Annotated in this window: 199 protein-coding genes, 9 tRNA genes and 1 pseudogene (2 of these 209 only partly in view); 110 read left to right on the top strand and 99 right to left on the bottom strand. The window is 69.4% G+C overall.

Annotated features, from left to right (window positions below):
• Positions 1–344: the 5' portion of a hypothetical protein gene (locus ACFQVD_RS34485; RefSeq protein ID WP_386274492.1), read on the bottom strand. Its footprint begins 13 nt before the window's first position; the window shows 344 of its 357 coding nt (coding positions 1–344); it begins with the start codon at positions 342–344; its stop codon lies off the left edge, out of view.
• Between ACFQVD_RS34485 and ACFQVD_RS34480 the strand changes: the two genes are divergently transcribed.
• Complete coding sequence (locus ACFQVD_RS34480) at positions 228–3,257, top strand: Tn3 family transposase (RefSeq protein WP_386274415.1); 3,030 nt, start codon at positions 228–230, stop codon at positions 3,255–3,257. The genes ACFQVD_RS34485 and ACFQVD_RS34480 overlap by 117 nt on opposite strands.
• 103 nt (positions 3,258–3,360) lie before the next feature.
• Here the strand turns inward: ACFQVD_RS34480 and ACFQVD_RS34475 are convergent, their stop codons facing one another.
• Both ACFQVD_RS34475 and ACFQVD_RS34470 read right to left on the bottom strand, forming a co-directional pair.
• Positions 3,361–4,008 carry a YdeI/OmpD-associated family protein gene (locus ACFQVD_RS34475; RefSeq protein WP_343963310.1) on the bottom strand — a complete coding sequence of 216 codons (648 nt, stop codon included), beginning with the start codon at positions 4,006–4,008 and terminating at the stop codon, positions 3,361–3,363.
• 128 nt (positions 4,009–4,136) lie between these two features.
• Positions 4,137–4,586: a carboxymuconolactone decarboxylase family protein gene (locus ACFQVD_RS34470; protein ID WP_138720058.1), complete on the bottom strand. Its 450-nt coding sequence runs from the start codon at positions 4,584–4,586 to the stop codon at positions 4,137–4,139.
• 175 nt (positions 4,587–4,761) lie between these two features.
• On the opposite strand from ACFQVD_RS34470, the gene ACFQVD_RS34465 reads away from it, so the two are divergent.
• Together ACFQVD_RS34465 and ACFQVD_RS34460 are read left to right on the top strand one after the other, a co-directional pair.
• Positions 4,762–5,775: a helix-turn-helix transcriptional regulator gene (locus ACFQVD_RS34465; RefSeq protein ID WP_343963308.1), complete on the top strand. Its 1,014-nt coding sequence runs from the start codon at positions 4,762–4,764 to the stop codon at positions 5,773–5,775.
• A gap of 155 nt (positions 5,776–5,930) precedes the next feature.
• A complete protein-coding gene (locus ACFQVD_RS34460) occupies positions 5,931–6,533 on the top strand; it encodes a recombinase family protein (protein WP_343963307.1) in 603 nt (200 codons plus the stop codon).
• A 262-nt stretch (positions 6,534–6,795) separates the two neighbouring features.
• Here ACFQVD_RS34460 and ACFQVD_RS34455 read toward each other — a convergent pair.
• The 3 genes from ACFQVD_RS34455 to ACFQVD_RS34445 all read right to left on the bottom strand — a co-directional run bounded on the left by ACFQVD_RS34455 (position 6,796) and on the right by ACFQVD_RS34445 (position 7,617).
• Positions 6,796–6,864, bottom strand: a tRNA-Phe gene (locus ACFQVD_RS34455).
• A gap of 109 nt (positions 6,865–6,973) precedes the next feature.
• Positions 6,974–7,381: a PIN domain-containing protein gene (locus ACFQVD_RS34450; protein WP_343963305.1), complete on the bottom strand. Its 408-nt coding sequence runs from the start codon at positions 7,379–7,381 to the stop codon at positions 6,974–6,976.
• Positions 7,366–7,617: a type II toxin-antitoxin system Phd/YefM family antitoxin gene (locus ACFQVD_RS34445; protein ID WP_343963304.1), complete on the bottom strand. Its 252-nt coding sequence runs from the start codon at positions 7,615–7,617 to the stop codon at positions 7,366–7,368. The genes ACFQVD_RS34450 and ACFQVD_RS34445 overlap by 16 nt, the downstream gene beginning before the upstream one ends.
• Positions 7,618–7,756: 139 nt before the next feature.
• On the opposite strand from ACFQVD_RS34445, the gene ACFQVD_RS34440 reads away from it, so the two are divergent.
• The gene (locus ACFQVD_RS34440) at positions 7,757–7,918 is read left to right on the top strand and encodes a hypothetical protein (protein WP_343963303.1); all 162 of its coding nucleotides are present in this window, start codon (positions 7,757–7,759) and stop codon (positions 7,916–7,918) included.
• 418 nt (positions 7,919–8,336) lie between these two features.
• Here the strand turns inward: ACFQVD_RS34440 and ACFQVD_RS34435 are convergent.
• Positions 8,337–8,402, bottom strand: a tRNA-Phe gene (locus ACFQVD_RS34435).
• Positions 8,403–8,519: 117 nt separating this feature from the next.
• A complete protein-coding gene (locus ACFQVD_RS34430) occupies positions 8,520–8,729 on the bottom strand; it encodes a hypothetical protein (protein ID WP_343963302.1) in 210 nt (69 codons plus the stop codon).
• Between the two features lie 29 nt (positions 8,730–8,758).
• Between ACFQVD_RS34430 and ACFQVD_RS34425 the strand changes: the two genes are divergently transcribed.
• The 4 genes from ACFQVD_RS34425 (at position 8,759) to ACFQVD_RS34410 (ending at position 11,031) form a co-directional block, all read left to right on the top strand.
• Positions 8,759–8,974, top strand: coding sequence for a multicopper oxidase domain-containing protein (locus ACFQVD_RS34425; RefSeq protein ID WP_343963301.1), 216 nt, complete (start codon positions 8,759–8,761; stop codon positions 8,972–8,974).
• A gap of 150 nt (positions 8,975–9,124) precedes the next feature.
• Positions 9,125–10,369 carry a mannosyltransferase family protein gene (locus ACFQVD_RS34420; RefSeq protein WP_343963300.1) on the top strand — a complete coding sequence of 415 codons (1,245 nt, stop codon included), beginning with the start codon at positions 9,125–9,127 and terminating at the stop codon, positions 10,367–10,369.
• A 109-nt stretch (positions 10,370–10,478) separates the two neighbouring features.
• Positions 10,479–10,817: a hypothetical protein gene (locus tag ACFQVD_RS34415; protein ID WP_343963298.1), complete on the top strand. Its 339-nt coding sequence runs from the start codon at positions 10,479–10,481 to the stop codon at positions 10,815–10,817.
• Positions 10,818–10,878: 61 nt separating this feature from the next.
• Positions 10,879–11,031 carry a hypothetical protein gene (locus tag ACFQVD_RS34410; protein WP_343963297.1) on the top strand — a complete coding sequence of 51 codons (153 nt, stop codon included), beginning with the start codon at positions 10,879–10,881 and terminating at the stop codon, positions 11,029–11,031.
• A 405-nt stretch (positions 11,032–11,436) separates the two neighbouring features.
• Here the strand turns inward: ACFQVD_RS34410 and ACFQVD_RS34405 are convergent.
• The 3 genes from ACFQVD_RS34405 to ACFQVD_RS34395 all read right to left on the bottom strand — a co-directional run bounded on the left by ACFQVD_RS34405 (position 11,437) and on the right by ACFQVD_RS34395 (position 13,604).
• Positions 11,437–11,502 (bottom strand) — tRNA-Phe (locus ACFQVD_RS34405).
• Between the two features lie 363 nt (positions 11,503–11,865).
• Entirely contained in the window at positions 11,866–13,152 is a 1,287-nt protein-coding gene (locus tag ACFQVD_RS34400; protein WP_343963295.1) for an alpha/beta hydrolase family protein, read from the bottom strand.
• 215 nt (positions 13,153–13,367) lie between these two features.
• On the bottom strand, positions 13,368–13,604 hold the full coding sequence (locus tag ACFQVD_RS34395; RefSeq protein ID WP_343963293.1) for a hypothetical protein: 237 nt from the start codon (positions 13,602–13,604) through the stop codon (positions 13,368–13,370).
• A 90-nt stretch (positions 13,605–13,694) separates the two neighbouring features.
• Here ACFQVD_RS34395 and ACFQVD_RS34390 point away from each other — a divergent pair, with 90 nt between their 5' ends.
• Positions 13,695–14,810 (top strand): sensor histidine kinase, encoded by a 1,116-nt coding sequence (locus ACFQVD_RS34390; protein ID WP_343963292.1) that lies wholly within the window; start codon positions 13,695–13,697, stop codon positions 14,808–14,810.
• Positions 14,807–15,487, top strand: a complete 681-nt coding sequence (locus ACFQVD_RS34385) for a response regulator transcription factor (protein WP_343963290.1) — start codon at positions 14,807–14,809, stop codon at positions 15,485–15,487. The genes ACFQVD_RS34390 and ACFQVD_RS34385 overlap by 4 nt, the downstream gene beginning before the upstream one ends.
• A 287-nt stretch (positions 15,488–15,774) precedes the next feature.
• Here ACFQVD_RS34385 and ACFQVD_RS34380 read toward each other — a convergent pair.
• From ACFQVD_RS34380 to ACFQVD_RS34365, 4 genes are all read right to left on the bottom strand, one after another.
• Positions 15,775–15,844 (bottom strand) — tRNA-Phe (locus tag ACFQVD_RS34380).
• A 238-nt stretch (positions 15,845–16,082) separates the two neighbouring features.
• On the bottom strand, positions 16,083–16,343 hold the full coding sequence (locus ACFQVD_RS34375; protein ID WP_343963289.1) for a Txe/YoeB family addiction module toxin: 261 nt from the start codon (positions 16,341–16,343) through the stop codon (positions 16,083–16,085).
• A complete protein-coding gene (locus ACFQVD_RS34370) occupies positions 16,340–16,633 on the bottom strand; it encodes a type II toxin-antitoxin system Phd/YefM family antitoxin (protein WP_343963288.1) in 294 nt (97 codons plus the stop codon). The genes ACFQVD_RS34375 and ACFQVD_RS34370 overlap by 4 nt, the downstream gene beginning before the upstream one ends.
• Before the next feature lie 230 nt (positions 16,634–16,863).
• Positions 16,864–16,927: transfer RNA gene (locus ACFQVD_RS34365), tRNA-Phe, on the bottom strand.
• 166 nt (positions 16,928–17,093) lie between these two features.
• Here ACFQVD_RS34365 and ACFQVD_RS34360 point away from each other — a divergent pair.
• Together ACFQVD_RS34360 and ACFQVD_RS34355 are read left to right on the top strand one after the other, a co-directional pair.
• Positions 17,094–17,990 carry a hypothetical protein gene (locus tag ACFQVD_RS34360; RefSeq protein ID WP_343963287.1) on the top strand — a complete coding sequence of 299 codons (897 nt, stop codon included), beginning with the start codon at positions 17,094–17,096 and terminating at the stop codon, positions 17,988–17,990.
• A gap of 387 nt (positions 17,991–18,377) precedes the next feature.
• On the top strand, positions 18,378–19,307 hold the full coding sequence (locus tag ACFQVD_RS34355; protein ID WP_343963285.1) for a restriction endonuclease: 930 nt from the start codon (positions 18,378–18,380) through the stop codon (positions 19,305–19,307).
• On the opposite strand, the gene ACFQVD_RS34350 is transcribed toward ACFQVD_RS34355, so the two are convergent.
• From ACFQVD_RS34350 to ACFQVD_RS34340, 3 genes are all read right to left on the bottom strand, one after another.
• Positions 19,280–19,609: a hypothetical protein gene (locus ACFQVD_RS34350; RefSeq protein WP_343963284.1), complete on the bottom strand. Its 330-nt coding sequence runs from the start codon at positions 19,607–19,609 to the stop codon at positions 19,280–19,282. The genes ACFQVD_RS34355 and ACFQVD_RS34350 overlap by 28 nt on opposite strands.
• 544 nt (positions 19,610–20,153) lie before the next feature.
• A complete protein-coding gene (locus tag ACFQVD_RS34345; protein ID WP_343963283.1) occupies positions 20,154–20,291 on the bottom strand; it encodes a hypothetical protein in 138 nt (45 codons plus the stop codon).
• A gap of 331 nt (positions 20,292–20,622) precedes the next feature.
• The gene (locus ACFQVD_RS34340) at positions 20,623–21,027 is read right to left on the bottom strand and encodes an ATP-binding protein (protein WP_343963282.1); all 405 of its coding nucleotides are present in this window, start codon (positions 21,025–21,027) and stop codon (positions 20,623–20,625) included.
• Between the two features lie 155 nt (positions 21,028–21,182).
• Between ACFQVD_RS34340 and ACFQVD_RS34335 the strand changes: the two genes are divergently transcribed.
• From ACFQVD_RS34335 to ACFQVD_RS34320, 4 genes are read left to right on the top strand one after another with little or no spacing between them, the layout of a single operon-like run.
• Complete coding sequence (locus ACFQVD_RS34335; protein WP_343963281.1) at positions 21,183–21,491, top strand: putative quinol monooxygenase; 309 nt, start codon at positions 21,183–21,185, stop codon at positions 21,489–21,491.
• A gap of 20 nt (positions 21,492–21,511) precedes the next feature.
• Positions 21,512–22,690 carry a helix-turn-helix domain-containing protein gene (locus ACFQVD_RS34330; protein ID WP_343963314.1) on the top strand — a complete coding sequence of 393 codons (1,179 nt, stop codon included), beginning with the start codon at positions 21,512–21,514 and terminating at the stop codon, positions 22,688–22,690.
• Positions 22,691–22,745: 55 nt separating this feature from the next.
• Positions 22,746–23,303: a hypothetical protein gene (locus ACFQVD_RS34325; RefSeq protein WP_343963280.1), complete on the top strand. Its 558-nt coding sequence runs from the start codon at positions 22,746–22,748 to the stop codon at positions 23,301–23,303.
• 53 nt (positions 23,304–23,356) lie between these two features.
• Complete coding sequence (locus ACFQVD_RS34320) at positions 23,357–23,701, top strand: tyrosine-type recombinase/integrase (RefSeq protein ID WP_343963278.1); 345 nt, start codon at positions 23,357–23,359, stop codon at positions 23,699–23,701.
• Between the two features lie 599 nt (positions 23,702–24,300).
• Here ACFQVD_RS34320 and ACFQVD_RS34315 read toward each other — a convergent pair.
• From ACFQVD_RS34315 to ACFQVD_RS34300, 4 genes are all read right to left on the bottom strand, one after another.
• Positions 24,301–24,374: transfer RNA gene (locus ACFQVD_RS34315), tRNA-Phe, on the bottom strand.
• A 28-nt stretch (positions 24,375–24,402) separates the two neighbouring features.
• Positions 24,403–24,477, bottom strand: a tRNA-Asp gene (locus ACFQVD_RS34310).
• A gap of 106 nt (positions 24,478–24,583) precedes the next feature.
• Positions 24,584–24,656, bottom strand: a tRNA-Glu gene (locus ACFQVD_RS34305).
• A 92-nt stretch (positions 24,657–24,748) separates the two neighbouring features.
• Complete coding sequence (locus ACFQVD_RS34300) at positions 24,749–26,263, bottom strand: metallophosphoesterase family protein (protein ID WP_343963277.1); 1,515 nt, start codon at positions 26,261–26,263, stop codon at positions 24,749–24,751.
• A 44-nt stretch (positions 26,264–26,307) separates the two neighbouring features.
• Between ACFQVD_RS34300 and ACFQVD_RS34295 the strand changes: the two genes are divergently transcribed.
• Together ACFQVD_RS34295 and ACFQVD_RS34290 are read left to right on the top strand one after the other, a co-directional pair.
• Positions 26,308–26,649: a metallopeptidase family protein gene (locus ACFQVD_RS34295; RefSeq protein ID WP_343963276.1), complete on the top strand. Its 342-nt coding sequence runs from the start codon at positions 26,308–26,310 to the stop codon at positions 26,647–26,649.
• Positions 26,650–26,817: 168 nt separating this feature from the next.
• On the top strand, positions 26,818–28,113 hold the full coding sequence (locus tag ACFQVD_RS34290) for an MFS transporter (RefSeq protein ID WP_343963275.1): 1,296 nt from the start codon (positions 26,818–26,820) through the stop codon (positions 28,111–28,113).
• A 1-nt stretch (position 28,114) separates the two neighbouring features.
• Here the strand turns inward: ACFQVD_RS34290 and ACFQVD_RS34285 are convergent, their stop codons facing one another.
• Positions 28,115–28,543, bottom strand: a complete 429-nt coding sequence (locus ACFQVD_RS34285) for a PspC domain-containing protein (protein ID WP_343963274.1) — start codon at positions 28,541–28,543, stop codon at positions 28,115–28,117.
• Positions 28,544–28,662: 119 nt separating this feature from the next.
• Here ACFQVD_RS34285 and ACFQVD_RS34280 point away from each other — a divergent pair, with 119 nt between their 5' ends.
• Positions 28,663–29,820 (top strand): acyl-CoA dehydrogenase family protein, encoded by a 1,158-nt coding sequence (locus ACFQVD_RS34280; protein ID WP_343963273.1) that lies wholly within the window; start codon positions 28,663–28,665, stop codon positions 29,818–29,820.
• Positions 29,821–29,870: 50 nt separating this feature from the next.
• Here the strand turns inward: ACFQVD_RS34280 and ACFQVD_RS34275 are convergent, their stop codons facing one another.
• A complete protein-coding gene (locus tag ACFQVD_RS34275; protein ID WP_343963272.1) occupies positions 29,871–30,494 on the bottom strand; it encodes a 3'-5' exonuclease in 624 nt (207 codons plus the stop codon).
• A gap of 116 nt (positions 30,495–30,610) precedes the next feature.
• Between ACFQVD_RS34275 and ACFQVD_RS34270 the strand changes: the two genes are divergently transcribed.
• Positions 30,611–30,686, top strand: a tRNA-Lys gene (locus ACFQVD_RS34270).
• A gap of 465 nt (positions 30,687–31,151) precedes the next feature.
• Here the strand turns inward: ACFQVD_RS34270 and ACFQVD_RS34265 are convergent.
• Positions 31,152–32,177 carry a hypothetical protein gene (locus tag ACFQVD_RS34265; protein WP_343963270.1) on the bottom strand — a complete coding sequence of 342 codons (1,026 nt, stop codon included), beginning with the start codon at positions 32,175–32,177 and terminating at the stop codon, positions 31,152–31,154.
• A 264-nt stretch (positions 32,178–32,441) separates the two neighbouring features.
• Positions 32,442–32,762, bottom strand: coding sequence for a hypothetical protein (locus tag ACFQVD_RS34260; RefSeq protein WP_343963269.1), 321 nt, complete (start codon positions 32,760–32,762; stop codon positions 32,442–32,444).
• A 258-nt stretch (positions 32,763–33,020) separates the two neighbouring features.
• Between ACFQVD_RS34260 and ACFQVD_RS34255 the strand changes: the two genes are divergently transcribed.
• The 3 genes from ACFQVD_RS34255 to ACFQVD_RS34245 all read left to right on the top strand — a co-directional run bounded on the left by ACFQVD_RS34255 (position 33,021) and on the right by ACFQVD_RS34245 (position 36,144).
• Positions 33,021–33,644: a DJ-1/PfpI family protein gene (locus tag ACFQVD_RS34255; RefSeq protein WP_343963268.1), complete on the top strand. Its 624-nt coding sequence runs from the start codon at positions 33,021–33,023 to the stop codon at positions 33,642–33,644.
• 190 nt (positions 33,645–33,834) lie between these two features.
• Positions 33,835–34,236 carry a VOC family protein gene (locus tag ACFQVD_RS34250; protein ID WP_343963267.1) on the top strand — a complete coding sequence of 134 codons (402 nt, stop codon included), beginning with the start codon at positions 33,835–33,837 and terminating at the stop codon, positions 34,234–34,236.
• Between the two features lie 513 nt (positions 34,237–34,749).
• Positions 34,750–36,144: a carboxylesterase/lipase family protein gene (locus ACFQVD_RS34245; RefSeq protein WP_343963266.1), complete on the top strand. Its 1,395-nt coding sequence runs from the start codon at positions 34,750–34,752 to the stop codon at positions 36,142–36,144.
• Here the strand turns inward: ACFQVD_RS34245 and ACFQVD_RS34240 are convergent.
• Positions 36,116–37,237 carry a PucR family transcriptional regulator gene (locus ACFQVD_RS34240; RefSeq protein WP_343963265.1) on the bottom strand — a complete coding sequence of 374 codons (1,122 nt, stop codon included), beginning with the start codon at positions 37,235–37,237 and terminating at the stop codon, positions 36,116–36,118. The two genes, ACFQVD_RS34245 and ACFQVD_RS34240, sit on opposite strands and share 29 nt — an antisense overlap.
• 114 nt (positions 37,238–37,351) lie before the next feature.
• On the opposite strand from ACFQVD_RS34240, the gene ACFQVD_RS34235 reads away from it, so the two are divergent.
• The 6 genes from ACFQVD_RS34235 to ACFQVD_RS34210 all read left to right on the top strand — a co-directional run bounded on the left by ACFQVD_RS34235 (position 37,352) and on the right by ACFQVD_RS34210 (position 47,834).
• A complete protein-coding gene (locus ACFQVD_RS34235) occupies positions 37,352–38,152 on the top strand; it encodes an alpha/beta hydrolase family protein (protein WP_343963264.1) in 801 nt (266 codons plus the stop codon).
• Between the two features lie 72 nt (positions 38,153–38,224).
• Positions 38,225–39,502 carry an MFS transporter gene (locus ACFQVD_RS34230; protein ID WP_343963263.1) on the top strand — a complete coding sequence of 426 codons (1,278 nt, stop codon included), beginning with the start codon at positions 38,225–38,227 and terminating at the stop codon, positions 39,500–39,502.
• A 4-nt stretch (positions 39,503–39,506) separates the two neighbouring features.
• Complete coding sequence (locus ACFQVD_RS34225; protein ID WP_343963261.1) at positions 39,507–40,163, top strand: TetR/AcrR family transcriptional regulator; 657 nt, start codon at positions 39,507–39,509, stop codon at positions 40,161–40,163.
• Positions 40,164–40,423: 260 nt separating this feature from the next.
• Positions 40,424–41,752, top strand: coding sequence for an SWIM zinc finger family protein (locus ACFQVD_RS34220; protein WP_343963259.1), 1,329 nt, complete (start codon positions 40,424–40,426; stop codon positions 41,750–41,752).
• Positions 41,749–44,967 carry a hypothetical protein gene (locus ACFQVD_RS34215; protein WP_343963258.1) on the top strand — a complete coding sequence of 1,073 codons (3,219 nt, stop codon included), beginning with the start codon at positions 41,749–41,751 and terminating at the stop codon, positions 44,965–44,967. Before ACFQVD_RS34220 ends, ACFQVD_RS34215 begins: the two co-directional genes overlap by 4 nt.
• Positions 44,964–47,834, top strand: a complete 2,871-nt coding sequence (locus ACFQVD_RS34210) for a hypothetical protein (protein ID WP_343963257.1) — start codon at positions 44,964–44,966, stop codon at positions 47,832–47,834. Before ACFQVD_RS34215 ends, ACFQVD_RS34210 begins: the two co-directional genes overlap by 4 nt.
• A gap of 140 nt (positions 47,835–47,974) precedes the next feature.
• Here the strand turns inward: ACFQVD_RS34210 and ACFQVD_RS34205 are convergent, their stop codons facing one another.
• Positions 47,975–48,589 (bottom strand): TetR/AcrR family transcriptional regulator, encoded by a 615-nt coding sequence (locus ACFQVD_RS34205; protein WP_343963255.1) that lies wholly within the window; start codon positions 48,587–48,589, stop codon positions 47,975–47,977.
• A 192-nt stretch (positions 48,590–48,781) separates the two neighbouring features.
• On the opposite strand from ACFQVD_RS34205, the gene ACFQVD_RS34200 reads away from it, so the two are divergent.
• The 10 genes and pseudogenes from ACFQVD_RS34200 (at position 48,782) to ACFQVD_RS34155 (ending at position 58,978) form a co-directional block, all read left to right on the top strand.
• Positions 48,782–50,392 (top strand): MFS transporter, encoded by a 1,611-nt coding sequence (locus ACFQVD_RS34200; protein ID WP_343963254.1) that lies wholly within the window; start codon positions 48,782–48,784, stop codon positions 50,390–50,392.
• A 186-nt stretch (positions 50,393–50,578) separates the two neighbouring features.
• Complete coding sequence (locus ACFQVD_RS34195; protein ID WP_343963253.1) at positions 50,579–51,562, top strand: phosphotriesterase family protein; 984 nt, start codon at positions 50,579–50,581, stop codon at positions 51,560–51,562.
• 49 nt (positions 51,563–51,611) lie between these two features.
• Complete coding sequence (locus tag ACFQVD_RS34190; protein ID WP_343963252.1) at positions 51,612–52,565, top strand: phosphotriesterase family protein; 954 nt, start codon at positions 51,612–51,614, stop codon at positions 52,563–52,565.
• Positions 52,566–52,579: 14 nt separating this feature from the next.
• The gene (locus tag ACFQVD_RS34185; protein ID WP_343963251.1) at positions 52,580–53,716 is read left to right on the top strand and encodes an FAD-dependent oxidoreductase; all 1,137 of its coding nucleotides are present in this window, start codon (positions 52,580–52,582) and stop codon (positions 53,714–53,716) included.
• 4 nt (positions 53,717–53,720) lie between these two features.
• Positions 53,721–54,641, top strand: a complete 921-nt coding sequence (locus tag ACFQVD_RS34180; protein WP_343963250.1) for an alpha/beta hydrolase — start codon at positions 53,721–53,723, stop codon at positions 54,639–54,641.
• A 34-nt stretch (positions 54,642–54,675) separates the two neighbouring features.
• Positions 54,676–55,614: an MBL fold metallo-hydrolase gene (locus tag ACFQVD_RS34175; RefSeq protein WP_343963249.1), complete on the top strand. Its 939-nt coding sequence runs from the start codon at positions 54,676–54,678 to the stop codon at positions 55,612–55,614.
• A gap of 18 nt (positions 55,615–55,632) precedes the next feature.
• Positions 55,633–57,369, top strand: a complete 1,737-nt coding sequence (locus tag ACFQVD_RS34170) for a CocE/NonD family hydrolase (RefSeq protein ID WP_343963248.1) — start codon at positions 55,633–55,635, stop codon at positions 57,367–57,369.
• Between the two features lie 39 nt (positions 57,370–57,408).
• A pseudogene (locus ACFQVD_RS34165) lies at positions 57,409–57,648 on the top strand (3-oxoadipyl-CoA thiolase); the annotation flags it as partial.
• Positions 57,645–58,340, top strand: a complete 696-nt coding sequence (locus ACFQVD_RS34160) for a 3-oxoacid CoA-transferase subunit A (RefSeq protein WP_343963246.1) — start codon at positions 57,645–57,647, stop codon at positions 58,338–58,340. The pseudogene ACFQVD_RS34165 and the gene ACFQVD_RS34160, both read left to right, overlap by 4 nt.
• Positions 58,340–58,978 carry a 3-oxoacid CoA-transferase subunit B gene (locus ACFQVD_RS34155; RefSeq protein WP_343963245.1) on the top strand — a complete coding sequence of 213 codons (639 nt, stop codon included), beginning with the start codon at positions 58,340–58,342 and terminating at the stop codon, positions 58,976–58,978. The genes ACFQVD_RS34160 and ACFQVD_RS34155 overlap by 1 nt, the downstream gene beginning before the upstream one ends.
• A gap of 92 nt (positions 58,979–59,070) precedes the next feature.
• Here the strand turns inward: ACFQVD_RS34155 and ACFQVD_RS34150 are convergent, their stop codons facing one another.
• The 12 genes from ACFQVD_RS34150 to ACFQVD_RS34095 form a co-directional block, all read right to left on the bottom strand.
• A complete protein-coding gene (locus ACFQVD_RS34150) occupies positions 59,071–62,154 on the bottom strand; it encodes an AMP-binding protein (RefSeq protein ID WP_343963244.1) in 3,084 nt (1,027 codons plus the stop codon).
• Positions 62,151–65,300, bottom strand: a complete 3,150-nt coding sequence (locus tag ACFQVD_RS34145; RefSeq protein WP_343963243.1) for an amino acid adenylation domain-containing protein — start codon at positions 65,298–65,300, stop codon at positions 62,151–62,153. The genes ACFQVD_RS34150 and ACFQVD_RS34145 overlap by 4 nt, the downstream gene beginning before the upstream one ends.
• Positions 65,297–66,589: an MFS transporter gene (locus ACFQVD_RS34140; RefSeq protein ID WP_343963242.1), complete on the bottom strand. Its 1,293-nt coding sequence runs from the start codon at positions 66,587–66,589 to the stop codon at positions 65,297–65,299. The genes ACFQVD_RS34145 and ACFQVD_RS34140 overlap by 4 nt, the downstream gene beginning before the upstream one ends.
• Positions 66,586–68,529, bottom strand: a complete 1,944-nt coding sequence (locus ACFQVD_RS34135; RefSeq protein ID WP_343963241.1) for an ATP-grasp domain-containing protein — start codon at positions 68,527–68,529, stop codon at positions 66,586–66,588. The genes ACFQVD_RS34140 and ACFQVD_RS34135 overlap by 4 nt, the downstream gene beginning before the upstream one ends.
• A 1-nt stretch (position 68,530) precedes the next feature.
• Complete coding sequence (locus ACFQVD_RS34130; protein ID WP_343963240.1) at positions 68,531–69,334, bottom strand: glycosyltransferase family 2 protein; 804 nt, start codon at positions 69,332–69,334, stop codon at positions 68,531–68,533.
• The gene (locus ACFQVD_RS34125; protein ID WP_343963239.1) at positions 69,313–70,032 is read right to left on the bottom strand and encodes a polysaccharide deacetylase family protein; all 720 of its coding nucleotides are present in this window, start codon (positions 70,030–70,032) and stop codon (positions 69,313–69,315) included. The genes ACFQVD_RS34130 and ACFQVD_RS34125 overlap by 22 nt, the downstream gene beginning before the upstream one ends.
• Complete coding sequence (locus ACFQVD_RS34120) at positions 70,029–71,438, bottom strand: Ldh family oxidoreductase (RefSeq protein ID WP_343963237.1); 1,410 nt, start codon at positions 71,436–71,438, stop codon at positions 70,029–70,031. The genes ACFQVD_RS34125 and ACFQVD_RS34120 overlap by 4 nt, the downstream gene beginning before the upstream one ends.
• Before the next feature lie 65 nt (positions 71,439–71,503).
• A complete protein-coding gene (locus ACFQVD_RS34115) occupies positions 71,504–71,941 on the bottom strand; it encodes a VOC family protein (RefSeq protein WP_343963235.1) in 438 nt (145 codons plus the stop codon).
• 13 nt (positions 71,942–71,954) lie between these two features.
• Positions 71,955–72,725, bottom strand: a complete 771-nt coding sequence (locus ACFQVD_RS34110) for a sulfotransferase (RefSeq protein ID WP_343963234.1) — start codon at positions 72,723–72,725, stop codon at positions 71,955–71,957.
• Complete coding sequence (locus ACFQVD_RS34105; protein ID WP_343963233.1) at positions 72,722–73,564, bottom strand: sugar phosphate isomerase/epimerase family protein; 843 nt, start codon at positions 73,562–73,564, stop codon at positions 72,722–72,724. The genes ACFQVD_RS34110 and ACFQVD_RS34105 overlap by 4 nt, the downstream gene beginning before the upstream one ends.
• The gene (locus tag ACFQVD_RS34100) at positions 73,561–74,244 is read right to left on the bottom strand and encodes a hypothetical protein (RefSeq protein ID WP_343963232.1); all 684 of its coding nucleotides are present in this window, start codon (positions 74,242–74,244) and stop codon (positions 73,561–73,563) included. Before ACFQVD_RS34100 ends, ACFQVD_RS34105 begins: the two co-directional genes overlap by 4 nt.
• Complete coding sequence (locus ACFQVD_RS34095) at positions 74,241–75,125, bottom strand: Gfo/Idh/MocA family protein (RefSeq protein ID WP_343963231.1); 885 nt, start codon at positions 75,123–75,125, stop codon at positions 74,241–74,243. The genes ACFQVD_RS34100 and ACFQVD_RS34095 overlap by 4 nt, the downstream gene beginning before the upstream one ends.
• Before the next feature lie 595 nt (positions 75,126–75,720).
• Between ACFQVD_RS34095 and ACFQVD_RS34090 the strand changes: the two genes are divergently transcribed.
• On the top strand, positions 75,721–75,948 hold the full coding sequence (locus tag ACFQVD_RS34090; RefSeq protein WP_343963230.1) for a hypothetical protein: 228 nt from the start codon (positions 75,721–75,723) through the stop codon (positions 75,946–75,948).
• 199 nt (positions 75,949–76,147) lie between these two features.
• On the top strand, positions 76,148–76,459 hold the full coding sequence (locus tag ACFQVD_RS34085; RefSeq protein ID WP_343963229.1) for a hypothetical protein: 312 nt from the start codon (positions 76,148–76,150) through the stop codon (positions 76,457–76,459).
• Positions 76,460–76,590: 131 nt separating this feature from the next.
• On the opposite strand, the gene ACFQVD_RS34080 is transcribed toward ACFQVD_RS34085, so the two are convergent.
• The 12 genes from ACFQVD_RS34080 to ACFQVD_RS34025 all read right to left on the bottom strand — a co-directional run bounded on the left by ACFQVD_RS34080 (position 76,591) and on the right by ACFQVD_RS34025 (position 87,288).
• A complete protein-coding gene (locus ACFQVD_RS34080) occupies positions 76,591–77,301 on the bottom strand; it encodes a lipoyl protein ligase domain-containing protein (RefSeq protein WP_343963228.1) in 711 nt (236 codons plus the stop codon).
• A gap of 5 nt (positions 77,302–77,306) precedes the next feature.
• Complete coding sequence (locus ACFQVD_RS34075; protein ID WP_343963227.1) at positions 77,307–77,978, bottom strand: 2-oxo acid dehydrogenase subunit E2; 672 nt, start codon at positions 77,976–77,978, stop codon at positions 77,307–77,309.
• A 4-nt stretch (positions 77,979–77,982) separates the two neighbouring features.
• Entirely contained in the window at positions 77,983–78,222 is a 240-nt protein-coding gene (locus tag ACFQVD_RS34070) for a biotin/lipoyl-containing protein (RefSeq protein WP_343963226.1), read from the bottom strand.
• A gap of 34 nt (positions 78,223–78,256) precedes the next feature.
• Complete coding sequence (locus ACFQVD_RS34065; protein WP_343963225.1) at positions 78,257–79,264, bottom strand: alpha-ketoacid dehydrogenase subunit beta; 1,008 nt, start codon at positions 79,262–79,264, stop codon at positions 78,257–78,259.
• Positions 79,261–79,995 carry a thiamine pyrophosphate-dependent dehydrogenase E1 component subunit alpha gene (locus ACFQVD_RS34060; protein ID WP_386368759.1) on the bottom strand — a complete coding sequence of 245 codons (735 nt, stop codon included), beginning with the start codon at positions 79,993–79,995 and terminating at the stop codon, positions 79,261–79,263. Before ACFQVD_RS34060 ends, ACFQVD_RS34065 begins: the two co-directional genes overlap by 4 nt.
• The gene (locus ACFQVD_RS34055; protein ID WP_386368756.1) at positions 79,995–80,243 is read right to left on the bottom strand and encodes a thiamine pyrophosphate-dependent enzyme; all 249 of its coding nucleotides are present in this window, start codon (positions 80,241–80,243) and stop codon (positions 79,995–79,997) included. Before ACFQVD_RS34055 ends, ACFQVD_RS34060 begins: the two co-directional genes overlap by 1 nt.
• A 102-nt stretch (positions 80,244–80,345) precedes the next feature.
• Entirely contained in the window at positions 80,346–81,317 is a 972-nt protein-coding gene (locus tag ACFQVD_RS34050; RefSeq protein ID WP_343963222.1) for a sugar-binding transcriptional regulator, read from the bottom strand.
• A 61-nt stretch (positions 81,318–81,378) separates the two neighbouring features.
• The gene (locus ACFQVD_RS34045; RefSeq protein ID WP_343963220.1) at positions 81,379–82,875 is read right to left on the bottom strand and encodes a sugar ABC transporter ATP-binding protein; all 1,497 of its coding nucleotides are present in this window, start codon (positions 82,873–82,875) and stop codon (positions 81,379–81,381) included.
• Positions 82,872–83,828 (bottom strand): substrate-binding domain-containing protein, encoded by a 957-nt coding sequence (locus tag ACFQVD_RS34040; RefSeq protein WP_343963219.1) that lies wholly within the window; start codon positions 83,826–83,828, stop codon positions 82,872–82,874. The genes ACFQVD_RS34045 and ACFQVD_RS34040 overlap by 4 nt, the downstream gene beginning before the upstream one ends.
• A 62-nt stretch (positions 83,829–83,890) precedes the next feature.
• Positions 83,891–84,910: an ABC transporter permease gene (locus ACFQVD_RS34035; RefSeq protein ID WP_343963218.1), complete on the bottom strand. Its 1,020-nt coding sequence runs from the start codon at positions 84,908–84,910 to the stop codon at positions 83,891–83,893.
• Positions 84,911–84,958: 48 nt separating this feature from the next.
• Positions 84,959–85,765 carry an SDR family NAD(P)-dependent oxidoreductase gene (locus ACFQVD_RS34030; RefSeq protein ID WP_343963216.1) on the bottom strand — a complete coding sequence of 269 codons (807 nt, stop codon included), beginning with the start codon at positions 85,763–85,765 and terminating at the stop codon, positions 84,959–84,961.
• The gene (locus ACFQVD_RS34025) at positions 85,762–87,288 is read right to left on the bottom strand and encodes an FGGY family carbohydrate kinase (protein WP_343963215.1); all 1,527 of its coding nucleotides are present in this window, start codon (positions 87,286–87,288) and stop codon (positions 85,762–85,764) included. Before ACFQVD_RS34025 ends, ACFQVD_RS34030 begins: the two co-directional genes overlap by 4 nt.
• A gap of 438 nt (positions 87,289–87,726) precedes the next feature.
• Here ACFQVD_RS34025 and rfbD point away from each other — a divergent pair, with 438 nt between their 5' ends.
• Positions 87,727–88,587, top strand: a complete 861-nt coding sequence (gene rfbD, locus ACFQVD_RS34020; RefSeq protein WP_343963214.1) for a dTDP-4-dehydrorhamnose reductase — start codon at positions 87,727–87,729, stop codon at positions 88,585–88,587.
• 85 nt (positions 88,588–88,672) lie between these two features.
• Here rfbD and ACFQVD_RS34015 read toward each other — a convergent pair whose 3' ends face one another.
• The gene (locus tag ACFQVD_RS34015) at positions 88,673–89,269 is read right to left on the bottom strand and encodes a dTDP-4-dehydrorhamnose 3,5-epimerase family protein (protein WP_343963213.1); all 597 of its coding nucleotides are present in this window, start codon (positions 89,267–89,269) and stop codon (positions 88,673–88,675) included.
• 241 nt (positions 89,270–89,510) lie between these two features.
• Here ACFQVD_RS34015 and ACFQVD_RS34010 point away from each other — a divergent pair, with 241 nt between their 5' ends.
• From ACFQVD_RS34010 to ACFQVD_RS33995, 4 genes are all read left to right on the top strand, one after another.
• A complete protein-coding gene (locus tag ACFQVD_RS34010; RefSeq protein ID WP_343963212.1) occupies positions 89,511–89,741 on the top strand; it encodes a hypothetical protein in 231 nt (76 codons plus the stop codon).
• Between the two features lie 99 nt (positions 89,742–89,840).
• On the top strand, positions 89,841–90,647 hold the full coding sequence (locus ACFQVD_RS34005; RefSeq protein ID WP_343963211.1) for an ABC transporter ATP-binding protein: 807 nt from the start codon (positions 89,841–89,843) through the stop codon (positions 90,645–90,647).
• Positions 90,647–93,178, top strand: a complete 2,532-nt coding sequence (locus tag ACFQVD_RS34000; RefSeq protein WP_343963210.1) for an ABC transporter permease — start codon at positions 90,647–90,649, stop codon at positions 93,176–93,178. Before ACFQVD_RS34005 ends, ACFQVD_RS34000 begins: the two co-directional genes overlap by 1 nt.
• Positions 93,179–93,232: 54 nt before the next feature.
• Entirely contained in the window at positions 93,233–94,120 is an 888-nt protein-coding gene (locus ACFQVD_RS33995) for a DUF4429 domain-containing protein (protein ID WP_343963209.1), read from the top strand.
• Here the strand turns inward: ACFQVD_RS33995 and ACFQVD_RS33990 are convergent.
• The 4 genes from ACFQVD_RS33990 to ACFQVD_RS33975 all read right to left on the bottom strand — a co-directional run bounded on the left by ACFQVD_RS33990 (position 94,117) and on the right by ACFQVD_RS33975 (position 96,921).
• Positions 94,117–94,827 (bottom strand): LmbU family transcriptional regulator, encoded by a 711-nt coding sequence (locus tag ACFQVD_RS33990; protein WP_343963208.1) that lies wholly within the window; start codon positions 94,825–94,827, stop codon positions 94,117–94,119. The two genes, ACFQVD_RS33995 and ACFQVD_RS33990, sit on opposite strands and share 4 nt — an antisense overlap.
• 155 nt (positions 94,828–94,982) lie before the next feature.
• Positions 94,983–95,996: a sporulation-delaying protein SdpB family protein gene (locus tag ACFQVD_RS33985; protein ID WP_343963207.1), complete on the bottom strand. Its 1,014-nt coding sequence runs from the start codon at positions 95,994–95,996 to the stop codon at positions 94,983–94,985.
• The gene (locus ACFQVD_RS33980; protein ID WP_343963206.1) at positions 95,990–96,541 is read right to left on the bottom strand and encodes an SdpA family antimicrobial peptide system protein; all 552 of its coding nucleotides are present in this window, start codon (positions 96,539–96,541) and stop codon (positions 95,990–95,992) included. The genes ACFQVD_RS33985 and ACFQVD_RS33980 overlap by 7 nt, the downstream gene beginning before the upstream one ends.
• Positions 96,538–96,921: a hypothetical protein gene (locus ACFQVD_RS33975; protein WP_343963204.1), complete on the bottom strand. Its 384-nt coding sequence runs from the start codon at positions 96,919–96,921 to the stop codon at positions 96,538–96,540. The genes ACFQVD_RS33980 and ACFQVD_RS33975 overlap by 4 nt, the downstream gene beginning before the upstream one ends.
• Positions 96,922–97,198: 277 nt before the next feature.
• Between ACFQVD_RS33975 and ACFQVD_RS33970 the strand changes: the two genes are divergently transcribed.
• A complete protein-coding gene (locus ACFQVD_RS33970; RefSeq protein WP_343963203.1) occupies positions 97,199–97,585 on the top strand; it encodes a GntR family transcriptional regulator in 387 nt (128 codons plus the stop codon).
• Between the two features lie 98 nt (positions 97,586–97,683).
• Positions 97,684–98,763, top strand: a complete 1,080-nt coding sequence (locus ACFQVD_RS33965; protein WP_343963202.1) for a hypothetical protein — start codon at positions 97,684–97,686, stop codon at positions 98,761–98,763.
• On the opposite strand, the gene ACFQVD_RS33960 is transcribed toward ACFQVD_RS33965, so the two are convergent.
• From ACFQVD_RS33960 to ACFQVD_RS33940, 5 genes are all read right to left on the bottom strand, one after another.
• Positions 98,726–100,069 (bottom strand): cation:proton antiporter, encoded by a 1,344-nt coding sequence (locus ACFQVD_RS33960; RefSeq protein WP_343963201.1) that lies wholly within the window; start codon positions 100,067–100,069, stop codon positions 98,726–98,728. The two genes, ACFQVD_RS33965 and ACFQVD_RS33960, sit on opposite strands and share 38 nt — an antisense overlap.
• Positions 100,070–100,149: 80 nt before the next feature.
• Positions 100,150–100,644 carry a flavin reductase family protein gene (locus ACFQVD_RS33955; protein ID WP_343963200.1) on the bottom strand — a complete coding sequence of 165 codons (495 nt, stop codon included), beginning with the start codon at positions 100,642–100,644 and terminating at the stop codon, positions 100,150–100,152.
• Positions 100,645–100,657: 13 nt separating this feature from the next.
• The gene (locus ACFQVD_RS33950) at positions 100,658–102,196 is read right to left on the bottom strand and encodes a tryptophan halogenase family protein (RefSeq protein ID WP_343963199.1); all 1,539 of its coding nucleotides are present in this window, start codon (positions 102,194–102,196) and stop codon (positions 100,658–100,660) included.
• A gap of 44 nt (positions 102,197–102,240) precedes the next feature.
• Positions 102,241–103,272: a class I SAM-dependent methyltransferase gene (locus ACFQVD_RS33945; RefSeq protein ID WP_343963198.1), complete on the bottom strand. Its 1,032-nt coding sequence runs from the start codon at positions 103,270–103,272 to the stop codon at positions 102,241–102,243.
• A gap of 101 nt (positions 103,273–103,373) precedes the next feature.
• The gene (locus ACFQVD_RS33940) at positions 103,374–104,603 is read right to left on the bottom strand and encodes a class I SAM-dependent methyltransferase (protein ID WP_343963197.1); all 1,230 of its coding nucleotides are present in this window, start codon (positions 104,601–104,603) and stop codon (positions 103,374–103,376) included.
• A gap of 393 nt (positions 104,604–104,996) precedes the next feature.
• On the opposite strand from ACFQVD_RS33940, the gene ACFQVD_RS33935 reads away from it, so the two are divergent.
• From ACFQVD_RS33935 to ACFQVD_RS33920, 4 genes are all read left to right on the top strand, one after another.
• Positions 104,997–106,694, top strand: a complete 1,698-nt coding sequence (locus ACFQVD_RS33935) for a carbamoyltransferase N-terminal domain-containing protein (RefSeq protein ID WP_343963196.1) — start codon at positions 104,997–104,999, stop codon at positions 106,692–106,694.
• Positions 106,695–106,707: 13 nt separating this feature from the next.
• Positions 106,708–107,673, top strand: coding sequence for a hypothetical protein (locus tag ACFQVD_RS33930; protein ID WP_343963195.1), 966 nt, complete (start codon positions 106,708–106,710; stop codon positions 107,671–107,673).
• An 80-nt stretch (positions 107,674–107,753) separates the two neighbouring features.
• Positions 107,754–108,893: a sensor histidine kinase gene (locus ACFQVD_RS33925; RefSeq protein WP_343963194.1), complete on the top strand. Its 1,140-nt coding sequence runs from the start codon at positions 107,754–107,756 to the stop codon at positions 108,891–108,893.
• Positions 108,890–109,573 (top strand): response regulator transcription factor, encoded by a 684-nt coding sequence (locus ACFQVD_RS33920; RefSeq protein WP_343963193.1) that lies wholly within the window; start codon positions 108,890–108,892, stop codon positions 109,571–109,573. The genes ACFQVD_RS33925 and ACFQVD_RS33920 overlap by 4 nt, the downstream gene beginning before the upstream one ends.
• A 1-nt stretch (position 109,574) precedes the next feature.
• Here ACFQVD_RS33920 and rfbB read toward each other — a convergent pair whose 3' ends face one another.
• Genes rfbB through sbnA form a run of 7 tightly spaced genes read right to left on the bottom strand, consistent with a single transcriptional unit; the run spans position 109,575 to position 132,352 of the window.
• A complete protein-coding gene (gene rfbB / locus ACFQVD_RS33915) occupies positions 109,575–110,513 on the bottom strand; it encodes a dTDP-glucose 4,6-dehydratase (RefSeq protein WP_343963192.1) in 939 nt (312 codons plus the stop codon).
• A gap of 47 nt (positions 110,514–110,560) precedes the next feature.
• The gene (locus ACFQVD_RS33910; protein WP_343963191.1) at positions 110,561–111,484 is read right to left on the bottom strand and encodes an ornithine carbamoyltransferase; all 924 of its coding nucleotides are present in this window, start codon (positions 111,482–111,484) and stop codon (positions 110,561–110,563) included.
• Positions 111,485–111,487: 3 nt separating this feature from the next.
• Entirely contained in the window at positions 111,488–118,660 is a 7,173-nt protein-coding gene (locus tag ACFQVD_RS33905) for an amino acid adenylation domain-containing protein (protein WP_343963190.1), read from the bottom strand.
• Positions 118,650–130,031: a non-ribosomal peptide synthetase gene (locus tag ACFQVD_RS33900; protein WP_386273062.1), complete on the bottom strand. Its 11,382-nt coding sequence runs from the start codon at positions 130,029–130,031 to the stop codon at positions 118,650–118,652. The genes ACFQVD_RS33905 and ACFQVD_RS33900 overlap by 11 nt, the downstream gene beginning before the upstream one ends.
• Positions 130,032–130,065: 34 nt before the next feature.
• Entirely contained in the window at positions 130,066–130,269 is a 204-nt protein-coding gene (locus tag ACFQVD_RS33895) for an MbtH family protein (protein WP_326645853.1), read from the bottom strand.
• Positions 130,270–130,277: 8 nt separating this feature from the next.
• Positions 130,278–131,306: a 2,3-diaminopropionate biosynthesis protein SbnB gene (gene sbnB, locus ACFQVD_RS33890; RefSeq protein WP_343962542.1), complete on the bottom strand. Its 1,029-nt coding sequence runs from the start codon at positions 131,304–131,306 to the stop codon at positions 130,278–130,280.
• Positions 131,300–132,352 carry a 2,3-diaminopropionate biosynthesis protein SbnA gene (gene sbnA / locus ACFQVD_RS33885; protein WP_343962539.1) on the bottom strand — a complete coding sequence of 351 codons (1,053 nt, stop codon included), beginning with the start codon at positions 132,350–132,352 and terminating at the stop codon, positions 131,300–131,302. Before sbnA ends, sbnB begins: the two co-directional genes overlap by 7 nt.
• A 487-nt stretch (positions 132,353–132,839) precedes the next feature.
• Between sbnA and ACFQVD_RS33880 the strand changes: the two genes are divergently transcribed.
• Together ACFQVD_RS33880 and ACFQVD_RS33875 are read left to right on the top strand one after the other, a co-directional pair.
• Positions 132,840–134,345 (top strand): 4-hydroxyphenylacetate 3-hydroxylase family protein, encoded by a 1,506-nt coding sequence (locus ACFQVD_RS33880; protein WP_343962537.1) that lies wholly within the window; start codon positions 132,840–132,842, stop codon positions 134,343–134,345.
• Between the two features lie 42 nt (positions 134,346–134,387).
• Entirely contained in the window at positions 134,388–135,953 is a 1,566-nt protein-coding gene (locus ACFQVD_RS33875) for a glycosyltransferase family 39 protein (protein ID WP_343962535.1), read from the top strand.
• Positions 135,954–136,004: 51 nt separating this feature from the next.
• Here the strand turns inward: ACFQVD_RS33875 and ACFQVD_RS33870 are convergent, their stop codons facing one another.
• From ACFQVD_RS33870 to ACFQVD_RS33850, 5 genes are all read right to left on the bottom strand, one after another.
• Positions 136,005–136,997, bottom strand: coding sequence for a Gfo/Idh/MocA family protein (locus ACFQVD_RS33870; RefSeq protein WP_343962533.1), 993 nt, complete (start codon positions 136,995–136,997; stop codon positions 136,005–136,007).
• 67 nt (positions 136,998–137,064) lie between these two features.
• Positions 137,065–137,688, bottom strand: coding sequence for a dTDP-4-dehydrorhamnose 3,5-epimerase family protein (locus ACFQVD_RS33865; protein ID WP_343962531.1), 624 nt, complete (start codon positions 137,686–137,688; stop codon positions 137,065–137,067).
• A gap of 83 nt (positions 137,689–137,771) precedes the next feature.
• Complete coding sequence (locus ACFQVD_RS33860; protein WP_343962529.1) at positions 137,772–139,181, bottom strand: NDP-hexose 2,3-dehydratase family protein; 1,410 nt, start codon at positions 139,179–139,181, stop codon at positions 137,772–137,774.
• A gap of 34 nt (positions 139,182–139,215) precedes the next feature.
• Positions 139,216–140,325: a DegT/DnrJ/EryC1/StrS family aminotransferase gene (locus ACFQVD_RS33855; RefSeq protein WP_343962527.1), complete on the bottom strand. Its 1,110-nt coding sequence runs from the start codon at positions 140,323–140,325 to the stop codon at positions 139,216–139,218.
• A 67-nt stretch (positions 140,326–140,392) separates the two neighbouring features.
• On the bottom strand, positions 140,393–140,923 hold the full coding sequence (locus tag ACFQVD_RS33850; RefSeq protein ID WP_343962525.1) for a GNAT family N-acetyltransferase: 531 nt from the start codon (positions 140,921–140,923) through the stop codon (positions 140,393–140,395).
• A gap of 409 nt (positions 140,924–141,332) precedes the next feature.
• Between ACFQVD_RS33850 and ACFQVD_RS33845 the strand changes: the two genes are divergently transcribed.
• From ACFQVD_RS33845 to ACFQVD_RS33815, 7 genes are all read left to right on the top strand, one after another.
• Positions 141,333–141,665, top strand: a complete 333-nt coding sequence (locus ACFQVD_RS33845; RefSeq protein ID WP_343962523.1) for a hypothetical protein — start codon at positions 141,333–141,335, stop codon at positions 141,663–141,665.
• Between the two features lie 189 nt (positions 141,666–141,854).
• Complete coding sequence (locus ACFQVD_RS33840; RefSeq protein WP_343962521.1) at positions 141,855–142,385, top strand: PH domain-containing protein; 531 nt, start codon at positions 141,855–141,857, stop codon at positions 142,383–142,385.
• Positions 142,382–144,010: a PH domain-containing protein gene (locus ACFQVD_RS33835; RefSeq protein ID WP_343962519.1), complete on the top strand. Its 1,629-nt coding sequence runs from the start codon at positions 142,382–142,384 to the stop codon at positions 144,008–144,010. The genes ACFQVD_RS33840 and ACFQVD_RS33835 overlap by 4 nt, the downstream gene beginning before the upstream one ends.
• A 34-nt stretch (positions 144,011–144,044) precedes the next feature.
• Entirely contained in the window at positions 144,045–145,031 is a 987-nt protein-coding gene (locus ACFQVD_RS33830) for an aldo/keto reductase (RefSeq protein ID WP_343962517.1), read from the top strand.
• A gap of 23 nt (positions 145,032–145,054) precedes the next feature.
• On the top strand, positions 145,055–145,627 hold the full coding sequence (locus ACFQVD_RS33825; protein ID WP_386273055.1) for a GNAT family N-acetyltransferase: 573 nt from the start codon (positions 145,055–145,057) through the stop codon (positions 145,625–145,627).
• 69 nt (positions 145,628–145,696) lie between these two features.
• A complete protein-coding gene (locus ACFQVD_RS33820) occupies positions 145,697–146,692 on the top strand; it encodes an NAD-dependent epimerase/dehydratase family protein (RefSeq protein WP_343962513.1) in 996 nt (331 codons plus the stop codon).
• A 28-nt stretch (positions 146,693–146,720) separates the two neighbouring features.
• The gene (locus tag ACFQVD_RS33815) at positions 146,721–147,986 is read left to right on the top strand and encodes an activator-dependent family glycosyltransferase (protein WP_386273051.1); all 1,266 of its coding nucleotides are present in this window, start codon (positions 146,721–146,723) and stop codon (positions 147,984–147,986) included.
• 72 nt (positions 147,987–148,058) lie between these two features.
• On the opposite strand, the gene ACFQVD_RS33810 is transcribed toward ACFQVD_RS33815, so the two are convergent.
• The gene (locus tag ACFQVD_RS33810; protein WP_343983835.1) at positions 148,059–148,862 is read right to left on the bottom strand and encodes a class I SAM-dependent DNA methyltransferase; all 804 of its coding nucleotides are present in this window, start codon (positions 148,860–148,862) and stop codon (positions 148,059–148,061) included.
• 523 nt (positions 148,863–149,385) lie between these two features.
• Here ACFQVD_RS33810 and ACFQVD_RS33805 point away from each other — a divergent pair.
• The 8 genes from ACFQVD_RS33805 (at position 149,386) to ACFQVD_RS33770 (ending at position 159,707) form a co-directional block, all read left to right on the top strand.
• Positions 149,386–150,651 (top strand): activator-dependent family glycosyltransferase, encoded by a 1,266-nt coding sequence (locus ACFQVD_RS33805; protein WP_386273048.1) that lies wholly within the window; start codon positions 149,386–149,388, stop codon positions 150,649–150,651.
• A gap of 132 nt (positions 150,652–150,783) precedes the next feature.
• Entirely contained in the window at positions 150,784–152,049 is a 1,266-nt protein-coding gene (locus ACFQVD_RS33800; RefSeq protein WP_386273047.1) for an activator-dependent family glycosyltransferase, read from the top strand.
• A 23-nt stretch (positions 152,050–152,072) separates the two neighbouring features.
• Positions 152,073–153,332: an activator-dependent family glycosyltransferase gene (locus ACFQVD_RS33795; RefSeq protein WP_343962495.1), complete on the top strand. Its 1,260-nt coding sequence runs from the start codon at positions 152,073–152,075 to the stop codon at positions 153,330–153,332.
• A gap of 12 nt (positions 153,333–153,344) precedes the next feature.
• Positions 153,345–154,640 (top strand): activator-dependent family glycosyltransferase, encoded by a 1,296-nt coding sequence (locus ACFQVD_RS33790; protein WP_343962492.1) that lies wholly within the window; start codon positions 153,345–153,347, stop codon positions 154,638–154,640.
• A 5-nt stretch (positions 154,641–154,645) separates the two neighbouring features.
• Positions 154,646–155,935 carry an activator-dependent family glycosyltransferase gene (locus ACFQVD_RS33785; RefSeq protein WP_343962490.1) on the top strand — a complete coding sequence of 430 codons (1,290 nt, stop codon included), beginning with the start codon at positions 154,646–154,648 and terminating at the stop codon, positions 155,933–155,935.
• 4 nt (positions 155,936–155,939) lie between these two features.
• A complete protein-coding gene (locus ACFQVD_RS33780; RefSeq protein ID WP_343962488.1) occupies positions 155,940–157,196 on the top strand; it encodes an activator-dependent family glycosyltransferase in 1,257 nt (418 codons plus the stop codon).
• 9 nt (positions 157,197–157,205) lie between these two features.
• On the top strand, positions 157,206–158,444 hold the full coding sequence (locus tag ACFQVD_RS33775) for an activator-dependent family glycosyltransferase (protein WP_343962486.1): 1,239 nt from the start codon (positions 157,206–157,208) through the stop codon (positions 158,442–158,444).
• 9 nt (positions 158,445–158,453) lie between these two features.
• Positions 158,454–159,707: an activator-dependent family glycosyltransferase gene (locus tag ACFQVD_RS33770; protein ID WP_343962483.1), complete on the top strand. Its 1,254-nt coding sequence runs from the start codon at positions 158,454–158,456 to the stop codon at positions 159,705–159,707.
• Positions 159,708–159,753: 46 nt separating this feature from the next.
• On the opposite strand, the gene ACFQVD_RS33765 is transcribed toward ACFQVD_RS33770, so the two are convergent.
• The 4 genes from ACFQVD_RS33765 to rfbA form a co-directional block, all read right to left on the bottom strand.
• Positions 159,754–160,680, bottom strand: a complete 927-nt coding sequence (locus ACFQVD_RS33765) for an SAM-dependent methyltransferase (RefSeq protein WP_343962481.1) — start codon at positions 160,678–160,680, stop codon at positions 159,754–159,756.
• On the bottom strand, positions 160,677–162,200 hold the full coding sequence (locus ACFQVD_RS33760; RefSeq protein ID WP_343962478.1) for an aromatic amino acid ammonia-lyase: 1,524 nt from the start codon (positions 162,198–162,200) through the stop codon (positions 160,677–160,679). Before ACFQVD_RS33760 ends, ACFQVD_RS33765 begins: the two co-directional genes overlap by 4 nt.
• Positions 162,197–163,342 carry a class I adenylate-forming enzyme family protein gene (locus tag ACFQVD_RS33755; RefSeq protein ID WP_343962476.1) on the bottom strand — a complete coding sequence of 382 codons (1,146 nt, stop codon included), beginning with the start codon at positions 163,340–163,342 and terminating at the stop codon, positions 162,197–162,199. The genes ACFQVD_RS33760 and ACFQVD_RS33755 overlap by 4 nt, the downstream gene beginning before the upstream one ends.
• Before the next feature lie 79 nt (positions 163,343–163,421).
• The gene (rfbA, locus tag ACFQVD_RS33750; protein ID WP_343962473.1) at positions 163,422–164,294 is read right to left on the bottom strand and encodes a glucose-1-phosphate thymidylyltransferase RfbA; all 873 of its coding nucleotides are present in this window, start codon (positions 164,292–164,294) and stop codon (positions 163,422–163,424) included.
• 673 nt (positions 164,295–164,967) lie between these two features.
• Here rfbA and ACFQVD_RS33745 point away from each other — a divergent pair.
• Positions 164,968–165,405 carry a hypothetical protein gene (locus ACFQVD_RS33745; protein WP_343962471.1) on the top strand — a complete coding sequence of 146 codons (438 nt, stop codon included), beginning with the start codon at positions 164,968–164,970 and terminating at the stop codon, positions 165,403–165,405.
• 155 nt (positions 165,406–165,560) lie between these two features.
• Entirely contained in the window at positions 165,561–166,262 is a 702-nt protein-coding gene (locus ACFQVD_RS33740; RefSeq protein ID WP_386368752.1) for a hypothetical protein, read from the top strand.
• A gap of 221 nt (positions 166,263–166,483) precedes the next feature.
• Here ACFQVD_RS33740 and ACFQVD_RS33735 read toward each other — a convergent pair whose 3' ends face one another.
• Positions 166,484–166,894 (bottom strand): nuclear transport factor 2 family protein, encoded by a 411-nt coding sequence (locus ACFQVD_RS33735; protein WP_343962467.1) that lies wholly within the window; start codon positions 166,892–166,894, stop codon positions 166,484–166,486.
• A gap of 220 nt (positions 166,895–167,114) precedes the next feature.
• On the opposite strand from ACFQVD_RS33735, the gene ACFQVD_RS33730 reads away from it, so the two are divergent.
• Positions 167,115–167,699, top strand: a complete 585-nt coding sequence (locus ACFQVD_RS33730) for a TetR family transcriptional regulator (protein WP_343962465.1) — start codon at positions 167,115–167,117, stop codon at positions 167,697–167,699.
• A gap of 193 nt (positions 167,700–167,892) precedes the next feature.
• Here the strand turns inward: ACFQVD_RS33730 and ACFQVD_RS33725 are convergent, their stop codons facing one another.
• On the bottom strand, positions 167,893–168,579 hold the full coding sequence (locus ACFQVD_RS33725) for an SDR family oxidoreductase (protein WP_343962463.1): 687 nt from the start codon (positions 168,577–168,579) through the stop codon (positions 167,893–167,895).
• Positions 168,580–168,664: 85 nt separating this feature from the next.
• Here ACFQVD_RS33725 and ACFQVD_RS33720 point away from each other — a divergent pair, with 85 nt between their 5' ends.
• From ACFQVD_RS33720 to ACFQVD_RS33700, 5 genes are all read left to right on the top strand, one after another.
• Positions 168,665–169,231, top strand: coding sequence for a TetR/AcrR family transcriptional regulator (locus tag ACFQVD_RS33720; protein WP_343962461.1), 567 nt, complete (start codon positions 168,665–168,667; stop codon positions 169,229–169,231).
• A gap of 82 nt (positions 169,232–169,313) precedes the next feature.
• On the top strand, positions 169,314–169,586 hold the full coding sequence (locus tag ACFQVD_RS33715) for a CGNR zinc finger domain-containing protein (RefSeq protein ID WP_386273036.1): 273 nt from the start codon (positions 169,314–169,316) through the stop codon (positions 169,584–169,586).
• A gap of 5 nt (positions 169,587–169,591) precedes the next feature.
• The gene (locus tag ACFQVD_RS33710; RefSeq protein WP_343962459.1) at positions 169,592–171,310 is read left to right on the top strand and encodes a hypothetical protein; all 1,719 of its coding nucleotides are present in this window, start codon (positions 169,592–169,594) and stop codon (positions 171,308–171,310) included.
• A gap of 196 nt (positions 171,311–171,506) precedes the next feature.
• Positions 171,507–172,121 (top strand): type IV toxin-antitoxin system AbiEi family antitoxin domain-containing protein, encoded by a 615-nt coding sequence (locus ACFQVD_RS33705; RefSeq protein ID WP_343962457.1) that lies wholly within the window; start codon positions 171,507–171,509, stop codon positions 172,119–172,121.
• A gap of 35 nt (positions 172,122–172,156) precedes the next feature.
• Positions 172,157–173,020, top strand: a complete 864-nt coding sequence (locus tag ACFQVD_RS33700) for a nucleotidyl transferase AbiEii/AbiGii toxin family protein (protein WP_343962455.1) — start codon at positions 172,157–172,159, stop codon at positions 173,018–173,020.
• A gap of 202 nt (positions 173,021–173,222) precedes the next feature.
• Here the strand turns inward: ACFQVD_RS33700 and ACFQVD_RS33695 are convergent, their stop codons facing one another.
• Entirely contained in the window at positions 173,223–173,543 is a 321-nt protein-coding gene (locus ACFQVD_RS33695) for a hypothetical protein (protein ID WP_343962453.1), read from the bottom strand.
• Positions 173,540–173,779: a hypothetical protein gene (locus tag ACFQVD_RS33690; protein WP_343962451.1), complete on the bottom strand. Its 240-nt coding sequence runs from the start codon at positions 173,777–173,779 to the stop codon at positions 173,540–173,542. The genes ACFQVD_RS33695 and ACFQVD_RS33690 overlap by 4 nt, the downstream gene beginning before the upstream one ends.
• A gap of 762 nt (positions 173,780–174,541) precedes the next feature.
• On the opposite strand from ACFQVD_RS33690, the gene ACFQVD_RS33685 reads away from it, so the two are divergent.
• From ACFQVD_RS33685 to ACFQVD_RS33655, 7 genes are all read left to right on the top strand, one after another.
• The gene (locus tag ACFQVD_RS33685; RefSeq protein WP_343962449.1) at positions 174,542–174,820 is read left to right on the top strand and encodes a winged helix-turn-helix domain-containing protein; all 279 of its coding nucleotides are present in this window, start codon (positions 174,542–174,544) and stop codon (positions 174,818–174,820) included.
• Between the two features lie 156 nt (positions 174,821–174,976).
• Entirely contained in the window at positions 174,977–175,822 is an 846-nt protein-coding gene (locus ACFQVD_RS33680) for a helix-turn-helix domain-containing protein (protein ID WP_343962447.1), read from the top strand.
• Positions 175,809–176,009 carry a DUF397 domain-containing protein gene (locus ACFQVD_RS33675; protein ID WP_343962445.1) on the top strand — a complete coding sequence of 67 codons (201 nt, stop codon included), beginning with the start codon at positions 175,809–175,811 and terminating at the stop codon, positions 176,007–176,009. The genes ACFQVD_RS33680 and ACFQVD_RS33675 overlap by 14 nt, the downstream gene beginning before the upstream one ends.
• A gap of 278 nt (positions 176,010–176,287) precedes the next feature.
• Positions 176,288–178,261: an ATP-binding protein gene (locus ACFQVD_RS33670; protein ID WP_343962443.1), complete on the top strand. Its 1,974-nt coding sequence runs from the start codon at positions 176,288–176,290 to the stop codon at positions 178,259–178,261.
• 436 nt (positions 178,262–178,697) lie between these two features.
• Positions 178,698–179,708 carry a trypsin-like serine peptidase gene (locus ACFQVD_RS33665; RefSeq protein WP_343962441.1) on the top strand — a complete coding sequence of 337 codons (1,011 nt, stop codon included), beginning with the start codon at positions 178,698–178,700 and terminating at the stop codon, positions 179,706–179,708.
• A 460-nt stretch (positions 179,709–180,168) separates the two neighbouring features.
• Positions 180,169–180,405, top strand: coding sequence for a hypothetical protein (locus ACFQVD_RS33660; protein ID WP_343962439.1), 237 nt, complete (start codon positions 180,169–180,171; stop codon positions 180,403–180,405).
• Positions 180,402–180,830, top strand: coding sequence for a type II toxin-antitoxin system VapC family toxin (locus tag ACFQVD_RS33655; RefSeq protein ID WP_343962436.1), 429 nt, complete (start codon positions 180,402–180,404; stop codon positions 180,828–180,830). Before ACFQVD_RS33660 ends, ACFQVD_RS33655 begins: the two co-directional genes overlap by 4 nt.
• 251 nt (positions 180,831–181,081) lie before the next feature.
• Here ACFQVD_RS33655 and ACFQVD_RS33650 read toward each other — a convergent pair whose 3' ends face one another.
• Entirely contained in the window at positions 181,082–184,858 is a 3,777-nt protein-coding gene (locus ACFQVD_RS33650) for an nSTAND1 domain-containing NTPase (RefSeq protein ID WP_343962434.1), read from the bottom strand.
• Between the two features lie 392 nt (positions 184,859–185,250).
• Between ACFQVD_RS33650 and ACFQVD_RS33645 the strand changes: the two genes are divergently transcribed.
• Positions 185,251–185,658, top strand: coding sequence for a hypothetical protein (locus tag ACFQVD_RS33645; protein WP_343962432.1), 408 nt, complete (start codon positions 185,251–185,253; stop codon positions 185,656–185,658).
• A 163-nt stretch (positions 185,659–185,821) separates the two neighbouring features.
• On the top strand, positions 185,822–186,160 hold the full coding sequence (locus tag ACFQVD_RS33640; RefSeq protein WP_343962430.1) for a hypothetical protein: 339 nt from the start codon (positions 185,822–185,824) through the stop codon (positions 186,158–186,160).
• A gap of 110 nt (positions 186,161–186,270) precedes the next feature.
• On the opposite strand, the gene ACFQVD_RS33635 is transcribed toward ACFQVD_RS33640, so the two are convergent.
• The 4 genes from ACFQVD_RS33635 to ACFQVD_RS33620 all read right to left on the bottom strand — a co-directional run bounded on the left by ACFQVD_RS33635 (position 186,271) and on the right by ACFQVD_RS33620 (position 190,127).
• Positions 186,271–186,741, bottom strand: coding sequence for a GNAT family N-acetyltransferase (locus ACFQVD_RS33635; protein WP_343962428.1), 471 nt, complete (start codon positions 186,739–186,741; stop codon positions 186,271–186,273).
• Between the two features lie 119 nt (positions 186,742–186,860).
• On the bottom strand, positions 186,861–188,321 hold the full coding sequence (locus ACFQVD_RS33630) for an MFS transporter (protein WP_343962426.1): 1,461 nt from the start codon (positions 188,319–188,321) through the stop codon (positions 186,861–186,863).
• A gap of 223 nt (positions 188,322–188,544) precedes the next feature.
• Positions 188,545–188,970: a Zn-ribbon domain-containing OB-fold protein gene (locus ACFQVD_RS33625; RefSeq protein WP_343962424.1), complete on the bottom strand. Its 426-nt coding sequence runs from the start codon at positions 188,968–188,970 to the stop codon at positions 188,545–188,547.
• The gene (locus ACFQVD_RS33620) at positions 188,967–190,127 is read right to left on the bottom strand and encodes a thiolase family protein (RefSeq protein WP_343962422.1); all 1,161 of its coding nucleotides are present in this window, start codon (positions 190,125–190,127) and stop codon (positions 188,967–188,969) included. Before ACFQVD_RS33620 ends, ACFQVD_RS33625 begins: the two co-directional genes overlap by 4 nt.
• A gap of 330 nt (positions 190,128–190,457) precedes the next feature.
• Here ACFQVD_RS33620 and ACFQVD_RS33615 point away from each other — a divergent pair, with 330 nt between their 5' ends.
• The 7 genes from ACFQVD_RS33615 to ACFQVD_RS33585 all read left to right on the top strand — a co-directional run bounded on the left by ACFQVD_RS33615 (position 190,458) and on the right by ACFQVD_RS33585 (position 198,047).
• Entirely contained in the window at positions 190,458–191,957 is a 1,500-nt protein-coding gene (locus ACFQVD_RS33615) for a class I adenylate-forming enzyme family protein (RefSeq protein ID WP_343962419.1), read from the top strand.
• 58 nt (positions 191,958–192,015) lie between these two features.
• The gene (locus tag ACFQVD_RS33610) at positions 192,016–192,342 is read left to right on the top strand and encodes a hypothetical protein (RefSeq protein WP_343962417.1); all 327 of its coding nucleotides are present in this window, start codon (positions 192,016–192,018) and stop codon (positions 192,340–192,342) included.
• On the top strand, positions 192,342–192,848 hold the full coding sequence (locus ACFQVD_RS33605; protein WP_343962415.1) for a DoxX family protein: 507 nt from the start codon (positions 192,342–192,344) through the stop codon (positions 192,846–192,848). Before ACFQVD_RS33610 ends, ACFQVD_RS33605 begins: the two co-directional genes overlap by 1 nt.
• A gap of 130 nt (positions 192,849–192,978) precedes the next feature.
• Positions 192,979–194,277 (top strand): amidohydrolase family protein, encoded by a 1,299-nt coding sequence (locus ACFQVD_RS33600; protein WP_343962413.1) that lies wholly within the window; start codon positions 192,979–192,981, stop codon positions 194,275–194,277.
• Positions 194,278–194,356: 79 nt separating this feature from the next.
• Positions 194,357–196,735: a CaiB/BaiF CoA-transferase family protein gene (locus ACFQVD_RS33595; RefSeq protein WP_343962411.1), complete on the top strand. Its 2,379-nt coding sequence runs from the start codon at positions 194,357–194,359 to the stop codon at positions 196,733–196,735.
• Positions 196,732–197,721 carry an alpha/beta fold hydrolase gene (locus ACFQVD_RS33590; RefSeq protein ID WP_343962409.1) on the top strand — a complete coding sequence of 330 codons (990 nt, stop codon included), beginning with the start codon at positions 196,732–196,734 and terminating at the stop codon, positions 197,719–197,721. Before ACFQVD_RS33595 ends, ACFQVD_RS33590 begins: the two co-directional genes overlap by 4 nt.
• Positions 197,721–198,047 (top strand): hypothetical protein, encoded by a 327-nt coding sequence (locus ACFQVD_RS33585; RefSeq protein WP_343962407.1) that lies wholly within the window; start codon positions 197,721–197,723, stop codon positions 198,045–198,047. Before ACFQVD_RS33590 ends, ACFQVD_RS33585 begins: the two co-directional genes overlap by 1 nt.
• Before the next feature lie 77 nt (positions 198,048–198,124).
• On the opposite strand, the gene ACFQVD_RS33580 is transcribed toward ACFQVD_RS33585, so the two are convergent.
• Positions 198,125–198,814 (bottom strand): hypothetical protein, encoded by a 690-nt coding sequence (locus tag ACFQVD_RS33580; protein WP_343962405.1) that lies wholly within the window; start codon positions 198,812–198,814, stop codon positions 198,125–198,127.
• Between the two features lie 293 nt (positions 198,815–199,107).
• On the opposite strand from ACFQVD_RS33580, the gene ACFQVD_RS33575 reads away from it, so the two are divergent.
• Together ACFQVD_RS33575 and ACFQVD_RS33570 are read left to right on the top strand one after the other, a co-directional pair.
• Entirely contained in the window at positions 199,108–199,644 is a 537-nt protein-coding gene (locus ACFQVD_RS33575; protein ID WP_343962403.1) for an NUDIX hydrolase family protein, read from the top strand.
• 199 nt (positions 199,645–199,843) lie between these two features.
• Positions 199,844–200,071 (top strand): hypothetical protein, encoded by a 228-nt coding sequence (locus ACFQVD_RS33570; protein WP_343962401.1) that lies wholly within the window; start codon positions 199,844–199,846, stop codon positions 200,069–200,071.
• A 136-nt stretch (positions 200,072–200,207) separates the two neighbouring features.
• On the opposite strand, the gene ACFQVD_RS33565 is transcribed toward ACFQVD_RS33570, so the two are convergent.
• The 4 genes from ACFQVD_RS33565 to ACFQVD_RS33550 all read right to left on the bottom strand — a co-directional run bounded on the left by ACFQVD_RS33565 (position 200,208) and on the right by ACFQVD_RS33550 (position 206,106).
• A complete protein-coding gene (locus ACFQVD_RS33565; protein ID WP_343962399.1) occupies positions 200,208–201,146 on the bottom strand; it encodes a leucine-rich repeat domain-containing protein in 939 nt (312 codons plus the stop codon).
• Between the two features lie 247 nt (positions 201,147–201,393).
• Positions 201,394–204,489, bottom strand: a complete 3,096-nt coding sequence (locus ACFQVD_RS33560) for an ATP-binding protein (RefSeq protein WP_343962397.1) — start codon at positions 204,487–204,489, stop codon at positions 201,394–201,396.
• Entirely contained in the window at positions 204,486–205,064 is a 579-nt protein-coding gene (locus ACFQVD_RS33555; RefSeq protein WP_343962395.1) for a hypothetical protein, read from the bottom strand. The genes ACFQVD_RS33560 and ACFQVD_RS33555 overlap by 4 nt, the downstream gene beginning before the upstream one ends.
• Positions 205,048–206,106 (bottom strand): endonuclease domain-containing protein, encoded by a 1,059-nt coding sequence (locus ACFQVD_RS33550; protein ID WP_343962393.1) that lies wholly within the window; start codon positions 206,104–206,106, stop codon positions 205,048–205,050. Before ACFQVD_RS33550 ends, ACFQVD_RS33555 begins: the two co-directional genes overlap by 17 nt.
• Positions 206,107–206,515: 409 nt before the next feature.
• Here ACFQVD_RS33550 and ACFQVD_RS33545 point away from each other — a divergent pair, with 409 nt between their 5' ends.
• On the top strand, positions 206,516–207,295 hold the full coding sequence (locus tag ACFQVD_RS33545; RefSeq protein ID WP_343962391.1) for a (2Fe-2S)-binding protein: 780 nt from the start codon (positions 206,516–206,518) through the stop codon (positions 207,293–207,295).
• Positions 207,296–207,432: 137 nt separating this feature from the next.
• Here ACFQVD_RS33545 and ACFQVD_RS33540 read toward each other — a convergent pair whose 3' ends face one another.
• Both ACFQVD_RS33540 and ACFQVD_RS33535 read right to left on the bottom strand, forming a co-directional pair.
• Entirely contained in the window at positions 207,433–208,251 is an 819-nt protein-coding gene (locus ACFQVD_RS33540) for an SAM-dependent methyltransferase (protein WP_343962389.1), read from the bottom strand.
• Between the two features lie 126 nt (positions 208,252–208,377).
• Positions 208,378–208,623 carry a hypothetical protein gene (locus ACFQVD_RS33535; RefSeq protein WP_343962387.1) on the bottom strand — a complete coding sequence of 82 codons (246 nt, stop codon included), beginning with the start codon at positions 208,621–208,623 and terminating at the stop codon, positions 208,378–208,380.
• A 419-nt stretch (positions 208,624–209,042) separates the two neighbouring features.
• Here ACFQVD_RS33535 and ACFQVD_RS33530 point away from each other — a divergent pair, with 419 nt between their 5' ends.
• The 4 genes from ACFQVD_RS33530 (at position 209,043) to ACFQVD_RS33515 (ending at position 215,002) form a co-directional block, all read left to right on the top strand.
• The gene (locus tag ACFQVD_RS33530) at positions 209,043–209,204 is read left to right on the top strand and encodes a hypothetical protein (protein ID WP_343962384.1); all 162 of its coding nucleotides are present in this window, start codon (positions 209,043–209,045) and stop codon (positions 209,202–209,204) included.
• Positions 209,205–209,344: 140 nt separating this feature from the next.
• Positions 209,345–210,640 carry an MFS transporter gene (locus ACFQVD_RS33525; RefSeq protein WP_343962382.1) on the top strand — a complete coding sequence of 432 codons (1,296 nt, stop codon included), beginning with the start codon at positions 209,345–209,347 and terminating at the stop codon, positions 210,638–210,640.
• A 25-nt stretch (positions 210,641–210,665) separates the two neighbouring features.
• Positions 210,666–211,736 carry a tetratricopeptide repeat protein gene (locus ACFQVD_RS33520; protein ID WP_343962380.1) on the top strand — a complete coding sequence of 357 codons (1,071 nt, stop codon included), beginning with the start codon at positions 210,666–210,668 and terminating at the stop codon, positions 211,734–211,736.
• 389 nt (positions 211,737–212,125) lie between these two features.
• Positions 212,126–215,002, top strand: coding sequence for a BTAD domain-containing putative transcriptional regulator (locus tag ACFQVD_RS33515; RefSeq protein ID WP_343962378.1), 2,877 nt, complete (start codon positions 212,126–212,128; stop codon positions 215,000–215,002).
• Between the two features lie 123 nt (positions 215,003–215,125).
• Here ACFQVD_RS33515 and ACFQVD_RS33510 read toward each other — a convergent pair whose 3' ends face one another.
• The 3 genes from ACFQVD_RS33510 to ACFQVD_RS33500 all read right to left on the bottom strand — a co-directional run bounded on the left by ACFQVD_RS33510 (position 215,126) and on the right by ACFQVD_RS33500 (position 217,039).
• Complete coding sequence (locus tag ACFQVD_RS33510) at positions 215,126–215,383, bottom strand: hypothetical protein (RefSeq protein WP_343962376.1); 258 nt, start codon at positions 215,381–215,383, stop codon at positions 215,126–215,128.
• Between the two features lie 180 nt (positions 215,384–215,563).
• Positions 215,564–216,250 (bottom strand): nucleoside/nucleotide kinase family protein, encoded by a 687-nt coding sequence (locus tag ACFQVD_RS33505; protein WP_343962374.1) that lies wholly within the window; start codon positions 216,248–216,250, stop codon positions 215,564–215,566.
• A 54-nt stretch (positions 216,251–216,304) separates the two neighbouring features.
• Complete coding sequence (locus tag ACFQVD_RS33500; protein WP_343962372.1) at positions 216,305–217,039, bottom strand: GntR family transcriptional regulator; 735 nt, start codon at positions 217,037–217,039, stop codon at positions 216,305–216,307.
• Between the two features lie 137 nt (positions 217,040–217,176).
• Here ACFQVD_RS33500 and ACFQVD_RS33495 point away from each other — a divergent pair, with 137 nt between their 5' ends.
• From ACFQVD_RS33495 to ACFQVD_RS33475, 5 genes are all read left to right on the top strand, one after another.
• Positions 217,177–218,463 carry an extracellular solute-binding protein gene (locus ACFQVD_RS33495; protein WP_343962370.1) on the top strand — a complete coding sequence of 429 codons (1,287 nt, stop codon included), beginning with the start codon at positions 217,177–217,179 and terminating at the stop codon, positions 218,461–218,463.
• A 141-nt stretch (positions 218,464–218,604) separates the two neighbouring features.
• Positions 218,605–219,594 (top strand): carbohydrate ABC transporter permease, encoded by a 990-nt coding sequence (locus ACFQVD_RS33490; RefSeq protein WP_343962368.1) that lies wholly within the window; start codon positions 218,605–218,607, stop codon positions 219,592–219,594.
• Positions 219,591–220,421 (top strand): carbohydrate ABC transporter permease, encoded by an 831-nt coding sequence (locus tag ACFQVD_RS33485; RefSeq protein ID WP_343962365.1) that lies wholly within the window; start codon positions 219,591–219,593, stop codon positions 220,419–220,421. Before ACFQVD_RS33490 ends, ACFQVD_RS33485 begins: the two co-directional genes overlap by 4 nt.
• Positions 220,422–220,478: 57 nt before the next feature.
• Positions 220,479–221,774 (top strand): beta-N-acetylhexosaminidase, encoded by a 1,296-nt coding sequence (locus ACFQVD_RS33480; protein ID WP_343962363.1) that lies wholly within the window; start codon positions 220,479–220,481, stop codon positions 221,772–221,774.
• A 90-nt stretch (positions 221,775–221,864) separates the two neighbouring features.
• A complete protein-coding gene (locus ACFQVD_RS33475) occupies positions 221,865–223,274 on the top strand; it encodes a cellulose binding domain-containing protein (RefSeq protein ID WP_343962361.1) in 1,410 nt (469 codons plus the stop codon).
• A gap of 162 nt (positions 223,275–223,436) precedes the next feature.
• Here the strand turns inward: ACFQVD_RS33475 and ACFQVD_RS33470 are convergent, their stop codons facing one another.
• A complete protein-coding gene (locus tag ACFQVD_RS33470) occupies positions 223,437–225,803 on the bottom strand; it encodes a serine/threonine protein kinase (protein ID WP_343962359.1) in 2,367 nt (788 codons plus the stop codon).
• A gap of 240 nt (positions 225,804–226,043) precedes the next feature.
• On the opposite strand from ACFQVD_RS33470, the gene ACFQVD_RS33465 reads away from it, so the two are divergent.
• From ACFQVD_RS33465 to ACFQVD_RS33445, 5 genes are all read left to right on the top strand, one after another.
• Entirely contained in the window at positions 226,044–226,472 is a 429-nt protein-coding gene (locus ACFQVD_RS33465) for an RrF2 family transcriptional regulator (RefSeq protein ID WP_343962357.1), read from the top strand.
• 71 nt (positions 226,473–226,543) lie between these two features.
• On the top strand, positions 226,544–227,722 hold the full coding sequence (locus ACFQVD_RS33460; RefSeq protein WP_343962355.1) for a globin domain-containing protein: 1,179 nt from the start codon (positions 226,544–226,546) through the stop codon (positions 227,720–227,722).
• A 594-nt stretch (positions 227,723–228,316) separates the two neighbouring features.
• Positions 228,317–229,402, top strand: a complete 1,086-nt coding sequence (locus ACFQVD_RS33455; protein ID WP_343962353.1) for a cytochrome P450 family protein — start codon at positions 228,317–228,319, stop codon at positions 229,400–229,402.
• A 22-nt stretch (positions 229,403–229,424) separates the two neighbouring features.
• Positions 229,425–229,778, top strand: a complete 354-nt coding sequence (locus ACFQVD_RS33450; RefSeq protein WP_343962351.1) for a hypothetical protein — start codon at positions 229,425–229,427, stop codon at positions 229,776–229,778.
• A gap of 44 nt (positions 229,779–229,822) precedes the next feature.
• Positions 229,823–229,951 carry the start of a tryptophan halogenase family protein gene (locus tag ACFQVD_RS33445; protein WP_343962348.1) on the top strand. 1,410 nt of this gene lie beyond the right edge of the window, so the window shows 129 of its 1,539 coding nt (coding positions 1–129); it begins with the start codon at positions 229,823–229,825; the stop codon falls past the right edge of the window.

Below are 229,951 nucleotides of genomic sequence, written 5' to 3'. Positions count from 1 at the left end.
AATGTGAGTCGTACCCGCTGCCGGGCCTTGCGCTCCGCCAGGTTGGCATCCTCACCGATGCCCGAATAGGACCCGCCCATATCGGGGTCCCGGTAGTCCTGGCCGAAAAAACAACGGATATCGCTGACCTGCGGTGATGCGGGGTCAGTGTCGGGCGTTCTGATCACCAACGTTACGGTTCGTACCGTTTGCCTGGTACGTCGTGGAGGTGGTCGGTGTCGACGCGGTTGTTCTCCGAGGATCAGCTGGAGCAGCTGCGGTCGTTCCCTGACATCGGCCGGGATGATCTGATCCGGTTTTTCACGCTGACACCGGCTGATGTCGCGTTCGTCGACCCGGGCCATGGGCGGGGCGCAACGGACCGCTTGGGGCTTGCTGTTCAGCTGTGTACGTTGCCGTGGCTTGGGTTCGTCCCGGATGAGGTGAGCTCGGCGCCGCCGGTGGCGGTGGCCCGGCTGGCCGAGCGGCGGGGTGTGGATGCGGCGATGTTGGAGGAGTACGGCAGGCGGGAGCAGACCCGGACCGATCACCTGCGGTCGGTCGTGAAGTATCTGGGATGGGTGCATGCCTCGCCGGGCAGCGCGGCGTTCAAGGAGCTGGAGCAGTTCCTACTGGACCGGGCGATGGAGCACGACTCGCCGACGCTGTTGTTCAACCTGGCGCGTGAGTACCTGATCGCGGCGAAGGTGATCCGGCCAGGTGTGGTCACCCTCATGGAGATGGTCGGGACGGCGCGTAAGGCGGCCACCGACCTCACCCATGAGACGGTGGCCGATCTGTTGACCGAGCAGGTCTGTAGCGATCTGGATCGGATGCTGGCGGTGGATGTTGGGCGGGGCATGACACCGCTGGCCTGGCTGACGACCCCGGCGGTGGAGGCGACGGCCAAGTCGGTGAAGGCGACCATCGAGAAGCTGGAGTGGCTGCGCGGCATGGACGCGCATCTGCTGGATTTGTCGGCGTTGCCGACGGAGCGGCGCCGGTTCCTGGCGACGGTGGGCCGCCGTTCCACCAATCAGGCGCTGGAGCGCCGCGATCCAGAGCGTCGGTATCCGATCCTGTTGGCGGTGGCGGCGCAGTCGGCGGTGGACCTGCTGGATGAGGTCGTGGCGTTGTTCGACCAGGCGGTGTCGGCGCGGGAGTCGCGGGCCAAGATCAAGACCGATGAGGCGCTGGTCGAGCGGGCGAAGAAGGGCGAGACCCGCCAGCTGCTGATGGATGTGATCCTTCCGGTGCTGGCCGACCCGTCGATTCCCGACGAACAGGTCGGTGGCCTGCTGCGGGAGCGGATCGGGATGAGCAGGCTACGGGAGACGGTGGCGGGCGAGTGGCGGCCGCTTCCCAAGGACCACGGCCGCCTGTCGGCAATGCACGCCTCTTATTCCTACCTGCGGCAGTTCACCCCGAACGTGCTGGCGGCGATCGATTTCCAGGGCGGCCCAGGCACTGCCGATCTGATGGCTGCGGTGGCCATCTTGAAGAAGCTGAACGCTGGCGGCGGCCGGAAGGTGCCTGAGGACGCGCCGACCTCATTCGTTCCGGCCAGGTACGCCGACTACCTGGACAAGGCCCGCAAGACCGGGGACGACACCTCATTCCGCCACTACTGGGAGCTGTGCGTGATCTTGGGTCTGCGGGACGGGCTCCGGTCCGGGGACATCTTCGTGCCGGGATCGCGCCGGTACGCCGACCCGTCGACCTACCTGTACACACCCGAGCAGTGGCAGCCCAAGCAGGCCGCGTTCTGCACGCTGGTCGGCAAGCCAGCCACGGCCGCCGACGCCCTGGCCCAGGGCAAGGAGGAGCTGCACACCGCGCTGGCGGAGCTGGAGAAGACCCTGGCCGGCGCGGCGCCGGACGACACCGGCGCGGTCCGGTTGGACGGTGATGACAATTTGGTGATCCCCAAGCTCACGGCCGAGGACGTCCCTGCCGAGGCCGGGGAGCTGAAGGACGAGCTGGCCGGGATGCTGCCGTTCGCGCCGATCGCCTCGTTGTTGATCGAGCTGGACGTGCGCACGGGTTTCCTGGATTGCTTCACCCACGCCGGGGGCCGTAAACAGGCCAAGTCCGCCGAGCTGAAACGCAACATTCTGGCCGTGTTGATCGCGATGGCCACCAACCTGGGGCTGGCCCGCATGTCGGAGGCGTGCGGCGTCCCCTACGACGTGCTGGCCTGGACGATGGAGTGGTACGTGCGGGAGGACACGCTGCGGGAGGCCAACACCTGCATCGTCAACCACCATCACGGTCTGGAGCTGGCAGGAGTGTTCGGTGGCGGCACCATGTCCTCCTCCGACGGGCAGCGCTTCCCGGTGCGCGGCAAGTCGACCACCGCCCGACAGATGCCCATCCACGGCGGGAAGGTGCTGTCCACCTACACCCACGTGTCCGACCAGCACTCCACCTACGGCACCAAGATCCTCATCCCGACCCAGCGGGAGGCCCAGTTCATACTCGATGAGCTGCTGGGAAACGCCACCGACCTTCCGATCGATGAGCACACGACCGATACCCACGGGGTCACGTTGATCAACTTCGCCCTGTTCGACCTGGTGGGAAAGCTGCTGTCGCCGCGGATCCGGGACCTGGGGAAGATCACCCTGGTGAGGGACGACACCCCCACCGAGACGGCCAAGCGCTACCCGCACGCCGGTCCGCTGCTGGGCGCCCGCTGGAACGAAGCGCTGGTCGCCGACTGCTGGCCCGACCTACTGCGCATGGCCGGATCGCTCAAGTACGGACAGGCGACCGCGTCGCTGGTGGTCGGCAAATGGTCGGCCGCCTCCCGGCAGAACACCCTGGCGGCCGCGCTGAAGGAATGGGGCACCTTGCGCCGCACGATCCACGCCGCGAAGTATCTATCGGATCCCTCCTATCGCCGGCGGATCGGGCGACAGTTGAACAAAGGCGAAAGCCTGCACGCGCTGCGCCGGGACCTGCACTACGCCCAGCAGGGCACCATCACCACGCCGCACCTTGCCGACCAGACCGAACAAGCGTGGTGCCTGACGGTGCTGACCAACGCGGTCATCACGTGGACGACCGAGTACTACCAGCTCGCCGTCAAAAACCTGCGCGCCGACGGCCGGGATGTGCCTGATGAGCTGCTGGCCCACATCTCCCCGGCCCACAGCGAGAACGTCAACTTCTTCGGCGTCATCACCGTCGACGTCGAAGCCGAGCTCGCCAAACTCGACGGAGGCGGCTGGCGCCCCTTGCGCCCGGCCGCTGTTGAGCCGAGCCTGCGCCCATGACGGGTTCTTGGGGGGCTGGGTAAGGTTCCGGGTCTGGCCGAACGCCGAGCCGCCATGTGCGTGGGCTTGGAGGAGCGAGGCGGGGAGAGGAGTGGGCCCGCATTCAACTGCCGAGGGCGCGCTTTTGTGGGTGGATCGCCTCGCCGCGGGCGAGCATGTCAACGAACTGGGTGATACGGCGGGCTCGGGTCTCGGCGCGTTTGGCGGTCGCGATCCGATAGAGAATGGCGTAGCGGTTTTGGGAGGTGAGGATGTCGAACATCGCTTGTGCCTGGGGTTTCGCGGCCAATGCGGCGGCCAGGTCGGCTGGTACCTCGATGCCGGCTTGTCCCGCGTAGGCCGTGTCCCAGCGGCCGTGGGCCTTGGCGCGTTCGACCTCGGTCATTCCGGCCGGATGCATCCGGCCCTCGCTGATCAGACGGGTGACGATGGAAACGTTCCGCGCTGACCAGGGACTTTGCCTTCCGCGAGGGGTGAAGCGCCGGCAGAAGGTGATCTCATCCCGCCGTCGTAGCCGACCATCGATCCAGCCGTGGCACAGGGCTTCGTCGAGCGCCTGGTCATAGGTCAGGCTGGTGGGCCGGGTCGTGTTCTGCTTGGCGAGGACCAGCCACACCCCTGCCGAGCTGTCGTGGTGCCTGCTGAGCCACTCCCGCCAGGCTCGGGCATCGGTAACGGTCAGTTCCAGTAGTTCGTTGCTCATCGTCATGTGCCCCTGATGATCATCAAAGGGATGGTTGTCGGCGGTCACCCGAAGGTGGGAGCCCAGGACGGGGGCCTGTCGGAAGTGGCGCTGGATCGGTCAGCGGTGGAGCTGGCCGATCACGTCCTTCGCCACGTCGCCACCGCGGCCTCTGGACGGATGACGCCCGCCCGCCTTCACCAGGTCTTGCCGGCCTGCTCCCGGATCGTGTGGTTGATCCGGTTGAAGAAGTTGGTGATTGCGATGTTCAGGATGATCGCGGACATCTGGTTCTCGTCGAAGTGGGTGGCAGCACCGTCCCAGATCTCGTCGGTCACGCCCGGCGCGCCGTCCTGGATCCGGGTGGCGGCCTCGGTCAGCGCGAGCGCTGCCCGCTCCTCCTCGGTGAAGAACGGGGTCTCGCGCCAGGTGACCACGTTGTGCAGCCGCTCCTCGGTCTCTCCATGCTTCTTCGCCGACTGGACGCCGGCGAACACACACGGGCTGCAGCCGTTGATCTGGCTGGCCCGCAGATGGACCAGCTCGAGCACGAGCGGGTCGACGCCACCGGCGTGAATCGCCTTGTGGAGATGCTGGATCGCTGTGATCACGTCGGGATTCGCCACGCTCTTCATGCGTGCTTCCATGGGTCCTGCCCCTCGTCGGTTACGTGCGCCCATCCGGGCCCGTCATCTACCGCACCTTGGCGGAGGTCATCGTCGTCGTAATGGACTTTTCGGCCGAGGAGTTCTCGGTCATGCCGGCGACGTTACGGTATGACCCGGTCAGAAACGGTCCTGGTTATCGAGCAGACTGTTAGCCGTGGTCAACACCTCGGCGCGGCTGCTGCGGCTGCTGTCTTTGCTGTCAACGCGATCGTCCTGGACGTGCGCTGATCTTTCCGCCCAGCTGGAGATCACCGAACGGACGGTTCGCCGGGACATCGCCCGGCTACGTGAACTCGGCTACGGCATCGAATCGGAGATGGGCCCATGGGGCGGCTACCACCTCGGGCCCGGAACCAGCATTCCGCCACTGATCCTTGACGAGGAGGAGGCCCTCGCGGTCGCTGTCGGGCTGCGCACCGCCGCCTTCAGCGGAGTCTCCGGCAGCGACCAGGCAGCCCTGTCGGCGCTGCTGAAACTACGCCAGGTGCTGCCGGCCAGGATCGCCGACCGGCTCGGCGAGCTGGACGCCGCATTCACCCACACCGCACGACCCGACGACAGCCAGATCTCCCCCGCGCTGCTGCTCGACCTGGCCACCGCGTGCCGGCGAGGCGAACGCACCCAGTTGACCTACCGCGACCGGGCCGGAACGACGTCCACCCGCCGAGTGGACCCCTACCGGCTCATCTACACCGGCCGCCGCTGGTATCTCCTCGCCTACGACCTGACGCGGCAGGACTGGCGCACCTTCCGTACCGATCGCATCATCGATGCCACAGCCACCGGGCAGGCCACTGCCCTGCCCGACCCGCCAGATCCAGCACAGATGGTCAGCACGGGCATCGCGCTGAGGCCCTACCCGGTGCGGGTGACCATCCGCCTGGCCGTACCGGCCGATGAGGCCCGCAGGCTGGTACCACTAACGGTCGGCGTCCACCACCCGGACGGCGATGACGCCACGATCATCGACATCGGCGGGCCAGATGCCGACGGCCTGGCCCGCTACCTGCTCAGCCTCGGCCGACCACTCCAGATACTGCACCCAGAAGAGGTCCGCCAGGCATTCCTCACCCGCACACAACAACTCCTCAAGGACAACCAGTGGCACAAACACCCGCCGATAGCTGACACGGCTACATGCAGTGACGGATGTTGCCAACCACCATGAAGTGCGACTGCAATCTTGACTGTCTCAATCGAGGTTCGCTCAACGAGACACGCCGCACTGCCGGTCCGCGAAGACGCGACCTGCGGAAACGCTGTCTCAGATAGATGGTCCGCGAAACTGTCCGGTGATGGGGGGCTAAACGGTACGTTTTCGGGGTGGGAGAACTGATCGGCTACGCCAGATGCTCGACCGTCCTGCAAGATCTCACCGCCCAACGCGAGATCCTCACCGGTCTCGGCGTCGCGGGCGACCGGATCTATCTCGACAAGGGACTCACCGGAACCAACCGCGCCCGCCCCGGCCTCGACCAGGCCTTCGCGGCCGTACGCGCCGGTGACACCCTGGTGGTCCCCAAGCTCGACCGGCTCGCACGCTCGGTCCCCGACGCCCGCGACATTGGCGACACCCTGGTCGCCCGGGGTGTCCGCCTGTCTCTGGGCGGGAGCATCTACGACCCCGCCGACCCTATGTCGAAGATGTTCTTCAACATGCTGGCCGTGTTCGCAGAGTTCGAAGCCGACCTGCTGAAGATGCGCACCCGCGAGGGCATGGCCATCGCCCGCTCCCGCGGCAAGCTCAAGGGCAAACAGCCCAAGCTCACCGCCCGTCAGCAAGCCGAGCTGGTGCGGATGCATGCCACCGGCGACTACACCATCGCCGATCTCATGGAGGTCTTCTCCATCGGTCGCGCCACCGTCTACCGCGTCCTCGACCGCACCAAGACGACGGGGCCGACGGATGCTGAGATTCCGCGTTAGCGCAGGTCAGCGATATCCGTTGGTTTTTCGGCCAGGACTACCGGGACCCCATATCGTGCCTGAAGCGGCGACCATCCTGCTCCTGCAAGCGAAGCGGCATTGTGTTGTCCGTCCTGCTCACATTCTCATGATCCTGCGTTTGGGCGGGATCATCCAGGACGCGAAAAACCTGGGATTTGAAGCAGCGGAGACGTTGCTGTCATCAGAGATCAAAAAGCCCCGAACGATAATCGCTCGGGGCGTTTGTGCTGCTCAGTTGCTGTGGTCAGGGGCGGGGTCGAACCGCCGACCTTCCGCTCTTCAGGCGGACCGATCACCCTGCTCCTCTCGACGGCCACGAGGTCAGAAGGCCGTGGACGGCTGCCGACGCCCCTACCACCGACGAACTTGATGAAGCAGTTGACCATGGTGAACGTTGCCGTCAAGATCGCCGTCGGCGTTCAGCGGGGAACGACCTGCGCCCGGACGCCGGGCAGGTCGTCGAACGCGGCGGACGAATCCATCGTGATCAGGATTCTGGCGGTGGCGGCCGCCGTCGCGGCGATCAGCAGATCGTACGCTCCCCGTGTCTTTCCCGACCGGCGCACATGCGCCAGAAGACGAGCGTGAACCCTGGCGACGTCCACCGTGTACTCCTCGACCGGAATCAACGCCAGAACCTCATCCACGAAAGCCTGCCGTCCGGGACGGCGCGCCTCATCTGCCAGCTCCACACCGACGAGCAGCTCGGCCACGGTGATCGCGGCGACCGCCACATCGTCGGCATCCCCGATCACCGCGTCCACGGAGGCCCTGCCCCGCTCCGCCGCGATCAATACGCCGGTGTCCAGGATCAGGCGTCGGGCCACGTGCTCCTCATCTCGTCGTCGGCAGCCTCCCGGGCCGCCGCGACATCGGCCTCGAAATCGGCGTCCAGCGTCCCCGCAGCTCTGGCCAGGAAGGCTTTGACCATACGTCCCGGCGCCGTGGGCGCGGGACCGATCACCGCGATCCGCTTACCTCCCCGGGTGACCACGATCGTCTCCCCTCGCTCCGCCTCGTCCAGAACGACCGCGAAGCTTCGAGATGCCTCAGTAGCAGTCATCACCTTCATGAAATCAGACTATCTGATTTTGAACGGGGACCCGTTGATCGTTCTTACCGGCCATCGGACATCCTGGATCATAGATGAACGGGGCGCGCGACTTTTTCCGTATCCGCAAGGTCGCCGGCCTCGGGGACATGTGCTTTCACGATCTCCGGCACACCTGCGTTGCCCTGCTGCCCAACCTCGGCGTCCCGCCCAGGTCATCCGCGACATCGAGGTGACCATGACCATCTACGCCCACATCTCCCTCGACGACAAGCGCAACGCTCTTGGCAGGCTGGGCGGCGCCCTCGGCTGACATCGCACGCACACAAATGAAATGTCCCGGAGGTCACCTCCGGGACACTTCATTTCCGCCCTCGTTAACAGCGCCACTTTTCGCAATGGCGATGCCTGGTCGGCTCTGGTTCCTCACCGCGCAGCAATGTGAGTCGTACCCGCTGCCGGGCCTTGCGCTCCGCCAGGTTGGCATCCTCACCGATACCCGAATAGGACCCGCCCATATCGTGCCTGAAGCGGCGACCATCCTGCTCCTGCAAGCGAAGCGGCATTGTGTTGTCCGTCCTGCTCACATTCTCATGATCCGGCGTTTGGGCGGGATCGTCCAGGACACGAAAAACCTGGGATTTGAAGCAGCGGAGACGTTGCTGTCACTGAAGATCAAAAAAAGGCCCCGAACGATAATCGCTCGGGGCGTTTGTGCTGCTCAGTTGCTGTGGTCAGGGGCGGGGTCGAACCGCCGACCTTCCGCTCTTCAGACGGAGCGATCACCCTGCCCCGCTCGACGGCCACGAGGCCAGAAGGCTGTAGACGGCTGCCAACGTGTGCTCGCGGTGGCCGATGTTGTCGTCAACCCTCACGTTCCAGAACCGAGATCGGACGAACACCCCTCCCCGGCATCAGCACAGATTGCCCCCACTGGGGCCGGAATCGACCTGCAACAAGTAGTCATCGCTGTCCTTCTCCTCCGGCCTGTCGGAGTACCACACAGACAGGTAGACATTCCGACTGTTGATGACCTTGGCGAGGCAGACCTGCGTCACACCCTCCTCCGGCTTCGGCACCGGCGTTTGCTTCCAGCCGTCCTTCGACTGCGACAGCACCGGCAAGGCCAGCGACCACCAGCACCACGACAATCATGGGCGCCCCCGGCGGCCTGCAGGTCGTACACGATCTGCCGCCAGACACCTTCGACGTACGGCCCGGCGAGGTGTGGGCGGTGGCGTTCCGCGCGGCCAATCCCGGCGTGTGGATGAACCACTGCCACAACCTCGCGCACGCCGACCAGGGGATGGCCCTGCATCTGCGGTACGAGGGCGTGACATCCCCCTTCCACGGCGGGCACGGCGGCTAGCACCGCGTGGAAGTTTCACGGCGGGGCGGGGCGTCCCGCCACCGGGCGGAAGTGGTCTTCGCAGGAGACGAGCGGGGACGGGCCGACACGGAAGGATCATGCTGCGGGCAACCGGTTGCCCGGATTTTGCGGCTATATAAGGATTCTCGCGTGACTGATCGCGCGCCCAGCGGGCCGGTGGAGATCACGGAGCCGGAACCGGCCGACGCGGAACCCGGCGCACGTCCCGCCGAGACCTCCAGCAAGACGACCGGCGAGTCAACCGGTGAGGTGGCCGGGCGGCGGTGGGTGCCCAGGTTCCTGACCGACCCCGGCGACCGGCTGGCCCTGCTCCTCTGGGCGCTGTCGCACGTCGGTGTGCTGATCTACGCCTACCTGGCCGGCCCTGGCCGGACCACCGACCCCTTCCTCAACCGGTTCACCCGCTGGGACGCCGAGAACTTCATCGCCATCGCCCAGTTCGGCTACGACGGCCCCCCGGGCATGCAGGACGCCGGGAAGCTGCCGGCGTTCTTCCCCGGCATGGCGATACTGATCAGGGTGATGCGGCCGGTCATCGAAGACGGCCGGCTGGCCACGATGATCATCTCGCTGGTGGCCAGCGCGGTGCTCGCGGTGGCACTGTCGCGGCTCGCCGAGACGTACGCGGCAGGCAGCGGCCGGTACGCGGTGGCGGCGCTGTTCCTCAGCCCGTTCGCCGTGTTCCTGTACTCCGGCTACTCGGAGGCGCTGTTCCTCGCCCTGGCCGTCTCGGCGTGGCTGCTCGCCAGGAACGGCCGCTGGGAGGACGCCGCGCTGTGCGCCACCGGAGCCGCCACGGTGCGCATCTCCGGCCTGTTCCTGGCCTTCGGGCTGCTCGTCATGTTCCTGGTGGCGGAGAACGGCCGCAAACGCCCGGGCGGGTGGCGCCTGCTGCCCTGGCTCGCGCTCCCCGGTGTGCCGCTCGTGCTGTACAGCGTCTACCAGTGGACCCGCACCGGCGACTGGCTGGCCTACAACTCGGTGCAGGACCGGTTCTGGGGCCGGCACGCCGTCTGGCCGTGGGAGGCGCTCGCCAACACCTGGAGCATGTCCGACGACGTCGCCTCGCTCACCACGTCCTACTACGAGGAGATCATCTCGGCCGCGGTGCTGCTGGTGCTGGCCGGCTGCCTCGCGGTACGGCGCAAGTGGCCGGAGTTCGCGTACATCATCCCCCAGGTGCTGTCCTTCCTCACCCTGTCGTCGTTCTACATGTCGATCGGCCGGGGGTCGCTGACCTGGTTCCCCCTGTGGATCGCCATCGGCGTCGCGGGGGTGCGAAGACCCTGGGTGTGGCTGGTGAGCATGGCCATCATGATCCCGGTCATGGCGATCAACACCGGGAACTTCACCACCGGCGCGTGGATCGGCTGACACCGCCCGCGCCCGGCGGTCCACCGGCGTGCGTCAGGGCGGGCGCGGGGCGGCGGGTGCCGTCAGGGCCAGGAGGAGTCCTGCTCGGGGTCGCCACCTCCGTCATCCGATGGCAAGGGAACCCGTACCGCAGGGCCGCCAGGCCCGCCTGCGGCGCGGGGATCTCCTCGGGCTCCGCTGGGTGGACCTCGACCTCGACGGCGCGAAACTCGAAGTGATCCAGACCCTCCAGCGGGTCGGGGGTCGTCTTCAGTTCGTCCGCCCCAAGACCAATGACTCCGAACGGACTGTCCCGATTCCCTCGATCTGCGTCGAGACACTTCGGGAGCACCGTAGGCGACAGTTCGCCGAACGCTCCGACCGCTGGCAGGACTGGGAGGAACACGGCCTCGTCTTTCCGTCTCGGCGTGGAACGCCTCTGGAGCCGGACAACCTCCGGCGAAGCTGAGAAGCGATCCGCAAGGCCGCCGGCCTCGGGGACATGCGCTTTCACGATCTCCGTCCCCTGCGTGACCCTGCTACTCAACCTCGGCGCGCCGCCCCAGGTCGTCCGCGACATCGTCGACCACAGCGACATCGAGGTGACCATGACGATCTACGCCCACGTCTCCCTCGACGACAAGCGCAACGCTCTCGGCAAGCTCGGCGATGCCCTCGGCTGACATCGCACGTACGTGGATGAAGCGTCCCGGAGGTGACCTCCGGGACGCTTCATTTAATAGCGCCACTTTTCGCAATGGCGATGTCTGGTCGGCTCTGGTTCCTCACCGCGCAGCAATGTGGGTCGTACCCGCTGCCGGGCCTTGCGCTCCGCCAGGTTGGCATCCTCACCGATACCCGAATAGGAGCCGCCCATATCGTGCCTGTAGCGGCGACCATCCTGCTCCTGCAAGCGAAGCCGCATTGTGTTGTCCGTCCTGCTCACATTCTCATGATCCGGCGTTTGGGCGGGATCATCCAGGACGCGAAAAACCTGGGATTTGAAGCAGCGGAGACGTTGCTGTCATTGAAGATCAAAAAAGCCCCGAACGATAATCGCTCGGGGCGTTTGTGCTGCTCAGTTGCTGTGGTCAGGGGCGGGGTCGAACCGCCGACCTTCCGCTCTTCAGGCGGAGCGATCACCCTGCCCCGCTCGACGAACACGGAGCCAGAAGGCGGTGGACGGCTGCCAACGTGTGCTCACGGTGGCCGACGTTGTCGTCAGCGTCGTCGTCAACTCTCACCGCACCTCAGCCGGTGGTCACGGACCGACGACGCATGATCGCTTAAGGCGGTGGTGTTACATGCGACTGCCGTACACCACGTAACTGGACGCAACCTTGAACCCCGACGTGAACAAGCGGCGAGGATGTCTCTTCTTCCCATGCTCTCCAAGATGGACATCCTTCCGGGGGCGAACCCCTGATCTTAGATGTCCGTCAAACCAGGTTAAGCCCAGGTCCGACGCGGCGGGCGATCCGCTGTCTCTTCGGCCCGGGCCCGCACCGGGCAACGTCCTACTGGCAGGTTTTCGTCTCGGGCGAGCAGCGCTTGACCTCGGGGTAGCGGGTCGACGGCTTGTCCAGCAGGGGTTGGGGCTGCTTACGCAGGTGCAGGTCGAAGAAGGCCGCGACGTACCTGCGGGTGATGTCCATGGCGCGGCTACCGGCTATGTCGGCGCCGAGGTCGATGCCGATCTGGTCGGCCAGCACGCCCAGGTCGGTGAAGGACGTGTGCTCCGCTCCGGTCACCAGGAGCCAGCGCTTCCAGCCGTTCAGCTGCTTCCAGTCGCGCTCCCAGCTGGCGGCCGACTCTCCCTTCCCCGGGGTGTAGGTGGCCGGCTTGCCCAGGAACAGGAACGGCCGCGCCAGTCCGCTGTCCGGGATCCGGACCTCTGTGGTGCCGTCGATGTCGATGCCGGCGCGTATCCGGGAGTCCTTGAGCATGGCCGCGATAGTGCTCGCTCCTCCGACGGAGTGGCCGGCCATCGCGATCCTGGATGCGTCGATCAGGCGGGCGCCCTTCCATTTCGAGTGCGACCCGGTCAGCTGGTCGAGCACGAAGGAGACGTCGGCTGCCCGGCTCTTCGCCAGTTTCTCCCACCACGCCGGATTCTTCTCGATCCCGCATGTGACGCAGGTGGCCACCCGTCCGTCGGGGAAGGTGGTGGCGACGTTCTCGTAGGTGTGGTCGATCGCGACCACCACATAGCCTCGGCTGGCCAGATCCTCGGCCAGCCCCGTGAGTTCGGTCCGGGGCTTGGTGTGGCCGGGGGAGAGCACGACGAGGGGTAGACCGTGCTTACGACCTGCCGGGGTGGCGTCGGTGAAGGCATTGGTCCGCGTCTTGCTCAGCGTGTCGGCCGGCACGCTGGTGATCTCCCCGCTCTTCAGCAGAAGCTCGGATTCCTTGGGGGTCATGTACGGGGCCTGCTTACGGCCCGGCGACGTGGCCGGATACCACAGGGAGACCATGAGCTCCCGGGCTTTCACCGAAGGGACCCAGGGGTCGGGGCGGGAGGTGTCTTTCAGGTACAGGGACGTGGTGCCGACCGGATGCGAGCCGGTCGGCTTGGGCAGGTAGGGCGTGCTGCTCGAGGTCGGCGAAAGGCCGGACGAAGCAGGCGCGGACTGCGCGGACGCGGCCGATGTGGTCGATGTGGCCGCCACGAAGGCGAGCAGCCCTGCGGCGACCACACCGCCGCGCCGGAAGATGCCCCGCTTGGTGGCCCCGGCGGTACGTACCGGGGCACCCACGCCGCCGTACCGCCTGCCCGTGTCCACCGCCCCTGTCGCATGACCCATGAACATGTCCGTCCTTCTGATCGAAACGGCCGCTTGGGCGGGAGATCCCGCAGCGGCCTGATGGCAGGAACGAGGCTAGAAGCGGCTGATGTCCACGCGCGTCGGCCGTCGTACCTATATCGGATACCTCCGGGGAACGACCCGCCCGCGGTGTCATCCCTGCGATGTACTCCCAGCGGACACCGCCGTGGTCACTGCGGACGATGTGCGGCGAGTCACGCGAACGCGACAATATGCCGGTGGCAGCAGACGAACGACGGCTTTGGCGACGGTATGTGCAGGACATATTGCGGCCGGAACCGCGAACCGCCCGTCCGTCGCGCAGGGCTCTCGCCGCCGACGTACTGCTCGCGGTCCTCCTGACCGTCATCGCGCTGCTGGCGGTGGGGGGACTCCCCGGCCCGGTTCATCACGTCGACGTGCGGTCGGACCCTCTGATCGAGTTGCTGCAACTGCGGCCTTCTTCGGTGGCTCCGACCCCTCCAGAGGCTCCGCCCCCTCCAAAAGCCCCATCTCCTCCAGAAGCCCCGTCCCCTCCTGTGTTGCCGGACGCGAGCATCGGCGTCCAGCCGCTCACCCCTGCGCGGATCAACCTGCCGTACGACGCCGTCTCCGATGGGTACGAGCCGCCCGTGCTCCTGGTGGTACTGACCGCCTTGCCGCTGGCGGCCCGGCGCAGGTATCCGCTCACCACCTTCTGGGTGGTGGTGTCCGCGACGCTGGCCATGAACGGCGGTGAGACGTGGATCACCGTGCTGACCTGCGCGATCGCCGGCTACAGTGCCATCGCCCACAGCCGCAACCGGGTGCCCGCGGTAACCGGCCTCCTGCTCGCGGCCGTGCTCGCCGGCGCCGTGGACCGAGATGTCGCGTCCGGCCTCCCCAGTCTCCCCAGTTGGCTGGGGCCTTACATCGTCCTGCTGAGCGCCGGGGTCTGCGCGAGCATCATCCGCTTCTTGCGGCGGAGCCGGGATCGGCTCACCGAACTTCAGCAGGCCCAGGAGGAAGCCATGCGGAAGGCAGTCGAGGCCGAGCGTTCCCGGATCGCCGCCGAACTCCACGACGTGGTGACCCACAATGTGAGTGTGATGGTGATCCAGGCGGGCGCGGCGCGCAAGGTGATGGACGCCGAGCCGGAACTGTCCAAGCAGGCACTGCTCGCGATCGAAAGCAGCGGTCGAGCCGCCATGGCCGAACTGCGCAACGTCATGGGCCTGCTTGCCGGACCGGAAGGCGGGCGCGTGGACGGCCGGGACGACGGGCTCGAACCGCAACCCGGACTCGACCAACTCGACGGCCTCGTCGAGCGGGTACGCGCCGCGGGGGTGTCGGTGGACGTCGCACTCTCGCCGCCGAGCCCCCTGCCCGACGGGATCGGCCTCACTGTCTACCGCGTCGTGCAGGAGGCTCTGACCAACACGATGAAGCACGCGGTCGGCGCGGCGGCGTTCGTCGCGATCGGCCACAGCGGCGACCAGCTGGAGATCGAGGTCACCGACACCGGCGGCGCGCCGGGCCCCCAGTCGCGGGCCGGCAACGGCCGCGGACTGATCGGACTCCGTGAGCGGCTGGCCGTCTACGGCGGAACCCTGGTCACCGGACCCAGAACCGGGGGCGGGTATCGGATCACGGCCCGCATTCCGTGGACCGCCGTATGAGCGGGCCGCTGCGCGCGGTCATCGCCGACGACCAGACGCTGGTCCGCACCGGGTTTCGGATGATCCTCTCCGCCGACGGCATCGAGGTGGTGGCGGAGGCGGCCGACGGGGCCGAAGCGGTCGCCGCCGTGCGGGGCACCAGGCCGGACGTCGTGCTCATGGACATCCGGATGCCGCGGATGGACGGCATCGAAGCCACCCGCCAGATCATGAGCGGTGGAGCGAACGAGACCCGCGTCGTCATCCTGACCACCTACGATCTCGACCGCTACGTCTACGCCGCCCTCACCGCCGGCGCCAGCGGCTTCCTGCTCAAAGACATCAGCCCTGAGCACCTGGTGGCCGCGGTACGTCTGGTGCGCTCCGGCGACGCCCTGCTCGCACCGACCATCACGCGCCGCCTCATCGAGCGTTTCGCACCCCGGGACGAGGCGAAGGCCGATCTCCACCGCGATCTGTCCGAACTGACGCCCCGAGAACTGGAAGTGCTACGCCTGCTCGCCACCGGCCTGAGCAACGCCGAACTCGCCGACCGGCTGACTCTCAGCGCGACGACGGTGAAAACCCACGTCGCCCGCATCCTGTCCAAACTCGGCCTCCGCGACCGTGTCCAGGCCGTCGTACTGGCCTACGAAACCGGATTGATCTCCCCAGGCGGCCCATCGGGAACCGGCTGACCGGCCATCGTGTCTGAAGATTCTGAACATCGGCGAGCCGATCGCGTGATGCGGTACTGATCATCAAAACGCGGGGCCGAGGTCGGCGTCCCCAGTGTTGTCGCCCGACGGTCGGCCAGTAATCGGTCGTCAAAGGCGACGCGGTGACGAACCACCCTAACCGCAGCTTCCCCTCGTGGCGTTGCTCTCGGTCGTCACCATCGCCAGGAAAGGAGACCTTTGCCGTCACTGGAAATCAAAAGCCCCGAACGATATTCGCTCGGGGCGTTTGTGCTGCTCAGTTGCTGTGGTCAGGGGCGGGGTCGAACCGCCGGCCTTCCGCTTTTCCGGCGGGACAACTGCCCTGCTCGGCTGACCGAGGCCATGGTCAGTCGCATGTGGACGGTGACGCAGATGTGCTGGTGTGTGGGCATGTTGCTGCCAGTGCTGCTGTCACATCAGCGCAGGTCACCCCGCGCCGGACCGTCCATCGTGCCCCGGGGTCGATCGCCCTGGCCACAGCCCGTGAGTGACAGGCATCTCCCGCAAGAGGGGCGCCGCAGGCTTCCCGCTCTGAACCGAAGCGGGATGCCGGGGTTCGCCGGCCGGGCGGATGCTACTTCTCGTAGTGATAGCGACAGGCGGCGATCATGATGGTGTCGTCGTTGACGCGGTAGACGAGCCGTTGTTCTGAAGTAATGCGCCGGGACCAGTAGCCGGACCATTCGTACTTCAGCGGCTCTGGTTTGCCGATGCCTTCGTTCTCGTTTCGGGCTATGTCGGCGATCAGCTGATTGATCCTTTTGAGGATCCGTCGATCTTCTCGCTGCCAGTAGCAGTAGTCATCCCAGGCAAGCTCGTCGAAGAGGACCTTCACGAGGTGGTGTCCTCATCGGCCAGTTCGCGGACGGTGCCGCCGCCAGCCTCCAGGCGGGCGACCGCCTCCGACAGACGTCGGCGGTTGGCAGGCGAGGCCATGAGGTAGAGCGTCTCGCGCATCGATTCGTATTCATGTTGCGACACCATGACGACGCCTTCCCCGCCAGGGCGGGTGATGAGGACTTCTTCCTGGTCATCGATGACAGCGTCGAGGGTGGCGGCGTAGTTGGCCCGCGATTCGGACATGGTCATCACCTTCATGCCTTCAGTGTACATGATGATGTACATCAAAGATGTTGCAGTGGGTCCGCACGCGGGCACGCGCAGAACTCAGGCCGTTGCATAAAGATACGAATGAGATGGAGGATTGCCGGCTACCTCAAGGGCTCAGAGGTTGGCATAGACAAGCACTTCCGTTATCTCCGAGAGATGGCCGAAGACTGGTGATGTTGCTGTCATAGGAGATCAAAAAGCCCCGAACGATGATCGTTCGGGGCGTCTTTCCTGCTCGGTTGCTGTGGTCAGGGGCGGGGTCGAACCGCCGACCTTCCGCTTTTCAGGCGGAGCGATCACCCTGGTCGGGTAGCGGAGACCATGGTCAGAGGGTGGTGGACGGTAGCCGAAGTGAGTCCGTGTGTGGGGACGTTGCTGTCAGCGCTGCTGTCACCGCTCTTGCGGGATCATGACCTTCGTTCGCTATTGTCGCTCGAGTCGATCTACTGGCAGGCGGGGAAACGGAGAGGCCGTCGTGGCGGAGGCATCTCATGGGGAGACGCGCCTCCCTGCGGAGGCACTCCGCGTCGGGGCGGTCCTGGCCGCTTCCGGGCCGGTCATCCTGAAGACCTCCAGGATCAGCGCGGCAGAGCTGAACGTCGGGATCTGCTGGGGAACCGACTCCGTCGCTCCCTTCCTCATGACGACGAGCCAGTGGTGGCAACTGCTGTCGTGGGGCGAACTCCTGCTGCCGGTGGTCCTGACCGGTCTCCTGCTGCGCGCCTCGCCACGGACCACAAGCCTGGGAATCGCGGCGATCGGTGCCGTCCTCGTGTTCCGGCTGTTCGCGATCTCCCTCCCGCCCGGTACCCACCCCCTCACCGACCGGTCCCTTCCCGTCGATGAGCCTTGGCCGTCGATAGTCTGCTACACCGTGGCCATCGTCGCGCTGCTTGTGGCGGCACGTTCGCCCCTGTCTCCGGCGCGGAAGGGAGCCGTGCTCTGGGCGGCGGCCATCGTGGCGGCTGCGTGGACGGTCGGCTGGTTCTCTCTTCCGACCGGTGAGTCCACCTCCTTCGGTTGGTTCGCCTACACACCGCCGGCGGAACTGCTGTGGAAGCAACCCGGGGCGTGGTCCTGCAAGGCCGACGTGGACGGCGTGCTGATCGTGCTCATCGCCTTGGCCGCGGCGGCCGGCGGCGTCATGGCGGGCCGGACGCGGCGCCGAGTCGCACTAGGGATCGGTGCGTTCCTTCTCCTCGCCACCTTCGAGGGGTTCGTGGCGGTTCTCATCGTCGCGGGCGGCGAACACCTCGCGGATGCGACCATGATGATCCGATGGCACCTCCTGGCCGCAGCGGCGCTCGTCATCGCAACCACTTTCCGGGATCGAACATCAGCGACTGACTCTGAAAAACCTAACCCGCTGTAGAGGCAGACCAGGGAACGATGGAGGCCCCTTCATTACGAGTGAGGACACGATCGTCGAGAAGCCGGAGCAGGTACGCGAGATGCTCACTCACGTGACGCTCCCCCAGTGGGGCGTTGGCGACCACATGTTCGCCGCGCGTACCGCAGCACTGGACCGTGATCTCGTATATCCGACGCCAGGTTTGCGGGTACCCTCCGAACTCTCGCAGCCGCCAGCAGCGGTCCTCTCCAATCGCCTCTTTCATGCCACTCAAGGGGATCAAATATACGAAACGGATACCCCAATCGGTTCGGCCTATGTAAGATCGGTAGCCTTCAGTAAAGGGGAGGGTGCGTGACTGGGAGCCACAATGCCGTCTGGCAGGCTTTGTTTGCGACTCTTGACGCTATGCCTGACAACAGTAGCAGCGCCGATAAGCAGCGTCGGGGCAACCAGTTCGAGCAAGTGCTCTACATGATGTTCGCAGCAGCTGGCATGCAGCCGAGAACCCGATACAGGCCGACAGGAGAAGAGATCGACGGCTCTTTTCTTCATCATGGCAGGCCAACGCTGCTTGAAGCCAAGTGGACCAGAGACCCCGTTCCCGCATCGACGCTCTACCAATTCCGCGGCAAAGTCGACGGGAAGTTGATCGGAACGCTTGGGGTGTTCATTAGCATGGCTGGGTACTCAAATGATGCAGTCGATGCTCTTGTGGCGGGCAAGACCTTGAATCTAATCCTGTTCGATGGCAGCGACATGCGTAAGGTAGCCCGGCCTAACGGAGTCGGAATCGAGAAAGCGCTCAACTTCAAGCTCCGGGCAGCTGCAGAAGAAGGAACACCTTACGTTCCTTTGCCAGATCCAGCCGCCCAAACTCTGACATCACAAAAGCTGATTGTTATCGTTGAAGGCCACTATGATGCGCGTATCATTTCCATTCTGGCGCGTAAGTATTACGCCGAAAAAATGATCTCGGTTATTCCCGCGATGGGGCGACTCAATCTTCCGCTTGTAGCGCAAGTGCAGCTCAATCATTTTCCCGAAGCCAAAGAAATAGTGATCATCGCTGATGGTGACGGTATGCCAGCAGAGGTCCGACTCGATCTGGAACGAGCTATTTCCCCTGCCGTCACTACCCAAGGACCAAGGATTACACTCGTTATCCTTGAACCAGATCTTGAAACTGCCCTCGGACTTATTCTGCCGGGAGAGCGTCGGCGCCCAGAGCCGCCGAAGGTTGCTGAGCGACTCCTAGAACTCGATCTATGGCGGCTCGCTGAGTCCAATCCAGAGCTTGCGCGGTTGTTTCACGCACTGAAATTACTGGAAGATTGAGCGGACATGGTTGGATGCGTAAGTCCGTAGAGGGCTTCGGGGCGGCAGTAGACAAGGTGGGACATGCGCTTGCGGTGCTGACTCCACAGGGCGTCTACCGAATCCGGCGGCCCGAAGTACTCGCGGACCCTGGTGAAGAACACTTCACAATACGGATGAACTGACCGGTCCAGCTCGATCAACCACTCCACCGTTTCATCCCCGAGATCACACTTTTCGGCGAACTCTGCAACCCACCTTCGGGACGCCTGGTCTGGGTCGATGAGGGTGTTGCCCAGGTCGAAGAGCGCAAGCCGTTGCACAGCCGCACATCCTATGGGGCCTAGTCTCTGGCACCAGCGGGGTGCGCATGCCAGCCCCGGTCGCGCGGTGGGCCGGGGTGAGGAACGAGCCCTGGACCTTCGATCGCCCTTAACCTCGTGCGGTGGCCAGCCACAGCGCGATCGGAACCTTTATCGGTGTGATGGCCCACCCCTAGCTCAGCCAGGACGGCGGGAACTTGCTGGGAAGCCGTACGACCAGGGGGATGTTCTCGGCATGCCGTAGTCGAGAGATCTCCGTGACGGTGTCCGGCGGGACAGGTGACAGGTGGCCAGCGCCCAGTTGGCATGACGAGGACCATAGGGAGCGACTCTCGCTGTCTTATTGGCGGCTTCTGCTGGCCCTCGGGTGCGCGGGGCGGTGCGTGCCCGGACCGGCCGAAGAGCCGCAGCCGGGCACGCTTGCCGCCCGGCGGGCCGCGCAGCGGGCCGCCTTTAAAGACGTAGAGAAAGTTCTCATCCGGAGTAAGCGGACTTTGATGATCTTGAGCGCATAGCGGCTGTCACGATGCCCTCACCTGGTACTTCACTGGTTGCCGTTGAGCGGGCCGCCGTGGTCGCGGGGCAAGCCGACGAACACCAGGGCTACCTCGATCTCGCCGATACGCCGTGGACCCAACCCCCAGATCTGATCGAGCTGGCGCGTGCGCAGCAGCGTGATCACGTCTGCGACCGTATCGGGCCGGTCGAATGAAGCTCCGCAAGCTTGGGTGAGCGGGTTGTATGTCCTGGCGGACAGCACGGGCTTGAGGCACTCGATCGGGCAGGCCAGTGTGATCACATGAGAGGTAAGAGTCATCGCCGCGGTTGAGGTCTGGTCATGGGGCGGCGTGACTGGAAGCTCTCAACACGAGTCGCGAGTTCCTCGGCGGTGTCGGCGGTGAGCGTGGTCGTACGGCCTTGGAGGGCGAACCACCGGTGTGCGAAAGGGTTGTAGAGGAACGCCCAGGCGGGGAACCGCTCGCGGAGAGCGTGTAGCGCTGGGGGCGTGGTGCTCATGGAGCGGGCGGGGGTAGTTCGACCCAGACCGTTCGGCCGGCGGCGTCGCCCTTGAATCCCCATGCGGTGGCGAGAGCCGTCACAAGGTAGAGCCCTCGGCCGCCTTCGCGGTTGGGGGTGGGGAGGCCGAACACGGCGGGGCCGCCCTGGTCTGCGATCTCTATGTAGGCGGTGCCGTCGGGGTTGCGCTTGACGGTGGTGGTGAAGAGTCCGCCCGGTTGTCCTGTGCGCGTGTGCTCGACGGCGTTGGTCGCGAGTTCGCTGATGATGAGCTCGGCGTCCAGGTGATCGGGAAGGTGGGTCTTCACGAAGAGGCGGGCCGCGCGTACCTGTTCCTTCTCTCCCAGGAAGGTTCGGTGCCATCTTCCAGCGCCTTCACGGCTGTCTGGGGGTGGGGTCATCGTCGGCTCACCTCGCGATCAAGCAGGTCAGGGGCACTCACCATGTGACTGATACTTAAAGTACGAGTACCATACTTATAGTGCAAGCCACTTGGGGTACTTGCGTCGCACAATAAGTACTGATCTCGTAGAGGCTCCGACGAAGGAGGGCACCCATGTTCGGTCTGATGGTCCGATTCACCTGTAAGGACGAGGCAACCGCCGAGGCGTTCGATCAGCTGGTCGGCGAGACCATCGAGAAGATCCGCGACGGTGAGCCGGGAACGCTGGTGTACGCCTCACACCGGGTCGACGGCCAGCCGCTCCAGCGGATCTTCTACGAGCTCTACCGGGACCGGGCGGCCTTCGACACCCACGAGGAGCAGGAGCATACCCGGCGGTTCCTGGGCGCTCGGGAAGAGCTGCTGTCCTCGGTCGAGGTCGACTGGTTGACCCTTCAGAGCGGTAAGGGAACGGCGGGGTAAGCACCGAGTATCAGAGAGCCCTGGGGCGACGTATCGCCCAGGAACGCAAGCGGCGTGGCCTGTCACAGCCGGAGCTGGCGCGGCTGGTCGATCGGTCGGTGGCGTGGATCTCGCAGGTGGAGCGCGGGGTTCGCAAGGTCGATCGCATGTCGGTCCTGGAGAAGGTCGCCGAGGCTCTCGACATACCGCTCTCAGAGCTGGCCGCGGAGGCGCCGGTGGTCGCCGCCTCCGCCGAGGAGATTCCGGGAACGGCCGGTCTGCGCCTGGTGCTGTCGGGGGCTCACTCCCTGCGGGCCATGCTGCACTCGGCCCCCGTCCCGGCCACGTCGGAGATCAAGCCGCGGGTCGATCGAGCCTGGGAGCTGACACACGAGAGCCGGTACGTGGAGCTGGCCGACCTACTGCGAGGGCTGGTGCCCGCGTTGGAGTCGGCTGCTCGATCGGCTCCCGAGGAGCGGCGGGCGGAGCTGTTCGAGCTGCTCGCGGTGACCTACCAGGCGTGCTCGGCCACGCTCGCCAAGCTCGGTGAGCCCGAGGCCGCGTGGATCGCCGCCGATCGTGCGATCGTCGCCGCGGAACGGGCGGGCAACCCGCTGATGATGGCGGCCGGCGCTTTCCGGCTCGGCTTCGTCTTCCTGGGCGCGCGCCACTTCGACCAGGTGGAGGAGACGGCTCGCACGGCTGCCGAGGCTCTGTGGTTCATGGTCGATGCGGGCAAGCCCGAGGCCATGTCGCTGTGGGGTGGTCTTACCTTGCAGCGGGCCGTGGCCGCTTCCCGGCTGAACGAGGCGGACACCGCGTACCAGCACCTGGCGCGGGCTCGTGAGGTCGCGGAGCGGCTGGAAGAGGGACGCAACGACTACAACACCGAGTTCGGTCCGGCCAACGTCGCGCTTCACGAGGTGGCGGTGGCGGTCGAGCTGGGAGACGCCGGGCACGCGCTCCGGGTCGGGGCAGCGCTGGACACCTCGACGCTCTCGAACGAACGGCGTGCTCGACTCCAGGTGGACCTCGCCCGCGCGCATGCCCAACGCCGCCAGATCGACCAAGCCGTATCCGCGCTGCTGGCGGCCGAAGCCATCACCCCGGAGCAGATACGGAACCACCGCACCACTCACCAGTTGGTGTCCGACCTGCTGACCATGCAGGATCCGCCCTCACCCGAGCTACGAGGACTTGCCGATCGAGTGGGGGCGTGACCAACCTGTCTACGCCGACTGTTGGTACTGCTCGGCTGATCGCTAGGGCGGCGCCATGATCACCGAGCCGCCCGGATGGCCGTTGATCACGGCGTTCTCGTTCGCGGCGTTCGTGTGCCTGTGGTGGGCCAGCGCGCCGTACCTGTACGTCGAACTATTCCTTTGGGTGTTCTTCGCGAGTGGCGCGCTCTTCCTGCTGTGGATCATCCGGGCCATCCCGGCGCTTCTGGCCGACATCAACGCGATGGAGGCGAACCTGCTCCGTTGGTTGATGCCATGGATCATTGCCGGCTGTACCGCTTTGGCGATCACCGCCGATATCCCCTTCCAGGTACGGTTCACGTTGTCAAAGTCCGCCCTGGCCGACCATGCCCAGGCCGTGGCCCGGAGCGGCACCTCCTCCCACGAGTGCCGACTGGTGGGTCTTTATCCGGTCTGCTGGTCAGCGGCTACGCCCGATGGCGGAGCCCAGTTCAGCATCGATGACTGGCAGATACGCACGTCGGCGGGTTTCGCATGGAACCCGACGGGCCAGATGTCCGAGGACGGCTTGGAGCGGCTCGATCCGATCTCCGGCCCCTGGTACGCATGGTCGGGCTGGGACCAGTGGTGATCGCCCGGCCTTGCCTACGGGACCAGATGTGCGTGGTTCTTCCCTCTATCCGTGTGGAAGCACTTCGGGCGCACTGCAAGCAGCAGTTCACCGAACGCTCCGACTGCCGGGAGGGGCACGGCCTGGTCTTCCCGTCCCGGCTCGGGACGCCCATGGAGCCGGACAACCTCCGGCGGAGCTGGGGAGCGATCCGCAAGGTCGCCGGCCTCGGGGACATGCGCTTTCACGACCTCCGCCACACCTGCGTGACCCTGCTGCTCAACCTCGGTGTCCCGCCCCAGGTCGTCCGCGACATCGTCGGCCACAGCGACATCGAGGTAACCATGACCATCTACGCCCACGTCTCCCTCCACGACAAGCGCAACGCCCTCGGCAAATTAGGGGATGCGCTCGGCTGAAACCCAATTCCTAGATCGCCTTGGCCACTTTGGTCAGGGCGATCTTCGTTTGTCGGGAGGATCTCTCAGAAGTTCGGCGTATACCAAGATTCGGCATGCTCCGCTGCTTTAGCCTGGGACGGCTACACCTGTGGGACAGCAGTCCACACCTCTTCCTCGTCGATCTGTGTCGGATGCCGTGTTTTGGCCCCGACAACGAGAGGAGGTGATGTATGTGACCGCAAAGCACCGACGTCCACAAAAATCGTGGGCGTGGGTGTGGCCCGTCCTAGACGCCGCGACAAGGTTGGCGCCGTTGGCGGCGGCTCTACTAGCTCTTATGAGCTAGTGGACGGGCCCTTCCCTTCGTAGCTACGCCCGGCTCGGCTACCAACCGAGTCGGGCCAGCTCACCGCGCTGATAGCGGTTTTGCTAGCAACAGCAGCCCTGCTTCCGACTTGCAAGACTTAGCGTAGCCCGGACATAAGAGGTTGGCAGCGATTCCTATATCAGCGTCATAGCAAGCCAAGGATCGACGTTGCTGTCAGCGTTGCTGTCACTGGAGATCAAAAAAGCCCCGAACGATATTCGCTCGGGGCGTTTGTGCTGCTCAGCTAGTGTGGTCAGGGGCGGGGTCGAACCGCCGACCTTCCGCTTTTCAGGCGGACGCTCGTACCGACTGAGCTACCTGACCTTGGTGGTGGATCGAACACCTACCTGAGCGGTCCTGACGGGACTTGAACCCGCGACCTCCACCTTGACAGGGTGGCGAGCACTCCAAACTGCTCTACAGGACCTTGCTTGGCTGGGGCTTTTGTCCCCGGCCTTTCTGGCTTTGCCAGCCTACCAGTTCTTCGGAGGTCTTCGACCTTCCGTTTCCCTGGCGAGCCTTGGCTCTGCCGGTGCCCCCAACGGGATTCGAACCCGTGTCGCCGCCTTGAAAGGGCGGTGTCCTAGGCCACTAGACGATGGGGGCTCGGGACTCGCGTCCCGTTCCTTCGCCGTGCTCCGCTGGAGACCTCTGAAGCATAGGGGACTTTTGCCCCGTTGCCAAAGCGGCTTTCCGGCCTACGGCGTCGGTGTGACGGTGATGGACCCCGTTGGAGACGGGGCGATCGTCGGCACAGGAGAAATTGTACGGCCAGGCTCGGTCTCAACGTGACGCTGGATCTGAACCGACTGCTCACCGAGCCCTCCCAGGGTGATGTCGTCCCAGGCCCGCAGGCGGTGCGTGTCGGCGTCGAAGTACAGGACCGAGGCCGCGACGGGGGTGGGCTCGTCGTGTTCGAGGGCTCGCAGCCCGGCGCCGCCGGTGGATCCCTGGACCAGGAGGCGGCTGCCGGAGGGCAGCAGTTCGGTGGATCGCTCGTGCGAGTGGCCGGTGAGGATCATCGGGGCCGCGCCGGAGAATCCCTTGGCGATCGTCGGGTCGTGGACGGCGATCAGGTCGACCTGCTTGGGGAGCCGGGCCAGCCTGGCGGCGTGGGAGCGGCCCAGCGCGTCGAGGGATTCGAGGTTGGAGTCGACGGAGACGGACTTGTCGGGGGTGAACCTGGGGTCGCCCAGGCCGTAGATGCGCAGCCCCGCCACGGTCTTGGCCGAGTCGTCGAGGACGACCGCGCCCTTCTGCCTGCGTACGGCCCGCTGGGTGGTCATGGAGTCGTGGTTGCCCCTGACGAAGACGTACGGGACGCCGAAGGTGCCGATCTCCTCGACGAACTTGTCCTCGGGGCCGGTGCCGTGGTCGGTCAGGTCGCCGGTGTCGATGATCGCGTCGATCTTGAACTGGGTGGTGATCGAGCGGATGAGGTTCCAGGCGATGGGGCTGAGATGGATGTCGGAGACGTGCAGTATCCGGATCGAGGTGGGGTCGGCGTCGTAGACCGGCAGCGCGGAGACGACGTCGTAGAGCTGGGAGACGTTGTTGACGAGCTTGGCGAGCTGGACCCGGTAGGACTCGAACCTGGTCACGATCGACTCGGCGTCGCCGACCAGTGTCGGTGCGTTGGCCAGCAGGCCGGTGTACTTGGGCTCCACCACGGAGTCCGGCCGGAAGGTCAGGGCGACGGCGGCGCCCGTGCCGGCGATCGCGACGGCGACGGCGAGCGTGCCCGCGAGGGCGGGTCCTGGGCGGCGGAAGACGATCAGAGAGGTGACCAGGGCCCCCGCCAGGCCGCAGAAGGCGGCGCGCATGATCAGCGTTCTGACCCCGTTGCCCAGTTCCTCCTCCAGGAGCGCCGGGAGCCGGTCCGCGGAGAACCTCGGGTCGTCCAGGAACCCGCGCGCCCGGTCGGGATTGATGTTCTCCAGGGTCACCCGGAGGCCGACCGGGGCGTTGTGCGTGTCGAACAGAAGTGTGCCGAAAGGGTGAGCGTCCAGCACGGTCTCCCCGGTCCACGAGGGCTCGGCGGACATGCCGAGCTCCACCGGACCGACATTGGACCGTACGGCCCCGCCGAGCATGATGCCGAGCCACGCACCCGCCAGTGCGACGGCCGTGACGGCCGTACCGCGGGCGATCCGCCTGCCCGCGCGACCGGTGGCGAGCCGGCGGGTCCTCTGGGTCCAATCAGCGAATTTCATGGGCCTCCACCTCGCCCCGGGAGCGCCGGGGCAGAATGACAGGTGTGATCGAGATCTCGCGGGAGAAGTTCGAGGAGCTCGTGGCCGAGGCTCTGGACACCATCCCCCCCGCGCTGACGAAAATGATGGACAACGTGGTGCTCGTCGTCGTCGACGACCCACCCGAGCCAGATCTTCTAGGTCTTTACACCGGCATTCCCCTCACCGAACGTGGCGGCTGGTACGCAGGAGTGTTACCCGACCGGATCGAGATCTACCGCAGGCCGATCTGCTCGATCTGCGAGACCGAGGAGCAGGTCATCGAGGAAGTGCAGATAACGGTCGTGCACGAAATCGCCCACCATTTCGGCATCGACGATGACCGGCTGCACGAGCTGGGCTGGTAACTAGCCCTGCACAACACATCAAAACCGCCGTTCCTGAAATATCACAGCTTATCATTACGGTTTGCATGCGCTTGATTGCTTTCGGTTGCGCGTCGGCCTCACAGCAGGCACCGTAGGTTACACAGTGAACACCCACAGTCAGTGTGCCTGCGAGCTCAGCGGAGTCCTATGGCGGCGACCAAGTCCGGCCGACCACCCGGGCGGCACCGCCGTCCGGCGGAACGCCAAGCGACCTACGGCGAGGTCATCGCCATCGGCGAGTTCCGCGCGCTCTGGATCGGCCAGGGGCTCTCCCTGCTCGGCGACCAGCTCTCCCGGGTGGCGCTGTCCGTCCTGGTCTTCGAGCGGACGGACTCGCCCCTGGCCACGGCGTCGGTCTACGCCCTGACCTACCTGCCACCGATCATCGGCGGGCCGCTCCTCGCGGGACTCGCCGACCGCCACGCCCGACGGCGCATCATGCTCGTCTGTGACGTGCTCAGGGCCCTCCTGGTCGCGCTCATGGCGATCCCCGGCACCTCGTTCGCCATGCTGTGCGTGCTGGTCTTCTGCGTGGTGCTGCTCAGCGCGCCGTTCTCGGCGGCGCGGGCGGCGCTCCTGCCGGAGCTGCTCACGGGCGACCGCTACGTCGCGGGCTCCGCCCTGCAGAACATGACCAACCAGGGCGCGCAGATGCTCGGCTTCGCCGCCGGCGGCTTCCTGATCATGGGAATGGGGCCGTATCGCGCGCTTGCCCTGGACGCGGCGACCTACCTGGCCTCCGCGCTCATCATCGTCTCGGGTGTACGGCGGCGTCCCGCCCCCATCTCCGCCGACGAGAACCGGCCCTCGATGTGGACGATGACCCGCGCCGGCGCCAGGCTGGTCTTCGGCGACCCCCGGTTACGGACGCTGGTGCTCTTCGCCTGGCTCTGCGGCTTCTACGTGCTCCCCGAGGGGATCGCGGCCCCGTACGCCGGTGAGCTGACCAGAAATCCCCAGCAGCTCTCCCTGGTCACCGGTCTGCTGATGGGTGCCATGCCCACCGGTACCGTCGTCGGCGCGTTCCTGTTCAGCCGCTACGTCAGTCCGTCGAACCGGCTGCGGTCGATGGGCTGGATGGCGATGCTGACCTGCGCGCCGCTGATCCTGTGCGCGGCACGGCCGCCGCTGCCCGTGGTGCTGCTGCTCTGGTTCGCCTCGGGACTGGGCGGGGCCTACCAGCTCGCGGCCAACGCCGCGTTCGTGCAGTGCGTCCCCGCCGAGCGGCGGGGGCAGGCATTCGGGCTGGTCCAGTCGGGCCTGCTGGCCTCCCAGGGCGTCGGGATCCTGGTGGGCGGGGCCGCGGCCGACCATCTCGGCCCCGAGATGGTGGTGGCACTGGCCGGCGCGACCGGACTCGCCGTGGCGGTCGCGCTGGCCGTGCTCTGGAGGGGATCCCGCAAAGAGATCATCGAGAGGGTTCGCGCCGAGGCGAACTCCTGACTCACCCCTGGGGGCGGGGGTCGTCGCTACGCGGCGGCACCGTGCCGTACGGGGCCGAAGGGGGCTGGGGAGCCTGGTAGGGGGGATACTCGGGGGCCTGCTGGTGCGGAGCGCGGTGCTGGCTGGTGGCCTTGGCCCAGCCCTGCTCGGCCTTGGTCTTGGCGTCCACCCAGATCGGGTTGTCCTTGTTCTTATCGATCAGGTCCTGGAGGACCGACCTGTCCTTGTTCTCCTCGGGCAGGAGCACCCAGCCGATCGCGTAGATCGCCACCCCGAGACCACCGAAGAAGGTGGCGATGGCGAGGGCCGCGCGGATGATGTTGGGGTCCACTCCGGCGTAGCGTCCGAGGCCGGAGGCCACCCCGGCGACGATGCGCCCGTCCCTGGTCCTGCGGAGCTGCTTGACGCCGGAAAAGTCGTTTTCGTTCATGTATTAAGACTGCCCCGTAGCGGGTCCTCATCACATCGGGACTTCCCCTGGCGCAACCCTGACATCCACCCTGTTCGTCCCGGCAATACCCTGACAGGGCCGAACAGAGAGGAAAAGCCATGGACGACCTCCTGCGTATCGACGACACGCTCTCCGAGGAGCAGCGGCTCATCCGCGACACCGTGCGGGACTTCGTCGCGGACCGGGTGCTCCCTCATATCGGCGACTGGTTCGAGGAGGCCGTCTTCCCCGCCCGCGAGCTCGCCCCGGCGCTCGGCTCGCTCGGCGTGCTGGGCATGCACCTGGAAGGGTACGGCTGCGCGGGCCTCGACGCCGTCTCGTACGGGGTGGCCTGTCGCGAACTGGAGGCGGGAGACTCCGGGCTGCGGTCGTTCGTCTCCGTGCAGGGCTCGCTCGCGATGTTTCCGATCTGGAAGTACGGCTCCGCCGAGCAGAAGGACGAGTGGCTGCCCCGGATGGCCGCGGGCGACGCGATCGGCTGCTTCGGCCTGACCGAGCCCGACCACGGCTCCGATCCGGCCGGCATGCGCACCCACGCCAAGCTGGACCCCTCGGGCGACTGGATACTCAACGGCGCCAAGATGTGGATCACCAACGGCTCGATCGCCGACGTCGCGGTGGTCTGGGCGCAGACCGAGGACGGCGTCCGCGGCTTCGTGGTGCCCACCGACACCCCCGGCTTCACCGCCCCGGAGATCCACAAGAAGATGTCCCTGCGGGCCTCGGTGACCTCGTCGCTCTACTTCGACGACGTCCGCCTGCCCGCCTCCGCGGTACTTCCCGGGGTGCGCGGCCTGAAGGGCCCGCTGTCCTGCCTGTCCGAGGCGCGCTTCGGCATCCTGTGGGGCGTGGTGGGGGCGGCCCGCGCCTGCCTGGAGTCCGCGGTCGACTACTCCACCTCCCGTATCCAGTTCGGCAGGCCCATCGGCGGCTTCCAGTTGACCCAGGAGAAGCTCGCCTGGTCCTATGTCGGACTGGGGCAGTCACAGCTCACCGCGCTCCATCTGGGCCGCCTCAAGGACGCGGGGACCCTCACTCCCCGCCAGGTCAGCTTCGGCAAACTCGCCAACGTCCGCGCCGCCCTGGACATCGCCCGCCAGGCACGCTCCATCCTGGGCGGCAACGGCATCACGCTGGAGTATCCGGTGATCCGGCACATGAACAACCTGGAGAGCGTGCTGACCTACGAGGGCACCCAGGAGATCCACACGCTCGTGCTCGGCGAGGCGCTGACCGGCATCCCCGCCTACCGCTGACGCTTCCGTGTCGCGTACGCCCGAGGGGCCCGGGTCCGGCGCCGTTCGGGCTACCTCCGGCGGGGGTGGCGCTGGGGCAGGCCGCAGGGGCGCCACTCGGGGGCCTGGGCGGCCCGCTCCAGCTTCTCCGCCCAGGAGACCCCGGTACGCAGGTAGAAACGGAACAGCTCGGCGGTGGCGCGGGCGTCGGCCAGCGCGGCATGGGCCCCGAGAAGCGGGATGCCCGCGCGCTCGCAGCAGGCGGCGAGCGTCCACCGGCCGTCGGGGATGAAGCCCGGTGCCAGCCGCTGCGTGCACAGCGTCTCGGTCACCCACTCGCTGCCGGGCAGGTGCCGCAGGAAGCGCAGGTCGAAGGAGGCGTTGTGGGCCACCAGGACCCGGCCGGCGATCCGCTGCCAGACCTCGTCCAGCAACTCCTCGATCATCGGCGCGCCCGCGACCATCGCGCCGGTGATGCCGTGGACGTGCACGGCCCCGGTGCCGCGCCCCGGATCGACCAGCGAGTGCCACTCGTCGACGGTCTCGCCCTGGGCGTTCAGCGAGACGAGCGCTATCTCGCAGATCCGGTCGCCCCTGGAGGGCGAGAAACCGGTGGTCTCCACGTCGACCACGACATACCCTTGCCGCGTGGAGACATGTGCGCTGCGGGCGGGCTCAAGCCCCGAGCTCGTCATGCCCGCCACTCTAGGAGCCGTTCCCGTCCTCCACCTGCCGTTCGGCAAACAGGTGACCGCGAATAGGCCTGGCGACGGACGTTAGTGGACACTATCCTCGGTACGCTGTCACCTGCGGGGCGTTAGCTCAATGGTTAGAGCTGCGGACTTTTAATCCGTAGGTTCTGGGTTCGAGTCCCAGGCGCCCTACCACCCGCGAGCAGGAACGTAGGCTCTGACCTGGGCCTACGTTCCTGACGATCTTTCTCCGCCCATGCAGCCGGACGCAGCCGTCTGCCACCGGTCCCGGAATATACGCGGAATGGGATCGACGACGTTTCCCCAGGTCAGCTCAGAGGTTTCGGAAGCTCGCGGAGCGGTTCCGGGGCCGCGGTAGCCGACACGACGAAGGACCCCGAGGGCTACCCGGAGTCCTTCGTGTCCTGTTGTTGAGATTGTCACGTCGTGAGCACTTCCAAGATCCGCTTGTTGGCCACCTCGTGTTGGCCGTCGATGATGTACCCCGGCGCGGTTCACACTCTCACCCGATTGAATGAGACTGCAGCCAACCAGGCGATAAGCCGGAACTCCATCCCGTGTCCGATCCGGCACGGGAGTGACCGAAGCGGTACTGATGCCAAGCTTGACCGACCTTGTTTCGCTCTCGTCGCCGGAGCCTCACTCGGCGACCTCGACGTGTGAGCTCACGATCACGGAGTGGAGATCGAACGCCTCCTCGGGCAACAAAACTCGCTCCGCACGGCCGGTATGGACATCGACCAGGTAGAGCTGGGATTCATACCCCTTTGTCTCGATATGAATGAGCACTCTGCTGGTGTCGTACCAGTAGACAAAGCTTTCGATCTCCCGTAGACCGTCGATATCGGGGGTGACACGGCTAACGATCTGGCCGGTCTTCGCATCCAAGGTGCCAACGGTGCGGGATGGCACGCCATACTTCTCGCCATCGAATGCAAGCAGGTGGCCATCGGGAGAGACGTGAGTCTTCGACAGCATCAGGTAGGGGAGAATCGGAAAACGGACCTTTGACGTTCTCCCCGGACGCACAGCGCTCGCCTCCGTTGTCTTGGCGGAGTCCTTGTGAGCGGCCACGAAGGTCGTGCCTACATCAGAGACGCCGATGACACAACATGCCCGTGGGAGAGTGAGAACCTTGGCGGTTTTCACGTCATATCGGATGGCACGCGACTTGGGGTGGCCGCCTATCGAGTCGACTGCCAACCACCGACTGTTGCGGGAGAACCCGAAAGACATCTCCCACCCGTCCCAACTCTTCGGGGTTGGGACGATACGGACCGTCCCTCGCTCAAGGTCGCGGATCACGAGGCGTTCACTCTTGGCGAGCACGTAAGCGAGCCGGACGCCATCCGGTGACACAGCGATCTTGCCTAGGTCTTCGTCCGGTAGCGCGTCACGGACTGCCCACTGCTTCCCGGAGGTGGTAACCACATGCCACACGCCACATGTCTTCCCGAAGTCACCACAGGGCGAGTAGGCATACCGGATCGGCTCCGACAGCTTTTTCGGGAGAGTCGGGGCAGGCGGCTTCACGATTCTCGTTGATACCTCGACATGTACTGTAGAGGACTCTCGATAGGCCGCGGCGGTGTTGATCGGCTGCGAAACAACCGCGCCCATCATGAGAGATACGAACGCGAAGCCTCGTCGGCCGAGCCTGTTCACGGGTGACCTCCAATTGACGACGATCACCATAGATCAGGTGGGGGGCGCGCGGAATATGTGTGAGCCACGAAGGCATCAAGCAGGCCGGATGGGCCTGCAAGCGGACCCGTTCCCGCTTGGCGCGCGCCTCCGGGGCCAGACCACCACCATCTGGATATCGCATCCCACTGGCAGACTCACCGGAACTCGACCTGTCCTGACCTGTACCCCCGTTTTCCCACCTCAGAGCACCAGAGTCAGTAGATGATCCCCAAGCTGATGGCTTCAACCCACCGGACGTGGCAGCTTCGGATAGTGCAGGACTTCCACGTACATGATCCGTTCCTCAACGACGTCAAGGATCAGATCACCTCTCGGCGGAAGCAGCGGCACGCATCTGTGCCCGGGACCGTACGCTCCGTCCGGCCGCTCGGCCGTATAGAAGCTCTGGCAGAAGTCATCACCGCATCCGCACTCCTCGTGGAACCGAATGTCCCAGGTGGAGACGGCAAGGTCTTCCTCCCCTTCTTCTCTCAAACACGCGATGAGATCCGCGACGAGATCGGGGAACAACTCACGTACGAGCGGCCGCTCGATCTTGCTCATGTCACACAGTCTCCCAGCCCCCTCTTCGAAAGCGTCATCAAGTTCCGGACCATGCACGGTTTTCCTCCCCATGCAGGTGGGAGACGGCACCCGAAACGCCAGTTCAGAGCGTTGTGAATGGCAATAAGAGCCGTCCATTTTTAATCCGTAGGTTCTGGGTTCGAGTCCCAGGTGCCCTACTCCGCATTACCCGCTTGAACTGCGGATTCTTCCTAATGGCCTGGTCGCCGTTCCACGTAGTTCGGTAAGGGAGTCGCTGTGCGTATCGTCATACCGCTGTTCGACCGGTTCACCGCCCTTGACGCGGTTGGTCCGTATGAGGTGCTCAAGTTCTTGCCGGGCGTCGAGATCGTGTTCGCGGCCACCGAGCCCGGACCGGTGCGGGACGTTCCCAGATGGCTTGCCATCACCGCCGATGCGACGTTTACCGATATTGACTCCTGTGACGTGTTAGTGGTTCCCGGGGGTCCAGGAGCGCGGGAATTACTGCGGGATGGCGAACTTCTCGATTGGCTCCGGCGGATGCACCAGGGGAGCATTTGGACGACTTCCGTGTGTACGGGGTCGTTGCTGCTGGGAGCCGCCGGACTGCTGACAGGACTCTCGGCGACTACCCATTGGGCGGCGATCGATGTGCTGGAGTCGTTCGGGGCCACCTACACGGCCGAGCGCGTGATATTTCAGGGAAAGATCGTGACCGCCGCCGGAGTCTCTTCCGGCATCGACATGGCGCTCGCGCTGGCAGCGCGCATCACCGATCAGACCACTGCCGAGGCGATCCAACTTGCGATCGAGTACGACCCACAGCCACCGTTCGACGCCGGATCCCCCGCGAAGGCGTCCCGGGCCGCCAGGGCCCTTCTTGCCCGAGGAATTCGCTGACGGTACGACCCTCCGGAGTACCGCAACGCGCACCCGTAGGGTCAGGGAACAGGGACCTACCGGATCCGACGCGCGATCATGCCGCTGACCTGTAGAGAAGGCAAGACCGCCGGACCCGGTTCGCTGGGATGCCCGGTTCCCGCCATCGTGGCCAAGGCCGGTATCAAAGATCTTGTGACAGGATCGCGGGATGCTGCGACTCACCGATTTCATCATCGACTGCCCGGACACGATGAAGTTGGCGGCCTTCTACTCCGAGGTGACGGGCCGCCCGATCAAGGAAGGCAGCCACGAGAACTGGGCCGGCATCAAGTTCGGCGAGGTCGAGCTGGCCTTCATCCGGGTGGACGACTACCGCGCTCCGCGGTGGCCCGACAGCGAGCACCCCAAGCAGTTCCACCTCGACTTCGAAGTCGACGAGATCGAGTCCGAGCAGCGCCGCGTCCTCGACCTCGGCGCGACGCTGCAGCAGGACTTCATCGGTCCCGAAGGCTACGGCTGGCGGATCTACACCGACCCGATCGGCCACCCCTTCTGCCTGTGCCGCAACAAGGGCGTCATCTGGACCGACCAGGGCCCGATCTGGACCTAGCCATGGGTCGGCCCCCCTACAGGTCGCGATCGCGCTGTGGCCGATCACCGAACCGGTTGACGGCGATCGAAGGTCCGGGACCGTCTCGGAGGGCGCGGAGGGTGCACAGGCCAAGGGGCCGGGGCCACTGGGCACGAGACCGAGAGGCCGAATCTCAGGTGCGTCTGTACCGGTCGACCCCATGATCGTCGTGCCAGATCCGTGCCGGACGCAGCGGGCGATCATGGTGAATCACCGGGAGCGGCGGGGAACCGCACCGCCCCTGGCAGGACCTATGATTCCGCGGGTCAGTGAACCGCCCCGGCTTTGCTGGAGACCCGGAACGGGGGGCGGCCCCTGCCCGTCTTGATCAGCGGCAGGACCGAGCCCTGGTCGTCGTCGCGTTCTTCCCTCGCTGTCTCGCGCCGAGCGCGACGAGGCGTCGGGACGGCGACCTGCCGCCCGGCACCGAGCACGGCTGGCGCCGCACGTTGACACCTTGTTTGCTACCGATCGATCGGTAGGATTCGAGGCATGGACATCATCGCGGCCACCCGGCACGGCAAGGTGCGTGGCCTGCTCCAGGACGGGATCGCGGTCTTCCGTGGCATTCCCTACGCGGCGGCTCCCTTCGGAGCCGAGCGCTTCCGTACCCCCGCGCCCGTTCAGCCCTGGGAAGGGGTCCGTGACGCGCTGAAGTTCGGGCCGACCGCCCCCAAACGTCCCTACCGGCCACCGCTGGACCGGCTCATCCCCGAGGAGCGGATCCCCGGCGACGGGTGCCTCAACCTGAACGTCTGGACCCCGGGCGTGGACGACGGCGCCCGCCCGGTGATGGTCTGGATCCACGGCGGCTCCCTGCGCAACGGCTCGTCGAGCCCGGCGTTGTACGACGGGCACGCCTTCGCCCGGGACGGCGTCGTGCTGGTCTCGATCAACTACCGGCTCGGCGTGGAGGGCTTCGGCGTCTTCCCCGACGCGCCCGACAACCGCGGTCTGCTCGACCAGCTCGCCGCGCTGGAGTGGGTGCGCGACAACGTGGCGGCCTTCGGCGGCGACCCCGGCAACGTCACCGTCTTCGGCGAGTCCGCGGGGGCGATCAGCATCGGCGCGCTGCTCACCAGCCCGCGGGCGAAGGGCCTGTTCCACCGGGCGATCATGCAGAGCGGTCCCCCGCACACGGTCACGCGCGAGGAGGCCGGGAAGACCGTGAAACTGATGGCGGCCAAGCTGGGCGTGCCGCCCACGGCCGAGGCGTTCGCCGCCGTCGACCGGGAGCGGCTGCTCGACGCCCAGGTCGAGGTGGTGGGCAAGGCCGATCCGATCACCGGCGGGCCCGGCTTCCACATCGTGGCGGAGCCAGGCTCCGGTCCGGTCGAGGTCGACCTCCTGATCGGTGCCAACCGGGAGGAGTACCGCCTCTGGTTCGTCCCCACCGGCGCCGTGGATCGAATCAACCGGCTGACACTGCGCCTGGCCCTGCTGAAGTTCCGCATCCCGAGCCGGGTCGCCCGGCTCTACCGCTCCGGCCGCCCCGGCGCCAAGCCCGGCGAGATCCTCGGCGAGATGGCCACCGACCTGCTCCTGCGCGGCCCGCTCAACCGCCTGGCCGATGCCGTGGAGCGGGCCTACGTCTACGAGTTCGCCTGGCGCTCCCCGGTCATGGACCTGGGCTCGTGCCACGGCCTGGAGATCGGCTTCGTCTTCGACAATCTCCGGCACGGCCGCGAGCTGGCCGGCGACGGCGCTCCGCAGGAGCTGGCCGACGCCATGCACCGGGCCTGGGTCGCCTTCGCCGCGACCGGGGATCCGGGCTGGCAGCGGTGGGACTCCTCCCGGCCCGTCATGATCTTCGACTCACCGGACTCCGGCGTCGTGCACGCCCCCAGGGACGAGGAGCTCAGGGTCTGGCTAGATCGCGGGCGGTGACCGCCGCTTCCAGGAGGCGCGCCTGCGCGGGCACCGCCAGGTCCAGTCCGGTCAGCATGCTCACTCGCCGCAGCCGGTAGTCCAGCGTGTTGCGGTGGATGTGCAGGTCGAGCGCGGTCCGGCGGCGGTTGTGTCCCCGGTTGACGAACGCGCGCAGCGTCTCCAGCAGATGGGGATGGCCGTCGAGCGGCGCCAGCTTGGCGGCCAGCCGTACCAGTCCTGCGCCTGGTCGCGCGAGCTGGTGCTCCAGCAGGACGTCGTCGAAGCGATAGAGGCCAGGCGGCCTGTTGATCCTGCGCACCAGCTCCAGCACCTCGCGGACCTCCTGCGCCGCGTCCGGGATGTTCGCGGGCTCCCCCGCCAGGGCCGCGGCGGCGAGCACCGGCCGACCCACGACCTCGGCCAGCCTGCGTACGAGCGGCTCCAGCGCGCATCCGCCGGGCAGCAGCGCGACCCCGTCGACGTGGTCCATCAGCACCAGCGTCCCGGTGTGCGCGTCCAGCGCCGACTGCACGAGCCGGACCGGCGGCGCGGGCTGCCCGAAGTCGAAGAGCACCACCTCGTGCGCCTGGCCCACCTCCACGCCCGCCGCCTCGGCCAGGCTCTCGTACGGCTGGCCGCCCAGCAGCGCGCCGATGAGCGCCCGCCGTACCCGCTTGCTCTCGCTCCTGATGTCCTCCTGCGCCTGCTGGTGGGCCAGGGCGACGGCGGGCATCGCCGTACGCAGCCAGCCGAGCAGCCCCTCACCGGCCGCGGCCAGTTCGTCGGCCTCGGCCACCTCGGTCAGCGCCTGCCACCAGACCTCGGCGCCGATGAGGTAGGCGGTCACCGCCGCCTCCAGTGGTAGCCGCTCCTCGGCCCGGCGCGCCGACCACTCGATGATGCGGGTGAGATCGGCCGGGCCCACCGCGTCGGGCCCGCGGAGCGTGCGCAGCAGGATCGCCAGGACGGCCGAGACCGAACGGGCCACCTCGCCGCTGAGGATCTCGGGCGGCGACTCCCGGTAGAACGGGATCTCGGCGGCGCACCGGGCGACCACCGCGGAGGTGAGTCCCCGCACCTTCGGCGCCATCCGGCTGTGCAGGTCGGCCATGCCGGGATCGTCACATTGCCCAAACCGGTACGTCAATCCTTGCCCCAAGTGCGGAAAGACGGCGGCCCCCGGCATGGCCAGGATGCGATCAAACCCCCCAGCCAGGAGGCCACCGTGTTCCGACGCCTGCTCATCCCCCTGATCCTCGTGCTCGCCCTGGGCACGGCTCCCGCCCGTGCCGCGACCGCGGACTGGGGCGCACCCGGCCCCTACGCCACCGCCGTGGAGGTCGGCGCGGTCAACACCCTCTACTTTCCCCGCGACATCGCCGGGAGCGACCGCCGGCACCCGGTGATCGTCTGGGGCAACGGCACGGGCGGCGCCCCGCTCGTCTATCGCGACCTGCTCCTGCAGTGGGCCAGCCACGGCTTCATCGTCTCGGCCGCCAACACCCCGATGTCGAACCTCGGCATCTCCATGCGCGCCGGGATCGACGCCCTCACCCGGCTCGACGCCGACCCGTCGAGCATCTTCCACGGCAAGGTCGACCTGACCCGCATCGGCGCCTCGGGACACTCCCAGGGCGGCGCGGCCGCCATCGTCGTCGGCGCCGACTCCCGTGTCGACAGCATCCTGCCCATCCAGCCCGGCCCGCTGGCCGACATCGACGACGTCCACGGCCCCGCCTTCCTGATGGCCGGCCAGAACGACTCCATCGTCTGGCCCGCGCTGGTCAGGGCCTTCTACAACGACGCGGACCACATCCCGGCGATCTACGGCGAGGTGCGCGGCGCCGACCACTTCACCGTCGTGGGCGACCCCGGCCCGTTCGCCGCGCCCACCACCGCCTGGTGGCGCTTCCAGCTCATGGACGACCCGCAGGCCCGCGCCCTGTTCTACGGCCCGGACTGCGGCATCTGCGTCGACCGCGGCACGTGGTCGGACGTGCGCCGCAACGCGCTCGTGCCGCGATAAGGAAGGTCTTCCTACCGATCGATCGGTCGTCTATTCTCGGCCTACCGATCGATCGGTAGGAAAGGACCCCCCATGACCGTCGACAGCCGACCCAGACCCGCCCTCCTGCGAGTGACCATCGGCAGTTTCGTGGGCACCGTCATCGAGCAGTACGACTTCCTGCTCTACGGCTTCATGACCGCCCTGGTCTTCAACACGCTCTTCTTCCCCAGCTCCGACCCGACCGTCGGCACCCTCGTCGCCTTCGCCGGCTTCGCGATCGGTTTCATCGCCCGCCCCGTCGGCGCGATCGTCGCCGGCCACTACGGCGACCGCATCGGCCGCAAGTCCATGCTCGTCATGACCCTGCTGGTCGCGGGCCTGGCGACCACCGCGATGGGCCTGCTGCCCACCTACGCCACGATCGGCATCTGGGCGCCGGTGCTCCTCATCGCGCTCCGGATCGTTCAGGGCTTCTCCTATGGCGGTGAGGTCACCGGCGCGGTGCTCATGACCACCGAGTTCGCACCCCGGCACCGCCGCGGCTACGTCGGCAGCTTCGTCCCCACCGCCGGACCCGCCGGCCTGCTCCTGGCGACGATCGCGATCATGGCCGTCGCCGGCATGGACAAGGCCGACTTCCTCTCGTACGGCTGGCGCATCCCCTTCCTGCTCTCAGCCGTGCTCGTGCTCGTCGGCCTGGCGATCCGCGCCTCCGCCCCGGAGAGCCCGGTCTTCGCCGAGTCCCGGATCCGCCACACCGCGCCCGTCCTGGAGGTCTTCCGCCGCCACGTCCGCACGGTTCTGCTCGGCGTGGGCACCGGCTTCGGCTTCTACGTCGTCTTCTACGTGCTGCTCGTCTTCGCCGGCTCCTACCTGACCACGCAGCTCAGACTCCCCGCCCAGGTGCCGCTGGTCGCGGTGGCCGTCGGCTCGGTCATGGTGATCATCCTCGGCCCGCTCTGCGGCCGCCTGTCCGACCGCTTCGGCCGTCGCCCGATGATCGTGACCGGCTCCGCCCTGAGCGCCCTGTTCAGCTTCGCCTTCTTCGCCATGCTGGCCACCGGCGGCACCACCCTGATCTACCTGGCCTACGCGCTGGCCTTCGGCCTGATGACCATCATGTACTCGCCGCTGATCACCTTCATCGCCGAACAGTTCCCCACCCCCGTGCGCTTCAGCGGCGCCTCGGTCGCCGGGCAGATCGGCGCCGTCCTCGGCGGCGGCTTCGCTCCGCTGATCGCCACCGCCCTGCTCACCGCCTCCGGCATCTGGGCGGTCGCGGCCTACGTCTGCGCCTCGCTGCTGGTCTCCCTCGCCTGCGCGCTGGCGCTGAAGGAGACCAACCAGAGCGATATCACGGCAGAATGAGGTCGTGACCAACGATCGACCGGCAGCACTCGCGACCCAGCGCCGGATCGCCGCCTCCGACGTTCGGCTCCCGGAGCATGTCCTGCTGGAGGGCACCTCCGGCCGGATCCTGCGCGAGGCGCTGCTGCTGTTCGCCGAGCGGGGCTTTCACGGCACCTCCATCCGCGGCCTCGCGGACGCCTGCGAGATCCGCTCGGCGACCCTCTACTCCCACTACCCGGCCAAGGAGAACGTGCTGGCCGAGCTGGTCCGCATCGGTCACGAGGAGCACCACCGGCGGCTGGTCGATGCGGCTTCCGCGGGACCGGCGGACCCCGAGTCGCGCCTGCGCCGGGTGGTCCGTGCGCATGTGCTGGTCCACGCGGAGTTCCCCATGCTCGCCGTCGTCGCCAACAACGAGCTGCACGCCCTCTCCGCCGAGCTGGCCGGTCCCGCGCTCGTCCTCCGTGCCAGTGGCCGACAGCTGCTCATCGACACCCTCGACGAGGGCATCGCCGAGGGCGTCTTCGACGTGCCCGACGCCTTCCTCGCGGTCACCGCGATCAGCGGGATGGGTATGCGAGTGGCGAACTGGTACGACCCCGCCATGCCGTACGAACCTGAGGAAGTCGCGAACACCTACGCGGAGTTCGCCCTGCGGATCACCAGGGCGGGCTTCTGACGCGCACACGCCGCCGTACAGACGGGGACCGGCACCACCTGTGACGGTCAGCGGGCGCGCGGGTCCTCCCTGAGGATCTCGCCGCTCGCGGACTTGGGGACGGCGTCCGAGGTGACCGAGGCCGAGTCGAAGCGGGGTACCCCGCAGGAGAGCCCGATGAGGCCGGTGTTCGTTGTGGAAGGTCTCGAACCTGTGCAGCGCGTACAGAAGGTGACATCTCCCGCGCCGGTTTGTCGGTGGGGCGATCTAATGTCCCGGCCATGACTTCAGCGACGCAGGCGTACACGTACGCCGCGCCCTCCTCCCTCGTCGACGGTCGTCTCGGATTGGCGACCTCCGGCGGCCGGGCCCTGTCCGGCCCGGCCGTGGCCCCCCGGTTCTTCAGTGGCGTGGTGACCCAGGCGGCCCCCGCCGCGGCGGCCCTGCTCGGCGTCGCCGATGTGGCGCTGGCCCGCTACCACCAGCCGCAGTCGCGGCCCGGCTGGGTGCGGGACCCGGTGGTGACGTGCAACGGGGACCGGCTGCGGTTCGAGTCGTTCTCGGCCTGTGGTGGCGTGTACGCCCGGCTTGACCTGCTGAACGGCGCGCTCGACGGCGAGGTGTTCGACCGGGGCACCACCAACGTCGACGTGAACGCGCCGCTCCGGGAGGCGCTGGCGCGCATCGGCGCGCGTGACCCGTTGCACCTGGGGGTCGGGCTCGACGAACTGGTCGTGACCACGATGGACGGCGCGGTGGTGGAGAAGAAGGTGCCGCTGCCCGAGCGCTGGTTGCGCGGCTTCGCCGAGGTGCAGGTCATCGCCTCGGGCATGGACCAGCGTGGTGAGCTGACCGGCATGGCGGCGGTGCGGTTCCTGCGCGGGCTGCCCAAGAAGGGCACGGTGTGGGTGGCGCAGGCGGGACGGGAGCTGAAGGTCTCCGACCGTCGGGTTCCGGGCTCGGTCCAGCTCGCCGGCCCCAACCGGCTCGGCACCCTCCTGCCGCTGCTGCGCTTCGCGAAGTCCCTCCGGGTGTACGGCCCGGCCGACGCCGCCTCCAGCGCCTGGGAGCTGGAGCTGCCGGGCATGCGCTACACGCTCACCCTCTCGCCCGAGCGCTGGCGCGGCTTCTCCGGCGAGGGCGCGGTGCTCGACGACCTGGCCACCGACGAGGCCGAGAACGACGCCGACGTGGTGGGCATGCTGCTCAACTTCGAGCCCGAGGTCGAGATCGGCCTGCTGGCCGACCGCGCGGGCATCCCCGCCGACCGGGTGCGGGCCGCGCTGACACAGCTCGGCGTCGCCGGCCGGGTCGGCTACGACCTGTCGGAGGCCGCCCACTTCCACCGTGAGCTGCCCTATGACAAGGACAATGTGATCCTGCTCAACCCGCGGCTGGCCAAGGCGCGCAAGCTCGTCGACGCGGGCGCCGTGCACCTCGAAGGCGAGCTGGCCACCGTCCGCACCTCGGGCGGCGCGCGCCGGGTCTCGCTGGCCGACGGCTCCTGTACCTGCGAGTGGTGGTGGGACCATCGCGGCTCCCGTGGGCCGTGCAAACACGTGCTGGCCGCCCGGATCGTCGCCCGCGCCGCCGTGGAGGTCTCCCGATGACCCTCTGGGCGGAGATCTGCGACCTGATCACTCGCAACCAGGTCACCCGCCTGGCCGACCGGCTGGTCACGCTCACCGAGGAGGAGCGCGCCGAGTCGGCCGGGCGGTTGCCCGGCCTCGTCAAGGAGCTGCGCCGCGCCCACACCGAGCGGGTGCGCGCCCAGCATCCCGACGACTTCGAGGAGTTGGCCTCCTGGGAGGTCGGCGATCTGCTCGACAAACTGGCCGGCGCGCTGCTGCTGACCGGTGTCGGCGTCATCACCGGCCCGGCGGCCGCCGTGGCGTGGATGACCGGCCGCGACGTCAACCGCCGCTGGGCCGAGGACCCCGACGTCGCCCAGGTGTGCCGGGTGGCGGCCACCCGCCCCTGGGAGTGGCGTCGCGATGTCGCGGTCCGGCTGGCCCGGCGGGTGCGCCGTCCCGCCGACCGCATCGCGCCGCTGGCCGTGGCGCTGCTGCGCGAGTCCGGCGCCGTACCGCCCGACCACGACCCGCTGGTGGCCGCCTGGCTGGCCGCGCCGAGCGTGGCCGATGACCCGCTGACCCCCGTGCTGCTGCCTCGCGTCTTCGACGCCGACGGCGCGGGCCGCGCCCTCCGTGACGAGCGGCTGGAGCCCCGGCCGACCCGCTGGCTGGCCACCGCCGCCCGCGAGCTGCCCAGGGAGCAGGTGCTCGACGGTTGCGTGAGCCGTTTCCTGCGCGGCGGCGAGGCGCAGGACCTGCGTTTCTTCGTCCGGCTGCACACGCTCCTCGACCCCATGCCCGCGGAGTCCGCTCCCCGCCTGCGCGACTACCTGCGGTTGTTGCCGTCGGCTCCGGGCACGGTCGCCGAGCTGGCCGCCGGGCAGGTGCGCGGGGCGATGCCGCTCGACCACGCCGACCTGGTCGAGGCGGTCGACGCGCTCACCTTCCGAAACGAGGCCAAGCTCGCCGCCACGGGCCTGCGCTGGCTCGACCGGGCGATCCGGGCCACGCCCGAGGCGGCCGCCGACTTCGTGACCGCGCTGACCACGGCGTACGCGCACAAGTCCTTCGACGTGCGCAACCGCGCGGTCGAGCTGACCCTGAAATACGCCGACCTGTTCGCCGAGCACGCCGAGGCGATCCTAGGCGGCGTCCGCCACCTCCCCGCCGACCTGGGCGCGAAGCTGGCCGGGCGGTTCGGCGGGGAGAGGCCCGTCGAGGAGCTGATCGAGGCCAAGGAGTTCCCGCCGCTGCCCGAGGTGCCCTCACCGGAGCGTTTCCCCGAGCCGTCGATCTTCCCGAACCACCACGAGCGGTGGATCGGATGGGAACGCTGGATGGCGGCGTTCGTCGCCGGGGTCGCGGAGAACCGCACGAACCTGCGCCGCAGGCTGAGGCCGCACGTCGAGCAGCAGACGCGGTACCGGCGGGACAGGAATGAGATCACCGATCCCGACGAATGGCAGGCCGTGCTGGCCGAGGAGCTCGTCGTGCCCGGCACCCTGCCGGAGATCCCCCCTGTCGGCCCGGAGAAGTTCTGGGACGACGCGAGTCACTCGGTCTCGGTCCGCCCGGTCGCCCGCGGCGAGGAGATCGAGCTGGAGCCGCCGAAACGGCGGATCACGGTGGTCGGCGGCTGGCGCCCCGGCCGCTACCTCGACGACGACACCCCGCTCCGCGTCGTCTTCATCACCTGGACCAGCGACGACGGCCCGGCCGGGGCCGTGGCCGTCGAGGCCGGCCGGCCGATCCCCTTCGCCAACGGCCGGGTCTACCTGTACGGACAGCCCTCCGATGACGACCAGGCACCGGACACGGGCCCCGGCGAGTCCGACGAGTCCGACGAGTATGAGGACTTCGACGACGCCGTCCCGGATCACCGCGAGCGCCGTCCGGTAGAGCCCGGAGTCCTCTACGACGACTCGGTGGCGGCCATGCCGTGGCACGCCCTGCATGGCGCCTACGAGCGCATGGCCGAGCTGGGGGTGAACCCCGACCGGATCACGGCCATGCGGAAGGGCCTGCCGGTGCCCCCGCCCGGCCCGGACGAGCCGCTCGTGGCGGTCACCGTCGGCTTCGTCCCGCCCCGGTTGCGCTCCTTCCAGCCCCGGCCGCTTCCCGCCCCGCACGAGTGGCGGCGGCGGCACCGGCTCCCGCACCCGAACCGTCTCTCGCCGCCGTCCGACTTCCTCGTCAACCGCTACGCGGAGCTGTACGGGGCCCTGCGCGCCGGCACGCTGCCGCCGGTGCTGCTGGCCACGCCGACGTGGATGACCGGCCACCTCGATCCCGACGTGCTGGTCGGCCGACTGGAGACGTGCGCCGACGCGGGCGTGGAACCGCTGCGGGCCGATCTGACGCAGGCGCTGCTGCGGCTGCCCCGGGGCGGCCACCAGGCCGCTGCCGACCGGGCCGCGAAGATCGATTCCGCGGCGGCGCGCACGGCGGCCGAATGGCTGGCCGGGCCGGGTATGCCCGACCCGGAGTGCGGTCTCCGGTGGACCCACATGGTGGACGCGTCCATGGTCGAGTTCGGCGACGACGAACCCGAGCACTTCACCGAGGTCCGCCTGACGCCGATGCTACGGGCCACGCCCACCGGCGACGAGCTGATCGACGAGGTGCTGCTGCGGCAGCCGTTCGACTGGTCGGGCGAGGACCTGGGCAGCGGGATCGGCGGGTGGCCGGCCATGCTGCCCTCGCACCGCGAGGCGGTGGCCGTGAACATGCTGCCGTTCGTGCTCCACAGCCGCTGGTACGCGAGCGTGACCCCGGCGGAACTGTCCCGCCTGGCCGCCTGCGACGGCCCCGTGAGCGAGGCGACGGCCGTGATCATCGCTTTCCTGCTGGGCAGCGGCGTGCCCGGGACGATCCCGGTGGTCCTGCGGATGGCGGCCAGAGGCGACCTGCCCGCCGAGGCGATCGGCCGCCAGCTCGCGCTGCTGCTGCGCCGCACCTGGCTGGAGACCCGCCCCGCCATCTCGGCCCTGACCGAGCTGGCCGACGCCGGCGGCCACCACGAGGTGTGGCGCATCCTGCGCGCCCTGCTGCCCGGGATGCTGCCGGGCGAGGGGCGGCGCATCACCGTGACCCACACCGAACTCGTCGCCTTCGCCGCCGACGTGGCACGCTGGACCGGCGCGCGCGGGGAGATCCCGGTCGTCGGCGAGTTCGCGCGGAGCCGCCGGACGATCCGCTTCGTCCACGAGTGCAGGCGCCTCCACGCCCAGCTCACCGGGGCCACGTCATGACCTCTGACGACATCCGTACCGAGATCAGGAATCTCGTGCTCGACCACGACGCCGAGGGGCTGGCGTTGCGGTTGCCGAAGCTCACCGACGCCGAGCGGGCAGGCGTCGCCGCCGAGTTGCCTGGTCTGCTCGCCGATCTCCGCGAGAGCCCGCCGCCGGCCGCCACCGTCGGCTGGGACGCCTTCGACTGGACCGTCGGCGACCAGGTCACCGGCCCGTCCGAGGTGCTGATGATGGTGGGCGCGGCGACCATTCCCGGTCCGGCCGGGGTGGTCACCTGGCTGATGAAACGCGACCTCAATCCCCGCTGGTCCGGCGCGCCGAGCCCGCACCGGCTGGTGAGGGCGCTCTCCGGTCGCCCGGTGGCCTGGCGTGCCGATCTGGCGGTACGGCTCGCACGCCGCATCCGCCGTCCCGACGACCGGATCGTGCCGCTGGCCCTGGAACTGCTGCGCGACGGCGAGGCCACCCCACCCGACCACGAGCCGCTGGTGGCGGCCTGGTTGTCGGCGGTGGGCGTGGCCAAGGACCCGCTCACGCCCCACCTGCTTCCGAAGATCTTCGAGGCGGCCGGCGCGGGCCGGGCGCTGGTCGACGAGACGCTCACCCCGAAGCCGTCCCGCTGGCTGGCCCTGGCCGCCCGCACGCTGCCGCGCGAGCAGATCATCACCGGCTGCGTGAGCCGTTTCCTGCGCGGCGGCGAGGCGCAGGACCTGCGTTTCTTCGTCCGGCTGCACACGCTCGTGGCGCCCACGCCGGAGGAGTCGGCCGGGCGGCTGCGCGACTACCTGCGGCTGCTGCCCGCCGCGCCGGGCCCGGTGGCCGAGCTGGCCTGGCAGCAGGTGCGCCAGGCGCGGCTCGACCCGGCGGACGTCGCCGAGGCCGTCGAGGCGATGACCTTCCGCCAAGAGGCCAAGCTCGCCGTGAAAGGCCTGACCTGGCTCGCCCGCGACCTCGCCACCGCACCGGAACGTGTGGCCGACCACGTCACCGCGCTGACCAACGCGTACGCGCACGCCTCCCACGAGGTGCGCGACCGCGCGGTCACCCTCACCCTCAAGCACGCCGACCACCTCACCGACCCCGCCCCGATCCTGGAGGCGGCCGAACTGCTGCCCCCGGTCTCGGCCCGGCGGCTTTTCGAGCGCTTCACCGAGGGCTGGACCGGCGACTTCACCCCCGGCCGCCTGCCCGAGGCCACCGTCCCCGGCCCGTTCCCCACCTCCGGCCTGGAGAGCGGCCCGCCGGAGGAGATCGGCTGGGTCGGCGTCGAGGCGTGGCTGGCGGCGGTCATCCGGGAGGCGCATACGAACCCGGACTCCCTGAAGGAAACGCTGGCCCGGCGGTTCGGCGAACACCTGCGGCCGGTGCTCTACGACGCGCCGGCGTGGCACTCCCCGCGTGACTGGTGCACGGCGCTGGCCAGGGAACTCGTCAACCCCGGCGAAGATCCGGGGCCGCCGGTGTCCCGTCCGCCGAGGCAGCGCCCGGCGTACCGGAGGACGATCTCCGAGGAGCAGCGGGCCGACACGGAGCAGGCCTTCCCCGGCCTGTCCGGCGATCTCGGGCAGGCCCTGTACGACGGCATGGTGAACATCGCGGCCACGGCCTTCCAGCTGTTCCCCGGCCTCCGCAGGGTCGTCCCGCTCCACGAGATGCCCGACTACGTACAGGAGGAGATCCTGCGGACGGTCGACGTCCAGACCGACCTCACCGACCTCACCGACCTCACCGACCTCTACGACCCGAAGGCGCGACCCGCGCCCGCCCCCTGGAGCCGCCTCCCCCACCTGCGGGAGTGCGCCCGCCCCCACGCCTTCCTCCTGTCCCGCCTCGACGAACTCCTGCGCGCGGCGAAGACCGGAGCCCTGCCCCCGGTGCTGCTGGCCACCCCCACCCGCGCCGACGGCCACCTCGACCCCGAGACCTTGCTCGACCGCCTGGCCGGGTGCGCGGAATCCGGCTGCGAACCGCTCCCGCTGGACGTGGCACAGGCCCTGTTGCGCCTCCCGCCCGATCCCGCCCCCGACCTGGCCGAACGCGCGAAGGGCATCGGCTCGGCGGCCGCCGCGGTGGTGGCCCGCCGGTTCGAGCGCGGCGCGCCCCCACCCCCGGAGGTGGAGCTGACCTGGACCCTCGACCTCGGCTCCCGCGTCGTGCCCTACGACGAGCATGTCCTCGACCCGCGCGGCATCGTCAACGTGAGCTGGCGCCCCGTGGAGCCCACCGGTCTCGCCCACCTCGACGCCCTGCTGACCGCGCCCGAGATACGCCCGTTCCGGCGCCTGTCACGTCACTTCTGGCCCGGCATGACGCCCCATCACCGGGAGCTCGCGGCGGCCCACCTGGCGATCGGCCTGATCGACCGTTTCGACCCGCCCGACATCGCGATCGACGACCTCCGCGACCTGACCCTGGCCGAAGGCGCGTCCGGCCCGGCGACGGCCCTGGTCCTGGCCTACTTCCTCACTGTGGAGGGCGACGACGCGGTGCCCTCGCTGCTTCGGCTGGCGGCCAAGGGCGCGCTCCCCGCCGCCGAGACGGGTCGCCTGCTGGGCCTGTTCGGCCGCCGCACCCGCTACGACGCCGGCCCCGCGTTGCCCTCACTGGAGCTGGCCGCCAAGCAGGGCGCGCACGCCGAGGTGTGGACGATCCTGCGCCACTTCCTGGCCGCCTTCCTCCCGAGGGAGGGCGAGCGGGCCCAGCGTCCGCACACCGACGCCGTCGTGCTGGCCACCGACATCGCCACGTGGGCCGGCGCGCGGGGCGAGATCCCCGAGGTGGCCGCCCACGCGAAGAAGCGCGGTTCGACCTCGCTGATCCGGGCCTGCCGGAGCCTCCACCGGTTCCTGACCCGGGAGGCCTGATCGGCTCGGCGGACGACCCCTCCCGGGGGCCGCCCGAGAGGGAGTCGATCATCGTGGTGGTCGTGCTGCCGCAGTGCCGTCCCTCACTTTTCGGGCCTGATTTCCATCCTCCCGTTCCGTTGGGCCGGCGTGCTCGGCGCTCAGTGGCGCCCGATCGAGCCGATCCAGCTCTCGGTGAGGACGTCCAGCATCTCGTCGCGCCCGACACCCCAGGTCCCCGGCTTCCAGTGGCGCGCGACGTGGTCGAGCTCGGTGATGGCGATGACGCCACGAAAGTGGCGGGTGCCGGCCGGGAACCGGCCGGCACGGTCCAGCCCCTCCTTGATGTCACCGATGGCCTCGTTCAGCCACTCGTCGAGGAGCGCGCGGATCTCGGGGTCGACGGCCGCGGCCTCGAAGGCGGCCGTGGTGTAGGGGCGAATCACATCCCATCGTTCCGAGGTCGACGCCAGCCACCCGCGGATCCGCTCTCGCGAGCCGTCCTCGACCACGGCGACCAGCTCACGTTCGGTCGACCCGTGCTCGGCGGAGGGGAGCCGGTCGAGTGCGGCGTTGAGCCGCTCCGAGACGAGGGCCTTCATCAGATCGACCTTGGAGGGGAAGTACGCGTAGAAGGTCACCCGGGTCGTCCCCGCCACCGACGCGATGTCGTCGACCGTCGTCGTCGCGTAGCCCTTCGACCCGAACAGGTCCAGGCCGGCGTCGAGCAGGAGCTTTCTCGTCATCTCCTTCTGTGCCGCACGAAGCGTAGCCATGCCGCCAGCATAGGGCACCACGGCTGCGTTCCACCCTTGCTGATCGTTCTGAATACATATCGCTCAAACTCTTGATGCAGTGTCAAGTTATATGACACCTTGCACGTTCAACAGGTGGTCGCGCTCACCTCGGGTGGCCGATCCCGAGCGGCCGGAACCGATCATCCGGCCTATCGACAAGGAAGAAATCGCATGACGCAGACCGCTGCGCGCAAGCAGGGCCACACCGCAACGGTGGTCGCCGGCTGCTTCGCCGTACTCCTCGCGCAAGTGGCGTACTCGCTGCCCGGCGCGCTCAATGGCACCTTCCAGCAGGAGTTCAAGACCACCGGTGCCGAACTGACCTGGATCACGGCCGCCTTCGCCATCCCCATGGTCGTCTTCGAGCTGACCACCGGCGTGCTCGGTGACCTGTTCGGCCGCAAGCGGCTGCTACAGGCGGGTGCCCTGCTGACCGTTGCCGGCTCGCTCGTCAGCTGCGTCGCCGAGACGGTCCAGATCCTGTGGATCGGGCAGGCCGTCGCGGGTCTCGGAGCCGCGATCCTCTACCCGATCTCGCTCGCCATGCTGGCCGCGGTCAGCCCGTCGCAGGAGGCCCGCTCCAAGGCCATCGCCGTCTGGGCCGGCTTCCTCTCGATCGGTGCGGCCATCTCCCCGCTGATGGGCGGGTGGCTGGCCGCAGAGGGCGACTGGCGAACGTCGTACATCGTGGTGATCGCGGCGGCGGTCGTCTCGGTCGTCATCACCCGGTTCGCCGTCGACTCCTCGGCGCCGGAGGGGCGCAAGCTGGACATCCCCGGCCAGGTCACACTGGCCCTCGGTCTGATCGCCATCCTCTTCTCCGCCACGCAGGGCTCCGAAGCCGGCTTCGCCCGTCCCGAGATCATCGGCGCCTTCGTCGCGGGCCTCGTGCTCCTCGGCGCCTTCGTCGTCATCGAGTTGCGGGCCGACGTCCCGCTGCTGCACCTCAGCATCTTCGCCAACCGTTCCTACGCGATCGTCGCGATCGCCACGGTGGTCGGCATGTTCGCGTTCCTCGCGATCTGCTACTCGATGAGCATCTGGCTCGGCGCGATCCAGCACCAGAGCGCTCTGAAGATCGGCGTGCTGTTCCTGTTCATCCAGGGTCCGGCCTTCGTGCTGGTGCCGGCCGTCTCCCACCTGATCCGGAACTTCTCGCCTCGTTGGGTGCTCACCGTCGGTTTCGCCCTCATCGCCGTCAGCGGTATCTGGTGCTCGACGTTCGACGTCCACGACATGAACTGGACGAGGTTCATCGGTCCGATGCCGGCCCTCGGTGTCGGCTTCGCGCTCACCGTCGGCTCGATCACGGCCGTCGCGATCAACAGTGTTCCGCTCCGGCTCGCCGGCATGGCCAGTGCCACCACCAACCTGCTCCGCGACTTCGGCTTCGCTCTCGGTCCGGTGCTCATCGCCGCGTTCGCGGTCAGCGGGGCGAACAGTGACCTGAGCGCCGGTTTCGGCAGGGCGATCGGTGAGTCCGGGCTTGAGCCGCCGTACACCGACATCGCCGGGGGTATCGCACAGGGGAGCGGCGCCATGGCGATCAACTCGATGCCGGTCGTGCCCGGCACCGGGCCGGAGATGCTGCCGGTGCCGATGCCGGAGAGCCTCCGCCTGCTCGCGCTCGAGTCGCTGGGCAGCGCCTACAGCCTCGCGTTCCTGGTCGCCGGCCTCTGTGCCGCCGCCGCGGCGGCTCTGACGCTGTTCGGACTCTTCGGCGTGAAGCGCGCGGACGCCGAGGAGCCGCTGAGCGAGGAGGAACTCGTCCCCACCGAGTGAGTTGAGAGTCGCCGGACCGGGTCGAGGTCCCCGCTGCCCGGGGATGGGACCTCGACCTGCTCTGTACGAGTAGATTATCCAGTTTACCCGTTGGATAATTGATTGACACGCTGTAAAATCTACGTAACACGACTCACGTCGCGACGTGACCGTGGTCACTCGCCGAGACCGAAAGGAGGGGCAGCGATGGGTGCCCAGACTGCCGAGAACACCGCCGTCAACACCGTCCTTGGCCCCGTTCCCGCGCGGGAGCTGGGGGTCGTCTCGGTGCACGAGGCCCTGCTGTCGGTGGTTCCGGGGGCGGAGTACGCGTTCGACGTCACCATCGACCGTGCCGAGATCTTCGAGACCCTGGCCGAGAGGCTGGAGGACTTCCGCGGGCACGGCGGCGGGACGATCGTCGACAGCACCGGCATGTTCCACGGGCGCGACGTGCGGCTGTACGAGGCCCTCTCGCGCGCGACCGGCGTGCACATCGTCGCGTCGACGGGCCAGGGCCCCGAGGAGACGCTCGGCGGCTACTTCCTGACGCCGCAGACCAACCCCCCGACGCCGTGGCCGGCCGAGAAGTTCGCCGACCTCTTCGCCAAGGAGATCACCGAGGGCATGGTGGTCCCCCGTGTCGAGCGGCGGGGCGCCGCGGGCCTCGTGGCCACCGCCGCGACCCGCACAGGCATGACCGCGACCGACGAGAGCCTGTTCCGCGGTGCGGCCCGCGCCGCCCTGGCCACCGGTGTCCCGGTGTCCATCCGCTACGGGGACGACGCCGTGCGCGACCTCGAGGTCGTCCTGGACGAGAGGCTGCCGGCCGACCGCGTCGTCGTCGGCGGGCTCGATCGCAAGGACGCCGTCGCGGCCGGCGCGCCGCTCAAGGTCGCGACCCGCGGCGCCTACGTCGCCCTCGACCACGTGGGCACCGAGGACGACGCCCACGTCACCGGCACCGAGCGCGCCGCCCTGGTCGCCGAGCTGATCGAGGCCGGCCACGGCGACCGGATCCTGCTCTCGAGCAACGCGACCGGCGTCGCCAAGGGGCACCCGGCCAACGACGTGCGCTACAGCCACGTCCTGACCACGTTCGTCCCCCTCCTGGCGGCGCGGGGCCTCAGCGACGAGGACGTCGCGCGGATCCTCGTGGACAACCCGCGCGACCTGCTGTCGGTGCGTTGAGCGCGCGACAGTCCAAGACCATCAAGTTCTTCGCTAAAAGGTGAGTGCCGTGTCGAGAGTGAACACCGTCCTGGGGCCGATCCCGGCCGAAGAACTGGGCCTCGTGGCCGTCCACGAGCACATCGGGTACGGCATGCCGGGCTCCGAGCTGGACACGAAGTGGTGGAAGACCCCCGAGCAGCGGTACGAGGAGACCGTCCCGAAACTGCGCCGGTTCCATGAGTACGGCGGCGGCACGTTCGTCGACGCGACCGGCATCTGCAACGGCCGAGACGTCGACTACTACAGGTCGCTGTCCGCGAAGACCGGCGTGCACATCGTGGCGAGCACCGGCTTCGTCGGCGGCGACACCGCGCTGCCGTTCTTCGCCCGGGCGAGCGTGGAATACCTGGCCGAGCACTTCATCCACGAGATCACCGTCGGCATCGGCGACACCGGCGGCCGCGCCGGCATCATCAAGGTCGGCGTGAGCCGCGGCGGCCGCATGACGGACCTGGACAAGCGCATCTACCGCGCTGCCGCCCGCGCCGCCCTGGCCACCGGCGTGCCCGTCCTGACCCACCTGGCGATCGACGCCGAGAACGCGATCGCCGTCTTCGACGCGGAGGGGCTACCGCTCGACCGCGTCCTGTTCGGGCACGTCGACGACGGCGTGAACGCCGACAGAACGCGCGACACCTGGATCGCGGAGCAGGGCGGTCGGGTCGGGTTCGACACCTTCGGCTACGAGACCGAACTGGAGGACCCGCCTTTCTGGGCCCGTCCGCGCAAGCAGCGGCTGGACCACTTCCTCCGGTTCATCGGTCAGGGGCACCTGGACAAGGTGCTCGCCTCGGCCGACGCCAACTGCAGCCCGCTGGGCTGGCCGGGCGTGAAGGGCCACACCGTCAACTACATCTTCACCGACCTCATCCCGGACCTCCGCGCCGCCGGTCTCGACGAGGCCGCGATCAAGACCATCTTCGTCGACAACCCCGCCGACCTCCTTTCGATCAAGAACTGACAAGGACCAGAACCATGCAGTCCGCAGACCTGAAGAACCTGAACATCGCCGTCGTCGGCGCGGGGTACGGCGGCGCCGCCGCGGCCAAGGCCCTGAGCCTCCTCGGCGCCACCGTCAACGTCTACGAGCAGGCGAGCCAGATCCGCGAGGTCGGCGCCGGCATCGGCCTGCGGCCGTCCACCATGGACCGGTTCCGCCAGTGGGGCATCTTCGACACGATCGCGAAGGTGAGCTCACCGAGCGACTACTTCGAGATCCTCACCGCCACCGCCGACCCGATCCTGAAGGAGGCGTGGCCGGAGATCGACCTCTTCGGCGAGAAGACCCACCTGATCCACCGCGGGGACTTCATCGAGGCTCTCCTGGGTGTGCTCCCCGAGGGCATGGTGCGTCTCGGGCACAGGCTGGAGAGCGTCAAGGACGAGGGTGAGGCGGCGACGCTGACCTTCGCCAACGGCGAGTCGGTCACCGCCGACCTGGTGGTCGGCGCCGACGGCATCAAGTCGGTCGTGCGCGAGCGGCTGTTCGGCGACAACCAGCCGGTGTTCTCCGGCGAGCACGCCTACCGCGCGGTGATCTCCGTCGACGACGCCCACGGGATGGCCGTCGACGACAACCTCCGGATGTACATCGGCCGGGGCACGAAGGTCTACTTCCTGCCGCTGCGCCACCGCGGCCAGGTCTCCTTCGACATCACCGCCCTGTGTCCGGAGAGCACCTGGGCGCCGAAGGTCACCAAGGACGACCTGCTGAAGACCGTCGAGGGTTTCGACGAGCGGATCGTGAACATCACCCGCGAGCTCGACATGGACGCCGTCAACTGCCGTGCGGTCTACGACATCGACCCGGTCGGCACCTGGCACTCGGACTCCGTCGTCCTCGTGGGCGACGCGGCCCACTCGATGCTGCACCACCAGGGCCAGGGCGCGAACTCGGCGATCCTGGACGCCGGTGCCCTCGCCGACGCCCTCGCCGAGGCCGGCTCCGTCTCCGAGGCGCTGGCGCGCTACCAGGCCGTCCGCAAGCCGGTGACCGACGAGTTGCAGCGGATCTCGCGCCAGGGCTGGACCGCGGACGAGGTCAACGACGTCTTCCCGGGCCAGAAGCCCGCGTCCCAGAAGCCCTCGTCCCAGAAGCCGCAGGGGGCCTGACGCCATGCCACTGCACCCCGACATCGCCCGGACCCTAGCCGGCCTGCCGGCGCCGCCTCCCGGCCCGCTGAACCCGGCGGCGATGCGCGCCGGCGAGGAGTCCCAGGTTCCGCCCGTGGCCGACCGCCTGCCGCTCCACTCCGTGGAGGACCTCACCGCGCGGACCGCCGCCGGCGAGGTCCCGGTACGGGTCTACACGCCGGTCGAGGCCGACGCGTACGGCGTACTGGTCTACTTTCACGGCGGCGCGTTCTTCCTCGGCAGCCTTGAGACGCACGACCACGTCGCGCGCTCCCTGGCCGGGGAGACCGGGCTCAAGGTCGTCTCCGTCGGCTACCGGCTGGCGCCCGAGCACGCCTTCCCGGCCGGTCTCGAGGACTGCTACGCCGCGGTCCGATGGGCCGCCGAGAACGGCGAGACCCTGGGCTGGGACGGCACGACGCTGGCCATCGCCGGTGACAGCTCCGGCGGCACGTTCGTCGCCGCGGTCGCCGGCATGGCGCACGACGACGGCTTCCACCGGATCACCCACCAGGTGATGTTCTACCCGTCGCTCGACCTGGACTTCGACGTCGACCGCTACCCGTCGCTGCGGGAGAACGCCGTCGGCCACGGGCTCGAGACGGCCGGGCTGAAGCCGTTCAACGCCTTCTACATCGACGGCGGCGCCGACCCGGCGGACCCCCGCGTCTCCCCGATCAAGCGGGCGGACCTCACCGGGCTGCCGCCGGCGCTGATCATCACCGGCGAGCTCGACCCGCTGCGGGACGAGGGCGAGCTCTACGGCCGAAAGCTGGGGGAGGCAGGCGTGGACGCGACCGTCAGCCGGTACGCCGGCGCGGGACACGGGTTCGTGCAGCACTTCTCGTGGATCCCGGAGTACCGCCGGGCCTACGCGGAGACCCGCGACTTCCTCGCGCGCTGACCCGCGCCGCCCCACGGAGCTCGGAAGGAGAGCCATGTCCGCGATAAAAGTCCATCCCCTGGTGTCGCCGTGGGGTCGGTTCGGTCTCTACAGCTTCTTCGTCGACGCGCCGGAACCGGCCATCGTCGACACCGGCATCGCCTCCTCCCCCGCCGAGGGCATGGCCCCCGCGCTCAAGGCCATCGGTCGCAGGATCGAGGACGTGCGCTGGATCCTGCTGACCCACGGTCACATCGACCACGTCGGCGGGGCCCACGCCCTGTGGGAGCTCACCGGACGGCGTGCGCGGGTCGTGATCCACGAGGCCGACGCGCCGATGCTGCGCTCGCGCCGGGCCCACGTGGACGAGTACCTCGCCGGGCGGGGGCGGTATCTGAACGACGCCGAGGGCGAGGCGAAGGCGTCGGCCGCGACCGACGCGGTCATCTCCGGCGAGATGGAGCCGACCATGCTGCTCAAAGGCGGCGAGACCCTCTCGCTCGGCGGCGACGTCACCGTCTCCGTCCACTCGATCCCCGGCCACACGCCGGGGTCGGTCGCCTACGTCGTCGACGGCCTGCGCTCCGCCTTCGTCGGCGACGCGGTCCAGGTGCACGGGGCCGCCAACGGCTTCCCCGGCTTCGAGGACCCGGTCGCCTACCGTGCGAGCCTGGCGTACCTGCGCGACGAGATCCGTCCGCGGCACCTCTACCTCGGCCACCCCTACCGGCGCGCCGACGGCACGCCGTACGGCGTCGAACTCGACGAGGAGCAGGCGGAGGAGGCGCTCTCGGAGAGCCTCGACATCGAGGCCCGGGTCGGCAAGGCGGCCCACGGCTGCCTGTGCGCGGGCCTGCGGGAGACGGACTCTCCGTACTCCCCGTTCGCCCCCGTGGCCCGGGAGGTCGGCTACACCGCCGACCCCACCCTCGAACCGTCGCCGTTCTTCACGTCGATGCACGGCTACCGCACACACTTCAAGCAGAACTCGTGACAGAGGAACTTCGCATCCATGGCTGACTTCCAGACCATCCAGGCGGGCCAGGACAGGATCGCCGTCCGCAAGGACCTCCGCGTGCCGATGCGCGACGGCGTCACGCTGGCCGCCGACGCCTACCAGGGCACGGATGACCGGCCGCGTCCGGCGCTCGTGGCGCTCAGCCCGTACGGCAAGGAGTTGCAGGCCCTCGCGCTCACGACGCCGCCGCAGCGGCGCCCCAGCCCGATGTGGGACGGCTGCGTGGAGGCGGGCGACATCGCGCGCGTCGTCAAGGAGGGCTACGTCCACGTCATCGGCGACCTGCGCGGCTCCGGCGCATCCGAGGGCGAGCACATCGGCAACTACAACGCCGGTGGCGTCCCGCTCGGCCAGGACGCGTACGACTTCATCGAGTGGGTCGCGGCGCAGCCGTGGTGCGACGGCAGCGTCGGCATGATCGGCATCTCCTACTTCGGCTCGATGCAGGTGCTGGCGGCGGCCGAGCGGCCGCCGAGCCTCAAGGCGATCTTCGTCAGCGGCGGCCACTACGACTTCTACGAGACCACCTACCACGGCGGCGTCATGTGGTTCATGCCGCGCGCCGCCCGCGAGGGCCGCGGTGGCGACTCCGGCTGGGCCTTCACCGATGGCGTCAAATCCCGCATGCTCGAGACCTACTCCCCGGAGGAGATCAGGGAGCGCGTCGCCAAGCGGCTCCGGGACCCGGACGTGGCCGCCTGGCCGAACCTGGTCCACGTGCTGAACTACCCGAAGAACCACGAGGCCTGGTTCGACATCGTGATGAACGAGGTCGACGGCGAGTGGTACGAGGAGCGCAACCCGGTCACGCTCGCCCCCAACATCGACATCCCGGTCTGGCTCCAGATCGACCAGGGCCGTGGCTGGACGATGGACGGCACCATCGAGCTCTACAACTCGCTGAAGGGCCCGAAGAAGCTCGACATCGGCCCCTACCCGCCGATGCAGTCGCGCCCCTTCGTCGAGGAGCACGACAAGATGTTCCGCTGGTACGACTACTGGATCAAGGGCATCGACAACGGGATCATGGACGAGCCCGCCGTCACCGTCTTCGTCGAGGGCACGCGCGAGAACGTCACCGGCGCGCAGTGGCCGCCGAAGGACGTGGAGTACAGGTCGCTCCACCTCCGCCCGCGCCACAGGCTCTCCTTCGAGCCCGAGCCCATGGGCGCCGAGTACGCCGCCCCCGACGGCTTCTACCAGGCGCCGCTGACGGTGACCGACAAGGTGGAGACGCTGAGCTGGAGTACGGCTCCGTTCGACGAGCCCACCGAGTTGATCGGCCAGGGCGCCGCGCACATCTTCGCGGAGATCGACCAGCCCGACACGAACTTCATCCTGCGCATGTGGGACGAGGCCCCGAACGGCAGGCGCCGGCTCATCACGACCGCCTACCTCAAGGCCTCGCACCGTGAGCTCGACGAGGAGCGCACCACGGAGGGTGACCCCTACCACCCGCACACCCGCGCGGTGCCGGTCGAGCCGGGGAGGATCGAGGAGTACGTGTTGCGCGTCTACCCGTTCGCGGCGACGTTCCTGCCCGGCCACAAGCTGGTCGCGGAGCTCTCCAACGACGAACCGCCGGCCGACGCGCACAACTCGCTGCTGCCGCCGGACGCGTTCCACCTGCCGGTGGGTCGCCCCGTCACCCACAAGATCTATCGCGACGCCGCCCACCGGTCCCGGCTCGTGCTGCCGTTCACGAAGCGCGCCGCGGCGGGGAACAGGTAGTCGGGCATGGCGTTCATCTACGCGGCGGCCCGCACTCCCTTCGCCGTCCAGTCGCTCGCGTGCGTGGACGCCTGGAGAATCGACCCCGAGATCGTCAATGTCAAGGGGGGCGCGATCGCGATCGGCCATCCGCTCGGCGCCTCGGGCGCCCGGATCCTCGGCACCCTCGCCAGGGTTCTGGTCGCGAGGGGCGAGCGGTACGGTGTCGCCGCGATCTGCATCGGCGTGGGCCAGGCGCTCGCCGTGGTCCTCGAGAACGTCACTGGAGGAGCAGCGTGAGCAGAGCGCAGATCTTCGCATCGCCGGACGAGGCGGTGAGCGTCGTCAAGAACGGCGACACCGTTCTGGTGGGCGGCTTCGGATTCGCCGGCATGCCGTTCGACCTGATAGACGCCTTGATCCGGCACGGCGCGGGCGACCTCACCATCGTGTCCAACAACGCCGGCAACGGCGACGTGGGCCTGGCCGCCCTGCTGAAGGCCGGCCGGGTGCGGAAGATCCTGTGCTCCTTCCCCCGGCAGGTCGACTCCTACGTCTTCGACGACCTCTACCGCCGCGGGGAGATCGAGCTCGAGGTCGTCCCGCAGGGCAACCTCGCCGAGCGGATGCGGGCGGCCGGGGCGGGCATCGGGGCGTTCTACTGCCCGACGGGCGTCGGCACGCCGCTCGCCGAGGGCAAGGAGACCCGCACGATCGACGGACGCGACTACGTCCTCGAGTACCCGATCAAGGGTGACGTCGCCCTGATCTCCGCGCACACCGCCGACACGATGGGCAACCTCGTCTACCGTAAGACCGCCAGGAACTTCGGCCCGGTGATGGCCACGGCCGCCACGACGACCGTCGTCCAGGTCTCGTCGATCGTGGAGGCGGGGCGGATCGACCCGGAGGTCGTCGTCACCCCGAGCATCTACGTCGACCGCGTGGTCCAGGTCGAACCGCGTCACTACACCGTGCAGGGAGCCCGCTGATGCCACTCGATCCCGACCAGCTCGCGGCCCGGGTCGCACAGGACATCGAGCCGGGCAGTTTCGTCAACCTCGGCATCGGCCAGCCCACCAAGGTCGCCGACCACCTTCCGGCCGAGATCGGCGTCGTCCTGCACACCGAGAACGGCATGCTGGGCATGGGCCCCGCGGCTGTCGGCGACGAGGTCGACCCCGAACTCACCAATGCCGGCAAGGTGCCCGTCACCGAGTTGCCCGGAGCCGCGTACTTCCACCACGCGGACTCCTTCGCCATGATGCGTGGCGGCCACCTCGACGTGTGCGTCCTGGGTGCCTTCCAGGTCTCGGCGAGCGGTGACCTCGCCAACTGGGACACCGGCGCGCCCGGCTCGATCCCCGCCGTCGGCGGCGCGATGGATCTGGCGATCGGCGCCAAGCGGGTCTACGTGATGATGACGCTCTTCGCGAGGAACGGCGGCCCGAAACTCGTGCCCGCCTGCACCTACCCCCTCACGGGCGTCGGCTGTGTCAGTCGTGTCTACACCGACCACGCCGTATTCGAGATCGCCCCCGACGGCGTCCGCGTGCTCGAGGTGTTCGGCACCTCCGTCGAGGAGCTTCGCACCCGGCTGGCAGTCCCGCTCGCGGTCGACGTCCGCTGACCGTTCCCGCCCGCCGGTCACCACCGGGGTGAACGGTTTCGTCCGGTGCCCCTCCGGACGAAACCGTTCACCCCGCCGGCGGCTCTTCTCGGTCAGAGGTCGTTGAGGCGGGTCACGAAATCCTCGGCGATCGCCTGCGCGAGGTCCGACGGGACGGCCGCTATGTCGTGCTCCACTTCTCCCTCGATCTCTCCGGTGCTCAGCGGAGTGAGTTCCATGGTCAGGTCGAACTGTGGGGCGATGGGCTGGACGCTCATGGGGGTGACCCGGACTCCGGGTATCCGCCAGACCGGTTCGATGGTGTTCTGCCAGGCGAACTGGACCTGGAACAGGGAAGACCGGCCCCTTCCCGTGCGGTGGGACAGGCGTGCCAGTTCGGCGACGCCCAGACCGGACACCGCACGGGCACGGTTCCAGGTGTCGGACAGGGCGCCGAGTGTTCCGTCCAGTTCCGCCGGGCCGATCGGGACGACGACCTGTCGGACGAGGTATCCGACGACGCCGCGGGTTCTCGGGTCGTCTCGCCCCGCGGTCGGCACCCCGACGCAGAAGTCACTCGCGCCGGTGATGTGCCTGACCGTACTCGCGAACGCCCGCAGGGCGAGAACGAACGGCGTGAGGTGATGGGCCCGCGCCTTGGCGGCAAGGTGCGCCCCGGCCTGGCCCGGGAATTTCATCTGCGCCGTCCCGTATCGACCACCGTCCACAGGCGGCGGCGAGGACGGCCACTCGATGTCGCGGGTCGTCGAGAGGCGGGACGTCCACTTCCGGAGCTCATCGGCTGGAGGCCGATCGAGAGCGGGGTTCCGCATGTCGGTGAACCGGCGAGGCGGCGGTGGCGTCGCACCACCGAGCAGGGTGCTCAGTTCGTCCGCGAGAACGGCCACGCTGTAGCCGTCGAAACACGCGTGGTGGATGCTGATCGTCAGGTCACACCCGTCCGGCGCGGAGTCGATCCGGGCCGCGACCAGCGGCCCCCGCGCGAGGTCGATCCGGCGGGCCAGGTCATGTGCGCGTCGCCGCGCTGGAATCGGGGGCGAGGACTTCTCGATGGAGACGGTGACCGCGCTCTGCCGGTTCAGCGTCTTCGCGACCGGAAGACCGTCCTGGTCGGTGTCGATGGCCGTCCTCGTCGCCTCGTGACGCGCGACGAACGTGCTCAGGGCGTCGGCCAGTGCTTCGGCCGGCGGAGCCGGAACAAGACGGTACGACAGCACCAGCACGTTGCCGATGGCGTGCTCGGGCCGCATGAGACCGTCCAGCCACAGCGAGATCTGGGCATCGCTGAGCCCGCCCGCCTCGGCGATCGTGGAGATCGCCTCGGAGCCGTTCCCGGCTGCGGACTCCCGGGCTATCTGCGCGGCCGAACCCGCTCTCAGTACGACGTCGGCCCCGATACCGATGCCCAGGTCGAGCAGCCGATGAGAGAGCCGGATCGCCGCCAGCGAGTCGAGGCCGATGCTACGAAGGTCCGTGTCGAGCCCGAGAGCGTCCAGGCCCAGCACTTCCGCGGCTGTTCGGCCGACGGTCTCCGCGAGGCCGCGAACCATCGGATCCGCGGGCACGGCCCGTATCTCGACCGGTGCGTTCGTGGGCGCGGGCAAGGCCGCGACGTCCACCTTGCCTGTCAGGCTGAGCGGGAACTCCCGCAGTTCGGTGATGCTCTGCGGGAGCATGGCGGCGGGCAGGCGCTCGCGCAACGCCGCCATCAGGGCTGAGCCGTCGAGAGGTGCTCTCACCGCCGTGACGTAGGCCGCCAGACCGCTCGCGCGTTCCCCGTCGAAGACGGGAACCACAACGGCCTTTCTCACCTTCCCGGTCGCGAGCAACGACGCCTCGACTTCCGCCGGTTCGACTCGCTGACCGCTGATCTTCAGCTGCCGGTCGGCACGGCCGATGAACTCCAGCACTCCGTCGGCGCGCCAACTGACGAGATCACCGGTGCGGTAGACCCGTACCGGCGCCTCCCCGTCCACCGCGATCGGCGTGAACGCTCCGGTTCCGGCGTCCTCGCCGATGTAACCGGCGGCCAGGCCGTCTCCGGAGATGAGCAGTTCCCCGACCTCTCCGACGGCGACGCGGGTCGCGGTCGAGGCGCCGGTGAAGCGGACGACGAGAAGCCCGGTGTTGGGAATCGCCCGGCCGATCGGAATTCCCCGGGGAGAGTCGCAGTCCGCGAGGCTGATGCGATGCGTGGTGGCGAACACGCTCGCCTCGACCGGCCCGTAGGCGTTGACCAGCGGAATGGTGGGGTGCCGGAGAAGGAAGTCGCGGACGTGGCGGGGAGAGGCGCGCTCGCCGCCGATGATCAGCGTGCCCAGGCCGGTGAAGGCGTCGACGTCCTCGTCGACCAGCAGGTTGAACAGCGCCATGGTGAGCACGGCGCCGTTGACCCCCCTTGCGATCCCCTGGCGCAGCCCCTGCGGGGACGGGTACCCGTCGGCCCCCGTTGTGGCGAGGTTCGTGGTCCCCCCGTGGACCAGGGGATACCAGATCTCGAAGGTGAAGATGTCCCAGGAGACGGCCGCCGTCGCGGACATGTGAACGGGCACGTTCGGATAGTCCGGCTCGATCGGCAGGATGGTCCGGAGCACCGCCCGATGCGTGCTCAGCGCGGCCTTGGGCTCGCCGGTACTCCCAGAGGTGAAATACACGCAGCACGCGGCGTCCAACCCGACGCCGACGCACGGGTCCGTGCCGTTCCGGGCCCGGGTGGATCCGCCGGAGGCGCTCGGCACCTCCTGGGCGCCGAGATGCCGCCGGGATCCTCCGGGGCCGACCACGACAAGCTCCGCGCCTATCCGCTTGATCACTTCTTGCCGGCGGGCGACCGGCCAGCGTACGTCCATCGCGCAATAGGCCGCCCCGGTGCGCAGGACGGCGAGCATCGCCACCACCAGGTCGACTCCTCGGGGGAGGTCTATCGCGACGATCGAGCCGGGGCCGGCCTTCCGGGTTCGCAGGACACGTGCGAGGTCGCCGGATTCCTGGTCCAGCGCGGCGTAGCTCAGGTCGCGGTCCGCGCCTCGGACCGCGACGGCCGCGGGGGTGGCTTGAGCGTGCCGCAGGACATGCGTGGCGATCTGTTCCTCGCCGAGATCGACCGAACGGCCACGCCACGAGTCGAGCAGCGCACGTTCGGCGTCTGATGCCGGGCGTGCCGCCTCCATCGTCATGCCACCACCTCCCGGGCCGTGAGTGAGCACAGTTCAGCGATTCGAGCGGTCAGAGCCGTGATGTCGGCACGATCGAAATGATCGGTGCTGAACTTGGTGCCGACGGTGAACGCACCGTCGATGACGTCGCCTTCGAACATCAGGGCATAGCGTTCGGACTGGCTTTCCGCCCGGTGGGCGCCGGTGTCCTCATCGGCGTTCTGGAGGGAGTCGCCGCTCCCGCGTTGTTCGAGGCGCCCCAACTGGCTGCGGTAGTTCAAACGGAGATCAGGGCGGGGAAGCGCGGCCAGCATCCGCCTCTCCTCTTCCACCGGTGACAGAAAACGAAGCGCGTCGAAGCCGAACGGGCGGGTCGGGACGAGCCGGGGAGCCGCCAGCAGTCTCCGGACGGCGCCGCACCCGCTCCCCCGGACCACCCCGATCTCGGGATGAGTGCTCTGCAGGTAGCCGATGGTGCGGGAGACGTCCAGGTCTCCGACCGTGGCGGTTCGGTTGTTGTCGTAGACGTCCATCGCCACGGTGGCCGTCCCCGTCCATTCGGCCACGGCTGTCATGATCGCGGCCCGCAGCAGGTCGACCGGGCGGAACAGCGCCGGCGCGAGGCGGTGCAGGATCGCGTCGGAATCGGACAGGGTGAGCGCGGACCGAGCGGTGACCACGGACGGCAGCAGGGCCGGGCCTTCGCGCCGGCTCAGCGGAAGGACGTCGGGCCACGGGGCGGACAGCCAGGCGGCGGCGTCACGGCGGGCGATGTCGGAGACGAGGTAGGAATCGATCGCCGAGCGGACGGACCTCACCGATTCGGTCGGCGGGTCGAGGGTCGCCCGGCCGGTGGCCAGCCAGCGGGTGAGCGCGGCCTCGGCCTCGTCCACCAGGAGGGACATCGAGCAGCCGTCAAGAACGAGATGGTGCACGACGATCAGCAGGCGGTGGTCGGTCCCGGCCCGCAACCGCACCATCCGGAACACCTCCCCGTTGCCCGGATCGAGCTCTTGCTGAGCCTTCTGGGCAGGTTCGAGCAGCCGGGCGGCGAGATCACCGTCGCCGAGGTCGACACTGTGGAAGACGTCCTTGGCCTCACGCACGTCGAAGCGCACCAGCAGGGCCGCCAGATCGAACCGGCTGGACAGTGCCGGATGTTGGTCGAGGAGGGCGGTCGCCGTATCGAGCAGGGCGGCGTCGGGAACGTCGTGCCGGATTTTCATCAGGGCCGTCAGGGCGAAGTGGTGCGCCTCCGGGATGGGTCCGTCCAGCAGCCACCTCAGCTGCGAGGGCAGCAGTTCGGCGGGTTCGCCCGTGCGGGGGCCGGGTGAGTCCGACGGTCCGGAAACCTGCTCCGCCTCGCGCGCCGCCGCACCGATGGCGGCCAGGGTGCCGCAGCTGAGCACCTCCGCCGGAGTGATCACGAATCCCCGGGCCCGGGCCCGGGCGGCGAACCGCACGGCCAGGAGTGAGTCGCCGCCGAGTTCCAGGAAATCGTCCTCGGGACGGGCGTGGTCCACACCGAGCACATCGCACCAGATCTGCCCGAGCGCGGACAGACGGGGGTTCGAGTCCCGGGGCGGGCCGGCCTGCCGCTCGTCGGCCGGAGCACCGGCTTCGAGCCGGGCGCCGATCTCCGCGGCCACCGCCAGGCGGTCGGTCTTGCCGGAGGAGGTCAACGGGATCCGATCCGCTCGTGCCCAGACGGTCGGTACGAAAGGCAGCGGAAGGATCGACGCCAGGCGTCCGGCCAGGAGCGCCGTGTCGGGGGTGTCCGCTCCGCCCGCCCCGACCAGGAGTGCCCCGAGTCGGGGCTCGGCGCCGCTGCGCGAGAGGACGGCCGCCGCCGCGTCGGCGACCAGCCCGGTCGACCGGATGGCGGCCTCCACCTCCCCCAGCTCGATCCTGAACCCTCGAAGCTTCACCTGGTCGTCCGTCCGGCCGGTGAACACCAGGTCGCCGCTGTTCAGGACGCGGACGAGATCACCGGTGCGGTAACGGCGTTCCGGGGTCCGATCGGATCCGGGCGGGCCGGCCGGGGCGAAGCGATCGGCGGTCAGATCGGGCCGGCCGACGTACCCGTCGGCCAGCAGGCCGTGGATGTAGAGCTCCCCCTCCTCGCCGGATGCCGCCGGACGGCCGTCGGGTCGCACCACTGACACGCGTCGCCCCGGGAAGGCGGTGCCGATCGGAAGGCCGCTCTCGTCCGCCGGCAACTCGTCGCCCGGGTCGAAGCGGAACGCCGTTGACGTGACGACGCTCTCGGAGGGCCCGTAGGCGTTGACCAGCGCCGCGGCGCCCAGCGCCGAGCCCAGATGGCGGCGCAGGTCCGTCAGGGCGGCGGCCTCTCCGCCGACCACGACGAGTCGCACCGAGGCGAAGTCCCCCCGGGAAACCGCCGGCAGTTCGACCGTCACCGTCCGCCAGTAGGCGGTGGGGAGCTGAAGTACGGTCACCGCGTTTTCGCGGACCATCGCCGAGAGGTCCGCCGAGTCGGGGAGCGCGACGGACTTGACGGCCACGGCCGCCCCGGCGAACCAGGTGGGCCAGATCTCCTCCTGGGCGACGTCGAAGCCGAGGGACGCGAACTGCAGGACTCGATCACCGGGGTGCAGCGCGAAGTAGTCCACGGCGTGCGCCGCGTGGGCCGCTATGGCGGCGTGTGACACGCTCACGCCCTTCGCGACCCCGGTCGAACCAGACGTGTAGATGACGTAGGCCTCGTGCGTACCGTCCGGACGACCGACCGGCGGCGCGTCGGCCTCGGCGGCAGCCGAGCCGAAGAGGGAGCGAAGCATCACCACTGGGCAGCCGACCTCAAGGAGACCGTCCCGAGGCTCCTCGACCACCAGCAGTTTCGCCGACACGTCCTGTGCCTGCGCGACCAGGCGGGCGGCCGGCACGGAATCGTCGAAGGGCACCACGGCGATGCCGGCCCGGGCCAGGCCGGCCAGCAGCACGAGCGCGCGTCCGCTGTTGGGCAGGGCCATCGCCACCCGGTCCCCGGCCCGGAGGCCGAGACGGTGCAACTCTCCGGCCACGATGTCGGCATCGCGGGCGAGTTCGGTGAAGCTCCACGTCCGCTCGGCGATGAGCGCCGGACGGTCGGGGTATCGCATCGCCGCCGTCGCGAGACCTTCGGCGAGAGTGGTCGGACGGTTCATCGGGTCGCCTCCGAGACATGGAGGCGGCCGGAGAGGGCCGCGGCGGCCCTGGTACGGCTGGTCCACCCGACGGAGTACCGCTCGGCCGTGCTGGCCAGGAGGAAGATCGCGGCGAGACCGAGCCATCCCGGCGGGCCGGCGGAGACGCCGAGCGCTGTGATCACCATCGGCCCGGCGGTGTCGTGCACGTTGGTACCCAGATTGAAGACGGCGAGGTACTGGGTCTGTTGTCCGGCCGGGGAGAGGTCGTAGGAGATCTGCCACGCCGCGGCGGCGTGGAGGTTCTCACCGGCGGTGAGCAGCAGGACGCCGACGACGATGAGCACGGAGGCGGTCAGGGCGTTACCGTAGTGCGCCACTCCTATGGCCGCCGAAGCAAGGGCCAGCACGGTACCGCAGGTCGTGAGCGCCCGCGTCGCGTCGGACAGGGACTCGGCCATGCGCGTCCACCAGACCTGCCCGAACGCCGTGAACATCGTGTTGATGATCAGGACGACCGCCACCATGAACGGCGGTGCCTCGGTGTATCCGACGATCCACAGCGGGAGGGCGACGAACAGGATGCTGTCGTGCAGCATCAGGAACCCGTTGGCGAGAGAAACACTCAGAAAGGGAATCTCGCGAAGTGGCCGTGCGCGGGCGGCGGCGGGTTTCGAAGGTTCGTCCACCGGGTCCTGCGCCGCCGGTACCGGCCTCTCGAACCGCTTCAGTCTCGCCACCAGGAAGGCCATCGGGATGAAGGAGATCGCGTTGCCGAACACCAGCAGCCGGTAGGCCCACGACGCGTCCGACTCCACTGCGAGCCCGGCCAGGAGGGCGCCGAGTCCCAGCCCGACGTTCCGGAAGGCACGCAGGTAGGCCATCGTCCGCAGCCGCTCGGTCTTTTCGAAGATGCGCCCGACGAGTGCCTGGTTCGCGGGCGGGCCCGAGCGATCGGCGCTGGTGACCAGCACGACGGCGATCAGGAACTGCCAGAAGTTCGCGACCAGCGCCATACCGATGTACGCGAAGATCCGGAAAATGTGCAGGCCGACGAGGATGACGCGGGGCCCGGTCCGGTCGGCCAGGCGGCCGAGGAGGACGGAGGTGAACATCCCGATCAGTCCGGCGAGCGACAGCCCCAGACCGACCTGTAGCGGGGACAGGTGGATCACGCGCGTGTAGTAGAGCGCGCTGCCGGTCAGGAACATCCCGGTTCCGATGGAACCGACGAAGCCGCTCGTGACGAGCACGCGCGCCGCTCCCGCCGGGGGGATGATGTCGATGATCTTTTTACGGTCGGTGTTCATGCTTGTCCGTCCAGTACCCCGGCGAGGATCTCGGCCGAGCGCTCCAGGTGGCGTGTTGTGAGGCCCTCGGGAGCCTGACGGCCGAGGTACCGATGGCCGAACCGGCGCAACACCACGTCGCTGCACCTCGTGTCACACCCGAGGGCGACGAAGACCAGGACGTCGGCCACCGGCCTGGAGAACAGCGGCAGAGCGGCCAGGCAGACGTCGGGTTGGGGGCTCCATTCGTCGTCGAGCGCGTCCCGCAACTGCTCGACCCGTCGAGCGAGGGTTGCCTTCAGGTCGTCGGCGCGGCTCTCCGGCAACCGGGCGATGTCAAGCGACGCCCGAAGGGCGTCCCTGCGTCCCGGATCCTCCGGCGCGTCGAACCAGTCCAGGTCTCGTCCGGCGGCCCGGGCGACCTCGTCCATGGAGGCCCCGACGTCGATCCGGCCCGGGGCCGCGAGGGCGACGGCGGTCAGCGCCTCGAACGCCAACTCGGCCAGGTGCCGTTCGAGGACCTCCGCGGGGAGGATGCGGCCGTCGTCCCAGCGGTGTGTCTCCGCGGCCCGCAACGCGAAACCGGCGACGGACGCCTCGGTCAACGCCTCGGCGGCCACCGGAGCCAATGCTCCTGAGCCGGCGGGGTTCAGCGCGGCGTACGCCTGCCGCACCTTCTCCGCCACGGAGGCCGAGGCCCGGACCTCACGGGTGGCCTCGGAACCGGATGCCTCGTCGATCGTCACCGTCACCGTTTCGGCGGCGGTGCGGGCGATTTTGAGGGCGTGGGCGGGAGAGTGCGAGATGGCCCGGACGACGAGCAGCCGGTCCCGTGAGTCACGCGGAACCTCCACCACGTCGGATCCGACCTCCAGCTCGAGCTCCACGGACAGGACGCCGGCGATCGAGCCCGCTTCGGCGAGTCCCTCAACGGCGACCACCCGGCCGCTCCGATCGGGGACCCGGTACCAGACGGCCGCGTAGCGGTCGCTCGACTCAAGGTCCCGGTGGCCGAGACGGAGCCGGTCGATCACGCTCTCACCGATCGACTGGCGTACGAAGAGGTCGAGCAGGTCGAACCCGTGAGTGTCCCGGATCGTCTCCGGGATCAGGTCACCCGCCGGCCGCAGATGTGTCTCCACCAGCCTCGGCCCCTCATCGGTGAGAATGATCTCGGTATGAGTCAGGCCGTTCTGCACGTCCAGCGCGCGTAGTACGTCGGTCACGGTCTCGCGGACCAGGTGCTCGGTCTCCGGCGGCAGCTCACCGCGGATCATGTGGCCGAGTTCCACACAGTGGACGGGGTCCTTCACCTTCAGCGTGATCGCGACGATGAGGTGTTCCCCCCGCTCGGAGAACGCCTCGACGCTGATCTCGGGGCCGTCCAGGAACGTCTCCACCATCAGCCTGCCGTCCGCGGCGTCCTCGGCCGCGAGACCCCACTGCCACGCCGCCTCGGCCTGGGACGGGCGGTGGACGACGGTGACCCCTGAACTGGCCGCGCCCATGACCGGTTTCACCACGACGGGATATCCGTGGCGGTCCGCGAAGTCGGTGATGTCGTCGGGCGAGGCGACCTGTCCGGCGAGGGGCCCGGGGATGCCGGCCGCGGTCAGCCGGTCACGCATGTGGAGCTTGTCGTGGACCGCTCTGACCGTCTCGGCGGAGTGCATTCCCAGTCCCAGCGCGCTCGCCACAGCGGCCGCCTTGTCCTGGTCCTTCTCGCTGAAACTGGCGACGTGGGTGACGGGCTCGACCTCGTGGATCGCCCTCGCCATGGTGATCCACGAGGAGTCGTCGGTTGAGGAGACTCCCACGATTCGAGCGTGCAGGGACGCGTCGCGGACCCGCTTCAGCACGTCGCTGCGGACGAGTACGGAGGTGCGCGCCTCGGGGTCGACCTGGTGAATGTACGCGGGCAGTTCGCGACCATTCCCAACGACCAGAACGTGACGTTTCATATCATGTCCCTCGTTTCATCAGGGATCTGCGGCGACCTGCCAGGTGGACGAGGTTGAGCGCCCAGTTGACGAGCCGGGTCTGCACATCCCGCCCCGAGGCGGAGCCCAGGACCTGCTGGACCGCGACGGCCATCGTCAGCCGTTCGGGGTGGCGGCGGCCCGCGCCGTAGGCGTCCCGGACGGCACGCATCAGGCCCTTGCTGTTGCGGTGAACGATCACCATCGTGGGTACGAAATTGACCGAAAGGCCCATGGCGGCCAGCCCCGCGACGATGTCGTTGTCGCTGCCCGGCGCGTTGACGACATCTCCGCGGGCCGCCAGGAAGGCCTCGCGCCAGACGGCCCCGTTTCCCCCGGCGAAGAAGCGCACCTCCTGCCCCGGCCGCAGCCCCCTGTACCGGTCGAGGTAGCGAGACTGCCGGGCCCTGGAGACCACGCCGCTGTCGAAGGGCAGCACCCTGCCGGTGACGCCGCCTCGGTCGGCGGTCAGTTCGCGATCGATCTGGTCGAGCCAGTCCGCTCTGGGAAGAGCGTCGTCGTCGAGGAACGCGATCACGGGTGAGACCGCCTGCTCGGCGGCGAAGGACCGGGACGGCATGGCGCCGATCGGCCGCGGATTGCGCAGAAGCCGGATCGGCAGGCCGGCCACCTGCACCGCGTCGGTGATTCGCGGCTTTGAACCGTCGTCGACGACGAGCACCTCGTACAGCAGCGCGGTGTTGCATTCCGCCAGGGCGTTCAGGCAACGCCGGAGGTCTCGATAACGGTCTCTGCTCGGGATGATCACTGTGATTCGCGGTTCCACTGTCGCCTCCATTCGTCGCAGAGCCACGGCCAGGCGTGCTGGTCGTCCGAGGGAAGATAGGTACGACGGATTCGTTGCGGGGCGACGGTCCATGGCAGCGGGTCCGCCTTCACCGTGCCGAAGCCGAGTGTCCCGGCCGGGACCGCGTCAACGGTCGGAGGGAAGCCGTAGGGGTAGGCCAGCAGGGGCCGGACCGCCCCCAGCCGGGCCTGGATCGCCGCCAGCGAGTCCGCGATCTCCCTGCGCTGTTCGACCGGGGCGAGCTGGTGCAACATCCGGTGCGTCACCGTGTGCGAGCCGACCGCGTGCCCCGCCCTGTGCAGATCGGTCAGCTCGGCCCAGCTCAGGTGCCGGGCATGCTGCGCCTCCAGCTCCGCCATCTCGGTGATGGCGAAGAAGACCGCTCTGATCCCCAGCCTGTCGAGGATGGGCAGGGCGTGGTCGAGATTGTCGCGATGCCCGTCATCGAGGGTGACGAGCACGGTGGGCTCGTCCGGCAACGCGGTCAGATCATCGAGTGCTTCCGGGGGGAGGGCCGGCCCGTACCGGGACAGCACCGTCTCAAGGCCGCGCTCGAAGTCGTCAGGGGTGAGTGAGGTGTAGTGCACGAGTTCCGGATGTACGTGGTGGAAATAGAGGACCAGGGGCCAGCCCGGGGCGGAGGAGCGTAGCGCCCGAGCCGTGGCGGGCCCGATCACCGCTCGCTCCACCCAAGCGCCGTCGCGACGGCCGCCGGGACGGGAATGCCCGTCTCGTGGGCGCGGGCCGTCCATGCCGCCTCTGCCTGGTCCGGGAAGTACGGCGTGGGTGGCTGTCCTGGGTATCCCGCCAGTACCGCGTCCCGAAGGGTTTGCAACAGCTTGTCGATCGAGGTCCGTTCGGCGTCCAGCCCGAAGGCGGTGGTGGAGAGGCCGACGAACAACTGTGTGCAGCCCATCGGGCGGCCGGGTTCCGCGCGTTGTTTGACCACCAGCGGACTCACGGTGTGGCCCCCCAGAATGCCCGCGATCACCTCGGCGATGAGCGTTACGCACAGTCCCTTGTAGTCACCGAAGACCGGGACGGAGCCGCCCTTTTCCAGGTCCAGTGGATTGGAGGAGGGTCTTCCCCGGCTGTCCAGCAACCACTCCGACGGAACCTGGTCACCGCGCTGCGCGGCAGCACGGATCTTGCCGATGGAGACCACGCCGGTGGCGAAGTCCACCACGAAGGGTTCGACGGCCGCGGTGGGCGTCACCATACAGATCGCGTTGCTGCCGAGCGTCGGTCGTGCCGCTCCGGGTGCGGCCAGGCTCGGCCCTGAGATGTTGAACAGCAGTCCGGCGACGCCCTGCCGTTGGAAAGGCCAGCGGTAGGCCGCCATCATTCCCACATGGTTGTTGGAGTGAACGGCCACGGCGGCCACGCCGAGCCGGGCGGCGGTGGCCGCGCACCAGTCCGCGGCCATCGCCGCCGCGGGCTGACCGAAGCCGTTCCGCGCGTCGACGCGGGCGACGGCTCCTTGCTCGGTCAGCACCGGCTCGGCGAGCGGGTCGATCCCCCCTTGGCGCACTCGGGTCAGGTAGGTCGGCAGCAGGCCCACACCGTGCGAGTGGTGGCCCCGCACATCGGCTTCCACCAGGACGTCGGCCACCAACGTGGCGGTCTCGTCACTGCTGCCGGCCGCCCTGAGCGCGGCGGCCGATCGCTCCTTCAGCGTCGCGGGCGGCACCCGCAGCGGTTCGGGAACCGACCGGCTTTCCTCGTCGATGTAGCACAACGTTCCCCGGGCGAGCCGACAGACCCGATCGGTGGGCAAGGATCCGTCGGTGGCCAGCAGAACGGTCGTCTTGCCCTGGCTCGTACGCCGGTCGAGCAGGTCGGCCAGCACCGTGGGGTCCATGGCATCGGCGTCATCGATGATCAGTGCGTCTGATTCCACTGTTCCGAACCGTGGCTCGAGTTCGCCGCAGAGCACCTTGCAAAGAGTCGATTTTCCCGATCCGCGTTCGCCCTGGATCAGCAGGCTGCTGCCGGCCGGAATCCGCAGATCCGCACCGCGCAGCAGCACCACCTCGTTCCCCTTGGCGCCGACCGTGATGACAAGATCGTCAACTTTCAGCATGTGCGCTCCCGGGCCGTGACGGGAGGATGCGGCGGTAAGATGATCTTGATGGGCGATCGTTCATCTCACCACTCCACCGGCGCGGCTAAGCCGTCACGCTGCAGGAACTCCAGCCGGTTGCCGAGGTTGTCGGCCGCGTAGAACCGCCGGTGCCCGGGAAAGTTGTCGTCCCAGGTCACCTCGACGCCCTTGGCCGCCAGATGCCGGGCCAGAGCGTCGAGGTCGGCGACCCGGATTCCCGGGTGGGCTTTGCGGGCCGGCCGGAAATCATTCTCGACACCGAGATGGATCTCCAGGTTGTCGGCACGTATCCAGAGGCCGCCGCGCGCGGCGAGTACCGGCGGCTTGACGAGTTCCACCATGCCGAGAACACCGACGTAGAAGGCGCGGCAGTCGTCCTCACTGCCGGCCGGGATGGCGATCTGGATGTGGTGCAGGCCGTAGCCGAACTCGGTCCCGTGATCGGGACCATATCCCTGGCTCGAAACTGAGAGATCGTTCATTTGTCGGTTCCCCTTACGGAATCGTGTGGCGGAGCGTCCGCCACACTGCTGCGATCTCCGGCGACGGTTCTTCGATCGCCGAAGGTCTGGTGGCCGAGAGAGCGTTGAGCGGGCCGGAGAGTTCCAGGCCGGTGAAGGTACTGAGCCGCTCGGTCGCCGCGCCCGAGCACAGCTCGTGGTAGTCGACGACGAGCCTCCGCTCGGGTGCGATCCGGTCGGCGCTCTCCAGCCAGGAGGTGTGCCAGGCCGCCCACTTCCGGCAGGCGTCGGCGGTCGAGGACGGCCGCCAGGGCCGGTCGCCCGTCCACTCCAGCTGTGAGGCGGCCGCCTCCAGCGGGTGCCGGACGAGCAGGATCACCCGCGGTCGAGGCAGCACGTCGAGGAGGCCGGGAAGGTCCAGCAGATACTCGTTGTACTTGTCGCCCCAGCAGGGCCAGTCCGCATAGGCCCGCTCGATCACGTGCCTGCAGGTGGCCACCGGGTCGGTGTGCTCGCCGCGGGCCACTTCCGCGGCGGTGTCGCGCAGGACCCTGTCGAGGTTCCCGAGCCAGCGGACCGCGTGTATCCCGCCCGGCGGTTTACGGTGGAGCGCGTGGCTGATCTCGTCGGCCCGGAAGTGCCGGCAGGCGAGGTCCGCCCTCGTGCACCAGCGGGCCAGCAGGTAGGGCAGTTTTCCGTTGACGGTGAAGATCCCGCCCATGGCGGCGTACGCCTTGCTCAGCGCGTACGCGAGCGCGGTCGTGCCCGAGCGCTGCGCGCCGAGAAGCAGAAGGGGCTCGGTCATGACGCGACCAGCGCTCGTAATGCCCGCATGCAGGTGACGCTGGCCGAATAACCACCTTCCGAGAAGGCGTCACCCCACGGACGGTCCCGCTGGTCCTGGGTGAGCACCCGTCCAGAACGCCAGTGGGTCTCCAGCGAGAGCCAGCCGGTGTAGTCGTCCGCGCCGAGCCTCTCGATGATCCGTCCCCAGGGCAGATCTCCGTCACCGAGTCGCACGTAGCCGCTGGTCCCGTCGGGGTCCTTCACGTGGATGTGGCCGATCACCTCTCGGCCGATCGTGTACTCCTCGGGAAAGGGGTCGGCGTGCCAGCCGCTGAAGACAGAGTTGCCCGGATCCCACAGCACACCGATCTCCGGTCGCCCGAGAGCCTCCAGAAAGGCGAGCGTCAACGCCATGGTCGGCGTATTGGTCCGGGTACCGGTCTCCACAAGAAGCCGTACGCCTGCCAGCTCCAGACCGTCCAGCACCTCCGCGGCGACCAGCGCCGCGGTCTTCGGGTCAGGATCGCCGTCACGGTAGAAGGTGAAGATCCGCACATGCGGCGAACCGAGTATGTTCGCCTGCTCGATCGCGCGGCCGAGCAGGTTCCGAGTCGCCGCCACGTCGGCGTCGGTCCGGGGCATCTTCCGCTTCAGCGCCGGCGGGCAGAAGCCGGCCACGGCCAGATTCCGCTCCGTCAATGTCCGGCGTATGTCGCCAAGCTGCGCGTCGCTCAGCACATGCGGCGGCACGTTGGCCACCGAACGAATCTCGACGCCGGTGAGACCACACTCGACCACGGCATCGGCGGCCCGGGCCAGATCCTGATCGACCTCGTCGTTGATGATCGCCAGCTTCATCGGAAATCCTTCCAGACTCTGCGGAGCACCTGGAGGTCCGCCTGGGGCGCGCCGGCCCGGGACTCCACGGTGATGTCGACGCCGGTGGAGGCGAAAGGTGCCAACCAGCCCAGGTCCTCGCAGTCAAGCGCGCGATGCCGGGGCCGCTCGTTCGGATCGGACGGGAGGGTGAAACCCTTGACCTGGATCGCGGCGGTACGGGTCAGCAACCGGGCCTCCTCGGATCGGACATCGGCGCCGATCTGGGCGAGCCCCAGGTTGTCGAGGACCAGCCGGCAGCCGTACCGGTCACAGAGTCGCAGGAGTTCGTCGATCGCCGCGTACCCGTTATGGGTTTCGACGAGTACCTGCTCGGCTTCCCTGCCCCGGACCAGCTCGGCGAACTGCTGGGCGGTGCTCGTCGCCGCCAGCGCGCCCGCCTCGGCGAACACCTTGATCGCATGGCCCGCGAATCGGGTCGCGGCAGCGGTGTCCTGCCCTGGCCGGCCCAGCACCACGGAGATGCCCACGAACGCCACGGGCAGACCGTCCAGGCCCTCGATCCCCTCGTCCTCCCAAGCGTGGCCCTTGCCCGCCCGGAGATCGACGACCTCACCGAGAGCCGCCCGGGTCAGCCGCGCGAATTCGGCGGCGGTGAGCCGGGGAGCCGATCCCGAGGAAAGTCCGAGCCTGGAGCTCATCGGGCACCCATCTCCCGCAGCGCGTCCAGCACGACCATCGCCGGGCGGGTCCGGTGCAGCGCCGAGCGGTCGGGCCCGACGGACAACTCCCCGTACACCCGCGCCCTGGCCTGTGACGTGGTGAGTTCCCTGGCGCCGACGGTCTCGTCTCCCCGCTGGAACTCGACGGCACCGTCCCGGATTTCGAGCCTGCGGTCATCGGCCAGCAGGATCAGTCGCTCCGCACGCGTGCTCACATCGGCGGTGACCGTGAAGTTCAGCGTGGCACCCGACGCGAACCGGATCAGGCCGCTGCTTCGCAGATCGATTCCAGGGGCGCACTCGTGATAGTCGGCGATCTCGACCCGCTCGACCTCGCCCAGTACCTGGCAGGCCAGATCGAGGTAGTGAACACCCAGGTGCGCCATGATTCCGCCCAGCGCACTGCTGGAGTCGCCACGCCACCCCCGATAGTGCCGGACCGCGTCCCTGGGCCGGCTGACCAGGAGGACGCCGGTGGCGCCGCCCGGCCAGTCCAGCAGTGCTTCGCGAGGAAGCCGGAACCGATGCTGCAGCATGACGGCGACCGTCCCGGGTTCGGCGACGATCCGGTCGAACTCTGCCACGGACATCGCCGGTGGCTTCTCCACCAGGACCTTCTTGTTCGCCCGCAACGCTTCGACGACCCGATCCGCTCGGCCACCCGGCGGCAGGCAGAGCGCGACGGTGTCTATCGTTGAGTCCGACAACACCGCGTCCCACGACGGCAGCCTCAGTTCCTCCGGAAGGAGGATTTCGTGATCGGTGTCGAGGATGCCCGCGAGCGATACCTGAGCGACCTGCCGAATGGCCTCTTCATGCTGTCGGCCGGCCCCCCCGTACCCGACGATCGCAACCCGCATGATTCCCCTCCGAAGTCGTGCAGTACGTTACGATGGGTGACGGTCAGCTACTCGACAGCCAAGTTGAGGCGATCACGCAGGCACACTGATCGGTGACCGAGCAGGCGATAGCCCTGTACGTGCAGGTATGGCAGCTGGAATGCGCAAAGCCTTCCCCCCGTCCGCCCCCGTCGCGGACAGGGGAGTGGCGAACTCCCCGAAGCGCATCGTCACCCCGATGTCATTCAAAATCTGTGGACCTGACCATGCACGTACACACCGGCGCCTGTCGACCCTTTACGACATTGCTTTCTTTTTGGTCGTATTGATCTCGACCGCGCCCTGTTCACCTGAGGCCGGTACGACCCGGCATTCGGCCGTTCACTCCGCGGACGGCGATCACGCCATTCTACGCCCACCGAAAACCATATTATAACTGCCAATAAATAAATCCGGACAGGTCAATACCTCTGCGGAACGCCGCCAAGGGGATCCGGTCGGGGAGCGTCGAACGAGGTGGTCCGGGCCGAATCGACACTCGGATCCGGCGCGGCGCGAGTGGCCGGCGGCCGCCGCACCGCCGCGCCCGCCGTGGCGGCCCGCCTGCGCCGGCGCCATGATCGTAATTACACCGGCCGCGACAGGTGCGCACCTTTTCGGTCATCGACTTCCGCCGGCCCCCGGGGCGTACCGGGTCGGCATCTCCCCGGCCACCGCCAGTCAGCACACGGCTGTGCTGCGCAACGCCGGGCTCCTGACCACCGGCCGGATGGGCGGGGCCGTCCTGCACACGCCGCCCCCTCCCGGCTCGGCCCTGCTCTCCGGCGACTCCACGACAGCTTGAGCCGCGGCCAGAGAACAACTGTCACGCCCATCGCGGCGGCCCGGCGAGGTGCGACCGGGAACGGAGGAGATGCGATCCCTCTCCGTGGTCGATCCGAGCCTTTAATCCACGCCTTAAAGGCATTGCGGGAGATTTACAAAATGAGTCAGGCCGACCAACGAGCGACGACCGGTAGAAACCGTTAGAAAGGATGTACGGCATGCGTTTCAAGCTCGCAGGCGCAGCGGTTTCCGCTGTTCTCGCGTCGACCGCCCTGCTCGTCTCGCCGACGACCGAACAGGCCCATTCAGCCGCTCCGAGCTGCGTGCGCCCGCCCCATGCGCGCAACGGGGAGGGCGCGGGCACCATGCGTGGTGATTTCAACCTCAAGACGGCGCCATACGCCCACTGCGGCAATGTCAAGCGTCTCAGCCGGTCAACAGCGTATACAGGAATGAATACGGGAAGTTCTGGTGGTGGGTTCGCGTGGCAGGAACATCCACTTACGGATGGATGGCGAATGACAACCTGAGATTCATCGACACCGACGAGAACGGTAACGGCGTAAACGATCCTGCCGATTGTTGACGAGGCGGGGAAGCCCCTGTGCCCGCATAACAGGTCACATGGCTCTCTCACGTTCGTTCGGGATCGCAGATGGGCTCACGTGAGGACGTCGCGGCGGGCGATGATGTCGTCGGGGCGTACGAGCCCGTGCCTGACGTACGCCGTGGTGATCGCGGCGGCGACGGTGTGCGGGTCGGGAATGCCCACCTCCTCCTCGACCGTGCCGACCGTCGCGGGGTCCAGTTCCAGGCCCAGCGCGTCGTAGCAGGCCAGTGCCACTTCGCGGAGCGCGGGACCGCCGTGGACCTGCACGACGGAGCTGACCAGCCAGGAGCGCCCCCGGATCCGCTGGGCGATACCGGCGATCTTGACTCGGCCCCGGGCGTTGACGCTGTGGTCGCCCGGGCAGTACTCCCGGGGCACCGGGCCGACGCGGGCGTCCAGGCCGAGGGAGGCCAGGGCGGCGCGCAGCGCCTCGGCGACCACGGTGAAGCGGTGGTGCGGGGACACCACGCCGTCCGGGTCGACGCCGTAGTGATCGAGGACCAGGCTGCCCTCGTGCAGGGGGGCGGCCGATCCGCCGACCGGGCGGACGTGGGCGGCGAAGCCGTGCGCCGCGGCCGCCGCGGCGGCGAGCTCGAACCGGGGGTTCCTCGTGTCACGACGGCTGAAGGCGACGACCGGCCGTAACCGGCGGACATGGAGGACGGGGGATGTCCGCTCCTCTCGCGAGAACTCCCGCAGGAGACCCGCGACGTGCTGAAACGGGTCTCCTGCCGAGGGGTCGGTCAGATCGGCGGCGGGCACGGGGATCAAGGTGTCTCGATCAGAGCGCGCAGTTCCGTGAGGAAGGCGGCGCCCGTCGCGCCGTCGACCGCTCGGTGATCGCAGGTGAGCGTGAAGTCGGCCTGGGGGACCCACGCCTCCACGCCGTCCCGGCGGACGTACCGCTCCGTGGTCGCGCCGATCGCGAGAATCGCCACCTGCGGCACGTTGAGTATCGCAGTGAACCGGTCGATGCCCTGCATGCCGAGGTTGGAGATGGTGAAGGTGCCCCCGGTCACGTCGGCCCTGCCGAGCCGGCCCGCCCGCGCCCGGGAGACGAGATCACGGCGGGCCGCCCTGATCTCCGGCAGCGCCAGCCGGTCGGCGCCCTGGACCACGGGAACCATGAGGCCCGCGTCGGTCGCGACCGCCACACCGATATTGACCTGGTCGACCTGTGTGACGGCCAGGTCGTCGTACCACGCGTTGAGCTGCGGGTGTCCCACCAGTGCTCTCGCGCAGCACTCGATCAGCCGGTCGGTCACGGTCGCTTCCGGGTCGCGCCGCTTCACCGTGAGCGCGGCCGACATGTCCACGGCGATCGTCAGGGTGAAGGCCGGCGCCTCCCACGCCTTGATCATCTTGCGCGCCGCGGCCCGCCTGATACCGGTCAGCGGCACCGCGTCGCGCACGGCGGGGCCGCTCCCCTCAACGGTCATCGTCCTAGTCCGTCTCGATGACGGCGATGACCGAGCGGACCTCCACGGTCTCCCCCTCGGACACGAGGATCTCGGTGAGAACGCCTGTCGCCGGAGACTCCACGGTCTCCTCGACCTTCTCGGCCTCGACGTCGGCGAGTGGTTCGTCCTCGACGACCCGCTCGCCGACCTTCTTGAGCCAGCAGGACACCGTCCCCTCGCTCATGCCCATTCCCCACTGCGGGAGCAGTACCTCAACCCTCATTTTCCAGCTTCCTTTCCTGTATGTCCGAACATCGTTACGCCGGTAGGAGACCGGTCACCCGCCGGAGCGCGGCGGTGATGCCATCGCGCGTGGGGTACATCTGCTGCTCAAGGCTCGGGCTGAACGGGATCTGCATGTCCGGCGCGGTGAGCCGGACGATGGGCGCCTTGAGCGCGTCGAACACCTCCTCCGCGACGAGGGCCGATATCTCGGCCGCGGCCCCGCAGGTACGGTGGGCCGGTTCGACCACGACGAGCCGCCCGGTCTTCGCGACCGAGCTGAGGATCGCGGTCGTGTCCAGGGGCACGAGCGTGCGCGGGTCGATGACCTCGACCGACACGCCTTCCTCCGCGAGGCGGTCGGCGGCTGCGCACGCGTCGGGCACGGAACCGGAGATCGCGACGAGGGTGACGTCGGTCCCCTCCCTGGCCGTCCGCGCGACCCCCAGGGGGATTCTGAAGGCCTCGTCGCTGACCTCGCCCTTCAGCCCCCACAGCTTCACGGCCTCGAATGCCAGCACCGGGTCATCGGAGTCGATGGCGGCGCGGAGCAGCCCCTTGGCGTCCTCGGGTGACGCGGGGGCGATGATCTTCAGCCCGGGTATGTTCATGAACATCGGGTACGGCCGGTCCGAGTGGTGCGCGCCCGTGTTGAGGCCGTAGAACATCGCCGAGCGGAAGACGACGGGCATGGACGCCTGGCCGCCGAACATGTAGCGGTTCTTCGCGACCTGGTTGACGAACTGGTCCATCGCCATGTACAGGAAGCTCGAATAGGAGAGGTCGACGATGGGGCGCAGCCCTGTCATCGCGGCACCGGCCGCGATGCCCACGATCCCTTCCTCGGAGATCGGGGTGTTCCTGATGCGGTTACGACCGAACAACTGCAGGAAGTCGCCTTCGCTGCTTCGCGACTTTCCGCCGCCCGTCGTGCCGTAGACGTTGGCCTCGACGTCCTCGCCCACGATGACGACGCGCTCATCGGCCTCCATCGCCTCGCGCTGCGCGGCGCCGATGGCTCCGAGGTAGCTCATGATGCTCATACGGCGGTCACCTCATCGGTGTACAGGTCCTCGAATGCGACGGACGGCTCGGGATAGGGGCTTTCGTTCGCGAACTCGACCGCACGATCGACCTCGTCCATGACTTCCGCGTCGAGCGCCCTGAGTTGTTCGTCGGTGACTCCGCGATCGCGGAGCCGCGCGGCGAGGTGATCCAGCGGATCACGGCTGAGCCACTCACTGACCTGCGCTTTGTCACGGTAGTTATCGATGCGCAGGCCCTCGGAGTGCTCGTTGAAGCGGTAGGTCATGACCTCCACCAGGCTCGGGCCCTCGCCCGACCTGGCGCGGTCGGCCGCGGTCTTCACCGCGTCGTACACCGCGAGCGCGTCCTGTCCGTCGTCGACACGGACGCCGGGGATGTCGAACCCGGCCGCGCGCTCGAAGATGTTGCCGGAGGTCACGGTGTGCGCCGGCGTGCTGAGCGCGTACTGGTTGTTCTCACACAGGAAGACGACCGGCAGCTTCCAGACGCCCGCCATGTTCATGGCCTCGTAGAGGACTCCCTGGTTGGCGGCGCCGTCGCCGAAGAACGCGAGCGAGACCCGCGGGCGGCCAAGGATCTTCGACGCGAACGCGGAGCCGGCCGCGATCGGGATGGAGGATCCGACGATGCCGGACTCGCCCAGGCTGCCGACCGAGAAGTCGGCCAGGTGCAGCGACCCGCCCTTACCCCGGCACACTCCGGTGGCCTTGCCCACGAGCTCGGCCATCAGCGGGCCGAGGAGGAGCCCTTGCCGATGGGATGGCCGTGACTGCGATGGTTCCCCGTCATGTAGTCGTCGTCGTCGAGCGCCATGCAGGCTCCGACGACCTGAGCCTCCTGGCCGATGCTGGTGTGCACGGCTCCAGGGATCAGGCCGCGTTTGACCATCTTCGCCGCGCGCTCCTCGAAGCGCCGAATGCGCGTCATCCGCCGCTGCATCTCCAGCAGCGTGGACGTTGGTATGTCGGTCCGCACAGATCCTCCTTTGCATATATATTCAATTGCGAATGGCTATTCTCAATAATACTGTCGAAGGGCCGGGTAGCACCCTTCGGGGTTCTGTGCCGGTTCTTCCGGTCAGCTGTCGGCGACGAGCGCCTGCGCGGTATCCAGGTCGGTGACGATGACGTCGACCCATCCCCCGCGAAGGGCGCCGCGGATGGCCTCGAACTTGCGCGCGCCACCGGCGATGCCCACACGTCGCGGCGTCTTCAACAGCGCCTCGACGCCGATGCCCACCACCAGGTCGTTGAACTCGGTGTCGATCGGCCGCCCATCGGCGTCGAAGAAACGCATCGCCACGTCGCCCACCGCGCCGAGTTCACGCAACGTCCGCATCTGCGCCTCGGACACGGCGTTGCCGGAGACCTGGAGCAGCGGCGACGGCGTGACGCTGCCGATGCCGACGAGAACATCGGTGAGACGTTCCCAGGCCTGCGCCGTCTCGACGACGTTCGGGTCCTGGAAAAGGGCCTCGCGCGCGGACGGCGTCGCGACGATGCCCGGCGTGGGCAGGAACATAGGGGTGCCGCCCGCGATGCGGGCCAGCCGGAACGTGAGCTCTGTCGCCTTGAGCTGCGCCTCCGGTTGTCCCACTCCGCCCATGATCTGCACGATGGACTCGGCGCGCCGGTGCTTGAGGGGCACCATCGAGTCGACGGTCGCCAGCAGGGTCTCCGACCAGGAGGAGAACCCGACGCGCGCGCCGTTCGCGAGCGTCGCCTCAAGGTAGGTCGCCGCCGCCGCCCCCAGTGCCCACATGGTGGAGCGTTCGTCGCCACTGCTCTCGACGACGAGTGCCTGTCGCAGCCCGTACCTCCGTACGAGCTGCTCCTCCAGCTCCGGGTGGACGCCCTCGGGCGGCAACACGACCGTGCGTACGATCCCCAGCTCCACCGCCTGCTTGAGCCATCGCGACACCCGCGACTGGGAGATGCGCAGCTGCTCGGCGATGGCCGGCTGGGTCATGTTCTGCTCGTGATACATCCGCGCGACCTGCACGATCATGGCTACCGAGTCGCGACTCTCGTTGCCCGTTCTCCCGATCACGCGGCTTCTCCTTTCTGAACCGTCGATGTCACCGATCGCTCCGGTCCGCGGTGGCACATGTTCACTGGGTGGCGTACGCCATGACGCGGTCGGCGGTCGCCTCCGCCGCCTCCATGATCCCTTGATTCCGTCCTTGGGCAAGAACCATGATCCGGTGCGCGAGACCGAGCACCTCTTCCAGGTCCGAGGAGACCACGATGATCGCCTTACCCTGCTGTGCGAGTTCGGAGATGATCTCGTAGATCGACGCGCGTGCGCCGACGTCGATGCCCCGGGTCGGCTCGTCGAGGATGATGACCTTCGGATCCGACGAAAGCCACTTGGAAAGGACGACTTTCTGCTGGTTACCGCCGGACAGGGTCGCCACCGGGTCACCGATATCACCTTTGATGCCGAATCGCGCGGCGGCCTTCCGGGCGAATCTGGTGACGCCCGAGGGGGTGACGAAGCCGTACCGCGTTATGGCGGCGAGATTCGGCAGCGCGATGTTGTCTTCGATGGTGTCGGAAAGGATGACGCCCTGTCGTTTGCGGTCTTCGGGGATGAGGGCGACCCCCACCGCCTTGGCCGCGATCGGATCGTTCGAGGGGAGCGGCACACCGTCGATCCTGATCTCGCCGCAGCGGAGTGGTTCCAGCGAGGCGATGGACCGCACCAGTTCGGTGCGTCCGGCACCGACGATGCCCGCGATGCCGAAGACCTCCCCGGCGCGCACGGTGAGTGAGATGTCCTCGAAGCGGCCGGCCCGGTCGGAGATGCCCTCGACCGACAGCACGACCTCGTCGCGCGGGGGGTCGAACTCCGGAAAAAGGCGGTCGACGCTGCGTCCGACCATCTCCCGTACCAGCATGTCAGGGGCGATCCCCCCGCTGTCGTGCTCCGCGACCTTCTCCCCGTCGCGGAGCACGACGACGCGGTCCGCTATCTGCGCGATCTCCGCGAGACGGTGGCTGACATAGACGAACGAGACACCCTGCGCCCTGAGCGAGCGAATGCACTCCAACAGCGCGCTCGTCTCCGTCTCGCCGAGGGCGGCGGTCGGCTCGTCGAGGATGAGCAGCGCGGCGTCGAGCATGAGCGCCTTGGCGATCTCCACCTGCTGCTGGCCTGCGACGCTCAGTTCCCGGACGGGCTGATTCATCCGGCCGGTGAACCCGACCTTGCGCAGCTGCTCCTGCGCCTGCCGGAGCATCGTCTTCCCACTGAGGAAACCGGCGCGGGTGGGCCATCGGCCGACCGCGACGTTCTCGGCCACGGTCAGGTCGGGGAGCAGCCGCATCTCCTGATGAATCATGCCGATGCCTCGCGTGATCGCGTCGCGCGGCGTCGCGGGTGAGTACGGTCGGCCCTGCCATGTCATGGTGCCCGTGGAGGGCTGGATCGCACCGGCGATGATACCGGACAGGGTGGATTTTCCGGCGCCGTTCTCACCGAGAAGGGCGATCACCTCACCCGGCCGCACCTCAAGGTCGATTCCACGCAGTGCGGTGGTGCCCGGATACGACTTCGAGATTCCGCGAACCGTCAGTACCGGACTTGGAGCGGGCTCGTTCGTCACGGGTGGTTCGCAATGTACTGGTCGACGTTCTCCCCGGTCGTCAAGATGCCCTTCTGCAACTGCTCGGCGGGCACCTGCTCCTTTTTGATCAGCTTCAGCGTCGACTGGACGGCGAGCTTGCCCATGAGCGTCGTCTGCTGGGTGACGGTCGCGGCGAGCAGGCCGCTCTTCACCGCCTCAAGACCCGAGGGGTCTCCGTCGAATCCGACGACGAGCATGTCCTTGGACCCGGCGTTGCGCGCGGCCTGGGCCGCGCCGAGCGCGAGCCCGTCGGCCCGCCCGAAGATGATGTCGATGTTCGGGTGTGCCTGGAGGAGGTCCGTGGTGATCTGGTAGCCCTCGTCCTGGAGCCATGCCTTGGAAGCCTGGCGTGCGACTTCCTTGATCTTGCTGCCCTCGACGCCCTTCTTGAACCCCTGGTCACGCGCCTCCTCAGGGGTGGTGCCGAGCTGGCCCTGGATGATCGCGAGGTTGCCCTTGTCGCCGGCGTTCTTCACGACCCACTCGCCGAGTTCCTGCGCGGCGGCGACGCTGTCGGTGGCGATGAACGTGTCGCCCGGGGCGTCCTTGGGATTGCGGTCGACCGTGACGACCGGGATCTCGGCCGACTTCGCGGCGCGTACCGGAACCGTCGCCGCGGCGGCGCCCGCCGGGATGTAGATGAGCCCGTCGACCCCCCGGGTGATGAAGTCCTGGACCTGGCTGACCTGGTCGTCGGCGTCGTTCTTGGCGTCCGCGACCAGGACCTTCACGTTCTCGCGCTTGGCCTCGTCCTCGACCCACTTGCGGATCGCCACGTAGAAGGGAGACTGCTGGTTGGGCACCGCGAGACCGATCGTGATCTCGCCGTCGTCGGCACTGGTGCTCGACGCGCACGCGCCGAGCGTCGTGGACAGTACGGCCGCGGCCATCAGTCCGACGAGCATCTTCGCGGGCCGGCGGGTTTTGTACATTCGAGGGGTTCCTTTCCCGGCGATTCCTATGGGAACGTTCCAGATCTCTTGCCGGCCGCCGGTCATGTGCTTCTTTCCTTGCGGCGCCGGAGAACGTCGGTGAACACGGCGGCGGCGATGACGACGCCGATGATGACCTGCTGGAGAAACGGCGACACGCCCAGGAGGTTGAGTCCGTTGTGCATGACGCCGACGATGAGCACGCCGACGAGCGTGCCGGTGATCCGGCCGACCCCGCCCGCGAGGCTGGCGCCTCCGATGACGACGGCGGCGATGACGTCAAGTTCGAGCCCTTCTCCCGCGCTGGGCTGGGAGGAGTCGAGACGGCTGGCGAGCACGATGGCCGCGAGCCCGGCCGTGAGGCCGGCCACGACGTACACCCAGGTCGTCACGGCCTTGACCTTGATGCCGGCCAGACGGGCGACTTCCGGGCTGCCGCCGACCGCGTAGACCGAGCGGCCGCTTGACCGATACTTGAGGATGGTCCACCCGATGACGTAGAGCACGATCAGCGCGATCAACGTGATCGAGAGGAAGCCGCCGTACCTGGTCGACGCCAGTGAGTAGAACCACTCGGGGTAGCCGGTGATCTGACGTCCGTCCGTGGTCATGTTGGCCAGACCTCGGGCGACCGACATCATGGCGAGCGTCGCGATGAACGGCGGCAGTCTCGTCAGTGTGACCGCGAGGCCGTTGACCAGCCCGGCGAGGCCGCCGACCGCCACACAGGCGATCATCGCGAACCACAGTGGCATCCCGCCGTCGTGGGAGAGCCAGCCGAGGACCATCACCGACAGCGCGAACACGGATCCGACCGACAGGTCGATACCACCGGTGATGATGACGGCGGTGGCGCCCAGCGCGAGTATCCCGAGTACGGTCACCTGGTCGAGGATGTTGATCAGGTTGATGGGCTTGGCGAAATTGGGCGCGAAGATCGCCATGATGACGACGAGCACCACCAGGCCCAGGAACGGGCCGCCCACTCCGTCGAGGATCCACGCCACGCCTTTGACCGCGCCGCGCCGTGACCGCCGGCCGTCATCGGCGCGGGGGCCGGCGCTCGCGGGATTCTGGGTCATGGCCACTTCTGGCTCCAATGGGGCTTACGGATGTTCGGGTGGTCCATGTCAGTCCATCGACATTCCGCCGTCGACGTTGATCGTCTGACCGGTTATGTAGGAGGCGGCGTCGGAGGCGAGGAAGAGCAGGAGGTTGGCCACATCGGCCTCGGTGGCGGGTCGCTGCAGCGGGATGTCGCGGATCCACTCCGCCACGAGCTCGCCGGGCCGGTAGTCCCCGAGCTTGGAGCCCCAGGCGCCGTCCAGGTAGCCCCACATATCGGTCATCACGATGCCGGGGCAGTACGCGTTCACCCGGATGTTGTCCTTGGCGAGTTCCTTGGCGAGGGACTGCGTCATGCCGACGACCCCGAACTTGCTGGCCGCGTAGTGCGGGGTGAAGACGAACCCCTCCCGCGCCTGGGCGCTCGCGGCGTTGAGGATCACACCGCCGCCACTCTCGCGCAGCAGCGGCGCGGCCTCTCGCGCCACGATGAAATGGCCGACCGTGTTGACGTCGAGGACGCGCTTGAACTCCTCCGTCGTCAGGTCGGTGAGCCGTTCGACGCTGATCACGCCCGCGTTGTTGATGAGGACGTCGATACGCCCCCACTCCTCGGCCGCCACCGCGACGGCCGCCCTGACGGCCGCGTCGTCGGTGACGTCGGCCGTACAGGCACGCGCGTCGAGCCCGTCGGCACGCAGCCGCTTCGCCGTCTCGTGCACCTGGTCATCGCGGTCGACCAGCAGTACCGCGGCTCCCGCCGCCGCGAAGGAACGGGAGATCGTGCATCCCATGCCACGGGCGGCGCCTGTCACCAGCACCTTCTTGCCGGCGAAGTGCCCGGCGAAGATGTTCGATGCCTGTTCGTTCATTTATCGCTCTGCTTTCTGGGGGTACCTGGCTGGAATCGGGAGCGTTCGATCGCCGATCGCCACGTCCGACGGCGGGCGTCGGCCTCGGATCTCTCGATCAAGGGGTCGAACGGCGAGCGGTCCCTGGGGAGGCGAAGGCACTCGTCCGCCGTCCACAACCCGCAGCCGACGCCGGCCAGATGGGCGGCACCGGTGGCGGAGAGCTCGGCGATGTTGCTGCGCACCACGCGCCGCCGGCTCAGATCGGCCTGCACCTGCATGAGCCAGTCGTTCTGGCTGGGGCCGCCGTCGGCGAGCACCGTGTCGATCGGGGAGCCGAGGCGTTCTTCGACCGCGGAGAACAGGTCCTCGGTCTGCAACGCCACCGACTCGAACGCCGCGCGGGCCAGATGGCCCGGACCGGTGCCCAGCCCGAAGCCGCTGATCAGTCCCACCGCCGACTCGTCCCACCAGGGCGCACCCAGACCGGCGAAGGCCGGTACGAGATCGACGCCCTGGGTGTCGGGAACGGACTGCGCGAGCGCGCTGAGCTGCGCCGGGTCGACTCCGAGGATCTTCGCGAGCCACAGCAGCGTGGCGCCGGTCGACAGGATCGTCCCCTCGAAGGCGAAGGCCGGCGCGGGGTCGGCCCACGCGATGGTGGTGACCAGCCCGTCCAGGACGCGGGCGCCGGGCCGGCCGTCGTCAACGTCGGCGAGGCCCATGATCGAGCTGCCACTGCCGTATGTCGCCTTCACCTGGCCGGGAGCGCGCACCCCGTGGGCGTACAGGGCGGCGTGCGAGTCGCCGAGGATTCCGTGGATGCTCGTGCCCCGGGGAACGCCGGGGATGTCGACGAGCGCGGCCGTCGCCTCGGTCGACGCCGAGACGCGCGGCAGGCAGACGGGCGGGATGCGGAACACTTCGAGCAGCTCGCCGTCCCAGGTCAGCGTCTCCAGGTTGAGCAGCTGGGTACGGCTGGCGTTGCCGATCTCGATGCGGTGCTCGCCGGTCAGCGTCCAGGTCAGCCAGGAGTCGATCGTGCCGAGCGCGATCTCGCCCCGGCGGGCCGCCTCACGGTCGGGATCGACCTGGTCCAGCAGCCATTCGTACTTGAGCGCGGAGAACATCGGGTCGAGCGGAAGGCCCGTCTTCGCGCGGATCCTGGCGGCCCAGCCGGACTCCTCCAGTGGGCGTACCCGATCCGCGGTGCGCCGGTCCTGCCATCCGAGGACCGGGCCGAGGGGCTCGCCCGTCCTGCGGCTCCAGATGACGGCGGACTCGCGCTGGTTCGACAGACCGATACCGACGAGTTCGACGTCCACCGAGTCCAGGACGGTCACCAGCGCCGCGACAACGCTCTCGCGGATCTCGTTCGCGTCCTGCTCCACCCAGCCCGGAGCGGGGTCGGCCCGGCCGATTCCGACCGAGGACCTGCCGAGGACCCTGCCGTCGGCGCCCACCACGACCGCCTTGCTGGAACTCGTCCCCTGATCGATGGCGGCGACCGCGGGGACACCCCTGGGCTTGCTGGCGTCAGCCACGATGATCTCTCCTGCCGAATGTCACACGAACTGTGCGGAGGTGGCGAACGATCGTGTCGGCGCCGCACCACACAGGCTATTTGCATAAATATTCAGTAATGAATGGCTGGTCAGTAGATGGTGGCAGCGAGCGGATGAGCGTGTCAACAGTCACGCGTTCAAAGAGTTCACTCGCGGAAAACGACGCGGTGAGGAGAGTCGTCCGGTCCGCGCACGCCCTTGACCTGCTGGCTTTGCCGATCGCCGGACGACATGGGCTCGCGGTCCGCGAGGGCACCGGCAGCCCGGCGACCGCGGCGCCCGGGGCAGGCGCGCCGCCCCGGACGGGACGGATCGATGCGAAGAGAGACCGGCGCGATGTCTTCCGTACACCTCGATCGCCTTCCGGCTTTAAGGTGATCAGAGCCGGCGACGCCTGGAGACAAGGGAGACAACGCCATGACGTGGCTCGTCACGGGGGCGACAGGCATGCTCGGGCACGAGGTGGTCGCGCTGGCGCGCGGACGAGGGCACGACATCGCCGTGCGAACCCGCCGGGACCTGGACATCTCCCATCGGGACCAGGTCGAGTCGGCCTTCCAGACGCTCACCCCGCGGGTCGTGGTCAACTGCGCCGCCTGGACGGCGGTGGACGACGCCGAGGAACGGGAACGAGAGGCCTACCGGGTCAACGCCGACGGCCCCCGGCTGCTCGCCGAGACCTGCGCGCGGCACGGCGCCCGGCTGGTCCACGTCTCCACCGACTACGTCTTCTCCGGTGACGCGGACGTCCCGTACGGCGAGGGCGACCCGGCCGAGCCGCGGACCGCGTACGGGCGGACCAAGCTGGCCGGGGAGAAGGCGGTCCTCGACGCGCTGCCTTCCGCCGCCGTCGTCCGGACGGCATGGCTGTACGGCGCCCACGGATCGAACTTCGTGAGCACCATGCTCCGTCTCATGGCGGAACGGGAGACCGTCGAGGTGGTCGACGACCAGTTCGGGCAGCCGACCTGGGCCGTGGACCTCGCGGACCGGCTGGTCACGCTCGGCGAGCTCGGCTCCGCCGCGGGGGTGTTCCATGCCACCAACTCCGGGAAGGCCAGCTGGTTCGAGCTCGCTCAGGAGATCTTCCGGCTGTCCGGCACCGACCCCGGGCGGGTGCGCCGGACGACCTCCGAGGCCTTCGTCCGGCCGGCGAAGCGACCGGCTTTCAGCGTCCTGGGCCACGCGCGGTGGCGGGAGCCGGGCCTGGAGCCGCTCCGCCCCTGGCGGGACGCGCTGCGCGCGGCCCACCCCGAGCTGGCGAAGCCCTTCCGCTGAGAAGGCGCGCACCCGCTCACCGGTGGCGGGCCGCGACGGCCCGATGTGCGATGACCGGGAACCGTCGCGACAGGCCGGCGGGTTCCTACCCGCGGGGGTGCGAGGCGTAGAAGGCCAGGCACTCCTCATAGGAGGGCAGGAGACCGGCCGCACGCGCCTCGGCGAGGGTGGGCGCCGCGGCGTCCTTGGGCGACAGGAGCGGTTCGATGTCCGCCGGCCAGGTGATGCCCAGTTCGGGATCGAGTGGATGGATGCCGCGCTCCCTGGTCGGGTTGTAGCCCTCCGAACACAGGTAGATCACGGTCGCGTCGTCCGTCAGCGCGAGCAGGCCGTGCCCCAGTCCTTCGGACAGGAACACCCCCCGGTGGTCCTCGTCGTCCAGGCGCACCATCTCCCACCGGCCGAACCCCGGCGAGCCGACGCGGATGTCCACGATCACGTCCAGCATCGCCCCCCGCACGCACTTGACGTACTTCGCCTGGCCCGGTGGCACGTCGGCGACGTGAATCCCGCGCAGGGTGCCCCGACGCGAAACGGAACAGTTGGCCTGGGAGAGCCGCAGCCGCCGTCCGGTGACCGCGTGGAACTCCTCCTCGCGGAACCATTCGTGCAGACCTCCCCGATCGTCGATGTGGATTTTCGGGTCGTCAATCCATGCGCCTTCGATTTTCAGTGGCTGCATCTCGGCTGCTCCTGATCCCGGCCGTTTACCGGACCGTGTAGAACGTGGTGTGGCCTTTTCCGCCACAATCCAATGCTGACCGCAGACGGTCCAATTCGGGTGTCCCGCCGACGGTCGTGATACCAAAGTCGACGCGTCTCATACTTTAGTCGGAAATCAGGATCCGTATCGGCGACTTCGGTTGACGCGGGAGATGCCGACGACCGATTCCCGCCGCCACGATCTGCCTTAATGTTGAATCGTGCGTAAATCCTTACAGCTCATCGGGTTCATCATGATCCTCGAAGGCGTAAGCGGGGCCATCGATCAGATCGCCGTCCAGCCCATCCTCGGCGCGGTGCTCAACTTCTTCAACCGCGTCGTCGTCAACAACGTGGCCTTCCTGGAAGGTTATGAGATCTACGCGAACTTGATTCTTGCGGTCCTCGGGATTGTCGTGATAATCGCTGCGGAAAGAGCTCCGGCGTCCTGACGTCCCGCACTCTCCGCCCCACCTATTCGATGCCGGGATATCAGCAGAGGCCATGAACGAACTGTCACGACCATTACACACCTGTCCGAGGAGCCGGAAATGAAGAACTCGACGGCGGTGCTGGCGGAGGAGACGGGTGAGCCCGTCGCCGCCCGCGCGGAGAACATCTCCAAGCGGTACAGCACCGGAGACACGGCGGTGGCGGCCCTCGACGGCGTGTCGCTGAACATCCCGCGCGGCCAGTTCGCCGGCATCATGGGGCCGTCCGGTTCCGGCAAGTCCACCCTCATGCACTGCATGGCGGGGCTGGACAGCGTGGACTCCGGGCGGGTGTTCGTCGGCGACCAGGACGTGACGGACCTGAACGAGAAGCAGCTCACCCGGCTGCGCCGGGACCGGATCGGCTTCATCTTCCAGTCCTTCAACCTGCTGCCCACCCTGACGGCGCTGGAGAACATCGTCCTGCCGATCCGGCTGGCCGGCCGCACGCCCGACCAGGACTGGCTGGACTCCGTGATCGAGACCACCGGCCTGCGCGAGCGGCTGGACCACCGCCCGAACCAGCTCTCCGGCGGCCAGCAGCAGCGGGTGGCGTGCGCGCGGGCACTCGCCGGCAAGCCGGACGTCATCTTCGCGGACGAGCCCACCGGTAACCTCGACTCCCGGTCCGGTGCCGAGGTACTGGGCTTCCTGCAGAAGTCGGTGCGGCAGACCGGCCAGACCATCGTCATGGTCACCCACGACCCGGTGGCGGCCGCGTACACCGATCACGTGATCTTCCTGTCCGACGGCCGCGTCGTCGACCGGATGCCGGAACCCACCGCGGAGAAGGTCCTGGAGCGGCTGAAGAGGTTCGAACCCGCGAGGGCGAGCGGCAGGGCCCCCGGCGAGCAGGGGCGGATCTGATGCTCGCGAAACTCACGTTGCGCAATCTCCTGGCGCACCGGGTCCGGCTGCTGCTCTCCGTGCTCGCGGTGACGCTCGGGGTCTCCTTCGTCGCGGGCACGATGATCTTCCGGGACACCGCCAGCCAGAGCTTCGATCCGATCTTCGCTGGGCGGACCGAGACCACGACCGTGGTCGTCCGGCCCAAGCCGGCCGAGGGGGAGAACGCGACGCCGGCCACCATACCGGCCTCCCTGCTCGGCACGCTGCAGCAGAGCGTGCCCGGCGCCGCGGAACTCAAGGGACAGTACGACGGGTACGCCGCGCTCGTCCGCCAGGACGGGCGGATCGTCGGTGAGGACCGCGCGGCGCACCTGGGCGCGGCGTACCTGGAACGTCCGGGCGCGGGCCTGCGGATACTCTCCGGCCGGGAGCCCTCGGCGGCCGACGACGTCGTCGTCGAGGAGCGCACCGCGGCCGAGGGGCAGCTCAAGGTCGGCGACTCGGTCAGCGTGGTGACCGCGCGGGCGACGAGGTCGATGCGCGTCGCCGGCGTCTTCCGGGCGGTCAACGACCAGGTCGGCCGTGCCGCCACCTACGTGATGTTCGCCCCGGAGACCGCGCAGGCCCTGCTGACCGGCCCCGGGCAGTACTCGGCGATCTTCGTACGGCCGCGCGAGGGCGTCTCGCAGCAGCGGCTTCTCCAGCAGGTCGGCGCGGCACTCCCGGCGCAGTACGAGGCCAAGACCGGCGCGGACGAGGTCGAGGAGGTCAAGTCCCAGCTGAGCTCCCTCTTCGAGCTGATCAGCCGGTTCCTGCTGGTGTTCGCCGGGGTGGCGGTCTTCATCGGATCGTTCATCATCCTCAACACGTTCACCATGCTGGTCGTGCAGCGGCTCCGGGAGCTCGCGCTGCTCCGGGCGATGGGCGCGAGCCGCGCCCAGGTGACCCGGGCGGTGCTCGGCGAGGCACTCGGGATCGGCTTCCTCGGCTCGACCCTGGGCCTGCTCGCCGGTGTGGGACTGTCCTACGGGCTCAGGCTGCTGTTCGAGCGGTTCACCGGCGGCACCCAGGTTCCGCTGCGCACACCGGTGGTCGGGCTCTCGACCGTGATCTGGGCGTACGCGGTCGGCATGCTCGTCACGCTGCTGGCCGCCTACCTGCCGACGCGCCGCGCGGCGAAGATCCCGCCGGTCGCGGCGATGCGCGACGACGTGGCGCTCACCCGCCGGTCGATGACCCTCCGTCTCGTCGCCGGCGTCGTTCTGGCCCTGCTGGGCGCGGGAGCGCTGGCCACGGGCCTGGCGACCGGGAAGGCGGGGGGCGCAGCCCTGGTGATCGGCGGCGGCCTGCTGGCGTTGCTCGCCCTGACGATGCTCAGCCCGTTCCTGAGCCGGCCGGTCATCGCGCTGCTCGGCTGGCCGCTCTCCTGGCTCGGCGGCACGGTCGGGCGACTGAGCAGGGAGAACGCCCGGCGGGACCCCCGCCGTACCGCGGCCACGGCGTCGGCGCTGATGGTCGGGCTCGCACTCGTCTCGGTGGCGACGGTGGTGGCCGGTTCGATGAGCGCGTCCGCCGACCAGAGGATCGCCCGTCAGTTCGGCGCCGACCTCTCCCTGGACCCGCGCGGTCTCACCGGTTTCAGCCAGGAGACGGTGGACCGGGTGGCCGCCGTCCCGGGCGTGCGCGGCGTCACCGCGGTCCGGCACGGGACGATGCGGATCGCCGACGAGCAGGTGTCCGTCCTGGTCGCCGACCCGGTCGCGCTGGCGGGTCCGGCCAACCTGAAGATCGAGGACGGCACCGGCACCCTGGCCGCCGACGGGCTGCTCGTGCAGAGCGCACTCGCCGCGGAGCGGGGATGGAAGGTGGGCAGTACCGTCACGGGCCGTTACCCGGACCGGTCCGCGGTGACTCTGCGGGTGAGCGGTCTCTTCGCCGCCAACGAGGTCCTGGGCATGCCCTTCGTCATGAGCCCGGCCGGCTACCAGGCGCACGCTCCGGCCGGTCTGATCCAGAAGGCGTTCGTCGACCTCGACGACGGCGGCGAGGAGCAGGCCCTCGCGGCCGTACGGTCGGCGCTGCGCGCGTACCCGAACGTCGAGCCGAAGGATCGCGAGGCCGTACGGGCGGACGCCCGCCAGGAGATCGACCAGGTGCTGAACCTGATCGTGGTCCTGCTGGTGCTCTCGATCCTCATCGCCGCGCTGGGCATCGTGAACACGCTGAGCCTGTCGGTGATGGAGCGGACTCGCGAGATCGGGCTGCTCCGGGCCGTCGGGATGAGCCGCGGCCAGACCCGATCCATGATCAGCTACGAGTCGGTGATGGTGTCGCTGTTCGGTGCCGTGGCCGGTCTGGCGCTCGGCACCGCGCTCGGCTGGGCACTGCAGCGGGTGATGGCGGCCGATGGCGTCGAGGTACTCGACATCCCGTACGGCAGGCTCGGGCTCTACCTGCTCAGTGCCGTCCTGATCGGTGTCGTGGCGGCGATCTGGCCGGCCAGGCGGGCCTCGCGGATGAACGTCCTGCGGGCCATCCAGCACCAGTGAACCGTCGATGAGCGGGGGCTACGGTGACGCTTCCGGATGTCCTAGGGTGACGACATGGCCGAGATCTCCGTTCCGGACGGATCATGGACGTTCGACAGTGAAATCCTCAGGATCGTGCCGGGCGGGGACAGCGACGTCCACGAACTGCGCAAGACGCTCGGCGAGCTGGAGATCCCCCTCGCGGCGATCTCCGCGGCGTCGTTCGAGCCCTCGCGCAAGGGCGGCAACCTGCAGCTCCGCCTGCGGCCCGGAGCCGATCCGCTGACCGACGTGGTCAGCGGGCGGCTGTCGGGATCCGTCGACCCGTACCGGCTGGCCGTCCCCAAGGGGCGCACCGGGGCCGCCGAGTACCTCGCCGACGAGGTGCGCACCCATCTGATGCTGGATCAGGTGCCGAGCGGTCCCTGCGAGACCTTCCTGCTGCCCGGCCCCACCGTGCCGGTGTCGGCCTCGGCGGGCGACGGCACGGTGAGCTTCGACGGTGAGCGGATTCGCCTGGAGTGGAGCGTGTTCGCCAAGTCGATCAAGGAGGAGGCGGGTCCGCAGACGTTCCCGCTGGAGGATGTGGAGGGGGTGGAGTGGGCCCCGCAGACCGGCATCGGCTATGGCCGCCTCCGCTTCCGGCTCCGGGGCGGCGCTCCCGCCGTGTCGCCTGAGAAGGACCTGCACTGCCTGTCCTGGGGCGTGCAGCGGTACGGCGGCTCGACCGCTCTGGTCGCCGCCGCCGTACTGGCCCGGCTGTCACACCGCCCCGAGGAGCCGCCCGCGCTGCCGCCGCCGGCCCAGCCGGACGAGCGGCAGCGGCGCCTGGCCGCACTGGAGGATCACGATGCCCTGGTGCGCCGCCTGGCCGAACTCGGCGATCTGCACCGCTCCGGGGTGCTCACCGACGAGGAGTTCAGCTCGGCCAAGCGGTCGCTGCTGCGCCGGATGGAGCTCTAGCCGGGGACCCCCGCGCCCTCCTGGGTGACCTCCAGCGCGAACTTCTCCAGCACCAGGACCATCCAGTTGGCCAGGTCGCAGTTGTGCTTGCGCGCGGCGAACTCCCAGCGTTCGAGCTGTTCCTGGCTCGGGCTCAGCTGCAGCTTCACGGCGAGCCCGGTGCCGGCACCGTTCACCGGCGGGCTCGGCACCTCGGCCGGCTCGCCCTCCCCGTTTCTCAGGGCGGCCGCCTGCCTGAGCTCCTTGCGCAGGCGGTTCCTGGACCAGGCGTGCTGCTCGGCGCGCTGTAGCCACAGATCCTGTTCGGGCGCGCTCAGCGCCGCCACCTCCGCGTGGTGGGCGAAGCTCAGCTTGTCCCTGCGCCGGGGCAGGCCGAAGCGGCGGGCCACCCAGGCGTAGTTGCGCAGCGTCTGGTAGTCCAGCGACGTCCGCTCGATGGCCGTCCGGTAGCGGTCGGCGTACTGCTTCTCCCCGTAGACCAGCCAGTCGCCCAGCCACCACGCGGAGGAGTCGGCGATGAGGGAGAGCTGGCGGCCGATGCTCTCCCAGTTGGCGAACGGGATCTGGGTCGGAAACTGCAGGCCGGTTCTTCTCGGTATCACCGTCCGGTCGAGCCCGAGACGGCGGTTGATCCCGTTCTCCTGGGACAGGACCGGTGTCACGCGGCTCTCGCCGCCTTTCTTTCCCCGAACGAGAGGCTCGCTCATCGTTTTCCTTCCTTCGCCGTATCGCTGCTCTTCGAATCAGCACGACGTGAACGGCCGAGTCGTGATCGTTCCGCGTGCGCGGAGCCAGGGCACGAAGGTGCGCAGCTCGAATAGGTGCCGCGGCGCCGGCCGACTTCCGGCCGGTCGCCAGGTGTTCAGCGGCGTGCGTCGGTATCGGTCAGGCCGAGGCCAGCCTCGGCGACATTCGCGTCCCTGGGCTGGCGGGCGAGGCGTGCCATCGCCTGCCAGGCAGAGCCGGGAAGGACGCGCGGTCGGTGTGGAAGAAGCATCGGAAGCGTCGCGTTCCCGAACGCGAACGGCCGATCCAGAGGTCTCAGGTACATGACGAGGCAGGCGAACATCGCCAGGGCGAAGCTTCCCAGCCCCATGAGCAGTCCGATGAGGGCGTGCAGGGCGAGACCGGCCACCAGCAGGTAGGGACGGACGGCCCGCCGTGACACCAGCCCCATGACCAGGGCGAACTCGATGGCCACCGGTCCCCAGGTGAGCAACGTGACGCCGACCGCCGAGACGCGTAGCGGTTCGAGAACCCCCGCCGCCCAGCCGGGACTGCCGAACAGCGGATCGCTGAGCCAGTAGTACAGGGCGGTGCCGTCGGCCCATTCCTCCCGGCCCAGCTTCGCCACCGAGGCCTGCAGGTAGATACCGGCGACCTGGATACGGATGACGAGCAGGGCCGACCAGGCGACCAGCGAGGCGACCGGATCGACGACGGGCCGGGGACGCCCCCAGTGCCAGGCGCGTCCGTCGGTCAGCGCGATCGGCAGGAGCAGGAGGGTGAGCACCGCGGCGACCTGGTCTCCGCCGTCGGGGATCGTCGCGGACGCCTGGAAGCTCACGGCCACCCACCAGTGCGGCAGCGCGGTGAACCGCGGCCGCCACCCGGAGGCGGCGACGGCGAGGATCGCGATGGCCACCGGATGCGCCCGGTCGACGTCGAGGACGCAGAACAGGCCGTAGGCGGCGACGCCGTCACAGTACGGGTAGCCGGGAACGCCCTGCGCGGGCCTGAAGAGCGAGGAGGTCTCGCTGGCGAGCAGCGTGGTCAGAGTGCAGAGGGCGAGAAGAGTCCTGGCGAGCCCGTACACGTTCGTCCACGGGCTTGTCTCGGCCACCCCCCGTACCTTGGCACCGAGTCCACTCAGCATGCGACCTCCAATCGCACCACCGAGACCGGCATGTGGGTGTGCGCCGCGGCGTCCGCCCAGGCCCACGGCAGTGGCTTCTGCCGGGTCACCTCGAGCGTTCCGCAGAGGATCGGGTCGGGAGAGGGGTTGCGCACCGGCACCGCCGCACCGGGCAGTCCGCGGCATTCGGTCACCTCGCTCCGGCAGTCGCGCCACCGGTCGGCGGGCACGGCCGCGAGCAGGATGCCGCGTTCGACCCCCTCGGCGCGGGAGCGCCGGTCAAACCCCCACAGGTTGTGCGGCTCGGCGTGCGGTCCGAGCGTGAAGGGCTGCCACGCTCCGGTGGCGGACGCGCGCCACACGGTCTCCCTCGGTTCGCGGGCGGACTTGGTGAAGAACGCCCACCCTTGGGGGGCGACCAGCCGCGCCGCCTCGCTCACCGTTCGCTGCGCGGGCAGTCGGAGGGCGGCACTGGGCAGTTGGCCGATGACGACGTAGAGGATCAGGGCGGTCCATCCGAGGCCGAGCGCGACCGTGGAGACGCCCAGCCTGACATCGGCGTTCACCGGACAAGGGTCTTCGCCACGTCGTCGACCCAGCGTTCCTGGGCCAGCACGGTGCCGCCCTCGGGGACGCTCCAGATCCGGTTGGTGTTCCAGATGGTGTTGGTCTGCTTGACCAGCGTGGAGTCGACCACGATGAAGGAGTAGGCGACGTTGGGAGCGGCGGGACCGTTGTCGCCGACCGGCACCGTCGCGGCCAGTTCGCCGGCGGAGGTCGCGGCCTGCTCGATGCGGATCCGGTCGCCGCTGGTGATCGCGGCTTCGAAGGCGGTGAAGAAATCCGGTGCGGCGCGCTTCATCCCGGCGACCAGCTGCCGGGCCCTGGCTGCGGGCCAGGTCCCGGTCGAGGACGGGACGCGCAGGTCCGGATATGTCTCCGCCACCTGGCCCTGCCCCAGGAAAAGTCCCTGGAACAGGGCTTCCCCGTCATAACGTCTGACTTCCGAGGCTCCCAGCGCACTGGAGGCGCTCAGGAGGCCTATAACACACAATAGTCCTATAGATAACTGTCTATGCTGCATTGGCACCCCGTAACAACCCGCGTCAGGCAAGTTAGAAGTTATCCTATAATTTCTATAACAAGCAGTAAAGGGGCCGATGGCCCGACCAGACGCCCCACTACCTTTTGCCTACGGCGGAGGCGCCCCACCTTGAGACCTTATGCAGCTGAACATCGACCCTAACTCCGCAGTTCCCCTTTTTGACCAGATCGCCGAGGGCCTGCGGCGCGAGCTGATCACGGGAACGTTGCAACCAGGTGACCACCTGCCTCCCGCCAAGACACTGGCGGCGAGCCTGCAGGTGAACCTGCACACGGTGCTGCGCGCCTACGCGCTGCTCCGTGACGAGGGCATGGTCGAGGTACGCCGCGGCAGGGGAACCGTGGTCATCGCCTCCGGGGCGCGAAGTGGAGACCGGCGCCTGGACAGAGCGCTCGTGAGCCTCGTCGTCGAAGCGCGACGAGCGGGCGTCACGGAGAGCGCTCTGATGAATCTTGTGTTACACGCTTTCCGAAGCAACACAAGTTATGACACTATCTCGGATTGATCAAGATAGTGTCATTTGTCCGCCTTTTGGACAAATGTTATAATAACGGGGGAAATGTGCGATTCCAGGAGGAAGATAGGCGAGCAGCAATACGTTTCTTGATCATCGTGGTGCTCACTCCGCTCAGCGTGTTCGTCTTGACCCTGGCGGTCCCCTTCCTCCTCAGCGAGCGCCTGCCCGACCCGGTGGCCGCCCACTTTACCGATGGGCATCCCGATGAGTCAGCCCCGCTACAACCACTGATCCGGGACATCCTGATACTCGGCGCGAGCGTGTGGGCGATCCTGGCCCTGCTCGCCTATCTGCGGCCCGCGGGCTCGCTCGGGCGCAGGGCCGCCGCGGGCAGCGCCGCGGCCCTGCCCACCGCGCTGGGGCTCGCCGTGCTGCTGGGCACGGTGGGCGCCAACCTGGATGCCCCGACCTGGCGAGAGGCCACCACGTCACCGACCGCGGAGGTCATCACGATCGCCGGTGGAGCGCTGGTCTTCGTGTTCGGCGCGATCGCCGTGCATCCGTCGCGGCGGGGCCCGCGTGAGGCCGCCGACCTGCCGACCGATCCGGTCGTCGGCCGGGCCCGCTCCCGGCGGGGGCGCACGCTGTGGATCGGTCAGTCCCGCAACCCCGACCTCGTCTGGAAGACGTTCACGGCCACCTGCATCATGGTCGCGCTCACGATCGCCGGTACGCGCTGGATGGCCGTACCGGCTCTCCTGTCGCTGGCCACGCTGCATCTGTGGGGCGGAATCGTCGCCTCCTTCGACGGAACGACGCTCTCGGTGCGGGGCCGCATCCCGTTCGGTCTCCTCCGGCGCATCCCGCTCAGCAGGATCGAGACCGCGGAGAGGATCGAGATCGATCCGCAGGAGTGGGGCTGGGGCTGGCGGCTGCGCAGCATCAGGCGGCACGCCATCGTGATACGCAAGGGCGAGGGGCTCCTGGTGGCGCTACGCGGGGGCGGCGAGTTCATCGTGACCGTCGACGACGCCGCCGGCGGCGCCGAGGAGATCAGGCGCGCCCTGCGCGGGCAACCCCCCAGCCGCCCGGCCACCGTCCGGGGGATCACGACGCGCTACCTGTCCGGCCGGACCGGCGAACTCCAGGAGGAGCAGCGGCCCCAGCGGCTGTGGCCCTCGGCCCGGCTCAGGGCGACGGCTCACGACTTGTCATGCGACGCATGAACCACCCGGTGAACGCGGTGGTGACGACGGCGGTCAGCACCAGGACCGTGAAGCCGAGCCGGCTGATGATGCCGTACTGGAGCCCGATGGTGGCGATCACGAGCTCGGTGACACCTCGGCAGTTCATCAGCACGCCGAGTTGGAGCGCCTGCCCTCGGGGCAACCCGGCCAGCCATGCCGCACCGCCCGCGCCGGCGACCTTCGTCACCTGAGCCAGGACCAGGATTCCCACGGCGACCAGCCAGTGGCCGAGATCCGCGCCGAGAAGCCCGATCGCGGTGTTCAGCCCGACCCCGGCGAAGAAGAGCGGGAGCAGGATCATGAGGGTGAATCCCTGCAGCTGGTGGCCGATCCGGTCGGTGGCCGACGAGTTGCGCGGCACCGCGACACCGAACAGGAACGCGCCGATCAGCGGATGCAGGTTGATCAGCTGGGTCAGTGCGGAGAATCCGGTCGCGCCGATCACGAGCACCACGGTCAGGAGCCGCTCGGACTCCATCCGCGCCACCAGCGCGGCGAGTGCCGGCCGGACGCACAGGTAGGTGACGAGCACCAGCGCCACGGCCAGACCGGCTGTCTTGGACACCTGCCCGACGCCCCCGCTGCCGGTGCCGGCCAGGATCAGGGTGAGCAGCAACCAGGCCACCCCGTCTCCGATCGCCGCGGACGACAGCGACAGCGCGCCGACGCCGGTGCCGTCGAGCTTGAGGTCGACGAGGATCCTGGCGAGCACCGGCAACGCGGTGATGGCGAGCGCGAGCCCGAAGAAAAGGCAGTACGTCAACGTCGACACCGCGGCACCGGCCAGCATCGGCCCGGCGGCCAGCGCGACGCCGACGCCGGCGACCAGGGGCAGGCCCATGCCGCCGAGGACCGCGGCGGTGACGGTACGCGGGCGCTCGATCCTGTCGGTCCGCAGCTCACAGCCGAGCAGGAACATGAAGACGACGAGGCCGAGCTGCGCGGCCTTGTCGAGACTGTCGAGCACGTCGGCGGGGAAGAGCCAGCTCACCGCCTCCGGCCATACCTGACCGAGTGCCGAGGGACCCAGCAGCAGCCCGCCGAGGATCTCCCCCAGCACGGGCGGCTGCCCCACCCTGCGCATCAGCTCGCCGAAGAGGTGGCTGGCCATCAGGATGACGGCCACCGCGAGCAGGAACCTGGTGATCGGATCGACGGCCACCTCCGCGCGGAGGAGGCCGGGCACCCACAGGAGCACGGAGCCGATGAGGATCACCAGACCCGCGCCGATGCCGAGCCAGGTACGCCGGCCGAGACCTGGCTCGGTCCCCGGAACACTCGTCATGCTGGACGTGGTGCTCTCGGCCACGGCGTCGGCCGGGCGAGGCCCACTTCCTCCCTTCGGGGTCGTGCTCGTCGGGTGGGTCAGGAGGCCGGTACCGGTCGTGACCTCCCGCCGCAGAAGGCCCCCATGCCGTACAGCAGTGGGTTTCCAGGACCGGCCTGTACGTTCATCACCCGGCCGAAGAGCACCGCGTGGTCGCCCACGATCAATGTCTCGGTCACCTGGCACTCGGCCACCGCGAAGGCGTCCTCGATCAGCCAGGGCAGCCCGGTGAGCGCGGTTCGCCGCCAGGTGACCTGGTCGAAGCGGTCGGATTTCGGTGAGGCGAAGAGTTCCGCGGTGCTCTGGGCGCTCTCGTCGAGCAGGTTCACCGTGAACTCTCCCCGGCTGTTGACCGCGGCCAGTGTCCCGCTTCGGATGTCCAGGCAGACCAGCAGTGTCGGCGGGTCGAGCGTCACGCTGGTGAGTGAGTTGCAGGTCAGCCCGTGTGGCCGCTCGTCGCCGTCGATGGAGGTGATGATCGTGACACCGGTGAAGTAGGAGCTCATGAAGCCGCGGAAGGCCTCCGGCGTCACGAGGTGATGGCGGTCAGCCATTGATACCGGCCAGGTACTCGTAACAACTGGGCAGTGCGGCGACCATCTCCTCGGCCTCCGATCTGATCCGGGCGAACTCGGCCAGGGCGTTGCCGGGGTCGAGGTGTTTCAGGGCCGGGGGCGCCGTGCGGGGCAGGTGGCCCAGGCCGAGGTTCATCGCGTTCCACGAGTAGCTCTCGAATCCGTGGAAGTAGGGGTAGATGGTCTCCTCGTCCAGCAGGCGGGAGCGGGAGAGATCGAGTTTCTCGCGCAGCCCGGCCGGCATCGCGCGGGTCTTGGCCTCCTTCCAGTACGGGGTGTCGTCGCGTTGCGCGGACTTGTAGTGCAGGACCAGGAACTCCTTCACCCCGTCCACGGCGTTCGCGACCCGGGTGTTGTAGGCCGCGATCTGGTCGCTGTCCCATCGCTGGTCGGGGAAGTGCTTGACGAGCTGCTCGATGCCGTGCTGGATGAAGAAGATGCCGGTGGACTCCAACGGTTCGACGAACGCGCTGGACAGGCCGATCGCCACGCAGTTCTTGACCCATGAGTCCCGGTTGCGGCCGATGCGCATCCGGATGTGGTTGGCCTGGAGGTCCTCCTGGCCGGGTGCGGCGGCCTGGCGCAGCTCCCGTTCGGCCTCTTCGGGGCTGATGAACTGGTCGGAGTAGACATAACCGGTGCCGTTGCGGCGAAACAGTGGGATGGTCCACATCCAGCCCGCGCTCATCGCGGTCGCCGTGGTGTAGGGGCTCATGTCCGTGGCCTGTTCGCGCGGTACCCGAAGCGCGACCGCGCGGTTGTTGGGCAGCACGTCCTCGAACGACTGGAACTGGGTGCCGAGCGTCTGGTTGATCAGCATGCCGCGGAAACCGGTGCAGTCGATGAAGAGGTCACCGGCGATCTCACCGTGGGCCTCGGTGCGCACGTGGCTGATCCAGCCGCGTTCGTCCTGGGCGACGTGCTGGACGTTGTCCAGGATGTGGCGGGCGCCGCGTTTGACGGAGAAGTCGGCCAGGTATCTGGCGACCTCGTCGGCGTCGAAGTGGTAGGCGTAGGGGAACTGGGCTCGCTGTTCGGCCAGGGTGGAGCGGCCCAGCGGGCCGTCCAGTTCGGAGGCGAAGAGCGAACCGTCTCGCATCCGTGGTGAGCGTTTGGCCTCACACAGCGCCGAGGTGATGAAGCAGGAGCGGTCGAAGGGCTTGCTGCGGTCGCCCAGTTCGAGCCACCAGTCGGCGATGGAGAATCCGTCCACCACGCGTAGCCGCTCGAACGGGTGGTAGAAGTACTCGCCTGTTCCGCTCCAGTTCTCGAAGCGGATGGCGAGTTTGTAGCCTCCGGCGCATTTCGGCAGCCAGTCGGCTTCGTCAAGCCCGAGGTAGTCGAAGAAGTGTCGTACCGTGCTGAAGGTGGCCTCGCCGACACCGATCCGTTTGACCTGGGGCGATTCCACCAGGGTCACGTCGATCCGGTCGCCGAACGCCGCCATCAGGTAGCTGGCCGTCATCCATCCGGCCGTACCACCGCCCACGATAACCACGGATCGGATCATTAAAGCTCCTCAGCATTCGTTGGATAGGCCGGGTCTCGGCCCGGTCAGGCCAGTTCGTAGACGACGGAGTCGGCGGGGACCCGCACGGCGCGGGCGTTTAGGAACTTCCAGCCGCTCTCTTCGAACACGTCCTCCCACTCGGCGAGTGTGGGCAGGTAGACGCCCATCAGGTCGTGGGCGGTCTCGAAGGCCAGTGTGAACACGGGTTTGTCCCGGTCGGGGATGTTGGTGGTCCGCGCGGTGTCGCCGAGCAGGAACCTGCGGACGTTGGGGAACGCCTCGCGCAGTCGGCGCAGCGAGGTCACGCATCGCTCTCGCGGCCAGAAGTCGTGGCCCATCATGAAGCAGGTGAGCACTTCCACCTTCTCCAGGCGGGGGTCCGGGGCCAGGTCACGCACGTCCGCCTCGATGAAGTCGAAGCGCCCGCCGAAGCCCTCGGCGGCCACGTTCTCCGCGGCGTCGCGGAGGGCGTCGGGCGCGATGTCGATTCCGATGCCCTGGACGTTGGGATAGCGGCCCGCGATCTGTGCCAGGCGCCCGCCACTGCCGCACCCGAGGTCCGCGACGGTGCCGAAGTCGAAGTCGAGCGCCTCCATCGCCTCCCAGAAGACCGGGTCGAACGAATGCCGGTTGATGTCCTTGCAGGCGTAGCTGATGGCCACGGCGTTGCGCCGGTAGAAACCACCGACCCTGTTCTCGTTGCGGACGATGCCCGGCATGTTCGCGAACAGCTCGGCGCAGCCGATGGTCAGCCAGTGGAAGAACGCCTTGTCCCGGTAGACCTCGGCGAACGCCGAACCGGTACGCACCGTGTCCGCACCGCCGTCCGCAGCGTCGCGGACCACCACGCCGGCCGAGCCGAGCGCGGCGAACATGCTCCGCATGGACGGCAGATGCAGGTTGTGCTTCTCACAGAACGCGGGGACGTCGATCACACCGTGGTCGTTCAGCACGTCGAACGCGCCCACCTCCCACGCGGCGGCGATCGCGAACCCGGCCACGGTGGAGTTGAAGATGTCGGCGGACAGCCCCGTGCCGTCGGAGGACGGGCCGAATCCGGTCGCGTGTGCGGTCATCAAGCTCTCCTTCAAGCGGGCATCGGCGAAGGCGACACGACCGTCGCGTTCAGCGAGCCGGTACAGGCGGGGAAGGTCCCGGCTCGCGGGCCGGGGAGGGGTCACACGATCCGCACGTCCGGGACGTACAGGATCCACTTGCCGCCCGCGTCCCGGAACTCCTGCTCCTTCGCCATGATCTCCTCGGCGTGGTTCCAGGCGAACAGCAGGGCGTAGTCGGGGTAGGGCCGCGCGAAGTCCTCGGGCGTCCGCACCGGGATGTGCGTACCCGGGGTGAGCCGCCCCTGCTTGGTGGGGGTGCTGTCGCAGACGAAGGAGACCAGGTCGGGCCCGATGCCGCAGAGGTTCGTCACGGTCGCGCTCTTCGCCGTGGCGCCGTACCCGACCACCGACCTGCCCTCGTCGCGAAGGCGGCGCAGCAGTGCGGTGAGGTCCTCGCGGATCTTCAGCACGTTCTCCCCGAACCGGCGCAGCGTGGCCGTCTCGCCGAGCCCGCGCGCGTCCTCCTCCGCCAGCAGCTCGGCCACCGCGGCGGACGGCTGCCGCGACCCGGCGGGAGCCAGCGTGTAGCGGACCTCCCCGCCGTGCACCGGGAGCCGCTCCACGTCCACCAGCTCCAGCCCGTGCGCGGCGGCCATCGCGCCGACCGACCGCACGGTGAAGAAGAAGAAGTGCTCGTCGTAGATCTGGTCGAACGAGGTCCGCTCCACGATGTCGGAGAGGTAGGGGTCCTCGAAGACGAACACCCCGGTCGGCGCCAGCAGCGCGGCGACGCCGGACAGGACCGATCCGATGTAGGGGATGTGGCAGAGCGTGTTGGCCGCGTAGATGACGTCGGCGTGCCCCTCCGCGGCGAGGATCTCCTTCGCGGTCGACTCCTCGAAGAACGACTTGCGGACCCTGATCCCCTTCTCGGCGGCGAGGTCGGCCACGCCTCCGGAAGGCTCCACGCCGAGGTGCCGGACGCCGGCCTCCGCGAGCGCCCTGAGCATCACGCCGTCGTTGCACCCCACCTCGACGATGAACGGGTCCTCGCCGGTGAGCTCGGTCGCGAGCAGGCGCTTGGCCAGCCCCTCGAAGTGGTCGCGCATGTACGCCGACCCGGAGGAGTAGTACGGGTACTCCTCGTGGAACATGCGGTCCCGCGGCACCTCCTCCATGAGCTGCACCATCGTGCACGCCTCGCAGAGGCCGGTGGCGAGGCGGAAGAAGAACTCCTGGCCGAGGTCGGAGCCGGGGGCGAGGAAGGCGTCGGACAACGGCTGGCGCCCGAAGTCGAAAAACTCATGAACAGTGCCACCGCACACGCGGCATTGGGATGTGTTCGACATATGAGCTCCTGACTGACCAAACCGACGGCGAGTTGAGTGGGCCGAGCGTCAATGGGCGGACTCATCCGCGGTGTCCTCGACCAAGGAACGGGAATCGCTCCGTACAAGTTTCCGCAAGCAATGCTCTTTCGGCAAACACTTCGTTCCCACAGCGCCCTGCGGCGCTGGTGTTTCGCCTTTCTTGAGCAGGCCGGGAACTGATTTAATTTTCGGAAGTCGGGTCGGTTCGCTGTCCCGCCAGCGGGACGAAGAGGCGGTTCGCATCGGGGTTTATCTGGTACGACAGGGTCGTCCCGCGGCGCCGTCCGCCGACGGCCGCCTAGCATTTTGCGCTGTTAATTCGCTATCAATGGCAGGCACGGCGCAACCGCGCGACGAATGCGGAGGAGACCGATGATTACTGCCGGGCTCAAGCTGACCAAGAGCGGCGGCCTCGCCCTGATCCGGGATGGCAGACTCGAGTTCAATATCGAGATCCAGCAGCTGGACAACAACCCGCGTTATAGCGGCGTCCGGGACCTGGAAACCCTGCCGAAATTGCTGGCCGCCCGGGGATACGACGTGGACGACGTCGACGAATGGGTGGTCGACGGCTGGGCGGGCACGAAAAGCGGTCGGGTGCTGGATGTCGAGGTGGCGCCGTACCTGGAGACGGAGTCGGCCCCCGACCCCGCCCTGACCGGCCACCGGGGCACCGTACTGCTGGGCGGGAAGCCCAGACCATATACCAGCTATCCGCATGTGACGAGCCATATCGCGGCGGCCTACTGCACCAGCCCGTTCGCCCGGCGCGGCGAGCCCGCCATGGTCCTGGTGTGGGACGACGACGCCTTCCCCCGGCTCTACCACGTCGACGAGGGCGGGCGGATCGAGGCCGGCGGCGCGCTGTTCCCGCTCATCGGTGACGTGTACGCCATGGCCACCCGGCATTTCGGACCGTTTCCCCGGGAGAGCGGGGAGGGCGGGGAGGGCGAACCCGGCCCCCGCGCGGCGGGGAACCTCATGGCGTACATCGCGATGGGCACCGTCAAGGACGAGATCCAGGCGGTGCTCCGCACGCTGTTCCACGAGCACTTCGAGGCGGACACGCCTCGGGCGCGGGAGTACCGGCAGGCGGTCGTCGGCTGCGGCGGCGGCGCCGAGCCGTCCCACCGGTACGTACACGCCTACCTGGGCGAACTCCGTGAGCGGATGGACCGGCTGGGGGTCGGTGACGCCGACGTCCTGGCCGGACTGCACGACTTCGTGGAGAAGCTCCTCGTCGAGCGGCTGGTCTCGCGGATACGGGAGTGGCGGGGAGACGGGCCGTTCGACCTGTGCTTCGCGGGCGGCTGCGCGCTCAACACCAAGTGGAACTCCGCGCTCCGCGCGGAGCCGGCGATCCGCGAGATGTGGGTGCCGCCCTTCCCCGACGACTCGGGATCGGCGATCGGCGCCGCGGCGGCCCATCTGGGCCGCGCGGGCGGCCTGCGCCCGCTCGACTGGAACCTGCGGGCCGGCCCCGCACCGGTCCGCCACCCGCACCTGCCCCCGGGCTGGTCGGTGTCGCCGTGCCGGCCGGAGGAACTGGCCCGCCTGCTGCACCTCACCGGCAGGCCGGCGATCGTGCTCAGCGGGCGGGCCAAGCTCGGCCCGCAGGCGCTGGGGTCGCGCAGTATCCTGGCCCCCGCCGTCGACCCGGGCATGCGCCGGCTGCTCAACGAGGTGAAGCAGCGCGACGGGCACCGGCCGGTCACCCCGATCTGCCTGGCCGACCGCGCGCGGGACGTGTTCGATCCCGGGACGCCGGACCCGTACGCACTGTTCGAGCACCGCCTCCGCCCGGAGTGGGTGGATCGGATCCCCGCCGTCCAGCACCTGGACGGCACGACCAGGCTGCAGACGGTCAGCGTGGACGACGATCCGACGCTGACCGTCATCCTGCGCGAGTACCACAAGTGGAGCGGGATTCCGGTGCTGTGCGGCACGAGTGCCGGTCTGAACGGGAGCGGGTTCTTTCCCGACGTCGTCTCCGCGATGCGCTGGGGCCGGATCGACATCATCTGGAGCGACGGCGTCCTGTACCGCCGCGTCCGCAACGGCAGCGAGTGAAGGAGCCGGACACATGACCCGAGAACCGCGCGCGATGGTGATCTCGCTTCAGAAGAGCGGGACCCACCTGATGCAGGAACTCATGCTGGAGCTGGGCTTCAAGATGGTCGGCGTGCCCCGGCCCGCGCCGCACACCGTGCCCGTGTTCGACGAGGAACAGAGCAGGGCCATCGCGGCGCAGGTTCTCTCCAAGCTCGACTACGACGAGTTCCTCGAACTCCAGGGCACCGAGGCGTTCGCCGAGCGCGCCCAGGAGCTCTGGGGGACGATGGTCTGGCACTGGCAGCGCCAGCTCGGCCAGCGGGTGGTCAACCGGTACGGGCGCACCAAGTACGAGTACGCCGAGGGGCTCGCCACCAACCCGCACCTGTCCTACAGCCGGTTCTCCGACACCCCGCCCGGCCTGTGCTGGATCTTCCACGAGCTGGACATCGAACGGGTGGACGGCACCTTCCTGAGCGAGTGGGTGGAGACCGCGAACCCGCCGCTCATCTTCAACTACCGCGACCCGCGCGACGCCGTCGTCTCCATGATCAACTTTTTGGAGGGGCGGACCAGGGAGGGGTACGGCAACTTCTTCGAGGCCGACATCTTCAGCGCGATCCTGGCCAGCAAGCCCACCTGGGAAGAGAAGATCGACTACGCGTTGCGGGACCGGTCGTTCCTCGGCCGGGACCAGTTCGAGAAGGCGCTCTGGCTGCTCAACCACCCGAAGGTCTGCAAGGTGCGCTACGAGGACCTGGTCGGGCCGCAGGGCGGCGGCTCCCGCGAGCGGCAGCTCGACGCGGTGAACCGGGTGCTGCGCCATCTCGGCTCCGACCGGGACGCGGAGGAGGTCGCGGGCCGGGTCTACAACCCCGACTCGTGGAGCTTCTACAAGGGCCGCAGCGGCGGCTGGCAGGAGCGGTTCACCGCGCGCAACCTGGCCAGGTTCAACGAGCAGTTCGGCGACCTGCTGGAGCAGTACGGCTACGAATGAGGCGGGCCACCCCGGCCGGCGGCGGCGCCGGAGGCCGCACCGCCGCCGGGTCCCCGTGCCGCGTCCTAGACTTACCCGGGATGGATGAATTCGCCGTGTCGCCCGCGTCCCGGCGCAGCGTGCGCGACTGGCTCGTGGACATCGGCCTGTTCCTCTTCGCGGCGGCCTTCGGAATCATGACGGCCGCCGAGCGTATCCAGATGCCCACCCAGGACGTGTCGCCCTGGGTGTTCCAGCTCGACCAGGTGATCGGCGTGCTCGGCTGTGCCGCGCTGTGGCTGCGGCGGCGCCATCCGGTCGAGCTGGCCCTGGCCCTCGTCGTCCTGTCGGCCTTCTCCGAGCTGGTCGGGGGCGCGATGCTGGTGGCACTGTTCACGGTGGCGGTGCACCGGGCGGCGCGGACCACGTTCACCGTCTTCACGTTGAGCCTGCTCGCCGCGCTGGTCTACGCCGTGCTCAGGCAGGAGGTCGGCACGTCGCGCGAGCTGCTGTTCCTGCTGGGGGTCGCGACCCAGGGCTCCGCCATCGGCTGGGGCCTCTTCGTGCACCACCGGCGCAGGCTCCTGCTGTCGCTGCGGGAGAGCGCCGCCAGGGCCGAGGCCGAGGCCCAGCAGCGCGCCCGCGAGGCGATCGCCAGGGAGATCCACGACGTCCTCGGACACCGGCTGTCCCTGCTGAGCGTGCACGCGGGCGCGCTGGAGTTCCGGCCGGACGCCCCCGCGGAGGACATCGCCCGCGCGGCCAAGGTGATCAGGCAGAGCGCCCATCAGGCGCTACAGGACCTGCGGGAGGCCATCGGCGTGTTGCGGGCCCCGGTCGGCGAGTCACTGCAGCCGTCCCTGACCGACATCGAGGAGCTCGCCGCCGAGTCCCGGCGGGCCGGAATGCGGGTGAACCTCACCCAGGAGGTTCCCGGGACCGTCTCCGGCCGGAGCGGCGGCACCGCCTACCGGATCGTGCAGGAGGCCCTCACCAACGCCCGCAAGCACGCCCCCGGGGCCCAGGTGTGGGTGCACACGACGGGGACGCCCGGCCAGTGGCTCTCGATCGAGGTGCGCAACTCCGCGCCCGCCACCTCTCCCCCGGCGCCCGGCGAGGGCTCGGGGCAGGGGCTGGTCGGCCTGGCCGAACGGGTCGCCCTGATCGGCGGGCGGCTGGAGCACGGGCCCACCGACGAGGGTGGCTGGTGCCTGTCGGCCTGGCTACCCTGGCCGGTATGACCTCCCAGCAGCCGCGGCAGGTCGGCGTGCTCATCGTCGACGACGACCCTCTGGTACGCGCCGGGCTGGTGATGATGCTGGGCGGCGCGCCCGACCTCAGCATCGTCGCGGAGGCGGGCGACGGGAGCGAGGCGCTCTCGATGGCCGCCCTGCACCGCCCCGACGTCGTCCTGATGGACATCCGAATGCCCGTCATGGACGGGCTGACCGCGACCAGGGAGCTCCGCGTCCGCCCCGGCGCCCCGGAGGTCATCGTGATGACCACCTTCGACGCCGACGACCACGTGCTGCGCGCGCTGCGCGCGGGAGCGGCCGGCTACCTGCTCAAGGACACCCCGCCCGCCGAGATCGTGGCCGCGGTGCGCCAGGTCACCCTGGGCAACCCGGTGCTCTCCCCCGCCGTGACACGGCGCCTCATCGCCCGGGTCGCCGACGACGGCGAGAACGAGCGCCGCACCCGGGCGCGGGAGCGGCTGGCCCGGCTGGCCGACCGGGAACGCGAGGTGGCCATCGCGGTCGGGCAGGGCAGGTCCAACGCCGAGATCGGCGCCATGCTCCACCTCAGCCTGGCCACGGTGAAGACGCACGTGTCCAGCGTCCTCACCAAGTTCGACCTCAACAACCGGGTCCAGATCGCGCTGCTCGTCCACGACGCGGGCCTGCTCGACGACCCGCGGTGACTCAGCCGGCGGCGCGCTTGGACTTCCACCAGGAGGGGTTGTCGGCGTACCAGCGGACGGTCTCCGCCAGGCCGTCCTCGAACGCGGTCAGCGGCCGGTAGCCGAGAGCGCGCAGCTTCGTGTCGTCGAGCGAGTAGCGGCGGTCGTGCCCCTTGCGGTCGGTCACCCGCTCGACCATGGTCCAGTCGGCCTCCAGCGCGTCCAGCAGCCGCTGGGTGAGTTCCAGGTTGGTCAGCTCGGCGGTGCCCGCGATGTGGTAGACCTCGCCGGGCTCGCCCTGTTCGGCGACCAGGCGGATGCCCCGGCAGTGGTCGTCGACGTGGATCCAGTCGCGGATGTTGCCGCCGTCGCCGTACAGCGGGACCTTCCTGCCCTCCAGCAGGTTGGTGACGAAGAGCGGGATGACCTTCTCCGGGAACTGGTACGGCCCGTAGTTGTTGCCGCACCTGGTGATCGACACCGGCAGCCCGTGCGTGATCGCGTAGGCGCGGGCGATCATGTCACCGCCCGCCTTGGCCGCGGCGTACGGCGAGCGCGGGCGGAGCGGAGCGTCCTCGTCCCAGGAGCCCGTCTCGATCGACCCGTACACCTCGTCCGTCGAGACCTGGACGACCCTCGGCGTACCCGCGTCCAGGCAGGCCTGCATCAGCGTCTGGGTGCCGAGCACGTTGGTGCGGACGAACTCGCCGGCCCCCTCGATCGACCGGTCGACGTGCGACTCGGCCGCGAAGTTGATCACGACGTCATGACCCGGTACCACCCGGCCGAGCAGTTCGGCGTCGCAGATGTCGCCTTGGACGAGATCGTGCGGCACCCCCTCCAGGTTGGCCAGGTCCGCGGCGTACGTGAGCCGGTCGAGCACGGTGATCCGGGCGTCCCGGGTGGTGCGCACGAAATGGGACCCGATGAAGCCGGCACCGCCGGTGACGAGAATTCTCATGGGCGAGACACACCTTTCTGTCTGGGTAGGGCGGCAGGCGGTACGCGCTACCGGGCCAGACACCATTCCAGCACCGCCATGGCGCTGTGCAGCTTGTTACGCGCCTGCTCGAAGGCGATACTTGACGGGCCGTCCAGCACCTCGGCGGTCACCTCCTCGCCACGATGCGCCGGCAGGTCGTGCATGAAGCAGGCGTCCGGGTAACGGGACATGAGAGACACATCCACCTGAAACGGTGCGAAGACCTCCCGCCATCGCGGGTCGGGCTTGCTGGTCCCGGTGGTCTGCCAGCGGGTGGTGTAGACGACGTCGACCTGGGCGGGCAGCGACAGCATGTCGTGGCTCTCCCGGACACCGCCGCCGGATCGCGCGGCCAGCGCGGACGCCTCCGCGAGCACGTCCGGCGTGAGGCCGTACCCGCGAGGGGTGCGGAACTCCAGCTCGACGCGGGGGAACCGGGAGAGCGCGTAGGCGAGCGCGACCGCGGTGTTGTTGCCCTCACCGACGTAGAGCACGCGCAACCCCTTGAGACCGCCGAACCTGGCCGACATCGTGGTGAGATCGGCCAGGGCCTGCGTGGGGTGCTCCTCGGCGCTCATCGCGTTGACGACGGCGGGACAGTGCTCGGCGAGCGTCCGCATCTCCCGCTGCGGCCCGGCGGTGCGGACGACCAGGCCGTCCAGCATGCCACCGAGCACCCTCGCGGTGTCCTCCAGCGTCTCACCGGTGTTGAGCTGCAGGTCGCCGGGCCCGTAGGTGATCACCTGCGCGCCGAGCCGCAGCGCGCCGACGGTGAAGGAGGTCCGGGTGCGGGTGGAGGTCTTGCTGAAGTAGACGCCGACGATCCGGCCGCGCAGCGGGGCGTCGTGCGCCTCCGGGTCCGCGGCGAGGTCGACACCGCGCCGGACGATCGACTCGATGTCGGCGTCCGCAAGGTCGCGCAGCGAGATCACATCACGGGAACCGACCATGACTCACTCCTCGTGGTTGTCGATGACCGCGGTCAGCGCGGTCGCCAGGATGGACACCTGCGGTGGGAAGAGCGCCGTCCGGTGGTCGCCGGGGACGCGGTGCACCCGCACCCCGGCGGCCTGCCGCCGCCACTGGTCCAGGTAGTCGTCGAACGACCGGCCGAGAATGGTCTGGTAGCCGCCCGCGGCGAGTTCCTCGCAGACGATCAGGTCGACCGTGCCCGGGTAGGCGGCGAACCGGTAGCGGGAACGGGCCTCCAGCATCTCCCGCCAGGAGCGCAGCCAGTGCGTCCAGCCCTCGCCGAGGTCGAGGTCCTCGCCGTCGACCAGCAGGTCGCCGTCATCGATCACCTCGCGCAGCACGGCCATGACCTCGGCGCGCGCCTGCTCGCCGCCCGCCCCGTCCCGCAGGTCCGCGAGCAGCCCCTCGGCCCGGCGCAGCACCTCCAGGTTGGCCAGCAGCGGGTTGACACCGGCCGAGGCGTACTCGAACGGGTCGATCAGGATCAGCCGGGGCCGTTCACCGATCTCGTGCAGCTGGCGGGCCATCTCCCAGGCGATACCGCTGGAGGCGCACCAGCCGAGGATGTGGTACGGGCCCTCCGGCCGCGTCGCCCGCAGTTCCGCCAGGTAGACGGCCGCGATCTCCGGCACGCTCGTGGCGTGACCGTGGTCGCCGTGCAGCCCGGGCCACTCGAAGGCCGCCAGGGGCCGTTCCGGCGCGTACACCTCGGCGAGATGCCGGTACCAGTGGGCGCTCCCGCCGCCGGGGTGGACACAGAACAGCGGCGTGCCCTCGTCCTGGTCGTTGAGCCGGAGCAGCACCGACGGCCTCGTCCGCTCCGTCGCGGCGGCGGCCGCCAGGCCGCGCACCGTGCGGTGTTCCAGGAAGTCGCGGAAGGTCACCTCGACGCGGTGCTCCCCGGCCAGCCGGGCGACGATCCGGAGCATGAGGAGCGAGTGGCCGCCCAGCTTGAAGTAGTCGTCGTCGCGGCCCACCCGCTCGACGCCCAGCGCGTCGGCCCACACCTCGGCGATCGCCGTCTCGACCGGGCCGTCCGGCGGCTCGTACCGCGTGGTCACCATCGGCCGGTCGGAACCGGGCACCGGCAGCGCGGCCCGGTCGACCTTGCCGTTGGCCAGGCGGGGGAAGGACTCCAGGACCACGAAGTGGGTCGGCACCATGTACCCGGGCAGCACCCGGTCGGCGTGGCGGCGCACCTCCTCGGCGGCGGCGCCGCCGCGGAGGATCAGGTAGGCGGCGAGCCGCTGCTCGCCCTGCGGCCCGGGAACCGGGTGCACCACCACGGCCCGGACGTCCGGGTGGCCGGCGAGGGTGTTCTCCACCTCGCCGAGCTCGACCCGGAACCCGCGGATCTTGAGCTGGTGGTCGCGCCGGCCGAGGATCTCGATCCGGCCGTCGCGGCCGCGCCTGCCGATGTCGCCGGTGGCGTACATCCTGCCGCCCGGCCCGGCGGCGAACGGGTCGGGCCGGAACACGTCCGCGGTGGTGGCGGGCCTGCCGAGATAACCTCGGGCCAGCCCGTCGCCACCGACGAAGATCTCTCCGGACACCCCGTCGAGCACCGGTTCCAGGTCTCGGTCGAGCAGGTACACGGTGGTGTCGGCGGCCGGCACCCAGACGGGCCCGTCATCGGTCATCCGGGTGCCGAAGGCGAAGACGGTCGCCTCGCTCGGGCCGTACATGTCCCAGACCTGGGCGTCGGTGGCGCGCAGCCGGGTCATCAGGTCGGCGCTCATCGCCTCCCCCCCGGACAGCAGCCGGAATCCGGCGGGCGGGGACCAGCCCGACTCGGTCAGCATCCGCCAGGTGGTGGGCGAGGCCTGCAGGAACCTGGCACCGCTGCCGCGCAGCAGCCCGGCGAGCGAGACCGGGTCCCGGCCGAGGTCCTCACCGGCCAGCACCAGGTGGCCGCCGCCCGCGAGGGTGGTGAAGACGGCGAGCTGGCAGACGTCGGTCACCATCGGCACGACCGCGGCCGCCACGTCGTGAACGGCCAGGCCGAGGTTCCGCCACATCGACCAGACCCGGTCGGCGAGCGCGCCGTGCCGGACCATCACCCCCTTGGGGCGGCCGGTCGACCCGGAGGTGTACACGACGTAGACCAGCTCCTCCGGATCGGGCCGGTGCGGCTCGGCGACCGGCTCGGCGTGACCTATCCGGTCGGGGGTGACCACGACGGCCCCGGCGATCTCGGTGCCGCTCACCACGACCCGCGGCCCGGCGTCGCGCACCAGCGCGGCGATCCGGTCGGCCGGGTGCCCGGGGTCGATGGGGACGTACGCCGCGCCCACCGCGAGGACGCCGAGCACGGCCGCCACCAGGTCGGGTTCCCTGGGCAGGCACACCCCGACCAGGTCCCCGGCGCGCACGCCCGCCTGGCGCAGGCCGGCCGCCCAGCGCCAGGCGCGGTCGCGCAGTTCCCGGTAGGTCAGCGTGACACCCGCCGCCTCGACCGCCACCGCGTCGGGGATCCGCGCGGCCTGCTCGGCGAAGAGCTCGTGCACACCCCGGCGCGGCCGGGGCGCCCGGGTCCGGTCCACCCCGCCGGTCAGCAGCCGTTCCCGCTCGCGCGCCGGGAGCAGTGACACACCGGCGTCGCCGTCGAGATCGGCGATCATCAGGGTCAGCGCCCGCCGGTACATCCGGGCGAGCAGCTCGGCGTACGGGCGCCCGACCCACGACGACTTGGTGGCGATCACCAGCCCCTGGGCGCCCCTCATGACCGCCAGCGGGAACTCGTTCGGACTGACGTCGGTGCTGCCGGAGGTGTCGACCGTCTCCCGGTCCAGTACGTGGAAGTCGAGGTAGTTGAAGGCCACGTCGAGCACCCGCTGCCCGTCGCCGAACTCGCGCTGCATCTCGGGCAGCGGGAAGCGGCGGTGCGGCCACAGTTCGACCTCCTCGGCGAACACCGCCTCGACCAGCTCGCGCCAGGTGGCCGCCCCGGCCGGGGCGACGAAGGGCACCGGGTTGAGGAACATGCCGCGGACCCGGTCCCCGCCCTCGACCTCGGTACGGCCGTTGCACACCAGGCCGCAGTAGAACGGCCCCGGACCGGCGACCGCCCGCCACACGGCGACGTGCGCGGCGAGCAGCACGCTCTTCAGCGACGTCCCCGCCGACGTGGCCACCCGCCGCAGCTCGGCCTCGATGTCGTGGAACGGCACGACCGTCGAGTACGCCCCCGGCCCGTCCGGGTCGGCCCAGGCGGCGGGGATGGTCAGCCGGTTCGCGCCGCCCAGCCGGTCCCGCCAGAACGCCCGGTCGGCCCGGCCGGTCAGGCTGTGCCGCTCCTGCGCGATGAAGTCGGCGTACCTGACGGCGCTCGGCTCCTCGGCGGGCACCGGCCGGCCGTCGCGGATCGCCCGGTAGAGGTCGAGCACCTCGGTGATGATCGAGTTGTGGCTCCAGCCGTCCAGGATCGCGTGGCACTCGGTGATCGAGAAGTACCACCGGTCGTCGCCGACCTGGTGCGCGTGGACGCGCAGCAGCGGTGCCGCGCCGAGGTCGAAGAGCCGTGCGCGCTCCGCCGCCCGGAACGCCGTCATGCTCGCCTCCCGCTCGTCCGGCGACTCACCGCGCAGGTCCGCGTACCCGACCTCGACCTCCACCCGGTCGTGCACGAGCTGCAGCGGTTCGGAGAAGGTCGCCAGGTCGAACGAGGTGCGCAGGATGTCGTGCCGGGCCACGACCTCTTCGGTCGCGGCGGCGAACGCCGCGGCGTCGAAGACGCCGGGATCACGGATCAGGTAGCTGGTGATGTTGTGATAGGGGTTGCCGTCCGGATCGGCCAGCAGCTCGTAGACCATGCCGGCCTGGACCCGCGCCATCGGATAGGCGTCCACCACTCCGGCCGGCACCTTCGCCCGGTCCTCCGCGCCGATCAGCGCGAACGGCGGCGTGCCGGCCCGCTCGACGCGGGTCGCGTCGCCGTCGCCACCCAGGATCAGGTCGGCGATGTTCTGATGCCGGAACAGGCTCTGCACGGAGTAGTCGAGGCCGCCGGCGCGCAGCGCCCCGACGAGGCGGACCGCGCGGATCGAGTCGCCGCCGAGCTCGAAGAAGTTGTCGTCCACGCCGACCCGCTCGATGCCGAGCACCTCGGCCCAGATCCTGGCCATCGCCGTCTCCGCCTCGGTCCGCGGCGGGACGTAGCCGTCGCCCCGGTCCTGCCGCGAGCCGTCGGGGGCGGGCAGCGCCCGCAGGTCGACCTTGCCGTTGGCGGTCAGCGGCAGCTTCGGGACGATCACGAAGGCGGCCGGGACCATGTGGCCGGGCAGCCGCTCGACCGTGTACGCGCGCAGCTCCGCCGCGCCGATCCGCGCGCTGTCCCTGGGCACGGCGTAGCCGATGAGCCTGTGTTCGCCGGGCACGCTCTCGTCCACGGTGACGGCGGCGTCGTCCAGGTCCGGATGGCCGGACAGGCACGCCTCGACCTCGCCGAGCTCGATCCGGAACCCGCGGATCTTCACCTGGTCGTCGAGGCGGCCGAGGAAGCCGATGTCGCCATCCGGCCGCCACCTCGCCCGGTCTCCCGAGCGGTAGAGCCGGGAGCCCGGCGGCCCGAAGGGATCGGGCACGAAGCGGTCCGCGGTGAGCGCGGGACGGCCGAGGTAGCCGCGGGCGACGCCGGCGCCGCCCACGTGCAGCTCGCCCGGCACGCCGACCGGCACGGGACGCATCCGCCCGTCGAGCACGTGCAGGGTGAGGTCGCCAAGGGGCCGCCCGATCGGGCTGCGGTCCCCCGCCAGATCGGCCGGGCCGAGGGGCCGGTAGGTGACGTGCACGGTCGTCTCGGTGATGCCGTACATGTTGACGAGCCTCGGCCGCTCGGCGCCGTACCTGTTCCACCAGGGTTCGAGCATGCCGACGTCGAGCGCCTCCCCGCCGAAGATCACCAGCCGGAGCCGGAGCCGGTCGAGGGCGGCCTCACCGCGCCTGGCCAGATCGACCAGCGAGCGGAACGCCGACGGTGTCTGGTTGAGCACGGTCACGCCCTCGTCGGCGAGGAGCACGGCCAGGTCCCAGGGCGAGCGCGACACCTCGTAGGGGACGACGACGAGGCGTCCGCCGTACAGGAACGCGCCCCACATCTCCCAGACCGAGAAGTCGAAGGCGTAGGAGTGGAACAGCGCCCAGACGTCGTCCGGGCCGAAGCCGTAGTCGTCCTCGGTCACGGTGAACAGGCGGACCGCGTTGGCGTGGGTCACCTGGACACCCTTGGGGCGACCCGCGGACCCGGAGGTGTAGATGACGTAGGCGAGATCGCCGGGGTGCGTCCGGAGCGCGGGCGCCTCGGCGGGCAGCGCCGCGATGCGGCCGATCTCGTCGGCGTCGTCCAGATACAGGCGGTGCCCGGACACCCGTTCCGCCAGCGCGGTCTCGGTGACCACGACACGGGCGGCGGCGTCCCGGATGAGGAATTCGATCCGCTCGGCCGGGTGGTCCGGATCGAGCGGCAGGTAGGCCGCCCCGGCCTTGAGCACCGCGAGGACGGCGACCAGCATGTCGACGCCGCGCGGCAGGCAGATCCCCACGAGGTCCTCGCGGCCCACGCCGAACTCCGCCAGCCGGTGCGCCAGCCGGTTGGCCCTGGCCTCCAGATCGGCGTAGGTCAGGTGCCGGCCGTCGAAGGTCACCGCGATCGCGCCGGGCCGCTCCCTCACCCGGGCGGCGAAGCGCTCGTGCAGGCAGAACTCGCCGAGCGCCGTGACGACCGGCCCGCGGACCAGCCGGTCGAGTTCCGCGGCGCCCAGCAGCGGCAGTTCGCTCACCCGCGTCCCGGGGTCGGCGACGGCCGCGCCGAGCAGGCGGACGTAGTGCCCGGCCATCCGCCGCGCCGTGTCCGGGTCGAGCAGCGCGCGTGCGATGGTGGCCTCGCCCGCGACCGAACCGTCCGGCCTCTCCTCCAGCGTCCAGCTCAGGTCGAACTTGGCCTGGCGCGCCAGGACCGGGACCAGCTCGCCGGAGACCGCCCCGGCCGTGAAGCTCAGCGGTTCGTTGTTCTGCAGGGTCAGGTTGACGCTGACCAGCGGGTGGGTGGACAGGTCCCGGCCGGCCGCCAGCGCGTTGACGACCCGCTCGAACGGGACGTCCTGGCGGGCGAAGGCCTCAAGGGCCGTACCGCGGGCGCGATCGAGCAGCTCGGCGAACGTCGGGTCGCCGGACAGGTCGGCTCGCAGCACGAGCAGGTTGACGAACGGGCCGATCACGTCGTGCGTCTGCGCGCGGGTCCGGCCGGCCACCGGGCTGCCGACGGCGAAGTCGGCCTGGCCGGTGTACCGGTGCAGCAGCGACCAGAACGCCGCCAGGTAGACCATGAAGGGCGTGGCCCGGTGCTCCCTGGCCAGGACCCGGACCCGGTGCCCGATCTCGGCGGGTATGTCGAACCGGACGGTCTCCCCCGCCGGTTCCCACACCGCCGGGCGCGGCCGGTCCGTCGGCAGTTCCAGCGCCGGCAGGTCGCGGAGGGTCTCCGTCCAGTGGTCGAGGTCGCGTTCCAGCCGTTCACCGGAGAGCTGGTCGCGCTGCCAGGCCGCGAAGTCGGCGTACCGCAGACCGGGCGCGGGCAACTCCTCTCCGGTGGCCAGCGCGGCCAGCTCGCGTACCAGCAGGCCGCCCGACCAGCCGTCGACGGCGATGTGGTGCAGCATGAGGACCAGTACGTGTTCCTCGGGTGCCAGCCGTACCAGCCTGGCGCGCAGCATCGGGCCCGTGGCGAGGTCGAACGGCGTGCCGGTCTCGGCCTCCAGCAGGGCGTCGAACTCGGCCGGGGTGAGGTCGTCGAAGACCAGATCCACCGGTCCCGGCGGGTCGATCGTCTGGATCGGTTCGGCGTCGGGCCCCTCGGTGGTGTAGCGGGTGCGCAGGATCTCGTGGCGACGTACCAGTTCGTCGAGGGCCGCGCCCAGGTCGACGCCGGAGAGGTCACCGTGTAACCGGATCACCAGCGGCACCAGGTAGTCGGTGCCCCCCGGGCGGAGCCGGTCCAGCACCCAGAACTGCCGCTGCGCGAAGGAGAGCGGCGGCGGAACGCCGGGAGGCAGGACCGGGACGACGCCCTCCCGCCCCGCCGCGCGCCGGGAACGCAGGCGATCCCTCAGCAGCCCGGCGCCCGCGCTCGTCTCCGGCTTGGTCACGTCAGTGCTCATCGGCTCTTCCCTCGTACGATGTGGGGGCGGCGGCCTCGGCCAGCCCTTCCAGCGCGGTGGCCTGCGCGCGGACGGTGGTGGCCTCGAACAGGACGCGTAGCGGGATCTCCAGTCCGAACAGGTCCTGCAGCAGGGCCATCAGGCGGGTGGCGAGCAGCGAGTGGCCACCGAGTTCGAAGAAGTCGTGTTCCACGCCGACGGCGGGCAGGCCGAGCACGTCGGCCCAGGCGCCGGCGATGGCCTCCTCCACCTCGGTGCCCGGCGGGACCGCCTCCTCCGGCGCGAGGGCGGTGCCCGGGTCGGGCACCGGCAGCGCGCGGCGGTCCACCTTCTGGCCCGCGGTCGCGGGCAGCCCGTCCAGCGTCATGAACAGCGCGGGCACCATGTACTCCGGCACCCGGTCACGCAGGTGGGCGCGGAGCTCCGGCGACGACGGTCCGGAGTCGGTCCCGGCTCCGGGCACCGGCACCACGTATCCCACCAGCCGGTGGTCGCCCGGCGCGAGTTCCTGCACCGCCGCGGCGGCCGCCTGGACGCCGGGGTGCGCGGCCAGCGCGGTCTCGATCTCGCCGAGCTCGATCCGGAACCCGCGCAGCTTCACCTGGGCGTCGATCCGGCCGATGAACTCGATCACCCCGTCGGGACGGTACCTGACCTGGTCTCCCGTCCGGTACAACCGTTCTCCGGGCTCCTCGCCGAACGGGTCGGGGACGAAACGATCGGCGGTCGGCCCCGGCTGCCGCAGGTACCCCCGGCTGACCCTCGGGCCGCCCAGGCAGAGCTCGCCGACCACGCCGACGGGCACCGGGTTGAACGCCGCGTCCACCACGTAGGCCCGGGTGCCCGGCAGCGGGCGGCCGATCGGCAGGCCCGCGTCCGGGGCCGCCGCGGCCACCTCGGCCGGGGTCACGGGATGGCACAGGCCGCCGATGGTGGCCTCGGTCGGGCCGTACACGCAGAGGAACCTGGCGGGCAGGCCGGTGGCCAGCCAGAGCCGGGCGTCCTGGTAACCGACCGCCTCGCCGCCGACGGCCAGCACGCGCAGCGCGGCCGGCCTCGGGTCGCCGGGCCGGATGCCGGTCATCACGTCGCGGTAGTAGGTGGCCGCGAGCGCGACATGGGTCACCCCGGTCTCGGCCAGCAGGTCCGGCAGGTCGGCGGGGGCGACGACGCCCGGGGCGCCGATCACCACGGTGGCGCCCGCCAGCAGGGTGGCGCCCATCTGCGCCATCGCCGGGTCGAAGATGAGCGGCGCGTGCAGCAGCACCCTGTCCCCGGGACGGATGTCGTGCGCGTCCGCGTGGACGCGGCAGTGGTGGGTGTACGCGCCGTGCGGGACGACGACCGCCTTCGGCCGGCCGGTCGAGCCCGAGGTGTAGATCATGTACGCGGCGCGACCGGGGTCGCCGGGTGGGAGGTCGCCGGGGGGCGCGTCCCCCGCCTCGCCGGCCGTCCCTCCGACGGTGAGGACCGGGACCGAGACGGGCAGGGGGAGCGTCCGGCGGTCGGTGAGCACCGCCGCGGGCCGCAGGTCGCCGAGCATCGCCGCCAGGCGTTCGGCGGGTTGCGCGGTGTCCAGCGGCACGTACACCCCGCCCGCCCGCAGCACGGCCAGCAGCGCGGTCACCGCCGCCGGTGACCGGTCCAGGTAGACGGCCACCGGGTCCTCGGGGCGCACCCCCGCGGCGTGCAGCCGCCCGGCCAGCGCGGCGGCCCGGTCGTCCAGCTCGGCGTAGGTCAGGCGCTCGCCGGCGTACTCGACCGCGGGCGCGTCCGGGGTGCGGGCGGCCTGGGCGGCGAACGCCTCGTGCAGGGATTCGCGCGCGGCCGGCGTGGCCCGCGGGTTCCAGTCCCGCAGCAGCCGTCCGCGCTCGACGGGGTCCAGCATGTCGAGGCGGCTGACGGGCCGGTCCGGTGCCGTCGCCGCCGACTCCACCAGGGTCCGGAAATGTCCGGCGAGGCGGTGGATCGTCGCCTCGGTGAACAGGTCCGTGGCGTACTCCAGCTCGGCCCGGTAGCCGCCGTCGGCGCCGGCGACGAGGCCGAAGGTGAGATCGAACTTGGCCGTGGTCCGCTCGACGGCGACCGGCCGCACGTCGAGCCCCGTCAGGCGCGGCGGTTCCGGCGCCTGCTCGCGCAGCCCGAACGTGACGTCGCACAGCGGTGAGCGGGACAGGTCCCGCTGCGGGGCCAGCCCCTCCACCAGCCGGTCGAAGGGCAGCTCGTCGTGGCTGAAGGCGTCCAGCGCGCTCTCCCTGACCCGGCCGATCAGGGTCGTCACCGTCGGATCGCCGGCCAGGTCCACCCGCACCACGACGGTGTTGACGAAGAACCCGACGACGTCGTCCAGTTCCGCCTGGCCGCGACCGGCGACGACCGTGCCGATCGCCACGTCGGTGGCGCCGGTGTAGCGGCCGAGCATCGCGGCGAACACGCTCAGGAAGGTCATGAACGCGGTCGCGCCCTGCCGCCGGCCGAGCGCCAGCAGCGGCTGCGCGATCTCGGCGGGGATGTCGCAGGTGACGGTCGCGCCGTGGCCCCGGCGTACCGGCGGCCGGGGCCGGTCGGCGGGCAGTTCCAGCGGCTGCAGTCCGGCCAGCCGATCACGCCAGTGATCCAGCTCACGGTCCAGCACCTCGCCGGTCAGCCGGGAGCGCTGCCAGGACGCGTAGTCGGCGTACTGCAGCGGGGGTGGCCCGAGCACCGTCGGCCGGCCCTGCACCCGGGCCTCGTAGAGCTCGGAGAGCTCGCGCGCCATGATCTGCTCGGACCAGGCGTCGGCGACGATGTGATGCATGACCAGCAGGAACACATGCTCCCGGGCGCCGAGCCTGATCAGGTAGGGCAGCGCGGGCACCTGCCCGGCCAGGTCGAAGGGCCGCTCGGCGAGCGAGCGGACGAGCGTGGCCACCCGTTCGGAGTCCGCACCGGACAGGTCGACGACCTGCAGCGGAACGGGGGCGGCCGGATCCACGATCTGGACCGCGCCGCCGTCCTGCCCGGTCGGGTAGCGGGTGCGCAGGGCGCCGTGCCGGGCGAACAACCCGGTCAGCGCGCCGGCCAGGGCGTCCGCGTCCAGCCGCCCGGACAGCCGGAACGCCCAGGTCACGTGATACCGGCCGCCCTGGTCGAGGAGATCGAGGAACCACAGTCGCTGCTGGGCGAAGGAGAGCGGGACCGGTCCGGCCCGCCGTTCCGCGTCCAGCGGGACGATCTCGCCGGCGGCCTGGACGCCGAGGCCGTCGACCCTGGCCGCCAGCGCGGCGGCGGTGCGGTCCTCGAACACGGCGCGGACCGGCAGGGCGACGCCGAACGCGGCCCGCAGCCGGGCCGCGATCCGGATCGCCAGCAGCGAGTGGCCGCCCAGGTCGAAGAAGTCGTCGCCCGTCCCGACCACGTCGAGCCCGAGCACCTCGGCCATCACATCCGTCACGATCTTCTCGGCCGGGGTGCGCGGCGCCGCGGGGACGGCCCGGCCGGGGGGCCGGACGCCGTCCGGGTCGGGCAGCGCGGCCCGGTCGATCTTGCCGCTGGAGGTCCGCGGCAGGCGGTCCACGGTGAGCAGCACCGAGGGCACGTACGGCTCGGGCAGCCGCGCGAGCAGGAACTCGCGGACCTCCCGCCGCGCAGGCGCCTCGCCCCGCGCCACCAGGTAGCCGACCAGCCGGGGCAGGCCGTCGGGTCCCCGCCTGGCCTCGACCACGGCCGCGGCGAGCGCGGGGTGCCGGGACAGCACGGCCTCGACCTCGTCCAGCTCGATCCGGACGCCGCGGATCTTGACCTGGCGGTCGGCCCGGCCGAGGAACTCCAGCGCGCCGTCGGTCCTGCGGCGCACCACGTCGCCGGTGCGGTAGGCGCGGGCGCCCGGCGGTCCGTACGGGTCGGGTACGAACCGGTCGGCGGTCAGTCCCGGCCTTCCGAGGTAGCCGCGGGCCAGGCCGTCCCCCGCGGCGTGCAGCTCACCCGGCGTGCCGACCGGGGCGAGCCTGCCGTCCGGCGTGTGGACGACCACGCGGGTGTTGTCCAACGGCCTGCCGATCGGCACGATGCCGGGTCCGTCGCCGGGCTCGTACGACCACGCGGTCACGTCGATCGAGCATTCGGTCGGGCCGTAGGTGTTGACCAGCGCCGTCCCCAGCCGGGTGGACAGGCGGGCGGCGAGCTCGCCGGGCAGCGGCTCACCGGCCGAGAAGAGCAGCCGGAGCGTGCCGCAGCGTTCCAGGCCCGGCTCGTCGGCGAGCGTCCGCAGGAAGGAGGGGACGCCCTGGAGCACGGTGATCCGGCCCTGGACCAGCGCCTCGACCATGCTCGCCGGGTCGCGCTCGGTCCCGTCCGGCGGGAGCACCACGGTGCCACCGGACACCAGCGGCCCGAGGAACTCCCAGACGGAGGCGTCGAAGGTGACCGACGTCTTCTGCAGGAGCCGGTCCGAGGTGCCGAGCCCGTGCTCGTGGACCGTCCACAGCACCCGGTTGCGGATGCCGCGGTGCGGTACGGCCACCCCCTTGGGCCGGCCGGTGGAGCCGGAGGTGTACATGACGTACGCCAGCCCGTCCAGGTCGGTGCCGACCGGCGCGGATTCGCCGGGGCGGGCGTCGATGCCGGCCCGCTCGGCGGCCAGGTTCAGCACCGGCGTGCCGTGGCCGCTCGCCGGAGACGGCTCGGCGCCGACGACGACCAGCCGCGCCCGGGAGTCCCGGAGCATCCAGGCCAGCCGGTCGGCCGGGTGGGCGGGGTCGAGCGGAAGGTAGGCCGCTCCGGCGCGCAGCACCCCGAGCAGCGCCACGACCAGCTCCGGTCGCCGGGGCAGGCAGACGCCCACCACGTCGTCACGGCGGATGCCGGCGGCCCGCAGGTGGTGGGCGAGCCGGTTGGCGGCGGCGTCCAGGTCACCGTAGGTGAGCGCGGCCCCGTCACACTCCACCGCGACCCGGCCGGGGGCCAGGGCCGCCTGGCGGGCGACCAGCTCGGGCAGGCCGAGGTCGGGCCTGCTCCGGACGGGGCCGCCGGCACCGGCGGTGAGCGCGTGCCGCTCCGCGTCGTCGAGCAGCTCCAGTTCCCCGAGCGCGCCGTCCGGCCGGGCCGCCGCCGAGGTCAGCAGGGTCAGGTAGTGGCGGGCGAGCCGGTCGGCGGTGGCCCGGTCGAAGAGCGCGGTCGCGTACTCGATCTCGCCGGTCAGGCCGCCGTCGGCGCGCCGGGTCAGCTCCATGGTGAGGTCGAACTTGGCGGTGCGCCACGGCACCGGCTCGGGCGAGACGTCCAGCCCGGGCAGCCGGAACCGCTCCTCGCCCTCCTCCCGGAACGCGAAGAGCAGCTGGAACAGCGGGTGCCTGGACAGGTCGCGGCTCGGTGCCAGCTCCTCCACCAGCCGCTCGAACGGCAGCTCGTCGTGCTGGTACGCCTCGGCGACGACGTCCTGGACCCGGCCGAGCAGCGTGCTGAACGACGGGTCTCCGGTGAGGTCGGCGCGCAGCACGACGGTGTTCACGAAGAAGCCGATCAACCCCTCGGCCTCGGCGGAGTCGCGGCCGGACATCGGCACGCCGACCGCCAGGTCCCGCCGCCCGGTGTGGCGGGCGAGCAGCGCGTAGAACCCCGCCAGGTAGGTCGTGAACGGGGTGGCCCCGGCCCGCCTGCCGATCTCCTCCAGCGCCCCGGCCAGCACGGGCGGCACGTCGAAGCGGAGGACCGCCCCCCGGTGGTCGCCGACCGGGGGACGGGGCCGGTCGGTGGGCAGTTCGGTCGGCTCCAGGCCGGTGAGCCTGCCGCGCCAGTGCGCCAGTGCGCCGTCCAGCGCCTGCCCGGCGAACCGCTCGCGCTGCCAGGCGGCGAAGTCGGCGTACTGCAGGGCCGGCTCCGGCAGGTCCCGGCCCGAGTAGGCGTCCGCCAGCTCGGTCGCCAGGATGCCGCTCGACCAGCCGTCGGTGGCGATGTGGTGGGTCACCAGCACCAGGACGTGCTCGCCGGTGCCGGTCCTGATCAACCGGACCCGCAGCACCGGGCCGCGTGCCAGGTCGATCGGCGTGGCCAGTTCCGCTTCGAGGACCGCGGCCGGGTCCGCGTCCTCGGCGACCGGGCGGAGCCGCGACGGCGGGTCGACGACCTGCGCGGGCTCGCCGTCGGAGCCCGCGACGTAGCGGGTGCGGAGGATCTCGTGCCGCTCGGCCACCCGGGTCAGCGCCCGCCCGAGCGCGTCGACGTCGAGCTCTCCGCACAGCCGCAGCGCGGTCACCACGAGGTACTCCGTCCCGTTCGGGCGCAGTTGGTCCAGCACCCACAGGCCGCGCTGCGCGAAGGAGAGCGGCAACGGGCGGGACCTGTCCGCGGGGGTGACGGGCGAGGAGAGGACGGTCTCCCGCGGCGTCTCCGGCCGCCGCGCCCCGGCGGACGCCCCGAACATCTCCTCCATCTGGGCGCGCGTCCGGGCGGCGACGAGGTCCGCGAGGGTGGCCACGGTCGGCGCGGCGAACACGTCCCGCACCGAGACCGGCACCGGGAACCGCTCGCGCAGCCGGGCCACCACCCGGGTGGCGAGCAGCGACTGCCCGCCGAGGTCGAAGAAGCGGTCGTGCCTGCCGACCCGGCCGGCGCCGAGCACCTCGGCCCACACCTCGGCGATGGTCCGCTCCGCCGGGGTGGCGGGCGCGGTGTAGGTCTCCGCGCCGCCCAGCGGGGCCAGGGCGGGCAGCGCCCGGCGGTCGAGCTTGCCGTTACCGAGCAGCGGCAGCTCGGCGAGGGTGCCCCACAGGGTGGGCACCAGGTGACCGGGGAGCCGCTCGGCCAGGTAGGTGCTGAGCTCGGAGAGCGGTACGCCGGGGCCCGCCGGGAGGATGTGCGCGGCCAGCCTCGGGTTGCCCGGGTCGGACCGGTCGGCGACCACCGCGGCGGCGCGGACGGCCGGGTGCTCGGCCAGGACGCCCTCGATCTCGCCCGGCTCGACGCGGAAGCCGCGAATCTTGATCTGCTGGTCCGCGCGCCCCAGGAAGACCAGGGTGCCGTCGGGTCGCCGCCGGGCGAGGTCGCCGGTCCGGTAGAGGCGCGCTCCCGGCTCGGTCGCGTACGGATCCGGTACGAAGCGGTCCGCGGTGAGGCGCGGGCTGCCGAGGTAACCCTGGCCGACCCCGCGCCCGCCGACGTAGATCTCGCCGGCCACGCCGGGCGGCACCGCGCGCATGGCGTCGTCGAGCAGGCGGACGGTGGCGCCGGGGATCGGCCGGCCGATCGGGACCGGGCCAGGCGCCGTCTCGCCCGCGGGCACGACGTGCACGCAGCAGGCGACGGCGGTCTCGCTCGGACCGTAGCTGTTGACGATCCGGGTCGCCGGGGCGTGCGCGGCCCAGGTGGCCAGCTGTTCGCCGCGCAGTTCCTCGCCGCCGACCACCAGGCATCTGGCCGCGGCGGCCAGCACGTCGGCGGGGAGCGTCCCGGCCAGCAGGTCCAGGTGGGTCGGGGTCAGCTTGACGACGCCGTAGGGGCCGTCGGCCAGCGCCCGCGCCAGCTGCTCGACACCGGCCGCCTCCTCGTCCACCAGCCGCACCGGGGCTCCGGCGGCCAGCGTCGGGTAGAGCGAGGTGAGGGCGAGGTCGTAGGCGATGGAGGTGTGCAGCGGCGACCCCGCCCCGTCCCCCGGCCGCAGTTCCGCACAGGCCCAGCGGGTGTAGCCGGCCAGGCCGCCGTGGGTGACCATGGCCCCCTTGGGGCGGCCGGTGGATCCCGAGGTGTAGACCACGTACGCCAGGTCGTCCGGGTGCGGCCGGGCGTCCGGCGCGGTCGGCGGGCAGGCCCGTATCCCGGCCCGCTCGGCCGGGTCGTCCAGCGCCACCAGCCGGACTCCCGCGGGAAGCAGCGGGGCGGCGTCGGCGGTCGCGACCAGCAGCGGCGCGGCGGAGTCCGCCAGCGCCTGTGCCAGGCGCTCGGCCGGATGGGCCGGGTCGAGCGGGATGTAGGCCGCCCCGGATTTGAGCACGGCCAGCAGCGCGACGACGAGGTCGGCGGTTCTCGGCAGCCGGACCGCGACGAGCGTGCCGCGGCGGGCGCCGAGCGCGCGGAGGCGGCCGGCCAGCCGGTTGGCCTCGCGGTCCAGTTCGGGGTAGGTGAGGGTGGTTCCGCCGCCGGTGACGGCGATCCCCTCGGTGACGGCCGCGCGGGCCGCGATCAGCTCCGGCACGGTGCCGGAGTCGTCCGGCACCGGCTCGCCCGCCAGGACGTGCGCCGCGGCCTCCGCGCCGGTGAGCAGCGGCAGCCGCCGCACGGGTGTGTCCGGTGCCGCGACGGCCGCCCGCAGCAGCCGCACGTAGTGGTCGGCGAAGCCCGCCATCGACGAGGCGTCGAAGAGCGCGGCCGCGTACTCGATCCGGCCGTCCAGGCCGCCGTCCGGCCGCCGTGTCAGATGGCAGCCCAGATCGAACTTGGCACCCGGCAGGTCGGGGAGCTCCACTCCGGACGGGCGGGCCGCCGCCTCGTGCGTGGCGAACATGATCGAGAACAGCGGGTTGCGGGACAGGTCGCGCTGCGGCGCGAGTTCCTCGACGACCAGCTCGAACGGCACCTCGGCGTGCGCGTACCCGGCCGTGGCGCTCGTGCGGACCTCCGCCAGCAGGTCGGCGAAGGTGGCCCGGTCGGCGAGCGGCGCCCGTACCACGATGGTGTTGACGAAGAGGCCGACGAGACCGTCCAGCTCGGGCCGGTTCCGCGCGGAGACCGGCACGCCGACGGCCAGGTCGCTCTGGCCGGTGTAGCGGGCCAGGATCGCGAGGAAGCCGGCCAGCAGCGTGATGGACGGCGTCGCCCCGTGGCCGCCGCCGAGTTCGTCGAGGCGGGCCGCCAGCTCCGGCGGGACGGCGAACCTGACCGTACCGGCTCTCGGGTCGCGGACCGCGGCGCGCGGCCGGTCGGCCGGCAGCTCGGTCGGCTCCATCCCGGCCAGCCGCTCCCGCCAGAACCCCAGCTCCCGCTCGACGAGCTCGGCGGCGGACCCCGCCATCCGGTCGCGCTGCCAGATCGCGTAGTCGGCGTACCGGACCGGGAGCGGCGGCAGCGGCCTGCCCTCCAGCGCCGCGACCAGCTCTCCGGCGAGCACCTCGTGCGACCGGTCGTCGGTCGCGATGTGGTGCAGCGTGAACAGCACGGTGTGCTCGCCGCCGGCGTCGCGGACCACGCGGACCCGGACCGGCGGGGCCGCGGACAGGTCGAAGGGGCGGGTCATCTCCTCGGCGAGCACCTGCCGGGGGTCGCCGTCCTCGATCCGCGCCGGGACCGGCCCGGCCGGCTCGACGACCTGCGCCGGCTCGCCGTCGCCCTCGGCCGGGTAGCGGGTGCGCAGGATCTCGTGACGTTCGAAGAGCCCGGTCAGCGCGGCACGCAGCCGGTCGGGGTCCAGTGGGCCCGGCACCCTCACCGCGAGGGGCTCCAGGTAGGAGGTGCCCTCCGGGTCGAGCTGGTGCAGGAACCACATCCGCCGCTGCGCGAACGAGAGCGGCGCGGGACCGGTCCGCGGCGCGACCGGCACCGGCGGGAGGGCGCGGCCGGCGCTCTCCAGCCGTGCGGCGAGGCGCTCGACGGTGCGGGCCTCGAACAGCGCGGCGACCGGCAGCTCGATCCCCCGCTCGGCGCGCAGGCGGCCGACCACCAGGTTGGCCGAGAGCGAGTGCCCGCCCAGGGCGAAGAAGTCCGCCTCGGCGTCGGCCACCGGACGTTCGAGCACCTCCGCGAACGCCGCCGCCACCGCGCGTTCCGCGGGCGTCACCGGTTCGCGTCCCGCCGTGGCCGGGGGGGCGGGCATCGCCCGCAGGGCCGCCCGGTCGATCTTTCCGTTGGGCGTCGTGGGGAACTCCGCCACCTCGAGGAAGTCCGCCGGGATCAGGTACGGCGGGAGCAGCCGCGCGCAGTGCAGACGCAGCTCCGGCGCGGAGGGCGGCGCGGCCGGGTCGACCGGCTGGACGTGGGCGACGAGGCTCGTCCCGGCGCCGGTCTCGATCGCCTGGACCACCGCGAACCGCACCCCCTGGTGGGCCGCCAGCACGCCCTCGACCTCGCCAGGCTCGACCCGGTGTCCGCGGATCTTGATCTGGTCGTCGGTGCGGCCGAGGATCTCGATCCTGCCGTCCGGGTGCCGCCGGGCGACGTCGCCGGTGCGGTACAGCCGTCCGCCCGGCACGGTGCCGTAGGGGTCGGGGACGAACCTGTCGGCGGTCAGCGCCGGCCTGCGGTGGTAGCCGACCGCGACGCCGTCGCCACCGACGCACAGCTCTCCGCTCGCCCCGGCGGGCACCGGGTTCAGTCCGTCGTCCAGGACGTACAGCGTCGTGTTGGCCACCGGGGCGAAGTCGCGCACCTCGCCGTCCTCCAGGAACGCGACCGAGGACCACACGGTCGTCTCGGTCGGCCCGTACAGGTCCCACAGCCGCGCGCCGGCCGCGCACAGGCGGCGCGCGAGCTCGGCGGGCAGCCGCTCGCCGCCGCAGAGCGCGGTGAACCCGGCGGGCGGGCTCCAGCCGCCGTCGAGCAGCAGCCGCCAGGTCGTCGGGGTCGCCTGCATCACGGTCGCGCCGATGCGGTCCAGCAGGGCGGCGAGCCGCTCCGGGTCGCGGGCGTCCTCGGGTTCGGCGACCACCACGCGCCCTCCGACGACGAGCGGCAGGAACAGCTCCAGTGCCGCGATGTCGAACGACACGGTGGTCACGGCCGGGAAGACGGTGCCGGGGGCCAGCCCCGGCCGCGCGCGCATGGACCACAGGAAGTTGGTGAGCGCCCGGTGCGAGACCAGCACGCCCTTGGGCCGCCCGGTCGACCCCGAGGTGTAGATGAGATAGGCCGGGTCGTCCGGCGCCACCGCCCGAGGTGCCACCGGGGACGGCGGGGGCACCTCGGGCTCCGCGAGGTCGTCGATCCGCACCACGGTGACCGGCGGGGTGACCGGCGGGGTGACCGGCGGGGTGACCGCGGCCACCCCGCCGGCGCCGGAGGTGACCAGTACCCTCGCCCCGGCGTCGTCGAGCACGTAGCGGAGCCGGTCGGCCGGATGGGTGGGATCGAGCGGCACGTAGGCCGCCCCGGCCAGGTGCACGCCGACCAGCGCCGCGACGAGTTCGACGCCGCGCGGCACGGCCACGCCGACCGGTTCGCCGGACCGCACGCCGAGCCGCCGCAGGCGGCCGGCGAGGGCACCGGCCAGCGCCATGAGCTCCGCGTAGCCGAGCCGCCGGTCGCGGCACTCGACCGCCACCGCGTCCGGCGTCCTGGCCGCCTGTGCCGCGATCAGCTCGTGCACCGGAAGCGCGGGGTACGGCTCCCGGCCCCGTTCCGGGGAGTGGTCCTCCGGTGGCGTGTGCCGTCCCGGAGGGGTGGGATCCACACCGGTCTGCTCAGGCATGCTCATCGTCCCCTCGGGATGGCTCGGCGGATCGTCAGCGAGCCTCGTCGGCCATGCGCAGCCGCAGGCTGAGCGGGCGCATGTCGGTCCAGACCCGCTCGATGTGGTCCAGGCACTCCTGCCGGGTCCCGGAGGCGCCCTCGGCCCGCCAGCCGGCGGGCAGCGCACGGTCGGCGAACCAGACCGAGTACTGCTCCTCGTGGTTGACCACGACCAGGTACTTCTCGTCCGCGGACATCTCTCTCCTCAGCGGTCGCGTTGTTCCACTTCTCCCGGACCCGCTTCCGGGTCCGTGGAGAAGTCGGGAAGGTGGATCCCGAGCCCCCGCGCCGCGGCCTCGTCCATGACGTGGGCGGCGAGTGCGGCGTCGAGGGCGCCGAGCCCGAAAGGCGAGAACACCGTCACGGACCCGGCGTCATAGGGCAGCGCCCCGGCCCCGGCCAGCAGGTCGCCGATCTCCGCGGTGACGAATCCCCGGTCCCCGGTCAGCCGCGCGGCCAGGTCGAGCGAGGTCGCCTCGCGGCAGACGTGGTCGGTGTCGTCGACCACGTTCCTGGCCGCCAGGATCGACTCGGGGGTCAGGTCGCGCAGCGACACGTGCAGCACGACGGTGCCCGGCAGGCAGGAGTCCGCACTCAGGTGCGGTTCGCCGGCGGTGGTGGCGAGGGAGACGATCCGGTGCGCGGCCAGCGCCTCCTCGACGTCACCGGCGATCTCGACCTTCAGGTCGGGCACCCGGGACGCGAACTCCCGGGCGCGCTCGGGGTCGAGGTCGAACATCGTGACCGCCTCCAGCTCGGGGAGCTGTGACCGCAGGAAGCGGAGGATCTCGAAGTTGACGACCCCGCAGCCGATCAGCGCGACCCCGCTCCTGACCTCGCCGGGAGCGTCGGCGGTGAGCGTGGCCGCGGCCACGGCCGCGCCGGCCGCGGTGCGCCTGGCCGAGATGACCGCCCCCTCCAGCAGCGCCACCGGCCGTCCGTCCGTGACGGAGTTGAGCAGGATCGCGGCCGACGCCCGCTCCAGCCCGAGGGCCAGGTTCCCGGGGAACGACGCCACCCACTTGACCGCCGCGACCGGGCGCTCGCCCCCGACATAGGCGGGCAGCGCGATGATCCGGTCGCGCGTGTTGCCGGGGAAGCGCAGGAAGACCGAGTGCGGTACCGAGGTCTCCCGCCGCGAATGGGCCAGGTAGGCGTCCCTGACGGTCCGGCAGACGGCGTCCTCGGCGCCGTCCAGCACCGCCAGCACGTCGCTCCTGCGGAGGATCAGCATGTCGTTTGCTCCTTCCAGAGGTGGGCGATGTCGCCGAACCTCTCCTCCACCCAGACGTCGGAGTAGATGGTGTCCAGGTACCGCTCGCCCCGGTCGGGCAGGAGCAGGACGCAGTTGGCGCCGGCCGGGATCTCCGCGAGCCGCTGCGCGACCGCGCTCACCACGGCGCCCGAGGAGCCACCGCCCAGGATCGCCTCGACGCCGACCAGCCGCCGGCAGCCGACCACGCAGTCCTGGTCGGTCATCCGTGCCACGGAGTGGGCGATGCCGTCGTAGTACAGCTCCGAGCGGATCGCCGCGCCGTGTCCCGGGATGAGCCGCCGGCAGGACGGCTCGCCGAAGATGGCGCTGCCCTCCGCGTCGACGGCGACGATGTGCGTGCCCAGCCCGTGGTCCGCGACGAACCTGGCGCACCCGTGAATGGTGCCGCAGGTTCCGGTGGCCACGAAGAGGTAGTCGACGTTCCCGTCGAGCTGCCGGACGACCTCCTGCATGATCGTTTCCTGGGCGCGGGCGTTGAGCGGGTTGGCGTACTGGTTGGGCCAGAACGCGTGGGGAATGTCGTGGACGAGTTCGCGGACGCGCCGGATCCTGGCGGACAGGAAGTCGCCCATCTCGTTGTCGGGCTCGCGTACGATGTCCAGCTCCGCCCCGTACGCGGCCAGGATCGCGAGGTTCTGGGCGGTCATCTTCGGGTCCGCCACGCAGATGAACCTGAGACCGAACCAGCGGCACACCTGCGCGAGCCCGATGCCGAGGTTGCCCGAGCTCGACTCGACGACCGTCGACTGGTTCGGGATGAGCTCGCCGCGTTCGATCGCACCCAGCACCATGCCCATGGCGGACCGGTCCTTCATGCTGCCGCCCGGGTTCAACGACTCCAGCTTGGCGTGGAACCGGGCCCGAGAGTCCCCGAAGAGGCGCGTCAGCCGCACCAGGGGGGTGGCACCGACCGCGGAGAGGACGCCGTCACCGATCCGCGCGTTCACCGCCGGAGTCGTCCGGCCGGGGGGCGCACAGTCGATGGCCTCATATCCTGCGCTCACCGTTCCGCTCCGTCAGGCAATTCAGAAGATATGCTCCGCGAGACATTGGCACCTTTCCGGACGGCTTCATTCTCATGGGTTTCCGGCGGCACCCGCCGGAACCCGCCGAACATATTTACCGGACCACCTCGAATGGCTGTCCACGGCAACGGGCCCCAAAACGTGGCCCGACCATAACCAGAGCGCCTCGACAGGGTCAATAGCGCAGTCCACGGAAATGGCCGTTGCCGCAAAAACTCCAGCCGTGCATGATAAGTCTCGGCACCGCCGAATTATCGCATCGTATTCACCGAATGAACGGGCCGCCCGGCGCATTAATGCCGTTATTAGACGATGGACGGGAGCTGTCCCGCCGGCGGGACAGCTGGGCGACGCGGACCGCCGGGGAGCACGCCATGGCCGCTCCGACCCCCCGCACGCGAAGGAGAATGCCGAGATGACCACCATTTTGCCCGCTCCGGCAGGCCCGCTGAATAATGTTCGGCCGATGACCGGTGAGGAATACCTGGAGTCGTTGCGCGACGGCCGCGAGGTATATATCGGGGGCGAGCGCGTGCCGGACGTTACCACTCACCCGGCCTTCCGTAACAGCGCACGTTCCATCGCCCGGCTGTACGACGCGCTACACGAACCGGAGGCCGCGGATGTATTGCGCGTGCCGACCGACACGGGAAACGGCGGATTCACCCATCCGTACTTCAAAACGGCCCGTTCCGCGGCCGATCTGGTCGCCTCCCGGGACGCGATCGTCGCCTGGCAACGGCTCGTCTACGGCTGGATGGGCCGCACCCCGGACTACAAGGCCGGCTTCTTCGGCACCCTGGAGGCCAACGCGGACTTCTACCGCCCGTTCCAGGACAACGCGCTGCGCTGGTACAAGGAGGCGCAGGAGCGGCTGCTCTACTTCAACCACGCGATCGCGCATCCTCCCGTCGACCGGGACCGGCCGGCCGACCGGACCGCGGACGTGTGCGTCCACGTCGAGGAGGAGACCGACTCCGGCCTGATCGTGTCCGGCGCGAAGGTCGTCGCGACCGGGTCCGCGATCACCAACGCGAACTTCATCGCCCACTTCGGCCTCCCGCTCAGGGACAAGAGGTTCGGCCTGGTCTTCACCGTGCCGACGAACTCTCCCGGCCTGAAGTTCATCTGCCGCACCTCCTACGAGCAGGCGGCGGCGGCGCAGGGCAGCCCCTTCGACTACCCGCTGTCCAGCCGGATGGACGAGAACGACAGCATCATGGTGTTCGACCGGGTGCACGTGCCCTGGGAGAACGTCTTCATGTACGACGCCGGCGCGGCCAACTCCTTCGCCGCCGGATCCGGGGTCCAGGAGCGCTTCACCTTCCACGGCTGCGCGCGACTGGCCGTCAAGCTGGACTTCATCGCGGGCTGCGCGATGAAGGGCGTGGAGGCGACCGGCGTCTCGACGTTCCGCGGCGTGCAGGCCCAGATCGGCGAGATCCTCAACTGGCGCGACCTGTTCTGGGGACTGTCCGACGCGATGGCCAAGTCACCGACCTCGTGGCACGGCGGCGCCGTGCAGCCGAACCTCAACTACGCCATGGCGTACCGCACGTTCATGGGCGTCGGCTATCCCCGCATCAAGGAGATCCTCCAGCAGACCCTCGGCAGCGGCCTGATCTACCTGAACTCGCACGCCGCCGACTGGAAGAACCCCGACGTGCGCCCCTACCTGGACCGCTACCTGCGCGGCTCGCGGGGCATCGAGGCCATCGACCGGGTGAAGCTGCTCAAGCTGCTCTGGGACTGCGTCGGCACCGAGTTCGCCGGACGCCACGAACTCTACGAGCGCTCCTACGCCGGCGACCACGAGGGCATCCGGGTGCAGACGCTGCAGTCCTACACGGCGAGCGGGCAGGCCCAGGCGCTGAAGGGCTTCGCCGAGCAGTGCATGGCCGAGTACGACCTCGACGGGTGGACCCGTCCCGACCTGATCGGCCCGGAGGGCCTGCCCGGCCACGCGCGTTGACGCCGCCCCACGGAGACATCGCCCGCAACGGAGGAACCATCATTGGCCATCATCGCGCTTGAGCCGTCGGCCCGGCCCCGCCGGGAGTACCACCCGCTCGCGTGGAAACCGCTGTCGCTGATCGTCGCGGCCGTCGTCGTGCCGGTGGCGCTGCTCATCGACGGCTACGGCTACAACATCGACGAGCTCTACTTCATCGCGGCCGGCCGGCAGCCGGCCTGGGGATACGCCGACCAGCCGCCGCTCGTGCCGCTGCTGGCCGCGCTGACCGACGCCCTGTTCCCCGGTTCGCTGCTCGCGCTCCGGCTGCCGGACCTGCTCGTGGTCGCGGCCGGTGTCGTGGTCACCGCGCAGATCGCGCGGGAGATGGGCGGCCGGGGGCGGGCGCAGGTCATGGCGGCCGCCGCCTACGCGATCGCCTTCCTCGGCCAGGCGGGCAGGCTCGACACCGAGACGTTCGACGTCGTGCTGTGGATGACGGCCGGACTGCTGGTGGTCCGCTGGGTCCGGCTGCGCGGCGAGGGAAGGACCGGCCGGAGCGCCGACCTGCCACTGTTCTGGGCCGGCGTCGTCACGGCCGTGGCGTTGCAGGTCAAGTTCCTCATCCCGGTCTTCTGGGCGGCCCTGGCGGTGAGCGTGCTCGCGGTCGGCCCGCGCGACCTGCTGCGGCGGCCGGCGCTGTGGGCGGGGGCCGCGATCGCGGTGGTGACCACGGTGCCCGGCCTGGTCTGGCAGACCGTGCACGGATGGCCGCAGCTCCAGGTGGCCGCCGCGCTGACCGGGGAGAACGCGATGCTCTGGGGCGGCCGGCCGATGTTCCTGCCGCTGCTGCTGCTGGTCACCGGCATCCCGGTCGGTACGGTGCTGTTCTGTTACGGCCTGTGGGCGCTGCTGCGCTGCCCCGACCTGCGTGACCACCGCTTTCTCGGGTGGACCGTGCTCGGCGTGATCGCCGTCCTGCTCGCGGCCGGCGGCCGCTTCACCTACGTCGGCGGGGTGTTCCCCCTCGTCTTCGCGGCGGCGGCGGTACGGATGGAGCGGCACCGGCCGGCCCGCTGGTGGCGCTGGACCGTCAGCTGGCCGGTCTTCGCGCTGGCCGCGCTGCTGCCGCTGGTGCAGCTGCCGATCACCCCGGTCGCGGAGCTCAGGCAACCGACCACCCCGCAGGAACGGTCGGACATGCTGGAGGCCTTCCTCCAGCTCGGCTGGCCCGAGCTCGCGAACTCGGTCACCCGGGCCTACCACGCGCTGCCGCCGGCCACCAGGGACCGGACCACGGTCCTCACCCGGTACTTCTGGCAGGCGGGCGCCCTGGAGGTGCTGGGCACCAGGCAGGGGCTGCCGCACCCGTACAGCGGGCACCGCGGGTACGGCTACCTGGCGACCCCGCCCGAGGAGCCGGGCCCGGTCCTGGTCGTCGGCGGAATGAACGACGAGCTGCGGTCGATGTTCTCCGGTGTCCGGCAGGTGGGCACCGTCGAGGGCAGGATCGGCCTCGGGATCGGCACTCCGATCTGGTTCTGCGAGGGCCGTACCGCGGCCTGGTCGCGGATCTGGCCGCTGCTGAGGCGGGAGGACGCCGCCCGGCGGGCCCGGCCGGGCTCCTGAGGGACCGCATGGGTGAGGGCGGGCCACCGGCCCGCCCTCACCCATGCCCGCTCAGACCTCGAAGTGCAGCGCCACCTGCCGGATCCGCTCGATCAGGGCCGCCTGCTGCAGGCTGCCCTCCTGCTGCGGCCGGACGTCGCCGCCGTGCAGCACCGAGCGCACGAAGGCGCCGATCACGTTCGCGAACTGATGGTCGGCCGGCAGGACCAGTTCCTCGCGATGGTCCTGGCGCTCGACGCGCAGCACCGGCAGGTGCGTCTCCGGCGGGGTGAACACCCGGTCCAGCAGGATCCGGCCGGTGCTGCCCGAGAGCCGGTAGTCGTTCCGGTAGGAGTGCTCCATGCCGAAGGTGAGCTGCGCGGGGACGCCCTGCGGCGTGCAGAGCAGCACGCTCCCGGACATCACCACGTCCTGCTTCTGGTCGTGCCGGAAGACGGCGCCGATGACCTGGAGATCCCCGCCGAGGAAGTGCACCGCCGCGCGGACCGGGTAGCCGCCGAAATCCAGGAAGGCGCCGCCGCCGACGTCACGCTGGTAGCGGATGTCGCCCTCCGGTTTGGGCGGGATGGTGAAGGCGGCGGCGAAGCCGCGCAGCTCGCCGATCGCGCCGTCGGCGACCAGCTTGCGTACCGCGGCGTGCTGGGAGTGGTGCAGGAACATGTAGTTCTCCAGCAGCACCAGCCCTCGTGAGCGGGCCAGCGCGAGGAGCCTGCTCGTCTCCGCCTGACTGTCGGTCATCGGCTTCTCGACCAGGACGTGCTTGCCGGATTCGAGCGTCCGCTCGATCCACTCCGCGTGCAACAGCGCCGGCAGCGGGATGTAGACGGCGTCGACGTCCGGACGGTCCAGCATCGACTCGTATCCCTTGAGCGGGACGCCGCCGAACCGGTCGGTGAACGCGGTCGCCTTTCGCAGGTCACGGCTGGCGACCGCGGTGACCTGCACGTCCGCGTCGGCCACCATCGCGGGAAGGGTCCGCCGCCAGGCGATGTCCGCGCATCCCATGACCCCCATGCGAAGCCGGTCGGTGCTGACACTGATCATTGGTGCGACTCCACTCGGCATAGGACGGACAGAAGGCGATCGCGCGAACCCACCGCAGCATCCCGGTTCAGCGCTGCGGACCGGCCTTCAGCGCCGCGTAGTGCGCCAGGCAATCCTCGTAGGTGGGGAGCAGCCCCTTGGCCGCCGCCTCGGCCAGGGTGGGCGCGCCCGCGTCCTTGTCCGACATGATCGGCGGCTCGGTGAGACCCCACGGGATACCGATCTCGGGGTCCCGTGGATCGATCTCGAGCATCGTGCCCGGTTCGTACGCCTCCGAGCACAGGTAGTTCATGCAGGCGTCGTCGGTCAGCGCCAGGAAGGCGTGCCCGAGACCGTCGGCGAGATAGACCGCGATGCCGGACTTCTCGTCCTGCAGCGTCGTCTCGTACTTCCCGTACGTCGGCGAGCCCACCCTCAGGTCCACCACGACGTCCAGCACCGCGCCGCGCACGCAGGTGACCAGTTTGGCCTGACCCGGCGGGAGCGCGGTGCCGTGGATGCCGCGCAGCGTGTTGCGGCGGCTCGACGAGTAGTTGGCCTGGCCGACGGTGAAGGGGTAGCCGATCGCATCGGAGATCACCTCGGAGCGGAACGCCTCGTAGAAGTATCCGCGCCGGTCGTCGTACTTGGTCGGCGTCAACCGGTAGGCGTCCGGCACCGACAGCTCGGTCACCATCATCGAGTCGAACATCCGGCACCACACTCCTGAGTGAGAACGTCACGGCCGGCGATCGGCTCGCCGGCCTTCCGATGGCTACGCGGCCCGGCCCGCGATCAGTACAGGCTGTGCATGCAGGCGAGCAGGCTGCGGGCCTCGATGTTGAGGTAGTGGCCGTGCCGCAGCAGGTCCGTGAGCTGGCGGACGGTCATCCAGCGGAAGTTCGCCGGCACGTCGAGGGAGAAGTCCTCGCCGACCTCGGCGATCTGGTAGCGGGTCAGGGCCTGGTAGAAGCGCCCGCCCTCCTCGGAGAGCACCGCGTCGTAGCGCATGGTCGCGTCGGCCAGGGCGTCACGCAGCAGCAGGTCCTCGATCTCCGTGACCCCCGCCCCTGGCAGCAGCTGCACGGTCGGCGCCATCTCCACCATGTCCATCAGGCCGAACTCCGGCCTGGCCTGGACCAGCAGGTGCAGCACCCCGTCGATGGGCCGCGCGACGAACAACGCGCGTCCCTCCCCACGGGGGAACAGCAGCGGCTGGGTCCACCGCTTGACCTCCCTGGTCCCGGCCTCCACCTCGGCCGCGATGATCCGGAAGTGCCGGCCCTCGCCGTCGGTGATCTCGTCGTCGGTCCGCTCCCAGCCGCCGACCTTCGTCAGCGGCACCAGGCGGGCCGTCCAGTCGCACCGGGTCTTCGCCTCGGTGAACCAGCTCAGCACCTCACCGGCGCCGACGTCGTCCGGCCGGTACCGGTAGGAGCGGATGAGCGCGTCCCTGAACGGGTCTCCGGTCGACGCGTCCTCATCCTCCGGCAGCTCGACCGGCAGGCAGGACAGGACCGTGCGGGCGTCCATGTTGACCAGGTTGTCGACCTGGGTGAGCTCGCGGATCTGGGCCAGGGTGAGCCAGCGGTAGTCCTCGTGCACCGGCACGTCGCCGGTCATGAGCACCACCATGTTGCGGTTGCGCTTGCGCCAGAACCAGGCTCCCTGCTCCGACTGCAGGACGTCCACCAGCACCTGGCCTCGGGCCGGTCCGACGAAGCACTCCAGGTACCTGGTGCCGGCGCCGCGGTGCACCTGGGTGTAGTTGCTCCGGGTCGCCTGGACGGTCGGCGACAGTTGCAGCGTGTTGATGTTGCCCGGTTCCATCTTCGCCTGCATCAGGCAGTGCAGGACGCCGTCGAACTCCTTCACCACGATGCCGAGAATCCCGATCTCCGGCTGGTTGATGATCGGCTGTGACCACGTCTCCCGGCCACCGTCGCGGACCTGCAGTCCCTCGATGGTGAAGAAACGCCCGCTGGCGTGCGCCAGGTTGCCGGTGTCCGGCTCGAAGTTCCAGTCGTCCAGCCGGGAGAAGGGGATACGCTCCACCATGAAGCGACCGCTGCGGTGCCGGTCGGCCCACCAGTCGTAGAACTCCTGGGTGGACATGAGCGCCCCGTCGTCGGCCGCCGAGATCCGGCGCGCCGGCACGCCGGCCGCCTCCCCGGTCAGCGCGCGCGAAGCCGCGAGTCGCGTCATGATGGGTCCCTTCCCGTCCTCGGTGCGATTTTCGTCAGACCTTCGCCAGGACGCCGCGGAGCGTGTCGATGACCCGTTCCTGGTCGATGTCGGAGAGCGAGGCGTACATGGGCAGGGAGAAGATCTCGTCGGCCACCCTCTCGGTGACCGGCAGGGAGCCCTTCCGGTAGCCGAGGTGCGCGAAGCCCGACTGGGTGTGCACCGGCCACGGGTAGCTGATGTTCAACACGATGTCGTGCGCCTTGAGCGCCTCAAGGATCCTGTCCCGCTTCGGGTGACGCACCACGTGGACGTAGTACACGTGGTCGTTTCCGGGAGCGGTCTTCGGGGTCACCAGGTCGGTGCCGGCGAAGGCCTCCGCGTAGCGGGCCGCGATCACCCGCCGCCTGGCGATGTAGTCGTCGAGCCGGGTCAGCTTGCGGCGCAGGATCTCGGCCTGCACCTCGTCCAGCCGGCTGTTGTATCCGGGCGTGGAGACGACGTAGTACTGGCTCTCCATCCCGTAGTAGCGCAGGCGGCGCAGGTTCGCGTCCACCTCCGCGTCCCGGGTCATGGTGGCGCCGCCGTCGCCGTAGGCGCCCAGCACCTTGGTGGGGTAGAAGGAGAACGCCGCGACCTGCCCCATCGAACCGGCGATCCGGCCGTGGTGGCGGGCGCCGTGTGCCTGCGCGCAGTCCTCCAGGATCGGCAGGTCGTGCTCGGCGGCGATCGCCTCCAGCGGCGCCATGTCGACGCACTGCCCGTACAGGTGGACCGCCACGATGCATCGCGTGCGGTCGGTGACGAGGGCGGCCACCTGCTCGACGTTCATCAGGTAGGTGTCCGGGTCGATGTCGGCGAACACCGGCGTCGCACCGACCGCGTCGATCGCGACGACCGTCGGGGCGGCCGTGTTCGAGACGGTGATCACCTCGTCACCGGCGCCGACGCCGAGGGCGCGCAGGCCGAGCACGATCGCGTTGGTACCGTTGTCGACGCCCACGCAGTGCGGGACGCCGTGGTAGGCGGCGAACTCCTCCTCGAACGCCTGTACGCTCGGCCCGAGCACCAGCCGTCCCGAGCGGAACACCGTGTCGACCGCGTCGAGGATGTCGTCGCGTTCCTTCTCGTACTCCGGCAAATAACCCCACACGAAAAGGGTCATCGGGGCATGTCACCTCCAATGCGCGAGGGCCCGTCCAGTAGCTGGCCGCGGGCTCGGACGACGGGTTTCAGACGATGTGCTTGAGAAGGTCTACTCCGTGCACGTCCCAGGCCTCGCGGTAGATCGCGAAGACGTGGACGTCCAGGACCTGGCCGTGGAAGTAGGTGTGCCTGGGCAGGACCGCCTCCGCCTCGACCATCAGCGCGTGCGGCTCGGCGAACCCGAGGTTCTCGATGCCGGGGTCGGTGGCGTGGAAGTAGACCTTGCGAGTGCGCCACATCGCGAAGGCGAAGTTGACCGTGAGCGCGACCACGTCCATCCGGATCTCGTCCGGCTGGCCGGCCAGGTGGACGTCGGCCTTGAGATGGCCCGCAGGGGCGAGTTCGGACAGCGTGCTGAACCCGACGACCTCCCCGGTGTCCTTGCGATGCACCAGGAAACAGGCGGACAACCCCTGGCCGAAGGTGTCGACGAACCTGTCGATCACCGGCAGGCCGCTGTGCCCCAGTCGGAACAGGATGTCGTAGACCTTGGCGGCGTCCTTGACGCCCGCGGGCCGCAGCTCGATCTGCCTGGACTCGGTGTAAGGAAACAACATTTCTTGGTCATCCTCGTTTCGGAGCCGAGCTCCGGCGACATGAAATGGCATTCACGCGCCAATGGCACAGATTTTCGGGAAACGCGCACGGACCATCGCCCGTCCCGCCGGCGGGACAGGTGGACACACACCGAATCAGTACGTCGGCCGGAAATCCTTCGGGTGTTCACCAGATCTATCACATCGGCACGGTCACCGGCACCCCGCCGGTTATTTCGGGTAGCCGGATAAGAACAGTGAACGGGGCTAACGCTATTGCCCCCGACATGAGGCCGTGACTACTGTCGTCCGCGTTTAGGCGTCCACCGACAAAGCCCCGTTTAGGAGCGGGCCCGCGAAAGCACTTCCAAGCTTTGTCGATTCGGACCTCGCGTGGACATCACCGCGACCGCACGAAAGGACGAAAGATATGTCAGACAATGACCTGGCCACCGATGTCGACCTCACCCTGGTCGACGATGTGGAGCGCATGGTCCGGGGTACCGCCGAAATGATCTGCGCCGAGCAGCCCGACGTGCCGCAGCCCGAGTCGCTGCACGACCTCGACTCGTTCTCGATGGTCCAGATCCTGCTGGAGCTGGAGAACACCACGCAGCTCAAGCTGCTGGAGCGGTTCGAGGGCTTCCAGGGCGAGACGTTCCGCGACCTCGCGGAGTTCATCGTCAAGTTCACCACGGAGGACGATCAGGAGAAGCAGCAGGCGGCCGCGGAGGCGCCCCAGGGGCAGGCGTCGCCGGTTTAGCCGCCGGCCCGTGCGCTGTCCCGCCAGCGAGACAGCGCAGTGGCGGCAGAACCGGAATCCCGGGTGTCGGCCGGCCAAACAATGCGCCTGGGGAAACGGGTGCAGAATAATCCATGGAATGACACTGGAGCCACTTTTACCGGCAGGCCGTTCATTGCGCCCGGAGTACCACCGACCCAGGATGACGATATGCCTGACACATTGCATGTGATCCCTCCCGAACCGGCTCGGGAACCGCTCAGGTTGCACCCGCCGAGGCATCGGATCGAGCGGCGGTCGATCCTTATGTGGACGCTCAACGCACTGATCTGGGGAATATTCGTCGTTGGTGCTCTCAGCGTGCTGTACGCGCTGGTTCCGATCACCCGGCCATGGCTGGGCCCGGTGATCTGGATTTTCTCGGCGATTTACGCGGTGAACGTGGCGGTCATGCCGACCTGGCGTTATCTGGTGCACCGCTGGGAGATCGACGACCAGGCCGTCTACGCGCTCAACGGCTGGATCACCCGTGAGTGGCGGATCACCCCCATCTCGCGCATCCAGTCCGTGGAGACCAGAAGGGGTCCGCTGCAGCACGTGCTGGGCCTGGCCAGGCTCAAGGTGACCACCGCCTCCAGGGAGGGCGGGATCACCATCGACGGACTGGACGCGAGGGTGGCCGAGGAGTGCTCGCGCCGGCTCACCGAGATCACCCAGGCCACTCCGGGAGATGCCACGTGAGCACCACCCGGTCGGCGGACGAACCGCTCCGGACGGACCCGCCACCACCCGCCACCCCGCCGCCGACCGCGAAAGTGGCGGCCGAGAAGGCGCCGGCCGAGGCCGTCGAGGTGGTCGACGACGGGGTCGGCTGGCAACGGCTGAGCAGCCGGGTGGCGTGGGTCGACGGGCTGAGATTCGTGCTCAGCCTGATCCCCAGCTTTCTCACCATGTTCGTCTTCGACCGGGGTTTCGACGCCTGGCCGGTCCTCATCATCACCGTGATCGGCACCACGGTCAGCATCCTGAACCTGCGGCGCTGGCTGACCACCAGGTACCGGCTGACCGTCGACCGGGTCGAGATCCGCCGAGGGGTACTGGTCCGCAGGTACCGCTCCGTCCCCAGGGACCGGATCCGCACGGTGGACACCACCGCGAAGTTCCGGCACCGGATCGCCGGGCTCCGCGTGCTGCACATCGCCTCCGGCGAGGCGCGCACCTCTTTCAAACTCGACGCCATCCCCAAGAAGGCGGCCGAGGAGCTCCGCGACGAACTGCTGCGCGATCGGGGGAGCGCGGATCCCAGCGAGGACGTGAATCCCGAGAACGACCACCCGGCGCCCCAGGAGACCGTCATCGCGCGGCTCAGCTGGTCCTGGGTCCCGTACAACGTGATCAGTATCTGGTCCTTCCTGGTCGCGGGGCTGTTCCTGGTGAGCGCCGGCCTGACGCTGCAGATGTTCGACGTCGACCTCTGGGAGGTCATCGGAAACGCGGTCGGCTGGGAGGACCTCGGCCTGGGCTGGTCGATCGCCGTCGGTGCCACCGGCTGTTTCGTCGTGGGCACCATCGGCCTGACGATCACCTTCTTCAAGGAGAAGTGGAACTTCGAGCTGGTCCGCACCACGACCGACGACGGCGGCACGGCGCTGCTCACCAGGCAGGGGCTGTTCAACACTCGCGAGGTGTACCGCGACGACAGGCGCCTGCGCGGGGTCCACATCAGCGAACCGCTGCTCTCCCGATGGATGGGACTGGCCGAGACGGAGGTCATCTCGACCGGGCTGCGATGGATCCCCGGGAGCGACGCGTCCAGCAGCATCCTGCCGCGCGCGCCCATCGGCGAGGCACGCCGGGTGGCGGTCCTGGTCCTCGGAGACGAGCACCGGCCGCTGGAGGCGAAACTCCGCGCCCACCCGCGCGCCGCGCTGTATCGCCGGCTGATCTGGGCCCTCTACGTACCGGGGATCGTCGCCGGCCTGCTGGCCTGGCTGGGGGCCACCGGCGCCGTTCCCGAACGGATCTGGCTGGTCCTCGTCGCACTGATGCCGCTGACCTGCCTTCTGGCGTTCGTGGCGTACCGGTCACTGGGGCACACGCTGGCCGGGCCGTACCTGGTGATGCGGTCCGGGGTGGTGCGCCGCAACACGGTCGTGCTGCAGTGCCGGGGAGTGATCGGCTGGACGTTGAGCCAGTCGCTCCTGCAGCGCGCGCTGGGGCTGATGACCATCCGGGTGTCGACCGCGGCCGGGGCTCGCTCGTACGAGATACCGGACGTCGCCGCGGACCAGGCCGTGACGTTCGCGCACGGCGGGACCCCGGAACTGGTGTCCGAATTCCTGGTCAACGACAACCCGTCCAGCTGACCCCGCTCACCTACCTGGTGGACAGGAGGTAGAAATGCGCCAGACCAACCTCACGGACGACTTTTCCGTGAGCGCGATCGGCCTCGGCTGTAGCTCGATGTCACACGGCTACGGGCCGGCCGACCGGGACGACGAGGAGTCCGTCCGGGTCATCCACCGGGCCATCGACTACGGCATCGACATCTTCGACACCGCGGACGTCTACGGGCCGTACACCAACGAACAACTGCTCGGGCGCGCGCTCGGATCGCACCGGGACGACGTGACGATCGCCACCAAGTGCGGCCTGGTGGTCGGGCCGGACGGCAAGTTCCGTCGCAACGGCCGGCCCGAGTACCTGCGGACCGCCTGTGAGGGATCGCTCCGCCGGCTCGGGACCGACTCCATCGGGCTGTACCAGCTGCACCGGGTCGACCCGGCCGTCCCGCTCGTCGAGACCTGGGGCGCGCTGGGCGAACTGGTCACCGAGGGCAAGGTCCGGGCGCTCGGCATCTCCCATGCCACCTGCGAGGAGCTGGAGCTGGTCCACTCGGTGTTCCCGATCACCGCGGTCCAGTACGAGCTGTCGGTATGGTCCACGAGCACCCTCGACGACGTCCTGCCGTGGAGTCAGAAGAACGGCGTGGGGTTCCTCGCCTTTGCTCCGCTGGGCCGCGGGTACCTGTCCGGCCACGTCGACCACACCGCCCTGGGCGCGGACGACTCCCGCAACCGGGACCCGCGTTTCAGCCCCGACGCGATGAGCGTCAACCAGGCGATCGTCGAGGGCCTGCGCGCGATAGGCGCCCGGCACGGCGTCACATCGGCGCAGGTGGCGATCGCCTGGACGATGGCCCAGGGCGGCAACGTCGTCCCCATCCCGGGAACGAGGCGACGGCACTGGCTCGGAGACAACGCGGCCGCGGTCGATCTGCTCCTCACCCCCGAGGATCTGCGCGACATCCACAACCTCCCGTCGGCGATGGGCGAGATGAGCTGGGACCAGTTCCGTTCCACCGGCTCGCCGACGCACCGGAGCTGACCCAGATGACAGGACCCAAGAAGTTGATCTTTCCGCATACGGCGTCCCGCCGCATCGTGCTCCACCCCGCGAGCGGTACCGACCAGGCCGGCTTCGCCCAGATCTTCGTACGTACGGGGGTGGAGAGTGTCCGCCCGGCGGTACGGGCGGCCCGGGGAACGATGCGCGCCCACGCCGCGTTCCACGTCTCCACGACCGCCACCAACGAGCGTCTGGGCTTCGCCGGCCTGCACGCGCTCGACCCGGCCGGGCATGTCAGGTGCGCCGTCTACCTGGATCCCCAGCGGGCCCGGCTGGGCGTGGGCTCCGAGGCCATTCTGCTGATGATCAACTATGCCTTCGCCACACTGAACGTCGAACGGGTGATCGGGCAGACCACCGAGGCCAGCTTCACCTCCTTCGGGATCACCGGGGGCGACCGGGAGATCGGCGCCCTGCACGATCACATGTACTTCCGCGGGCGCCTGTGGGACCTGCACAACTTCGAGATCGAGCGTCCGAAGTGGGAGGAGTACATCGACCGGAACACCACCGGCGTGCTTCCCCCGCCGCTGAGCTGGCGGGCCGCGCCGCCCCGGCCCCTTGAGGTGTCCTGACGGCCCGCTGGACGACGTCGCCCCGTCCCCGTCGCGACTCATCCGCTCCGGCAACGTGAAGGAGAACACATGGCAACCACGGCCGCGAAACCGCTGATCACCGTACTCGGCGCCTCGGGCCTGCTGGGCACGGCCGTCGCCCGCGAGCTGGCGGTCAGGCCGGTCCGGCTCCGGCTGGTCGGGCGCCGCCCCACTTCCGTTCCGTCCGGATCGCATGCCGACGTCGAGGTGCGCATCGCCGACCTGACCCGCGACGACGCCCTCGCCTCCGCGGTCGACGGCGCCGACGCGGTGATTCACCTGGTCGCGCACATGGGGAACGCGAGCACGTGGCGGGCCGCCGCGGTCGACCCTGCCGCGGAGCGGGTCAACCTGGGCCTGGTGCACGACCTCGTCGACGCGATCCGAACGCGGCGCCCGGCGCGGCCGCCGGTGGTGCTGTTCGCCGGATCGGTGTCGCAGGGAGGGCGTTCCTCGTCGGCCCGGTTCGACGGCAGCGAACCGGACGAGCCGCTGACCGCTTACGACCAGCACAAGCTGGACGCCGAGCGCGCGATCAGGGCGGCCGACGCCGAGGGGCTGATCCGGGGGAGCACGTTGCGACTGGCGACCCTCTACAGCCGGGGTACGGATCCGATCGCACTGGACCGGGGCGTGGTCTCGGTCATGATGCGCCGGGCGTTCGCCGAGCAGCCACTGACGATGTGGAACGACGGCGTCCCCAAGCGCGACCTGCTCTGTGTCGACGACGCGGCCACCGCGTTCGTCGCCGCGCTGGACCGGACCGACCTGGTCTCCGGCCGGCACTGGCTGATCGGCACGGGCCAGGCGACCAGTGTCGCCGACCTGTTCACGATGATCGCGAAGGTCGTCGCCACTCAGTCGGGGCGGCCTCCGGTCCCGGTCGTCCCGGTCCCGCCAGCGGAGCACTCCATGCCCACGGACACGATGGATTTCGTCGCCGATCCGTCCATGTTCCAGAGGGCCACCGGCTGGGCGCCCCGCGTGTCACTGCCGGACGGGCTGGAGGGCGCGGCAGCCGCCATCGCCCACGAGCCCACCTGACCGTCGCAACCCGAGGAGGGGAAGTTCGGTGCGAGTCCTGTTCGCCGTGAACCGAGAGAAGAGCATTTTCCAGTACCTCGTGCCGCTGGCCTGGGCGCTGCGCACGGCGGGCCACGAGGTATGCGTGGCCGGCCAGCCCTCCTTCGCCAAGGTGATCACCCAGGCCGGACTGACGGCCGTGCCGCTGGGTGACGACCGCGACCCGTGGCGGATCACGGAGAACAGGCAGGACAGGCTGGACGCCCTCCGCGTCGGCATCATGGCACCATACGACGCCTTCGACGATCCCGCGAAGGCCACCTGGGAGTACCTCAAGCCGGGGATGCTCAAGGCGACGCAGGGGTGGCACCGGGTGAGCAACTTCCCGATCATCAAGGAACTGGTGGACTTCGCCCGCCACTGGCAGCCCGACCTGGTCATCTGGGCACCGCTGAGCTACGCCGGACCGATCGCCGCCAAGGCCTGCGGCGCCGCGCACGCCCGGCTGCTGTTCGGCGTCGACGTCTACGGCGGTGTCCGCCGGCTCTACCGGCGGCTCAACGAGCAGCAGCCGCCCGAGGACCGCGCCGACCCGCTCGCCGACTGGCTGGCCAGCTACGGCCGCAAGTACGGCTTCGACTTCTCCGAGGACATGCTCACCGGGAACTTCACCATCGACCAGTTCCCGCTCAGCCTGCAGATCGAGGCCGAGGGCCTGCACTACCTGCGCATGCAGTACGTCCCCTACGGCGGCCCCGCCGTCGTGCCCGACTGGCTGCGCACCCCACCCCGGCGACCACGCGTCGGCCTCACCATGGGCCTGGACGCGACCGAGGTCTACAACGGCTACGACGTCGATGTCCAGGTCATCCTGGACGCGCTGGCCGACCTCGACATCGAGCTCGTCGCCACCGTCGCCGAATCCGAACAGAGGAAGCTCGCCCGCGTCCCCGGCAACGCCCGCCTGGTCTCCTACGTGCCCTGGCAGGCCATGGTCCCCACCTGCTCGGCCGTCATCCACCACGCCGGCGCCGCCACCCTGGCCACCACCGCCCTGCACCCGGTCCCCCACCTGTCCCTGCACTACCACTACGACCAGCCGATCCTGGCCCGCAAGCTCGCCGAACACGGCGCCGGACTGGAGATCCACACCAGCCAGGCCACCGGGCAGGCCGTCCGCGACAGCCTGCTGCGCCTGCTGAACGAACCCGCCTTCCGCGAACGGGCACACGACCTGCGCGACGAGATCCACGCCCTGCCCACCCCCAACCAGCTCGTCCCGCAGCTGGAAGAACTCACCGCCCGACACCACTGAGAAGAGGTGACCGGGGCGCGTCCCGCCCGTCGACGCGCCGGGACGCTGCCGGGCTCCCGGCCGGCCCCACGATCAACCGTCCCTTCGCGCGTCCTTCCCTCCGGAAGCAGCACGCCGGGCGACCCATAGGCCCCGTTCGAAACGGTCGTCCCGCAGGTGTTCGGCATCGCAGCCGGCCTTCGCGAATGCCGTTTCGTACTGCTCGCGGGTGAACAACGTCATGAGGAGCGTATCGGTGGAATGGTGGATTCCGGAGGCGGGATCGACCTCGACGGAGTGCACCACCATCTGCATCCGGTCACCGTCGCCGGGATGACGGATGGAATGAGAGGCCCGGAAAATCGTCCTTGATCCGTCCTTGATGAGATCGGTGGCCGCGTGTCCGGGAATGAACTCGTCCGGGCCGAACCACGGCTCGATGATCAATATCCCTCCCGGCGCCAGATGACGTGCGAAACACTCGATCGTCGTTTCGAGCTCGGCCACCGACTGCAGGTGCGGAATCGCGAACATACATGTGATCGCGTCGAACAACTCCCCCATCTCGAATTCCCGCATATCCGCACATCGCACCTCGAGCCCCGGAATCTTCGCTTGGCTGAACCTCAGCATGTCCTCCGAGATGTCCAGCCCCACGGTTCGATCGAACAGTTTCACGAAGAACTGCAAATGCAGGCCGGTCCCACAGGCCACATCGAGCAAGGACGAAGCAAACGGATTCCGCCGGTGTACTATCCGAGCCACCTCTGCCGACTGGTCGGCGTAATCCTTTTTTCGATTACGCATGAGCAGGTCATAGATCTCAACGTAGCGAGCCCTGTACATCTTTCTATCACCGCATTTCAAATCGGCGCAGCTCTCGGCGGAGAAGAACATGAGCGACCGGCACGGCCGCCATCGGCCCGCTCTTCCTATAAAGCTCCACGGCGCGACTCCGCAGCCATGCCCGAGATAAACCAGATCGTGTCGGGCATTCTACCGATCCTCTTCCCAAAAATCAGCGCCCCGGTCACGAGGAAACCCCAAGGCCGAGAGCCAGGCTTTGGGGAACCGTCCCGCCAGCGGGACAGGCCATGCCCTACCACCCGTACCCGGCCGTGACGGGAAAAGGTGCACCACAGGATCGCCCGCATTTCCTCAGCAATCATAAGACCTGCACGAATTACCGCCGGATCCCGGACCGGAAGGATCACGCTGACCGGGATATGGGCGACGTACTTCCCCATCGGCTACGCTGCCCAGCGGGAGCCGCTCAGCCCGTCGACATATTTCGCATTGAATTCTTGCATGCTACTTCTGCGCATTACCGTGCGCTGGTTCCGGCGCGTTTCCGCGCACTGACCGGGCGGTGCGCGGGGCCGGGACGACCTGCCGAACACCGCTGAGGAGAAACGACACGATGCGTGTCCTGCTGGCCACCTACCAGAGCAAGACCATCTTCCAGACGATGGTGCCGCTGGCCTGGGCGCTGCGCACCGCGGGCCACGAGGTCCGCGTCGCCTGCCAGCCCTCCTTCGCCGACGTGGTCACCCAGGCGGGCCTCACCGCGGCGCCGGTCGGCCGGAACCACACCACCTGGCGGATAGCCGAGGCGCACGCCGAGCAGGCCGAGGCGGGACGTGCCGGGCTGCCCGCGCCCTATGACGCGGCGGTGACGGACCTCGCGGCCCTCGGCTGGCAGGCGATGCAGGACGGCTACGTAAGTCTCCTGTACCGCTGGCACAAACCGGACAATTTTCCGATGGTCGCCGATCTGGTGGACTTCGCCCGGCACTGGCGGCCCGACCTGGTCATCTGGGAGGCCACCACCTACGCCGGGGCGATCGCCGCCAAGGCCTGCGGCGCCGCCCACGCCCGCCTGCTGTGGAGCATCGACGTCTTCGGCGCCACCCGGGAACGCTTCCTGCGCCTCAAGGCCGAACAGCCGCCCGAGAACCGCGCCGACCCGCTCGCCGACTGGCTGAGCGGCTACGCCCGCAAGTACGGCTTCGACTTCGGCGAAGACCTCGTCACCGGCCAGTTCAGCATCGACCAGCTCCCCGCCTCACTGAGCATGCGAGCCGACCTCGACTACCTCCCCATGCGGTACGTCCCCTACGGCGGACCCGCCGTCGTGCCGAAATGGCTGTGGACCCCACCCCAACGCCCCCGCGTCGCCCTCACCCTCGGCACCACCGCCACCGACCGCTTCGCCGGCTACACCGTCGACGTGCAGGACATCCTGGACGCACTGGCCGACCTCGACATCGAACTCGTCGCCACCATCGCGGAAAACCAGCGGCACAAAGCCCCTCGCGTCCCCGACAACACCCGGGTGGTCTCCTACGTGCCGTTGCACGCCCTGACCCCGACCTGCGCCGCGGTCATCAACCACGCCGGCCCCGGCACCTTCCTCACCACCGCCCTGCACGGGGTTCCCCAGCTCACCGTGCCGTGGGACTTCGACGAACCCGAACTCGCCCGCCGCGCCGCCCGGCAGGGAGGGACGCTGACGATCCGCCCTGACCGGGCCACCGGCCAGGCCGTCCGCGAGAGCGTGCTGCGCCTGCTGAACGAACCCGCCTTCCGCGAGCGCGCACACGACCTGCGCGACGAGATCCACGCCCAGCCCACCCCCAACCAGCTCGCCCCGCAGCTGGAAAAGCGCGCCGCCGAACACCGCTGACACCGGGCCACGACGAGAGAAGGCGAGTCGTGCGGACGATCATGAGACCCGCACGAATCACAGCCGGAGGTCCGGACCACAAGGCTCGCGCCGAGCCGGGAGTGACCCGCTGGACCCCAGGAAGGGAAAACGATGCGCATCCTGCTGGCCACCTACCAGGACAAGACCATCTTCCAGACGATGGTGCCGCTGGCCTGGGCGCTGCGCACCGCGGGCCACGAGGTCCGCGTCGCCTGCCAGCCCTCCTTCGCCGACGTGGTCACCCAGGCGGGCCTCACCGCGGCGCCGGTCGGCCGGAACCACACCACCTGGCGGATAGCCGAGATGCACCCCGAGAACGAGGAGGCGGATCGTGCCGGGCTGCCCGCGCCCTATGACGCGGCGGTGACGGCCCCCGCGGCCCTCGACTGGCAGGCGATGCAGGACGGCTACCGGCACCTCATCGCCCACTGGCACAAGCTCGACAACTTTCCGATGGTCGCCGATCTGGTGGACTTCGCCCGGCACTGGCGGCCCGACCTGGTCATCTGGGAGGCCACCACCTACGCCGGGGCGATCGCCGCCAAGGCCTGCGGCGCCGCCCACGCCCGCCTGCTGTGGAGCATCGACGTCTTCGGCGCCACCCGGGAACGCTTCCTGCGCCTCAAGGCCGAACAGCCGCCCGAGAACCGCGCCGACCCGCTCGCCGACTGGCTGAGCGGCTACGCCCGCAAGTACGGCTTCGACTTCGGCGAAGACCTCGTCACCGGCCAGTTCAGCATCGACCAGCTCCCCGCCTCACTGAGCATGCGAGCCGACCTCGACTACCTCCCCATGCGGTACGTCCCCTACGGCGGACCCGCCGTCGTGCCGAAATGGCTGTGGACCCCACCCCAACGCCCCCGCGTCGCCCTCACCCTCGGCACCACCGCCACCGACCGCTTCGCCGGCTACACCGTCGACGTGCAGGACATCCTGGACGCACTGGCCGACCTCGACATCGAACTCGTCGCCACCATCGCGGAAAACCAGCGGCACAAAGCCCCTCGCGTCCCCGACAACACCCGGGTGGTCTCCTACGTGCCGTTGCACGCCCTGACCCCGACCTGCGCCGCGGTCATCAACCACGCCGGCCCCGGCACCTTCCTCACCACCGCCCTGCACGGGGTTCCCCAGCTCACCGTGCCGTGGGAGTTCGACGCGCCCGAACTCGCCCGCCGCGCCGCCGGGCAGGGCGCCACCCTGATGCTCCTCGGTGACCGGGCCACCGGCCAGGCCGTCCGCGAGAGCGTGCTGCGCCTGCTGAACGAACCCGCCTTCCGCGAACGGGCACACGACCTGCGCGACGAGATCCACGCCCAGCCCACCCCCAACCAGCTCGCCCCGCAGCTGGAAAAGCGCGCCGCCGAACACCGCTGACACCGGCCCAGAAAGGGAAGACGATGCGGATCCTGTTCGCCACCACTCCGGCGAAGACGATATTCCTGTACATGGTGCCGCTGGCCTGGGCGCTGCGCACGGCGGGGCACGAGGTCCGGTTCGCCGCCCAGCCCGGCTTCGCCGATGTGATCACCCAGGCCGGGCTGACCGCGGTCCCGATCGGGCGTGACCACAACCCGCGCATGACACGGACGTCGGAAGACGCCAAAGCGGAGCGGCCAGGCATCCCGGCGCCGTACGACGCCTTCGACGATCCCGCGAAGGCCACCTGGGAGTACCTGAAGCCCGGGATCGCCTCGGCGGCGCGAGAAGGACATCGATACGGGAACTTCCCTCTCATCTCGGAGCTGGTGGACTTCGCCCGGCACTGGCGGTCCGACCTGGTCATCTGGGAACCCTTCGCCTTCGCCGGCGCGATCGCCGCCAAGGCCTGCGGCGCCGCGCACGCCCGGCTGCTGTTCGGCGTCGACGTCCACGGCGGTGTCCGCCGGCTCTACCGGCGGCTCAACGAGCAGCAGCCGCCCGAGGACCGCGCCGACCCGCTCGCCGACTGGCTGGCCGGCTACGGCCGCAAGTACGGCTTCGACTTCTCCGAGGACATGCTCACCGGGAACTTCACCATCGACCAGTTCCCGCTCAGCCTGCAGATCGAGGCCGAGGGCCTGCACTACCTGCGCATGCAGTACGTCCCCTACGGCGGCCCCGCCGTCGTGCCCGACTGGCTGCGCACCCCACCCCGGCGACCACGCGTCGGCCTCACCATGGGCCTGAGCGCGACCGAGGTCTACGACGGCTACAACATCGACATGCAGGACATCTTCGACGCGCTGGCCGACCTCGACATCGAGCTCGTCGCCACCGTCGCCGAATCCGAGCAGCGCAGATTCCCCCGGGTCCCGGACAACACCCGGATGGTCGCCTACGTGCCCTGGCACGCTCTGGCCCCCACCTGCTCGGCCGTCATCCACCACGCCGGCGCCGCCACCCTGGCCACCACCGCCCTGCACCCGGTCCCCCAGCTGTCCCTGCACTACCACTACGACCAGCCGATCCTGGCCCGCAAGCTCGCCGAACACGGCGCCGGACTGGAGATCCACACCAGCCAGGCCACCGGGCAGGCCGTCCGCGACAGCCTGCTGCGCCTGCTGAACGAACCCGCCTTCCGCGAACGAGCGCACGACCTGCGCGACGAGATCCACGCCCTGCCCACCCCCAACCAGCTCGTCCCGCAGCTGGAAGAACTCACCGCCCGATACCGCTGAGGAGACGACACGATGCGCATCCTGTTCACGACATATCCAGAAAGGACACACTTTCTGCTGCTGGCGCCGCTGGCCTGGGCACTGCGCACCGCCGGTCACGAGGTGCGCGTCGCGGTCCAGCCCAAGTTCGCCGACGTCGTCACCCAGGCCGGCCTGACGGCGGTGCCCATCGGCGCCGACCGTGACCTGTGGCAGTACCTCGGCCGCCTCAGGCAGATGCCCGACACCAGGAGTAAGGGGATCGTCAGCAAAAAGGTGGGCTGGCCCACGCCGTACGCCGCGGCGGAGTGGCCGGCCGAGGACGTCACCTGGGACTACCTGCACGCCGGGTACGAGCTGCAGATCCGCCAGTGGCACAAGCAGAGCAACACCCCGATGATCACTGATCTGGTGGAGTTCGCCCGGAGCTGGCAGCCCGACCTGGTGATCTGGGAGCCCACCACCTACGCGGGCGCGATCGCGGCCAAGGCCTGCGGCGCCGCACACGCCCGCCTGCTGATCGGCGCGGACGTCTACGGCATCACCAGGGACCACTTCCTGCGCCTGCGGGCCGAGCGACCCGTCGAGGACCGCGCCGACCCGATGGCCGACTGGCTGGGCGGCTACGCCCGCAGGTACGGGTTCGAGTTCGACGAGGACATGATCACCGGCCAGTTCACCATCGACATGCTGCCGCCCTCGCTGCGGATGCGGGCCGATCTGAAGTACCTCCCGCTCCGGTACGTCCAGTACGGTGGCGCCGCCGTCGTCCCGAAGTGGCTGTGGGCCCCGCCCGAGCGCACCCGGGTGGCCATCACCATGGGGCTCACCGTCACCGACCGCGACGTCGGCTACCCCGTCGACGTGCGGGACCTCTTCGATGCCCTGGGCGACCTCGACATCGAGGTCATCGCCACGATCGTGAAGGAGGAGCAGGCCAAGCTCGGCCGGGTCCCCGACAACATCAAGATGGTGCCCTACGTACCGCTTCAGGCGCTGCTGCCCACCTGCTCGGCCGTCATCCACCACGCCGGAGTGGGCACCCTCGCCTCCACCGCCCTGCAGGGGCTGCCCCAACTGGCGTTGCCGTGGGACGTCGACCAGCCGGCCCTGGCCGAGCGGCTGGCCGCGCGGGGCGCCGGTCTGGCCGTGCACGCCACCAAGGCGACCGGTCCTGTGGTCCGTGAGAACCTGCTGCGGCTGCTGAACGAGCCGGCCTTCCGCCAGGGCGCCGACCGGTTGCGCGAGGAGTTCCTCGCCATGCCCACCCCGAACGCGTTCGTCCCGCGACTGCTCGAACTCGTCGCCGAGCACGGCGGGACCCGGTGACGCGGATGCGCGTGCTGTTCACCACCTACCCGGAGAAGACACACTTCCTGAGCATGGTGCCGCTGGCCTGGGCGCTGCGCACCGCGGGCCACGAGGTCCGCTTCGCCAGCCAGCCCGCCTTCACCGACGTCATCACCCAGGCCGGACTCACCGCCGTCCCCGTCGGCCGCGACGCCGACCTGTGGCAGCTCATGAACCGGGATCTCACCTGGATCGGGACGGGGGTCAACGGGCTGCCCATCCCGTACGACGCGGCCGAGTGGCACCCGCGGGACGTCACCTGGAGCTACCTCAAGGACGGCTACGACATCCAGGTCGGCCGCTGGCACAAGATGAGCAACGTCCCGATGATCACTGATCTGGTGGAGTTCGCCCGGAGCTGGCGGCCCGACATGGTGATCTGGGAGCCCACCACCTACGCGGGCGCGCTCGCCGCCGAGGCCTGCGGCGCCGCGCACGCCCGCCTGCTGTTCAGCGTGGACACCTTCGGCGTGACCCGCGAACACCACCTGCGGCTCAAGGGCCTGCAGCCGCCCGGGGAGCGGGCCGACCCGATGGCCGACTGGCTGGGCGGCTACGCCCGCAAGTACGGCTTCGAGTTCACCGAGGACCTCGTCACCGGCCAGTTCACGATCGTCCTGCTGCCGCGATCCCTGCGGATGGACGCCGATCTGGACTACCTGCCGATGCGCTACGTACCCTACAGCGGCGCGGCGATCATGCCGTCGTGGCTGCGGGAGCGGCCTGGACGCCCCAGGGTCGCGCTGACGATGGGGCTCAGCACCGCCGACCACGGGGCGGGTTACGGGATCGACCTGCGGAGCGTCCTGGACTCGCTGGCCGATCTGGACATCGAGCTCGTTGCCACCGTCGCGGAGGCGGAGCAGCGGAAACTCGCCTCGGTCCCGGAAAACGCCCGGCTCGTTCCGTTCGTACCGCTGGCCGACCTCGCCCCCACCTGCAGCGCCGTGATCCACCACGCCGGGTTCGGCACCCTGGCCACCACCGCGCTGAACGCGGTCCCGCAGCTGGCCGTCCCCTGGGACGGCGACGGCCCCGCCCTGGCCAGGCGGATCGCCGCCCAGGGCGCCGGTCTCGCCGTCAACAGCGGCCAGGCCACCGGTCTGATCCTCCGGGAGCGACTGCTGCGGCTGCTGAACGAACCCCGGTTCCGCCAGGGCGCGGACCTGTTGCGTGAGGAGATGCTGGCGATGCCGACCCCGAACGAGATCGCGGTCCAGCTCGAAGAGCGGGTGGCGTCGCACCGGCGGCCCGCCATGCTCGGCGGGAGGTGACGTCATGCGCGTACTGTTCGCCGCCAACCCGGAGAAGGCGCACCTGCTGGCCATGGTGCCGCTGGCCTGGGCGCTGCGCACCGCCGGGCACGAGGTCCGCGTCGCCAGCCAGCCCGCCTTCGCCGATGTCATCACCCAGGCCGGACTCACCGCCGTCCCCGTCGGCCGCGACGCCGACCTGTGGCAGTTGCTCGCCCGCGACCCCCGCCTCCCGGACTGGACCTGGGAACCCGCCTACGGCCTTCCCACGCCATACGATGTCGTGGAATTTTCAGAGAAGGCCACCCGGGAGTATCTGACCACGGGGTACGCCGAGGTGCAGCAGTCGTGGCACCGGCCGGCCTCTCTGCCGATCATCGCCGGGCTGGTGGACTTCGCGCGGCACTGGCGACCCGACCTCGTCATCTGGGAACCGCTCACCTTCGCCGGGCCCATCGCCGCCAAGGCCTGCGGTGCCGCCCACGCCCGGCTGCCGTGGAGCCTGGACGTCTTCGGCCTCACCCGGGACCGTTTCCTGCGGCTCGGCGACGAACGGGCCGACCCGCTCCGCGACTGGCTGGAAGGCTACGGCCGCAAGCACGGTTTCGCGTTCGACGAGGAGATGATCACCGGTCACTTCACCGTCGACCAGTTGCCCGCCTCGCTGAGCATGCGGGCCGACCTCGACTACGTCCCCATGCGGTACGTCCCCTACGGCGGCCCCGCCGTCGTGCCGAAATGGCTGTGGACCGCCCCCGAACGCCCGCGGGTCGCCCTGACGATGGGCCTGAGCCTCACCGATCACCAGGCGGGCTACTCGGTCAGCGTGCAGGAGATCCTCGACTCGCTGGCCGACCTCGACATCGAGGTCGTCGCCACCATCGCCGCGACCGAGCAGGACAAACTCGACCGCGTCCCCGCCAACGCCCGCCTCGTCCCCTACGTGCCGCTGCACGCGCTGGCGCCGACCTGCTCGGTGGTCATCAGCCACGGCGGCTTCGGCACCGTGCTCACCACCGCCAGGAACGCGGTCCCCCAGCTCGCCATGCCGTGGGACTTCGACGGACCGCTGTTCGCCCGGCAGGTCGCCGACCAGGGCGCGGCGCTGGTCGTCGCGGCCGATCAGGCGAGTGGCGCGGTCGTCAGGGAGAACGTGCTGCGGCTGCTCGGCGAACCCGGCTTCCGCGAGCGCGCCGCCGACCTGCGCGACGAGATCCAGGCGATGCCGAGCCCCAACGACCTCGTCCCCCGGCTCGAAGAGCTCACCGCGAAACACCGCTGAGGAGACACGATGCGCATCCTGTTCGCCACCGTCCCGGAAAAGACGATCTTCCTGCCCATGGTGCCGCTGGCCTGGGCGCTGCGCACCGCCGGGCACGAGGTCCGGGTCGCCTGCCAGCCCGCCTTCGCCGACGTCATCACCCAGGCCGGGCTGACCGCCGTCCCCATCGGCCGCGACGTCGACACCGTGCGGCTCTTCCAGTGGTACGGCATGACGAGCGACCAGTTCGAGGAGGTCCGGATCGGGCTGCCCGCGCCGTACGACGTGGCCGAGGACCCCGATCGCTACACCTGGGAGACCATGCTGCAGGCCTGCCGGGACATGGCCGAGGGGGATCGGGCGGAGAGCTTCCCGATGGTCGCGGGCATGGCCGACTTCGCCCGGCAGTGGAAGCCCGACCTCATCGTCTGGTCGTCGTTCTGTTACGCCGCGCCGATCGCCGCCAAGGCCTGCGGCGCCGCGCACGCCCGCATGCTGTTCGGCGCCGACGTCTTCGGGGTGACCAGGGAGCGGTTCCTGGAGTTCAAGGGGGACGAGGACCCGGTGGCGGACTGGATGGGCGCCTACGGCCGCAAGTACGGCTTCGAGTTCACCGAGGACATGGTCACCGGCGACTTCACCGTCGACCTGCTGCCCGACTCGCTGAGCATGCGGGCCGGCCTGGACTACCTGCCGATCCGCCACGTCCCCTACGGCGGCGCCGCCACGGTGCCGAAGTGGCTTCAGGTTCCCCAGGAACGGCCCCGCGTCGCCCTCAGCTTCGGGCTCACCGCCACCGGCATGTTCGCCGGATACACCGTCGACGTGCGCGACGTCCTCGACTCGCTGGCCGACCTCGACATCGAGGTGGTGGCCACCATCGCCGACTCGGCGCGGGAGAAGCTGGGCACCGTCCCCGACAACGCCCGGCTGGTGTCGTACGTGCCGCTGCACGCCCTGATGCCGACCTGCTCGGCGGTCGTCAACCACGGCGGTGTCGGCACCGTGCTCAACAGCGCCCGGTACGCGGTCCCCCAGCTCACCATGGGCTACCACTTCGACGAGCCGATCATCGCGCGCGGGCTCGCGGCCCAGGGCTGCGCGTTGCAGGTGGGTCCCGGTGTGACCGTCCGCGACGGGGTGCTCCGACTGCTGGGCGAGCCCGCCTTCGCCGGACGCGCCGCCGACCTGCGCGACGAGATCCAGGCGATGCCGAGCCCCAACGACCTCGTCCCCCGGCTCGAAGAGCTCACCGCGAAACACCGCTGAGGAGACACGATGCGTGTCCTGTTTGTCACTATTCCCGAGAAAACGATCTTCCTGCCCTCGGTGCCGCTGGCCTGGGCGCTGCGCACCGCCGGGCACGAGGTCCGGGTCGCCAGCCAGCCCTCCTTCACCGACGTCATCACCCAGGCCGGACTGACCGCCGTCCCCGTCGGCCGCGACGCCGACTTCTGGTGGGACGTGAAACTGGACCCGGCGCTGCTCGAGCAGGCACGCGGCGGACTGCCCATGCCCTGGGCGGTCGCCGAGGATCCGGCGGGCGCCACCGGAGAGTCCATGACGGAGGCCTATCGCGGCACGGTTCAGCATGAGCAGAAACCGCACAACTTCCCGTTGATCGCCGGTCTGGTGAACTTCGCCCGCGAGTGGCGGCCCGACCTGATCATCTGGGAGCCCTTCACCTCCGCCGGGAGCATCGCCGCCAAGGCCTGCGGCGCCGCGCACGCCCGCCTGCTGTGGAGCGCGGACGTCTTCGGCGCCGCGCGGGAGCACTTCCTCCGGCTCCAGGAGACGCCGGCCGATCCGCTCGGCGAGTGGCTCGCCGGTTACGGCCGCAAGTACGGCTTCGAGTTCACCGAGGACATGGTCACCGGCCAGTTCACCATCCACCAGCTCCCCCCGCCGATCGGCGTGACCGCCGCCGGCCTGCACAACGTGCGCATGCGCTACGTCGCCTACGGCGGCCCCGCCGCCGTCCCGAAGTGGCTGTGGGCGCCGCCCGAGAAACCGCGCGTCGCCCTCACCCTCGGCACGACCGCCACCGACGTGTTCTCCGGCTACGCCGCCAACGTGCAGGACATCCTGGACGCGCTGGCCGACCTGGACATCGAGGTCGTCGCCACCATCGCCGAGGCCGAGCAGCAGAAGCTCGCCCGCGTCCCCGCCAACGCCCGCCTGGTGTCCTTCGTGCCACTGCACGCGCTCGTACCCACCTGCTCGGCGGTCATCCACCACGGCGGGGCGGGCACACTGAGCACGGTCGCGCTGCACGGGGTGCCGCAGCTCGCCCTGCCTTACCACTTCGAGGGACCGCTGCTGGGCAGGACACTGACCGAACACGGCGCCGGGCTGGCCATTCCCTCCGAGCTCGGAACCGGGCAGGCCGTCCGGGACGCCCTGCTCCGGCTGCTGGACGAGCCGACGTTCCGGAAGCGTGCCGAGGAGCTCCGGGACGAGATGCACGAGCTGCCCACGCCCAACGAGCTCGTCCCGCAACTGGAAGAGCTCGTCGCCGAACACCGCCCATAGGGAAAGGACCCCGGGGACGCGGTGCCCCGGGGTCCGTTCCCCGCTGTCACGGCCGGTGCGCGACCGCGATCATCATCCCGTCGGGCTGCGGCCCGTTCTCCACCTCCACCCAGTCCACACCCTCGCCGTGGTCGTGGATGCGGACCATGTCGGGGGGCAGCTCACCGTACGCGTCCATCTCCGCGTAGATCTTCCGGTACGTGTACTTCGTGTGCTCGGTGATGTCGGTGATCTCGTCGATGACCAGACCGGCCTCGCGCCCGAACCGCCGGTAGTCACTGGCGCGCACCGGCGACGCCTGCCGCCAGGCGTCCAGCACCTCGTTCAGGATGGCCACCGCCATCTCGTCCACCTCGTTCCCCCGCTTGATGGCGTCGGTGAGGGCCAGCCGGCCGCCGGGCCGCAGAACCTGGGCGACCTGCTTCAGCACGTGCGTCCGGTCGAGGATGTGCGGGATGGAGCCCAGGGCGAGCACGGCGTCGAAGGAGCCGGCCTCGAACGGGAGGTCCATCGCGTCGGCGACCCGGAAGTCGACCAGGTCGGCCACCCCCTCCGCCTGGGCCAGCGCGGTGGCCTGCGCGACGTCCTCCGTACTGACCGAGATGCCGACCACCCGCGCGCCGGTCGTCCTGGCGAGCCGCACCGCGGGCTTGCCGGTGCCGCAGCCGAGATCCAGCACCGTGTCGCCCGCTCCGGCCCGGAGCTTGATGATCATGATTTCGGTCAGCCGCTCGGTGGCCGCCTTCAGATCGCTGTCGTCGTCCGGGCCCAGCCAGTACCCGAGGTGCATGCTGCCCGCGAAGATGTCGGTGAGCACCCGGCCGTTCCGGTCGTAGAACTCCCCGACCCGCTTGGCGGACGGTGCCTGCACCGCCCTGGTGCTTTCCACGTTCGGGTGGAAGTCGCGCGTGGTCAACGAGCCGGGGGCGGCGGTGAAGTCGCGCGCCCTGGCCCGCAACCGGTCGAGACTCATGCGCCGCTCCCGGCCAGCTCCGCGGCGGCGTGCCGGTCGAGCAGGTCGCGGGCGTCCCGCACCTCCTGGGCCATCGGCCGGTCGGCGTCCAGCGGCGGGGAGATCTCGGCCAGCTCCGCCCAGATCCCGTCGGCCTGGGGCTCCTCGCCGACCATCACGGCGAGCTGGGCCACGCCCAGGGCCAGCGAGCCGATGGCCAGCCAGCCCAGCTCCAGGCCGTCCGACACCGCGTTCGCCCCGTTGAGCGCCATCGGGACGTGGTCCTGGTTCCAGCCGTTGGTCGGCAGCGTGGTCAGCGAGGCCGGATAGACGACCTGCCTGATCCGGGAGACGAACGACGTCGCGCTGATGTGCACGCCCGCCAGCCCGCAGCCCCGGCCGGCCCTCGGCGTGAGCATGGGCGGCAGGTCTCCGTTGGTGGCCGGGCTGAGCAGCAGGCCGAGCTGCCGTTCGGCCAGGTAGGCGGCCATGTGCAGGGAGAGCCCGATCTGGTCGGAGGCGAGGCCGACCGGCATGGCATGGAAGTTGCCGCCGTGCAGGATCTGGCCCTCGTAGGCGATCGGGTTGTCCTGGCAACCGCTCGCCTCCCTGGCCAGCACGTCACCCGCCGAGGTGAGCTGGTCGAGCACCGCGCCGAGCACCTGCGGCGCGCACCGCAGGCTGTACGGCTCCTGCAGCGGCCGCCGCTCGTCCCTGACCAGGCCCGCGGGCAGCTCCCGCCTGATCCACCTGGCCGCCGTGAGCTGCCCGAGCTGGCCGCGGGCGAACGCGTGGCCGTCGTCGTAGTGCTCGCTGTTGGCCCGCAGCAGGGTGGCCAGCCGGCCGGTCAGCATCGCCGCCGCCCGGACCAGCCGCACCGCCGACTGGTGGTTGAGGATGGACACCGCCAGGCTGGCGCCGGTGCCGTTGACGAAGGCGAGCGCCTCCCTGACCGGCCACTCGAACGGCTCGGCACCCAGCGCCGCGAGGGCCTCCCTGGCGGGCCTCGTCTCCCAGCCGCCACCGGCGCCGCGCATCCACGCCTCGCCGAATCCGGTGAACGTCAGTGCCGCGTGTGCCAGCGGCTGCAGGTCCCCGCTCGCGCTGACCGTGCCGTCCCGCGGGATCACCGGGGTGAAACCGGCGTTCCACAGGTCGGCCAGGGTCTGCCAGAACTCCGGCGAGACCGCCGAGAACCCCCGGCGCATGCTGTTGAGGCGCAGCCAGAAGACGAGCCTGGACACCTCCGGGCTCAGCGGCCTGCCCTGGCCGGTGCCCAGGTGTGAGATCAGCGAGCTGCCCTGCTCCATCTCCGACTCCGCGGCGTACGTGACGAGCGGGCCGAATCCCTGGGTGAGGCCGTAGATGGGCTGGTCGGCGGCCAGATGTTTCGCGACGGTCGCCGCGCTGGCCTCCATCCTGGCGATGTCGGCGTCGTCGCACGGATCGATCCGGCCATCCCAGGAGGCGCTCCTGGCGATCTCCGCCAGGTACGCCGCACCGGTCGTCTCGCTGCTCGTCATCTCGGCGGTCAGTGTCACTTCGCTACCTCTGCTTCGGTTGCCTCGGTGGTGGGTGATGTCTGGAGGTGCCGCACCTTGCCCAGCGCGGACCGCTCGATCCTGGGCACCGCGTGCACGCGCTTCGGGCGGACCCCGATCCGGTCGAACGCGGCGGACAGGTCGAGGTCGGCCAGTTCCGTGCCCGGCTTCAGCACGACCAGCAGGTCGACGTGCTCGCCGATCATCCGGTCGGCGACGGGGACGACCGCGAGGTCCTCGCAGTCCAGCACGGCGCGCAGCGCGTGCTGGACCTCGTCCAGGTTGATCCGGCGGCCGTTCACCTTGACCAGCCGGGTGCGGCGACCGGCGAACCGGAACGTCCGCTCGTCCAGCGGCTGGACGTGGTCGTCCGCCTCCCAGAGCGGCGGCGGCCGCTCGTCCGGCCGGAAGGCCAGCCGGGGACTGCGGATCACGAGCGGTACCTCTTCGTCCTCGTCCGATCCGGCGGGTTCAGGTTCGGGATCGGCGAAGGACACGTCGCGGAAGAGGGTCCAGGGGGGAGGTTCGCCCTCCCGCCAGCGCCGGGTCGCGATGCCGCCCGCCTCGGTGGAGCCCAGCACCTCCACGATGAGCGCCCGGTCCGGGCCCGCCTCGGCGAGGAACTCCCCGGCCGTCGCGGGGAGCATCGCGCCGCCGTACAGCACGGTGATGTGCTCCAGCTCGCGGACCCAGCTCATGTGCTGCAACAGCAACGTGAAGATCCACGGTGTCGCCACCACCACGACCCGCCGCTGCTCGATGGGCGGCATGACACCGTAGAACGTCGGTTTGTACCAGACCGGCAGCCGGAGATGGGCGGGGATCAGCACGCTCGCCAGCGCCCCGTACAGGTGGGTCGGGGGAACGCAGGAGATGACCGCCTCCGGCTTCTCCGGTTCGATCAGCTCGGCGAGCATGCCCGCCTCCAGCCAGACGTTCTCCCGCAGCCGCCGCCAGCACCGGCTCGGACCCGTGCTCCCCGAGGTGTGAAAGTCGATGGTCGGCGGCAGGGTGCCGAGCACCAGTTCCCCCGGATCGCGGTCGGCGAGGTCCCAGCGCACCTGCCAGGCCCGGTCGGTCATCGCCGGCGCGGTGAATTCAAGAGAAAGCAATTCGGCCGGGCTCAGCTCGGCATAATCCATGGCCACTCCTTTGCCCCGGGCATGCGGAAAGAGAGACGAAAGAATCGGATTTGCTGTCCCGCTGGCGGGACAGTACTGCTCAGCCGAGCGACTGGGCGATTTCCATGAGGTACTGGCCGTATTCCGAATTCTTCATCCCGGCGCCGAGCCGGTGGCAGGCGTCCGCGTCGATGTATCCCATGCGCACCGCGATCTCCTCCAGGCAGGCCACCCGGACGCCCTGACGTTTCTCGATGACCTGCACGTACTGGCTCGCGGCCAGAATCGAGTCGTGCGTGCCGGCGTCGAGCCAGGTGAAACCCCGCCCGAGCCGGACCAGGTGGGCCCGCCCCTGCTTCAGGTACGTCTGGTTGACGTCCGTGATCTCCAGCTCGCCGCGCGGCGAGGGCGTCAGATCCCTGGCGATCTCCACGACGTCGTTGTCGTAGAAGTAGAGCCCGGTGATCGCGTCGTTCGAGCGCGGGCGGAGCGGCTTCTCCTCGATCGACACCAGCGCACCGCTGCCGTCGACCTCGCCGATGCCGTACCGCTCCGGGTCCGACACCGGGTATCCGAACATCGTGCAACCGTTCAACCTGGTACGACAGGCCCGCAGGATTCGCGGGAAGCCCGCGCCGTGGAAGACGTTGTCGCCCAGGATGAGCGCCGTCTGGTCGTTGCCGATGTAGTCCGCGCCGATGATGAACGCCTCGGCGATTCCTCGCGGTTCCGCCTGCTCGGCATAGGAGATGTCGAGCCCCAGATGCGACCCGTCGCCCAGCAGGTTGCGCAGCGCGGGGAGGCTATCCGGCGTGGAGATCACCAGAATGTCCCGCATGCCGGCCAGCATGAGCACGGAAAGCGGGTAATAAACCATTGGCTTGTCATAGATGGCCAGCAGCTGCTTGGACGTAGCCAATGTCAGGGGGTACATACGCGTACCGCTACCGCCGGCGAGAACGATTCCCTTCATCACCCGTCCTCTCCTCGATTTCGGGATGAATGCAGCGCAAGAGTAATCAGAGTTTCGCCCGCCGGCCAAGCAGCCGACCCGGTCGTATCCCTTCCCGGAAAACAGCGATGCCGTTTATCGTGTTGACGGGTTCGCTGTCAACCACATCGTTCCGGAAATCCGCGGCCCGGCAGCGACAGCCGCATCCGATTCACACAAGGGATTTCCCGCAAGCGATGAGAAGATGTCACGAACCCGCTCCGCGTGCTCGCCCGAACGGCCCATCGGGACCGGCCGTCGTTCGGCACGGACCCGATGTGCTCGTACACCACCTCCGTGGACGCAACCGCCGGAGGGGTCAAGCGGCCAGGCAGAAAAACAAGGCCACGGGTCTATGCGGGCGCCGGGGTCGGGGCCGGATGGGGGCATGGCCAGGTTTCCGGCAGATCTCCAGCGCCGGGATCACAAGCTGATTCCAAGCCAATAGCAAGATCGACGGAGCAGGGTGATGGCGCACGTCGGCCTGCTGGAGCTGTATAGGACCGCACCCGACGTCTCATCCGTCCGCGCACTCGAAGCTTCCTCTGACCGACCTGGTCGAAGCCGTCACGTCCACTCCGGAGAAGAGCATCTGATGCCCGAGTCCGGCTCGTCGAGCACCGATGGCCCATCACGCCGTCCCGTCAGAGGGCGCATGCTGGCGACCGTCGCCACCCTTGCGGTGTCCATTTTGGTCGTCCTGTTCTGGCAGTCGGACAGCCGCGAGACGCCCTCCTCGCCCGGTGGTTCCACCACGGACAAGGGTTCTGCCCCGGCGGCCCGTTCTGCGGCGACCGCCCCCTTCGGCACGCAGATCTATGTGCAGGCCACAGATCACATCGCCGCAGTGGAGGCGTTGGCGGTGACGGAGTTGAACGGCCGCCCAGTCGCCGTCACCGGCAGCACAGACATGACGGTGCGGGTGCGGGACCTGGCCACCGGCAAGCAGATCGGCGCACCGTTCGTCCACCCCGACGTGGTCCGGACGATGACGGTGGCCCGGTTGGACGGCCTTCCGGTTGTCATCTCCACCGATCGAAGCTCGGGCTTGCAGGCGTGGAGCCTGTCCCCGCCCTATCCGCCCATCGGTTGATCCGGTTGCCGACCGACTTGGGAAGGCACCGCGTCGCCCCGGATGTCGCAGCCCGGGGCGACCAGACCGGGCCCCTACAGAAGACGTCGCGCGGGACCACGCGGGCCGACGCCCTGTGCTGCTCGCGATGATGAACCGAACATGAAGGAAGACGCATGCCTGTCCTCAGCCCCGTATGTACGTCTCGCGATCGGGGAGTTCTCTCCGCGGGGAGGGGCGCCGCCCACCCCCCGGCCCCGGCGGTGCGGACCGCCCGCCGCGCCAACGGTACGGCAGCCGCGGCGGTGGCGATGCTCGCCGTCTGCCTGCTCTCGGCGTGCGGCTCCGGCGGCTCCGGCGGCTCCGCGGCACCGTCTTCCCCTCTGGGTGGGCACTGGCTGGTGAAACCGCTGCCGCAGCGGACGGCGGGCCTTCGCCTCGACGCCATGTGGCCGTCCGCCACGCGGGAGGAACTGCTGTCCAACCGGCCCTCCGTCGGGGGTGCTCCCGTCTACGACACGGTGGATGCCCGCTACGAGGAGACCAAGAAGGCCAAGGGCCGCAAATGGACCAGGCTCCTCACATTCACCGGATATGACGCAAGGGTCGTCACCGACCAGTGGCAGCCGACCGTGGACGACATCCTCGGTACCTTTCAGGCGGTCGGCACACCGGGCGAAGACTTCGAGATCCCCACGGGTCCGTTCGGCGGCTACGCCCGCTGTACCGAAACCCTGCTCCTGGACTCCGCATCGGGCATGTGTGCCTGGGCCGACGACGGCACGGTCGGAATCGTGTACGGCCCGAACTTCAACGCCGCCGAACTCAGGGATCTCCTCCCCCCTTCCGCGCCGACGTCGAACGCTGAGCGTCGGTGAGGACAGGCTCGCCGACGGGCGGAGTCGCGTGGTGGCCTGTGGATGTAGGACAGAGGTGACCCGCTACCACGCGATCTACCAGGAAGTATCGGTTCCCCGCGGCTACGGTGTTGACCACGCCCTGCCCGGCGACCTTGAGGTCGTAGTCCTACAGGGCGCCGCTTTGGTCGTGGACCCGGTAGTGGCCGCTCAACGTGACCTTGCCTGCCGGACAGCCGGCCTCAATCGGTGAAGGCGACGCTGATCGCGTGGCTGTCCTCGTGCATGTGGTAGCCGCTGATCCTGGCGTCGGTGACGGTGAAGTGCAGGGCGAAGTCGTTGGTGAACGCCTTGCCGGTGGACAGCACGCCGAAGCGGCTGCGTCCGGTCACCACGGCGTGGTCACCGTCGAGGACGGTGGCGTTGACGGTGAACTCGTCGGCCGGGGTGAGCTCCGTACCGAGCAGGGTGAAGAACTCGGCGATCTCGTCCCTGGTGGAGCGGGTCCCGGTCCAGGGAACGTTCGGCGCGCCGGGGACGGAGAAGTCCACACGGTCGGCGAACAGGTCGAGGAGGCCGGGCAGGTCCCCGCTGCCGAAGCGGGTGAAGAAGGCGTCGACGATCTCGCGGGTGGTCTCGGGCGTCACGGTCATGTCTCTGTGCCGATCTCTCGTGTCTCTGGGGGTGGCAGGCAGGTCGGACGGAGGCTCGAAGGCCTCCGGTCCGGGTGTGATCAGCCGGGTTCCGGTGGGGCCCGGGTTTCACGCCGATGCCAGGGCCGGGATGGACCACATCTCCAACTGAACAGTTGGAGTTTGGCATGCCCGCCACCAAATGTCCAACTATCTGGTTGGAATCTTGTAGGCTGCCTCCATGGCCTGGGACACCGCCAAGACCAAGCAGCTCCTCCTCGACGCCGCCGTCCAGGAGTTCGCCGAGCACGGCCCCCAAGGCGCGCGGGTCGACCGCGTCGCCGCGCGGGCCGGGGCGAACAAGGAGCGCATCTACCAGTACTTCGGCAACAAGGAGCGGCTGTTCACCGCGGTACTCGAGGCCGAGTTGGCCAAGGTGGCCGCCGCCGTGCCGCTCAGCGTCGAACAGGGTGCCGACCTCGGCGAGTACGCGGGACGGGTCTTCGACTACCACTGCGCACACCCGCACTTCCTGCGCCTGCTGGCCTGGGAAGGGCTGCAGGACGGCCAGGTCGCGGTGGCGGCCGAGGACGAACGCACCACCCACTACGCCGACAAGGTCGCAGCCCTGGCCAGGGCTCAGGCGTCCGGGGCGATCGGCGAGGACCTCGATCCCGCGCACCTGTGCTACGCCGTGTTCGCACTGACCACCTGGTGGTTCTCGGCTCCCCAGATCGTGCGCATGCTCATGGCCGGGGTCGCCGATGACAGCACCCGGTCGAGGCGCGAGGCGCTGGTCCGCATGGTCCGCCGCCTGGCCGGCTGACCGCCGACAGGAGAGCGGAGGGTCCGGCCTCCGGCGCCTACCCCCTCGGTCTGCCGCTGGGCGGCGTTCGCGGTGGCCACCACCTCAGCAGTCCAGATCTCCGCCCAATGCGCGGGCTCGACGTGGGCCTTGACCGCGCCTGGCGAGAAGTCCCCACCCGGGGCAACGTACAACGGACGCCGCGGGGTGCGCCTCACACCGGGTTCGGCGTCGCGGCCAGGTTCTGCTTGACGTGCCGGGTGACCTCGTCGGCGAGGATTTCGGGGAGGCCCTTCTCGATGCCGTCCAGGGCCTGGGCCGCGACCTCGGCGGGATCGACCTTCCGCTCGGCGGGAACGCCGGCGGCCATGTCGGTGTCCATGTACCCGACGTGCAGCGCCGAGACGGTGATGCCGCGAGGTGCCAGCTCCTCGCGGATCGCGTTGGTCTGTGCCCACGCGGCGGCCTTGGCCGCCGAATAGGACCCGGAACCGGCCGGGTGCAGCCAGGACAGCACGGACAGGACGTTGAGCACGGCGCCGCCGCCGTTGCTCTCGATGACCGGGGCGAAGGCCCGCGTCACGGCGAGCGGCCCGAAGAAGTTCGTGTCCATCTCCAGCCGCACCGAGTCCAGATCACCGGCGACCAGAGGGGTGCCGGTGAAGATCCCGGCATTGTTCACCAGCAGCGTCGCGTCGGAGGCGATGCCGGCCGCGGCCCGGATCGACTTCTCGTCGGTCACATCCAGGTGGAGTGGGACGGCACCGGCCACGTCCACGCTCTCAGCGCGGCGGGCCGCCGCGTACACCTTCGCTCCGCGCTCCAGAAGCTGGACGGCCAACTGCCGGCCCAACCCCCGGTTGGCGCCGGTGACCACCGCGACCGTGTCCTTCAGTTCCATGCTTGCTCCCAGCGTCGCGGGCGGTTCCGATGACCGAGCCCGGAAATTAGATTACGTTAATAATCTAAACCGGAGGATAGGATAGATGTCAACCGACATCCAACTTGAGAGGTGGCCGATGGGCCGCGTGTCGCAGGCGCAAGCACAGGAGAACCGCAAGCGGGTCGTGGCAGCCGCCTCCCGGCTGTTCCGCGAGCGGGGCACGCAGGTCAGCGTCGCCGACCTCATGAAGGAGTGCGGGCTGACCCACGGCGGCTTCTACAAGCAGTTCGCCTCCAAGGAGGCGCTCGTCGACGAGGCCACCGCCCACGCCTTCGACGAGTTCGCCCGGCGCCGCGCGGCAGGACCGGAGCAGCGGGCGGCGATCGACACCTACCTCTCCGTCGAGCACCGCGACAACCCGGCGGACGGTTGCCCCGTCGCCGGGCTCGCCACCGACATGGCACGGGAACTCGGTGATCACGAGGCCCACCGCGTCTACGCCGAGGGCGTGAGCGACTTCGCCGAGTGGCTCGCCACCGAGGACCAGGACGGCATCACCCGGCTGTGCACGATGCTCGGCGCACTCGTCCTGTCCCGGGCCACCAAGGGCTCCCCCCTCTCCGAGGAGATCCTCACCACCGCACGCGCGGCCTTGACGGCGAACAGCTGACCCGGGACACAAGGCCGGCCGGTCCGGCGCCGACATCACGTTCACGCCGGACGGCGTCGTCCTCGTCGACCACGGCGACGGCATGGACGCCGTGGTCGGCCGGGTTGTCGGCGCGACGGCGGCGGCACTGGCCGACGGGACATGGGCCCGCCTGAAAGCCTGCGCCAATGACGGTTGCCGGTGGGCCTTCCACGACCACTCCCGATCCCGGACGGGCCGCTGGTGCTCGATGCGACTGCGCGGGAACCGTGTCGATATGCCGCTAAGATCATCCGCATCGTCACTCGAATCCGGGCCGCCATCGGACGATACCGCTTCGGGCGCGCGGCTGCCGTCGTCGTCGCGCTCTACCTGACCGCCGTGGCGGTAGCCGCGGTGCTCGCCGCCGTGTCCGGCGACCTGTCGGCGCTGTCGGTGGCCGCGACGGCCTCGATGTGGGGCGTCTCCGCGGAGGAAGACCGGCTGGGTCTGCTGCTCGCCGGGATCTGCGGGCTCAACGCGTGGATGCTGTGGCAGGTGCTGCGCGGTCCCGCACTGCCGCGCGCCGAGGGGTTGCCGCGCGGCGTGGTCTGGCTGCGACGCCTGCTCTATGTGAACGTCGCCGGCGACCTGGTGCTCTGGGAACTCGTCGACGAGCTGTCCGGCACCGTGGAGTACGTCGCGAGCCTGGTCGTGTGGGCCGCCACGGTGATCCTGCTGGCGCGGGTCGTCTCCGGGGTCTCGGCCCTGTTCCGGGCGATCGCCCTGGCGCTCGGCCTGATCGGCGTGCTGACCCCGGCGTTGCTGCGCTTCCTCGACGGCCCCGGCCTCCAGGTGATCAGCCTGCTGGGACTGGCGAGCTTCGGCTGGATGGTGATGATCCTCGTCGGGCAGCGCCGCGACGGGCGGTGGAGCAGCGCCACGATCGACATCGGGCGGATCGCGCTCGTCGTCCTGCTGGCCTTCCCCGTGCTCAACCTCGCCTTCCAGTGGCTGCTGTTCGACGGCCCGGTGCTCGTGGTGAACGCGCTCGGCGTGTTCCACACGGTGTGGCTGGCACGCACCGCGCACGAGCTCGCCGGGCCCGCCGGCATGCCCGCCGCTGAAACCGCCACACGGCCCGCCACCGGCCGCGGGCCGCGGCCGATCGCCGCCGTGGCGCTCGTGCTGCCGCTCGTCGTGGTCGGCGCCGAGGAAGGCGCCCGGTTCAGCTTCACCGGCGCGGACGAGGCTTGCCGCGAGCGGATCCGGTCCTACGCCGACACTCCGCCGCAGGACCGGCGGCGGGCGTTTCTGTGCCTGGCCAGAAACGACACCTACGCGGGGGGCCCGATGTTCCCCGAGGACCTGCCGGACCAGCGCATCCTGGCCCACGGCGAGAGACTGTGCGCGGTGCCCGGTGTCGAGGAACGGCGGGAGCTGCTCCGGCGGGCGGGCGGATCGGCGGGCGCGGGCGAGCTCGGCGACGCCCTGGAGTTCCTGTGCCCCGACGTCGTCGCCCGGCAGCGGGCGGACGAGGCGCGCGAACAGGCCGAGCGGGAGCGGGAACTGGCCGCGTGGGAGAGCGAGATGAACGCCCGATGCGTCGACCCCTGGCCGAAGCTGCGGGCCAGGCGGCAGGGCACGGCCGCGTACCTGCTCTTCGAAGGGGGCGGCTATGACGTCTTCGACGACCGGGACAGCACCGAGGGCGTGGGCGGTGACATCTTCAAGGCCATCGACGACGGGTTCATCGACGCCGCCGGCAGCAGCGCCGCCATCACGACCGACGGCGAGAACGCGCCGATGTGCCTGACGGTCAAGGCGTTCGGCGCCGCCCCGCCGCTCCGGCTCAAGGGCTGGGAGCGGGTGGTCGAGGTGGGCGTCATCAGCCGCAGCGGCCGCCTGGTCGTACCGCCGTACCCCGAGGGCGGTGACAGCGGGGCGATCAAGCCGCTGCCCAACCTGGCCGTCGACGGCCCCGGCCGCTACCGGATGCGCGTCTACGCCCGCGCGTTCGAGTGGAATGAGGATGACCCCGACGCGCCCGTCGAGGAGCACCTGATCGTCGTCTACCCCGGCCGTTCCGCGACGAAGGTCGTCCACCGCCCGTGGCGGTGACCGGTCGGCCGCCCTGCGTGCGGACCGTGCGCGAACACGCGCAGCGGGGACTCCTGTCTGGATGACAACCGGTGCCACGAACAAACCGTGTGGGCCGTCCGGGGAGCATGCCGCGTCGAACTCCTGACGTTTCTGAAACACGTCCTCATGTATCAAACCCTCCCCCTCGCCTAGGCCGATGGGTAGGATTTGATACATGAGGATGAGGGAGGAACGGGCGCCTGAGGGGCGATTGGCGGCCTTGCCGCCCACGTTCACCGCTGCTCAGGCGCGTCGTACTGGAATCTCCTCCCGTGATCTTTCCCAGCTGGTCACGGACGGAAAGCTCGACGAGCTGTCGCGAGGGGTCTACCGCCACGCGAGCGCTCCGGAGACAGCACATCTTGATCTGCTTGCCGTGTGTACGCGGGTCCCCCGCGCGATCGTCTGCGGAGAATCAGCTCTTGCTCTTCACGAGCTCATCGACGACATACCCTCCGCTGTTCACATCGCAGTGGCGCGCGGCAGTCATCGCCCGTCGATCTCCTATCCACCTGTCGTGGTGTCCCAGTACACAGTCAGCACATTCGACCTCGGCCGCGAAGAGTTCCAGGCCGCTCCTGGAGAGAGGATTCCTGTGTACAGCGCACCCCGGAGTGTGGTCGACGCGATGCGACATCGTCATCGGATCGGAGAGAGCTTGGCGCTTTCCGCGCTCGGCCGGTACCTGCGCACCCGCGGTGGTTCGGCGGTCAGTGACCTTCAGGACATGGCCGAGAGGCTGAACGCGATGCCCGTGATCCGTCCCGCGGTCGAGGCGGTGCTGGCCTGATGCCCAACCCACCCCGCGCTGACGTCGCAGGACAGGTGTACAACGACCTGCGTGCCCTGGCTCGCCGCGAGGGCAGATCCACTGATGAGGTCATGGTCGAGTACGTGCTCGAACGATTCCTCTTTCGGCTGGCCGCCTCGCCGCTCGGTGGACGGCACTTCGTCCTCAAGGGGGGCCTGCTTCTGGCTCAGTTCGGCGCCCGCCGCATGACGAGGGACATCGACATCCTTGGCCGTGCTTTTCCAGGAGATGACGCCGAGATCATCCGACGCATAGCGGGGATAGCCGAAACAGTCGTCGAGGATGGTGTGGCCTTTGACCCGGCCTCACTCAGGACGGTGCCAATACGCCAAGACGACGAGTATCACGGGCTCCGGCTCTCCATGGCCTCGAACATCGCACGCGCCCGGTTGAAGCTCCAACTGGATGTCAGCTTCGGCGACCCCATCACACCCGCGCCTCGGCTCATCGACTATCCCCAGCAACTGGCAGGTGGGAGCTTCCAGTTGTACGGGTACCCTCTCGCCACGGTCATCGCCGAGAAAGTCGTCACGGCGGTATCCCTGGGTGCCCTCAACACTCGGGATCGGGATTACGCCGACATCTACCGGTTGATCTCTCTCAATAACTTGAACGGTGACGAACTTACCGCCGCAGTCAGGGCCACTGCCGAGCACAGAGGCGTGATTCTCGAACCGCTGAGTTCTCGGATAAGCGATCTACCTGTGCGACGACAGTCCTCGTACTCGGCCTGGATACGACGACAGGGCCGGACTGACGCTGGTCACCCACCGGACTTTGTCGAGCTGACGGATCTTGTCACCACATTCGCGGACCCTCTCGTGGTGGGTAAAGCTGCCGGGCGTACCTGGGAGGCCGAACACAGAGCATGGAACTGAGCCCAAGGTCACCCTTCGTAGGGTGCAATACGGGCACAAGTGAGATGGCGCGACGAGCGCATCACGGGGTGGGCCGTACTCGCCACGCCGGTTCAGCGGGCGGGCCGGTTGGGCGGCCCGCCCGCGTCACGCACCGCGTTTCACCCTCACGCGGTACGTCTTCGACGACACGGCAGCCCTGGATCGGGACCGCCGTGCCCGTTCAGAAGTGGCCGATAGTGGCCGAGCCGGAGGTGAGCGCCCAGCGGTGCAGGAGCGCGGTCGTCTCGGCCTCGCGCATCTGGGTTTTCAGGCCCTCGATGGTCCGGTCACAGATGATGAGCGGTTCCGGGGTGGGCCAGGTGGCGATGGCGTGGAAGAGACGGCTGCCGGTGCCGTACAGGACGGGCCATCCCGGCCAGGTGATCTCCAGCATCGCGGCCTCGGCGCGGGCCTCGTGGTCCCAGGTGTACTGCGGGACCGGGGCGGCGGTCTGGCCGTCGCGGTGACGCCCCCGGGCGGCGGCCAGACAGCGGCGGATCACGAGACCACCCGCCCTGCGGCCTGTTCCTGCGCCTGCCTGGCGATGGTCTCCTGCCGCTCGGTCTCGACCCGCAGCGCTTCCAGACTGTCGGCGTCGACCGTCCGCTCGGCCCCGGCGTGGAACGCGACCAGGGAAAAGGGCTTCTCCCGGCTGGCCCATAGCCGCCCGGCATCGCTGAGGATCAGCCGCCAGCCGGGGATGGTGGGCTCGGGGCTGGTGGATCTACCATCGTTCACTGATTGGACCTCCATCCGATCAAGGGCCCGTCCGGTCGTTCGCAGCGGTGGACGGGCCCGCTTTGTACAGCGGACAAGGACGTGGAGAGGTACGTCGTACCGGCCGGGCGGCTGGCACGAAGACGTGGTGACCACTGCGCATCGCAGAGCGCGGGTGGCCGTTCGCCTTGGGCTCGGCGCGGGGCTACTTCTGTAGCCGTGCCGGGATGGTCTGGTGAGAGCGGACCTGGACGGGCACGCTGGGCGAAGACGGCAGGGCACCCGCCGGGGTAACGGCGTCGGTACGACGGGCGTGGCGGCCGGGGTCTGCTCGGGTATTGACGAGATGGTCTCGGCCAGGGCCGCAGGGGCGGACGGCTCGAAGCAGGGCAGAGAACGGTCTCCGGTCCGACGAGCCCGCAGGCGGACGTCCAGCAGAGAACCGGAAGGCTGAACATACTCGTGATCGGCGGGCCGGTCGGCGCAGCCGTGCGCGTAGGGGGCATGCCCGCAGGTGGCACAGCCCATCGGCATCGGCGGCACACCGGCGAAACAATCGCAGCCACTCGTCGTGGCCCGGTCGAGAACCGGAGCACTAGGGTTGTTCACGGATCAGGACTCACTTCCTGGCCAAGGGCCCGTCTGGCGGTGCAACGACAGAGCGGGCCCGCTTTCATTTCACGTATCTGCAGTTGAGAAAGCTAGAGTGCCATGCTCTACCAAGCTCTGCCATGCTCAGCCCTAAAAGAGCGGGCGAGAGCATGCCCTCCTACGGTCTGTCGCATGGGTGGACCACAGGAGCCGGCACCGCAATGGCGCCAAGACAGGGCACGTTGGAAGCAGGCGTACGACATCCTGCGCGGCCAGCTTGAGCGCGGTGAGTACAAGACCGGATTCCCCATCCCCAGCCTGGCCCAACTGGAGCAGCAGTTCCCCGACCTTGCCCGGAACACGATCCGCAAGGCAGTGGACCGACTGGAGCGAGAGGGGTTCGTGCGAGCCGAGGTCGGCGTCGGCACGTTCGTCCGACCGTCAGACGAGTGGGAGCCGACCGGAGACTGAACTCCCGCTTGGGGCAAACCACTCGGGCAGTTCCTTCTGTCATGGTCTCCTCACTCGGAGTAGCGGTACTGTTGAGCCATGATGCAGTCGCACTGTGCGACCGCACAAGCGCTGTGCGTATAGATTTTTTACTGAATCCCTAGCACACTGAGCGGCATGACGAAGAGCCCCACAGTCCGGCAGCGTCGTCTGGGCCGTGAACTGCGACGACTCCGGGAGCAAGCCGAGCTCACGCCCGAGGCGGCAGCTCGCCCGCTTGGGTGGAGCCGATCCAAGCTCAACAGGGTTGAGAACGCGCGGATCACGGTGACTCCCTCGGACGTCGCCAACGCCTGTGACCTGTACCGCGCGGACTTCGCGACGAAGACCGAGCTGATCCAGCTCTGCAAGGATGCCGCCGTACGTGGCTGGTGGACCGCCTACTCGGATGTCTTCACCGGTTATTACATCGCGCTCGAAACCGAGGCGACGACTATCCACAAGTGGGAGCCGATCCTGATCCCGGGCCTGCTTCAGAGCGAGGAGTACGCCTATGAGGTCATCCGTGCAGCGAGGCCCGAGCTGACCAAGGCCCAGCTCGACCGACACGTCAGCGCCCGCATGACCCGGAAGATCAACCTGCTCGGACCAGGTGCGCCAACGCTGCACGCCCTCGTAGACGAGGCCGCGCTACGTCGTCCGGTCGGATCGCCCGGCCTCATGGCCCGCCAACTCAGCGACATCCTCCAGATCTCCGACTGGCCCAGCATCACGATCCAGGTCCTCCCCGCTGCAGTCGGCGCACACAGCGGCATGGAAGGCGCCTTCTCCGTACTGGGTTTCGGCGACGAGGATCCAGAGGTGGGCTATACCGAATGCTCCAGCGGAGACGTTTACATCGAAGAGGCCGACCATGTGCTGCGACTTACCCTAAGGTTTGAGCGCCTTCGCGGCGTCTGCCTGTCCCCCGAGAAATCTGCGGCACTCATAGCCGCGGTGAGGAGCAGCCATGATCTCCCCTGACCTGTCCGGTGCCGAGTTCCGCAAGTCCAGCCTCAGCGGCGGCGGCAACGACTGCGTAGAGGTAGCCACCAACCTGCCAGGCCTCATCGCCGTACGCGACAGTAAGGACCCAGCCGGCCCGATGCTGACCTTCTCCCCGATGGCTTGGAACAACTTCCTGACGGGCATCCGCAGCGAAGAAATCTGACCGAACGCAGGTGCCGCACAGCCGAGGTTCCTCGGGTGCGCCCGGCCGTGCGGCAAGCGCAGGACCTCGTCCTCATATCGTGCTCGGTCTTGGGCGGTCAGTCCACCGCCTCCCGGATACCCCATAATTCCGGCATACCAAATGCGGAGTTCCAAACAGCCGCAAATTACCGCCAGTGATCTAATCTCCGGACTTCAACCTCAATAACCAACCCGACCTCGTACCTCATTACCCGGATCTCTGTTGCGCCACGCACAGTGATTGGCAATGATGACCACATGAACATCCCAGTCGAAGTCAAGCCGGACTTCATTGAGCGCGTAGCCCGGCGAGGTGACCCAGTAGGGGCCGTGGAGGAGCTCATCTGGAATGGACTGGATGCTGATGCCGAAGAGATTTCGGTAGAGATTGAATCAAATGACCTAGACGGCATCGACTCGATTACGATCACTGATACCGGTCACGGAATACCCGCTGATTCGGTGCACCCAGCCTTCAGCGGAATGGGTGGATCGTGGAAGAAAAATGCCAAAGGGACAAATAATCGTGGGCGACAACTGCATGGCAGACACGGCTACGGCCGGTTCCGAGTCCTCGCACTTGGCTCAACCGCCAGCTGGGTAACGGTTGCAAACTGGCCGACCGCTCGTACCCACACCACCGTACGATTCTCAGATGGAGCCAGCGTCTTCGACCTGGAAGGCAGCCGACTCACCGAGGAGGAACCCGGGACGACCGTCCGTGTTGTCGGGGATGCTCCGAGGAAGAACAGGCTCCTCTCGGAGCGCGTCAGATTTGAGCTCACGAGCCGATTTGCTGCCTACCTCAGCAAGTACCCGGACATAAAGATTTCCTGGCGAGGGCAACAACTCGACCCATCTGAAGTCATCTACCGTCAGGACGAATACGCCCTTGACCTGGATGATGCTGGTACAGCAGCCGCAAGGGACATGACGAGCGCCGGGCCGGTTCTACGTATCGTGGAGTGGTCCACCAAGCCGCAAAAGCGTGAGCTCTTGATCTGCGACGACCAGGGTGTTCACCGCCTGACACTTTCGACAGGAATTCAGGCTCCTGACTTTAATTTCACCGCATATATCCTATGGCATCGCCTTCGCAACCTGTCCGAATACGACTCTCTTGACGGCGAATTTGAGATAGACGACACACCACTTGGGCGAGTCGTAAAGGCGGCGCGCGACCAAATGCGAATACACTTTCGTATGCGAGAAAGCGAACGGACGAAAGAGCAGGTCGAACGCTGGATACAAGAAGGTGTGTATCCCTACAGCGGCCTGCCCGGGTCGGACGTCGAAGTTGCCGAGCGAGCCACATTCGATGATGTCGCGGTATTTTTGAGCCACCATTTCAAGGGCGGAAAGCAAGCTCGACGCACACAATTGGTCTTGCTCAGCGAGGCGCTTCGCAGGCAGCCCACTTCCATATCCAAGGTGCTCGAAGACCTGTTCAGTCTTTCGGTGGCACAGAAGGAACAGATCGAAAGGCTGGTAAGTCGGGCCAGCCTGGGGAACATAGTCGCAGCCAACGCGCAGACCGTCGATCGAGTCGACTTCCTGGCGTTGCTGCGTAACCTGCTCTACGAGCCAGAGGCGAAGTGGGAGCTACGGGAGCGGGACCAACTCCATCGGATGCTGGAAAAAGAGCTCTGGATTTTTGGTGACGAGTTTTCCAGCGCTGTTTCAGAGACAGGGCTCACCGAAGCCCTGGAGCGACACCTGGCGATTCTTGAAGGGACAGCCCCTCGCCGAAACTCCAGGCGACCGGTTCGCCGCGCCGACGGAAGGTCGGGGCGGTTGGATCTCATGCTGTCCGGAGTCACCGGTGCAGATAAAAACAAACGCCATCTCATTGTGGAGCTGAAGCGCCCCAGCCTTACCCTCACGGAAAAAGAGCTCGCCCAGCTACGTAGTTATGCTTTTACAGTGGTATCCGATGATCGATACAAGCACGACGAGAAGACCCGGTGGGACTTCTGGTTGATCGGCAACACAATCGATGAAGCCTTGGAATGGCAGATCAAGGGCTCCGGACTCCCGCCCAACTGCGTCCAGGACGATGGACGAGTTGGCCTGTGGGTATTCCGCTGGGGGCAGATCCTCGATATGTGCGAAGAGCGTGTGCGTAAAACTCAGGAACGACTCAACTACGCATCAAGCGTAGCGCTGGCCGCGGAGTACGCAGAACGCGTGCATGCCGATGCCAATGTAATCCCGCTCCTGCCCCCGGCATAGCCAGACTGATGAAGTGATTCGATTGGTGGGCGACATTCGGAGGCGCTGACTTGGCTCGCGCCTCGTCCAGTACGAGCATGAGGTGCTCGTACTGGACCGCCTCGACGCGCCGGAAGCCGAATTTCTCCAGCACTCGCACCGAGCCGATGTCCCGCCGAAGGGGCCGGCGCAGGGCGGTCCGCTCCCGCCGCGGGTGGAGTGCCCACCCAGATGCCGATGCCCGCCCCTCGAACTTTCGATCGAACAAATATCCAATACATCGAACATATGATCCAAAATTTCTGGACCAGAGCTCCGGTCGAGGTTACGATCTTGCTGTTCGCCGGCCGGGTCGATCGGCCGGTTCTCCACGCTGACGGGGCGCGAAGGCGCCCCATGACTGGACGGGAGATCGCCCTTGAGGCGTGCACTGATCGCGTTGGGTATCGGCTTGAGCGTGTTGGGTTCCACCGTCGTCACCGGGCCGGCACAAGCCGCGAGTGTGCTGGTGGTCCCATTGGCTCCCACGGTGACGACGGCTCAGCAGGTCGCGAGGTTCTGGCTCGCCGACGGGGCCGCCAACCTGAAGAGCGCCACACCGTACGCCGTGCGGACCACGGTCGTCGGGGAACGCCTGTCCACGAACATCGTCCCGGACGGCCCCCCGTTTTCCATCCCGCCAGTGGAGGAGCCGGCCTCGCCGGAGGGGGGAATGCCCACGACCTCGGGCAAGGTGTTCTTCATCGGCAGCGACCTCCAGCCGCACTGGTGCACCGGCACGTCCGTGCAGTCGAAATACCGAAACGTCGTCGCGACGGCGGGTCACTGCCTGTTGGACGTCGAGGCCCCGGCCGGCGCGCTCGCCAAGTGGGTCTTCGTCCCCGGCTACTCCGAGGGCACGACCCCGTTCAACCTGTACGTCGGAAAGCAGGGCCTCGTTCACCATGACTTCGACGACATCCGGGACTACGACCGCGACCTCGCCTTCGTCAACGTGTACAACGGTGTCGTCCTCTCCTCTCCGGACGTGCTGACCGATACCGGGAGGCTGGCCGACAACGTCGGCGGCCAGGGGATCGCGTTCAACCAGCCGCTCGCGCCCACGGTCGACGTCTTCGGCTATCCCGCCGGCCCCAACCCCGACGGCAGCCGGCCCTACCCGGGCGAGAGCCTCGAACGGTCAACCGGATCGACGTTCGCGATGGCGGTCGCGGACCTTCCCATGGACCGGCCGATCGGGGTGGACTCCCCGTTCACCGGTGAAGGCTCTCTCGGTTCCTCGTGGCTGACCCAGTACACGGACGACACCCGCACCGGCTATCTCAACGGCATCACGATCGGCGTTTCCGACACCGATGGCGACAACCGGTACGACACCGGCGTCTCGCCGTACTTCGACGGTGAGTTGCTCACGGTCTACCAGAAGGCCATCAACCTCTGGACCGGCACCATCCGCTCCATCGTTTAGACAGCTCCCGTTCCCGCCGCGTCCGCCCGGAGGGGCGGGCGCGGCGTCATGGTCCAACGGGGAACGCCCACTTCGCCGACCTTCTGACGATCAAAGGTCGACGTTATCCGAAACGCACCTATCAGTGCAGGTCGGAGCCATGATCGCGCGCCGCGTCGAGCTTTCGTCCCCAGTTCGAGTGAGGCACAGGTACCTTCTGCGACTCCTGACTCCGATGCCAGGATCGCAGGATTCTCTATGGGGTTCGCGACTTCTTCCCGGCCGGCCGGACACGCAGGTGGACGACGCCGTTCCCACCGAACTGGCCTGGCACCGAGGGGCGGCGATTCCGGCGCACCGGGGACCGTATCGCCGAGGGATCTCGACCTTGGCGGCCACTATGTGAGTATCGCCTGGACAGCGGGGTCGTCCCTGACGACTTTTCAATCCCTGACCACCTGCCAGGCGTACACTCGAAAACATGACCGCGGCGCACGACTACGACGACGTCCACCACCTCGTTGAGCAGTTGACCCCCGACCAACTGATCGAGGTCCGTGCCCATGCGCTCCGGCTGGTCACCGGCCGCCGAACCTTCGTGCCGTGGAACGAGCTCAAGCGCGCGGCCACCCGCCTGCCACACATCGACTACGCCGAGTTCCGCGACGACATCGACAGCGCCCTCGACCAGCAAACCCTGCTCGGAGACGCTCTGTGAGCGTCCCGCACAACGTCCTACTGGACACCTCCGCGATCATTGATCTTGAAAAACTCGACGAGAAACACCTCGCCCGCAGTCTCGACTGTCAGCCAAGCGATCTTCGCCCAGCCATCAGCTCCATCTCGATGGCCGAACTGGCGGCGGGTCCCCATGCGGCGAAGACCGCTGACGCGCGGGCCGTACGGCAGGCAATGCTTCAGTGGGCGGAATCCACATTCGATCCGATCCCTTTCGACACCGATGCTGCCCGCTCCTACGGGATCATCTACGCCCTTGTTCTGGATCTTGGCCGTCATCCCCGCAAGCGCCTTGCCGATCTTCTGATCGCATCTGTAGCCGCGGCCAACGGTCTTCCTCTGGTCACGCGGAATCCAGACGATTTCATCGGGTTGGAGTCTCAAGTCCAGGTAATCACCGCCTGACGTTCTCGCTGTACTGGACCGTCTCGACGTGCCGGAAACCGCATTTCTCCAGTACCCGCACCGAGCCGACGTTCCCGCCGAACGAGCCTGGCATCGGGGACGACGATTCCGGCGCACCAGGGACCGTATCGCCGAGGGATCTCGACCTTGGCGGCCACCGTGTGAGTATCGCCTGGACAGCGGGGCCGTCCCTGACGATTTTTCAATCCCCGACCACCTGCGGGGTGCGGGAGAATCGGGCGTCTGAAGTGCTACTGGCGGCCCCCTCGGCATGTATCCAGGTAAGGAAGCTCGGGGATATGGGCATTCCACTCGGGGCGGGACAGTGCCCCGTCCTTGGCGCAGATCGCCGCGGCGGCGGTGTTCGGGGCGACGGTGATCTCCAGCAGTCTTCCGTCCTGATGGGAGATGAGCAGCGCCGTCCGGTTGAATGCCACGGTGGCGACGAGGTCGGAGGTGAGTTCGACCCTGGAACCGATCTGCCGGTGCCCGTGCCACTCCCACAGCATGACGTCCTTGTCGGAGACGGACGCGAACATGTCGCCCGGCGGGTAGGGCACGAGAGCGGAGACGGCCATCGTGTGCGCGACCTGCGGCGGGGCGAGTTGCTCGCGCAGTTCCCCGGTCCAGAACGTCACACGACCGGACGCGTCACCGGTCGCGGCCGCGTTCCGCGACAGGAGCACCTCTCCCCGAGCGCGGGCGTCGGCCTGGTACGGCGACACCTTCCCGGTGACGAGGTCCAGCACTGCCCCCTCGGTTCCGGGCGACCGGCGCGTATCGGTGAGGAAGGATCCCTCGCGGGCCAGCAACCGCCGTCCGTCGGGCAGGAAGGCCACGCCCGCGGCCTCCGTCCCGATGCTCCTGAGCCACGTCCGGCTCCCGACGTCCCACAGTTCGAGTTCGTCGACGTCGTCCTGGCTTTCGAAGAAGGAGCTCACCGCCACGGTCCCTCCGTCGGGGGAGAAGACCAGATCGCGTACTCCGTCCGCCGACTGACGCCTCACTGTGAAGTCGCCTGTGCGGGTCCTCGTCGCGACGTCCCAGAGCGTCACCGTGGTCGACTGGGCGTGGATGAGCGCCAGCGTGCGTCCGTCGGGGCTGAACACCGGCGAGTACGGCCCCGCCCCGGGAAGAGACTGGTCCCCCGAAAGGGGCGGGTCATCCGGCCGGATCGCGGCGCCGAGGGGTTTCCGGGTGGCGACGTCCCAGATCTTGACCTGCCAGCCCTCCTGCTTGCCGGTCGCCACGGCCAGTAAGCGGCCGTCGGGGCTGAAGCGCCGCTCGTCGTTGTCTCCCGGGGCGAACGTGCCGAGCGCGGTGGTGTGCGCCGAGAGATCGTACGTCTGCACCGTCCCGAACGGGTCCGCCACCCGGAGGAGACGCCCGTCGTGGGAGATCCGATGAAGCGGAGCCAGTGTCCCCGGGGGGAGCGGGAGGCTCGTCAGCAGCGTGCCATCGGACATGCCCTTGCGTACGCTCCACAGGTTCACCCGATCCTCGGTGTCCGTCCCGGTGAGGAAGCGGCCGTCGCCGCTGAACTCCAGCCGTTCGGCGGGCTCGTACATGGCTGCTTCTGTCGTCTTCTTGCCGGTCGAGACGTCGAACAGCAGGACGCCGTCCTCGTGGGCGGAGACGGCGAGCAGCCGGCCGTCCGGACTGAACGCGCCGGTGGTGGCATTGGACGGCAACCAGGGTGCGTCGACGCGTTCGCCGCGTACGGGGTCCCACAGCTCAAGGCGACGGGCAGACCGCGAACCACCGGTGGCCACGGCGTCCGAGCCGGATGTCACCTCCGCGACCAGGTCCCGAGCCTGAGGAGGAATCACCAACGCGAGCCGGTCGTCCGGACTGATGTGAACGACCTCTTCGGACAGTACCCGGGTCTGCCTCTCGACGTCCCACGTCTCCGTGGCGTCCACTCCCGAGATGGTCAGGAAACGGCCACTGGGGCTGAACCACATGTCGGGCAGGCCCGGATCCTGCCAGGAGACGAGGGGTGAGCCGCTCGGCGCCGGGCCGTGGACCGACCACAGCCACACCCCGGAGAGGTCCGCCACCGCCACGGTGCGCGTTCCGGGTCTGAACGCGAGAGCCATGACCTCCCGATCCCAGCGCACGTCGGCGACCTGCTTCTTCCGGGCAAGGTCGTGGACGCGAAGGGTGCCCGGCTCGCCCGTCCGACCGGGAGTGTAGGAGGCCAGTTCGGCTCCGTCGGAGCTCAGCGTGTACAGCGACCCCGCGGTGCCGTACGGGTCGGTGAAGGCGTCGACCATCGGGCTCGCCATCGAGTCGACCAGCTCTCCCCTGGCCTCGGAGACGGGGGAGATTCGCCACGCCGCGGCGCTCAGCCGGCGGGCCAGCCCCGGATCGGTCAGGCGCAGGGTCGCGGCGCGTTGCGCCACCAGCCGGGCCGTCGTCTCCTCCAGCCGCCCCCGGGCGAGGTCGGCCTGCCGTACGGCGCCCACCGACGCGGCCACGGAGATGATCAGCAGCACGGCCAGGGCGGCCACGATGCCGGACCGCAGGCGCGAGGCACGTCGGGCACGGGCCGCGCTCGCCCGGAGGAAGTCGTTCTCCAGGGGCGTGAGATCGTCACGGTGCTCCGACTCGGCGAGCAGTTTCTCGGCGACGGTCAGATGCGCGCCCCGATACAGGGCGCCGGCGTCGTGGCCGTGCTCGGCCCAGGACGCGGCCGCCTGGGACAGCTGCCGGTGCGCGCGCAGACGATCGCGACCCTCGTCGACCCAGCCCCGCAGCCGTGGCCATGCCCCGATGAGGGCCTCGTGGGCCACCTCCACGGTGTCCTGATGCAGCGTCAGCAGCCGGGCGCCGGCCAGTAGCTCGATGACGAGTCCCGTGTCGACGTCTCCCAGAGGATCCAGTTCCGCGCGGGAGACCGGACGGCGGGTGTCCTCGGCCTGCTCTCCAGGGTTGATCAGCCGGAGCAGGACGCGCCTGGCGATTCTGGCCTGGGCCGGGGAGAGGCGCCCGTACAGCTCCTCGGCGGTGTGACCGGTCGCCCCCCGCACCCCGCCCACGCTCTCGTAGGCGTCGAGCGTCAGCATCTTGCCACGGCGGCGCCGCCAGGTCTCACGCAGCGCGTGCGACATCAGTGGCAGCGCGCCGGGCTCGTCGGCGACGTCCGCGATGATCGCCGCAGTCAGCGCGCGTTCGACCGTGAGGCCGTCGGCCATGGCCGGCCGCACGATCGCCTCCCGCAGTTCGTCCCTGGTCATGGCCCCGACCAGCAGGCCGGTGTCGCGCAGGGATTCGGCGAGCTCGCGGTGCTCGCCGCAGCGCCCGTAGAAATCGGCCCGGACGGCTATGATCACCCGCAGTGCGCTCGCCGGACGCCGTGCACCGACGAGCATGTCCACGAACTCCGCACGCTCGCCCCGGTCGCGGCAGAGCGTGAACACCTCCTCGAACTGGTCCACCACCACCACCGGTGATCCGCCGGCGGACTCGTCGGCGCGCAGCCGGTCGGCGTGACGCATCGGGTGGTCGCCCGGGGTGATGACCACCACCTTCGGCGGTGAGGACGACGTCCGTAGGGCCGGCACGACCCCGGCCCGCAGCAGGGAGGACTTGCCGCTGCCGGACGGCCCGAAAACCGCTACGAAGCGCCGCAGTTCCAGCAGGTCCACTACTTCCCGAACCAACCGTTCGCGCCCGAAGAAACGGGCCGCGTCCTCGGCGTCGTAGGAGGCCAGGCCCAGGTAGGACGGCACAGCCCCATCGTCGTCTCGCATTTCACGCGCCAGTTCCGCGGTCACGTCGCGCCAGCGGGTCTCCCATTCCGCCAGGTCGCCACCGCACGCTTCCACGTAGGCGAGGACGGTCTGCAGCGAGGGCAGGCGTTCACCGGCGGCCGCCTGGGACAGGGTGGTGACCGAACAACCCACGCGCCGCGCCATGTCCCGGTAGGTGAGGCCGCCTGCCTCCTGGCGAAGTTTCCGCAGTGCGTAGGCGAAGCCCGGAACAGGTCCCCCCGCGGGATCCAGCGGTCTTTCGCGACGACCCACTGTTCAGGCGCTCCACCCACTGGACGGCAAAGGTCGCTAGAGAAAACGAAACTACCTAATCGTCCGCACTGGCGCGACTTTCCCGGCCGATTCCCGGTGGAGAAGGCATCTGGCACGCGACGTCCGACGGGCAAGCCGATGCGCACACGCACGGGTACGCGGGCGGTACCCACCGGGTCCGCCTGTCGCCGGCCGGCGAGGCCGCCGACCGCACCCTCGATCTGTTTTGTTTGGGGCTCTGAACAGGGCTGCCGAACAAACAGGCGCCGCATAACTTCGGGCCTCGAAGGCCGTCGGACGACAGCGAGTGCGCTACAGGCCCGCGTTTCGCCCGATGGCGCATCGGCCGGCGGCAGAGTGCCGCCGACCGGACCAGAGGAAGGACGACAAGCATGAACATGCGCCAGAAAGCAGGACTGGCCCTGGCCGCGAGTACCGCGGTCATGACCCTGGCCACTACGGCGCCGGCCCATGCGGCCCCCGTGACGCGCTCCGCGCACGTCATGGTCGTGCAGACGGCGTCGGAGAACCTCGCTCCCACGCTGGGAGCGGTCACTCCGGCGGCCGCGGTAGCGGCGAAGAAGTTCTCATGCAGCCGGGTGAAGGGCTGGAAGCAGCGGCTGGCCTGCCACGCCGTGATGAAGGCGGGCGGCGCGTGGGTGTGGGGGAAGCTGGAGAAGGAGGCGAAGAAGGGATGGGCCAGCTACTCCGCGGCGTTCAACTCGCTCCCCAGGATCTTCAGGTCCTTGCTCTGGAACCACAAGAGGTACTTCTACTGCCTCCTCTCCCCCTGGTGCTGACAAGGTTCCCCGGGCTTGACGGCCCCCGGATCCGCACGGCAAGCCGTTTCCCCGTGCCGTCCACCGAGACGGCACGGGCCCCCGGTGACCGCGTCCGCGGATCGCTGCCCCACGTCTCGAACACCGTTCTCGTAGCGAGAGCCGACACCGGGAGACAGTCCCCATGCTCAGCACGCTGAAGATCTCCGCCGCCGCCGTCGTCGTTTCGGCGGCCCTCGCCCTGGCGCCCGCGGGCGCTGCCGACGCGGCACCGGCGACGACCGCCGGTGCGGGGTCGGCGTCCGCGTCGGCCGGCACCGCTCCGTCCTGCGTCAAGCGCCAATTGATCATTCGCCAGGGGGTCATGCTGACGAACAGGTGCGGCAGGACGATGAGGGTGAAGGTGCTCGTCAAGCGAGGCAAGGACAGCTGGTGCTTCACCATGAAGAAGAATCAGAGGAGATTCTGGGCGTTCGCCCCCCAAGCCGCGTTCGCGAAGTACGAAAGAACCGTCACCTGCTGAAAGCGGCTCCCGCCGGGCGCGCGCCCGGCGGGAGCGGCACCGGCCACAGCCCATCTCCGGTGCCCGACCTTCCGGATGCTCGTACACCACATGCGCGGACGCGTCCGGAGTCAGGCGGGTGCGGAGGAGGCGTCCAGTACCAGCATGAGGTGCTCGTGCTCGCCGTACTGGACCTTCTCGACGTGCCGGAAGCCGCATTTCTCCAGCACCCGCACCGAGCCGATGTTCCCGCTGTAGGGGTCGGCGTAGAGCGGGCGGGTCGGCTCCTGTCGCAGGTGGAGCGCCACCGCCCGGGTGCCGATGCCCCGGCCCCAGAACTCCTGGCCGAACACGTACCCGAGGAAGCGCTTCTCCTCGTCCCACCAGGACACGACATTGCCGGCCACCTTCCCGTCCACGGTGACCGTCCGCACCAGGGCCGTAGGATCTCCCAGGACCCTGCTGGCCCAGTGGGTCATGAATCGCTCCCGATCCCGAGGGACGAACTTCGACCGCCGGACCGTCTCGGGATCGTGCTCATGCTCGAAGAACAGCTCCAGATCGGCCTCTTCGACTTCTCTCAACCGCACATCGCCGCTCATGCCGAGCGAGTGTGGCACAGGGGTACGACAATTCCGGCGCCGAAAGACCTGGGCGACCGCCCCACCGGGTCGGGGGCCCGGGACGTCGTCGTCCCGGGCCCCCGACCCGGTGCCGGCGGTCAGTCGTGCGCCGCCACGGGGGTCGCGACCTCGGGTGTCGCGGACCGTGCCGTCTCCCGTCCGGGCTTGATGACCATGCCGATCACGAAGGTGATCAGGCAGCAGACCCCCATCAGGGCGAACACCTTGAAGTAGGCCGCCTCGGTTCCGAACGTCGTCCCGGGCACGGTGGAGGAGGCGAGCAGCACCGCCCCGACCGAGGTGGCGACGCCCTGGAACGCGGTGCGGGTGACGACGTTGACACCGGTCGCCTCGCTGGTGTTCTCGGCGGGGACCGCCTCGACCACCAGGTTGGGCAGCGCGGTGTAGACGAACGCCGTCGAGATGCCGAGGACGAGAGTGCTCGCGACCAGGCCGACGACGCTCTTGTGCAGCACCGCGAGCATCACGACGCCCGCCACGCCGACGGCCGCGCCGATCATCAGTGAGAGCCGGGCCCCCGCGGCCGCCGAGACGCGCCCGCTGACCGGGGTGAGCACGAAGCCGATGATGGAGGTGGAGAAGGCCAGCATCCCCGCGACGCTCGGGCTCAGCCCGAGACCCACCGGTGCCGTCTCCGGCGTCTGCATCATCAGGGGGAAGAGGAATCCGCTGATACCGAGCGGACCGAGCGCGAGGACCGCGGTGGCGAGCATCGTTAGGGCGAGCTTGTGCTGGAAGAACAGCCGGATATTGATCATCGGGTCGTCGACCCTGAGCTCCCACCACGCCCAGACCGCGAGTATCGCCAGCCCGACCAGGATGAAACCAAGCGTCCTGGCGTCTCCCCAGCTCCAGCTACGGGACTGGGTGACCCCGAACAGCACCAACGCGATGGCGGGGGCGAAGAGCACACCGCCCACATAGTCGATCTTCTGTACTCGCGCGACGACGGTCGAGGGTCGCAGGGCCAGGCAGGCCGCGGCGGCGACGAGCGCCAGGGCGGCGGCGAAGACGAAGATGAGGTGCCAGTCCGCCAGGTCGAGCAGCAGGCCGGAGACGAGGTTGCCCGACGCTCCGGCGATGAGCGCCGCGCCCGCGATGACCGCGACCGCGACCGGTACCCGCTTGGCCGGCAGCATCTCGCGGGCGAGGCCGAAGCAGAGCGGCAGGATCGCCCCGGCGGCTCCCTGGATCGCCCGGCCGACGATCACGCCGGTCAGCGTGCCGGTGGAGAGACTGATCAGCGAACCCACCGCCGAGAGCAGCAGCACGATGATCAGGAGCTTCCGCCGCCCGTAGACGTCACCGAGACGACCGCACAGCGCGGCGGACGCGGCCGCGACGAGAAGGAAGGCCGTCACGCTCCAGCTGACATCCGCGGCGTTGCTCTGGAACGCCGTGATGAACCGGGGCAGGGCGTTGTAGACCATGGTCGTCTCGAAGGCGCTGACGATCTCGGCGATGAGCAGCACCGCGATGACGACCGGAATCGACCGAGGTGGCAGGTTGGCGGCTGACGTACCGGAGGGTGATGACATTCTGGTTTCTCCTCGCATCCGGGAGCACTGCGGCGGGGGGTGGGAAGTGCGGAGACGAAGGTGAACGGGAACGCCGGCGCTCGGCGGAGCGGGGCGTTCCGGCTCACGTCGCGTACGGCCGTTCATGCACGCCGGTACGCGATGCCATAGGGAGGAGGACAGGCACGGACGCCTGTCGGAGGGAGGCCGACGGGGCCCTGTCGCGAGGCTCGCGCGGCAGGGGCTAGCCGGAGCGCGGCCGGAAGTAGGGCAGGTGCAGTCCGGGGCTCACCTCGTGGAAGTCGACCTCGACCGGCATCCCGGCGGTGATCTCCTCGGGCGCGATTCCGATCAGGTCCGTGACCATCTGGTAGCCCTCGTCCAGGTCGACGATGGCGGGCGCGTAGGGCGGGGTGAAGGCGGCGGTGACCGGCCGGTGCACGACCGTCCAGCTGTAGAGGGTGCCGCGGCCCGAGCTCTCCTCCCAGCCGAGGTCGGTGTCCAGGCACTCGCGGCAGACCTCGACCGGCGGGAAGTTGATCGACCGGCAGGCCGCGCAGCGCTGGAAGGTCAGCGTTCCCTCCGCGCAGCGGTTCCAGAACGGGGCGCTCAGCTCGGTGGGCTCGGCGTGCGGCAACTCACCGTGCTGGGGAGCCAGGGGTGTGCTCATGACGACGCCTCCGTGCCGAGCAGAACGACCGAGTTGAACAGGGCTCCGGCTCCGGCGCCGCTGCACAGCGCCACCTCGGCGCCGGGTACCTGCAGCGGTCCCGCCTCGCCGCGAAGTTGCTGGACGCCGCGGATGACGCGCTGGAACATCTGCGGTGACCCGCCCGCGTGGCTGAACGACATCGTTCCGCCGTCCGTGGTGACCGGGTGGCTGCCGGTGACGGCGATGTGCCCGTCCTCGACGAACGGACCGCCCTCGCCCGGCTCGCAGAAGCCGAACGCCTCCAGCTGGCGGATGATCTCGAACGAGAACGGGTCGTATAGTTCGAGGACGTCGACGTCGGAACGTTCCAGGCCGGCGTGCCGGAACGCCCGGTCCGCCGCCCGCCCGCCGATCCGGCCGTTGACCGGGCCGCCGCGACGGCCGGCCAGGTCCCAGCTGGGCGGGAACTGGTAGGCGGGGCCGTAGTAGTCCGCGCCGCCGCCCAGCACGTGGACGGGCTTGCCGGGGATGTCGGCCAGCCGGTCGGCGGCGACCAGGACCAGCGCGCACCCGCCCTCGGAGGTCATCGAGCAGTCCAGCAGGTGGAACGGGTCGGCGATCATCCGGGAGGCGAGGATGTCCTCGGGCTTGAACGGGCCACGTCCGAAGTACACCGCCTCGGGGTTCTGGTGCCCGTTGTTGCGGATGGTCGCGGCGACCGTGGCCAGCTGCTCGGGGGTCGTCCCGTAGGTCGTCATGTGCCGCCGGGCGATCAGGGCGAACTCCGCGGCGGTGAAGAGTCCCCAGGGCGCCACGAACTCGTTCTCCGGCCGGGTCCACGGCGCGGTCGCGTCCCGGTCGACGTACACGCCGGCCGCGGCCGCGACGATGAGGACGACGTCGGCCTGACCTCCCTCGATCGCGTTGGCCGCCTCGACGACGGCGTCGAGGCCGAATCCCCGCCCCTGCCAGGCGGGGCCGAGTCGCAGGTCGTAGATGAGCGCGGACGAATCTCCCTCCGTGATCACCCCGTCGACGTCGGCGAGCGTGAGCCCGGCGTCGCGCAGGGCGCCCAGGGCGGCCGACGCGATCAGTTTCCGGGTCGTCCAGTCCTCCAGGCGTCGCGCCTGCGGGGTGTTGTACACCCCGGCGATCACCGCGCGGCCGGCGCTCACCGGCCCGCCTTTCGCGGCAGGGTTCCGACTCGCTGTCTCACACGCATGTACAACCACCTCAGGAAGTGATCCGCACCACAAGACTCTGGGTCTATTAGATTCACCGTTTCTCACTACGTCAATAGGCGGGACTGTGCAAACTCCACACGATCTCGCACCGATAGTCCGATACATCCCTCTGAAAAACCCGACAGAACAGGCATATCGCAAGCAAGATCAACTTAGGTGAACCTAATTTATTCGGTGATGGACGGTTCCAAAATGCAGGGTTGACAGGACTAAAGGTCCGAGTTGTACTGGTCGCAATTCGCCACGGACCACGGAGGCCCTGTGAGCATCTCCATGCTTCTCTCCATGGCGGCGGCCGCTTTCGCGGACCGCGTCGCCCTCGGGCGCAGAGCGGACGGCATCACCTTCTCCGGCCTTGAGCGGGACGCGAACGCCGGGGCCACCCTGCTCCGGGAGGACGCCGCGGGTTCGGTCGCCTTCATCGGCCAGAACTCACCGCTGCTGCCCACCCTGCTGTTCGCCGGTGCCGCCGCCGGACTCCCGCTGGCCCCGCTGAACTATCGGCTGCCTCGCGATGTGCTGCGCGGCCTGCTCGATCGGCTGGACGCACCGGTGGTCGTCGCGGACTCCCGGTACGTCGAGATCGCCAGGAGTACCGGTCACCGCGTCATCGCGGCCGAGGAGTGGCTGTCCGCCGCCAGGCGGACCGAGCCGGTGCCCGGCCCCGAGGCCGATCCCGGCTCCGCCGCGGTCCTGCTGTTCACCAGCGGCACCACCGCCGATCCCAAGTGCGTCGTGCTGCGCCACTCCCACCTGCTCTCCTACGTCCTGGGCACCGTGGAGTTCGCGTCGGCGGAAGAGCGCGACTGCGCCCTGGTCAGCGTTCCGCCGTACCACGTGGCCGGGATCGGCTCGGCCCTGACCAACGTCTACGCGGGCCGCAGGATGGTCTACCTGCCGGACTTCGACCCCGCCCGCTGGCTGGAGCTCGTGCGCTCGGAGGGGGTGACCGGCGCGATGGTCGTGCCCACCATGCTGGCGCGCGTCGTCGAGCACCTCGGCGGAGCGAACGCGGACTGCCCGGCACTCGCCTCGCTCGCCTACGGGGGCGCGCGCATGCCGCCGCCGGTGCTCGAACAGGCCCTGCGCGCCTTCCCGGAGACCGGATTCGCCAACGCCTACGGTCTGACCGAGACCAGTTCCACCATCGCCGTGCTCGGACCCGAGGACCACCGCAAGGCGATCGAGTCCGACGACCCGGTCGTCCGGGCCAGGCTCGGCTCGGCCGGCCAGGTCGTGCCCGGCATCGAGACGCAGATCCGGGCGGACGACGGATCGGTCCTCGGCCCTGGGACGACCGGTGAGCTGTGGGTCCGCGGCGAGCAGGTGTCCGGGGAGTACCGGGGAGCGGGCTCGGTGCTGGACGCCGACGGCTGGTTCCCCACCCGCGACCTCGCCCGCCTCGACGAGGACGGCTACCTGTTCCTGAGCGGCCGCAACGACGACACCGTCATCCGGGGCGGAGAGAACATCGCGCCCGCGGAGGTGGAGGACGCACTGCTGACCCACCCGGCGGTGGCGGAGGCCGCGGTCGTCGGCGTGCCCGACGACGAGTGGGGTCAACGGCTCGTCGCGGTCGTCGTCCGCCGCGAGGACGCGAAAGCCGATGCCGCGGAGCTACGTGCGCACGTCCGCGGCCTGCTGCGCGGTTCCCGGACACCCGACGAGGTCGTCTTCCGCGACGAGCTTCCCTACACGCCGACGGGAAAGATCATCCGCCGCCATCTCGTCGCCTGGCTCAGCCCTCCCGTGGCGGGCTGAGCCACTCCCCGAACCCGCGGAGAGCCGCGCGGGCAACCATTCAACGAAGGAGTCGATCATGAGTACCGAGGCCGTCGGCCTCCGCGCCGGGCTGCGCCTGAAAAGCCAGGTGTGCGCCACCGAGGTCATCGTCATCCGGCCGGGAACGCGCCCGCTGTCGCTCTGCTGCGGCGGCGTCCCGATGCTCGGACGTGACGCGTCCGGCGCGGCGGAGACGACACCGGTCGCCGAGCGGATGCGCGGGTCACTGCTCGGCAAGCGCTACACCCACCCCGGCGACGACGCCGTCGAGGTGCTGGTGACCGTGGGCGGTGCGGGCTCGCTGTCGGACGGCGAGACCGACCTCGTCCTCAAAGAGGCCAAGCCACTCCCGGCCAGCGACTGATGGGGACCACGGACGGTGCCGTCCTCCTCATCCGTGTCGCGGTCGGAGTGATCTTCATCGTGCACGGTCTCAACCACGCCTTCGGCGGCGGGAAGCTCGCCGGAACGGCCCGCTGGTTCGCGGGCCTGGGCATGCGCCATCCCAAGCTGCAGGCCGTCATGTCGGTCGCGGTGGAGGTCGCGGCGGGCACGGCGCTCGCGATCGGACTGCTGACACCGATGGCGGCGGGCGCGCTGGTCGGTGTCGCGGTCGTCGCCGGGCTCGCCGCCCACGCCCGCAACGGCTTCTTCGTGTTCAAGGACGGCTACGAGTACGTACTGCTGCTCGCGGTGACCTGCCTCGCGGTCGCCCTCGCCGGTCCGGGCGGAGCCTCGCTCGACGCGGTGCTGGGAATCGACGCCCTCGCCGACGGATGGGCCGGGCTGGCGGTCGCCCTTCTCGTCGGCGTGGGTGGCGCGGCCGTCCTGCTCCTCGCGACGTGGCGGCCGGTACGGGACCGGGCCTGAGCCCTCGGCCGTCCCGCCCACGCCTCCCGATCGATCCCGGCCCGCGTCCGAAGGCCCGTACCCGGAAAAAGCGTCCAGGCCGTGTCCCCTCATCCGTCCTGCCAGGCAGGACCAGCCAACGGAGGTTGAAATGAACAAGGACGATCTGATCCTGATCAGCGTCGACGACCACATCGCCGAGCCCGCGGACATGTTCCACGCCCATGTCCCCCAGCGGTACAAGGACCAGGCCCCCAAGGTGATCATCGAGGACGACGGGGTCCAGCAGTGGTACTACGGCGACCTGCGCGGCCGGAACATGGGCCTCAACGCGGTGGCCGGCAAGCCCCGTGAGATGTACAACATCGACGCCAGCAGCTACGACGAGATGCGGCCGGGCTGCTTCAACGTCGACGAGCGGGTCCGGGACATGAACGCGGGCGGCCAGCTCGCGGGCCTGAACTTCCCGAACTGGACCGGGTTCTCCGGGCAGGTGCTCAACCAGGGCCCGGACCGCGACCTCAACCTGATCATGATCAAGGCGTACAACGACTGGCACGTCGACGAGTGGTGCGGCGCCCACCCCGGCCGTTTCATCCCGTGCGGGATCCTGCCGCTGTTCGACGTGGAGGAGGCGGCCAAGGAGATCAGGCGGCTGGCCGACAAGGGCTGCCACGCCGTCACGTTCTCGGAGAACCCCGAGGCGCTGAACATGCCCAGCATCCACACCGACTACTGGTACCCGCTGTTCAAGGCGGCCTCGGACAACAACACGGTGCTCTGCTGCCACGTCGGTTCGTCCTCGCGGATGCCGATGATCTCCACCGACGCGCCGCCGAGCGTGGCGATGTCCATCTCGTCGATGATGAGCACGTACACCCTGCTTGAGCTGATCTGGGCAGAGTTCTGGGGTAAGTTCCCCAACCTGAAGTTCTCCCTCACCGAGGGCGACATCGGCTGGATCCCCTACTTCCTCTGGCGCTCCGAGCACGTGCTCAACCGCCACTCCGGCTGGACCAACGCCACCTTCCCCGAGGGCTACACCGGGCCGACCGACGTGTTCAAGAAGCACCTCTACACCTGCTTCATCACCGACAAGGTCGGCCCCCAACTGATCGACCACTTCAACGAGAACCACGTGTTCTGGGAGTCGGACTACCCGCACTCGGACAGCAACTGGCCCTTCGCGCCCGAGGACGTCATCGAGACGATGGGCCACCTGCCCGACTCGGTGATCAACAAGATCACCCATGAGAACGCGATGAAGGCCTACTCCTTCGACCCCTTCAAGCACATCCCCCGGGAGCAGGCGACCGCCGGATACCTCCGGTCGCAGGCCACCGACGTCGACGTGGTCACCCATGTCGGCCGCGAGGCCAGCCAGCGCGACCGCGACGCCTGGGCCCGGATGACCCGGTTCGGTCAGGCCCGCACCCGCCAGGACGCCTGACCCCCACTGATCGGCCGCCCGCCCGCCTCCTCCCGCGGGCGGGCGCCGTATCCCCCCGACTTCACCACGCGAGGTAGAGATGACGCAGCGCACCCCCTACGCCGAACTCAGAGTCCTGGAGATCTCGGCGGGCATCGCCGCCTCCTACTGCGGAAAGATGTTCGCCGACGCCGGCGCCGAGGTGGTCAAGATCGAGCCACCGGAAGGTGATCCGATGCGCCGGTGGAGCGTGTCGGGCTTCCGGCCCGCCGCCGACGGCGAGAGCGGCGCGCTGTTCGGCTACCTCAACGCGGGCAAGAAGTCCGTGCTGTCCGGCACCACGGAACTGTTCTCCGACGTCGATCTCGTCGTCACCGACGGGTCGGCGGGCTGGGACGTCGACGCGGTACGCCGGCTGCTGCCCCCCGGCTCCACGACGGTGGTCGTCTCGATCACCCCCTTCGGTCTCGACGGGCCCTACGCCGAGGCCGGCCTGCCGGTCAACGAGTTCGTACTGCAGGCGATGTGCGGGTCCATCGGCGGCCGAGGCTGGCCCGGTGAGATGCCGCTGCAGGCCGGAGGGCGGATCGGTGAGTGGGTGGCCGGCTCCTACGCCGCCGTCGCCGCCGCCGCCGCGCTGCGCCGGAGCAGGCGGACCGGACAGGGCGACGTCGTCGACGTGTCGACGTTCGAGGCCATGGTCATCACGATGGGCGGCCTGTCCGCGGTAGCGGCCGGCCTCCCCGACGGGGGCCAGGGCCTGCCGCCGAGGAACCTCGAACTGCCCTCGATCGTCCCCACCGCCGACGGCCTGGTCGGGTTCTGCACCATCACCGCCCAGCAGTTCGCCGACTTCCTGGTGCTGATCGACCGGGCCGACCTGGTCGAGGACGCCGACCTGGCCTCATTCGCCGGCCGCCTGCGGCGGCGGGAGGAGTTCGCCGAGATGGTGGCGAGCTGGGCCGCCACCCGTACCACGGCCGAGATCGTGGAGTTCGCCTCCGCGCTGCGCATCCCCGTCGCGCCCATCGGCACCCCGACCACGATCACCGAGATCGACCACTTCCGCGAGCGCGGCGTCTTCGTCAAGAACGCGAGCGGCAGCCTGCAGCCACGGGTTCCCTACCGCAGCGGCGCGTTCGACACCGTCGGCCCCGGCGAGGTGCCGGCCCCCGGCGCGCACGACGGCCAGGTGAGCTGGCCGGCCCGGGACCGCGCCCCGGCGGCCGAGAACGCGGCCGACGCGTCGGCCCGTCCGCTCGCGGGGCTGCGGGTCGTGGACTTCACCGCCTTCTGGGCCGGTCCCTCGGCCACCCAGACCCTCGCCGCGCTGGGTGCCGAGGTCATCAAGGTCGAGGGGCTGCGCCGCCCCGACGGGATGCGTTTCTCCGGCGGCCGTCCCCCGACCGTCGACCAGTGGTGGGAGTGGGGCCTGTTCTTCCTCTGCAACAACAGCGACAAGCTCGACCTCACCCTGGAGCTGAGCCTGCCCCAGGCCCGCGAGGTGGCGTTGCGCCTGATCTCCACCGCCGACATGGTCATCGAGAACTTCTCCCCCCGGGTGATGGGAAACCTCGGGCTGGAGTGGGACGCGGTCAGGGCGGCCAACCCGCGCGCCACGATGATCCGGATGCCCGCCTTCGGCCTCGACGGGCCGTGGCGCGACCGGGTGGGCTTCGCCCAGACGATGGAGCAGGCCAGCGGCATGGCGTGGATGACCGGCGCGGCCGACGGTCCGCCGCTGATCCCCCGCGGCGTGTGCGACCCCCTCGCCGGCCTGCACGCCGCGTTCGCCTCGATCGCCGCGTTCGAGGTCCGCGACACCACCGGAGCCGGCATGCAGGTCGAGTCGACGATGGTCGAGGCGGCGCTCAACGTCGCGGCCGAGGCGCTGCTGGAGGCGAGCGCCAACGGCCGGGAACCGCGGCGCGACGGCAACCGCGGCCCGGGTGCCGGCCCGCAGGGGGTCTACCGCTGCGCCGGGGACGACGAGTGGGTGGCCCTGGCCGTACTCGGCGACGACGCGTGGCCCGCGCTCGCCCGGCTCCTCGGCCGGGACGACCTGGCCGACCGCGCCGACCTGGCCCACGAGCCGGGCCGTCGGGCGGCCGGCGACGAGCTGGACGAGGCGATCGGCTCGTGGAGCGCGCGCGTCGACGTGGGCGACGCGGTGAACCGGCTCCGGGCGGCCGGGGTCGCCGCCGCGCGGGTGAGTCCCGCCGCCGACCTGCTGACCGACGCGCAGCTCACCGCCCGCGGGTTCTGGGAGCCGTCGGCACATCCGACGACCGGGGAGTTCCTGACCGCCGGGCTGCCGTTCCGCCTCGCCAGTGTCACCGAGCCGTGGTTCCGCACCCCGGCGCCCCTGCTGGGCCAGCACAACGAGGAGATCCTCACCGGCATCCTCGGGATGAGCGAGGACGAGATCCGGGTCCTGGCCGAGGAGAAGGTGATCGGTACCCGGCCGGCGGGCCTGTGAGCGGGACGACCGGCACGGCGGCCGTCCCGCACGGGCGGCGGCCCTCGGTGCGCACGCTGCGGATGCACTCCTTCACCAGCGAGTTCAAACGGCTCACCACGCTCGCCTCGGCCGCCGGGATCGACCCCGCCGACGTGGTGCTCCCCGCCGAGGGCGTCGTACGGGCCGACGACGGGGTGCGACTGCACTACCTGGAGTGGCCCGGCCCGGCCACCGAACCGTTGCTGCTGTTCCTGCACGGGGGCGGGTTGCACGCGCACTCCTTCGACGCTGTCGGGCTGCTGCTGCGGCGGCTCGGCCGCTGCGTCGCGCTCGACCTGCGCGGGCACGGGGAGAGCGACTGGGCGGGGCCGGGCGGGTACGGCACCGACGCCATCGCCGCGGACCTCGACACGGTGACCGCGAGGTTCGGTGCCCGGCGGGTCGTCCTGGTCGGGCACTCGATGGGCGGCATGGCGGCTCTGGTCTGGGCCGCCCGGCGCCCGGCGGTGCTGGCCGGGCTGGTCGTGGTCGACGTCGGCCCCGACATCGACGCCGCGGCGGGCCGGTCCGTCAACGAGCTGATCTCCCGGCGCCCGCTCTTCGCCGACCTCGACGAGGCCGACGCCTTCCTCTCCGGCGTGCTGCCGCGTACCCGGGAGGCCGCCACGTCCGGGGTGGCGCAGAACCTGACCTGGACCGATGACGGCCTGCTCACCTGGAAGCACGACACGACGCAGTTCCAGCCGAGTATGGGGCGAATCGCCTCTCCGGACGAGTTGCGACGGGCCGCCGCGCGGATCACCTGCCCCACCCTGGTGCTGCGCGGCGAGCGCAGCCGGGTGTTCGGCGACGAAGGGGCGGCGGAACTCGCCGCGCTCATCCCCGGAGCCCGCTGGGAACGGGTTCCCGACGCCGGGCACACCATCCAGACCAGCAACCCCCGCGGCCTCGCCGACGCGGTGACCCGTTTCCTGCGCGACCAAGATGATGAAGGAGCCGAGTGATGGCGATCAGTCTGTGCATTCCGCCGCGGCAGGGGGAGCTGTGCGCACCCGTCCGGTTCGACCTGACCGGCGAGCACACCTTTCTCGAACTGACCTCGCGGCACCGCGTGACGAAGGTCGAGCAGGACGAGGTGAAGGGCACCGTCGCGGTCTGGGTCGACATCACCGACCCCGAGACCTCCCGGCCCGTCCACGTCCGGTTCAGCGTGCTCCCGCTGGGCGGCCAGAACTCCCCGCGCAGCCGGCTGCTCGGAGAGATCGAGCGTGACGGCGAGCGGCTCGGTGTCTACGGGACGTACCTGGGGGTGGTCTCGGAGGAGAACTGACCGTCCACCGCACCGGTCCACCGGCGCGTCCTCCGGTCGCGCGTCATACCGGTGTGCCCGTCGTCATATCCGCCACGTCACTGGTCGGGCAGGTCCTCCGGCGGCGCGTCCTGCTGACGCAGGCGGCGCCGGAGCAGGCCCTTGGGGCGGGTGACCTTCAGCTCCGGATGGTCGGGGTCGTAGTCGGCGATGCGATCGCGCAACTGGCGCACGTTGCCGTACTCGAAGTGGGCGGCGCGCAGCAGGTAGTCGCCGAGCGCGCTCCCGTACTGGACACGCTCCTCCTCGTCGAGGCCGAGTTCGTGGCTGCGCCTCTTGCCCCAGACGAGGTCCTTGATCTGCTCCTCCAGCTGCTCCAGCCGGTCGTCGAGGACCTTGACGAGCTCGTAGGGCTCGGTGAACCTGCCGAGGTAGACCCGGAGCAGCGCGGGGTTCTTCAGCATCACCGGCTCGTCGACCGGCGGGCTGGAGACCCACTGCCGGAGCACCTCCTCACCGCGCTCCGTGGTCTGGTACAGGGTGCTCCGCCTGACCCTGCCGATCGTCACCTCGCGCTCGGTCACCAGCCCCAGGTCCCCCAGTCTCCGCAGCTCCCGGCGGATGTGGCTGATGGCGGGGGACCAGTAGAACCAGCGCAGCGTGTAGTCGCACCGGACCTTGATCTCGGCGGCGGACAGCTCCTCGTCGAGGACCGACAGAACGCCCAGAACCGTGTAGGCGGTGGCGGGGAGCGGTGCACCGATCTCTGCCTCGGGCTCGTCGTCCACGGGATCAAGTCTAGTGGCGGGCGCGGCGCCGACGGCACGTCCGGCCCCGTCCCCCGGAGGTGTTCGCCTCGGCCGCCCACCCCGCCGACGATCCCGCGGGTTCCCAACCGGCCGGAAGCGTGATCGGCCCCCGCCGGTCCTGAGCGCCCGGTCCGTCCTGAGCGCATCGGGCCGAGCCGCTCGCGTACGGCGGCAGGGTGCGCGGGCTCCCGGGCGCGCACCCGGCCCCGACTTTCGGCAGGTCGCCAGGGGCGAAACGCGTTTCCGAGCCCGCCGCGAAGTACGATCGATCAATGACCGAAATGACCGAAACCACGCCCGGCTGGCTCTCTCCCGACGAGCTGGAGTCGACCCGCGCACGAATGCCGATCCTCTACGTCGACGCCGTGCCGGTGCGAGTCGACGAGGCCGGAACGGTCACGCGTGTCGGCCTGCTGCTGCGCATCGGAGCGGACGGAACGGTCAGCCGCGCCCTCGTCTCCGGCCGGGTGCTGCACCACGAGCGGGTCCGCGACGCGCTCATCCGCCATCTGGAGAAGGACCTCGGCCCGACCGCGCTGCCCAACATCCCCGCCTCTCCGCAGCCGTTCACCATCGCCGAGTACTTCCCGACGCAGGGCGTCACGCCCTATCACGACCCCCGGCAGCACGCGGTCTCCCTCGCCTACGTCGTCCCGGTCGCGGGTGACTGCCGCCCCCGGCAGGACGCCCTCGACCTCGTCTGGTTCACTCCCGAGGAGGCCTCGTCACCACTGGTGCAACAGGAGATGCTCGGCGGCCAGGGCACCCTGCTGAAGCAGGCCCTCGCCTACGTCGGCTGCCTCTCCTGACCTTCCGCCGCCGGAAGTCCCCGCCGGCGCGAGGAGAACGGGCCACTGTGCCCTCGTGGGACCAGGTCCGCCGATGCCCGCCCGGCGGCGTTCCAGTACAGAATGCGCTGGTCCCGAGCCGATTGCAGCCACCTCCAAGACGTCTTCAAGCCGATCGAAAGACCATCGATCATCCTCGACGACGAAAGGAGGACCTCTCATGAACAGAAAGCACAAGGCCATCGCGGTCATCGCGATGTTCTTCGCACTCGGCGGCGCGCAGGCGCTCACCGCCGGTTCCGCCTTCGCCATGCCCCCCGTGTGCAACCCCATTCACGACTGTGGCGAACCAGAGCACGGAGGCCTAGGTGGCGGTGGAGGTGGCACCCCGCCTCCCCCACCGCCCCCGCCCCCGCCGCCGCCGAGCACCCCGGGCACTCCCGGCTGAGGTCCGCCGCCCGTCTCCTCAAGTCCGCTGTACCCCTGAGTCGACGCGCCTTCGACCTCTAATGGGTTCTCATCGCGAGGATCGACAAGGGCTTCACGGGATGCCGCCCCGATCCGGGCGGCATCCTCCTCAAGGCTCACCGGGTGCGGCTGGCCAGGAAGCGGCGCCATTCCGGGTTGGTCCGCGCGAGTGCTCGCAGCGAGGCCGGGACCTGGGGCCTGGGGTCGTTGCCGTCCAGGCGCAGTTCGGTGAGCGCGGTCAGCTCACCCAGCCACTCCGGCAGCTCGGCCAGCCGGTTTCTCCGCAGATCGAGACTGGTCAGGGCGGTGAGGGTCCGCATCGACTCGGGAAGGGCGGTCAGCTCGTTCACACCCAGGTTGAGGGACCTGAGGGCGGTGAGCCTGCCGATCGACTCCGGCAGCTCTCTCAGCTTGGTGTTCCACAGGCTGAGAGAGGTGAGGGCGGTGAGGTTCCCGACTGACTCCGGCAGGCCGCCGGTCAGTGGGACGGATTGCATCTCGAGACGCTCCAGAGCGGTCAGCTCGCCCAACCACGGAGAGAGGTCGGCGGGCCGGCTGTATGCCAGGTCCAACCGGGTGAGGGCGGTGAGACGGGCCATCGACGCCGGGAAGCAGTCCGGCCCGGCGTACCACATACTGAGCCTGGCGAGCCGGGTGAGGTCGCCGATCCACTCGGGCACCTCCAGGTCATGGAGGTTGTTCAGGTCGAGTTCCGTGAGGCCGGTGAGCTCGCGCATCGAGTCGGGAAGGCGGCGCAGTCCGGTCACCCCGACATCGAGGCGGACCAGTCCGGTCAGCTCGCCGATCCACTCGGGCAGGGCGGTCAGCGTACGGTTGTGCCCGAGGTCGAGCTCGGTCAGCGTGGGCAGGTCGGTCAGGAACCGGGGAATCTCGGTCAACCAGTTGGATTCCAGGCACAGCACCCGCAGACCGGGAAGCTCGGCCACCTCCTCGGGCACCTGGACCAGGCCGAGACCCGACAGGTTCAACGTGTCCGATCCCTCGCGCAGGTAGGTGTTCATCCGCCGCCGAGCGGTCCGAAGCACGTGATTCACCGCTGCCACCTTGATTTTCTCCTTGCCCGTCAACAGGATGTGACCGGCGATCACGGTAACGACGAGGACTTGCGACCCGGTTGTGGATCATTGAACTTGTTTCGTCCTCGGGGTGCGGCGTCGCCGGTCACGGCATGAGCGAGTCGGGGCGCGTCCGGTGAATCCCGGTCGACTCGCACCACGCCGTGAGACCCCCGGTCATTTAAAGATCATTCGGCCGTGTCGCCGCCGCCGACGTTCATGGTCATCACACCTGGGGACTTTGGATACTCGCCCTGCTGACGACCTCCTCCGCCGTCAGGGGAGCCTTGGGGTGGTGGGTCAGGCAGAGCGGCACCCGTACCTTGGTGAAAGCGGTCCCCTCGGCGGCCAGGTAGAACTGACCGGCCGTCAACCGGGAGACGTCGTCGACCCGGCCGCCCTTGGCGCGGGCCACCTCCTTGGCCGCCTCGATCTGGGCGGGAGCGTTGAGCAGGCCGAAGAACTGGGTCGCCGCGTTTCCCGGGATCATGTTGTGCAGCCCCTTGGGCGCCTGGGTGGCGAACACCAGGCCGAGGCCGTACTTGCGCGCCTGGGCGGCCAGCATCAGCGTGCTCTGCGTGCAGGCGGTCATCGCACCGGACGGCGCGAAGGTCTGCGCCTCGTCCATCACGAACAGGCCACCCAGCGGGCGGTCACCGGCCGGATGCCTCCTGATCCAGGCGAACAGCGCCATCTGCAACTGGTTGACGAAGCTCTGGCGCTGCTCGTCCGAGAGCAGGCCGACAAAGCTGATCACCGAGACCCGTGCCCGTTTGCCCGGTGGTGGAGTGAGCAGGACACCGGGATCCGCAGGAGTTCCGGTACCGGCGAACAGAGGGTCGATGACCATCGCCGCCTTCAGGGTCTGCGCCAGGTCGGCGGCGATCTGCTCGGCCTTGTCGAGCCCGCTCACCCCGTCCGGCAGAGCGGCCAGTAGCCCGATGAGACCCGGCAGCCCCTGTCCGCCCGCGCGCCCGTAGTGCGCGACGACCTCCCGGAGCACGGCCTGCCCGCGCTGGGCCTTGACCATCTTGGAGTCGAGTTTGGCACGCGGCACGAGCGAGGCGACGGCGGCGTCCACCGCCGCGCCGAACTCGTCGGGGTCCGCGGCGAGGCCCGTGAAATCGGGCAGCGGCTGGAAACTGAGCGGCCGTCCGGCTACCCGGCGGGGTGTCCAGATGACGACATCGGTGGCGGCCAGGTAGGCGGCGGCCTTCTCCCGATCACCGGGCCCCCACCCCGAGGGCTGTTCCGGCCAGCCGTCCCCGAGCCGTGCCAGGTCGTTGTTGGGGTCGAGCACGATCGCCGAGACTCCCTGGAGCGCGCATTCCTCGACCAGGCGGCGAATGAGGACCGTCTTCCCCGACCCGGTTCCAGCGAAGATCACGGCGTGCTTCCGCAGCGCCTCCAATTCGATCCCGACGGTTCGCCCGCCGGGAACGGTGTCGCCGAGGGGGATGTACGGCGTGGTCGCCTTGGTGTCCACGGGGTCGGCGGCCGGCTGCTCGACAGGTTCGGTGCCGGTGTCACCAAGGGCCTCGCGCAACAGCGCGACCTCGCCCGCCGGCCGCCGCGCGGCGAGCCAGGCCCGCAGGTTCGGCGGGTTCTCCGCGTACAGTTCACGCAGCGCGGCCAAGACGCCGAGATCCTCCTCGCTCACCGCAAGCACCCTGCCCCCCGCCCGCTCGAACGCGGTCACGGCCTCGATCGTTCGGGGTCCCTTCGCCCAGGGGATCGTACGCAGGACGAACAGCTTCCGCCTGGGGACCTCGGTGTTCAGTCCGGCCGCCACCGAGGCGGTCCGCAGGCGACTCAGCGCGGCGATCGCATTCGTGGCGGCGATGGCGCGGAACGCCCAGTGCGCCTCGTCCTCGGTCTCCTCGTCCAAGGTGTGCCGCAGCCGGGCGTGCAGCGGAGGCTTCCTACCGGGTGGCGGGTCGACGCTGAACTCACGTCCCGCCCCGCCGAGCCCGTCGATCCAGGCCGACAGCCCCGCCGCCAGCAGGGCGGGCATCACGGCGTCCTCGACGGTGGCGTCCAGGGCGTCGGTCACGCGCGCCTTCTGCCGGAGTTCGGCGAAGCGGGAGTCGATGGCGCTGAGGCGGTCATCGGGGGCAGATGCCCGATGCGAATCGGCAGTCTGGCCGAGGCGCTCCAGTTCCCGCACCTCTCCGTCGTTCAGGCATGCCTCGATGTGCGCGTCGATCCTCATCAGGAGCTGTCGCGGGGTGAACTCGTCGGCATCGCCGAACACGGCCTCCCGTACCGGCCAGGTCGAGTAGGGCGGCTCGTAGCCGAGTTCGGCGAACCGGGTGGTGAACCGCTTCTCGACCAGGGCGCGAGCGGCCTCGGCGTCGGGGAGCGGTTGCAGGTCGGGCATCGGCCGGAACCGGTCGCGCGCGGTGGCGGTGGCGAACTTCTCGATGAGGGTCCAGGTCTGTTGCAGGCAGGAGACGATCGTCAGGGTCCTGCGGGTGACCTCGCGCAGCGCCATCAGGCCACCGGCCACCTGGTCGACCACGATCAGGTCGTGCCAGTCGTGTACTGCCGTTCCCTCACCGCTGACCGGAGACTGCGCCACGAGCACATCGATCTGGTCGACGGCGACGACGGACGGCCCGGTCAGCGCCAGGAGGCGGGAGAGGTCCTTGACGATCTCCTGTGGCGTCTTCGGGAACTGCCGGATTCCCCAGGCCGCGCGCTCGCCCGGCTCCTCCTCGGGCAGCGCGGAGAGAAACCCGTCGCCGATGTCCTGCATGCCGTGGTCGGCACTGGCATAGAGCACGAGCGCGCGCAGGCTGTCCTTGGCCCCCTTACCGACCTGGACATCGAACTTACGTAAACCGGCCGCGAAGGCGTCGAGCCCCTCGCGCGTCACCAGACGGTTCCCGATCACCTCGCGTTGCGCCCAGCGCGGCACGTCGGCCAGTTCCGCCAGCCGCCGGAGCAGGATCTTGACCTGGCTCTCCCCCTCGCTGCCGTCCCGCAGCAGGCCGTCGAGCATGGAGATCAGCGTGCTCTCCCAGAAGGTCCGCGCGTCCAGCAGGCTGACCAGGAAGAAGTAGCCGTTCTCCCGCTGGATCCTTTCCCTGGTCCAGCCGAGCAGGTGGGTCTTGCCCGAGCCTCGCTGACCGCGCAGGACCAGACCGATCGGGCTGGTGGCGCTCCCGGCGGCCACGTCGACGATCCCGCCGAGAATGCCGCGTTCCACGTTCGGGTTCAGGCCCTCCACGTGGAAGGGCGAGGGGCTCCACACGTCTTCCGGGCCCTCGGCCCAGTTGAACCTGAGCGCCTGAAGGGCTTTCAGTTCGCGGCTGTTCATCGTGCCTCGATCGAGATCAGATGCTTGTCCTGGTCGCCGATGGTCACCGCCGCCGCCCTGGCCTCGGGGGTGAGGGTCTTCTGGTTGTGCTCGGGCATGATGCTCACGCCCGGCAGGTGGATCATCCCCTTGAGCGCACCGTCCACCTCGGCTCTGGTGAACTCGCCGAGCAGCGGTCGCAGCCGCGCCAGGCCGACCGAGGCGCCGGGCTCGGCGGCCAGCTCGGTGTAGGCGGCGCGGATGCGCGCGGTGACGTCCCCGGCCTCGACCGGATCGTCTTTGACGGGAAAGATGTCGGCCGGGCTCTGGCCGGTCCTCGCCAGGAAACCACGCAGCCAGAACAGCAGTGCACGGTTCATCGCACCGGCCGCGCCACTGGGCACGGGAATGCCGGATCGGATCTCCTCGGCCATCCTGGCCCAGCCCTGGTCGGTCAGGAGATGAACGAACGCCCGGCCTGCCTTCCGGCTCTGCACGAGCTTGAGATCGTTCAGTTTCAGGCGCGATTTCCCGTCAAGGGTCAGGCCGTAACGTTTCTTAAGATCGGGGTTGGAGATCTCATTCACCTCGACCATCAACACCACCAGCGCCGCTGTCTCGGAGAGTGTGAGTTCTGTTCCCGGCATATCCCTGTCCTTCGCGCGTGCGGTGGGTTTGCAGAAACTGCTTCAGCTCGCGGAGCACAGCCGGCATGTCGGCCATGACGCGTTCATTGGTGAAGCGCAGGACCGCGTAACCGTCCCTTCCCAGCCGCGCGTCCCGCGCCAGGTCGTCGGCGAGCCTGCCCGGGCGGCGATGTTCCGGGCCGTCGAGCTCGACGACGCAGCGCTCGTCCGGCCAGCACAGGTCCACCCGGATGGGGTTGACCAGCGGGTGCGGTTGGTAGGTCTGGTTCCAGGCCCGCCCCGCGGCCCACCCATGAGAGCTGAGCGCCCGCTCCAGTGCGGACTCCACGGGGCTGAACGGATGCGGAAGCCCCGCCGTGGCCGAGGAAACGGAGACGTGTCGCAGCGGCTCGGACCGTACGGTCACCGTCTGGATCCGGTCGACGGTGACCAGCGCGGCCCCGGTGAGCCAGACACCGAGCCCACCGCGCTGGACAAGCCACTCACCGGCCGCCACCAGCGTCTCCTCCTCGGCGGCGGAGAGCCCCTCCGGCACTTGGACCAGTATCGAGGTACGGGGACGACCGAGACTCGCGGCGAACGCCAAGGCCAGCCCGGCGGCGCGCACCTCGGTCATGCCGGGGTGACCACGGGGCACCGCACCTGTCAGGGACCGCGCGGCGAGATCCATCAGGAAAGGGGCGAGGTGCCGATGACCGGACGCTGCCCGCCTTGCGAGTTCGCGCACGGCGGGCACGGCCGCGCCCCCCGGACCGTCGATGCCCTCGGCACCGGGTAGCCAGGCCGGGAAAAGATCGACGACGTTTCTTTCCAGTTCATGAAGTACGTCGGCGACCGTTTCCGCGACGGTCCGCCCCCCGCCCGCGAGGTAGCTGAATATCGCGGGGGAACCTTCGGGCAACGCGCCGGTCCGCGACATGACGACTGCGGAACTCACCCCGCACGCCCACACGACACGACACGTCGGCAACTCGGCCCACGACTGTGCCATGCCGTTTTCCTTTGAGGGGCGGATGGTACGACCTAGCAGAGGCTAGGGGAGCGCAGGAGGCGGCGTATGCGTTTTCGGCAAATCCTCAACTGCCTCTGAAGTCATACGCATCACGACAGGCACGAATTCCAGTCGAGCGAAATTCGAACCGTTCAGAGCACATCTCGGGACCGAACCTCTTTCGCTACCGGATTCGCCCCTCAACTCGATAGGCATACAGCCGGCCGACACCTTCGCGTCCACTGTGACCTGCTCTGCCACACCCCGGAGCTCAGCCCCGCCCCACACTTATCACCCGCCCATTCCCAACTCCGGTACGCCGGCCCGCGATGGGCAGGCCCGTGAAGGACCGCGCGGGTCATGCGACCATGGCAGCGAATGTGACGGCGGAACGAGGAAGACGATCGCCATGCCGTGTGACTCACGTGGCGGTGCTCCGCCCGGACTGCTGCCCGCCGCTCCGGCCGCGGTCGCCGGAGCGATCGTCGAGGTCCGCACCATCGGCGGCTACTTCGAGGTCGAGGCGGCCGAGGCCGAGGCCGGATGGCGGCCGTTCACCGATCTGTGGACCGATCCGGGCGTCCTGGAGGCGAGAATCCACGACATGGCCGGACGGCTGGGCACCGCCGAGCACCGGGTGGCCGCCTCGATCCTGTTCCAGGGCCTGGCCGCCCGTCTGTGGTCCCCGTGCATCGGTGCCGTGGTCGCGCACGACCTGCTCATCGACCTGGCCCCCGGGCACCTGTACTGGCGGCCGGCCCCCGACCCGCTGCCGCTGCGGGCCACCCGGCTGTCCGGCTGGGGCATCCGCGACCCCGCGCGGATCGCCGAACCGGTCTACCGCGCCATCATGACCGAGACGCTGGAACCGCTCGCCGCGGCAGTCCGGCGGATCGTGAAGATCGCGCCGGGGCTGTTGTGGGGCAATGCGGCCTCCGCACTGGTCGGAACCGTCGGCGCCGTCACCCGTCGACGGCCCGACCTCACCGCGAAGGCCGTGCGGCTGGGCCGCGAACTGCTGGACCGGGATCTCCTGCGCGGCACGGGCGAACCGACCGAGCCCGTACCCGGCCGTCCCTGCTTCGTCCGTCGCAGCTGCTGCCTGTACTACCGCCTGCCCGGCGGCGGCATGTGCGGTGACTGCGCCCTGCTACCACCCCGCCGCCCACAGACCCGCCGCTCTGACTGACGCTCTTCGTTCTGCTCGCCACAACCGATTCTCGGCTCCGCCGAGTACAGACCGGGTCGAGTACGCCGTCACCGGGGAACCTTCCCGTCGCCTCCGGCCCGAGATCCCGGGGACCCTGCCGGAGCCGATGGAGGCGGTCAACTACGTCCGACGACGCCGAGGATGCCGGGCTTGCTGAAGTCGACGGTGATCTTCTCTCCGTACTCGTTGTACTCGGAACGCCACGCCTCGACCGGGACGATCCCCGGCTCCAGCAGATCCATTCCGTTCAGCAGCTCGGCCAGCTGTTTCGGGCCGCGCGAGGTGAGAGCCCCCGCGCTGGTCGAGCGGTAGACCTGCTGCCCGGCCTCGTGCACCTCGGCGCTGACCTCGGCCTCGAAGGCGTGCGTGACGATCAGATAGCTACCCGGGACGAGCCGTTCGCGGATCGCGGTGATGATGCGGGTGACCAGTGCGTCGTCGGGGATGAAGTGCAGCATCGAGATCAGCAGCACGGCGACGGGCTGGGTGAAGTCGATGGCGTCTGTGATCTGCGGGTCCGTCAGGAGCTTCTCGGGTTCCCGCATGTCGCCCTGGACGACAGAGGTGAGGTTGTTGTCCGCCAGGAGCGCTCGGCCGTGCGCCAGGACGATGGGGTCGTTGTCGACATAGACCACCCGGGTGTCGGGCGCGATGCGATGGGCGACCTGGTGCACGTTGTCCTGCGTCGGCAGCCCCGACCCGATGTCGAGGAACTGCCGCACGCCCTGGCCCGTGAGCAGTTCGACGACTCGCGAGAGGAACAGCCGGTTCGCCCGGGTTATCTCGCGGATGCCGGGCACCACCTGCATGAACTGTTCCGCGGCCGCCCGATCGGAGGCGAAGTTGTCCTTCCCTCCGAGGTAGTAATCGTACATTCGAGCAACACTTGGAATATTCGGGTCGATACCCGCCGGAACAGCCTCTTGCTCAGCCATACCCTCACCCTTTCTCGCCTCCGGAAAGGATATGGGAAATCCGCAAGATCGTGGATCTTTGCTGACAAACCATACGTGACCGCCACTGGAGGGAGCACCCCCGCGCGCACTCCGGCATCCCCGGCTCTACCTGTTCCGACGCACCGAACCGGAGTTGCTCTCGGTGCTCCGGTAGCTCTGGTGACCGGGCACCCAGGTCCAGGTCTCCGTGCGGTCACCGTTCCTGACCGTCAGCGTGCCCGAGGGCTCGTAGTCCTCCGACAGGGGGGACCAGGGAGGCAGGGGCTCAGGGTCGGCGTAGGCGACCGGCGCGGCGAGCGCCACCGTCGAAACGGCGAGAACAGCGGCGACGAGATAACGGAAAATGGACATTTGATCCCTCAGAAGGTGTAAACGGTACGTTGGTGATATTGCCTGATAAAAGGCAAAGAGAACCACGCCGATGATCAAGACTCTGGTCGATTCACATTCGGCCCGGCCGCCCGCTCCAGTGCGAGACCGCTCATCCCGGTGAGGAGTGGCAATCGTCGACGGCGGGCATCCCGTCATCCGGGTATCTCGCCGGATTCCCCTCGGGGCCCGGCCTCATTGGACCGATCGCACTTGGCAGAAGCTTGGTGCCCGGCATGAGCGAGCGAGGTCCCGGCCCGTCGGTCGCCCTCGGAAGCTGTGAGCCAAGGCGGCGGTACGCAGGACGCCAAGTCTCCGCCAAGGAGCGTCGGTCAACCTGACGGGGTCAAACCATCTGGCCCTGCACACTGGGGCGGGGCCCCTCCCTGAGGAGAATCCCAATGGCGCGCGGTCTGTCCACCAACCACAGCAAGTTCGCCCTCGCGGACGGCATGACCGTCAACCACAGCGAGATCGTCCTCGCGGACGGCATGACCCTCAACCACAGCGAGATCGTCCTCGCAGACGGCATGACCCTCAACCACAGCGAGACCGTCCTCTAGAACAGCCGATCATCGACTGCTGTTCCTCGCCGGAAACGTTCCGGCGAGGAACAGCGGGTTCAAAGACATCATCTACGACGTTGAACGGTCCTTCTGAATCCACGGACCACCACAGGCGACAAGCAAGATAGGTGAAACGGATGCCGGTGCGCGGATTGCTGCCACGTCTTCCACGGCAGACCTGGCTCATTCTCAGCGGCGATGCCGTGTCCGCGCTCGGCACGGGGATGACACTGCCCTTCTTCCTCATCTACCTACACCGCATGCGGGATATCGACCTTGCCGTGGCAGGGCCGATCTTCTCGATGATCGCGGCCGCGGGACTCATCGGAAACCCTCTCGGCGGTCTGCTCGCGGATCGCTTCGGCGCGAGGCAGACCAGCGTGGCGGGCCTTGTCATCGTCGCCGCGGGAACCGCGGGTCTGGCGGTCATCCAGTCGGCCTGGCAGGGATTTCTCGCGGCCGGGGTGTACGGGCTCGGCATCGCGATCACGGCACCGGCCTTCCAGTCGCTTCTCGGCGGCTCGGTGCCCGCGGAGCTGCGGGCACAGGTCTTCGCGGTCCGGCAGGCCGCCATCAACGTCGGCGCCAGCGTCGGAGGGCTGGTGGCAGCGTTCGTGGTGAGCTTCTCGTCGTTGCAGAGCTTCGTGATCCTCTACCTGTTGGACGCGGCGACGTTCCTGATCTTCGCCGTACTGATCGCCCGGTTCACGGATAATCCTCCACAGATCCAGAAAACGCCGATCACCGCCGTCGCGGGCGGGTATCGCGAGGTGGTTTCGAACCCGATACTGCGGAGAATCTGGGTTCTGGTTGTAGCCGTGGTCGTGTGCGGGTTCGTGGCCTTCTACACCGCCTATCCGATCTACGCCACCGAGGTCGGCGGGCTCGACGCCGGAGCCCTGCGCTTCACCTTCATCGTGCAGGCATGCATGGTCGTGGTCGCCCAGCTCTTCGTACTCCGTCTCATGACCGGTCGGCGCCGGACTCGCGGGTTCGCGCTCTGTGCCGTACTGATGGCCGGGGCGTGGGTGACGGTACTGGTCACCCCACTGCTGGGAGGCGGCGGGATCGCCCTGACCGGATTCACGATCGCGCTGATGCTGTTCGCCGTCGGAGAGGCCTGTCTCGCCCCGACCATCCCGCCGATCATCAACGATCTCGCCGACGACTCGAACCGGGGGCGGTACAACGGGGCGTACACCCTCGCTTGGACCAGTGGTTACGTCATCGGCCCCGGATTGGCCGGTATGGCGCTCGGCGCCGGCTACGGTTCGGCGCTCTTCATGGTGCTGGTGGGACTGCTCGTCCTGGTGGCCGCCCAGACGATCCGGCTGGAGCGGTTCCTTCCTCCGTCGGTGAACGGGATCTCCGCCGAAGCGGCTCCCGCCGAGGCGATCGAGGTGGCACAGGGGCGCGACTCGCATGACGGCTGAAGAGACACGGTCCAGCAGGACCGCCATGACGGAGCTCGACCTCTCCCGTGAGCACGAGCGGGCAGGCCGCTATGCGGAGGCGTACGACGGCGCCATGGTCGCCGTCCGCGATCTCACCGACGGCGTCCGCGCGGGCCACGCGGACGCTGGTGACGACCTCGCCGACGCCCTGCTGCTCGCGAGTCGGCTGTGCCTGCGCCTTGGACGCCATGACGAGGCCGAACGCCACCTCGAACGCGCTGCCAAGGCCACCTGGACGGGCGATCCGAAGGTCCGGCTACGGGTGACTGTGGACCACGCCGATCTGCTGCGGACCAGGGGGCGCTACGGAGACGCCGACGTGATGCTCAGGGACGCTCTGGTCCTGGCGGAGGCATCCTGCGGCCCTGACTCCCTCGAGGTCGTCCGGGTCTGCAACAGCCTGGGGGTACTTCACAAGTACACCGGTCGGTTCGACGAGTCCGAGCGGTCGTACCAGCGCGCTCTGCGGATCGTCGAAGCCCTGCACGGCACGGACCATCCCTACCTCGCCGACATCAACCACAATCTCGGCGGGCTGAACCACGCACGCGGCACCCACGCGCTCGGCGAACCCTTCGCCCGCCGCGCGGTGGAGATCCGGCGGCTGGTACGCGGCCCCGCCCACCCCGAGGTCTCCGGCGACCAGGTGGCGCTCGCCGCGATCCTGCGCGAACTCGGCGAGGAGGAGGAGGCCGAGCGGCTGCTGCGCGACGCCCTCGCCGTCTTCGAGGAGTGCTTCGGGCCGGAGCACTACGAGGTCGCGTCGACTCTGAACAACCTCGCCGCGTTCCAGTACGCCAGGGGGGACCTGGGAACGGCCGAGGCGACCTATCGCAGGGTGCTCACGATCAAGGAAGGGCTCCTGGGCGAGGACCATCCCGAACTGGCCCTGACCCTGAACAATCTCGCGGCGACCCTGCGCGGGAGCGGCCGGCCCAAGGAGGCCGTGACGCTCCTGGAGCGGGCGCTGAACCTGCTCGACGGCATGGTGGAACGGGACCACCCCGTCCGGCTGGCCTGCCTCGAAAACCTCGGCGCCTGCCGTCGGTCGACGAGCTCACCAAAAGCCCGGTGAAGCGGCGACGCACAGCGGACCGGCACCGGAACGCGCCCGGGAGTGGCTGGAACCGCCCTGACAGCAGGCCCGCTACCAGCGCTTTGTAGTGGATTCCAAGCTTTCCTTAAGGATGATCGGTGATCCTGTCCGCGTTCTAACCGCTTGGGTCGCCCCCAGAACCAAGCTGCGCTCACAGGAAGACACCCATGTCATGTCAGTCCGACCTTGGCCTGTCCGTCCACTACGACGAGCCGCCCCCGCCAGGAACCTCTCCAAAATGATGTCCTGAGGCGGTCACGCGGTGTGGACACACCCGCGCGGCAGTCCCCGGCATCGCCGCGTCCGAACTCCGGAAATGGCACGTGCCAGGTTCAGACCTGCCGACGCTCAATGCTGGGTTGGAATTAATGGTGGCGTTTCGGATTCTTGGCGCGTTCGAAGTGGTCGGCGCCGACGGGCCGGTGAACCTCGGCGCACCACGACAGCGCTCGGTTCTCGGGCGGCTACTGGTCGCCCGTGGCCGGGTCGTGCCGACCGCGCGCATGATCGACGACCTGTGGGGCGACCACCCTCCGGGAAGCGCCGTCGCCTCGGTGCACTCCTACATCTCCAACCTACGGCGCGTCCTGGAATCGGGCCGCGCGACGGGCGTCCCGCCCCGGGTACTGGTCACCGTCTCTCCCGGTTACGCCATCCGGAGCGAGGATGTCGACGCCTGGCGGTTCGAGGACATGGTGCGCAGGGGAGCCGCGTTCCTGGGCGCGGGAGACACCCGCGCGGCCCTGCGCGAATTCGACATGGCGCTCGGGATCTGGCGGGGACCGGCGTACGCCGAGTTCACCACATCCGACTGGGCGCTGCCCGAGATCACCCGCCTGGACGAGTTGCACGCCATGGCCGTCGAGCACCGCGCGAACGCCGCGATCGCGCTCGACTCGCCGGGTGCCGTGGTCGCCGACCTACGCGCCCACCTCGCCGAACACCCGCTGCGGGAGGAGGGGTGGCGGCTGCTCGCGATCGCCCTCTACAACCAGGGCCGGCAGGGGGACGCGCTCGTCGCGCTCAGGCAGGCCCGCCACACCCTGGTCGAGGAACTCGGCATCGACCCGAGCCCGAGGCTGCAACAACTGGAAGCCGACATCCTCTCGCAATCCTCCGCGATAGCGCGACCGGCCGCCGCGAACGAATCGTCGGAGCGCGTGACCTCCTCCACCGCGTGGTTCCCGCCGGAGAAGGCCGGCGAGGCGAAGGGCGCTGCGGGTCCGGAGACCGGCGACCAGATCTTCGGCAGGGAGAGAGAACTGGGCCTGCTCTCCGGAATGTCCCGGGGCATCGCGCTGATCAGCGGTGAGGCGGGCATAGGGAAGTCCGCCCTGGTGAAGGCGGCCATGGCCGGATACTCGCGCCTGGGCTGGCAGGTCGCCGTCGGCCGGTGCCCGGAGACCGGCGGGGCTCCGGCCGGATGGGCGTGGGTGGAGATTCTGCGTCTCCTCACCGCTCAGGTGGCCCCCGCTGACAGGGTGGCCGCGCAGATCCGGCGGCTGCTCGCCGATCCGGACGCTCCGCGCTCCGCCCACGGCGACGCGGACCTCACCTCCGAGCGGTTCCGGCTCCGCCGCGACCTCGCGGTGTACTTCGCGGACGCGGCCCGGGTCTCGCCGTTGCTGCTCGTCCTTGACGATTTACATCGCGCCGACGAGGAGACACTGGCCACCCTCGTGGACCTGGCCTCCGAGCTGAGAAACACCGAAGTCCTCATCGTCGGCACCTTCCGCGAGGAGGAGGCGGACGGACTGGCCGAGACGCTGGCCGCGCTGGCCCGCCACGAGCCGGTCCGCATCGTCCTGAACGGGCTCGACCAGGACGCGGCCGGCAGCCTGCTGGCCGCCGTCTCGGGCACGACGGTGACGCCGGGCACGCTCGCCGCCGTGACCGGCCGCACCGGCGGCAACCCCTTCTTCCTGCGTGAGACCGCCCGCCTGATCGCCGCGGAGGGCGAGGACGCCGCCCTGTCGACCGTCCCCCCGGGAGTGCGTGACGTGCTCCGGCGCAGGTTCGCCCGCCTGCCCGCGTCCATGCGGGGGGTGCTGAGCGAGGCGGCGGTCATCGGCAGGGACTTCGACATCGACGTGCTGATAGATCTGAACGGCAACGGCGAGGAACCCGTCGTGGAAGCGGTCGAGACGGCCCTGGCGGCCGGACTGCTCGCCGAGCCCGAAGGCGGCGGGCTCCGCTTCACCCATGCCCTCACCCGGGACGCGCTTTACGATGACATGTCCCGCATGCGGCAGATCCGCACCCACGGCAGAGTCGCCGCGTCCCTCGAACGGCTCCGTCCGCGCGGGGTCTCCGCCCTGGTCCACCACTTCGTCGCGGGCGGGGAGCCCTCAGCCGCCGCGCGCCACTGCGTGCTCGCCGCCGAGCGGGCCGAGCAGCGCTTCGCGTACCGCGAGGCGGCTTCCTTCTGGGGGCAGGCCATCGAGCTCACGGACGAGAAGGATCCGGAACTGCTCGTGGGACGGGTCAGGGCCCTGGCGCTCTGCAACAAGCTGGACGAGGCCAGGAAGCTGCGGAAACGGGCGATCCAACTGGCCCTTCCGCACGCCGACCACGAGCTGACCGCACGGGTCGTCGGCGCCCTGGACGTGCCGACGGCATACCGCACAGAGGGGGGCGGCGAGGACTCTCCCGAGGTCGTCCGGGTGATCGAGGAGACGCTCTCCCAGCTGCCCGAGGGCGACCGCGCGGCACGGTGCTCGCTGCTCACCTCACTCGCCTTCGAGCTCGTGGGCTTCGAGGGCGATGAGGCGATGAGAGGCGCCAAGGCGGCCGACGAGGCGCTGGCCATGGCCAGGCGACTGAAGGACCCGGAGGCTCTGGCGGGGGCGCTCAACGCCCGTCACCTGTACACCTTCCGCGGTGACGGTGACGGTGCCGCCGACCGGCTGAGGATCGGAACCGAGCTGCTGCGGCTCGCCCAGGCCCACGGCATGGTGATCGTCGAGATCCTGGCCCACCTGATCCTGGCACGGCAGGCACTGGAGTGTCTCGACCACCCGCGCGCGGAGCACCACACCATCCGGATGGAACAGCTCTCCGCGCAACACCGTCTCAACGGGCCGGGCTCCCTCACGACGTGCCGCCGGGCGGTGTGGCCCGCGATCACCGTCGAGCACAGAACAACCGGACGGCTCTACCGCGCCACCGCCCGCGCGCACCTTCTGCAGGACGAGCGGTGGTCCGAGCCCATCTCCTACCACCTGCCCACCGGCACGGAACGGTGACTTGATCTCGTGAAAGCCGACCTGGAAGCGGACCGGGCGGGCACGTGAGCGCTCAACCGCTTGGGCAGGAGCCGCATCTCCCGATCTCCGAGACCCGGATGCCGCACGTCCTGAGGGGCCCCGTCACTCCCTCTGCCTGGACTGCCTGGAACTGCTCTCGGAGCTCTGGTAACTCTGATGGCCGGGCTCCCACGTCCAGGTCTCCGTGCGGTCGCCGTTATTGACGGTCAGCGTCCCGGAGGGCTCGTAGTCTTCGGACAGCGGGGACCAGGGCGGGATCGCGCCGGGAGCGGGGCCGGGGTCGGCGGACGCGGCCGGCGCGGCGAGCGCCACCGCCGAGACGGCGAGGATGGCGGTGACAAAACAGCGGGTAACGGACATGTGCTCTCCCGGAATGCGCGGATGATATGGCGGAGATATCGCCCTATCTCAGGAAAAACGAACCACATCGATGATCAAGACTTTGACCGAGTCACGTTCGGTTCGGCTGTCCACTCCGATGCGGTACGCACAGGCTCACACGCCGCCCGATCGTTTCGGTTCGGGCGGTGAGCGGCGTGGTCAGCCGGACGCCTCCGCGGAGGCGCCGACCGAGCGGATGACGGCGTCGGGGATGACGAGGTCGGCGCGGAAGCGGGTGGTGGCGACGAGGTCGGCGTTGCGCTGGTCGGTGCCCAGCACCCAGGCGACGGCGTCGTCGCGGTCCTTGCCGAAGTGCTCGTGGCGGGAGACGAGGCGGCGCACCCGCTCCTCGGGGCCGAGGTCGCAGTACCAGACCTCGTGCAGACGCGGCCGCACGCGCGACCAGTCACCCTGGTCGAGCAGCAGGTAGTTCCCCTCGGTGACGACGAGCCTGGCGGCGCGCGGGACCGGGATGCTGCCGGCGACCGGTTGCTCCAGGTCACGCTCGAACGCGGGCGCGTAGATCACGTCGTCCTCGTCCTCGCGCAGCCTACGGAGGAGTGCCGCGTAGCCGGCGACGTCGAAGGTGTCGGGCGCCCCCTTGCGGTCGCGGCGACCGAGCCTGTCGAGCTCGACGTCGGCGAGGTGGAAGCCGTCCATCGGCACGTGCGCCACCCACTCCCGCGCCGGCAGTCCCTCGGGAGGCGTCGGGCGCAGCATCGCGACCAGGTGCTCGGCGAGGGTGGTCTTGCCGGCCCCCGGGCCGCCGGTGATGCCCAGCAGCGCGCGGTGCCCCTCCCGTACGAGGGAGCGGGCCCGCGCGGCGAGGTCGTCGAGGGAGGTCACCTCCCCGAACCTAGCCGAGCCGCCCCCCGGCCTCCAGCGGAAGAACCGCCGGAGTCAGCCGGAGTCGGCGTTGAAGGAGAGTTCGGAGGTCACCCGGTAGCGGTCGCCCCGGTAGATCGAGCGGGTGAACTCGACGATCCGGCCACCGACGTCGCGGGTGGTGCGCTCGAAGAGCAGGGCCGGGGCGTACTGGGGGACGTGCAGCAGCTCGGCCTCGGTCTCGTCGGTGACCGTGGGCTCTATCGTCTGCACCGCGGTGCGGACGTCGACGTTGAAACGTTCCCGGAGGAACCGGTAGAACGACCCCGACTCCATGTCGGCCGGGACGAGGCCGTCGACCAGGGCGTGCGGCAGGTGGATGCGCTCGATGGCCATGGGCTCGTCGTCGACGACGCGCAGCCGGACGACCCTCAGGACGGGGTCGGCGGGAGAGAGCTGGAGCCGGGCGGCGAGCCGCGCGCCCGCGGGGGCGGAGCCGAACTCCAGGATGCGGCTGAGCCAGTTGCCCTCGGCCGGTGGCGCGTAGAACGAGTTGCCCGTCGTCGACGCCAGCGCCTGGGTGACCCGGTGCGGCCCGGTGAAGGTGCCGCGCCCCCGCTCGCGGACGAGCAACCCCGACCTGACCAGGTCGTCGATCGCCGCGCGCACCGTGGGCCGGGAGACTCCGAGCTCCCTGCAGAGATCCCGCTCCGAGGGGATCGCCTCGCCCGGCTTCATGTCGGCGATGAAGTCGAGCAGGACATCGCGCACCCGGTCGCGCTTGAGCCCGGACCTCATGTTTAGCGTCACGCCCCCACCTTACCTAGACATTACCTATTAGTTACCAGTCATCCGCGGAAAAACAAGCCTTGACGACGGAACTGGTAAGGGCCACCCTATGCGAAGCAGGCCAATTACTTACCAATACATGACCTCTTGGAGTACCGATGGGGTACCGCCTCCGCGCCACCGCGGCAGTGCTGACACTCGCCGCCGGCCTCACCGCATGCGGCTCCTCCGAGCCGTCCCCCTCCGCGGACTCGCCCGGCTCGGCCGGCGCCGGGCAGGGCGCCACGAACCTGACCGTGTGGGTCATGCGGGACAGCTTCTCCGACGCCCTGCTCGACCGCTTCCGCACCGACTATCTGGCGGCCCATCCGGGCGTCACCCTCGACATCCAGATCCAGGAGTGGGACGGCATCGGGCAGAAGGTGACCAGCGCCCTGGCCAGCAATGACGCCCCGGACGTCATCGAGGTCGGAAACACCCAGGTCGCCGAGTACGCCGCCAGCGGCGGGGTGAAGGATCTCACCGACAAGGTCGCCGACCTGGGCGGCGGCGACTGGCTGCCCGGCCTGGCCGAACCGGGCAGGATCGACGGGCGCCAGTACGGCATCCCGTGGTACGCCGCCAACCGGGTGGTGATCTACAACAAGGACCTGTTCGCCAAGGCGTCCATCACCGCCCCGCCGAAGACGAGGCAGGAGTGGCTGGAGATCACGGCCGACCTCAACAAGGGCGGCGACCAGGGCATCTACCTGCCCGGCCAGAACTGGTACACCCTGGCGGGATTCATCTGGGACGAGGGCGGCGACCTCGCGGTCAACGAGGGCGGCACCTGGAAGGGCGGCCTCGGCACCCCCCAGGCGCTGGCCGGCGTCGAGTTCTACCGGAACCTCCAGGCGCTGGGCAAGGGCCCCAAGGACTCCGACGAGGCCAGGCCGCCGCAGGCCGACGTCTTCGCCAAGGGCGACGTCGCCCAGCTCATCTCCGCGCCCGGTGGCGCGGTGGCGATCGAGAAGGCCAACCCGGAACTGAAGGGCAAGCTCGGGTTCTTCCCGATCCCGGGCAAGACCGCCGACAGGCCGGGCGCGGTGTTCACCGGCGGCTCCGACCTGGTCATCCCCGAGGCCTCGAAGAACCACGAGGCGGCCTACCAGGTGGTCAAGGCGCTGGCGGGCGAGAGGTTCCAGGTCGACATGGCCAAGGAGATGAGCTATGTGCCCAACCGCGTCTCCCTTGCGGACGCGCTGAGCGGCAACGAGGCGACGGCCGCGATGGCGGCGGGCGCCGCGAGCGGACACGCCACCCCCAACTCCCCCAACTGGGCCGCGGTCGAGGCCAAGAACCTGATCAAGGAGTATCTGACCAGGGTGCTCACCGGGGGTGACGCCGCCGTCGAGGCCGCCAAGGTGGACCAGGGCATCGCCGAGATCCTCAACACCACGTCCTGACACCCGCCCGGCGGACCGATCGAGCGCGGGGCGGCTCCCCCGCGCGGGTCACCCGGCTTTCCCCGCACCGCCCACGCGCCCCGTGCCGGTCCGCGCAGGCCCCGTACCGCCACCCCCGTACCCTCCGTTCCGAGGAGTGCCATGCCCGCTGCCTCCCAGGCCCCGCCCCGGCGGCGTGCCCGTGACCGGGACGCCACCGCGCCCGCGCCGCCCGCGTCGCGACCCGGCGCGCGGCCGTCCCGGTTGAACGGCCTCTGGCCCTACCTGCTGATCGCGCCGACCCTGGCGGGCACCGCCTACCTGCTGCTCTACCCGCTGGTCCGTAGCGTCGTCATCTCCTTCCAGCACTTCAGGACCGGCGAGCTGATCCGCGGCGGAGCGGCGTTCGTCGGCCTGGACAACTACGCGCGGGTGCTCGGCGGAGCGGAGTTCTGGGCCGTGGTGCGCAGGACCCTGCTCTGGACCGCCGTCAACGTCGTCCTGATCATGGTCGTCTCCACCGTGGTGGCACTGATGATCGCCCGGTTGGGCCGCAGGATGCGACTGGCCGTGATGGGCGGCCTGGTGCTCACCTGGGCGACCCCCGTCCTCGCCGCCACCACGATCTTCCAGTGGCTCTTCCAGTCACGGTTGGGGGTGGTCAACTGGCTGCTGGTCACCTTGGGCCTAGAGTCCTTCAGGGACTACACCTGGTTCGCCCACGGCACCTCCACCTTCGCCATCCTGGTCGCCCTGGTCGTCTGGCAGTCCGTGCCGTTCGCCGCGCTCACCCTGTACGCGGGCCTGACCACCGTCCCCGCCGAGTTGTACGAGGCCGCGCGGATCGACGGCGCGAGCGGGTGGCAGGTCTTCACCACCGTCACCTTCCCCATCCTGCGGCCGCTCTTCGGCCTGATCACCTCGCTGGAGGTGATCTGGGTGTTCAAGTGCTTCGCCCAGATCTGGGCGATCAGCAAGGGCGGCCCGGAGGAGGCCACCACCACCCTGCCCGTCTACGCGTTCCAGGTCGCGCAGTCGCTGCACAGGTACGACCTCGGTTCGGCGATCTCCAGCCTGACCGTGCTGATCCTGGTCGCCCTCCTGATCACCCATCTCCGGCGGATGCTCAAGCACGAGGGAGAGCACCTGTGACCGTCCCGCTGCGCCGCGTACCGCTGAACCTCGCGGCCCTGGCCGTGCTGGCCGTCTCGATCTTCCCCGTCTACTGGATGGTGCTGACCGCGTTCAAGCCCACCAGGGACATCCAGTCGCAGACCCCGACCTTCTGGCCCGCCCACCCCACCCTGGAGCACTTCGCGACCGCGGTGAGCGCCGACGGTTTCTGGACGTTCTGCGGCAACAGTCTCACCGTCACCGCGAGCGCGGTGCTGCTGGCGCTGGTGGTCGCGCTGCTCGCCGCGTTCGCGGTGGCCCGGATGCGCTGGCGCGGGCGCAGGGCGTTCGTCCTGATGGTCTTCATCGCCCAGATGGCTCCCTGGGAGGCGCTGCTGGTGTCGATGTTCATCATCGCCCGCGACACCGGGATGCTCGACAGGCTGTCGATGCTCACCTTGATCTACTTCATGACGACGCTGCCGTTCACCATCGTGACCCTGCGCGGGTTCCTCGCCTCGATCCCTCCCGAGCTGGAGGAGGCGGCGCTGATGGACGGGTGCGACAGGACGGCCGCCTTCCGCAGGGTGGTCCTGCCGCTGCTCGCCCCCGGCCTGATGTCCACCTCCCTGTTCGGCTTCATCACCGCGTGGAACGAGTTCGCCTTCGCCAACGCACTGATCATCAAGAACCAGGGCGACCGGACGCTGCCCGTCTGGCTCTCCTCCTTCAGCAACGTCTTCGGCACCGACTGGGGCGCCACCATGGCCGCCTCGACCCTCTTCATGCTGCCGGTGCTGCTGATCTTCCTCGTCCTGCAGCGCAGGGTCACCTCAGGGATGATCGCCGGCGCCGTCAAGGGATAGGTCCCACCGTCCGTCCACAGGCGCGCCCTCAAGGGGTGCCGTGAAGGGAAGACCAACGTGATCATTCCGAGGCCGCGGCAAGTGGCCGTCGACGGAGGCTCCGGCGCGTTCCGGCGGGACCTGCTGCGGCTGATGCCCGACGATCCGTCCCTCGACGAGGAGGGCTACCGCCTCGACGTCTCCCCCTCGGGCGTCGAGCTCACCGCCGGCGGCCCGGCCGGCCGCTTCTACGGCTCGCGGACCCTCGCCCAGCTGGGGCCCGAGGTGCCGTACGGGACGATCGAGGACCGGCCGAGGTTCGCCTGGCGCGGGGTGATGCTGGACGTCGCCCGGCACTTCATGCCCAAGGCGTTCGTGCTGCGCCTCGTCGACCTGCTCGCCGAGCACAAGCTCAACGTGCTGCACCTGCACCTGACCGACGACCAGGGGTGGCGGCTGGAGATCAAGCGCCATCCCAGGCTCACCGAGATCGGCGCCCGGCGCGGGGGGTTCTACACCCGGCAGGACATCCAGGAGATCGTCGCCTACGCGGCGGAGCGCTTCGTCACGGTGGTGCCCGAGATCGAGATGCCCGGCCACGCCCAGGCCGCCATCGCCGCCTACCCCCACCTGGGCAACGACCCGTCCCGCCAGGTGGAGGTCTGGTCGGAGTGGGGGATCAGCGAGCACGTCCTCAACCTGGAGGAGTCCACGGTCCGCTTCTGCCAGGACGTGCTCGACGAGGTCTGCGACCTCTTTCCCAGCACGTACGTGCACGTCGGCGGGGACGAGTGCCCCACCGTCGAGTGGGAGCGCAGTCCCGCGGCGCGGCGGCGGCTGGCCGAGCTGGGGCTGGCCGGACCGCGGGACGCGTGCGCCTGGTTCATCGGCCGGATGGCCGCCCACCTGGAGAAACACTCGCGCAGGCTGGTCTGCTGGGATGAGCCCGACCGCGCGCCGACGCCCGGCACGACGGTCATGGTCTGGCGGGACGAGCAGGCCGACCGCGGTGACAACGAGATCATCCTGGCACCGCACACCCGGACGTACTTCGACTACCGCCCCTCGGCCGCCCCCTTCGACGAGCAGCCGGCCGAGTCGGACTCACCGACGGCCCAGGAGCGGGTCCTCACCCTGGCCGACACCTACGCGTTCGCACCCGACCCGGCCGCGCGGGGCGTGCAGTGCCAGTTGTGGACCGAGTACATGCCCACGCCCGAGCGGGTCGAGTTCATGGCCCTGCCCAGGATGTGCGCCTTCGCCGAGGTCGCCTGGGGCTCGCCCGGCGACTACCCCGACTTCCTCCGGCGGCTCGGCCCGCACCTCGCCCGGCTCAGCGCCCAGGGCGTCCGGGGTGGACCGCTCATCCCCTGACCCCCGCGGGACACCGGCGTCCAGCGGCCCCGGAGCACCTCGATCCTGGAAACCCCCCAGGCCCCAGAAAGCACCAGGAAAGGAAAACACGTGCGCAGAAAGCTGTTACTCGGCGGACTGGTGTCCGCCGTGCTGCTCGCCCTGGTGGGCGTCGCGGCGAACCCGGCCAGCGCCCAGCAGTCCCTCAGGCTCCAGTACAAGACGAGTGCCACCGGCGCGACCGCCGACCAGGTCGAGCCGTGGTTCAACCTGGTCAACAGCGGCACCTCGGCCGTGCCGCTGAGCGGCGTGAAGATCCGCTACTACTTCAAGGCGGACCCGGGGGCGACGCAGTACCGCTTCGCGTGCTCGTGGGCCGTGGTCTCCTGCTCCACGGTCACCGGGGCCTTCGGCACGCTCTCAGCCCCGGCGGCGACCGCCGACCGCTACCTGGAGGTGGGCTTCACCTCGGGGAACCTCGCGGTCGGGGCGCAGACCGGTGACCTGCAGCTGCGCTTCCACCGGTCCGACTGGCAGCGGATCACCCAGAGCGACGACTACTCCTTCGGCCCGGCCCGCACCACCTACGGCGACTGGACCAAGGTGACCGTCCACCAGAACGGCGCCCTGGTCTGGGGCACCTCTCCCACGGGCGGCGACCCGTCCCCGTCCCCGTCCCCGACCCCGTCGGTCACGCCCACCGGCCCCGAGGGCGGCGGGGTGGTGTTCGACGACTTCTCGTACGGCGACGCCGACGATCCCAGCCTCACCGCGCACAACTGGACGGTGCGCACCAACAGCGGCGGTCCCGGCGTGCCCGGCGCGAGCTGGCCCAAGCAGAACGTGACCTTCCCCACGGTCTCCGGCACGAACAAGGCGCTGCAGCTCAGGGCGGTCACCGACGGCACCGGTGCGGGCACCCGGCAGTCGGAGGTGCTGCACCGGCGCAAGTTCCTCGAAGGCACCTACGCGGCCCGGGTGAAGTTCTCCGACGCCCCGGTCAGCGGCCCCGACGGTGACCACGTCGTGCAGACCTTCTTCACGATCACGCCGCTGGCCTTCGACATGGACCCCGACTACAGCGAGCAGGACTTCGAGTACCTGCCCAACGGCGGCTGGGGCGAGCCCGGCAACATCATGTACACCACGTCGTGGGAGACGTACCGCAACGAGCCCTGGGAGGCGGTGAACGTCCACACCGAGGCCAGGCAGAGCTACGCGGGCTGGCACGACCTGGTCCTCCAGGTCTCCGGCGGCCAGATCAGGTACTACATCGACGGTGCCCTCTTCGCCGAGCACGGCGGCGTCTACTACCCGGAGACGGTGCAGTCGGTCAACTTCAACCTCTGGTTCATCAGCGGCGGACTGGTCGGCGCTTCGACCCCGCGCGACTACGTCCAGCAGGTCGACTGGTTCTACCACGCCAAGAACGAGGTCGTCGCTCCCGCCGAGGTGCTGAACCGGGTCAACGGCTACCGCTCCGCCTCCACCTCCTGGGTCGACACCGTGCCCAACCCCTGAGATCCCTGCCAGCACGAGCAGGACGCACAGCCAGGACGCACGGCCCGCGCCCGCCTATGGCGCGGGCCGTGCCCCCTCCTCTTTCCCAGGTGCCGGCGCTTCCATGAACCTTCGGGCCGGGCGGCCGGCGATCCCCGGCGTCCAGGCGCGGCATCCGTCCGATCAGCCGCCGGCCATGGTGTAGCTCAGCGACTGGTCCTTGTACTCCTTGTCGTCGGTGCTGGCGGCGAGCACCCGTTTCACCTTGCCCTTGAAGTCGACCACCAACGCCTCGTAGCCGAAGCTCTGCCTCCGCCAGGCCACGACGTGCCGGTCGTCGTACCAGCCGAGGATCCGTTCTGTCGCGAACGGGATCCGGGCCTTCAGCTCCGCGCCGGGACCGGTGGAGTGGAGGCAGATCTCCTGGGTCACCCCGCAGTATGTGATCATCAGCGTGCCGGACGGGTTTATGGGGTCACCCTCGACCCAGATCGAACCGTCCACGTCCGAAAGGTTCTGCAGTACGGTGCCCTGCAGGTCGTAGAAGCGGATGCTCTCGACGTTGTCGCGGACCGTCCAGGCGCCGACCGCCTGGCTGTCACTCCGCCAGAAGTAGCTCCAGGACCCGCTGACCTCCTTCACCCGGACGACCGAGGCCTTCTTCGTGGCGATGTCGATGGTCGCGTAACCGTAGACGCGCGTGTCGTCCTTGATCGTCTCGTACAGGGTGACCAGCCCCTTGGTGCCGTCGGGCGACCACAGCGGATAGAGCGCGACGATCGGCTTCTTGGCGATCTTCACCTCGTTCTTCGCCCCGGACTTGTGGTCGACGATCGAGGCGACCTCGTAGCCGTCCACGCTGTACTGGCTGTTCACGGCGAGAGCATGGGTGCCCGAGGGGTTCAGCCGGTAGTAGTAGTACGACTGCTCCCTGACGAACTCGTCGGTACCGGCCCTGCGGGTGTAGGTGTAACGCACGTTTCCCCTCCACATGAAGTAGGAGGTGAGCTTGATCGGGTCCTTGTCACTCTCATGGATCGTGATGGAGCTGCCCGGCAATTTGATCTTCCGGTCCGCGGGCGGAACCGCGGAGACGGCCCGGGGGGAGGCGGTGGCGGTGGGAGTGGTGGTGCTCCCGGTGGCCACCCGTGTGCCGGTGCCCGTTCCGGTGAGGGTTCCGTTCTGCACCAGAACCGTGACCGTCACCGCGACGAGGGTGAGCGCGAGTCCGGCGCAGGCCACGATCCAGCCCCGGCGCACCCGCCTCTTCCGGCCCGGGAACTGTTGCGCCCCGTGTCCCGCCGGAGCGACCGCCCCCTGAGGCGCGAACCCGTGCGGCGGCGGGTATCCACCCGGCCCGGCCCGGTGCGGGTGTCTCCCCGGCTCGGTTTGTTGAACCGCATACCCGTTCGGTCCGGTCTGGTATGACGGATACCCTCCTGGACCGGCCTGGTGCGGCGGGTATCCGCCCGGATCGACCTGGTGTGAGTATCCCCCCGGAGTGGCCCAGTGCGTCGCGTACCCGCCCGGTCCGGTCTGGTGAGGTGGGGGGCTTCCGGGATCCGTCCGGTACGACGCCCCGCTCTGCGGTCCGCCCGGGTAGGGGGGATACGCGGGGTCGGTCCGCTGGGCTGCGGCTGCCACCCCCTCTGCGAGCATGCCCCGGGGGGAGACCAAGGGCGACGCGCCCTGACCGCCCTGTGCGCCCCGACCGTCCTGGATGTCTTGTGTGCCCGGACCGGTGTGGCCCAGCAGGCACATCAGCGCCTCGCCCGCCGTGGGCCGCAGGCTCTCGTCCTTGGTCAGGCACCGCCCGACCAGCTCACGCAGCGTCGGGTCGGCGATCGCCGACAGGTCCGGCTCGGCGTTGAGAATCCGGTTGAAGATCGCGGGCAGGCTGTCGGCGCCGAACGGCGGCTGCCCGGTGGCCGCGAAGACCATCGTGCCCGCCCAGGCGAACATGTCGGCGGCCGGACCCGCGGCCCGCCCCGCGAGCTGCTCGGGAGTCATGTAGGCGGGCGTGCCGATCGCCGTCGAGGTCAGAGAGGAGGTGCGGTCCAGGGCCTTGGCGATGCCGAAGTCGATCACCCGGGGGCCGTCGGCGGCCAGCAGCACGTTGGCCGGCTTGAAGTCGCGATGCACGATCTCGGCCTGATGGATCGCCACCAGCGCGGTCACCGTGCCGATCGCCAGCCGGTGCAGGGACGCGCCCTCGCGGGGGCCCTCGGCGCCGACGACATGGTCGAGCGTCGGCCCCTTGACGTACTCACTGACGATGTAGGGCCGCTGCTCGTCCACCCCGGTCTCGATCACCGCGGCGGTGCAGAACGGCGCCACCCGCCGGGCAGTGTCGACCTCACGCACGAAGCGCTCCAGTGCCTCCCTGTTCTGGGCCAGGTCACGACGGAGCAGCTTGACCGCGACCTCGGCCCCGGTGGGGGCGACACCCAGGTACACCGTCCCCTGGCCGCCCTCGCCCAGGCGCGCGGTGAGCCGGTACTCCCGCACCTTCTCGGGGTCCCCGGGCCGCAGGGACGCAAGGTCCGGCATGACGACATCCTCCTTCACGTCACGGGCACCCACGTGAGATCTCATGCGGGCTCAACGCCAAATGTTCAGGATCACAGGGCCCACTTGTGCCTCACTTGGAAGTCGGAGACACCTGACTGCGAGGGGAATGCCGGCAGGGCACAGACCGTACGGCCGTTCTCCCCTGCCTCCCCTGCGGGTCGCCCCTCCTAGGCGCCCCCTGAATTGGTACCCGAGATTCATGTTTGTTACGGTCCTAATGTGCGATTGACGAAGTTCACGGATCTGGCACTCCGGGTGACCATGCGGCTGGCGGTCGCCGAACCCGGGACGGTCCTCACCACCAGACAGGTGGCCGACGCCATGGCCATCCCCTACACCCACACGGCCAAGGCCATCGCGCGCCTGCAGCATCTGGGTGTGGTGGACGCCCGCCGAGGGCGCGGCGGCGGACTGGAGATGACCGGTTTCGGGCGTAAGGCCTCGCTGGGATGGCTGGTCCGCGAACTGGAGGGCGAGGAGGAGGTGGTCGCCTGCGAGGGCGACACACCGTGTCCGCTGCGGGCGGCCTGCCGCCTGCGCGGCGCGCTGCGCGAGGCCCAGCGGGCCTTCTACGCGGCGCTCGACCCGCTCACCGTGGACGATCTGGTCCGCTCGCCGACCGGTCCCGTGCTGGTCGCTCTCTCCTGACCACTCCCTCCCGAATCCCTTCCGTCGTCACACACTTTAATACGAAGATCATTTACCAATTTGGAGGAGACATGCTCTCTGTTGAATCGGCGGCGACGGTCCGGGCCACCCTGCCCGCCGTCCATCAGGCCCTGGGGGAGATCACCGGGCGGTTCTACACGACGATGTTCGCCGACAACCCGGACCTGCTGAACAACCTCTTCAACCGGGGCAACCAGGCCAGTGGGGTACAGCGCCAGGCACTGGCCGGGTCGATCGCCGCCTTCGCCACCCTGCTGCTCGACCGGCCCGACGAGCGGCCCGACGCGATGCTCGCCCGCATCGCGCACAAGCACGCCTCGGTCGGGATCACCCCCGACCAGTACCAGATCGTGCACAAGTACCTCCTCGCCGCCATCGTCGACGTGCTCGGCGACGCCGTCACCCCCGAGGTCGCGGCGGCCTGGGACGAGGTCTACTGGCTGATGGCCAACGCGCTGATCGCGCTGGAGGCGCGGCTGCTGCGCGAGCCCGGCGATCCCTGGCTGCGCGCCACGGTCCTGGAGCGGCGGCGCCAGACACCGGACACCGTCTCCTTCACCCTCGCCCCGTCGATCCCGCTCACCTTCGCCCCCGGGCAGTACGTCAGCGTCGGGGTCACCCTGCCCGACGGGGCACGGCAGATCCGGCAGTACAGCCTGTCGTGCGCCCCCGAGCGCGACGACTGGCGGATCACCGTCAGGTGGGTCCGCGGCTCGGGGCCCGACGGCGAGGTCTCCGGGTGGCTGCACGCCAACGTCCAGGCCGGGGACGAGCTCACCATCTCGGCGCCGTACGGCGACCTGACCCTGGCCCCGGGTGACGCCCCGCTGCTGCTCGCCTCCGCCGGGATCGGGATCACCCCCATACTGTCGATGCTCGACCACCTCGTGGCCACCGGCTCCACCCGCCAGGTGGTCGTCGTCCACGCCGACCGGAGCCCCGCCGACCACGCCCACCGCGAGGAGCTCGTCCGGCTGGTCGCCGAGCTCCCCGGCGCGACCCTGCACCGCTGGTACGAGAAGGCGGGCGCGTGCTCCTGCGACCCCGCGCCCCGTATCGGGTACGCCGACCTCTCCGCGATCGACCTGCCCGACGGCCTCGTCGCCTACCTGTGCGGCCCGCTGCCGTTCATGCGCGACGTGCGCGCGGACCTGCTCCACCACGGGGTGCCCGCCCGCGACGTCCACTACGAGGTCTTCGGCCCCGACCTCTGGCTCGGTCAGGACTGAGCACACTCCCGGCCGACGGGGACGCTCGGCGCCGGCGGCCGACAGGGCACGCCGGCGCGGCGACCGGCGGGACACTGCGAATCGAGTTAGCGGCCTTTTCCGCGGTTTCCTTTTCCAGGCGCCGCCTTCTCATATATGGACAACATTGTCCGGGCTCAAAGTTGGCATCGACTTAAAAATGTCTTGGCATCCTCCGGTCAGGCAAGAAGGGGAAGAAATCAGCGTTGACGGCCCCGTCGCGATATAGGCCGTATTCGAGGTCGAGGGATTGACACAAAGGCAGCGCAGGGTGAGATGATGCGTCTCGCCGCTCCGGCCGGAGCAGCGGATACCTCTCCGGAAGCCCTGACGAACAAAACTCCCCGCACGATTCGAAGCCGAACCGCCGGCCATTTCCGGTTGATCGGCACGGCTTCATATCGAGCGTTCGTCGCGAAAATCCCGTACCGCACGACCGTAGAGAAAAGACCCGGCAGGATGACCACACCCCCTGTTTTCACACCGGATTTCTTCCAGAATCCTTATCCCACCTACAGATGGCTCAGAGAGAACCATCCCGTTTTCCGGACGACCATTCCGTTCACCGATGTCGGCGTGTGGCTGGTCAGCAGGTACGAGGACGTCAGGGAGGGTTTCACGGACGCCCGCCTCAGCAGCGACTACCGGAACGCGTCCCCCGCTTTCACCGAGGCCTCGCTGGCCTTCGGCTCAGGGACGGTCGCGGAACGCTCCATGGTCAATCTGGACCCACCGGACCACACGAGGCTGCGGAAGCCGGCGACCGCGGCCTTCAGCGGCCGGAGGGTCGCCCAGTGGGAGGCGGCCATCGAGAAGATGACGGACACCCTCCTGGGCGCCGTGCCGACGGGCGAGCCCGTGGACGTCATGAACCACCTCGCCACCCCGCTCTCGGTCGGGCTGATCTGCGACGTCGTGGGCGCCCCGCCCGGCGACCGCGCGAGGCTGCGGGAATGGGGAGACCTGATGTTCACGGCCGACCCGGCCGAACGTCACCTGGCGCACGGCGCCATCGAGTCCATGCTCGAGTACACCGGCGACCTCATCCTTCGGAAGAAGGACAACCTGGGCGCCGACCTGCTGTCCGATCTGATACGGGCGAGCCGGACCCCCGGGGCGCTCGACGAGGACGAGCTGCTCACCACGGTGTTCGGGATCATCGTGGCCGGATACGAAACGTCCATACGCCTGGTCGGAAGCACCTTCCTGGCCCTGCTGGACCACCCGGAACAGCGTTCACTGCTACGTCGGGATCCCACGCTCATCGATTCCGCGATCGAGGAGGTGCTCAGGTACGACGGTCCCACCGCGTCGCCCATGTGGCGTTTTCCCACCACCGACGTGGAGATCGCGGGGGTCACGATACCGGCGCGTGAGCCGATCCTGCTGCTGGTCGGATCGGCGCACCGGGACCCCGCCCGCTATCCGGCTCCCGACAGTTTCGACATATCGCGGGAGGACAAGCGCCACCTGGCGTTCGGGCACGGAATTCATCGCTGCGTGGGAGCACAGCTGGCACGCCTGGAGGCGAAGATCGTCATCAGCAGGACACTGGACCGGTTTTCCAGGATGTCGCTGGCCGTTCCCCGGGGCGATGTCCTGTTCGCACCGTCTTTGATCATGCGTGGCCCGGCGCGCCTGCCGCTGGTCTTTGAGAACTGATCACCCACGCGAGAAGGCGGACGTGCGTGACCTGGCCCCGGACCCCCGCCTGGAGAAGGTGGAGGTACTCACCTGCTTCATGATGGGCCACGACTTCTGGCCACGAGAGCGGTGCGTGACCTCGCTACGCCGACTGCGCGAGGCGTTCCCCAACGTCCGCAGGTTCCTGCTCGGCGACACCGCGCGGACCACCAACATCCCCGACCGGGACAAACCCGTGTTCACCCTGGCCTTCGAGACCGCCCACGACCTGATGGGCGTCTACCTGCCCACCCTCGCCGAGTGGGAGGACGTGTTCGAAGAGAGCGGCTGGAAGTTCCTAAACGCCCGCGCCGTGCGGGTCCCCGCCGACTCCGTCGTCTACGAACTGGCCTGACCGGGCCGAGATCCGGCCTTTCCAACGAATGCTGAGGAGCTTTAATGATCCGATCCGTGGTTATCGTGGGCGGTGGTACGGCCGGATGGATGACGGCCAGCTACCTGATGGCGGCGTTCGGCGACCGGATCGACGTGACCCTGGTGGAATCGCCCCAGGTCAAACGGATCGGT

It is taken from the genome of Streptosporangium amethystogenes subsp. fukuiense, assembly GCF_042665875.1.
GTDB classification, from domain to species: Bacteria; Actinomycetota; Actinomycetes; order Streptosporangiales; family Streptosporangiaceae; genus Streptosporangium; species Streptosporangium fukuiense.
The sequence above is the reverse complement of the archived record's forward strand: the minus strand, read 5'-3'. Positions and strand labels throughout refer to the sequence as shown.

Coding starts and splice junctions, on each gene's coding strand:
- ACFQVD_RS34470 (WP_138720058.1), bottom strand. CDS start 4,586: ATGGAAGCACGCATGAAGAGCGTGGCGAATCCCGACGTGATCACAGCG.
- ACFQVD_RS34445 (WP_343963304.1), bottom strand. CDS start 7,617: ATGACTGCTACTGAGGCATCTCGAAGCTTCGCGGTCGTTCTGGACGAG.
- ACFQVD_RS34425 (WP_343963301.1), top strand. CDS start 8,759: ATGGGCGCCCCCGGCGGCCTGCAGGTCGTACACGATCTGCCGCCAGAC.
- ACFQVD_RS34415 (WP_343963298.1), top strand. CDS start 10,479: ATGGCAAGGGAACCCGTACCGCAGGGCCGCCAGGCCCGCCTGCGGCGC.
- ACFQVD_RS34400 (WP_343963295.1), bottom strand. CDS start 13,152: ATGGGTCATGCGACAGGGGCGGTGGACACGGGCAGGCGGTACGGCGGC.
- ACFQVD_RS34385 (WP_343963290.1), top strand. CDS start 14,807: ATGAGCGGGCCGCTGCGCGCGGTCATCGCCGACGACCAGACGCTGGTC.
- ACFQVD_RS34370 (WP_343963288.1), bottom strand. CDS start 16,633: ATGTACATCATCATGTACACTGAAGGCATGAAGGTGATGACCATGTCC.
- ACFQVD_RS34355 (WP_343963285.1), top strand. CDS start 18,378: ATGCCTGACAACAGTAGCAGCGCCGATAAGCAGCGTCGGGGCAACCAG.
- ACFQVD_RS34340 (WP_343963282.1), bottom strand. CDS start 21,027: ATGACCCCACCCCCAGACAGCCGTGAAGGCGCTGGAAGATGGCACCGA.
- ACFQVD_RS34335 (WP_343963281.1), top strand. CDS start 21,183: ATGTTCGGTCTGATGGTCCGATTCACCTGTAAGGACGAGGCAACCGCC.
- ACFQVD_RS34325 (WP_343963280.1), top strand. CDS start 22,746: ATGATCACCGAGCCGCCCGGATGGCCGTTGATCACGGCGTTCTCGTTC.
- ACFQVD_RS34300 (WP_343963277.1), bottom strand. CDS start 26,263: ATGAAATTCGCTGATTGGACCCAGAGGACCCGCCGGCTCGCCACCGGT.
- ACFQVD_RS34290 (WP_343963275.1), top strand. CDS start 26,818: ATGGCGGCGACCAAGTCCGGCCGACCACCCGGGCGGCACCGCCGTCCG.
- ACFQVD_RS34285 (WP_343963274.1), bottom strand. CDS start 28,543: ATGAACGAAAACGACTTTTCCGGCGTCAAGCAGCTCCGCAGGACCAGG.
- ACFQVD_RS34280 (WP_343963273.1), top strand. CDS start 28,663: ATGGACGACCTCCTGCGTATCGACGACACGCTCTCCGAGGAGCAGCGG.
- ACFQVD_RS34275 (WP_343963272.1), bottom strand. CDS start 30,494: ATGACGAGCTCGGGGCTTGAGCCCGCCCGCAGCGCACATGTCTCCACG.
- ACFQVD_RS34260 (WP_343963269.1), bottom strand. CDS start 32,762: ATGAGCAAGATCGAGCGGCCGCTCGTACGTGAGTTGTTCCCCGATCTC.
- ACFQVD_RS34250 (WP_343963267.1), top strand. CDS start 33,835: ATGCTGCGACTCACCGATTTCATCATCGACTGCCCGGACACGATGAAG.
- ACFQVD_RS34245 (WP_343963266.1), top strand. CDS start 34,750: ATGGACATCATCGCGGCCACCCGGCACGGCAAGGTGCGTGGCCTGCTC.
- ACFQVD_RS34240 (WP_343963265.1), bottom strand. CDS start 37,237: ATGGCCGACCTGCACAGCCGGATGGCGCCGAAGGTGCGGGGACTCACC.
- ACFQVD_RS34230 (WP_343963263.1), top strand. CDS start 38,225: ATGACCGTCGACAGCCGACCCAGACCCGCCCTCCTGCGAGTGACCATC.
- ACFQVD_RS34220 (WP_343963259.1), top strand. CDS start 40,424: ATGACTTCAGCGACGCAGGCGTACACGTACGCCGCGCCCTCCTCCCTC.
- ACFQVD_RS34215 (WP_343963258.1), top strand. CDS start 41,749: ATGACCCTCTGGGCGGAGATCTGCGACCTGATCACTCGCAACCAGGTC.
- ACFQVD_RS34210 (WP_343963257.1), top strand. CDS start 44,964: ATGACCTCTGACGACATCCGTACCGAGATCAGGAATCTCGTGCTCGAC.
- ACFQVD_RS34205 (WP_343963255.1), bottom strand. CDS start 48,589: ATGGCTACGCTTCGTGCGGCACAGAAGGAGATGACGAGAAAGCTCCTG.
- ACFQVD_RS34200 (WP_343963254.1), top strand. CDS start 48,782: ATGACGCAGACCGCTGCGCGCAAGCAGGGCCACACCGCAACGGTGGTC.
- ACFQVD_RS34195 (WP_343963253.1), top strand. CDS start 50,579: ATGGGTGCCCAGACTGCCGAGAACACCGCCGTCAACACCGTCCTTGGC.
- ACFQVD_RS34185 (WP_343963251.1), top strand. CDS start 52,580: ATGCAGTCCGCAGACCTGAAGAACCTGAACATCGCCGTCGTCGGCGCG.
- ACFQVD_RS34180 (WP_343963250.1), top strand. CDS start 53,721: ATGCCACTGCACCCCGACATCGCCCGGACCCTAGCCGGCCTGCCGGCG.
- ACFQVD_RS34175 (WP_343963249.1), top strand. CDS start 54,676: ATGTCCGCGATAAAAGTCCATCCCCTGGTGTCGCCGTGGGGTCGGTTC.
- ACFQVD_RS34170 (WP_343963248.1), top strand. CDS start 55,633: ATGGCTGACTTCCAGACCATCCAGGCGGGCCAGGACAGGATCGCCGTC.
- ACFQVD_RS34155 (WP_343963245.1), top strand. CDS start 58,340: ATGCCACTCGATCCCGACCAGCTCGCGGCCCGGGTCGCACAGGACATC.
- ACFQVD_RS34150 (WP_343963244.1), bottom strand. CDS start 62,154: ATGACGATGGAGGCGGCACGCCCGGCATCAGACGCCGAACGTGCGCTG.
- ACFQVD_RS34145 (WP_343963243.1), bottom strand. CDS start 65,300: ATGAACCGTCCGACCACTCTCGCCGAAGGTCTCGCGACGGCGGCGATG.
- ACFQVD_RS34140 (WP_343963242.1), bottom strand. CDS start 66,589: ATGAACACCGACCGTAAAAAGATCATCGACATCATCCCCCCGGCGGGA.
- ACFQVD_RS34135 (WP_343963241.1), bottom strand. CDS start 68,529: ATGAAACGTCACGTTCTGGTCGTTGGGAATGGTCGCGAACTGCCCGCG.
- ACFQVD_RS34120 (WP_343963237.1), bottom strand. CDS start 71,438: ATGCTGAAAGTTGACGATCTTGTCATCACGGTCGGCGCCAAGGGGAAC.
- ACFQVD_RS34115 (WP_343963235.1), bottom strand. CDS start 71,941: ATGAACGATCTCTCAGTTTCGAGCCAGGGATATGGTCCCGATCACGGG.
- ACFQVD_RS34110 (WP_343963234.1), bottom strand. CDS start 72,725: ATGACCGAGCCCCTTCTGCTTCTCGGCGCGCAGCGCTCGGGCACGACC.
- ACFQVD_RS34105 (WP_343963233.1), bottom strand. CDS start 73,564: ATGAAGCTGGCGATCATCAACGACGAGGTCGATCAGGATCTGGCCCGG.
- ACFQVD_RS34100 (WP_343963232.1), bottom strand. CDS start 74,244: ATGAGCTCCAGGCTCGGACTTTCCTCGGGATCGGCTCCCCGGCTCACC.
- ACFQVD_RS34095 (WP_343963231.1), bottom strand. CDS start 75,125: ATGCGGGTTGCGATCGTCGGGTACGGGGGGGCCGGCCGACAGCATGAA.
- ACFQVD_RS34090 (WP_343963230.1), top strand. CDS start 75,721: ATGATCGTAATTACACCGGCCGCGACAGGTGCGCACCTTTTCGGTCAT.
- ACFQVD_RS34085 (WP_343963229.1), top strand. CDS start 76,148: ATGCGTTTCAAGCTCGCAGGCGCAGCGGTTTCCGCTGTTCTCGCGTCG.
- ACFQVD_RS34075 (WP_343963227.1), bottom strand. CDS start 77,978: ATGACCGTTGAGGGGAGCGGCCCCGCCGTGCGCGACGCGGTGCCGCTG.
- ACFQVD_RS34070 (WP_343963226.1), bottom strand. CDS start 78,222: ATGAGGGTTGAGGTACTGCTCCCGCAGTGGGGAATGGGCATGAGCGAG.
- ACFQVD_RS34065 (WP_343963225.1), bottom strand. CDS start 79,264: ATGAGCATCATGAGCTACCTCGGAGCCATCGGCGCCGCGCAGCGCGAG.
- ACFQVD_RS34060 (WP_386368759.1), bottom strand. CDS start 79,995: ATGGCCGAGCTCGTGGGCAAGGCCACCGGAGTGTGCCGGGGTAAGGGC.
- ACFQVD_RS34040 (WP_343963219.1), bottom strand. CDS start 83,828: ATGTACAAAACCCGCCGGCCCGCGAAGATGCTCGTCGGACTGATGGCC.
- ACFQVD_RS34035 (WP_343963218.1), bottom strand. CDS start 84,910: ATGACCCAGAATCCCGCGAGCGCCGGCCCCCGCGCCGATGACGGCCGG.
- ACFQVD_RS34030 (WP_343963216.1), bottom strand. CDS start 85,765: ATGAACGAACAGGCATCGAACATCTTCGCCGGGCACTTCGCCGGCAAG.
- rfbD (WP_343963214.1), top strand. CDS start 87,727: ATGACGTGGCTCGTCACGGGGGCGACAGGCATGCTCGGGCACGAGGTG.
- ACFQVD_RS34015 (WP_343963213.1), bottom strand. CDS start 89,269: ATGCAGCCACTGAAAATCGAAGGCGCATGGATTGACGACCCGAAAATC.
- ACFQVD_RS34005 (WP_343963211.1), top strand. CDS start 89,841: ATGAAGAACTCGACGGCGGTGCTGGCGGAGGAGACGGGTGAGCCCGTC.
- ACFQVD_RS34000 (WP_343963210.1), top strand. CDS start 90,647: ATGCTCGCGAAACTCACGTTGCGCAATCTCCTGGCGCACCGGGTCCGG.
- ACFQVD_RS33995 (WP_343963209.1), top strand. CDS start 93,233: ATGGCCGAGATCTCCGTTCCGGACGGATCATGGACGTTCGACAGTGAA.
- ACFQVD_RS33990 (WP_343963208.1), bottom strand. CDS start 94,827: ATGAGCGAGCCTCTCGTTCGGGGAAAGAAAGGCGGCGAGAGCCGCGTG.
- ACFQVD_RS33985 (WP_343963207.1), bottom strand. CDS start 95,996: ATGCTGAGTGGACTCGGTGCCAAGGTACGGGGGGTGGCCGAGACAAGC.
- ACFQVD_RS33970 (WP_343963203.1), top strand. CDS start 97,199: ATGCAGCTGAACATCGACCCTAACTCCGCAGTTCCCCTTTTTGACCAG.
- ACFQVD_RS33960 (WP_343963201.1), bottom strand. CDS start 100,069: ATGACGAGTGTTCCGGGGACCGAGCCAGGTCTCGGCCGGCGTACCTGG.
- ACFQVD_RS33950 (WP_343963199.1), bottom strand. CDS start 102,196: ATGATCCGATCCGTGGTTATCGTGGGCGGTGGTACGGCCGGATGGATG.
- ACFQVD_RS33945 (WP_343963198.1), bottom strand. CDS start 103,272: ATGACCGCACACGCGACCGGATTCGGCCCGTCCTCCGACGGCACGGGG.
- ACFQVD_RS33940 (WP_343963197.1), bottom strand. CDS start 104,603: ATGTCGAACACATCCCAATGCCGCGTGTGCGGTGGCACTGTTCATGAG.
- ACFQVD_RS33935 (WP_343963196.1), top strand. CDS start 104,997: ATGATTACTGCCGGGCTCAAGCTGACCAAGAGCGGCGGCCTCGCCCTG.
- ACFQVD_RS33930 (WP_343963195.1), top strand. CDS start 106,708: ATGACCCGAGAACCGCGCGCGATGGTGATCTCGCTTCAGAAGAGCGGG.
- ACFQVD_RS33925 (WP_343963194.1), top strand. CDS start 107,754: ATGGATGAATTCGCCGTGTCGCCCGCGTCCCGGCGCAGCGTGCGCGAC.
- ACFQVD_RS33920 (WP_343963193.1), top strand. CDS start 108,890: ATGACCTCCCAGCAGCCGCGGCAGGTCGGCGTGCTCATCGTCGACGAC.
- rfbB (WP_343963192.1), bottom strand. CDS start 110,513: ATGAGAATTCTCGTCACCGGCGGTGCCGGCTTCATCGGGTCCCATTTC.
- ACFQVD_RS33910 (WP_343963191.1), bottom strand. CDS start 111,484: ATGGTCGGTTCCCGTGATGTGATCTCGCTGCGCGACCTTGCGGACGCC.
- ACFQVD_RS33905 (WP_343963190.1), bottom strand. CDS start 118,660: ATGAGCACTGACGTGACCAAGCCGGAGACGAGCGCGGGCGCCGGGCTG.
- ACFQVD_RS33900 (WP_386273062.1), bottom strand. CDS start 130,031: ATGCCTGAGCAGACCGGTGTGGATCCCACCCCTCCGGGACGGCACACG.
- ACFQVD_RS33895 (WP_326645853.1), bottom strand. CDS start 130,269: ATGTCCGCGGACGAGAAGTACCTGGTCGTGGTCAACCACGAGGAGCAG.
- sbnB (WP_343962542.1), bottom strand. CDS start 131,306: ATGCTGATCCTCCGCAGGAGCGACGTGCTGGCGGTGCTGGACGGCGCC.
- ACFQVD_RS33880 (WP_343962537.1), top strand. CDS start 132,840: ATGACCGGTGAGGAATACCTGGAGTCGTTGCGCGACGGCCGCGAGGTA.
- ACFQVD_RS33870 (WP_343962533.1), bottom strand. CDS start 136,997: ATGATCAGTGTCAGCACCGACCGGCTTCGCATGGGGGTCATGGGATGC.
- ACFQVD_RS33865 (WP_343962531.1), bottom strand. CDS start 137,688: ATGTTCGACTCGATGATGGTGACCGAGCTGTCGGTGCCGGACGCCTAC.
- ACFQVD_RS33860 (WP_343962529.1), bottom strand. CDS start 139,181: ATGACGCGACTCGCGGCTTCGCGCGCGCTGACCGGGGAGGCGGCCGGC.
- ACFQVD_RS33855 (WP_343962527.1), bottom strand. CDS start 140,325: ATGACCCTTTTCGTGTGGGGTTATTTGCCGGAGTACGAGAAGGAACGC.
- ACFQVD_RS33850 (WP_343962525.1), bottom strand. CDS start 140,923: ATGTTGTTTCCTTACACCGAGTCCAGGCAGATCGAGCTGCGGCCCGCG.
- ACFQVD_RS33845 (WP_343962523.1), top strand. CDS start 141,333: ATGTCAGACAATGACCTGGCCACCGATGTCGACCTCACCCTGGTCGAC.
- ACFQVD_RS33840 (WP_343962521.1), top strand. CDS start 141,855: ATGCCTGACACATTGCATGTGATCCCTCCCGAACCGGCTCGGGAACCG.
- ACFQVD_RS33830 (WP_343962517.1), top strand. CDS start 144,045: ATGCGCCAGACCAACCTCACGGACGACTTTTCCGTGAGCGCGATCGGC.
- ACFQVD_RS33820 (WP_343962513.1), top strand. CDS start 145,697: ATGGCAACCACGGCCGCGAAACCGCTGATCACCGTACTCGGCGCCTCG.
- ACFQVD_RS33810 (WP_343983835.1), bottom strand. CDS start 148,862: ATGTTCTTCTCCGCCGAGAGCTGCGCCGATTTGAAATGCGGTGATAGA.
- ACFQVD_RS33805 (WP_386273048.1), top strand. CDS start 149,386: ATGCGTGTCCTGCTGGCCACCTACCAGAGCAAGACCATCTTCCAGACG.
- ACFQVD_RS33800 (WP_386273047.1), top strand. CDS start 150,784: ATGCGCATCCTGCTGGCCACCTACCAGGACAAGACCATCTTCCAGACG.
- ACFQVD_RS33795 (WP_343962495.1), top strand. CDS start 152,073: ATGCGGATCCTGTTCGCCACCACTCCGGCGAAGACGATATTCCTGTAC.
- ACFQVD_RS33790 (WP_343962492.1), top strand. CDS start 153,345: ATGCGCATCCTGTTCACGACATATCCAGAAAGGACACACTTTCTGCTG.
- ACFQVD_RS33785 (WP_343962490.1), top strand. CDS start 154,646: ATGCGCGTGCTGTTCACCACCTACCCGGAGAAGACACACTTCCTGAGC.
- ACFQVD_RS33780 (WP_343962488.1), top strand. CDS start 155,940: ATGCGCGTACTGTTCGCCGCCAACCCGGAGAAGGCGCACCTGCTGGCC.
- ACFQVD_RS33775 (WP_343962486.1), top strand. CDS start 157,206: ATGCGCATCCTGTTCGCCACCGTCCCGGAAAAGACGATCTTCCTGCCC.
- ACFQVD_RS33770 (WP_343962483.1), top strand. CDS start 158,454: ATGCGTGTCCTGTTTGTCACTATTCCCGAGAAAACGATCTTCCTGCCC.
- ACFQVD_RS33765 (WP_343962481.1), bottom strand. CDS start 160,680: ATGAGTCTCGACCGGTTGCGGGCCAGGGCGCGCGACTTCACCGCCGCC.
- ACFQVD_RS33755 (WP_343962476.1), bottom strand. CDS start 163,342: ATGGATTATGCCGAGCTGAGCCCGGCCGAATTGCTTTCTCTTGAATTC.
- rfbA (WP_343962473.1), bottom strand. CDS start 164,294: ATGAAGGGAATCGTTCTCGCCGGCGGTAGCGGTACGCGTATGTACCCC.
- ACFQVD_RS33745 (WP_343962471.1), top strand. CDS start 164,968: ATGCTGGCGACCGTCGCCACCCTTGCGGTGTCCATTTTGGTCGTCCTG.
- ACFQVD_RS33740 (WP_386368752.1), top strand. CDS start 165,561: ATGCCTGTCCTCAGCCCCGTATGTACGTCTCGCGATCGGGGAGTTCTC.
- ACFQVD_RS33735 (WP_343962467.1), bottom strand. CDS start 166,894: ATGACCGTGACGCCCGAGACCACCCGCGAGATCGTCGACGCCTTCTTC.
- ACFQVD_RS33730 (WP_343962465.1), top strand. CDS start 167,115: ATGGCCTGGGACACCGCCAAGACCAAGCAGCTCCTCCTCGACGCCGCC.
- ACFQVD_RS33725 (WP_343962463.1), bottom strand. CDS start 168,579: ATGGAACTGAAGGACACGGTCGCGGTGGTCACCGGCGCCAACCGGGGG.
- ACFQVD_RS33720 (WP_343962461.1), top strand. CDS start 168,665: ATGTCAACCGACATCCAACTTGAGAGGTGGCCGATGGGCCGCGTGTCG.
- ACFQVD_RS33715 (WP_386273036.1), top strand. CDS start 169,314: ATGGACGCCGTGGTCGGCCGGGTTGTCGGCGCGACGGCGGCGGCACTG.
- ACFQVD_RS33705 (WP_343962457.1), top strand. CDS start 171,507: ATGAGGATGAGGGAGGAACGGGCGCCTGAGGGGCGATTGGCGGCCTTG.
- ACFQVD_RS33685 (WP_343962449.1), top strand. CDS start 174,542: ATGGGTGGACCACAGGAGCCGGCACCGCAATGGCGCCAAGACAGGGCA.
- ACFQVD_RS33680 (WP_343962447.1), top strand. CDS start 174,977: ATGACGAAGAGCCCCACAGTCCGGCAGCGTCGTCTGGGCCGTGAACTG.
- ACFQVD_RS33675 (WP_343962445.1), top strand. CDS start 175,809: ATGATCTCCCCTGACCTGTCCGGTGCCGAGTTCCGCAAGTCCAGCCTC.
- ACFQVD_RS33670 (WP_343962443.1), top strand. CDS start 176,288: ATGAACATCCCAGTCGAAGTCAAGCCGGACTTCATTGAGCGCGTAGCC.
- ACFQVD_RS33660 (WP_343962439.1), top strand. CDS start 180,169: ATGACCGCGGCGCACGACTACGACGACGTCCACCACCTCGTTGAGCAG.
- ACFQVD_RS33645 (WP_343962432.1), top strand. CDS start 185,251: ATGAACATGCGCCAGAAAGCAGGACTGGCCCTGGCCGCGAGTACCGCG.
- ACFQVD_RS33640 (WP_343962430.1), top strand. CDS start 185,822: ATGCTCAGCACGCTGAAGATCTCCGCCGCCGCCGTCGTCGTTTCGGCG.
- ACFQVD_RS33635 (WP_343962428.1), bottom strand. CDS start 186,741: ATGAGCGGCGATGTGCGGTTGAGAGAAGTCGAAGAGGCCGATCTGGAG.
- ACFQVD_RS33630 (WP_343962426.1), bottom strand. CDS start 188,321: ATGTCATCACCCTCCGGTACGTCAGCCGCCAACCTGCCACCTCGGTCG.
- ACFQVD_RS33625 (WP_343962424.1), bottom strand. CDS start 188,970: ATGAGCACACCCCTGGCTCCCCAGCACGGTGAGTTGCCGCACGCCGAG.
- ACFQVD_RS33610 (WP_343962417.1), top strand. CDS start 192,016: ATGAGTACCGAGGCCGTCGGCCTCCGCGCCGGGCTGCGCCTGAAAAGC.
- ACFQVD_RS33605 (WP_343962415.1), top strand. CDS start 192,342: ATGGGGACCACGGACGGTGCCGTCCTCCTCATCCGTGTCGCGGTCGGA.
- ACFQVD_RS33600 (WP_343962413.1), top strand. CDS start 192,979: ATGAACAAGGACGATCTGATCCTGATCAGCGTCGACGACCACATCGCC.
- ACFQVD_RS33595 (WP_343962411.1), top strand. CDS start 194,357: ATGACGCAGCGCACCCCCTACGCCGAACTCAGAGTCCTGGAGATCTCG.
- ACFQVD_RS33585 (WP_343962407.1), top strand. CDS start 197,721: ATGGCGATCAGTCTGTGCATTCCGCCGCGGCAGGGGGAGCTGTGCGCA.
- ACFQVD_RS33575 (WP_343962403.1), top strand. CDS start 199,108: ATGACCGAAATGACCGAAACCACGCCCGGCTGGCTCTCTCCCGACGAG.
- ACFQVD_RS33570 (WP_343962401.1), top strand. CDS start 199,844: ATGAACAGAAAGCACAAGGCCATCGCGGTCATCGCGATGTTCTTCGCA.
- ACFQVD_RS33560 (WP_343962397.1), bottom strand. CDS start 204,489: ATGAACAGCCGCGAACTGAAAGCCCTTCAGGCGCTCAGGTTCAACTGG.
- ACFQVD_RS33555 (WP_343962395.1), bottom strand. CDS start 205,064: ATGGTCGAGGTGAATGAGATCTCCAACCCCGATCTTAAGAAACGTTAC.
- ACFQVD_RS33550 (WP_343962393.1), bottom strand. CDS start 206,106: ATGGCACAGTCGTGGGCCGAGTTGCCGACGTGTCGTGTCGTGTGGGCG.
- ACFQVD_RS33545 (WP_343962391.1), top strand. CDS start 206,516: ATGCCGTGTGACTCACGTGGCGGTGCTCCGCCCGGACTGCTGCCCGCC.
- ACFQVD_RS33540 (WP_343962389.1), bottom strand. CDS start 208,251: ATGGCTGAGCAAGAGGCTGTTCCGGCGGGTATCGACCCGAATATTCCA.
- ACFQVD_RS33535 (WP_343962387.1), bottom strand. CDS start 208,623: ATGTCCATTTTCCGTTATCTCGTCGCCGCTGTTCTCGCCGTTTCGACG.
- ACFQVD_RS33530 (WP_343962384.1), top strand. CDS start 209,043: ATGGCGCGCGGTCTGTCCACCAACCACAGCAAGTTCGCCCTCGCGGAC.
- ACFQVD_RS33525 (WP_343962382.1), top strand. CDS start 209,345: ATGCCGGTGCGCGGATTGCTGCCACGTCTTCCACGGCAGACCTGGCTC.
- ACFQVD_RS33520 (WP_343962380.1), top strand. CDS start 210,666: ATGACGGAGCTCGACCTCTCCCGTGAGCACGAGCGGGCAGGCCGCTAT.
- ACFQVD_RS33515 (WP_343962378.1), top strand. CDS start 212,126: ATGGTGGCGTTTCGGATTCTTGGCGCGTTCGAAGTGGTCGGCGCCGAC.
- ACFQVD_RS33510 (WP_343962376.1), bottom strand. CDS start 215,383: ATGTCCGTTACCCGCTGTTTTGTCACCGCCATCCTCGCCGTCTCGGCG.
- ACFQVD_RS33495 (WP_343962370.1), top strand. CDS start 217,177: ATGGGGTACCGCCTCCGCGCCACCGCGGCAGTGCTGACACTCGCCGCC.
- ACFQVD_RS33490 (WP_343962368.1), top strand. CDS start 218,605: ATGCCCGCTGCCTCCCAGGCCCCGCCCCGGCGGCGTGCCCGTGACCGG.
- ACFQVD_RS33470 (WP_343962359.1), bottom strand. CDS start 225,803: ATGCCGGACCTTGCGTCCCTGCGGCCCGGGGACCCCGAGAAGGTGCGG.
- ACFQVD_RS33460 (WP_343962355.1), top strand. CDS start 226,544: ATGCTCTCTGTTGAATCGGCGGCGACGGTCCGGGCCACCCTGCCCGCC.